The 197,915-nt window shown below is 63.8% G+C and carries 142 protein-coding genes and 1 tRNA gene; 67 read left to right on the top strand and 76 right to left on the bottom strand.

The annotated features are described in order from the left end of the window. Window positions 1-389: 389 nt before the first annotated feature. Window positions 390-6,533, bottom strand: a complete 6,144-nt coding sequence (locus KF708_13860; protein ID MBX3413772.1) for an alpha-2-macroglobulin — start codon at window positions 6,531-6,533, stop codon at window positions 390-392. A gap of 306 nt (window positions 6,534-6,839) precedes the next feature. Between KF708_13860 and KF708_13855 the strand changes: the two genes are divergently transcribed. Both KF708_13855 and KF708_13850 read left to right on the top strand, forming a co-directional pair. Continuing rightward, the gene (locus tag KF708_13855; protein ID MBX3413771.1) at window positions 6,840-8,294 is read left to right on the top strand and encodes an aldehyde dehydrogenase; all 1,455 of its coding nucleotides are present in this window, start codon (window positions 6,840-6,842) and stop codon (window positions 8,292-8,294) included. Next, entirely contained in the window at window positions 8,291-9,658 is a 1,368-nt protein-coding gene (locus KF708_13850) for a glutamine synthetase (GenBank protein ID MBX3413770.1), read from the top strand. Before KF708_13855 ends, KF708_13850 begins: the two co-directional genes overlap by 4 nt. 293 nt (window positions 9,659-9,951) lie before the next feature. Here KF708_13850 and KF708_13845 read toward each other — a convergent pair whose 3' ends face one another. After that, window positions 9,952-11,208, bottom strand: coding sequence for an FAD-binding oxidoreductase (locus KF708_13845; GenBank protein MBX3413769.1), 1,257 nt, complete (start codon window positions 11,206-11,208; stop codon window positions 9,952-9,954). 156 nt (window positions 11,209-11,364) lie between these two features. Between KF708_13845 and lpdA the strand changes: the two genes are divergently transcribed. From lpdA to KF708_13805, 8 genes are all read left to right on the top strand, one after another. Next, window positions 11,365-12,861, top strand: a complete 1,497-nt coding sequence (gene lpdA / locus KF708_13840; protein MBX3413768.1) for a dihydrolipoyl dehydrogenase — start codon at window positions 11,365-11,367, stop codon at window positions 12,859-12,861. A 280-nt stretch (window positions 12,862-13,141) separates the two neighbouring features. Then, window positions 13,142-15,850, top strand: a complete 2,709-nt coding sequence (gene aceE / locus KF708_13835; GenBank protein MBX3413767.1) for a pyruvate dehydrogenase (acetyl-transferring), homodimeric type — start codon at window positions 13,142-13,144, stop codon at window positions 15,848-15,850. 24 nt (window positions 15,851-15,874) lie between these two features. Further along, window positions 15,875-17,236: a 2-oxo acid dehydrogenase subunit E2 gene (locus KF708_13830; protein MBX3413766.1), complete on the top strand. Its 1,362-nt coding sequence runs from the start codon at window positions 15,875-15,877 to the stop codon at window positions 17,234-17,236. A 265-nt stretch (window positions 17,237-17,501) separates the two neighbouring features. After that, on the top strand, window positions 17,502-19,064 hold the full coding sequence (locus tag KF708_13825) for a long-chain-fatty-acid--CoA ligase (GenBank protein MBX3413765.1): 1,563 nt from the start codon (window positions 17,502-17,504) through the stop codon (window positions 19,062-19,064). A 17-nt stretch (window positions 19,065-19,081) separates the two neighbouring features. Continuing rightward, window positions 19,082-19,513, top strand: a complete 432-nt coding sequence (locus KF708_13820) for a hypothetical protein (protein ID MBX3413764.1) — start codon at window positions 19,082-19,084, stop codon at window positions 19,511-19,513. 469 nt (window positions 19,514-19,982) lie between these two features. Beyond that, window positions 19,983-21,494, top strand: a complete 1,512-nt coding sequence (locus KF708_13815) for an amidohydrolase (GenBank protein MBX3413763.1) — start codon at window positions 19,983-19,985, stop codon at window positions 21,492-21,494. A 274-nt stretch (window positions 21,495-21,768) separates the two neighbouring features. Continuing rightward, entirely contained in the window at window positions 21,769-22,818 is a 1,050-nt protein-coding gene (locus tag KF708_13810; protein ID MBX3413762.1) for a cytochrome c3 family protein, read from the top strand. A 139-nt stretch (window positions 22,819-22,957) separates the two neighbouring features. Next, window positions 22,958-24,094, top strand: coding sequence for a DUF1080 domain-containing protein (locus KF708_13805; GenBank protein ID MBX3413761.1), 1,137 nt, complete (start codon window positions 22,958-22,960; stop codon window positions 24,092-24,094). Here KF708_13805 and KF708_13800 read toward each other — a convergent pair. Then, window positions 24,019-26,454: a hypothetical protein gene (locus KF708_13800; GenBank protein ID MBX3413760.1), complete on the bottom strand. Its 2,436-nt coding sequence runs from the start codon at window positions 26,452-26,454 to the stop codon at window positions 24,019-24,021. The genes KF708_13805 and KF708_13800 overlap by 76 nt on opposite strands. 155 nt (window positions 26,455-26,609) lie before the next feature. Then, window positions 26,610-27,644, bottom strand: coding sequence for a Gfo/Idh/MocA family oxidoreductase (locus tag KF708_13795; GenBank protein MBX3413759.1), 1,035 nt, complete (start codon window positions 27,642-27,644; stop codon window positions 26,610-26,612). A gap of 396 nt (window positions 27,645-28,040) precedes the next feature. Here KF708_13795 and KF708_13790 point away from each other — a divergent pair, with 396 nt between their 5' ends. From KF708_13790 to KF708_13770, 5 genes are all read left to right on the top strand, one after another. Next, window positions 28,041-31,079: a fused MFS/spermidine synthase gene (locus KF708_13790; protein ID MBX3413758.1), complete on the top strand. Its 3,039-nt coding sequence runs from the start codon at window positions 28,041-28,043 to the stop codon at window positions 31,077-31,079. Between the two features lie 49 nt (window positions 31,080-31,128). After that, window positions 31,129-33,921 carry a cation-translocating P-type ATPase gene (locus KF708_13785; protein ID MBX3413757.1) on the top strand — a complete coding sequence of 931 codons (2,793 nt, stop codon included), beginning with the start codon at window positions 31,129-31,131 and terminating at the stop codon, window positions 33,919-33,921. Then, window positions 33,894-34,706, top strand: coding sequence for a hypothetical protein (locus KF708_13780; GenBank protein ID MBX3413756.1), 813 nt, complete (start codon window positions 33,894-33,896; stop codon window positions 34,704-34,706). Before KF708_13785 ends, KF708_13780 begins: the two co-directional genes overlap by 28 nt. Window positions 34,707-35,082: 376 nt before the next feature. Beyond that, a complete protein-coding gene (locus KF708_13775; protein MBX3413755.1) occupies window positions 35,083-36,669 on the top strand; it encodes a hypothetical protein in 1,587 nt (528 codons plus the stop codon). A gap of 85 nt (window positions 36,670-36,754) precedes the next feature. Further along, the gene (locus KF708_13770; protein MBX3413754.1) at window positions 36,755-37,351 is read left to right on the top strand and encodes a hypothetical protein; all 597 of its coding nucleotides are present in this window, start codon (window positions 36,755-36,757) and stop codon (window positions 37,349-37,351) included. Here KF708_13770 and KF708_13765 read toward each other — a convergent pair. Next, entirely contained in the window at window positions 37,345-38,955 is a 1,611-nt protein-coding gene (locus tag KF708_13765) for a hypothetical protein (protein MBX3413753.1), read from the bottom strand. The genes KF708_13770 and KF708_13765 overlap by 7 nt on opposite strands. Window positions 38,956-39,289: 334 nt before the next feature. Here KF708_13765 and KF708_13760 point away from each other — a divergent pair, with 334 nt between their 5' ends. After that, window positions 39,290-39,976 carry an MgtC/SapB family protein gene (locus KF708_13760; protein ID MBX3413752.1) on the top strand — a complete coding sequence of 229 codons (687 nt, stop codon included), beginning with the start codon at window positions 39,290-39,292 and terminating at the stop codon, window positions 39,974-39,976. Window positions 39,977-40,073: 97 nt separating this feature from the next. Here the strand turns inward: KF708_13760 and KF708_13755 are convergent, their stop codons facing one another. The 3 genes from KF708_13755 to KF708_13745 form a co-directional block, all read right to left on the bottom strand. Further along, a complete protein-coding gene (locus tag KF708_13755) occupies window positions 40,074-41,666 on the bottom strand; it encodes a hypothetical protein (GenBank protein MBX3413751.1) in 1,593 nt (530 codons plus the stop codon). A gap of 540 nt (window positions 41,667-42,206) precedes the next feature. Then, a complete protein-coding gene (locus tag KF708_13750) occupies window positions 42,207-42,989 on the bottom strand; it encodes a biotin--[acetyl-CoA-carboxylase] ligase (protein ID MBX3413750.1) in 783 nt (260 codons plus the stop codon). Window positions 42,990-42,998: 9 nt separating this feature from the next. Next, complete coding sequence (locus KF708_13745; protein ID MBX3413749.1) at window positions 42,999-46,442, bottom strand: pyruvate carboxylase; 3,444 nt, start codon at window positions 46,440-46,442, stop codon at window positions 42,999-43,001. A gap of 274 nt (window positions 46,443-46,716) precedes the next feature. Between KF708_13745 and KF708_13740 the strand changes: the two genes are divergently transcribed. Beyond that, entirely contained in the window at window positions 46,717-46,992 is a 276-nt protein-coding gene (locus tag KF708_13740; protein ID MBX3413748.1) for a hypothetical protein, read from the top strand. Between the two features lie 34 nt (window positions 46,993-47,026). Continuing rightward, entirely contained in the window at window positions 47,027-47,782 is a 756-nt protein-coding gene (locus KF708_13735) for a hypothetical protein (GenBank protein ID MBX3413747.1), read from the top strand. Window positions 47,783-48,084: 302 nt separating this feature from the next. Here KF708_13735 and KF708_13730 read toward each other — a convergent pair whose 3' ends face one another. After that, the gene (locus KF708_13730) at window positions 48,085-49,614 is read right to left on the bottom strand and encodes a twin-arginine translocation signal domain-containing protein (GenBank protein ID MBX3413746.1); all 1,530 of its coding nucleotides are present in this window, start codon (window positions 49,612-49,614) and stop codon (window positions 48,085-48,087) included. A 177-nt stretch (window positions 49,615-49,791) separates the two neighbouring features. On the opposite strand from KF708_13730, the gene KF708_13725 reads away from it, so the two are divergent. From KF708_13725 to KF708_13710, 4 genes are all read left to right on the top strand, one after another. After that, complete coding sequence (locus KF708_13725; protein ID MBX3413745.1) at window positions 49,792-50,658, top strand: aminotransferase class IV; 867 nt, start codon at window positions 49,792-49,794, stop codon at window positions 50,656-50,658. A gap of 433 nt (window positions 50,659-51,091) precedes the next feature. After that, a complete protein-coding gene (locus KF708_13720; protein ID MBX3413744.1) occupies window positions 51,092-51,787 on the top strand; it encodes a class I SAM-dependent methyltransferase in 696 nt (231 codons plus the stop codon). Between the two features lie 22 nt (window positions 51,788-51,809). Then, window positions 51,810-52,403, top strand: a complete 594-nt coding sequence (locus tag KF708_13715; GenBank protein MBX3413743.1) for a class I SAM-dependent methyltransferase — start codon at window positions 51,810-51,812, stop codon at window positions 52,401-52,403. A gap of 33 nt (window positions 52,404-52,436) precedes the next feature. Then, window positions 52,437-53,651, top strand: a complete 1,215-nt coding sequence (locus KF708_13710; protein ID MBX3413742.1) for an FkbM family methyltransferase — start codon at window positions 52,437-52,439, stop codon at window positions 53,649-53,651. An 89-nt stretch (window positions 53,652-53,740) separates the two neighbouring features. On the opposite strand, the gene KF708_13705 is transcribed toward KF708_13710, so the two are convergent. The 7 genes from KF708_13705 to KF708_13675 form a co-directional block, all read right to left on the bottom strand. After that, window positions 53,741-54,781 carry a hypothetical protein gene (locus KF708_13705; protein ID MBX3413741.1) on the bottom strand — a complete coding sequence of 347 codons (1,041 nt, stop codon included), beginning with the start codon at window positions 54,779-54,781 and terminating at the stop codon, window positions 53,741-53,743. Window positions 54,782-54,891: 110 nt separating this feature from the next. Then, on the bottom strand, window positions 54,892-56,379 hold the full coding sequence (locus KF708_13700) for a leucyl aminopeptidase (GenBank protein ID MBX3413740.1): 1,488 nt from the start codon (window positions 56,377-56,379) through the stop codon (window positions 54,892-54,894). A gap of 90 nt (window positions 56,380-56,469) precedes the next feature. Then, entirely contained in the window at window positions 56,470-57,795 is a 1,326-nt protein-coding gene (locus KF708_13695; protein ID MBX3413739.1) for a chloride channel protein, read from the bottom strand. Window positions 57,796-58,135: 340 nt separating this feature from the next. Next, window positions 58,136-59,281 carry a cellulase family glycosylhydrolase gene (locus KF708_13690; protein ID MBX3413738.1) on the bottom strand — a complete coding sequence of 382 codons (1,146 nt, stop codon included), beginning with the start codon at window positions 59,279-59,281 and terminating at the stop codon, window positions 58,136-58,138. 20 nt (window positions 59,282-59,301) lie between these two features. Next, the gene (locus KF708_13685; GenBank protein MBX3413737.1) at window positions 59,302-62,097 is read right to left on the bottom strand and encodes a sulfatase-like hydrolase/transferase; all 2,796 of its coding nucleotides are present in this window, start codon (window positions 62,095-62,097) and stop codon (window positions 59,302-59,304) included. 197 nt (window positions 62,098-62,294) lie between these two features. Further along, a complete protein-coding gene (locus KF708_13680) occupies window positions 62,295-63,071 on the bottom strand; it encodes a hypothetical protein (GenBank protein MBX3413736.1) in 777 nt (258 codons plus the stop codon). Window positions 63,072-63,218: 147 nt separating this feature from the next. Continuing rightward, complete coding sequence (locus KF708_13675; GenBank protein ID MBX3413735.1) at window positions 63,219-63,956, bottom strand: hypothetical protein; 738 nt, start codon at window positions 63,954-63,956, stop codon at window positions 63,219-63,221. A gap of 1,004 nt (window positions 63,957-64,960) precedes the next feature. Between KF708_13675 and KF708_13670 the strand changes: the two genes are divergently transcribed. After that, a complete protein-coding gene (locus tag KF708_13670; GenBank protein ID MBX3413734.1) occupies window positions 64,961-65,953 on the top strand; it encodes a DUF547 domain-containing protein in 993 nt (330 codons plus the stop codon). A gap of 79 nt (window positions 65,954-66,032) precedes the next feature. Here KF708_13670 and KF708_13665 read toward each other — a convergent pair whose 3' ends face one another. Next, the gene (locus tag KF708_13665; GenBank protein MBX3413733.1) at window positions 66,033-66,623 is read right to left on the bottom strand and encodes a hypothetical protein; all 591 of its coding nucleotides are present in this window, start codon (window positions 66,621-66,623) and stop codon (window positions 66,033-66,035) included. Window positions 66,624-66,871: 248 nt separating this feature from the next. On the opposite strand from KF708_13665, the gene KF708_13660 reads away from it, so the two are divergent. After that, window positions 66,872-67,972: an exo-alpha-sialidase gene (locus KF708_13660; GenBank protein ID MBX3413732.1), complete on the top strand. Its 1,101-nt coding sequence runs from the start codon at window positions 66,872-66,874 to the stop codon at window positions 67,970-67,972. 106 nt (window positions 67,973-68,078) lie between these two features. Here the strand turns inward: KF708_13660 and KF708_13655 are convergent, their stop codons facing one another. The 5 genes from KF708_13655 to KF708_13635 form a co-directional block, all read right to left on the bottom strand. After that, window positions 68,079-68,396 carry a DUF971 domain-containing protein gene (locus tag KF708_13655; protein MBX3413731.1) on the bottom strand — a complete coding sequence of 106 codons (318 nt, stop codon included), beginning with the start codon at window positions 68,394-68,396 and terminating at the stop codon, window positions 68,079-68,081. A 124-nt stretch (window positions 68,397-68,520) separates the two neighbouring features. Beyond that, entirely contained in the window at window positions 68,521-69,804 is a 1,284-nt protein-coding gene (locus tag KF708_13650; protein MBX3413730.1) for a cysteine desulfurase-like protein, read from the bottom strand. 36 nt (window positions 69,805-69,840) lie between these two features. Beyond that, the gene (locus tag KF708_13645; protein MBX3413729.1) at window positions 69,841-70,647 is read right to left on the bottom strand and encodes a putative hydro-lyase; all 807 of its coding nucleotides are present in this window, start codon (window positions 70,645-70,647) and stop codon (window positions 69,841-69,843) included. Next, window positions 70,644-71,975 carry a phenylacetate--CoA ligase family protein gene (locus KF708_13640; protein ID MBX3413728.1) on the bottom strand — a complete coding sequence of 444 codons (1,332 nt, stop codon included), beginning with the start codon at window positions 71,973-71,975 and terminating at the stop codon, window positions 70,644-70,646. Before KF708_13640 ends, KF708_13645 begins: the two co-directional genes overlap by 4 nt. Before the next feature lie 52 nt (window positions 71,976-72,027). Continuing rightward, entirely contained in the window at window positions 72,028-73,386 is a 1,359-nt protein-coding gene (locus KF708_13635; GenBank protein MBX3413727.1) for a hypothetical protein, read from the bottom strand. Window positions 73,387-73,669: 283 nt separating this feature from the next. Between KF708_13635 and KF708_13630 the strand changes: the two genes are divergently transcribed. The 15 genes from KF708_13630 to KF708_13560 all read left to right on the top strand — a co-directional run bounded on the left by KF708_13630 (window position 73,670) and on the right by KF708_13560 (window position 93,504). Further along, window positions 73,670-74,935: an MFS transporter gene (locus tag KF708_13630; GenBank protein ID MBX3413726.1), complete on the top strand. Its 1,266-nt coding sequence runs from the start codon at window positions 73,670-73,672 to the stop codon at window positions 74,933-74,935. A gap of 70 nt (window positions 74,936-75,005) precedes the next feature. Next, window positions 75,006-75,611 carry a hypothetical protein gene (locus KF708_13625; GenBank protein MBX3413725.1) on the top strand — a complete coding sequence of 202 codons (606 nt, stop codon included), beginning with the start codon at window positions 75,006-75,008 and terminating at the stop codon, window positions 75,609-75,611. Between the two features lie 228 nt (window positions 75,612-75,839). Then, on the top strand, window positions 75,840-77,399 hold the full coding sequence (locus tag KF708_13620) for a long-chain fatty acid--CoA ligase (protein ID MBX3413724.1): 1,560 nt from the start codon (window positions 75,840-75,842) through the stop codon (window positions 77,397-77,399). A 68-nt stretch (window positions 77,400-77,467) separates the two neighbouring features. Beyond that, complete coding sequence (locus KF708_13615; protein MBX3413723.1) at window positions 77,468-77,785, top strand: hypothetical protein; 318 nt, start codon at window positions 77,468-77,470, stop codon at window positions 77,783-77,785. Window positions 77,786-78,085: 300 nt separating this feature from the next. Beyond that, complete coding sequence (locus KF708_13610; GenBank protein ID MBX3413722.1) at window positions 78,086-78,340, top strand: helix-turn-helix transcriptional regulator; 255 nt, start codon at window positions 78,086-78,088, stop codon at window positions 78,338-78,340. Between the two features lie 663 nt (window positions 78,341-79,003). After that, window positions 79,004-79,522, top strand: coding sequence for an RNA polymerase sigma factor (locus KF708_13605; protein MBX3413721.1), 519 nt, complete (start codon window positions 79,004-79,006; stop codon window positions 79,520-79,522). Beyond that, a complete protein-coding gene (locus KF708_13600; GenBank protein ID MBX3413720.1) occupies window positions 79,519-80,481 on the top strand; it encodes a hypothetical protein in 963 nt (320 codons plus the stop codon). The genes KF708_13605 and KF708_13600 overlap by 4 nt, the downstream gene beginning before the upstream one ends. Window positions 80,482-80,682: 201 nt before the next feature. Then, entirely contained in the window at window positions 80,683-83,517 is a 2,835-nt protein-coding gene (gene uvrA, locus KF708_13595; protein MBX3413719.1) for an excinuclease ABC subunit UvrA, read from the top strand. A 186-nt stretch (window positions 83,518-83,703) separates the two neighbouring features. Then, window positions 83,704-85,098, top strand: a complete 1,395-nt coding sequence (locus tag KF708_13590) for a sulfatase (GenBank protein MBX3413718.1) — start codon at window positions 83,704-83,706, stop codon at window positions 85,096-85,098. Between the two features lie 607 nt (window positions 85,099-85,705). Then, the gene (locus KF708_13585; protein ID MBX3413717.1) at window positions 85,706-86,083 is read left to right on the top strand and encodes a hypothetical protein; all 378 of its coding nucleotides are present in this window, start codon (window positions 85,706-85,708) and stop codon (window positions 86,081-86,083) included. Between the two features lie 631 nt (window positions 86,084-86,714). Further along, complete coding sequence (locus KF708_13580; protein ID MBX3413716.1) at window positions 86,715-86,978, top strand: UPF0175 family protein; 264 nt, start codon at window positions 86,715-86,717, stop codon at window positions 86,976-86,978. Between the two features lie 169 nt (window positions 86,979-87,147). Then, complete coding sequence (gene xylA, locus KF708_13575) at window positions 87,148-88,458, top strand: xylose isomerase (protein ID MBX3413715.1); 1,311 nt, start codon at window positions 87,148-87,150, stop codon at window positions 88,456-88,458. Window positions 88,459-88,526: 68 nt separating this feature from the next. Then, complete coding sequence (locus KF708_13570; protein MBX3413714.1) at window positions 88,527-88,991, top strand: hypothetical protein; 465 nt, start codon at window positions 88,527-88,529, stop codon at window positions 88,989-88,991. A gap of 517 nt (window positions 88,992-89,508) precedes the next feature. Beyond that, entirely contained in the window at window positions 89,509-90,132 is a 624-nt protein-coding gene (locus KF708_13565; GenBank protein MBX3413713.1) for a hypothetical protein, read from the top strand. A gap of 330 nt (window positions 90,133-90,462) precedes the next feature. Further along, window positions 90,463-93,504 (top strand): proline dehydrogenase family protein, encoded by a 3,042-nt coding sequence (locus tag KF708_13560; protein MBX3413712.1) that lies wholly within the window; start codon window positions 90,463-90,465, stop codon window positions 93,502-93,504. Between the two features lie 82 nt (window positions 93,505-93,586). On the opposite strand, the gene KF708_13555 is transcribed toward KF708_13560, so the two are convergent. The 4 genes from KF708_13555 to KF708_13540 all read right to left on the bottom strand — a co-directional run bounded on the left by KF708_13555 (window position 93,587) and on the right by KF708_13540 (window position 98,706). Next, window positions 93,587-94,819 (bottom strand): LL-diaminopimelate aminotransferase, encoded by a 1,233-nt coding sequence (locus tag KF708_13555; protein MBX3413711.1) that lies wholly within the window; start codon window positions 94,817-94,819, stop codon window positions 93,587-93,589. A 189-nt stretch (window positions 94,820-95,008) separates the two neighbouring features. Beyond that, window positions 95,009-97,108 (bottom strand): tetratricopeptide repeat protein, encoded by a 2,100-nt coding sequence (locus KF708_13550; protein ID MBX3413710.1) that lies wholly within the window; start codon window positions 97,106-97,108, stop codon window positions 95,009-95,011. A gap of 209 nt (window positions 97,109-97,317) precedes the next feature. Then, on the bottom strand, window positions 97,318-98,127 hold the full coding sequence (locus tag KF708_13545) for an SDR family NAD(P)-dependent oxidoreductase (GenBank protein ID MBX3413709.1): 810 nt from the start codon (window positions 98,125-98,127) through the stop codon (window positions 97,318-97,320). Between the two features lie 12 nt (window positions 98,128-98,139). Then, window positions 98,140-98,706, bottom strand: coding sequence for a hypothetical protein (locus tag KF708_13540; GenBank protein ID MBX3413708.1), 567 nt, complete (start codon window positions 98,704-98,706; stop codon window positions 98,140-98,142). A gap of 187 nt (window positions 98,707-98,893) precedes the next feature. Between KF708_13540 and pyk the strand changes: the two genes are divergently transcribed. Further along, on the top strand, window positions 98,894-100,360 hold the full coding sequence (gene pyk, locus KF708_13535; protein MBX3413707.1) for a pyruvate kinase: 1,467 nt from the start codon (window positions 98,894-98,896) through the stop codon (window positions 100,358-100,360). Window positions 100,361-100,388: 28 nt separating this feature from the next. On the opposite strand, the gene KF708_13530 is transcribed toward pyk, so the two are convergent. Continuing rightward, window positions 100,389-102,500, bottom strand: coding sequence for a tetratricopeptide repeat protein (locus KF708_13530; protein ID MBX3413706.1), 2,112 nt, complete (start codon window positions 102,498-102,500; stop codon window positions 100,389-100,391). Between the two features lie 863 nt (window positions 102,501-103,363). On the opposite strand from KF708_13530, the gene KF708_13525 reads away from it, so the two are divergent. Beyond that, on the top strand, window positions 103,364-104,377 hold the full coding sequence (locus tag KF708_13525) for a PEP-CTERM sorting domain-containing protein (GenBank protein MBX3413705.1): 1,014 nt from the start codon (window positions 103,364-103,366) through the stop codon (window positions 104,375-104,377). 506 nt (window positions 104,378-104,883) lie between these two features. After that, complete coding sequence (locus KF708_13520) at window positions 104,884-105,726, top strand: PEP-CTERM sorting domain-containing protein (GenBank protein MBX3413704.1); 843 nt, start codon at window positions 104,884-104,886, stop codon at window positions 105,724-105,726. A 273-nt stretch (window positions 105,727-105,999) separates the two neighbouring features. Here the strand turns inward: KF708_13520 and KF708_13515 are convergent, their stop codons facing one another. The 3 genes from KF708_13515 to surE form a co-directional block, all read right to left on the bottom strand. Continuing rightward, entirely contained in the window at window positions 106,000-106,320 is a 321-nt protein-coding gene (locus tag KF708_13515; protein MBX3413703.1) for a hypothetical protein, read from the bottom strand. A gap of 215 nt (window positions 106,321-106,535) precedes the next feature. Continuing rightward, window positions 106,536-106,997: a hypothetical protein gene (locus KF708_13510; GenBank protein MBX3413702.1), complete on the bottom strand. Its 462-nt coding sequence runs from the start codon at window positions 106,995-106,997 to the stop codon at window positions 106,536-106,538. A 2-nt stretch (window positions 106,998-106,999) separates the two neighbouring features. Continuing rightward, entirely contained in the window at window positions 107,000-107,764 is a 765-nt protein-coding gene (gene surE / locus KF708_13505; protein MBX3413701.1) for a 5'/3'-nucleotidase SurE, read from the bottom strand. A gap of 287 nt (window positions 107,765-108,051) precedes the next feature. Here surE and guaA point away from each other — a divergent pair, with 287 nt between their 5' ends. Together guaA and ettA are read left to right on the top strand one after the other, a co-directional pair. Continuing rightward, entirely contained in the window at window positions 108,052-109,635 is a 1,584-nt protein-coding gene (guaA, locus tag KF708_13500; GenBank protein ID MBX3413700.1) for a glutamine-hydrolyzing GMP synthase, read from the top strand. Between the two features lie 76 nt (window positions 109,636-109,711). Then, window positions 109,712-111,385, top strand: coding sequence for an energy-dependent translational throttle protein EttA (gene ettA, locus KF708_13495; protein MBX3413699.1), 1,674 nt, complete (start codon window positions 109,712-109,714; stop codon window positions 111,383-111,385). Here ettA and hisN read toward each other — a convergent pair. The 4 genes from hisN to KF708_13475 all read right to left on the bottom strand — a co-directional run bounded on the left by hisN (window position 111,382) and on the right by KF708_13475 (window position 114,480). Next, window positions 111,382-112,194 carry a histidinol-phosphatase gene (gene hisN, locus KF708_13490; protein ID MBX3413698.1) on the bottom strand — a complete coding sequence of 271 codons (813 nt, stop codon included), beginning with the start codon at window positions 112,192-112,194 and terminating at the stop codon, window positions 111,382-111,384. The two genes, ettA and hisN, sit on opposite strands and share 4 nt — an antisense overlap. A 49-nt stretch (window positions 112,195-112,243) precedes the next feature. After that, window positions 112,244-112,648, bottom strand: coding sequence for an Rrf2 family transcriptional regulator (locus KF708_13485; protein MBX3413697.1), 405 nt, complete (start codon window positions 112,646-112,648; stop codon window positions 112,244-112,246). 584 nt (window positions 112,649-113,232) lie between these two features. Further along, window positions 113,233-113,802: a signal peptidase II gene (locus KF708_13480; protein MBX3413696.1), complete on the bottom strand. Its 570-nt coding sequence runs from the start codon at window positions 113,800-113,802 to the stop codon at window positions 113,233-113,235. A 306-nt stretch (window positions 113,803-114,108) separates the two neighbouring features. Continuing rightward, the gene (locus tag KF708_13475) at window positions 114,109-114,480 is read right to left on the bottom strand and encodes a TraR/DksA C4-type zinc finger protein (GenBank protein ID MBX3413695.1); all 372 of its coding nucleotides are present in this window, start codon (window positions 114,478-114,480) and stop codon (window positions 114,109-114,111) included. Between the two features lie 271 nt (window positions 114,481-114,751). Here KF708_13475 and KF708_13470 point away from each other — a divergent pair, with 271 nt between their 5' ends. Further along, window positions 114,752-115,957 carry a glycosyltransferase gene (locus KF708_13470; GenBank protein ID MBX3413694.1) on the top strand — a complete coding sequence of 402 codons (1,206 nt, stop codon included), beginning with the start codon at window positions 114,752-114,754 and terminating at the stop codon, window positions 115,955-115,957. An 803-nt stretch (window positions 115,958-116,760) separates the two neighbouring features. Here the strand turns inward: KF708_13470 and KF708_13465 are convergent. Continuing rightward, window positions 116,761-117,606 (bottom strand): leucine-rich repeat domain-containing protein, encoded by an 846-nt coding sequence (locus KF708_13465; protein ID MBX3413693.1) that lies wholly within the window; start codon window positions 117,604-117,606, stop codon window positions 116,761-116,763. A 137-nt stretch (window positions 117,607-117,743) separates the two neighbouring features. Then, window positions 117,744-118,484 (bottom strand): tetratricopeptide repeat protein, encoded by a 741-nt coding sequence (locus tag KF708_13460; protein MBX3413692.1) that lies wholly within the window; start codon window positions 118,482-118,484, stop codon window positions 117,744-117,746. 387 nt (window positions 118,485-118,871) lie between these two features. Between KF708_13460 and KF708_13455 the strand changes: the two genes are divergently transcribed. Genes KF708_13455 through KF708_13445 form a run of 3 tightly spaced genes read left to right on the top strand, consistent with a single transcriptional unit; the run spans window position 118,872 to window position 123,052 of the window. Beyond that, complete coding sequence (locus tag KF708_13455; protein ID MBX3413691.1) at window positions 118,872-120,578, top strand: hypothetical protein; 1,707 nt, start codon at window positions 118,872-118,874, stop codon at window positions 120,576-120,578. A gap of 18 nt (window positions 120,579-120,596) precedes the next feature. Further along, the gene (locus tag KF708_13450) at window positions 120,597-121,358 is read left to right on the top strand and encodes a class I SAM-dependent methyltransferase (GenBank protein MBX3413690.1); all 762 of its coding nucleotides are present in this window, start codon (window positions 120,597-120,599) and stop codon (window positions 121,356-121,358) included. 14 nt (window positions 121,359-121,372) lie between these two features. After that, window positions 121,373-123,052, top strand: coding sequence for an alkaline phosphatase family protein (locus tag KF708_13445; protein ID MBX3413689.1), 1,680 nt, complete (start codon window positions 121,373-121,375; stop codon window positions 123,050-123,052). A gap of 108 nt (window positions 123,053-123,160) precedes the next feature. Here KF708_13445 and KF708_13440 read toward each other — a convergent pair whose 3' ends face one another. After that, on the bottom strand, window positions 123,161-124,615 hold the full coding sequence (locus tag KF708_13440) for a DUF1501 domain-containing protein (protein MBX3413688.1): 1,455 nt from the start codon (window positions 124,613-124,615) through the stop codon (window positions 123,161-123,163). 118 nt (window positions 124,616-124,733) lie between these two features. Next, window positions 124,734-125,597: a fumarylacetoacetate hydrolase family protein gene (locus KF708_13435; protein ID MBX3413687.1), complete on the bottom strand. Its 864-nt coding sequence runs from the start codon at window positions 125,595-125,597 to the stop codon at window positions 124,734-124,736. Between the two features lie 415 nt (window positions 125,598-126,012). Here KF708_13435 and KF708_13430 point away from each other — a divergent pair, with 415 nt between their 5' ends. The 4 genes from KF708_13430 (at window position 126,013) to KF708_13415 (ending at window position 131,528) form a co-directional block, all read left to right on the top strand. Next, the gene (locus KF708_13430) at window positions 126,013-128,310 is read left to right on the top strand and encodes a diguanylate cyclase (GenBank protein ID MBX3413686.1); all 2,298 of its coding nucleotides are present in this window, start codon (window positions 126,013-126,015) and stop codon (window positions 128,308-128,310) included. A 56-nt stretch (window positions 128,311-128,366) separates the two neighbouring features. Beyond that, on the top strand, window positions 128,367-129,095 hold the full coding sequence (locus tag KF708_13425; GenBank protein MBX3413685.1) for a hypothetical protein: 729 nt from the start codon (window positions 128,367-128,369) through the stop codon (window positions 129,093-129,095). A 325-nt stretch (window positions 129,096-129,420) separates the two neighbouring features. Continuing rightward, on the top strand, window positions 129,421-130,035 hold the full coding sequence (locus KF708_13420) for a superoxide dismutase (GenBank protein MBX3413684.1): 615 nt from the start codon (window positions 129,421-129,423) through the stop codon (window positions 130,033-130,035). 416 nt (window positions 130,036-130,451) lie between these two features. Further along, entirely contained in the window at window positions 130,452-131,528 is a 1,077-nt protein-coding gene (locus tag KF708_13415) for a hypothetical protein (GenBank protein ID MBX3413683.1), read from the top strand. Between the two features lie 109 nt (window positions 131,529-131,637). Here KF708_13415 and KF708_13410 read toward each other — a convergent pair whose 3' ends face one another. The 3 genes from KF708_13410 to KF708_13400 form a co-directional block, all read right to left on the bottom strand. Then, window positions 131,638-132,528, bottom strand: coding sequence for a TIGR01457 family HAD-type hydrolase (locus KF708_13410; GenBank protein ID MBX3413682.1), 891 nt, complete (start codon window positions 132,526-132,528; stop codon window positions 131,638-131,640). Window positions 132,529-132,983: 455 nt separating this feature from the next. After that, complete coding sequence (locus KF708_13405; GenBank protein MBX3413681.1) at window positions 132,984-134,288, bottom strand: SpoIIE family protein phosphatase; 1,305 nt, start codon at window positions 134,286-134,288, stop codon at window positions 132,984-132,986. 51 nt (window positions 134,289-134,339) lie between these two features. Next, window positions 134,340-135,266 (bottom strand): hypothetical protein, encoded by a 927-nt coding sequence (locus KF708_13400; GenBank protein MBX3413680.1) that lies wholly within the window; start codon window positions 135,264-135,266, stop codon window positions 134,340-134,342. 466 nt (window positions 135,267-135,732) lie between these two features. Between KF708_13400 and KF708_13395 the strand changes: the two genes are divergently transcribed. Continuing rightward, window positions 135,733-136,812 carry a hypothetical protein gene (locus tag KF708_13395; protein MBX3413679.1) on the top strand — a complete coding sequence of 360 codons (1,080 nt, stop codon included), beginning with the start codon at window positions 135,733-135,735 and terminating at the stop codon, window positions 136,810-136,812. A gap of 3 nt (window positions 136,813-136,815) precedes the next feature. Here the strand turns inward: KF708_13395 and KF708_13390 are convergent, their stop codons facing one another. Further along, entirely contained in the window at window positions 136,816-137,226 is a 411-nt protein-coding gene (locus KF708_13390; protein ID MBX3413678.1) for a hypothetical protein, read from the bottom strand. 322 nt (window positions 137,227-137,548) lie between these two features. Between KF708_13390 and KF708_13385 the strand changes: the two genes are divergently transcribed. Beyond that, window positions 137,549-138,151 (top strand): peroxiredoxin, encoded by a 603-nt coding sequence (locus KF708_13385; protein ID MBX3413677.1) that lies wholly within the window; start codon window positions 137,549-137,551, stop codon window positions 138,149-138,151. A 206-nt stretch (window positions 138,152-138,357) separates the two neighbouring features. Here KF708_13385 and KF708_13380 read toward each other — a convergent pair whose 3' ends face one another. Next, the gene (locus KF708_13380; GenBank protein ID MBX3413676.1) at window positions 138,358-138,816 is read right to left on the bottom strand and encodes an acyl-CoA thioesterase; all 459 of its coding nucleotides are present in this window, start codon (window positions 138,814-138,816) and stop codon (window positions 138,358-138,360) included. A gap of 246 nt (window positions 138,817-139,062) precedes the next feature. On the opposite strand from KF708_13380, the gene KF708_13375 reads away from it, so the two are divergent. After that, window positions 139,063-139,539: a hypothetical protein gene (locus tag KF708_13375; GenBank protein MBX3413675.1), complete on the top strand. Its 477-nt coding sequence runs from the start codon at window positions 139,063-139,065 to the stop codon at window positions 139,537-139,539. Window positions 139,540-139,972: 433 nt separating this feature from the next. After that, on the top strand, window positions 139,973-140,530 hold the full coding sequence (locus tag KF708_13370; GenBank protein MBX3413674.1) for a thermonuclease family protein: 558 nt from the start codon (window positions 139,973-139,975) through the stop codon (window positions 140,528-140,530). A gap of 95 nt (window positions 140,531-140,625) precedes the next feature. Here the strand turns inward: KF708_13370 and KF708_13365 are convergent, their stop codons facing one another. Next, a complete protein-coding gene (locus tag KF708_13365; GenBank protein ID MBX3413673.1) occupies window positions 140,626-141,759 on the bottom strand; it encodes a beta-lactamase family protein in 1,134 nt (377 codons plus the stop codon). Between the two features lie 16 nt (window positions 141,760-141,775). After that, window positions 141,776-142,648, bottom strand: coding sequence for a formyltetrahydrofolate deformylase (locus tag KF708_13360; GenBank protein ID MBX3413672.1), 873 nt, complete (start codon window positions 142,646-142,648; stop codon window positions 141,776-141,778). A 275-nt stretch (window positions 142,649-142,923) separates the two neighbouring features. Here KF708_13360 and KF708_13355 point away from each other — a divergent pair, with 275 nt between their 5' ends. Beyond that, on the top strand, window positions 142,924-144,243 hold the full coding sequence (locus KF708_13355; protein MBX3413671.1) for a protein-L-isoaspartate(D-aspartate) O-methyltransferase: 1,320 nt from the start codon (window positions 142,924-142,926) through the stop codon (window positions 144,241-144,243). Window positions 144,244-144,285: 42 nt separating this feature from the next. On the opposite strand, the gene KF708_13350 is transcribed toward KF708_13355, so the two are convergent. Beyond that, window positions 144,286-145,263, bottom strand: a complete 978-nt coding sequence (locus KF708_13350; GenBank protein MBX3413670.1) for an SMP-30/gluconolactonase/LRE family protein — start codon at window positions 145,261-145,263, stop codon at window positions 144,286-144,288. A 428-nt stretch (window positions 145,264-145,691) separates the two neighbouring features. On the opposite strand from KF708_13350, the gene KF708_13345 reads away from it, so the two are divergent. The 10 genes from KF708_13345 to KF708_13300 all read left to right on the top strand — a co-directional run bounded on the left by KF708_13345 (window position 145,692) and on the right by KF708_13300 (window position 158,897). Next, window positions 145,692-146,738: a hypothetical protein gene (locus tag KF708_13345; GenBank protein ID MBX3413669.1), complete on the top strand. Its 1,047-nt coding sequence runs from the start codon at window positions 145,692-145,694 to the stop codon at window positions 146,736-146,738. After that, window positions 146,735-148,093: a hypothetical protein gene (locus tag KF708_13340; protein MBX3413668.1), complete on the top strand. Its 1,359-nt coding sequence runs from the start codon at window positions 146,735-146,737 to the stop codon at window positions 148,091-148,093. Before KF708_13345 ends, KF708_13340 begins: the two co-directional genes overlap by 4 nt. Window positions 148,094-148,348: 255 nt before the next feature. Continuing rightward, window positions 148,349-148,421: transfer RNA gene (locus KF708_13335), tRNA-Glu, on the top strand. Between the two features lie 169 nt (window positions 148,422-148,590). Further along, window positions 148,591-150,018: an adenylosuccinate lyase gene (locus KF708_13330; protein MBX3413667.1), complete on the top strand. Its 1,428-nt coding sequence runs from the start codon at window positions 148,591-148,593 to the stop codon at window positions 150,016-150,018. A 233-nt stretch (window positions 150,019-150,251) separates the two neighbouring features. After that, a complete protein-coding gene (locus KF708_13325; protein ID MBX3413666.1) occupies window positions 150,252-151,994 on the top strand; it encodes a proline--tRNA ligase in 1,743 nt (580 codons plus the stop codon). Between the two features lie 15 nt (window positions 151,995-152,009). Beyond that, entirely contained in the window at window positions 152,010-152,558 is a 549-nt protein-coding gene (locus tag KF708_13320) for a DUF4416 family protein (GenBank protein MBX3413665.1), read from the top strand. A 32-nt stretch (window positions 152,559-152,590) separates the two neighbouring features. Next, a complete protein-coding gene (locus tag KF708_13315) occupies window positions 152,591-153,691 on the top strand; it encodes an undecaprenyl/decaprenyl-phosphate alpha-N-acetylglucosaminyl 1-phosphate transferase (protein ID MBX3413664.1) in 1,101 nt (366 codons plus the stop codon). A gap of 21 nt (window positions 153,692-153,712) precedes the next feature. Continuing rightward, entirely contained in the window at window positions 153,713-155,989 is a 2,277-nt protein-coding gene (locus KF708_13310; protein MBX3413663.1) for an O-antigen ligase family protein, read from the top strand. A 58-nt stretch (window positions 155,990-156,047) separates the two neighbouring features. Further along, window positions 156,048-157,250 carry a DUF1573 domain-containing protein gene (locus KF708_13305; protein ID MBX3413662.1) on the top strand — a complete coding sequence of 401 codons (1,203 nt, stop codon included), beginning with the start codon at window positions 156,048-156,050 and terminating at the stop codon, window positions 157,248-157,250. 15 nt (window positions 157,251-157,265) lie between these two features. Continuing rightward, on the top strand, window positions 157,266-158,897 hold the full coding sequence (locus KF708_13300) for a hypothetical protein (protein MBX3413661.1): 1,632 nt from the start codon (window positions 157,266-157,268) through the stop codon (window positions 158,895-158,897). Window positions 158,898-158,902: 5 nt separating this feature from the next. Here the strand turns inward: KF708_13300 and KF708_13295 are convergent, their stop codons facing one another. The 30 genes from KF708_13295 to KF708_13150 all read right to left on the bottom strand — a co-directional run. After that, window positions 158,903-159,655, bottom strand: a complete 753-nt coding sequence (locus KF708_13295; GenBank protein ID MBX3413660.1) for a YebC/PmpR family DNA-binding transcriptional regulator — start codon at window positions 159,653-159,655, stop codon at window positions 158,903-158,905. Window positions 159,656-159,737: 82 nt separating this feature from the next. Continuing rightward, window positions 159,738-162,068: a tetratricopeptide repeat protein gene (locus tag KF708_13290; protein MBX3413659.1), complete on the bottom strand. Its 2,331-nt coding sequence runs from the start codon at window positions 162,066-162,068 to the stop codon at window positions 159,738-159,740. 244 nt (window positions 162,069-162,312) lie between these two features. Next, window positions 162,313-163,266, bottom strand: coding sequence for a hypothetical protein (locus tag KF708_13285; GenBank protein ID MBX3413658.1), 954 nt, complete (start codon window positions 163,264-163,266; stop codon window positions 162,313-162,315). A gap of 193 nt (window positions 163,267-163,459) precedes the next feature. Next, entirely contained in the window at window positions 163,460-163,924 is a 465-nt protein-coding gene (gene rbfA, locus KF708_13280; protein ID MBX3413657.1) for a 30S ribosome-binding factor RbfA, read from the bottom strand. Window positions 163,925-163,982: 58 nt separating this feature from the next. Continuing rightward, a complete protein-coding gene (gene infB, locus KF708_13275; protein ID MBX3413656.1) occupies window positions 163,983-166,643 on the bottom strand; it encodes a translation initiation factor IF-2 in 2,661 nt (886 codons plus the stop codon). 185 nt (window positions 166,644-166,828) lie between these two features. After that, window positions 166,829-168,196, bottom strand: a complete 1,368-nt coding sequence (nusA, locus tag KF708_13270; GenBank protein MBX3413655.1) for a transcription termination factor NusA — start codon at window positions 168,194-168,196, stop codon at window positions 166,829-166,831. A gap of 557 nt (window positions 168,197-168,753) precedes the next feature. After that, on the bottom strand, window positions 168,754-170,082 hold the full coding sequence (locus KF708_13265; GenBank protein ID MBX3413654.1) for a beta-ketoacyl-[acyl-carrier-protein] synthase family protein: 1,329 nt from the start codon (window positions 170,080-170,082) through the stop codon (window positions 168,754-168,756). Between the two features lie 196 nt (window positions 170,083-170,278). Further along, complete coding sequence (locus KF708_13260) at window positions 170,279-171,514, bottom strand: hypothetical protein (protein MBX3413653.1); 1,236 nt, start codon at window positions 171,512-171,514, stop codon at window positions 170,279-170,281. Window positions 171,515-171,813: 299 nt separating this feature from the next. Next, window positions 171,814-173,067, bottom strand: a complete 1,254-nt coding sequence (gene fabF / locus KF708_13255) for a beta-ketoacyl-ACP synthase II (GenBank protein MBX3413652.1) — start codon at window positions 173,065-173,067, stop codon at window positions 171,814-171,816. A 241-nt stretch (window positions 173,068-173,308) separates the two neighbouring features. Then, complete coding sequence (acpP, locus tag KF708_13250; GenBank protein ID MBX3413651.1) at window positions 173,309-173,545, bottom strand: acyl carrier protein; 237 nt, start codon at window positions 173,543-173,545, stop codon at window positions 173,309-173,311. A gap of 298 nt (window positions 173,546-173,843) precedes the next feature. Continuing rightward, complete coding sequence (gene fabG, locus KF708_13245) at window positions 173,844-174,614, bottom strand: 3-oxoacyl-[acyl-carrier-protein] reductase (GenBank protein MBX3413650.1); 771 nt, start codon at window positions 174,612-174,614, stop codon at window positions 173,844-173,846. Between the two features lie 48 nt (window positions 174,615-174,662). After that, window positions 174,663-175,571, bottom strand: coding sequence for an ACP S-malonyltransferase (gene fabD, locus KF708_13240; protein MBX3413649.1), 909 nt, complete (start codon window positions 175,569-175,571; stop codon window positions 174,663-174,665). Between the two features lie 76 nt (window positions 175,572-175,647). Next, window positions 175,648-176,637, bottom strand: coding sequence for a ketoacyl-ACP synthase III (locus KF708_13235; GenBank protein MBX3413648.1), 990 nt, complete (start codon window positions 176,635-176,637; stop codon window positions 175,648-175,650). A gap of 247 nt (window positions 176,638-176,884) precedes the next feature. Continuing rightward, window positions 176,885-177,064 carry a 50S ribosomal protein L32 gene (gene rpmF, locus KF708_13230; GenBank protein ID MBX3413647.1) on the bottom strand — a complete coding sequence of 60 codons (180 nt, stop codon included), beginning with the start codon at window positions 177,062-177,064 and terminating at the stop codon, window positions 176,885-176,887. 287 nt (window positions 177,065-177,351) lie between these two features. Continuing rightward, window positions 177,352-179,955 carry an alanine--tRNA ligase gene (gene alaS, locus KF708_13225; protein MBX3413646.1) on the bottom strand — a complete coding sequence of 868 codons (2,604 nt, stop codon included), beginning with the start codon at window positions 179,953-179,955 and terminating at the stop codon, window positions 177,352-177,354. A 263-nt stretch (window positions 179,956-180,218) separates the two neighbouring features. After that, window positions 180,219-181,670, bottom strand: a complete 1,452-nt coding sequence (locus KF708_13220) for a trypsin-like peptidase domain-containing protein (protein ID MBX3413645.1) — start codon at window positions 181,668-181,670, stop codon at window positions 180,219-180,221. 105 nt (window positions 181,671-181,775) lie between these two features. Then, window positions 181,776-182,882 carry a recombinase RecA gene (gene recA, locus KF708_13215; protein ID MBX3413644.1) on the bottom strand — a complete coding sequence of 369 codons (1,107 nt, stop codon included), beginning with the start codon at window positions 182,880-182,882 and terminating at the stop codon, window positions 181,776-181,778. Between the two features lie 235 nt (window positions 182,883-183,117). After that, window positions 183,118-183,696 carry an RNA 2',3'-cyclic phosphodiesterase gene (thpR, locus tag KF708_13210; GenBank protein MBX3413643.1) on the bottom strand — a complete coding sequence of 193 codons (579 nt, stop codon included), beginning with the start codon at window positions 183,694-183,696 and terminating at the stop codon, window positions 183,118-183,120. Beyond that, window positions 183,696-184,598, bottom strand: coding sequence for a sugar kinase (locus tag KF708_13205; protein ID MBX3413642.1), 903 nt, complete (start codon window positions 184,596-184,598; stop codon window positions 183,696-183,698). Before KF708_13205 ends, thpR begins: the two co-directional genes overlap by 1 nt. 154 nt (window positions 184,599-184,752) lie before the next feature. Further along, window positions 184,753-186,309: a glutamate--tRNA ligase gene (locus KF708_13200; protein MBX3413641.1), complete on the bottom strand. Its 1,557-nt coding sequence runs from the start codon at window positions 186,307-186,309 to the stop codon at window positions 184,753-184,755. Window positions 186,310-186,589: 280 nt separating this feature from the next. Further along, a complete protein-coding gene (locus KF708_13195) occupies window positions 186,590-187,699 on the bottom strand; it encodes a hypothetical protein (protein ID MBX3413640.1) in 1,110 nt (369 codons plus the stop codon). Window positions 187,700-187,957: 258 nt separating this feature from the next. Then, on the bottom strand, window positions 187,958-189,091 hold the full coding sequence (locus tag KF708_13190; protein MBX3413639.1) for a hypothetical protein: 1,134 nt from the start codon (window positions 189,089-189,091) through the stop codon (window positions 187,958-187,960). 448 nt (window positions 189,092-189,539) lie between these two features. Then, entirely contained in the window at window positions 189,540-190,433 is an 894-nt protein-coding gene (locus KF708_13185) for a haloalkane dehalogenase (protein ID MBX3413638.1), read from the bottom strand. Window positions 190,434-190,487: 54 nt separating this feature from the next. After that, window positions 190,488-191,678, bottom strand: a complete 1,191-nt coding sequence (locus KF708_13180; protein MBX3413637.1) for a hypothetical protein — start codon at window positions 191,676-191,678, stop codon at window positions 190,488-190,490. After that, window positions 191,675-192,676, bottom strand: coding sequence for a polysaccharide deacetylase family protein (locus tag KF708_13175; GenBank protein MBX3413636.1), 1,002 nt, complete (start codon window positions 192,674-192,676; stop codon window positions 191,675-191,677). Before KF708_13175 ends, KF708_13180 begins: the two co-directional genes overlap by 4 nt. A gap of 141 nt (window positions 192,677-192,817) precedes the next feature. Next, window positions 192,818-193,423, bottom strand: a complete 606-nt coding sequence (locus tag KF708_13170; GenBank protein MBX3413635.1) for a hypothetical protein — start codon at window positions 193,421-193,423, stop codon at window positions 192,818-192,820. Window positions 193,424-193,564: 141 nt separating this feature from the next. Beyond that, window positions 193,565-194,455 (bottom strand): NAD(P)H-hydrate dehydratase, encoded by an 891-nt coding sequence (locus KF708_13165; protein ID MBX3413634.1) that lies wholly within the window; start codon window positions 194,453-194,455, stop codon window positions 193,565-193,567. Further along, window positions 194,452-195,237 carry a nickel pincer cofactor biosynthesis protein LarB gene (gene larB / locus KF708_13160; protein ID MBX3413633.1) on the bottom strand — a complete coding sequence of 262 codons (786 nt, stop codon included), beginning with the start codon at window positions 195,235-195,237 and terminating at the stop codon, window positions 194,452-194,454. The genes KF708_13165 and larB overlap by 4 nt, the downstream gene beginning before the upstream one ends. A gap of 942 nt (window positions 195,238-196,179) precedes the next feature. Continuing rightward, entirely contained in the window at window positions 196,180-197,421 is a 1,242-nt protein-coding gene (locus KF708_13155) for a PQQ-binding-like beta-propeller repeat protein (GenBank protein MBX3413632.1), read from the bottom strand. A gap of 82 nt (window positions 197,422-197,503) precedes the next feature. Continuing rightward, window positions 197,504-197,915: hypothetical protein (locus tag KF708_13150; protein MBX3413631.1), on the bottom strand; the 412-nt coding region annotated here is incomplete at its 5' end.

Below are 197,915 nucleotides of genomic sequence, written 5' to 3'. Positions count from 1 at the left end.
TACGACACGATGGGAATCTACAAGAATTCGTCGAGGGGAGAGTTGTCGGTCGCTGCACGTCGTGCCGTTGAGTCGTCGTGGTTCCAATCGATTCTCACCACCACGGTACGATTTGTAGTTGAGGTACGCTGTACCTGACACTCTTGCGAGTTGCCACGTCGAGCGTTGTCGGGCGCGGGATACCTGACCTGCAAAATCTGTGTGGGGAGCCCGGAAAGCACAGGCCGGCGGCCAGTGGCACCCAGTTCGAGCTGCCACGTCGAGCGTTGTCAGGTACGGCGTACCTGACCTACGTGTCTGGCCATGTCGCTTGGAAAAATCGTCCGTGCTACTCCCCTACCCCACCGATTGACCGCGACGCCAAAGGTGGACGGTGTCGGGGCCATTGGCTACTTGTCCTCGATGCGTAGCTTGAGCTCGTTCGAGTTGGCTCTCAACTCGGGGGCGTACATGCCTGCCCCCTTGGCGGGCAAGGCGCTGAAGCGGCCGGGGATCTCGGCGCGCGTGCGGTACGAGACGCTGTGCTTGCCGCGCGCGAGCCAGCGCATGAAGAAGGCGACTCGCTCGTCGCGCATCTCGATGTAGGCTCCGAGGTCGTTGCCGTTATAGCCGCTGCGGGTTTCGACCGGTTCGAAGCCGGCGGCCTTCATATCCTCGAACAGCAGGTACTCGTAGTCGTTCTTACTCTCGATTTCGAGCTCGATTTCGACGAGATCGCCGCTCTTCAATAAGGCCAGATTCTCCAATTCCTCGCGGCGGTACTTCTCGACCCGTTGATCGACCGCCTGGCCGCGCGAGCCGGCCACGTCGACCGATTTCTGCTCGGGAATCAGGCGGTAAAACTTGCGCTCGACCTTGATCTCGAGCCCGGCGGCGGTGATCGGGTCTTCGAGCGTGAAGTTCGTCAGGTAGGCGTTGTAGTAGAGAGGGCCACGGCCCCGCTTGCGGAACTCGATCTTTCGCGCGCCTTCTTCGACGGCATCGCCCACGAGGACGAGCTTGTTGTCGAAGGTGAAGAGATTGGCGGCGTTGATGGTTACCTCTTGGCGTTTCTTACCATCGAGCCAGATCTCGACGGTCATGTCGGGCTGGGCCTCGCCGCTCGCCTTGAGATAGTCGGCCAGGGCCTCGATCACGAGCGACGTATCGCGCGTCGAGTTCCAATAATTGCCGTGGCGGCGGTTGTTGAGCAGGTATTTTACCAGGCCCGCGGCGACCTCGCTCTTGGGATCGGTGCGAGCCAGCAGCTTCAAATAGTAGGCGTTGGCCTCGATGTCGCTGCCGTACCAGAACCACCAGGAGTTGTTCTCGGGCAGCTTGAGGTAGGCCGTTTGATTCTCGTTGTCGACGACGAGAAACTGGCTAATGTTGCGCAACACCATGTCGAGCTTCTCGCGATCCTCGATCTTGGCCAGCGACATGCCCAACAGCGTCATGCCGTAGACGGTGAGCCTGGTGCGGTCGCGATAGAGAAACTCGCGCATGCGTGGTTCATCGACTCCCTCGTCGACCAGCACCATGTAGACGAAGGCGTCGAGATTGTCGGCCGCCGTCTTGTAGGGCAGTTTTCCCTTCGCCTTATCGGGCTGGCCGGCGTTCTCGAGCAGGCGGAGCTGTTCGGCCTGGTAGTTCTTCAGCCATTCGATGCCACGTTCCAGCACGCCGGGGACGAGCGCCAGGTCGTTCTGCCGCGCGATCTGCAGCCCGTGGACGACGTAGGCCGTTGTGTGCGGAGTCGACCGCTCGCCGAAGCCGGAGAACCAGCCCCAGCCGCCGTCTTGCAACTGCATCTCGATCAAGCGTTCGAGGCCCGCCTTCACCATGCGGCGGACTTCTTCCTCGTCGAAGACTGGGTTGTGGTCGAACCGCCGCCAACGGCTGGCGCGCTCGCGATCGTCGCCGATCTCTTGCGCGTTGAGATTCGTCTGCTTATCGCGGATCGACTTCAAATCGACCTGCATGTCGAGGAGGATCTTTTGCGTGACGACGGTCGGCAGGAAGCGGTTGAGCGTCTGCTCCGTGCAGCCGTAGGGGTAGCTCACGAGGTAGGGGAGCGCATCGACCATCGCACCAGCCAAGGTCGGGGAGTAGCGGATCTCGAGCCGGCTGTCGTTGATGCGGCGCTCGCTGGGGACGCGGATCTCGAACGAGCCGGTCTCTTCTTGCGGACGCAGCACGCCGGAGTACGACTCGGTCTTGAGCATACCGTGAACTTCGACGGGGAAGCGCTGCTCGACGGCGTCCGACTCTTCATCGGTGAGGGCCTTCATGCGAATGACCGCCTCGCCTTCCCGGGCGACGCGCACTCGCCAGTCGACGCGTTTCTCGCCTTCGGCGGGGATCTCGACGGTCTGCCGCAGCTCGCCGAGCGGAACGAGGTTTTCTCCTGCGAGCTCGAGCACGACTTCGACCTGCTTGGCCGTTTTCAGGTAGTTGTGGACGTTCGCCGACAGGGTGACTTCGTCTCTCTCGACGAAGAAGCGCGGCGATTGCATGCGGACGATGATGTTCTTCCGCGTGACGGTTTCCGCACTCCCCTGCCCCACGCGCGTGCCGGCCCCCATGGCCCAGGCGCGGATCTGCCAGGTGGTGAGATTCTCGGGCATTTTGAGCGAGACTTTTGCTATTCCCTCTTTGTTCGTTTCGAGGGCACCGACCCAGAGTGCGGTGTCGGCGAATTCCTTGCGAATGGTTGGCTGGACGACGGGCGCGGCCTCTACTCCTTGGCCGGTAACGCCCGACTTCATTCGCATCTCGGCGCGACCATAGGCTGCACCACCGGCACCACGTGCGACCGCACCATCGGCGGCCATCTCGGCCATCGGCGCGGCCGCCGGCACTGGCATGGCATCCATGACCTGTCCATTCACGGCCACGCCGGCCCCTTCCTGTGGTCCTTCGTCGGCCGCCGTCGCGCCGAAGACCCCCAAGTTCGCCATGCCCGGCTTGTCGGGGAGCGTCAAGTTCCAGCCGCCCCGTTCGAGGCTCGTCTCCGTGCGCGGGTAGTGGCTGCGTTTCCACTTCCAGAAGAACTCGCGGATCTCCGGCACGTTCGAGCCGCCGGAGATGTACTCGACCGCCTTGTCGTAGATGGTGAGCACGGTCGAGCCGACGAACGGCTTGCCTGCGAGATCGGTGAGCGCGATGGTCACCTCGGCCTGCTCGCCCGGCAGATAGGTCTTGGCCGAGGGGGTGACGGCCAGGTTCAACACACGCTTCACGGGGGGCACGGCAATTTCGCGCAGCTCGGTGTGCGCCTTCGCATCGGCGATGGTAACCGCCTCGACGAAGAAGTTCGGCATATCCTTTTGCTCGACGTCGATCTCGACGACCGTACTCTTGCCCTGCAAGCGCACGACGCGCGGCGGCAGGTAGGTGCCATTCACCGGGCGCACGAAGAGTAGCACGGTGCCACCGGCGCGATCGGTGTTCACCATCAGCTTCACCTTGTCGCCCGGGGCGTATTCGCGACGGTCGGGAATGAGCTCGAGGTGCTCGAAGCGGAACCCGGCCCCATCAAAACCTTCGCCCGTGACGGTAAAGAGATAGGCGCCTTCGATGGTGCGTTCTTTCTTGTCGGTGACCGCGAAGGCGAGTCGATACTGCCCGGCCTGCGAGGCGGTGATCTTCAGCGACGCCTCCCCGTCGGCGCTGGTGGGTAGATCCCACTCTTTGACCGGCGTCTCGACGGGCTGATTCTTGTCGTCGTAGGTGATGCGGAGGAGCCGGGCCTTGCCCGTGCCTTCGACTGGCTTTTCGTCGAGAGTCTGCGCCTTGAAGCTCGCCTCGATCGTCTCGCCCACGCGATAGTAGCCGCGATCGACCCAGGCGAAGACCTTGAAGGGCTGCCGCGCGACGAGCACATTGCCCGAGCCGACGATGGTGCGGCGCGATTCGTCGGTGACCTCGGCGGTGATTTCGTACTTATGGTCTTGATCGCCGTGCATGAGCCTGGCCAGCTCGGTGTCGATCTCGATCTCGACCTTGCCATCGGGGCCGATGGCCACGTCGTTCTCGACCACGAGCTCGGGGGGAGGCGAGGGGCGCCCCCACCAGGTGGCGATTGGCCGCGGGCAACCCCAGCGTCGCCAACCGGGATACCACGTGTAATCGTACGCCAGCCAACAGTAACCGCGGCCATAGAGCCAGTCCCAGGGGCAGACCGGATACCACTGCTCGGTGTAGCTCGTGCGCAGCACTTTGTACTTCACGCGCGCGTTCACCACCGGCGAGCCGAAATAGTATTTCGCCTGGACGGTGGCGGTGATCTTGTCGCCCAGCATGACCGGTTCGCTCGGCGCGTCGACGGTCACCTCGAACTCGGGCTTCTTATATTCCTCGACGCGGAAGCTGCTGCCGCCGAGATTCGGAATGAACAACTGGTAGACGCCCAGTCCCGCATCCTCGGGCAGCTCGTATTCGCCGTCGAAGCCACCGTACTGGTCGGCGGTGTATTCGCTTGCGACGATCCTCTCTCCCTGTGGGTTGTGCAGTTCGAACTTGAACTTCTGCCCGGCGAAGGGGGATTCGTCCGGGGCGTCGAACCTGGCCTGCGCGACCCAAAATTTGAAATGCACCTTTTGCTTCGGCCGGTAGACGGGGCGATCGGTGATGACGAAGACCTTGGTCTGGTTGTACTCGACGTCGTGCGCGTGGCCGTGCCAGACGCCCGTGAAGCCGAGATAGGCCAGCCGGCCCGGCTTCGTGCGGGCGATGATGAGCCAGTTGTAGTCTTGCGGCATGCGCTGGTAGTCGATCAGCGCGCCGCCATCCTTGCCGCTGAACTCGGCGAAGTCCTTGGTCAGGGTGCGGAACTGCCGCGGACGGCGATTGCCCTGATGCTCCTGGCGGTAGCCGAAGAACTCGACGTTCGCTTTCTCGATCGGCGCGCCCGAGACGGCGTCTCCCACGTAGAAGTAGGTTCCCTCGGTGGTGGGCTTCTTCACGATGGCCGTATCGGCGATCCAGACCACGATCTTGCTCACGTTGCCGTCGGCCATCTTGGCGGTGACGAGATAGGCGCCGGCTTTGGAGAGAGGCGTGGTCACGGTGACACGACGATCGAAATGGTCGGCGCGCGGCGATAGCTGTTGATTCCACTGCGCGACGCGCGTGCCGAGATACTTCGCCTCGTTCTGCTGCACGATGCGATAGCCGATCTGATCGAGTTGCAGCTTTTGCCAGTCGAGCTGTTGGGGATCGCTCTTGAGGTAGGCCTTCACGTCGGCGAGCAGGGGATCGACGAGAATCTCGTGCGCTTCGAACTCGACCTGCTTGCCATTGCGGAAGCGAAATTCGAGCGAGGCGCCGCGACCGGCCGGCGCGGTCATGGTGCCTTCAAAACGGCCCCAATTGCCGACGATCTGATCGAGCCGATCCTGACGCCAGTTGTTGCCCGTGCCAAAGCGTTTGATCGCCTCGCGCCAATACTCGGCGGCACGGGGATACTGCCGGCGATCTTCGAAGATCTGGGCTAGCGTATCGAGCGAGCTCGAGGCATACCCCCCCTGCTCGACCGCGGCGAGTTGTTGGAACAGGAGGATGTAATTGAATTCCTCGGGTAACTTGAAGCGCTTGACGCCCGTGGCCAGCCGCGCGATCGTCTCGTCTTCGCCCAACGTGTGCAGGGCGTAGGTGCCACTTTCGTCCTGCTTGCCGTCCGCCTCGGCGGCGCGACCGAAGAAGTAGCTGAATTGCTGCAGCGTCTGCACGCCGAATTGCTGATAGAGGAATTGCGCGAAGATCCATTTCGCCTCGTCGCGGCGCGAGGGGGCCAACTCAGCCCCTTCGGCCAAGGCCCAACGCCAGCGCTCGCCGTCGTTCTTTGCCTCGTCGAACGTGCGCGGGCGTCCGTACAGCACGGGCGAACCGTCGGGGGTGACCGGCGCGCCCGTGGCGTTGCCCCCCTGGAACCAGCCCTCTTCAAAGTCGGGGAGCGCCGACAGATCGGTGAGCACCTGCAACCGCCACGATTGCTGATACTCGCGCCCCGTGATCAGCGCCTGCGCGAGCTTGAAGTGCAGATCGCCCAGTTCGCCGTGCTGGGCGTTTGGCTTCGCCGCGGCGATGGCGGCCAGCAGCAGTTGCAACGCGCGCACGCGGTCGCGATCGAACGAGTTCACCCAGCGGCCGCCGCCCCGATGCTGCCCACGCTCGAACTTGCCGGCGATGATGAAACCGTGGTGGTCGGTGTTCTGGTAGATCTCGGCGGCTGCGGCGAGCACGCGCCAGTTTTTGGCGTGGACTTCCACCGCTTGCTCGACAAACTCGTCGAGCTCGTTGATCCGCCCCAGGTTCTGCAGGCACTGGACGGCGACCTGGAGATCTTGAGCCGCTTCGGCCGGTTCGGTCTTGGCGTCGAGCACGCGCTCGCGGAGGCCCTGATAGGCCTCGTTGAAGTTGCCGTCCTGCTGGAGCTTCATCAAATCCTCACGGCTACGAGGTCCCGCCGGTTCGGCCAGCAGTCCCGAGGTCGCCACGATCCCCAGGAACAAACTGCCCAACAGAATGGCGAGCAAGCGATGCTGTGACATGACGCGCGGGGCCTCACGGTAGAGAGTGACCTGACGGTGCCTTCGACGTGTTCCACGATCGAGCCCGGGGCGACCCCACAGGGGGGCGGCGTCGCCGCCAACCGGCGGTGCGCAAGACGGGCCGATCCTTCGACGCTTGCGGTGCGGCAAAAGTTCCGTAAAAAAATAACTTCCTGCGGCGCCTTGGCTTGCCGCGAAAGGGGTGCCTGGCCGCAACTCGGCGGGAGCCCCCCGCCGCCCCTACCGAGCGATCCCCTACATCCCCACCCGACCGCTTTCTACAGCGAGTGGACAAGAGGAGACAACATGGACCCTACCGCCACGCTGTGGATCGATGGCGAACCCCGAAATTCGGCCAGTGGCGGGACGATCGAGCTCATCGAACCGGCCACCGAATCCCCCCTGGTGGCCATTCCCGCTGCCGGCAGGGTGGAAGTCGACGCGGCCCTGACGGGCGCGGCCGCCGCCTTCCGCCGGGCACGTTGGGCCACCGCGCCGCCGCGCGAGCGTGCGGAAACGCTGACTCGGCTGGCTTCGCTCATCCGCGAACACGCCGAGGAGCTGGCACAGCTCGAGGCCCGCAACGTCGGCAAGCCGATCAGCGAGGCCCGCGGCGAGATCATCGCCGGGGCCCGCTGCTTTGAATACTACGCCGGGGGCATCACGCGGTTCGGCGGCGAGACGATTCCCGTCGGTGGCGGCGGCGGCTTCGACTTCACCCTGCGCGTGCCGGTCGGCGTGGTGGCCGCCATCGTCCCTTGGAACTTTCCCTTCTGCATGGCGTGCTGGAAGGTGGCCCCGGCCCTGGCCACCGGCAATGCGGTCGTGCTCAAGCCGGCCAGCCTCACCCCGCTGACGGCCCTGGCCTTGGGACGGCTGGCGAGCGAGGCGGGCTTGCCCCCCGGCATCCTGCAGGTGATCGCCGGACGCGGCAGCGACATCGGCGATTACTTCGTCTCGCATCCGCTGGTGCGGAAGATCGCCTTCACGGGCGAGACCACCACCGGCGCGCGGATCATGAAGCTCGCCGCGGACGATATTAAACGTGTGTCGCTCGAGCTGGGAGGCAAGAGCCCGAACATCGTCTTCGCCGATGCCGATCTCGAAGCGGCCGCCCAATCGAGCCCGATGGCGGTCTTTGGCAACACGGGGCAGGATTGTTGCGCGCGGAGCCGCGTGCTGGTCGAGGAATCGGTCTTCGACCAGTTTGTCGAGGCATTCGTCGCGCAGACGAAGCGGCACATCGTGGGGGATCCGCTCGACGAGAAGACCGAGATCGGACCGATGGTCTCCGCGTCGCAGCGCGAAACGGTCGAGCAATACATCGCCCTGGCGAAACAAGAAGGGGGGCGCATCGTCTGCGGGGGGGATCGCCCACGTGCGAAAGGCTATTACTTGTCGCCGACGGTGGTCACGGGCTTGTCGAACGGCGCGCGGACCTGCCAGGAAGAGATCTTCGGCCCCGTTGTCTGTCTCATTCCGTTCCGCCACGAGCGCGAGGCGGTGGAGTTGGCGAACGACACCCTGTTCGGGCTCTCCGGCTCGTTGTGGACGCGCGACGTCGAGCGAGCGCTGCGTCTGGCGCGTTCGATCGAGTGTGGCGTGCTGAGCGTCAATACGAACAGCAGCGTCTACCAGGAGGCGCCCTTCGGCGGCTTCAAGCGGAGCGGGTTCGGTCGCGACCTCGGCATGGAAGCGCTGCGGCTCTACACTGAAGTCAAGAACGTCTTTATCCGCGTACCAGAAAGCGATCTCGCATGACCGATTCCCGCAGCGGCGCTCATTGGATTCCGGCCTGGTTCAACGCCGACGAGATCGATACGGTCGTCGTCACGTTTCCCGACTCGTATGGCCGCCTGTTGGGCAAGCGTTTCACGCGCAGCCACTTCATGCGGGCCGTGGCCGAAGGGGGGACGCATGCCTGCAACTACTTGCTGACGGTCGACATGGAGATGAACCCGCTGCCGGGTTTCAACCTGGCGAGTTGGGAGCAGGGCTACGGCGACTTTCACGCCACGGTCGATCTGCGCACGCTGCGCCGGGTGCCTTGGGCGCCCGGCTCGGCGCTGGTGCTGTGCGATCTGGAGCGCGACGATCACACGCCGATCGCCGAAGCCCCGCGCCGCGTGCTGCAGAAGCAGATCGAGCGACTCGCGGCGGCCGGCCTGTCGGCGATGGTCGCCTCGGAACTCGAGTTCTACTTGTTTCCCGAGTCGTTCGAGACGGTCACTGCCAAGGGGTTCCGCGGTCTGGAGCGGGGCTGCGATTACCTGATCGACTATCACCTCTTGCAGCCGGCGCGCGACGAGGAGTTCATGCGCCGCGTGCGCAACGAAATGAACGACGCCGGCGTGATCGTCGAAGGGAGCAAGGGAGAATGGGGACGCGGGCAGCACGAGCTGAACCTGCTGTACTGCGAGGCCCTCGAGATGGCCGACCGCCACGTGATCTTCAAGCACGGCACGAAGGAGATCGCCTCGCAACTCGGCAAGTCGGTCACCTTCATGGCCAAGTGGGCCGGCGACGAGGCGGGCAGCAGCTTCCATCTGCACACGAGCATCTGGGACAAGGCCGGCAACCACAATCGCTTCTGGGACGAGAAAGCCAAGGCGCCGAGCGAGTTGTTCCGCCACTTCCTGGGTGGGCTGATGCGCTACGGCCGCGAGCTGGGTTACTTCTTCGCTCCGACCATTAACAGCTATAAGCGCTACCAGGTCGCTTCCTGGGCGCCGACGTCGCTCGTCTGGGCGCACGACAATCGCACCACCGGCTTCCGCGTGATCGGCAGCGGCAACGGCTTGCGAATCGAAAACCGCTCGCCCGGCGCGGATGCGAATCCTTACCTGGCCTTTGCCGCCACGATCGTCGCCGGCCTGGCCGGCGTGCGCGAGAAGATCGACTGCGGCGATCCTTTCACGGGCAACGCCTACGCCGATGCCTCGCTGCCGCGGCTTCCCAGCTCGCTCGACGAGGCGGCCGACCTGCTGGGAGAAAGCAAGCTGGCTCGTACAGAACTCGGCGATGAAGTCGTGGACTTCTACGTCCACACGGCCCGCAGCGAAGCGGCCGCCTATCGGCAGGCGGTGACCGACTGGGAACGCGTGCGTTACTTCGAGCGAATCTAGCCCTAACTCCTCCGATCTGCGTCCATCCGCGGATAAACTCAGATTCTCGATGGATCCGCAGATGAACACAGATTCAAGCAAATCGGACGTGGGTAGCACTGACGAATTTCCGGAGAAAACGGAAGCTCATCTAATACGAAAGTCGGAAGTTCGCCAGTGTCGCGGAGCGACGAGAGGTATTGTGCGAGTGTCGATCGGACCTCTTGTTGCTGCGCAACACCGACGATGCTGCGTCTCGCGCGCGTTGGTGTCTAGAATACCGATTCGCAGCATCGTCGGTGCCGCCCACTCGGCTAGTGCGAGCCCGTCCGCACGACCTGCCCGTAGTAGCCGGCATAGGTTTGGTAGCAGCGCTGCTTGATGGTGGCGCGATCGCGGAGCTCGAGAATATCGAAGAAGCGATCGGCCTCGATCTGCGCGACGTCGTAGCGCGAACGGCCGTCGAGGATCAACTCGGCCATCGTCAGGCCGATGGCTGGGCTTTGCACGATGCCGTGTCCGCAGAAGCCCGTGCAGTGGAAGAGCCCCTGGATCTCGGCGTCGGCTCCGCACATCGGCTGACCGTCGGGCGTGAAGGTCATGATGCCGGTGGTGATCGTCATCGGGGTGCGTTCGTTGATGAACGGAAAGCGCCGGCTGGCGGCGTCGACCAGCAAGGCAACGTTGTATTGATCGCGTGCGGCGCGCATCTGCGACATATCGAAGTCGGGACCCAGCGCCTCGATGTCGTATTCGACCGGCTCATCTTCGTACATGCCGACGAGCAGGCCTCCCGCCTCGGGTCGCGAATAGATGCGATTCTCGCGATCGCGGACCGCGGGGCTTGTGCGCGAGACCGGCGTCTCGTCGCGCGGCGCCGTCGTCAGGTAGTAATGGCCGATCGCCGCGGTGGGCAGCCGGCTCTCGGCGCGCTCGGCCACGAGATAGGACCACGGCCCCGTCGCGTTGAGCACGATGGGCGCGGAGTATTCCTTGCCTGCCGCGCGCACGCCGCGCACGCGTCCCCCTGCGACGTGGACCTTCTCGACCGGCGCCTGGGTGATGAACGTGGCACCGGCGCCGCGGGCCACCTTGACGTAGGCCGCCAGTAGTTCGGCCGGTTGCAGGTGGCCATCCGTAGGACAGAGGCAGGCGTCGAGCAGGTCGTCGGTCCGCATGTAGGGCAACAGGCGGGCTACCTCGCGGTTGTCGACGTGCTCGACGGCCAGTCCCACTTCCTTCGCCAGGGCGACGTGATCGCGGATCTCTCCCGCGCGATCGGGCGTATTCGCCACGCGGAGCGAGCCGGTCTCGACGAAGATTTCCACTTCGGCCCGGCGTTCGAGATCTTTGACGATCTCGACACCATCGCGCAGCATCTGCGTGGCCACTTTGGTCGAGCGGAGTTGACCGAGCAACCCAGCGGCACGGCCCGTCGAGCCGGCGCCAAGCATTTGCCGCTCGAGGACGAGGACCTTCTGGCCACGCAGTGCCAGTTGCATGGCGGTGCTCGCGCCCGCGACTCCTCCGCCGATAATGATTACGTCGGCCGTTTGTTCGACGCTCGTCATGCCACACCAACCGAATGAGAAATACTTATGCTGTCAGAAGCAATGGTGTACGCCACCCAGCTCGCACTTGTGACCGCGCGATAACCAGGGGTAAGATACTGGAGAGCCGCGCAGCGCACCACGTCGCATGCTTCTTAACCCCGACGGATCGAGCGGATGCACAGTCAACTTGTGGTATTGGGGGGCGGACCTGGTGGATATGCGGCCGCCTTCATGGCCGCCGATCTCGGCATGCAGGTAACGCTGGTCGAGGCAGACCAGCGCCTTGGCGGCACCTGTCTGCTGCGGGGCTGTATCCCCTCGAAGGCGCTGCTGCACGTGGCGCGCGTCGTCAGCGAAACGCGCGAGATAGAAGAATGGGGTGTCGGCTTCGACAAGCCCTCGATCGATCTCGATCGGCTGCGAGCGCGCAAGGATAAAGTGATCGACACGGCCTCCGGCGGGTTGAGCCAACTGGCCAAACAGCGCAAGGTGCGCATCGTGCGTGCTCGGGGGACCTTCGAGAACTCGACCACCTTGCGTCTGGCCGGGGGTGATCCCGGTGCTCGCGACGGCGATCGACTGACGTTCGACCACTGCATTCTTGCCGTTGGGTCGAGCCCCACGATCTTTCCGGCCTTCGATCTGAAGACCGATCGGGTGATGGATTCGACGGGCGCCCTCGAGCTGCGCGACATTCCCGAATCGTTGCTCGTGGTGGGGGGTGGCTACATCGGGCTCGAAATGGGCACGGTGTACGCCGAACTGGGCGCCAAGGTCACCGTCGTCGAATTGACCGACGGCCTGCTGCCGGGGGCGGATCGGGATCTCGTCCGCCCGCTGCACGCGCGACTCGAGAAGATCTTCGAAGCGATCCATCTCAAGACGAAAGTGTCCGCGCTACGCGATCGTGGCAACAAGATCGAGGCCGAGCTCGAAGGGCCCGAGGGGCCGGAGACCAAACGTTTCAGCCGCGTGCTGGTCGCCGTCGGGCGGCGCCCCAACAGTGCGGGGCTTGGTCTCGAGAACACGCGGGTCAAGCTCGACCAACGGGGTTTCGTCCTGGTGGATGAAAAGCTGCGGACGGCCGATCCGCACATCCTGGCCATCGGCGATGTCGCCGGCGAGCCGATGCTCGCGCATAAGGCGTCGCACGAAGGGAAGGTGGCAGTCGAGGCCCTGCACGGCGAACCGGCCGCCTTCGAGCCGGCGGCGATCCCGGCGGTCGTCTTCACCGATCCCGAATTGGCCTGGACCGGTCTGACCGAAGAACAGGCCAAGGCGGCCGGTCGCAGCATCGAAGTCGCGCGGTACCCCTGGGGGGCGAGCGGACGAGCCCAGGCCTTGGGTCGCACCGATGGGCTGACCAAGATCGTCTTCGACCCGGAGAGCGAGGCGATCCTCGGCGTGGGGATTGTCGGCGCCGGGGCGGGCGAGTTGATCGCCGAAGCGACGTTGGCCATTGAAATGGGGGCCACGGCGCGCGATCTCGCCGAGACGATCCACGCCCATCCCACGCTCAGCGAGACGCTGGCCTTCTCCAGTGAGGTACATTTGGGGTACGCGACGGAAATCTATCGACCGAAGCGCAGCGTCAAGAAAGAAACGCCGAGCGAGGCTGGTCAAACCGCCGAGCCGGAATCACAAGCCCCCGCGACGCCGGTAGAGGCGTAGCCACAGGACTTTACGGATCGCCGCCAAACGGGAATAATTCGACCAGACGCCACTCAGGCCATGGCGTCTGCCAGGTTCGTCAGGAACGACGGACACACTCAGGCGGACATCCCGACGCAGTTACTTTTTGACCGGCGGGGTACTCCGGCCGGTCTCGTCGTTTCTGCCGCGTCCGCGCATCGAACGACGAGTGTTGCAGCAACAATCACACTCGCGTGACGGGCTCGATCGGCTTTCCAGAAGCCGGATCGTGCTGCGCCACCCGAGAGGAGGCTATCGCATGGCCATCGACACGGTCCAACACTCGGATGACGTCGATCCCGAAGAAACCGCCGAATGGCTGGAATCGCTCCAGTACACGCTCGAGAGCAAGGGCCCGGATCGAGTGAGCTATCTGCTCGCCACGCTGGCAGACGTGGCGCATCAGGAGGGGGTCGAGCTCCCCTTTACGGCCAACACGCCCTACACCAACACGATCCCGGCCGACAAACAGCCGATCTATCCCGGCAATCGCGAGATCGAGCGCCGTATCAAGAGCATCCTGCGCTGGAATGCCATGGCGATGGTGGTTCGCGCGAATCGCGAATCCCCCGGCATCGGCGGGCACATCTCGACCTATGCCTCGGCCGCGACGCTGCTCGAAGTGGGCTTCAACCACTTCTTCCGCGGCAAGAGCGAGGATTACTCGGGGGATCAGATCTACTTTCAGGGACACGCTTCGCCGGGGATCTACGCGCGGGCTTTTCTCGAAGGTCGCCTGACCGAAGAGCAACTGGCCAACTTCCGCCGCGAGCTGGCGCCCGGGGGGGGGCTGTCCTCCTACCCACACCCCTGGTTGATGCCCGGCTTCTGGGAATTCCCCACGGTGTCGATGGGGCTGGGGCCACTGTTTGCGATCTACCAGGCGCGTTTTAACCGCTATCTGACCGATCGGGGCATCAAGGACACGTCGAACTCGCACGTGTGGGCCTTCATCGGCGACGGCGAGACCGACGAACCGGAGACGCTGGGAGCGATCACGCTCGCCTCGCGCGAGAAGCTCGACAACCTGATCTTCGTCATCAACTGCAACCTGCAGCGGCTCGACGGCCCGGTGCGTGGCAACGGCAAGATCATCCAGGAACTCGAGGCCATGTTCCGCGGGGCGGGCTGGAACGTGATCAAGGTGATCTGGGGGGACGACTGGGACCCCATCCTCGAAAAGGACAAGGACGGCGCGCTCGTGCGGCGCATGGGCGAGGTCGTCGACGGCGTCTATCAGAAGTACACGGTCAGCTCGGGCCAATACATTCGCGAGCACTTCTTCGGCGCCGATCCCGAGTTGCTCGAGATGGTCAAGCACCTCTCGGACGAGAAGATCAAGCGGATGCGCCGCGGCGGCCACGACCCCGAGAAGGTCTACGCGGCGTACAAGGCGGCCGTCGAAAGCAACGGCAAGCCCACGGTGATCTTGGCCAAGACGGTCAAGGGCTATGGCCTGGGCGAAGCGGGCGAAGGCCGCAACGTCACGCACCAGCAGAAGAAGCTGAACGAAGAAGAGCTGCGCGAATTCCGCACGCGGTTCGGGATTCCGATCTCGGACGAAGACGTGGCGAAAACCCCCTTCTATCGGCCCCCCGACAAGAGTGCCGAGATGAAGTACCTGCAAGAGCACCGCACGAAGCTGGGGGGCTATGTGCCCGGCCGGCCGATGGTGCCGCTGCCCATGCACGTGCCGGCGCTCTCCGACTACACGGAAATGACCGAGAGCAGTGGCGAGCGCGAAGTCTCGACCACGATGGCCTTCGTGCGCATGTTCGCCAAGTTGTTGCGCGATCCGCAGCTCGGCCGCTACATCGTGCCGATCGTGCCGGACGAGTCGCGCACGTTCGGCATGGAGTCGCTCTTCCGCCAGTGCGGCATCTACTCGCACGTGGGGCAACTCTACGAGCCGGTCGATTCAGAAAGCCTGCTCTACTACCGCGAGGCCAAAGACGGGCAGATCCTCGAAGAAGGGATCACCGAGGCGGGCTCGATGTCGTCGTTCGTGGCGGCGGGAACCGCCTACGCCACGCACGGCGTGAACATGATCCCGTTCTTCATCTATTACTCGATGTTCGGCTTCCAGCGCGTGGGGGACCAGATCTGGGCCGCCGGCGATGCCCGCGCCAAGGGCTTCCTCCTGGGGGCGACCGCCGGCCGTACGACGCTCGCCGGCGAAGGGCTCCAACATCAGGACGGCCACAGCCATCTCATCGCCATCGGCTACCCGAACGTGCGTGCCTACGATCCGGCCTTTGCCTATGAGACGGCCGTAATCATCCTCTCCGGCCTGCGGCAGATGTACCACGAGGGGCAGGACACGATCTTCTACGTCACGCTCTACAACGAGAACTACCAGATGCCCGCCATGCCCGAGGGGGTGGTCGAAGGAATCGAAAAGGGAATGTATAAGCTCTCGACGAAGATCGTGGGCCAAGGCCGGCCCCAGGTGCAGTTGCTCGCCAGCGGTCCGATCGTTCGCGAGGCGTTGCGGGCGCAGCAGATCCTGGCCGAGCGTTTCGACATTTCGAGCGTCGTGTGGAGCGTGACCAGTTGGAAAGAGCTGCGTCGCGAAGGTCTCGCCGTGCAGCGTTGGAACATGCTGCATCCGACGGAAGAGGCGCGCACGTCGTATATTGAAGACCTGCTCCAAAACGAGCGAGGCCCCTTCATTGCCGCCTCGGATCACGTGCAGGCGGTGGGAGATTTGATTCGTCCCTGGATTCCCGGCGATTACTACGTGCTGGGAACCGGCGGCTTCGGCCGTAGCGATTCGCGCCAGGCGCTGCGTCGCTTCTTCGAGGTCGATGCCGAGAGCATTACCGTCGCGGCGCTGTCGCGACTCGTGCAAGAGGGCAAGGTCGAACGCGAGACTGTCGCGCGGGCCTTGCGCGATCTGGGCCTCGAGTCGGAGAAGTCCGACCCGCTGGCCGTTCAATACACCTTTGAGCCGCCCCATCCGGCCTGATCGGCCGAGCGAGGTTTTTTCCGCATGGCGATCGACTTCAAGCTGCCCGAACTTGGCGAGAACATCCACTCTGGCGATGTGGTGAGCGTCTTGGTCTCCGTAGGAGACGAGATCCAAAGCGATCAACCGGTCCTCGAGATCGAAACCGACAAGGCGGTGGTCGAGGTCCCCTGCCCGCACAGCGGTCGCGTGACGGCGATCCATGTGAAGAAGGGAGACACGATTCCGATCGGCGGCAAGATCATCACGCTCGACGGTGGCGGGGGTGATGGTAGTGGTGGGGCCGCGGCGGCAAAGGCGCCCGAACCGGCCGCCAAGCCAGCCCCTGCGAAAGCGGCGCCAGCCCCGGCCGAGCCCGCACCGGCGCCCGCTGCGAAGCAGGCGTCTCCCCCCCCCACGACGGCCAAACCGGCACGCGCGCCCGCAGCGTCGGCTCGCGCAGCGGCTGCGGCAACACTCGCTCCTAGCAACGGTGGTGGCGCCGCTCCGGCGGCCCCCTCCACGCGGCGACTGGCACGCGAGTTGGGGGTCGACCTGACGGGCGTTCCGGGCACTGGTCCCGGCGGCCGGATCACGCGTGACGATGTGATGGCGGCCGTTCGCTCGCACGGCGCTGCCCCTGCGTCGGCCAGCGCGGGCGCTTCTTCAGAAGGGGCCGAACCCGAAGGTGAACGGGACTCGTACGGACCCGTGCGGCGCGAGCCGATGACCAAGATCCGTCGCACCATCGCGGCGAACATGGCCAAATCGGCCAGCACGATCCCGCACGTCACGAACTTCGACCAGGCGGACGTGACGGAGCTCGAGCGTATCCGCCAGGGGAGCAAGGACTCGTTGGCCGAGGTGAATATCAAGCTCACGCCGCTGGCCTTCGTCGCCCGGGCGGTGGCGCTGGCCCTGCGATCGCACCCGGTGATCAATGCCTCGATCGACATGGAGGCCGAGCAGCTCACATTCAAGGAATACGTGAACCTGGGCATCGCCGTCGACACCGAACGAGGGCTGGTCGTACCGGTGATTCGCGGGGCGGACAAACTCTCGATTCCTGAACTGGCCGAAGAACTGGGCATCGTCGCCGAAAAGGCTCGCACCACGACCTTCACGATTGACGATCTGCGCGGCGGCACGTTCACGATCAGCAATTTGGGGGCGGTGGGGGGCATGTACTCGACGCCGATCATCAATCACCCCGAAGTGGCCGTGCTGCTGGTCGGACGTTCGAAGCAGATGCCGGTCGTGATCGACGGCGATCTGGAAGTGCGACTGATCATGCCGCTGAGCCTGTCGTACGATCATCGCCTGGTCGATGGCGCCGCGGCGGCTCGCTTCCTGAACGACGTCATTGCGCTGCTCGAGAATCCGGGGCGTCTGCTCTTTGCCGTCTGACACGCGCGCGGCAAGTTGTCCACGGCAGATTGATCGTTCGCGCGCGAATTTGCTTGACCTGCGCCACCGGTCTGCGAAAATCTTGCCGCGCTGCAGTGGCTTGCCTGCGCCGGTTTGTTGGCCCGTTCGTGGCATTCTCCGGTCAGGCCTGGTTCGCATTTCGTCGCTGCCGCGCTGACGGGGGAATTCGGCGTCTCTGGGCGGGTATTCAATCCGCCTGTTACGCCACGTTGGCAGCCACATCGACTACGCGAGGGAGCACCGCATGTACGTCACGCAGACTCTGAAACGCGCCATGTTGCTCTTCGGCAAGGAAACCGCCGTGCGCAACGGCGATCTGACGCTCGACTACCGTCAGTTCGGCGAGCGCATTCAGCGGTTTGCCGGGGCGCTGCGCAGCCTGGGCGTTGGACACGACGACAAGGTGGCGATCCTCTCGCTCAACAGCCATCGCTATCTGGAGGCGATCTTCGCCACGATGTGGGCCGATGGGATCATCGTACCCCTCAATATTCGTCTTGCCCCTCCGGAGCTGATCCACCAGATCAACGAGGCCGAGGTTCGCGTGCTCATCGTCGACCAGACGTTCTCGATGATGCTGCCCGCCTTCGAAGGCAAGCTGCATACCGTGCGGCAGATCATCTTCTCGGGCGAGACGCCTCCCCCCGATGGCCTGCTCGACTTCGAGCAACTGGTCGCCAGGTCGCAGCCGATCGAGGACGCGCGCCGCGGAGGAGACCAGGTCGCCGGCATCTTCTACACCGGCGGCACGACGGGGCGTGCCAAGGGGGTGATGCTCTCGCACGACAACATCATGGCCAACGCCGAGAACACGCTGATGGTGAACTCGTCTCGCCATCACGACGTCTACCTGCACTCGGCGCCGATGTTCCACCTGGCCGATCTCTCGGGCACGTTTGCCGTCACGCTCGTGGGCGCGACGCACGCTTTTATTCCCTTCTTCGAGCCGCTGGCCGTACTGCAGGCCATCGAGCGTTTCCGCGCGTCGCTCGTGTTGATGATTCCCACGATGCTCAATATGGTGCTGAATCACCCGCGGTTCCATGAGTTCGACCTGACGAGCATCCGTGCGATCTCGTATGGCGCCGCGCCGATCCCGCTGGCACTGCTGCAGAAGGCGCTCAAGGAACTGCCGTGCGACTTTATTCAGGGCTACGGCATGACGGAACTATCGCCGCTTTGCGCCATGTTGCCCCCCGAGGCGCACCGGCTCGACGGTTCGCCCGAGATGGAAAAGCGTCTCCGCGCGGCGGGCATCCCCATCTTCACGGCCGAAGTGGCGATCATGGACGAGAACGATCAGGAGGTACCGCGCGGCACGGTGGGAGAGATCTGTGCCCGTGGTCCGATGGTGATGAAGGGCTACTGGAAGCAACCGGAGGAAACGGCCAAGGCGCTGCGCAACGGCTGGATGCACACGGGGGACGCCGGCTATATGGACGAAGACGGTTATATCTTCCTCGTCGATCGCACGAAGGACATGATCGTGACCGGTGGCGAGAATGTCTATTCGGTCGAGGTCGAGGCGGCGCTGTACGAGCATCCGGCGGTGCTCGAAGCGGCCGTGATCGGCATTCCGGATGAACAGTGGGGCGAAGCGGTCCACGCGATCATCTTTCTCAAGCCGGGCAAGCACGCCAGCGAGGAAGAGCTCGTCCACCATTGCCACGGGCTGATCGCCAACTACAAATGCCCGAAGAGCGTGGCCGTCGTCGACCAGGAGCTACCGAAGAGCGGCGCCGGCAAGATCCTGAAGCGCGATCTCCGCCAACCGTATTGGGAAGGGCAGGAGCGGATGATTCATTAAAAGGAGTTTGGTGAACCTTGCGCCACAGCATGGTCATTCTCGACGACGAACCGGATCGAATCGAGGCGATGTTGGATGCGCTCCGGGGCGTATTTCCCAAGCTTTCGCCGATCGTTTTTGACAACGCGCCAGAGATGGTTGACTGGCTGCACGATGGCTTGGAAACGGTGACGTTGATTTGCCTCGATCACGACCTTGGTCCAAACCGAAGAAGGGGTGAGCTCCTTTTCGATCCTGGAATTGGCCGCGATGTGGCCGACTTTTTGGCAAGACAAACGCCAACCTGTCCCGTGCTAATCCACACGACGAACCACATCGCCGCTCCGGGCATGCTTCGCGTGTTGCAGGAATCCGGCTGGCAAACCTCACAGGTAACACCCTACGGCGACCTGGAGTGGATCGGTGAGGTTTGGGTGGCCGAAGTGCGACGCATCTTGTCGATGAAATAATGCGAGCCCCCCCGGGGTGTTGCCCCGGGCTATGTTGTCTCGCCCCTGTGGGGCTTTCGTTTGCTCGTCTGAAAATGCCCCTCAAAACCAGCCAGGAGTGGGTCGCCCCCTATTTCGCTCTGGGGGGACTTTTCTTGAAGAAGAGCCGCCGTCGGGCGAGGTACTTGGTGAACAGAAGAAAGTGTTCTCCATGCCCGGCGTTTGCCCGGTTGGGGAGCAGCCGTATTCTGCCTACCGGCCACGAACCACTTGGCCCCTCGTTTCTCGCTTTGCAGGGGGATTTTCGGCCGCCTATAATCGGGATTAGTCAGGTCGTGGGGGACGGAGATTTCGCGTGGGGAAACCAAGCCGCAGGTGATTCGCGCGCCGGCAGCGTTTGCCGCGCCGTGGATCGCCCCTTGCCGCCGTACACTCGTGCGGCGGCAACCGCCAGACCCGCTGCCCCGTTCTACTCAAGGAGTGTCGCTCGATGTGGATTCCCAAATGGGTCCGTGACCGCAAGAAGGGGGTCGATTCCCCCGTCCCCACGCAGGTCGTCTCGAACGAGGAATTCATCCCTCGTCCGCAAACGAAGCAGCAGAAGCAGGTCGAGTACCTGATCAACACCCTGGGGGCCGAAAAGGCGAAGCGGCTCGGCATGGAGCGCCGCGACTTCATGGCCAGCGGCATGGGCATGGCCACCTGCTTCCTCGCCAGCAACATGGTCTTCGGCAACAACTGGAACGTGACCGAAGAAGAGACCCTGGAGCCCGGCGCCTACGAAGACAAGTTCCCCAAAAGCGAATACTTCGTCATCGACGTGCAGGCGCACTTCACGAATGGTCTCGCCATCGGGTTCCGCAACCACGAGTTCGTCCGGAACATGGGCTTCAAGCTCGACGAGAGCCCGGCGGCCTATGCCTTTCCGAACTTCGTCAAAGAGATGTACTTCGACAGCGAAACGGCCATGCTTGTCATCTCGGGCGTGCCGGGTCGCGAGCGCTCGGTCGATCGCAAGGGGAATCCCATCACCGAGGTGACCAAGCGTGGCGGCGGCGTGCTGCCGAGTTGGCTCATGTCGCGGCGCAAGAAAGACATCAACGAGATGGCCGGTTCGCAGCGTGCCCTGTGCCAGGGCAACTGCGCGCCGAACCACTACTGGGACAAGGCCACCAACTCGCAAGACAAGCAGGCGCTCTTCGAGCAGATGGAGCGCGAAGTCAAGGAATACGGCATCGATAGCTGGAAGTGGTACTGCCACACCGACCCGGGCAACTCGGGCAACGGCTTCCAGATGGACGACGAAAAGATCGCCTATCCCTTCTACGAGAAGTCGCGCGAGCTGGGCATGAAGCTCTTCAGCGTCCACAAGGGCTTCTCCTATCAGTCGAAGACGCTGGGCCACTTGGCTAATCCGAAGGACGTGGAGAAAGCGGCGCTCGACAACCCCGACTTCAAGTTCATCGTCTACCACTCGGCGATGCAGCACGTGCCGAACGAGCCCGACTTCGGCACCAGCCTGAATCTCGAGACCGGCGATTTCGCCTGGCACGACGTGCTGATGAAGATCAAGGAGCGCAATCCCCAGATGGACAACGTCTATCCGGAAATCGGCTCTTCCTACGGCACGTTGGCCATCTACAACCCGGTGATGTGCCAGCACCTGATCGGCAAGAACATCAAGAACTACGGCGCGGATCACGTGATCTGGGGGACCGACTGCCTGTGGTGGGGCTCGCCGCAGTGGGTCATCGACTCGTTCAAGCGGTTCCAGATCACCGACGAATTGTGCGAGAAGTTCGGCTACGCCAAGGTCACGAAGGAAGACAAGGCGAAGATCTTCGGCCTTAATGCGGCGAAGATCTATGGCGTGGATGTCGAGGCCAAGCGCAACGTGATTCCGAAGGACGAACTGTCGAAGCTGAAGATCGCCTACCACGACGCCGGCTGCCAGCGCGACAATGCCGCCTACGGCTGGGTTCGCGACGACGTCACGGCGTAGCCGCACGCTCGGTTTTAACCTCGGGTGGCACGGATGATTTTCCGCCGTCGACGCCCTGCTGGGTGCGGACACTAGCCGGAAAATCATCCGTGTCGCGCAGCGACAAGAGGACTGTTGTGCGTCCCCATTTGGGCGATCGCGAAGCAGACTTCTGGTTGCCGCGCAACACCGACGATTCTGCGACTTTACGCGAGCAGGTTCGAGGACGACCACTCCGCAGAATCGTCGGTGCTATCCCCTCGACCAAGCTAACTGCCCCTAAAGGCCTTCCACGATGCCGGCGACCTGGCTGCGGCGCTTCGTCTTTGCCTGCCAGCTTGCGCTCCTCGTGGCGACCGTCGTGGTGTTCTGCACGCGCTCGAGCGTGAAGCTGGCCCACGCCGATCCGCCGGCGAACGAGGCGGCGTCTCCCTCGAAGGAGCTCGATCCGGCCGCCTGGGGGAGCGACCACGTCGGCCAGGAGCTGCCCGAGTACATCGAAGGGGGGGAGTGCCTGTTCTGCCACCGCGACGACGTCGGACATAGCTGGGCCAAGAACGCGCACAACCGCACGATCCGCGATGCCGAGCCTGGCAGCCCGGAGATGGCCCCCCTCGTGGCCAACGAAGCCACGCGCGCGCTGGCCGAGGAGGTGAAGCTCGTGATGGGAGATCGCCGCGCGGCGCGCTATCTCAAGCCGGGCGAGGCCTATGGTCACGCCGACCTGCTCAGCGTGGGGGCGCATGCCGGGCGCGCGGGGGGACGTTTTCGTCTCGCGCACGGTGAAAATCCGCACTGGGATAGCGAGCAGTTCAACGTGCGCTGCGCCGGCTGTCATACGACGGCCGTCGATCCCGCGGATCAATCGTTTGCCACGGTGTCGCTCGATTGTTTCGCCTGCCACGGCGATGCCCCGGTCGAGCACGCCAACGACGCGACGTTGATGCCCCTGGCGAAGAAGCGTAAGGATTCACCGCAGGTGGTGACCTCACTCTGCGGCAGTTGTCACATTCGTTTCGGCAAGTCGCGGGCGAGCGGCCTTCCTTTCCCCACGAACTTCGTCGCGGGCGACAATCTCTTCCGCGACTTCGAGTTCGACTGGCGCCTGGCCGACGACGAGCAGATCAATCCGTCGGACCGCCACGTGCTGGCGAATGTGCGCGACGTGGCACTCTACGGCCGCGAGGACATGACCTGCCTGTCGTGCCACGACGTTCACACGGGCTCGTCGAAGCGGCACCGCGAGCTGCCCCGACAGGAGTCTTGCGCGGTCTGCCACGACCCGGCCGAGCCCCTGACCAGGCACAAGCAGTACGAAGTTCACAGCGAGCGTTGCGAGTATTGAATGGGCCGGTTTTCTTGACTCGCGTCTCGGCTCGAATCAGACTGCAACTCGATTAGGGTGCGACCGAGCGAGCCGTGTGATTCGTGTGCGGCGGCGTGCCGATCGAGTTCCGTTGTTCGAAGCGTTTGAAGGTCGAGGTATGCGTTTGAATCTCCGCTTCTTGTTGGCCGCCACCTGGTGTATCGGGGCGTGCGGTGCCCTGCCCGCCTGGGGGGCGCGGCCGTCTGAATCTCCCAAGGTGGCGCAATCCCCCGCCGAGACGGGGAAGGATTTCGACCTGCAAGGTGAATATACGGGGCTGATCTCGGGGGGCTGGCGGCGCGAACCGGTCGGGCTGCAGGTGATGTCGCTCGGCGGTGGAGAATTCGCCGCGGTCGAATACCCCGGCGGTCTTCCCGGCGCCGGCTGGGACGGACAAGAGCGGCTCTCGGCACAAGGCAAGGGCGGCACCTCGTCGGCCATTCTCGCGGGGGACCGGCGCAAGGTGGCGCTGGTCAACGGGGAGTTGTGGCTGCGGGACGGCGACGGAATCTTGCGCGGGCTGTTGAAGAAGTCCGTGCGTTCGAGCCCCACGCTGGGTCTCGCCCCGCCCCCAGGAGCCACGATGCTCTTCAACGGCGCGCCGAGCCCTTACCTCAAGAACGAGCGTATCACGCCCGACGGACTGTTGATGGAGGGGGCCATTACCGAGTTGCCCTATCAGGACTTCTTCCTGCACGTCGAGTTCCGCTTGCCTTACATGCCCGAGGCGCGCGGGCAGGGGCGCGCCAACAGCGGCATCTACATTCAGGAGCGTTACGAGGTGCAGATCCTCGATTCGTTCGGGCTGGAAGGTCTGGCGAACGAGTGTGGCGGCTTGTACAAGACGCGCGAGCCCGATCTGAACATGTGCCTGCCTCCGCTAACCTGGCAGACGTACGAGATCAGCTTCCGCGCTGCGCGGTTCGACGACGAGGGCAAGAAGACCGAGAACGCGCGGATCACGGTCGTCCATAACGGCGTGCCGGTGCAAAACAACGTCGAGATCCCGAACAAGACGGGCGCCGGCCGACCCGAGGGTCCAGAGCCGCGTCCCATCAAGTTTCAGGATCACAGCAATCCGGTTCGTTTCCGCAACGTCTGGATCGTCGATCGGAGCGCGTCGCGGAGGGGCGTGCCGGCGACCGCGGTCTCGACGCGCATGACGCCCCCGGAGGAGATCTACTTTGCGCCAGGCGCCTCTTCGGGTGCGGGAGTTTCGCAGGAATTCCTCTGCCCACCGCTGCGTTGCCGATAGAGGAGCAACAGGCTCCCGAGCATGAGCAGGGTGCCCGACAGGGCGGCCAGTTGTACTCCCCGAGCAAAGCTGTTGGGCTCGTAGCGGAAGATCAGTTGGTGCTGTCCGGCGCTCACTTCGACGCCGCGGAGTGCATAATCGGCCAAGAGAATCGGTCGTTCATCGCCATCAAGGTACGCGCGCCAGCCGGGGTACCACCAGTCGGCCAGCACGACCAGTCCCGGCGTTTGCATGTCGAGCGACAATTCGATCTCGTCCGATTGCTCGCGTACGAGGTGCGCTTCGCCCCGGGCGTCGGTTGCCGCGAGATGGGTTTTTTCGCGGACAAAAGCGATGTCGCGAGGTTTGAAATCGACACGCCGCATGAGCGTCAGCGTCTCGTTCTGATCCGCGATGCTGGCGACGCGCCGGGGCACGAAGGCGCGTGGCAAGGCGTTGGGCATCTCGACCAGCGTGAAGTCCTCGGGGTTCTGTCCGCGAACGGTCGCCGGACCCCGATACGTCTGACTGCGAAACACGAGGTAGCGCACGCCGAGCAAGTCGTGAATCGGCGATTCGAGCGGCGCCATGTGATGCAGCGTGCTCGCCGGGGGAAACTCGAGCTTCTTCCGCCAGGGCAACTCGAATTCGTCGGACAAAACCAACTCCACGAGGGAGCGTGGGTCCACCCCATCGTAGCCGCGAATCTGCCGCAGGCCGTACATCTGATTTAACATAGGCGGCAGACAGTCCTGACCGCAGATTCGTCCTGGCGGCCGTTGTGCCAGGTCGGCAAGAAAGGGAACCTCGGGGTAGTAGAGCTTCGGATCGCACTGCGCATTGAGGCCGTGCGCATTCCATGCCATCTCGCCCACAAGCAGCATCGGCAGCACATAGATCAAGGCGGCGCGCGTTTGCGGACGTACTCGCAGCAAGAACCACGCACCGGCCAACAATAGGCCGAGCGTCGCCGCCACCAGGTGCGTTTGCACGAACCAGGCAGGCGCAGGAAACAAACCGAGGACGACCGCTCCCGATTGGACGAACACGGCCTCCGGGGGCCAGATCGCACGCGCCAGGCACCAGCCCGTCAACGCCAGCGAGGCGATGGGAGGAACGATCATCCATCTCCGCCACGCGAATCGGCGGCGCGCGAGCGTATCGATCCCCATTACCCCCAGCGCGAGCAGGGCGAACGCGGTCACGAACATGAATCGGTTGAAGGTGAGCAATCGCAATAGCGGCAAGTGCGCGAGCAGCGCGAAGCCTGGGATTCCCAATGTCCAGGCGGCGCCAACGAGAGCCACGATGAACCAGAAAGCTGCCTCGCCGCGACGCCGACCAGCGGCAGCCAAGGGAGCAAGAAAAAAGGCGACCGTCATGCCCGCGTAACCGGCCGCGGCACTCTCCTGAAGAAAGCCGGGCAGCAGGTAGACTTCGTTCTGCCGACCGGTGCCGTAAAAGTAAGGAATCACCATCTGGGGCAACGAGACGATTCCCAGCGCGGGACGCTCATCGCGTTTGGCCTCGCGCTGAGCCATGCGATAGCTATGATCGATGTATTCGAGGGTGGGTAGAATCTGCGGCGCGGCGAGCAGTATGCCGAGCAACCAGCCCGCGGCAAGCGCGGCCCCCCTGCCCGCGACGGCTTGCCAGGCGTGCTGTCGGACGAAGATCGCCGCCAAACGCCAGACGGCGAAGAGGCCGCTTGCCAACAGCACGAGCGCACCGTCGGCCAGATGCCCCGAGAGGAGCACGAATGCCGTAAAAACTGCCAGCGCGAGCCCCCCGACATCACTTGGCCGGCGCACGGTCCACTGCACGGCGAGCAGCATCCAAGGCAACCACGTCACGACGCAACTGCTGCCGAACACGGCCCATTGCACCAGATAGCCCGTCAGCGGGAAGCACCACGCGCCGATCGCCGCCGGCCAGAAGCGCACGCGCAGCGACTGTCGAAAGAACAGGTACGCACCACAGCCAGCAACCAGCGCGCGAGCGAAGTGGGTCCAGGCCACGGTGACGGGACTGGGAAAGAGGTAGTCCAGTAACCGATACGGTGAAAAGACGGCCGAGATGTTATTGGCGATGAACGGCGCGCCGGCAAAGTTGTCGGGGTCCCACAATGGCAGCCTTCCGGCGCGCACCTCGCGCGCCGCGCGCACGCGGAACACCTCGTCCACCAATACGAGATCCGCGTACGACGGATCGACCGAATTCAGGTCGACATCAGCCGAAATGCCGGGCAAATAAGTCGGCAGGAGGTCGAGCGGCAGAAAGATCGTGCGTCCCAGCAGGGACGAACCATAGAGCAGGAACTGGATCGCCATGATCCCACCCAACACGCCGATCGCGCGTGCGACTCGCCGAGAGGGCTGCATAAGCAAGGTTCGCTGGTGAAACGGGCTCGAGGCGAACGAAGATCGACCGTCTCCGCCGCCGCATGACGTCCAAACCGCCAGCATATGCTGGACGGCCTCTCGATCCAACGTCGGAGCCGCTACGCCAGGCACCGCGAGCAGGCAACGCCGGCAGCTTAGTCCGGCGGAGTGAGCACAACCGGCACGCCCGTCGTAATCGATCGCCTGGCCGCCTCGCACATCGCCACGGCCCAGGTTGCGTCGCTGGCCGAAACAGGCAGGCCATAGCCGTCGCGCACGGCGCCCGCCACGGCAAAGATCATCTCGCGCAGCTCGAGCATCTCGCCGCTGGGACGATCGAGCGGGATCTCCTCGATCTTCGCGCCATCGTAGAGCCGGAGCGATTCCTTGGGCGAACGCGTACGGTCGATCGCGCCGCTCCAGGTGGCCACGAGGGCGCCGCGCGTGCCGGTGATCCGCACCGATTGCTGATGCTCGAAGCCGCTCGTCGTGTGCGAAATGACGGCCTGCGCCCCGCGCGGAAAATCGAGCTGGGCCGTGAAATTGTATTCCAGCCCAGCCTGCTCCGGTTCGCGCGAGTTGGAACGGGCAAAGATCGCCTCGGGTTCTCCCACGGGCGAGAAGTACCAGCGGACCAGATCGAAGAGATGGATCGGCCCTTCGAGCAGCCAGTTTCCTACCCATGTGGGGTCATATCGCCAGGAGTCGACTCCCTCGCGATAGGGCATTCTCCACAGTTCGAGCCACGCGGCGCGGGGCTCGCCGATCCCGCCGTTTTCGATGAGCAACTTGATGCGCCCCCACAACGGCGAAAGCCGCATCGTGTGGGCCACGGCGATTAAACGCCCCCGGCGAGTCGCCAATTGCTGTAGCTCCAGGCATTGCTCGACCGTGATCGCCAGCGGCTTTTCGACCAGCACGTGCTTGTCCGACTCGAGTACCAGTTGCGCCGCGGGATAATGCAGGGCGTTGGGCACGACGATGTCGACGACCTCGAGATCGTCGCGTCCGACGAGCTCGAGCAGATCGTCGTGGACGTCGACGTCGGGATAGTTGGCCCGGGCCTGCTCGACCGACTCGGCCGATCGGGCGGCGATGGCCTGCAGCTTTGCCCCGCGCGTCGAGGCGATGGCGGAAGCATGGTGGCTCCCCCAACCGCCATATCCGATCAAACCGAATCGAATGTCCATCGCAAGCATCCCTCTTCGGGGGGCGAATCGTGCGTTTCAGACGTCGGGCCATCGCCAACGATACCGTGGTGGGAAAGCCCGGTCCACGATTCCTTTACGGCGCGTCGACAGCGCCGCGCAGGTCAACTAAACTGAAGACTTCGCAGGCCCTGGCCGGGGGAACCCGGGGCTTCGTGCGGCGGCAGCGACGCGGCCGTGGCCACCCAAGGGAACCAGCCCGGACGGGTCTCGTCCGCGACAGCCAATCTCGAACGTCGGACACCTCTTGAAGGGCTCGGTAGCCAAAATACCTGTCGCGTTTTCTGCGCGATCTACCCGCCTGAAGCATCCATAGCCGGGAACGCAGCGCCCTCGAACGGCAGCGAGACTGCCAGGGCGATCTGGAGCGAGCAACTTATGTCGACGAGTCGTCAGCAGCTTTTCTCGACCGCGTCGGTGCTGTTTTTTCTATCGGGCAGCACGGGTCTGGCGTACGAGGTGATCTGGTTCCGCCGCTTCTCGCACGTGTGGGGCAGCTCGACGCTGGCCATGGCCTCGGTCGTGGCTTCCTTCCTGCTGGGACTGGGCCTGGGGGCCTATCTGTGGGGGCGTCGCGCGGATCGACTGAATGCTCCGCTGCGTTGGTACGGCATCTGCGAGCTCGCCATCGGCGTGCTGGCGGGGGCCATCCCCTTCGTCATGCCCTGGCTGTCCGATCTGTCGGCCTCGCTGTATCCATCGCTGAACGGTCAGCCGGTCGTCCATTTCCTGGTGCAGTTTGGCCTGACTTTTCTGACCATCGGCCCCGTTTGCGTGCTGATGGGGGGAACCTTGCCGCTGCTGGTGCGCGAATTCACCGCGCGCGATGGTAGCCTCACCGAAGCGACCGGCTGGCTATATGCGATCAATACGTTTGGCGCAGCAACCGGCTGCTACGTTACTGGGTTCCACCTGCTGCCCACGCTGGGCCTTTACTGGACGAACAACGCGGCGGCGATTTTGAACCTGGCCATTGGCGTCGTGGCCGTGATGGCCGCCAAGTCGACGGTGGCCGCCGTCCAAGGCGAAGCGCCCGTGGAACAGAGTCCGGAAGTAGCGGCGGCTGGCGCGCCAGCGGCCGTTCCTTGGCGGACGCGTGGCGTATACCTGGCGGCACTGCTCACGGGCGCCTCGGCCTTGATCCTGCAAATGGCCTGGTCGCGACAACTCTCGCTGGTCGTGGGTGGCTCGACCTATGCGTTCTCGGCCACCGTGTTCGTCGTGTTGCTCGGCATCGCCTGCGGCAGCCTGATCTATCACGTCTACCTGCGCACGCGCGAGCAACACACCCTGCGGGCCTACACATGGGTCATCCTGCTGATCGCCATCTCGACCGCGATCGGCATGCAAAATATCCCGCCGCTGTGCAGCCTGGCGGGCGACATGCGCGGCTGGCGCGACAATCAATTGTCGAACGCGCTGTTCTGCGCTGGTACGAGCGCGTTGGTGGAGTTTCTGCCGGCGCTCGGCATGGGCATTTTGTTTCCCCTGCTCGTCCAATTGACCCACCGCAGCGCGAACGAGGCGGGCAAAACGGTGGGCAATGTTTACTTTTGGAACACGGTGGGGTCGATCCTCGGCGCCACGCTCACCAGTGCGGTGCTCGTGCCCTGGCTGGGTTCCTATGGAACAGCGACCTTGGCCGTGGCGATGTACTTTCTGGCGCTGGTGGTGGTCGTGCCGGCCCCCAGCAAGAAGACGGCCATGGCGTGGCTCGGCGGTGCGGTCGCGGCAGCTCTATCGCTCGGCATCGCGAGCCTCGAACCCGATCCGCGGTCGACGAATCTGGGCATGTTTTTGTACGGTCCGGAAGCCGGCAAGGCGATGGACAACTCTGACATTTTGCTTTATCGCGAAGGCCCGGCGGCCAACGTGCTGGTGCTTGGCCAGGGAGAACACCGCACGCTGCGCGTCAACGGCAAAGTCGACGCGAGCAACTCGCTCGACATGCAGACCCAGGCCGGATCGGCCTACGTTCCGCGCATCTTTCAGCCGCACGCCAAGGAGGTGCTGGTAATCGGCTTCGGCAGCGGAACCACGCCCGGCGCGAGCCTGCTCTTTCCCGAGACGCGGGTCACGTGCGTCGAGATCGAGCCTGCGGTCTACGAGGCCTCGGAATTCTTCGGCGATGTGAATCATCGCCCGCACGAATCGGACCGCTTTGAAATGGTCATTGGGGACGGGCGCACCTACGTGCAGGGGACCGACAAGAAGTTCGATTTGATCATCTCCGAACCTTCGAATCCCTGGATGGCGGGGGTCTCGGCCTTATTTACCTCGGAGTATTTCCGCGCTGCTCGCGAACGTCTCAACAAAGGTGGGGTACTCGCGCAGTGGATGCAAACGTATCACTTCACGATCGAGGAATACGCCCTTGTGGTGCGAACGTTGCGTAGCGTATTTCCACACGTGGGGGTCGTCACATTGTCGGGGGGGGCCGACACGGTGCTGCTCGCCTCGGATCGGCCGCTGATTCCCACGGCCGAGGAAGTCGGGATCGTGCAAGCGCAGGTCGAAGAGATCCCGGCGATCAAGAACGACCTGAAAAAGTATTTTCACACGACGAACCTGAGCGAGATCCTGCTTTCCACCTACCGGCTGAGCACCGTCGAGCTGAACCTGCTGACGAAACAATCGGGGAGCGACGCCCTGAACACGGATTTGAATCTGCGGCTCGAATTCGACGCGCCTCTCCGGCTATTCAGCCCGGCGCAGTCGCAAGACGACATGGCTCAGCCGCAGATTGCCCGGGCCATGAGCCCGGGCTGGCTCGATCGGCTCTCGCGCGAGCTGGGACGCGATCCGAAGGAAACCACTTTTCTGGTGGACACGGGCAAGTACATAGAATCGATGAATCAGACCGATCAAGCGATGAAATTCTATGAATTGGCCCTACGTCGGGATCCGTCGGCCGAGACGCCCCGTCTGCAGTTGGCCGCCGCCGCCTTTAAGCGTAACGAACCGGAGAAGGCCGCGCGGATCCTCGCCGATCTGCTGCGACAGCATCCGGCGAACACCGATGCGTTGTACTTGCTCGGTCAGATCTTCGAGCGGCAACGCAAATACTCTGATGCCGTAAAGCTTTATCGGCGGGCACTCGAGATCGTCCCGGAATCGGATGCCATCGGCAACAATCTCGCGTGGCTGCTGGCCACGTGTGGCGACGAAAGTGTCCGCGACGGCGAAGAAGCGGTTCGCGTGGCGCAGCCGATTTGCGAGCGCGACGGGTACAAGAAGTTCGAGTTCGTCGATACACTAGCAGCGGCCTGTGCCGAAGCGGGCAATTTTGCCGAAGCGGTCCGCCTGGCAGAGGATGCCCAAGAATCCGCGGTCGAAGCGAACAACGCGCAGATGGCCGAGCAAATCGGTTCGCGTTTGCGGCTGTACGAAGCGGGCCAGCCTTACCACGAGGGTTAAGGGCTGACCCGCCGCAGTCGTGGCCGCGGACGGCAGTAGGAGACCCGCCGTGGCCGAGTGGTACCGTGCTGATACCGCGCAGGTGATCCGAGATCTGCGCACCGACCCGGAGCGAGGGCTCACGTCCGACGAAGCGGCGCGACGTCTGGCCGAAACGGGTCCCAATGAACTGGTCGAGTCGGGGGGGCGGGGCCCCTGGCGAATTCTGCTCGAACAGTTTCGTGGTCCGATGATTCTGTTGTTGGTGGCCGCGGCCATCGTCTCGCTGGTGCTTGGCGAGTGGATCGACTCGGTCGCCATACTGACGATCATCCTGCTCAACGCGGCCCTGGGCTTCTTCCAGGATTATCGCGCCGAGCAGGCCATGGCCGCCCTCAAGCAAATGGCGGTTCCCACGGTTAAAGTGCGCCGCGATGGCTCGACGCGCGAAGTCTCGTCGCGTGAGATCGTGCCCGGCGATCTGATCCTGCTCGAAGCAGGGAACATCGTGTCGGCCGACGCGCGCCTGATCCACTCGGCGAGCGTGCGGGCACAAGAGGCCGCCCTGACCGGTGAATCGGAACCGGTCGAGAAGGAAGTCGAGGCGATCGACCGAGATGATCTTTCTCTGGGCGACCGCGTGAACATGGTCTACATGGGCACGGCGATCACGTACGGCCACGGGCGCGCGGTCGTCACCGAGACGGGCATGCGGACCGAACTGGGACACATCGCCCGGATGCTGCAATCGGTCGAACAAGAGTCGACGCCCCTCGAGCGTCATCTCGCCCAATTGGGGCGCGGCCTGGCGGTGGCGGCAATCGGCATCGTTGTGGCGTTCTTCGTGTTGGGGTTGCTGCGCGGCGAGGAATGGAAGGTGATGTTCCTCACGGCAATGAGCCTGGCGGTGGCGGCCGTCCCCGAGGGCCTGCCCGCCGTCGCGACCGTGACGCTGGCCATTGGCGCGCGGCGCATGCTGCGGCGCAAGGCACTGATTCGCAAGCTGCCTGCCGTCGAGACGCTCGGTTCGGTCACCGTCATCTGCTCGGACAAGACCGGCACGCTCACGGAAAACCGCATGACGGTCACGGCGATCGAAGTGGCCGGGCAACCATTCAGCCTGACGCCGAATTCCACGGGCAACGAGGTGACGGCGTCCGCGTCCATCGCGGAGGAAATCGCCAGGCGGCCGCTCGCCGCCTTGCTGTTGGCCGCGGGGGCCTTGTGCAACGACGCGGAGCTCGAAATCGAATCCGAGGACCAGGGAAAACAGACGGGCAACGCTACGAAAGCGGGTCCGCGCGTTGTGGGTGAGCCGACCGAAACGGCGCTCGTGGTAGCCGCGGCAAAGGCCGGACTCCCCAAACCCCGCCTCGAACGACAAATGCCACGCGTGGCCGAAGCTCCTTTCGATTCGACGCGCAAACGCATGTCGACGGCGCACCGTCTCGAGCAGACAGACGGCGCCTCGCAAGATCTGGCCGTGGCGGCGCTGGCAGATGCGATCGTGCAACTGGGGACGAACGGAGACGCCCAATTCCTGATTTGCGCCAAAGGGGCCATCGATAGCCTGTCGAAAGTCTCGTCGCGGATTGTACTCGAATCGGGAATCGCGCCGTTCGACGAACGGGCACGCAACGTGCTGGGCAAATCGCACGACGAACTGGCCGCGCGGGGCATGCGCGTGCTGGCCATCGCCTGCCGCACGAGCATCGAAGAGCCGGACGATCATGAAGAGAATCTGGAACGCGATCTCACGCTGCTGGGGCTCGTCGCCATCATCGACCCGCCTCGTGCCGAGGCCGCCACGGCGGTCACGCGCTGCCGCGAGGCGGGCATTCGTCCCATGATGATCACGGGGGACCACCGGCTCACGGCGCTCGAGATCGCCCGCCAACTCGGCATCTCGGTCGACGATCGGGTGGCCACGGGCGAAACGCTGGCGCGGGCGACCCCCGAAGAACTCGATAAGATCGTGGCCACGACCTCGGTCTTTGCCCGCGTGTCACCGGAGCACAAGCTGCGGATCGTCGAGTCGTTGCAGCGTCAGGGTCACATCGTGGCCATGACCGGCGATGGCGTGAACGATGCGCCCGCCTTGAAGCGCGCCAATATCGGGGTGGCGATGGGCATCACCGGCACCGACGTGTCGAAAGAAGCGGCCGACATGGTACTGCTGGACGACAACTTTGCCTCGATCGTGCGGGCGGTCGAGCAAGGCCGGATCATCTACGACAACATCCGCAAGTTCATCAAGTACCTGCTGGCGAGCAACGTGGGGGAGATCGTGGTCATGGCGGCCGCCCCGGTAGTGGGAATGCCACTGCCACTGCTGCCGCTGCAAATCTTGTGGGTCAACCTGGTGACCGATGGCCTGCCCGGTCTGGCGTTGGCGGTGGAAAAGGCCGAGAGCGATACGATGCGCCGTCCGCCCCACTCGCCGACGGAGAGTTTCTTTGCCCGCGGCCTGGGGCGCGACATTCTCTGGATCGGGGTGGTGCTGGGCATCATTACGCTGGCGGCAGCATACTACTACTGGGATCCCGCCCATCCAGAGGACCATCGCTGGCAGACGATCGCCTTCACCGTGCTGACGTTTTCCCAGATGGGGAACGTCCTGGCGCTGCGCTCGGCGCACGATTCGATCTGGCGGATCGGCCCCTTTTCGAACCGTCCCTTGCTGGCGGCCGTCGCTTGCACCATCCTGTTGCACACGATGATCGTCTACGTGCCGTGGTTCCAGCAGATCTTCAAGACCACGGCGCTCGGTCTGCCGGAGTTTATCTTTTGCGGCGTCGTCAGCTCGGCGGTGTTCGTGCTCGTCGAGATCGCCAAATGGATCTCCCGGAAGTGGCAACCATGATGTGGGACAATATCGCGCAGTTTCGCCGCAAGCTGGACGCGGGGCAGTTCTGCATCGGGCCGGGGATTTCGTTCAGCGACCCCGCGGCGAGCGAGGCACTCGTCGGCATGGCCGATTTCCTCTGGCTCGATCTCGAGCACACTCCCCTCTCGCTCGAATCACTGCAGGCCCATATCCTTGCCACCCGCGGGAGCGGCGTGCCGGGGTTGGTGCGCGTGCCGACGAGCGACGTCGGCCTGATCAAGCGCGTCCTCGACACGGGGGCCGAGGGAATCATCGTGCCGCAAGTGCGCTCGGCCGCCGAGGTGCAGGCGATCGCCGACCACTGCCGCTATGCCCCGCTCGGCCAGCGCGGCTTCGGACCGAGACGCTCGATCGGCTACGGCCGGCAATCCGTTGCCGACTTCCTGGCGGCCTCGAACCAGCATCTGTTCGTCGCGGTGCAGATCGAGCACGTGGCGGCGTACGACGATCTCGACGCGATCCTTCAGGTTGAAGGAATCGACTCGATCGTTGTTGGACCGTACGACCTCTCCTCCTCGTTTGGCGTGCCGGGCGAGATCGAACACCCCCAGGTGGCCGGCGCCATCCATTCCATCGTCGAGCGGAGCCGCCGGGCGGGACGCTACGTTGGCCTGGGCATGTTCCCCGACGTCGAACAGGCCGTTGCCGCTCAGCGTCTCGGCGTGCAATGGGTGCAATGCGGCACCGACTGGGGCTACGTCGCCAGCTTTGCAGACCAGCTCTATGGCGATATTCGGCAGCGGCTGGCGCGGTCCAGCTAGCGTGCGGCCTTGCTAGCTCCTCTTTCATCCTACGGCGTTCCCTCGCCGCAGAAGCCTCTCAGACTGCCCGTATTGGCCCAGCGCCAAGGGGCGATAGGCAAGGCGAGCATCTCGGCACCCTCGGGATCGTCGCCGCAGGGATCTGCCAAGATGCCGAGCTACAGTCTCTACCCAAACCGCCTGGCTTGGGCAGGCAGATCGACCAGAATTATCATCAGGCATGGCTCAAGCCGCAAAACCGTCAAAACCGATAGGCCATTAAGGAGCCACGGTATGGCTCCGCGCCAACCCGACGAACGGGAGGCCGTATTGTTCCTCGTTGAGTTCCGACCCGCTCTCGGCGGGAGGAGCTCCGTGACATTGCTGGCCCACATCCATGCTTGCGCCGCGTCGCGCCGGGTTGATCCTCTTCTACTTGCTAGCCACCGCGACGGTGGCGTTCGCCCAAGCACCCCCGCCGAGCGAGTTGCAGGCGATTCTGCGCCGACTCGACGAGCAAGAGGCTGAATTGCGCCGTTTGCGCGAAAAAGTGGCGGCGCACGAAGATGGTCTGAGGCGACTACCGCCGACGCAAGGCCCTGCCGTTCTTCCGGCCTCGGCCACGACGCCGATCGTCTTACCTGCGCAGCCCGCGGTGAGACAACAGCCAGGGCCTCCCGAGCCCGGCTCTCCCCAAGCCGATCTGCCCGACGGCGATTTGAACTCGGGGGGCTGGACGGGGCATTTGCCCCCATCGGCGATTGCGAACCCCTCCCCCGCGGAGCAGGATCTGCCCGACGGCGACTTGAAGTCGGGGGGGTGGCTCGACATGTCGAACGACAAGTGGAACGTCAAGCTTGGCGGCCACGTGCAGACCGACTTGATCAGTTGGCCTTACAAAGATCCCGATATCACGAGTCCCCTGGCCAAGAACTATTTCGAGTTTCGCCGCCTGCGATTGGTAGCCGAAGGCACCGGCTACGGCGTCTACGATTTTCGCCTGCAACTGACTCTGGAACCAGAAACCGTCAACGATGTGACGGGCGTGACCTATCCCGCGGTGAAGGACGCCTACTTCACCATCAACGAAACTCCGCTGGGGCGCTTCCGCATCGGCAACTTCTTCGTCCCCTTCAGCCTCGAGCAGGTGACGAACGACACGAACACCGTGTTTCTGGAACGGTCGATCCCCACGCAGGGCGTCTTTGCGGCCGATCGCGAGCCAGGGATCGCCATGTACGATTGCACCGCCGACCAGAATATCACCTGGTGCTCGGGCATCTTTATCGACAACATCAGCGACGCCGTGCAGGAACGCATCGACAATAACATGGGATTTCGCCTCTCGGGGCGCGTCACCTGGCTCCCTTATTACGACGAGCCCTCGAAGGGGCGGTATATGTTCTTCACGGGGGCGGGCATCCTGTACACCGACGACCACGACGATCGGATTCGCTTTCGCGCTCGACCGCAGATTCACGAAGGCCCCTTCCTGATCGACAGCGGCGTCTTCGACGGCCAGTATTACACGACCGGCAACGTGGAGTTCGCGACCGTATGGGGGCCCTTCTGCGTGCAGAGCGAGATGTTTCTGTGCAATGTCGACCGCAACGATGCGGGCTCGGCGCACGTCTACGGTGCTTATGCCTACGCGACCTACTGCCTGACGGGCGAAAACCGCAACTTCGAACGGTTCGGTCAGCACGGCGCGCAGTTCGGCCGCTTTGTGCCCTACAACAACGTCTTTTGGATGCCGGGCGGGTGCAGTTGGGGCGCCTGGGAAGTCAAGGGGCGCTGGTCGTTGTTGAGTCTCACGGGACTCGACGACGGCCAGTACAACGACTTCACCGTCGGCTTCAACTGGTACTGGAGCGATCGCGTGCGCATGCTCTTCGACTGGATCCACCCGATCACCACGGCACAAACGGTCTATGGCGCGACTGACTCTGACATCATCGGGATGCGATTCGACTGGAACTGGTAAGGCGAGCCGCGTGCCAGCCGCGGGGCGGCCGTACGACTCGACCACCGCGGCCACAAAGCCGCGCGCTATGCGGAAGGATTTCGTCATGCGATCTGCAGCGTTCAACGTTCTCTTGCTCGTCTGCTGGCTGGCCGTGCTCTGCCCCGCGACAACGACGGCGGCGGGCGATTGCTGCGCCCATTGCGGCTGCCGCGATGGATGCCAGAAGGTGTGCCGCCTGGTCTGCGAGGAGAAAACGATCGAGATCACCTGCTGGGGCTACAAGTGCGAAGACTTCTGCGTGCCCGGCCCTAGCTGTCCCCAGTGCAAGTTCCGCGAAGAGGTGTGCGGCGAATGCGATGCCGACGCCCAGAAGGCGGGGGTCACCCCCATGCGCAAGACCTTCGCCTGGTGGAGTTGGGATCCGAACCCCTGTGGCACGATCTACACGAAGAAGAAGCTGATGAAGAAGATCGTGAAAAAGAAGGTCCCCAGCTACAAGTGGGTCGTCGAGGATCTCTGTCCGCCTTGCGAGGCGAAGGCCCCGGTGGCCCACGCGCCGGCCGGCGGCAAGCTGCCCCAGGTTCCTGTCTCCGACGCCAAAATCAAAGTTGGATCCCAGCTACTCGCCGATGATACCGCGGAGTACCCGACGAACGTCGCGGCGGAGCCCAGCATCCTGCAGGGCACGTTGCGTCAGTAGTAGATCTGGAATCTCGTCCAGAAGAGATCGCTCTCCCTCTGCACGCCGCCGGGTCGATAGGGAATCGGCTGCGCGAAGTGCGCGTGTTGCCAGTCGAAGTAGATCTTCGTGAACTTGTTCAAATACCAGTTCAGGCCTGCATCGATCGTCTGTACCCGGTTCGTCCACTCGTTTCCATCGGCCAGGCCGCCCGAAAAAATCTCGTCGCCCACGACGAACTCGTCGTAGCGAGCCTGGAGTTCGAACGCGCCGTGGCCACACCGACCGGGCCGCAGATCGAACGGCTCGATCGGATCGATGAAGCTGCGTCGGGTGATCTGCTCGCCGGTGAGAAAGTAGCTCGCCTGCACGTGGTAGCCGTGGGTCGGCACTTCGATGCTGGGCGCGCCCCCCAGGGCATAGCTGTTGTAGCCCCAGTCGTACGCGCCCATGAAGGTCAGGCTTCGGTAGAAGTACGCCGTGTGCAGTTCCGCCAGGTTGCGCGGACCGCGTTCGACGACCCCGGAATTCAACTCCAGAAACGAAGGGGCGGCCTGAACGGCTCCTTCGCTCTCCGTCGCGTTCAGCGAGGTGCGAAAATCGACCGGTCGGGGCGCCTGGTTCTGCAAACCATAGGTCATCGAGCCGCCGATATTCCAATACTGCAGAGCGGGCAGACACTCCGAGTCCGCGAAGGGGCGCCAGTTGAGATAGGCCAGTAGATCCTTCGAGGCGTTGTAATCGAAGTACTGGTTGCGCGGACCGTTGGCCAGCGCGACCGCATATTCCGCGCGGTTGCCGCCCAATTCGCCATGCAGCATCACGCCCCAGTTGCGGTTATAGCCGTAATTGATGGCGAACACCGAACGCTCGGGCGTCGGCAGGAACTGGTTGCTGAGTGTGTACCAGTCGTAGGTGAACGGGACACGAAAACGGCCCACGCGAAACTGGAATCGCTCGTCGTAATTGAAATTGAAATACGCATCCAGCAGGTCGAGATTTCCCAACCCCTTGTTGATCGACACGCTGTACTCGATCGGCGCTGTCAGGCTGCCATTGAAGTAGAGACGCATGCGCGAGATGTAGAACCCGTACTGGTTGACCGGGTCGGAGTGCGCTTGTTCGTAGGCGCGCAGATCGAGTTGCGTTTCGTTGTGGATCACCAGGTCGTATTCGCCGTCGCTGGTCGTCCACTTGAATCCCTCGCCAAAGGACGAATCGGTCGTTGTTTCGCCGGGTGGCGGCTCGGGCTCATCGCCACGAATGTCGTCGGGTTGATCCTGGAATGTGCGCAAGAGACGTTGATGCTGGGCGCGTGTCGCTTCTACTTCGTCGGATAGCTCCTCGAGGCGCTGCGAAAGAAGGTGATTCTCTGCGAGGACCGAGGAATGTTGCGTGGCCATTCTGGCATGTCCAGCTTCCAACTCTTCGAGACGCTGTTCGAGGGATTTCTCGGGTCCAGAAATGACCGCCGGCGCCGAGACCTGGGTTACCGGTGGCAAGCGTCTCTGTCCGAGCGCCGTCGACGTGCTCGCCAACAAGCAAAACGTCGCCAACAGGAAGAGGGCCGCGGTCTCTTCGCCGGCGCGGTGGCAACGAGTTGTCGCTCGACGGTCTCGCAACATGATGGGAACGGACTACCTGAAGAAACCGGCTGCAATCGTGGCGCGCCATTCTCTCGTTCGCGAGCCTGCTGCGCTCGAGGATCGACGGCACCGCGGCGGCACGCGTCACCCTTATCGGGCCAGTAAAGTCGCCGTGGACAGCCGGATGAGCAACCTTACGAAGATTTTAAGTAGTGGCCCTTTCCCAAGCATCCCAGGCCGGCGCAGAGCGCCATGCCACGCGTTCGGCAGCGAAACATGCTGTCGACCGCGTCGACAAGCCGCGCGGAGCATGATTCAATGAAGCACGCTTTTTGGTAGCAAGAGCACCGCAGGCGAACGGGAGAGCCAAGCGATGATGATCGGACATGTCGCCATGATCGGCCGCATGGCGGTGGCAACCTGCCTGGGAGGCGTGATCGGTTGGGAACGCGAGCGGCAGGGTCGCCCCGCCGGCTTACGAACGCATTTGCTGGTATCGATCGCGTCGGCCACCTTCATGCTGGTCTCCACGCAGTTTGTCTATTTCCAGCAGTACGCTCCGGGCGATCTCGTCGAGGTCGACGCCTCGCGCATCGCCGCGAGCGTCGTCAGCGGCATCGGTTTCCTGGGGGCCGGCGCCATCCTGCGGAGCGGCGTCGGCATTCAAGGCCTCACGACCGCGGCCAGTCTTTGGCTGGTTGCCGCGATCGGACTCGCGTCGGGGGGGGGTATGTACGTCGAGGCGATCATCGCCACGGCCATTTCGCTCTTCTGCCTGGTTGTGCTGCGCCGCGTCGAAGGGCGTAAAGGCCGGCTGGTGGTTCGCCGAATCTCGCTGACGGTCAGCGACAGCGAAGTCAGCACGGCCGATGTGCTGGCGCGATTGCGCGCCGTGGGGGCCGAAGTGGCGGCCGTCGATTACGACCGCCGGCTCAAGGCCAAGAAAACCAGCGTACTGGTCGATGTCCGCTTGAAAAGCGATGCGGAACTGGAGCAACTCGTGCAATTGCTCGAAGCGATTCCCGGCACCACCCGCATCAAGCTGCAGCGACCGATCTAGGCTCGTCGGGCGCATTCGTGACAGAAAACGCCATCATCAGCGTGAGAAACAGCATTCGGCCTCGAGCGATTATGTTCGCATTTCCGTGCTGGAAGCATTAAAAGTCCATGGCCAGTCGCGTGCCGAACGCCTGGATGTCGCCGTTGCTAAAGCCGCTGGCCGAGTCGCGGAACGTGTAATCGTAGTTCCATTGCAGCTTGGCATTGGGATTGAGGAACCAGTTCAATCCCCAGGTCATGCTGTGCAGCATGCCTCCCTGGATGCCCATGCTGTTGAGATCGAGAAACGAGTAGCGGGCTCCGATCTGCCACGCGCCGCGGCCACACAAGCAACGGCCGCAGCCCGGCACGAGAAAGAAGTTTTCGTGCGGTACGACGCGCTCGAACACGCCGGTATGCCGGTTATAGGACTCGTGCTCGCCGGTCAGGAACCAGAAGGCCTGCACGTAGGTGCCTTGAAAGTACGCGGTGCCTCGCTCGACGGGCGCCGCTTGCGGCCACTGTGCGTCGTGAATCCAGGTGCCGATGTATTCGGCCTGCAGGGTGAGCGAGCCCCAGACCGCCGCCACTTCACCACCGACGATCTGCTGCTCGTCGCCGTACATGATGCCCGTGTCGGCGAGGATGGCGTTCAAGGGGCCCGGCGGACCGTTTCGCACGTTGCCGCGGCTGCGGAAGCGCTGTTGCTGGTTGTCGAGATCGCGTTGGCTGGCCGCACCGCCGATATGGACCAGGTAACGGCCCTCCCCCTCGTAGACGGGCAGCATCGTGACGCGCCCTTCCGCGTTGTATTCTCCACCCCCCACTGCAAAGCCAAAGGGATTCTGCACGTTCTTGAAGACGCCGACCGCCCAGGTCATGCGTTCATCCTCGGTCCAATGAAAGGTGGAGATGCCCGGCGAAAAGCCGTTGTTGAAGGCGCCGGTAAAGGCGTCGAAGTTGAACGACCGTTCGAGAAACGGCAGAAACCGGCTGCTCGTCAGGTGCTCCATGCTGAGCGGATCCTTGTGATTGCCGATACGCACGTTGCCGATCACGGGCAGGTGCTTGATGGTCAGCCACAAATCGGTCATCGCGGGAATCGGCGCCACGGTGTTCGGCGCCGGCGGGACGAGCGGGTCCGCGTTGAACTGGTTGATAAAGTCATACTCGGCCGCGAACTCGAAGACTTCCCACATGGTGCCATCGACGCGCAAGCGACCGCGGCGGAAGTTGACCGAGTCGGGAATGTTTCCGATGCCCCCCAGTCCGCTTTCGACCAGCGTGTCCGTTTCGAAGAAAGCGGCATCGACCTGCGTACGACCGCCGACATGGACGCGAAAATCCTTGTTAGGCGTTTCGAATTCCAGGCCGTGGTTCCAGCGTCCCTTGAAGTTCAAATCGCTGCCTACGACCTTGCCCTCGCCGGGAGTCGCCTCGAGTGCCTCGGCGGCCGAAGTGGGCGCCAGCGATTCGCTGGCCGCCGCCTGAGCCACTTCGTCGCTGTGCGTCGCGAGGTACTCGCGCACGATCTCCTCGATTTCGGCGCGCGAAAGCTCCTTGCTGGCTGACGTGGCTGCCACCGAATTCGATGTCGCGGTCTGCACCGGCGCATGGGCCGACGCTTGCTGCACGCTCGACGGAGCGTAGGTCGGAATCGGCACGACAGCCGAAGGAGCGACCGTGGCAGTCGCCGCGGGCACGGGGGGCAAGGGACGCACTTCTGCCGCCGGCGCGAGTGGTCGGGCAATCGTCGTTAGAGGCGGTAACACCGCCGGAGGAGGCATCTGCTGTGCAGGGCTCGATCTGCTGTTACCCTGCTGTCGCTCCTCGGCGAAAACATCCGAGCCCAGCAGAATTGCCAGCAAGCCAATGAAATGGCGGAGTGTAGCCACTCGAAGCGGTGAAGGCATCGCGTGCATGGAGACTTGGCGCAAGGATCAACGGTATGGCGGCGGATGCCCCTCTACGGTGACCCTTTATCGGCCGCACAACCGGCAAACTTTTCGCAAAGACGCCAATCTACCATGACAGTGCCGCACGGTTGCTAGCACTGCCGGCGTGGAGCGAGCGTCGAGAGATGCCCGTGCTAACAGCCTGGGGAAGAATGCCTTCGTGGCATTCTTCCCCCCTCGCCAGGTTCGCAGCAAAGCTGCTCAAGGCTCGCAAAATCACGACTGATGTCACGATTTTGGGATCGCATCGTGCGATCCGCACAGGCCGAGGAATACTTCCCCGGCCTGCCAAGCAACTCAGGCGAATTCGAGCACGATGCCTCCTAGCACGCGTTCGAGCCCCCCCGTGCTCTCGACGAGCAGTGCTCCATCTTCTGCGACGCCGCGGCAGCGGCCGCGAATCTGTCGACCGCCGATGTCGATGGCCACGGTGCGCCCGGAAAGGAGACAGCGGCGCGACCAGCCCGCGAAAAGCACGGCGTCGTTCGCCGCCAGGTGGGCCAAGGCCTCGTGAAACCTCTGCACCAGCGTGAGGAGAAAGGCCGTCATGTCGGTCGAGGTACCGCACACGTCGGCCAGCGAGATGGCACGCGCGCGAACGTCCTCGGGAGCGCCGGCCAACGAGTTGTTCACGTTCACGCCGATGCCGACGACCACACGCTGCGGCTCTCCCTTGCTCGCGGCTGGCACCTCGACCAGCACGCCGCACACCTTGCGGCCGGCCAGATAGACGTCGTTCGGCCATTTGAGCTGGCCTTCGGCCGTGGGGACGAACTCTTCGATCGCCTCGGCAACCGCTAGCGCCGCGCAATGCGAGATGCGCGGCCAACGCTCGCTCGAAATGCCCGCGGCGTCGGGCGAGATGACGAGCGAGAAGGTCAGTGCTCCGCCATCGGCCCACCAACGGTTCGTTCCGCGGCCGCGGCCGGCGGTTTGACGTTCGGCCAGCACGAGCGCCGGCGTCTCGAGCGCCGACTCGGCCAGGAGCGCGATCGCCAGATTGTTCGTCGAATCGATCTCTTCGCGGAATTCGAGCTGCCGCAACAGGCCCGAGGCTCGAATTCTGTCGAGATCGAACATCGGCGTGCGTTACTCGAAGCGGACCAGCAGATCGCCCGTCTCGACGTGGGTGCCGGCCTGTACCAGCACTTCGGCGATCTGGCCAGCGCGTTCCGCGTAGATGGTGGTTTCCATCTTCATCGCCTCGAGCGAGAGCAGCTTCTGCCCCTGGGCCACTTCGTCTCCCGGCTGCACGGCCACGACAAAGATCAGTCCCGGCATTGGTGCTCCCACGTGCAGCGGATTTTGTGCGTCGGCCTTGGGGCGTTTTTCGATACTGGATTCGAGCGCGCGATCGGTCACCGTCACACTGCGCGGTTGGCCATTCATGTCGAAGAAGACCGTGCGGCGGCCATCCTCGTGCGGATCGCCCACGGCCGAGAACTTCGCGATCAGCGTCTTGCCTGGCTCGAGCTCGATCGCTACCTCCTCGCCCGGCACGTAACCATAGAAGAAGAGGGGCGTCGGCAGAATGCTCGTATCCGAAAATTCGGCTTCGTGCTTGGCGAAGTCGAGGTACACGCGTGGGAACATGATGTACGAAATCACGTCGTGGCGCGCCGGCGGGCGGCCGATCTTGGCCTCGAGCTCCTTGGCCGTGGCCTCGAAGTCGGCCGGCGCCAGCGTAGCGCCTGGCCGATCGGTCAGGGGCTTCTCGCCGCGGAGGATGCGCTTTTGCACGTCCGGCGGAAAACCACCCGGCGGTTGTCCCATGCGCCCGGACAAGAGATCGACGACCGACTCGGGAAACGCCAGCTCGCGGTCCGAGCTCATCAGATCCTGGCACGAGAGGTTGTTCGCCACGAGGAAGAGGGCCAGATCCCCCACGGCCTTCGACGAGGGGGTTACCTTGACGATGTCGCCCAACATCTGGTTGATGTCGGCATAGGTGCGCCACACGTCGCGCCAGCGCTCGCCCAGGCCGACGGCCGTGGCCTGCTGACGCAGATTGGTGAACTGACCGCCCGGCATTTCGTGGGCATAGACCTCGGCCGAGCTGGCCTTCATTCCCTCTTCGAACGGAGCATAGAACTCGCGGGCGGCTTCCCAGTATTGGGCAAGCTGGTAGAGCCCTTCGGTATCGAGCCCCGTGTCGCGAGGCGTGAACCGAAGCGTCTCGACCAGCGAGTTCAAGTTGGGCTGCGACGTCATGCCCGACATCGGGGCCAGCGCCGCATCGACCACGTCGACCCCCGCCTCCGAGGCCTTCAACAGCGACGCGGCCTGCACACCCGCGGTGTCGTGCGTGTGGAAGTGGATCGGTAGGCCGATCTCCTGGCGGAGCGTTTTGACCAGCAACTCGGCGGCGGCCGGCTTGCACAAACCGGCCATGTCCTTGATGGCCAGCATGTGGGCGCCGAGCCCTTCCAACTCCTTGGCCAGGTCGACGTAGTATTTCAGGTTGTACTTGGTGCGCTGGGGATCGAGGATATCGCCGGTGTAGCAGACGGTGGCCTCGGCGATCATGCCCGACTTGCGAACCGCCTCGATGGCGATCCGCATGTTCGGCACCCAGTTCAACGAGTCGAAGATGCGGAAGACATCCATCCCGGTCTGGGCCGCCTCGTCGACGAAGGCCTCGACCACATTGTCCGGATAGTTCGAATAGCCCACCGCGTTCGACGCCCGCAACAACATCTGGAACAAGATGTTTGGGATACGTGTGCGCAGGTCGGCCAGACGTTGCCAGGGGCACTCCTTGAGGAAGCGCATCGACGTATCGAACGTGGCCCCGCCCCACATCTCGAGCGAGAACAGTCCCGACGCCAAGTGGGCGTAGCCCTCGGCAATCTGCAGCAGGTCGTACGTGCGGACGCGGGTCGCCAACAGGGACTGGTGCGCGTCGCGCATGGTCGTGTCGGTGACGAGCAACGGCTTTTGATCGCGCACCCAGGCGCAGAACTTTTCCGCGCCCAGCTTCTGCAGCCGGTTGCGAGTACCTTCGGGGATCGCCTTCTGCGGCGGAAACTGCGGAATCGGCGGCCACGGCTTCTTCGGCGGCTCGCCTTTCGTCTTGATGGCGGGGTGCCTGTTGACGATCACGTCGGCCATGTAGGTGAAGAGCTTGGTCGCGCGGTCGCGGCGTTGCTCGATCTGGAACAGGGCCGGCGTCTCGTCGATGAAGCGCGTGGTACACTCTCCCGCGCGGAACGTGGGGTGGGCCAAAATATTGATGAGGAACGGAATGTTCGTCTTCACGCCGCGGATGCGGAACTCCTGCAGCGCGCGCTCCATGCGGTCGAGCGCGTCGGTATAGCGGCGTCCCCAGGCCGTCACCTTCACGAGCAGCGAATCGTAATAGGGCGTCACGACGGCGCCCGAAAAGGCCGTCCCGGCATCGAGGCGAATGCCCATGCCGCCGGCCGAACGATAGTGGCTCACGCGGCCGTAATCGGGACGGAACTGATTCTCGGGGTCCTCGGTGGTCACGCGGGCCTGCAAGGCGAAGCCTCGCAGCTCGACGCTCTCCTGCGTCGGCAACCCGATCTCCGGATCGGACAGATGCGCGCCGGCCGCCACCAGAATCTGCGACTTCACGATGTCGATGCCCGTAACCGCCTCGGTCACCGTGTGCTCGACCTGGATGCGCGGATTGACCTCGATGAAAAAGAACTTGCCCGTGTCGGCATCGACCAGGAATTCGACGGTGCCGGCGTTGTTGTAGTTCACCGCGCGGCCGATCTTGATGGCGGCGTCGCAGATCTCCATGCGCAGCTTGGGATCGAGGCCGACCGCCGGCGCCAGCTCGACGACCTTCTGATGGCGGCGTTGCAGCGAACAGTCGCGTTCGTACAGGTGCAGCAGGTTGCCGTGCTTATCGCCGAGCAACTGGACTTCGATGTGCTTGGCGCGGCCGATGAACTTTTCGAGAAAGACATCGTCGCTGCCGAAGGCGTTGAGCGCCTCGCGCTGGGCTTGTTCGAGCGAGCCCGCCAGCTTATCGGCGGAAGTCACGACGCGCATCCCGCGTCCGCCCCCCCCCTTGGCCGCCTTGAGTAGCACGGGGTAGCCCAGCTTCTCGGCCAGCCTGGCGGCCTCTTCGGGCCCCGTGAGGGGATTCTCGCTACCCGAGAGAATGGGCACCCCGGCCTGGTGGGCGATGTGCCGTGCCGTGACCTTGTCGCCCAGCTTGTCGAGGGCCTCGACCGGCGGACCGACGAAGATAATGCCGGCCGCCTCGCAGGCGCGGGCCAAATCGGGATTCTCTGACAGAAAGCCGTAGCCCGGGTGGATGGCATCAACGCCATGCTCGGTGGCGATCTCGATGATGCCGGGAATGTCGAGGTACGAGCGGATCGGTTCCCCTGGCTTGCCGATCTCGTAGGCCTCGTCGGCCTTGAATCGGTGCAGGGCGTAGCGATCCTCGTGCGAAAAGATACCGACGGTGCGGATACCGAGTTCGTGCCCTGTACGGAAGACGCGAATGGCGATTTCGCTACGGTTGGCAACGAGCAGCTTGCGAATGGTCTTCATCGCTCGGGGGTTTCTCCGGGCACGAGCGGGGCGGGAGCGACAGCGGGCGGCAACGCCATCGCGGTGCCCTGATTATCGTGAGAGAAAGCCATCGTGCAACGGGGGGAAACTGACACCTTTTTCAGCATCTTGGGCGCAGCCGGCAGAGTCGAGACGCGATTTGTTTCCCTGCCGGTCGAACAGGGTCTATGCTGAACCAGAACGGACGCATGGCACAGGAAGGCAGGCCGTGTGGCACGGCCAGTGTATTTGAGGGCAGCGAGCCTGTCGAAGCATGTCCAATCACAATGAGACCGTTACCGGCGCCGATCTGCTGGCGGGCAATACCGCACAAGTTGGCAACAATACTTCAATCGCTTGCTTGTACTACTGTCTGCCGTTGATGGCACTTTGGTTCCTAGCAGCGATGATGACGGGTGGGCGGATCTCGCGGCGCAGCTTCAGCCACGCGGTTCCTTTCTCGGAACGGTACGGCTTGATACTCGCAATTCTTTGGTCCCCGCTCGGGATGTGGCACTTGTGGGATTTCTATAGCGAGGCATTTTTCTAGGGCAGGAATTTTTAGGGCAGGGATTTTGAACACTATGCAATCGCAAGAAACACAGAATACCTCACCGGAAGTCCGCCCGGTGACGACCATCGCCCGCCGGCAAAGCGAAATTACGCCGGCCGAAGTCGAGCGCCTCTTCGAGTTGATGAGCGAGCACTTCGAGGGGATCGACCGCGCGCACTTCGAGCACGATCTGCGCGAGAAAGAGTGGGTCTTTCTCGTCGTCGAGCACGGCACGGAGCGGATCGTCGGCTTCTCGACCCTCATGTCGTTGCGAACCGAACTCGACGGCGAGCCGCTGGTGGCCTGGTTCACGGGCGATACGGTCATCGCGCCGGAGCATTGGGGAGACCGCGGCTTCATTCGCACGGTCGGCACGCACATGTTTGCCGAACGTAAGTCACTGCACGACGGACCGGTCTATTGGGTGCTGCTCACCTGCACGAACCGCAGCTACCGCCTGATGCCCGGTATGTTCGAGACCTACCACCCGCGCCGCGATCGGGCGACTTCGCCCGATCTGCTGCGCAAGCTCGAAAAGCTGGTGCGGATGAAGTTTCCCGACGAATACGACGCGGAGAAGACGGTCGTCGCGCTCAAGGACCCGACGCCGGTCGTGGGCGACCGCGCGGCCATTTCGGAACGTCACCTGGCCGACCCGGAAGTGGCCTACTTCGTGCAGGCGAATCCCGGCTATGCCCGCGGCGACTATCTCGCCTGCTTCACCCTGCTGACCTATGACAATGTCAATCGGCTGGGACGGAAGATCTGGAGCGTTGAGCCGGAGTGAGGGGGCAGTGGTCAGTGGTCAGGGGATAGTGGTTAGTGGTTAGTGAGCGGGGGGCACCGACGTTTTCGCGCGGCCCGTTGGCGGAGCAGAACACACTCCAGTCGCGAAGACGTCGGAGTTGCGCAGCAATAAGAGGGTCTGTTCGACTCCTCTCAATCTGTTGCCGAAGAACTACAACGTGCGCTCAAACCTCTTGTCGCTGCGCGACACGGACGATCCTGCGACTTGCGTGCATCAAGTCGCAAGTTCGCTCCGCAGAATCATCAGTGCTACCCCCCCGGAGGCGATTGAATCGCCGTGCCCTAAGCACCCAGCGCCGCGCGTGTCCGTTCGACCAGAGAGTTTTCGGCATCGCCTGTCCCCTTCAAGTTGAAGACGGCGGTGGCCAGGAACTGGTTGCGCCACGCGGGCGAGACATTGTAAAAATCTTCGAGCGCGGCGGAGCTGAACTTGTAGTCGTGCGAGTCGCGCCCCTTGAGGAAGATCATGCGCCGCGCGGCGGCGATCAAGTCTTCGGGAGAACGGCCGGCCTCGAGATACCCCAGCACGCGTGCCGCCGCGGAAGCCCGATTGCCGCTGACATCCTGGAAGATCGCCGCCAGAGCCTCCTCTTCTGACTTGGGGGGCGCCACCGGCTCGAGGGTCTCCAGGCGCAGGTCGGCCATCTCGCCACCGCGGCGCACCACCTCGTCTCGGAAGAGCGTGACGAACGCAGTCCCCTGCAACAACATCAGGCGGCGCGTGAGATCGTCGCCGCTCGTCAGGTACGCGAAGTAGAGCGCATTGGCGGAGGTCACGGCATGCAAGGCCACGATCCCCGGCTTGCGCATGAGCAGTTCGCCGGCGCAGCCGAAGATGGCATCCCAGGCCGCCGCGGGCGCGGCGCCGGAGTTCACCACCTCGACCACTTTGCGGCAGGCCACGTCGTACGGCGTCTCGCGCAACGCCGCCAGGACTTCCTTGGTCGCCTCGGGACGCTCCTCTCCCCGGACCCAATCGGTCCGAAGCTGCGGCGCGAGTTCTTGATTCAACCGCCAGGGCCGATCGGGCAACTCGTCTGACTTGGCCGGATTGGGGCCGTCGTATTGCGTAATGGCGTAAGCCAGCGAGCGCATGATCGGCTCGGCATGCTGCCAACCGATCGTTTGCAGCGTGCGCCAGCTATTGGCCACGAAGATCGCCTTGTGGCCGATGGAACGGAAATCTCGCGCGCCATACTGCGCGAAGAACTCAAACACCTCGTTCGCGCCCGCGGCACGCACGAAACCGGCCGTGGCCCAATCGGCTCGCTCGAAATCCCAGGCATCAAGCGCCGAGGCGAGTTCCTTGCGCGCATCCGCCGGGCCCGGCACGCGCGATTCATCGACCGGCGCCATTGTCCAGTTCCCTTCGCGCTCGTCGTCGGCCTGCGTCTTCTTGAAATAGTCGAGCGCCCAGAACATCGGCAGCCAGCGGTCGTTACCGCTCGAGGCGAGACTCGCCAGGTGGGCCGAGTTCACTACCAGCACGCCATGAAACTTAAAGCCGACCGACGGGCGTGGCTGAATGTTTCGTACACCGGCCAGTTGCAGCGCCGCAAGTAACTCGCGATAGGAAAGCCCCGCGTCGATGCGCGTGGCCACCTCTTCGAGCAAGCGCTCGCGCGGCGTCTTCTCGAGCAGCCGGACCAGCGGCTCGATGTCGGGCTGTAACCGGACCATGTTCGGCCGCGGCGTCAGCTCGTCGGCCGAGACGGGTCGCAAGCGGGACAGGAAACTGAAATCCCCCAGCCCCACCAGCGCCCCACCCGCTGCGGTCGTTCCCAGAAATCGTCGGCGTGATGACCCGCGCATGGCTCGTCCCTCCTGCATGGCTCGTGACGGCCCCCCCTGCCCTTGTGCTTCCTCTGTAATCTTCGCGCGCCCCGGGCAGCCAGGCAAGGCGAAACCGATCCCTGGGATGGCAGCGCGCGTCGCTTCGCGATATGTTGTCGCACACCGTAACCTCCGAGCAACGAGGAGTATGCCGCCATGCCGGAATGGGCCAGCGTGAATGGTCGATTCTCGTCGATCGACGAGGCGACCGTGCCGATCAACGATCGTGGACTGTTGTTCGCCGACAGCGTGTACGAGGTCTTCGTCGCCTACGGCGGACGTCTCTGGCTGGAAGAAGAGCATTACCGGCGGCTGGCGGCGAGTCTCAACGCTCTCGGCATCACGGCAGATCTGCGGCAGATCCGCGCTTGGGTCGCCGAAACGGTGCGTCAAAGCCAACTCGGTCAGGCCCTGGTATATCTCCAAGTCACACGAGGAGTCGCACCGCGCGGGCACCTGCCTCCCCAGGACCTCCGGCCAACGGTCATCGTCACCGCGCGCGAGTTGCGTACCCTCTCGGCAGAAACGCACGAGCGCGGCGTTCCGGTCATCACCACCCCCGAAACACGCTGGGCACGGCGCGACGTGAAGACCACCAACCTGCTCGCCAATACGCTTGCCAAGCGGGCCGCCGATGCCGCCGGCGCCTTCGAGGCACTATTCGTGAACCCCGATCACACGCTCAACGAGGGTTCGAGCACGAACTTCTTTCTCGTCAAGCAGGGCGAAGTCATCACTCCTCCCAAGACGCACGCCATCTTGCCGGGGGTTTCGCGCGACGCCGTGGTCGAGCTCGCACGCTCCGAGGGGCTGAAGGTCGCGGAACGTCCCGTTTCGCGAGACGAATTGCTGGCCGCGGATGAGGTGTTTCTCACCGGCACCACCACCGAGGTGCTGGGAGTCGTTTCAGTCGATGGCCAGAAGATCGCCGATGGCCGAGTCGGCCCGATCACGCAACGGCTCTGCGCGGCATTCGAGCGCCGGCGGGAAGCCTGGTTGGCCGCCTTTCAGCAGCAACAATAGCTGCTGTCGTAGCCACGCTGGCACAGCACGCGCCAAGTTCGCAGCAAAGCTGCCCACGGCTCGCAGGCCGATTGATGCTAGTACCGAAAGCAGCACGGACGATTCCGCCGACCTCAACCACGACCGAGGGTTCGCCAGACAGCCCCCTCGTGGGTAGTCGAACAAAGAGGCCGACATGGCAGCAACCCTCTTGTTGCTGCGCAACACCGACGTCTTCGCGACTTGAGCGTGTTCTGCTCCGCCAGCGGGCCGCGCGAAAACATCGGTGCCACCCGCTCGCTGGCCACTGGCCACTGACCCCTGCCCACTGTCATCACAGTTTGGCCAACGCGTAAAGTCACGCGCTCGCTGTGGTCGATAACGTCGTAGTGCCACCTTCTGCGCCGAACCTATCGACCGCTGGCGCGACGTCCGTCACTTTTCGGAAACGTGCATGGAAACCCTCTCAGCATTGCCCGCGCCACCGAGCGAATATCTCGCCGACTTCGACGCCCATCAGCGTCGCACCGTCGATGAATTTCATCGCGTGTACTACAATGCCCGCTACCGGGGGCTCACCTGGGGTAACACGCACTGGTTGGGAGTGCCCACGCTCAAATGCCCGCTCGATCTCTGGCTCTATCAGGAGATCGTGCATGAATTACGGCCGGATTACATCGTCGAAACCGGCACGGCGCACGGGGGGAGCGCCTTGTATCTGGCGTCGATCTGCGACCTGGTCCAACATGGCAACGTGCTGACGATCGATATCCGCGCGGCGGCCAACTGGCCGCGACATCCACGGATTACCTACCTGATCGGCTCGTCGACGTCGCCCGAGATGGAACGCCACGTCACCGAGCACATCGGCCAGGGCAAGCGCGTGCTGGTGATTCTCGATTCCGATCACCGCCGCGAACATGTGCTACGCGAAATGGAGATCTACTCGCGGCTCGTACACGTGGGGGGCTATCTGATCGTCGAAGACACCATTGTCACGGGCGATCCGATCGCCAAGGAGTCGCAGCCGGGCGCGCGAGAGGCTGTGTTCGAGTTCCTCGGCCGCCGCGATGACTTCGCCATCGATCGGAAGATGGAAAAACTGCTCGTGTCGTTCAATCGCCACGGCTATCTCAAGCGTCTACGCTAGATGGGAGCCGAACTTGGGTGACATGAATCAAATCACGCTCTTGCGTTCGCTGGTGCCGACGATCGATGGCCCGATCCTCGAAGTCGGCAGCAAGGACTATGGCAGCACGGCCAGCTTTCGCGATTTCTACCGGCAAAACGTCTACGTGGGGGTCGATCTCGCGCCGGGCAAGGGGGTCGATCGCGTGGCCGACCTGACCCAGGGAACGGCCGGACTGCCCGAGCATCATTTCGCGCTCGCGGTCTGCTGCTCGGTGCTCGAGCACGTCCCCAAGCCCTGGTTAATGGCCGATAATATTACGCGCTTGCTGCGGCCGGGGGGATTGCTCTACATCTCGGTCCCCTGGGTCTGGCGCTACCACGCCTATCCCGACGATTACTTCCGCTTCTCGTTCCGCGGCATCTCGACGCTGTTCGAAGAGTTCGACTGGCAGCGCGCCTATTACTCGACGACGGCCGAAGGCGAGTTCTATCAGATCGACGCCGAGCACATCGACGTCGACAACGCGCTGGCCGTCCATCTGGCCGCCGCGGGGGGACCTCAACGGAAATACCTGCCCTATCTCATGGTGAACATGCTCGGAATCAAGCGGGCCGAAGCCCGTTGCGCCGCTTGAACCGCTTAATCAGACACCAGGAAACCGACTCCGATGAAACAAGTCTCCGGCATCTTCCTGCCCGACGCTGAAGCCCACATGCCGCAATACCTCGAGGCCTCGGGCGGAACGTATCAGCCACGGCAGCTTCATCGCTCGCTCGAGTTCGTCACGAGCTGGAACCTGGCGATCGACATCGGGGCGCACGTCGGACTGTGGAGCAAGGCGCTGCTCGAGCGTTTTCAACGCGTGGTCGCCTTCGAACCGATGGGAGAGCTGCGCGCCTGCCTCGAAATGAACGTCCGCAACGAGCGGCTCGACGTGGTGCCGATCGCACTGGGGGCGAAGCCGGGGGCCGTCTCGTTCGAGTACGATGCCTCGCACACCGGCATGACTCATGTTTCGCCGACACGCCGTGGCTTGATCCCGGTCGGCCGCCTCGACGACTTCCGCCTGACGGGCGTGGGATACATCAAGATCGATACCGAGGGCTTCGAGCTGCAAGTGCTCGAGGGAGCCCGAGCCACGCTGCTCGAGAACCAGCCGATCATCATCGTCGAAGAAAAGTTCCACGGCGTGCGGCACTACGGCCAGAAGCCTTACGCGGCGATCGAGTATCTCGAATCGCTCGGCGCGCGGGTGTTGGATCGCGTGATCGACGACTTCATCGTCGGCTGGGCCGATTCACCCGGCAAGGTACGCACCGCGGCGCGGCGCCCCGCGGCGCAGGAACTGGCCGACGCCGCCTCGCGCCACCAGGCCGGCGATGCCGCCGGGGCGCGCTTGCAGTACCGCGGACTCGCGCTCGATCATCCGAGCTGGCCCGATCCCGCGCATCTGCTGTCGATTTGCGAACTGCAGTTGGGCAATCACACGGCCGCCGTCGAATGGGCCGAGCGGGCTGCCATGCTCACCCCGCAGGAACCGCGCTACTTGAATACGCTGGGGACCGCGCTGTGGGTGGCGGGGCGCACCGAAGAGGCCTGCACCCTGTTCCGCCGGCTGGTCGCCGAGCATCCGCAATTCTGCGAAGCCCACGTGAACCTGGGCGAGGCGAGCGCCGCGCGCGGCCTGCACCAAGAGGCCCTGAGTCACTACGAACAAGCGCTGCGACTCAAGCCCGATTCGATCTCGTTGCTCACCAAGGTCGGTCGCCTTCATGCGGCACACGGCGCGACGAAGCAAGCCAGCGTGCTGTTCCAACGTGCCTTGGCGCTGAATCCCCGCAGCCAAGAGCTGAGGGAAGAGCTCTCCAAGCTCGGCGGCTGAGCAATCGGGCCCGCTTGTTTGCACGGATACGCAAGGCCACCGCTCGCGGTGCCGCGCGTCCGACGCATTGGCGCGGTCGTGCCGTTCGTTTACCGCGCCGCGGCCGAAGTCGTCGGCAGGCGTTCGACGACGCCGGCCAACACGGCATCCCATAGCCGGGCCAGGGCGGCTGCCGAGCAATGCTGGTTTACATAGCGCTGGCCTGCCAGGAGACGATGCTCGGCCGCGGCGCGATGAGCGAGAGCCCAGCGCACCCCGTCGCACACATCCTCGCCAAGCCACACGTAGTCGGCAAAGCAGCGATACGACGGCAATGGATAGGCGACGACAAACCGACCTGCCCGCAACGACTCGACCAGTCGATTGGGGCTCTTCACCTGCTTGCGCGATCCTTCGAGACTCGGCAGCAGCACGAGATCGCACGCCGCCAGCCCCTGCCACGTGGCGGCGGGACTCCAACGGGTGAAGCGCGTGGTGAAGTTCGAACCCGCGCCTCCATCGAGCGAGCGCAATGCTTCTTCGATCCGCGTACCGGCCGGATCGCTGATCACTTCGAGATCCAGGGGCAACTCGCGTGCTAGCTGCTGCAGCCCCGGCACGATGGAGGCCAAGGTGTCGAAATTCGTCGGATGCCCGAACCAGAGCAGCCGCAGACGGCTGTCGTCGGGCGAGAAGCAGGCTTCGCCCGCGGGCCCCTCGCAGGGATCGCTCACGACCACGGCCTGCAAGCCTGTCTCGCGCTCGATGACGGCGGCCATCTCCGACGTGCTGGCAACAAGCCGATCGGCCGCGGCCGCCAGTCGCCGATAGGTCACCTCGAGCTGCGGCGTATGGAAATGGTCGTCGCAGAGATCGAAGACCACCCGCGTGCCGAGCGTCTGTGCCCGGGCGACAAGCTCGTACTTGCCCCGTGTGAGAACCTTGGACACGACGAGCACATCGGAGGCCAGGTACTGATCGAGCGTCTCGATCGGCATGGCGGGGTCGAATCGCAAGATACGACTCTGATGCCCGTAGGCCGCCAATTCGGTGGCGGGTGCTAGCACGCGATAGCGCACGCTAGCCGCGGGAGAGGTGAATTGCCCCCCCACCTGCTGCACATCGGCATCGACGAGCCAGGTAATTCGCATCTCCGCGCGACCTTCCGTTTCGACCGAGTGCTTGCCCCGTTGTGCCCCACGCGCGCAGCGCGAGACGCTCGGGTTATCGGAGATCGCGAGCAGAAACTTGAGCCGGTCGGCTAGCGGGGCGCCGGAGCGTTGGCGTTCGAGTCTTCGAGCCGGCGTGCCAGCTCGACCAGCGTGCGGACGAAATAGCCCGTTCCGCCGGCGTCGGCCCACTTCGAGGGCTTTTCGGCGAAGGCTGGCCCGGCAATGTCGCAATGCGTCCACGGCTTGCCGCTGACAAACTCTTCGAGGAACTTGGCCGCCGTAATCGCCCCCCCCCAGCGGCCTTCGCCGATGTTCTTGATGTCGGCCACTTCGCTGCGAATCATGTCGCCGTAGTCGGCGAACATGGGCAACTGCCAGCACGGCTCGCCACTCGCGGCCGCGGCGGCCAGAAGATCGTCGCACCACGGCTGGTCGTTGGTCATCAGGCCGGCCACGCGCGGCCCCAGGGCCACCATGCACGCGCCGGTCAGCGTCGCCAGATCGACGATTCTGGTCGCGCCGAGCTCGATGGCGATCGAGAGCACATCGGCCAGCACGAGGCGACCTTCGGCATCGGTATTGAGCACTTCGATCGTGCGACCGTTTCGCGCGGTGAGCACGTCGCCCAACTTGAACGAGTTTCCGCCGGGCATGTTCTCGACGAGGCCCAGCATGCCGATGACATTCACGCGCAGGCCCAGCCGCGCGATCGCCGTCATGGCGGCCAGCACGGTCGCGGCGCCCGCCATGTCGCACTTCATCGTCTGCATCGAATCGCTGGGCTTCAGCGAGAGGCCCCCCGAATCGAAGGTGACTCCCTTACCCACTAGCGCCACCAGCGGCGCCTCGGGGGCGCCGCGATAACGCAGCAGGACCATGCGAGGGGGGTTGGCCGAGCCGCGCGCGACCCCCAAGAGCGAGAACATCCGCTCGTCGGCAAGCAGCTTCTCGTCCCAAACCTCGCACTCGAGTCCGTGCTCGGCCGAGAGTTCCACGGCGCGCTCGGCGAACGTCGCGGGATAGAGGACATCCGGGGGCTCGTTGACCAGCCGCCGCGCAAGATTGATCGCTTCGCCGAGAATGCGACCTTCGTCGAGGGCGGCCTCGTCGGCGCCGGCCCAATGCAGCTCGCCAAACGGAAAGAGCTTCTTTTCGGCGCGATAAAGATCCTGGCCCACGCACCCGGTAATCACGCCGGCAATGCCCGCCGCCGCGAAGCGTTCACCCTCGGCGTCGACTTCGAGAAAGTACGCGATGCTGCGTCGTCGCTTGGTGGCCAAGGCCCGCGCCGCGGCCGCTGCGGCTCGAAAGGCGAGGCCTTGATTCCATTCTTCGCGCTTGCCGAGCCCCACGAGCAACACCAGCGGCGCACGCACGCCCGCGGGGCTGTGCAACGTCAACGTCTCGTAAGGCTTCGCCCCGAACTCGCCCGTGCCGATGAGCCGCTCGATCAGGCCTCCGGCGGCTCGATCGAGTGTGGCGGCACTGCCCGACAACGGCGCGCCGGCAAAGACGGGGACGACCAGGGCATCGGCTTCTGCTTCGACGACGGACGAATCGAGCGTATCGATCTTCACAGCGTGACTTTCTCGAAAGGTAAGACAGGCGGTTTGGCTGGCCCCAGTCTAGCGGTCCAGCCCAGAAGACGCACGAAGCCGAACGCGCGTTCAGCGAAGCTGGTCGTAACGGAGCCACATGCGGTGGATGAAATTCTCGGCCAGGGACTCGTAAAGCGACGTCGGGCAGACCCGGCGCGAGACCTCGTAGGCCAGGATCGAGGCCGTGGCCAGCGGCAGGGTCATCGTGCGGGCATCGGTCATTTCGAGCAGGATGACGGTGGCGGTCACCGGGCTCTGCACCACGGCCGCGAAGTACGCGGCCATAAACAGCAGGATCACGGCCTGCGGTTCGAGCGAAGTGAACCAGCCCTGCAGTGAGCTGCCAAGCCCTGCCCCGACGGTGAGACTCGGATCGAAGATCCCGCCGGGAATAGCGCTCAGAATCGCGGCGAAGCTCGCCAGCGCTCGCCACAGGGGAAAGGCGTCGGAGTATTCGGCTCCCTCCATGAGAATCTTTGAGCTCTCGATGTATCCGCCGCCGTAGCTGAGCCCCCCCGAGGCAAGCCCGATCAATCCTAGAATCGTGCCCAACACCGCGGGCACGATCACCGGATGTTCGTCCATCAAGCGCGACACGCGGGGCATGCACCATACGACCGCGGCGGCAAAGAGCCCTCCTAGCAGCCCCCCCAGCAGGCCGATGACCACCACGCCGAGCCAGGGCCTCCAGAGGTTGGGAACGAAGCCCTCGACGTGCCCATAGAACAAGTAGTCCTGCAGGAAGAGCACGCAGACCAGGCAGGCGATGATTACCGCGCGGACGATCCACCCCAGGTTTCGCTTGTCGAACGAACGACCGATCTCCTCGAAGGTGAAGATGATGCCGGCGATGGGCGCATTGAAGGCGGCGGCGATGCCGGCGGCTCCACCGCTCAGAATCAATCCGCGCTGCACCACATGCTCGGGAAAGCGCGCGTAACTGGCGGCGAAGAACAAAAAGCAGGCCGCGACATGAACCGACGGCCCCTCGCGCCCCACGGTCAGCCCCGTGAACAACGCCAGCGTGAGCAATAAGATCTTGCCCACGGCGATGCGCGGGGAAAGAGCCGCGCGGCGCTCGGACGCATCGAGCTTGAGCGCGGCGATCGATTGCGGAATACCCGTGCCTTCGGTACCGGGAAAGTACAAGTCGCGCAAGCGGCAGATGAGCACCATGCCCCCCGCCGCGAGCGCTGCCGCGAGCCAGGGCGAAAGGCGCCAGACGGCATGAAAGAACCGGCCGCCGTAATCCTCGGCATAGTTGAAATAGAGCGCCCCGAGACCGGCCGCCACCGCCCCCACAGCGAAGACCAGGTTCTGCCGCGCGACGGACGACACGTTCGACAGCCACGTGGTCGCCGGTGCAGGCGTGGCCTCGGAAACTACCTGTGTCATTTCAATCTCCTCCCTGCTCACCTCGCGGATAGGATTCGCGCGGCGCATAAGGATTGGCGCTGCGGGGAGTTTCGAGCAGCCAGGTCATGGGAATGGCGGCGGGGGACCAAAGGGCGGGCGGTTCGAGTGGCCAACGCGGGGCGTTTCCGACCTCGCTCAGGAACGATAGCCCACTGCCTGCCACGACGCAACTCCACAATACGCAACCACTTAAATCGCCAATGACTGCCGAACGTGAAACCGCTGCTTATGATGGCGGGCAGATCCTCTTGTGCGCTCTGAGAGGCTTCGACCGGAGCCTCGTACCGTACCGCCGGCCCCTATGGCATGGTTGTCTCTTTTACTTGGTTGCCGCGTCTGTCGGAGCGTGCGCCGTGAAAAACTCGAGCCAGGCGAGCATCAGCTTGTCGGCCAGCTCGCGCGAGTCGCGGCATTCGGCCGGAGTCCTTCCCCAGTAGAAGCCCAGCCAGCCGGCTGCGTGCGGGCGCGATTGGTCGATGAATCGGCCAAAATCGTCCAGGCCGGCATGGAGCGGGAAGGTCTCTTCGACGAGCAACGGCTTGCCCACGCCGAATCCCCGCAAGGTCTCGATGGCCTCGTCGACCTTGCCGCGTTCCGGATAGAGATGCACGCTGACGAAGTCGATCTCTGGCGCGATCTCGCGCGGCGTGAAGCCTGAGGTGAGGCCCGGCCGGTCGAGGCTCCACGGCACGAGCCCCACCGTGATGAGATGCTCGCCGTCGACTTCGCGTATCGCCGACACCAGGTGACGGGTCCACGCGCGAGCCACTTCGACGCGTGGGCGATCTCTCGTTTCGCGCGTGATGAACTGCACGAAGTGCTTGCCCGCGAAGGCCGGCCCCAGCCAGTCCTGGCGACGCCCCCCCTGCCCTGGCACGACGGGCTCGTTCATCAGGTCGTAGCAGAAGATGGCCGGACTAGCGGCGCAGGTCCGCGCGACGGCACGCCAGAAGACGGCCTGTGCTTGCCAACGCTCGGCTTCAGACAAGTCGTCGTACCAGGCGGGCACGTCCGCGCGGTGGTAACAGCCCAGCCCCGTGATGTCGAGATACATCCGTTGCTGCTCGGCCAACCGCACCAACCGCGCGAGCTGGCGCAAGGCCGCATCACTGGGGCGATCGGGACCGTCGAGAAACCTGGCCAGTTGCAGATGCACGCGCACGACGTTCGCCCCGAGCGCGCGCATCTCGGCGAAGTCCGCCTCGATTTTGGGCCATTCTTCGACCCAGTAGTCCTCGATCAGGCGCCCCTGTTCGTCGTGATCGTAGTTGAATCCCCAGGGAACGAAGGGCTGTCCGCTCTCGGCCACGACGAATCGGCGGCCGTCGTCGCTCACCTCGATGCGACCTAGCGGGCCTTCTTCGCCCTGGGTAGCGCCCGCGGTCGTGTCGACGACAACCGCGACGACGATGATGACCCATGCGGCCAGTGGCTTGAAAGCTCGCAGGCAGCGTTCGCTCCACATCGCACTCCCCCCTTCGCGATTCAAGGTGTCGCCGACACGGCCACTTCCGATCGCAGGCCGAAGGGCGGATCGCGTGTGTCCGAAACCATCGCGATGGGGGCGAGGCGCGGACGCCCGGGCGCGCGTTGCGACGTCTGCGCAGGGGGCGTGAACGTGGGATCGCGGGGATGCTCGACCTGCAACGGCGCCGGATCGTCGAGCTCGCGCTGCCAGGCGGCCAGCCTGGCCATCATGCGCGCGACACGATCCTGGTATCGAGGATCTGCCGCCAGGTCGTTTCGTTCGTCTGGATCGTGCTCCAGATCGAACAACTGCGTACGATCCACTTGCGGATACCGGATCAGCTTCCAGCGATCGTCGCACATGGCGCGTTGCACATCGCGGTAGGCTGTGAAGAGCGAATCTCGCACCCGATGCTGTGGATCGCGCAATACCGGCACGAGACTCTTCCCTTCGACCCCCGCGGGAATCGGCACACCCGTCAGCTCGCAAATCGTCGGAAAAAGATCGTGCAGGTAGACGAGCGCATCGTTCGAGCTGCCCGCCGAAACGCCAGGACCCGAGATGACGAGCGGAACGCGCATGCTGTGCTCGTACAGGTTCTGCTTGCCCATGAGTCCGTGGCTGCCGATGGCCAGTCCATGGTCGGACGAAAAGAGGACATAGGTGTCGTCTTTGGCCCCCACCTCTTCGAGGGTGGCGAGGATGCGTGCGATCTCGGCATCGAGATAAGTGATCACGCTGTAATAATCGGCCAGGTGCTCGGCGATCACCTCGCGCGTGCGGGGCCAGGGTGCGAGTTGCTCGTCGCGAATGGTCATCTCGCCGTTGTCGAACGGATGCTGTGGCAGGTAGTTGGCGGGCAATTCGACATCGCGGGGACTGTATTGGTCCATGTACGGCTGGGGCGCGACGCGAGGATCGTGCGGTGAGGCCAAGGCGACATAGAGAAAAAACGGCTGCTCGCCGCGATCTTCTCGCAAGAACCGTATGGCCGTGTCGGCGTGCGTGGTGGTACAGGTGGCAGATCGCTCGACGTTGTGGTTGCGGCCAAAGGCCGCATCGGCATAGGCCGGATGGTTGCCCACCTTGCCCGTCCGCAACGTATCGAAGCCGGCCGCAGTCAGGGTGCGGGGGAGCAAGGGGGCCGCGGCAACCGACGCAGGCGACTTGGCATCCGGCAGGTGAAACAGCGTCCGCGACGTCATCAACATCGATCGGCTGGGCAGGCAAACGGCGGGCATGGTCGAGCCCATGCAGTAGGCGCGGCGAAAGACCTGCCCCTGTTCGACGAGGCGATCGAGCGTCGGCGTGCGGATGTGGCGATTCCCTACTGCGTGGATCGTGTCGGCCCGCTGATCGTCGGTCAGGATGAAGAGGATGTTGGGTCGCCGATGCCGTTTGGCCGAGACGCGCGCCGGTTGAAAGGCAGGCTCGTTCGAACTTGCTCCCGCGGGCGCTGATTTCGTCGTCGTGGTATCGGCGGACGACGAGTTGTCTGCCGCAGATTTCTCCGTCGTGGAAGGATTGGTCTGGTTCGGCGCCGACTCGACTTCGCGGACCGAATTCGTCACAGGCACCGTCTGGGCCGAATCCCGCTGGGGCTCCGATGCCTTTTCCGCCTTCCGCACAGCGGCTTTCTCATCCAGCTCGGCGAGCTTCAAACGGACGCTGACGATATACGGCTCTTCGCCTGCGGTCCAATGTCCATAGGTCGTCGTGACCAAAGTGCCGTCGGGCAACAACTCGACGCCGGGGTAGGCGCAGTCGCGTCCACGATGGTTTTTCATCAAACGCACGCGGTACTGACCTTCACGGCCGGCGATGATGTCGTCGTAGGTACCGACCCAGGCGACCCAATCGCCTGCCGTCGGGCTCTCGAGCGTCGTATCGCGAAAGGAAATGAAGAGCCGGCCGTCAGGCGCGTACTGTCCCGTATGGCGATCGCCCGTCAGGGCGCCGGGCAACTCGCGCGGCTCCGTCCAGGTTTTGCCCTCGTCGTTTGAGAAGATGACGTGGGAATTACGCTGACGCCGATTTTCGCGTAGTAGTACCGCCAGTTGCTTGCCATCGGGCGAACGAAATGCCCCCGGCTCGCAAAGATGGACCTCATCGCTGGCAAAGATCGCCTGGGGCTCTGCCCAGGTCAGCCCACCATCGGTCGAAAGGGATTGGTAGAGCGTCATCGTAGGAGTTTTTTTGCCCCCTGCTCGGAAGAAACGCCCATCGTCGTGAAAAAGGGCCAAATAGTGGCCCGGCGCCGACTTGAGCTCGATGACGCAGCCCATGGTCACGATGCCCCCCCAGTCTCCGACGGGCTCGAGCTCGCTCCAGGTCAGTCCGTCATCGTCACTACGGGCCATGCGAACCGGATACAGCCCCGAGAACATGATGACGCGCCGCTGCCCCGCCGCGTCTACGACCCTATGGAGCGTGGGCACTTCCTGGCTGGTCGTCCAAGATGCGGGAGTCGGCAGCCTTTCCGACCAGGTGAGCCCACCGTCGGCGCTCCGTTTGTAGACGATGGCGCCGCGACCATGCCCCTTGGGATAGACGCAGAGGATCGTCTTGCCATCTTCCAGCAACAGAGTGGTTGGATGTCCCAGGTACTGCCGAGACTCTCGATCGACGATCACCTGCCGATGCGTATCGCCCGAAAGGTCGATGGTGGGAATCTCGTAACCGCGAGGGGCCGCAGATTGACCGGCATTCGAGTTCAGGTTCTGCTCGCCAGCGAGGGCACGGCCAAGATCGACTCCGGCCAAGGCGAAGAGCAGCACCGGAAGAAAAGGAACCAGAAAAGAACACACTCGCACGGCAAAAACCTCACTCCGTTTGAGCCTGATGACCGATCGCCGAGAACCGATTGCTCGGCAACTCATCATCACACGCAACGCGCAGGTAGACCGGCATACGAACGCAAGGGCCGATCTGCGGCAACAAAAAAAGGAGCCCAGGCCTGGACCTGGACTCCTTTTTTGATTTTGAAACTGCAGATCGTCCGAGTAGCGAACTACTTGGCGCGGTTACGACGACGGAGATAACCGAAGCCGCAGAGGGCAGCACCCAGGACCGCCGTGACGATGCTGGCGGGCTCGGGGACAACCGACGTCTTGAGGTAGTTCACCTCGATGTCAGCACCACGGTTGACGCTCTGGATTCGCATCACCACGGCACCCACGTTGTTGAACGAAGCGGGACCAGCAGGACCGACTTCACCCGGGGCGTCACCAAAGTGGCCATAGGGAATAACGACGGCCGTGTCGGTGAAGATGACAGAGCCGGGGGTGATGGTCTCGCGCGACCACTTCAAGCCCTGCGAGTTCGACGCGTCGTAGACGGTCAACTCGATCGTATAGGGCGAATCCTGGTAGCTGAGGCCAAGCTCGAAGCCGTACTCAGTACCGCCACCCGTCAGGTCGTAACCACCCAAGCCGGTCGGATTGAAACCTGCGCCACCGTTGGTGCCGTCGTAGGTCAGGACGAGGTTGCTAACGACGCTCGAGTCCTGGCTGTAGTAGAGCTTGCCGGTGCCGATACCATCGTACACGATGGCCTGCGCGCCCTGTGCGCCCAAGCCGCTCAGCACGGACAGCACCGCATCGCGCTCACCACCCAGAATACCGGCGTCCGCAAGCGAGCCACTAGCCGACTTGGGAGAGGCCCCAGGGCCCGTAACCACCGATTGATTTGCATTGAATTCGTCGATGATGATCGTTCCGGCTTGAACGAAAGAACCCATCATCAACACGGCTGTGGCCGAAAGGCCAAGGATCCACAGTCTCTTCATTAGCGTTCTCCTGGCGACCGTCATTGTCCAGGCTTGACGGTCGTTAGCTGCAACTCACTAGCCACACCTATAAATTGGGCTTAGGAATTTAGTACGCTTGATCGAACAAACTCTACGCAACACTATTCAAAAGGGTCACCAACGCCCTTAGGCGCGGGCCAAACCCTTGCGACGATAAACGAACACACCAGCCGTCAGCATGCAGACCGCCCAGCCAAGGACACTAACCGGTTCAGGAACCGTTTGACCATTGGCGAGGAAGTCGAAGATCAGGTCCGTGCCTGGAAGCTGGCCATCGATGAACAACTGCAGAGCACCGAGGTTCGTGAAGTCAGCACCCGAACCACCAGCCGTCGTGAAGCTCGCCAAGTTGACGAAGAAGTCGGTATCCGAGAAGATACCGCCCGGCAACGACAGGGTGTACTCCGAGAAGTTCGCACCGTCGGTATAGGCCGTCAACTTGATATCGACGGGCAGGTCATTCACCGACACGCGGATGCCGATCTGATCGAGCAGACCGCCATTCGTAATATCCACACCACCCAACCCGGTCGGGTTGAAGCCGACGCCACCACCATCGTAGGTGATCGTCGTCGAACCGATGATCGTCGAATCCTGGCTGTGGCTGAAGAAGCTCGCATTACCAAGGTTCGACTCGGCCTGCAAACGCTGGAAGGGCAGACCGGCGGTCGTCGCGGCAGTCACTTCGCGAGTACCACCAAGAATGCCCGAACCGGAAGCAGACGAAGAAGACGAAGAAGCTGGGCCGAAAGCCTGATCAAACTGATTCACATCGAACGAGTCGATCGACACCAGGCCAGCGCCTTGCGCGGTGCCTGCAACTAGCACCACAGCAAAAATACCGAGTAGCCCGCGCAGTTTCATATTTGAACTCCTCCAGTAAAGCTCAACTTGCTCCGCCATTCTAACCATCACAATTAGCAGCACAAGAAAAATCCTTCCGTTTTCCGGAAAAATTCCTGTACTGCCGGATGGCAGGGCGACGCTGGTCTCATTTTCGGCGCTTTTCCGGGGTCATCTCCGGACCGCACTCACCTCTTTACTGGCGAAACCAGACTCTCCGAACCACGTCCCAGAGGTCGTTCTCTGGAATACCCATAGTTCGTCCGGCCCTCCAGCTCTTGCCAGACCCCCCGCACATTCGACATAGCGCGTCTGTAGAACGTGGGCACGGAATACTTGTTCCGAGCCAAGGCAGAGAATCTCAGATCCACTAATAAAAGTCAAGCAAAAAACTTTTGAGACCTCGCTTTTATCAGAATTCTTCGTAACCGCTCCAGGCAATCCCCTACGAAGAACCCTCGCGATCGGCGTCAGCGATACCGCAAAGGCCCCTTTAACCTTTTCTAGGAAACAAGTTGCGGTGCCCTGACAATATTCCCACGGCTTTGTCACTAGACCGTTTGCGGCGAGCTGGCCCCAAATCCCTGGGGCTCTCTTCCGAAGGAGGAACCAACTTTTCTCGAAAAAATCTGGGCGGTGCTCCGACCAGGAGCTCGACGGAATCGCCTTCTAGGCGATTCCACTAGTCTTTTGAACGCGAAACATTTGATAGTTAATGACCAGGCGGGCAAATGATGCCTCGTCGTAGCCCCACATCGCGCTAGCGTTCGCTCCTTTTTCGATGCTGACGGGTCAGGGCTCCTCTTTCTGATCTTGGCAAACCCAAGCTTCCACGATTTTTTGCCCAGGTAGGCAGTTGCCGTTCGGAGCCTCATCGTTGAGAGTGAATGAGGTGGCCAACCGAGGGCCATCGCCTCATCCACATGCCTCCGGCGGCTCGCATCCTCAGTAACTCAATGCGTATCAAGCAAGTTCTTTTCGCGCTGCTGATTCTCGGCGTTCTCACCTGGGTGGGCCTAAAGTATGTGCGAAGTCTCTCTCGCGAGATCTCCGTCGTCGGCAAGAACATCCCCGCCGCGGAACGAGTACCTGTCACGCAGCTCGACCATAGCGAGTGGGACGCGCTCGTGAAGAAGTACGTCGACGGGCGTGGCTTCGTCGATTACTCGGGCTGGAAAGCATCGGCGGCCGATCGACAGGCCCTGCTCGACTACCTGGGCGAACTTTCGCGTGCCGATGTTCCGCTGCCCGATCCACCAATCCCCCTCAACCAACTCCCGCCCAAGCGAGATGAAAAGCTGCACGCGGCAATCCTCGCTTACTGGATCAACGCCTACAATGCACTCACGATCGAGGGCATTCTGCGGGAGTATCCCACGGACAGCATTCGCAATTTCACGGCGGAATACTGGGGTTACAACATCTGGCAGGACCTGCTGCTGCCCGTCGGAGAGACGCGGGTTTCGCTCGATGAAATCGAGCATGCGCGGTTGCGGCCGCTGGGTGACTTCCGCATTCACTTTGCCATCGTATGTGCTTCGCGAGGTTGTCCGCCGCTGCGAAACGAGGCCTATACGCCGGAACGCATCGAAGACCAATTATCCGCGCAAGCTCGACGTTTCCTGAACGACGTTCGCAACTTTCGTTACGTGGTTGAGAGCGAGAACAAGAAATACATCCATTGGTCTCCCTTGCTCGCTTGGTATAGCGATGACTTCGGTCCCGATCGCGCCACGCAAATGCATCGCCTCTCGAAATGGATCGACGACGAAGAGACACGCCGCATCACGGTGAACCCCGATACCTTCGTCCAACGCAACGAATACGACTGGGGCCTCAACGATCAGGCCACCGCCGAGCCGGCAGCCGATAGCGACGTGATAACGGCGGCAGATCCGCCTCCGGAGAGCAGCGATCCGGCACCAACTTCTTCCGACGTCGATGCGGCGCCAGCAGCCGATGCTACTTCACCGCAGGCAGATCCGCCCGCAGTCCAGGATGAAACACCGAAAGAGTAAGGAATTGCCCTCTCCTGCTCTTTCCCTCTCCCGCTTGATCGCACGGAATCGAGCGATCTGCTCTCCCTACGCCAAGCAACTACCAGCCCAGGGCTCGACGTCGCTGTGGCGCCGTCAGTTTTTCTGGCGCCCGGAACTTCTCGTACACCGAAGGAGGCGACTGCGACGTGCCCGGGTCGAAGATGATCGACTCGAACATGATCTTCGGCTTCAAGATCGGCGGGGGCCGCAGCACCGAGGGGTCGTCGATGATGAAGGGGAGCTTGTCTTCGCGAAGGGGCTCGGGATCGATATTCGGCTGCCAGATCTCGCGAACCTGCATGATGCCCGGGTCGACGAAATCCTGCCGCGGCACGCCAATCTCGAGCTTTCCCGGATCGATCGACGAACTCCACGACAGTTGTCCCATGCTCATGCGGCCCTGCGTGACGATCGAACGATCGGCGTGGGGCATTACGAGGCGTGTCGGGTCGTACCACTCCTGTTTGAACGAGCGGATGTAGGGCATCGCCGTATCGGGTCGGTTTGTCGGATACTTGCCGAACTCGAGCGAGCCGGGATCGACCCCCGCCGTGGAAATATTACCCTGGCCCTGCGCCACTCCAGCAAAGTGGCACAGCAGCAAGACCACCGCGACGATCGATCGAGCGTGGGCCAACAAGGATTGCATGATCGAACGCCAGGGCGGGGAGACGGGGGCAGGCAGCAAGGCACTCTTCGAAAGCCTACACCACGAACGGGCCTGACTCGGTCCCCGTCACTGCTACCGTCGGTATAAACGATCGCTCCCGGTGCCTTCCCGACTGGTTTATCCCCCCACACCCGGCGGCTAACATGGTCGGCACCAAGAGGAGGGCGACGTGCGGGCCCCCTGCCCCACCGTTGGTCAGCCACCCAATCTCGCAAGGATACTCGCCGATGACTCTCGTTTTCCGGCACGGCGTCTCGACACGAGGCAGTCTCATCGCGGCGTTTGTGCTGCTCGCGTTCGCTACGGTTGCCCCGGCGCAAGATGAAAACCCGATTCGGCTCGAACGAGTGTTCGGCTCCGAGGCGCCAGGTCCTTATAAGCACCCGGCTTCGATCGAGCAGCTCGCGGGGGGCGATTTGTATCTGGTCTATTACGGTGGCAGCGGCGAGTACGCCGACGACACGGCCGTCTACGGCTCGCGCCGCAAAGAGGGCGAAGGCAAATGGTCGGCCCCGGCGCCCATCGCCGACACCCCTTTTCGTTCCGAAGGGAACGGTGTGATCTGGCAGGCGCCCGACGGGCTGGTATGGCTCTTCTACAACGTCCGCTATGGCGAGACTTGGAGCACGTCGCGCATCCAGGCCAAGATCTCGCGCGATGGCGCCGAGACCTGGTCCGATCCGATCATCGTCGCCTGGGAAGAAGGGATGATGGTCCGCAGCCGCCCGGTGGCGCTGGCCGACGGCGACTTTTTGCTGCCCGTCTATCACGAGACGGGGCACGACACTGAAAAGGTCGGCGACGATACGACCTCGCTCTTCTTGCGTTACGATCACAAGTCAGGGCGTTTCACCGAGACGAATCGCATTCACGCGCGGCGTGGCTGTTTGCAACCGGCGGCGGCGCAGGTCGAGGGAGATTATTTCGTCTGCTACAACCGCCGCGGCGGCGACTATGAACCGACGACGGACGGCTATCTCGTTCGCTCCGAATCGCGCGACGGCGGCCGCACCTGGAGCGAAGGGGTCGATACCAAGTTTCCCAACCCGAACTCAGCGGTCGATTTTCTGCGTCTGCTGAATGGCCATCTGCTGCTGATCTACAACGACAACATGAACGATCGGACGCCGCTGACGGCGGCCATCTCGACCGATGGAGACCAGACGTACCCGCACCGCCGCAACCTGGTGGTCGGTCCTGGTCCGTATGCCTATCCGTTCACGATCCAGGCCAAGGACGGCACGATCCATTGCGTCTACACGACGGAAGATCGCACGCTGATCATGCTGGCCTCGTTCAAGGAAGAAGCCGTGCTGGGAGAGAAGTAGGTCGATCGATTTGGGGGGCCTCGTCTTCAACCACAAGACGCTCTACTCCGAATCATCCATTCGCCGCGCAGCGATCTTGGTTCCAGCAACGAAAACAGTGATTCCGTTAATCGGCTGCCACCGCTTCGCCCAGCTCACGCAGGCGTTCGAGCGTGAAGATGCCCGTGTCGTGGCCGTCGCTGAAGTGAATGGCGTAGGCGTAGTTTCCCACGGGGGGCATGGCCGTGATGGACAGGGGCGCGGTCTCGGCCGCCGTGATGACCTGCAACAGGGGCGCCGGCGCGCCGCGTTTCTCGCGACACGTCGCGCAGGGGCATTCGTCGCGCAACTCGCGCACGCGGTAGCGGCGACGCTCGCCGTCGCTCCATTCGATCATCAGTTGACCATCGGCCAAAAGGCCAAGCTTCGTCGGTTGCAGGGACATGGGCAGGGAAGAAGTTTGAGGTGACAGGCTTGAGGCCAAAGTTTGCTTGAACGGCTGCCTGCTCAACTTCTACTCACTCCGCGTCTCAACGACCTCCGCGTCCGCGTGAGCACGGAGAAGCCCGTTATGGCAACTGGCGTAATGCTGCGAGCAGGCGTTCGACCTCTTCTGATGTGTTGTAGTGCAACAGGCCGATACGGACCATCCCCTCGGGCTCGCGTCCCAGGGCCTCGCTCAGCGACAGGGCGTAATAGTTGCCGTGCCAGACGAAGATCCCCTGCTCGGCCAGCCGTTCGGCGAGTGCCTGCGGCGACAACCGGTCGTGTGTTATCGCCACCGTAGGCACGCGATCGCTCATCCGCTCAGGATCGGTGATGCCCCAGATCCGCACCGCACGAAGCTCGCGCAAGCCGGCCAGTAGTCGCGTCACGAGCTCGCGCTCGTAGCGGTCGATTCGAGAGAAAGCGTTCTGCAAGGCGGTGCGACGCGACATCGCTGCGCCGCCGTTCTCCCTCGTGCCGCCCAACTCCGCCAGATAATCGACCGCCGCCAGCACGCCGGCAATGCTCTCGTGGCTTTGCGTGCCGGTCATCCAGCGATCGGGAATCGTATTCGGCACCGGACGCAATTTGTAGACGGGAAGCTCCGACAGAAGCTCGCGTCGCCCCCACAACACCCCCACGTGCGGGCCAAAAAACTTGTACGCCGAGCAGGCCAGAAAATCGCACCCCCAGGCGTCGACGTCGAGCAGCGCATGCGGCGCGTAGTGGACCGCGTCGAGAAACGTCAGCGCGCCGGCCTCGCGAGCCCAGCGGCAGATGTCCTTCACCGGATTGATCGTGCCGACGGAGTTCGACGCGCATCCCACGGCGACGAGCTTCGTCCGCGACGACAGCTTGGCGCGGAGATCCTCGAGATCGAGCGTGCAGTCTTCCTGGCGAATGTCGACGTGGTGAACGGTCGCTCCGGCGTCACGCGCGGCCAGCACCCAGGGGGTTACATTGGCATCGTGATCGAGCCGCGTGACGATCACCTCGTCCCCCGGCTGCCAGGTTTTGCCCAGCGCGCGACTCAGCCCGAACGTCAGGGTCGTCATGTTGCCGCCGAACGCGACGGTGTCGGGATCGGCGGCGCCCAACAGATCGGCCACGGCGCGGCGTGCCTCGTCGAGCATGGCGTCGCTTTCGCGGCTCGTGGCAAAGACGCCGCCATGATTGGCGTTCATCGTGCGGTAGTAATGGCTCACCGCCTCGATCACGCGCAGCGGAACCTGGCTGCCCGCAGGACCATCGAGATAGACCACCGGGCGTCCGGCCCTCTCGCGCGACAGGGCCGGAAACTGCGCGCGGCACGCGGCCACATCCAGGGGAGCTACTCGAGCGGTAGGCGAACTTGCAACGGCAGACATCGGCGGAACGATCCTCTGACGAAGGTGTGTGAGAATTCACGGTGAGCGGTAGGACGCATCGGTACGATCGAGGACGAACATACAGCCCGGGCTGTGCGTGATGCAAATCTCGGGACGCGCCGCCGTCAAGGCTAACTGGGGCGTCACGCCGCAAGCCCAGAACAGCGGCTCTTCTCCCACTTCCAGCGGCACCGCCTCGCCGAAATCGGGCCGGGCGAGATCGGCGATCCCCAAGGCGGCCGGATCTCCCACATGCAGCGGTGGCCCGTGCATCGTGGGATAACGCCCCGTGATGCGCGTGACTTCGTCGATCTGCTCGGGCCGGTAAGGACGCATGCTCACGACCAAGGGACCGGCGAACTTGCCCGCCGACTCGCACGATCGATTCGTGCGATACATGGGCACGTTGCGTCCCAATTGCAGATGCCGCACCCGCAAGCCGGCGGCCTCCAGGTCGTGCTCGAAGCTGAACGAACAGCCGATGAGAAAGCCGACGAAATCGTCGCGCCACAACGACCGGACGTCGGTCGGCTCCTCGGCCTCGAGCACCCCCTGCCGAAACACGCGATACCTGGGCACATCCGTGCGTAAATCGGCGCCGGGCGCCACATCGTGAGGACAGGGATCGCCGGGGCTGGTTCGTGCCAGCACCGGACAGGGACGCGGATTGCGCCGGCAGAACTCGGCGAAATCGGCCGCATCACGCTCCGGCAGAATCACAAGATTCGTCTGCGCGTAGCCGACGGCCATACCGGGGGTGGGAGCCGTTACGTCGCCGGCGCGAATCGCGGCACGCAGCTCGGCGGCCGTCATCTTCGCATACGATTTCCGCGATACGCTCATCGCTCGTCGACGAATCGTCGCCCCTTGCCTTCAAAACGTGGAAGGCTCCCCGCCGGCGCGAGCGCGACTTCGATCTTCAGCCCTAAACGGAGTTGCAGTTCTTGTGCCACGCGTTCTGGCCGTGAAAGATGATCTTCGATCTCCAAACACAGTTGGTCCATCGACTGTCGCCTGGTAGCCGTGAGCCGATACTCGACGACCTCGGGAAAACCGCGCACGATCTCTTCGATGGCAGTCGGAAACACGTTCACGCCCCGTACCACCACCATATCGTCGGCGCGCCCCAAGACGCCGCCGGGCAAGAAGACAAACCGATTCTCGCCGCGTGCCTGCCACGAAGGTCGCACAAGATCCCCCGTGCGATAGCGCAACACCGGACTACCGCGGCGTCCGAGGGTCGTCAGAATCAACTCGGCCAGATCTCCTTCACCAGCGGGTTCGCCGGTAGCCACCGCATGGAACTCGGCGATGAATTCGCTCTCGAGGACGTGCAGACCCGTGCCGTCTCGATCGGGATAGCCCCAGGCGCCCACCTCGGTCGCCCCGGCATGATCGATGACGCGTGCATTCCAGGCCGATTCAAGACGCGCCCGCACTGTGGGAATGGAACCACCGGGCTCGCCGGCCAGTACCAGCGTGCGAACGTGCAGCTTCGACGTCACGATCTGATGTGCCAACCCGACCTCGGCCAGGTGCAGGGCATAGCTCGGTGTGCAAAACAGGGCGGTTGCGCCGCTCGTGCGAATGGCCTCGAGCCGTGCGAGCGTGCTCATCCCTCCGCCAGGAATGACCAGGCACCCGCGTTGGAGCGCGGCGTCATGCGCGCTCCAAAAGCCGATGTACGGCCCGAACGAGAAGGCCATGAAGAGCCGATCGCTGGGGCCCAACCCTGCCGCGTCGAGCGCGTACTGCCAGCAGTCGAGCCACCATTGCCAGTCTTCGGCCGTGTCGAGGACCTGTAGCGGCAAGCCATGCGTACCCGAGGTCTGATGGAAGCGCACGTAGCGCTCGAGTGGGTAGGTACGATTGGCCGTCCCGAGTTCCTCGTGCGGCAGTGGAGCGAGCAGCTCTTCCTTGTACGTGAAGGGGAGCCGAGCGAGTTCCTCGAACGACGTCAGCTCGAATCGGCCCGCCTGATGAAGCGGAGTGCGTGCATCGATAAGATCTGCCAACTTGCCGGCGTAAAAGCGATTGGCCGGCAGGATCTCGCCCAGCAAGCGGTTCAGGCGCGCCAACTGGTGCGCTTGCAACTGACTTCGATCGAGCGACTCGAGCCGTCGTCGTTCGATAGGGTTTGGTGCCGTGCTGGCAAGCGGAATCGTAGACATCGCCTGCATCATACGGAGGGACGCCGCGATCGACTAGCTTGAGCGTCGAGGCTCACGGCGCCTTGGCCTGCGCATTCTTGCGGCGCGTTTGCATCCAGTTGCGATACTCGGGGGAGGCGACAAAGCGTTTGTAGCCCGACACCTTGGTCAGATCGGCGAGTTGCTGTCCCAACCCTTCCAGGGCTTCCAACTGCTTGACGACCTCGGCGAAGTCATTCTGATAGAGGGCGCAATTGATCCGCGAGAGGCGTGCCGGCACCAGCCCCGGCTCGGCCAGGATCGCGTTATCGATCCATTTCTGCGCCAGGCCCAACTGTGCGATCTGCAGATAGAGGTTCCCGCGCAGCAGCAGGAGAAAAGGGTCGCCTCCGATCGATTTTTCGAGTCGCTCGATAGCCGCCAGCGCCTCGTCGCGCTTGCCCAGCTTGTTGTAATCTCCCATCAACTGCAGATCGAACGTGGGGTCGCCGGGAAAGAGACTTCGCGCCTCGTCGATCGTCTTCTGCCAGCCGTGCAGTCCCAACTTCGGGGCCGAGCGCAGCTTCAGCAAAAAGATCGGCTTCTCGCGTTGCAGCGTACTCGGCAAGAGGACGTACGCCGCCAACAGATCGTCGTGGTCCCCCGAATTAATCCCCTGGACCATGCGTTCGCACGTTTCCAGATGTCGCACGAATTCGCGATCCTTGGCGCTCGTGCGTGAAAGGGCGTCTGGATTCGTTCGCGCCAGGGAGGAAAGGACGTAACGATGAAACGTCTCCGAAATGTATTCTCCCGAGGAGAACAGATATAAATCACCGGCCAGCACAGCGCCATCGACACGCCGGATCAGGGGGACGAACTGATAGGTCACGCCGCCACTGCCTGGAAAAAGCAGGCGGCAGACCAACTCGGGCCGCCCGGCGCGATAGCGTACGCGCAGCGGTTTGTAGGTCGAACCCGCCCCGAACTCGCCGATAATCGGATGAGCATCGCCGGCCACGAGCCCGTCGATGCCGCGAAATTTCGCCAGGAGCTCGGGACCGTCGAACTTCGTGGAATCGATTCCCGTCGAACCGCGCACGAGAATGGCGTCCCAATCGAACAGCCCATTGATGCGATTCGCCTCGCCCGAGGCCACGGCCACTTTGAACGAGTCGAAGAAGGCCTGGGCTTCTTGCTGCGTGGGCTTGGGTAGCGCCGAGGTCGTTTCGGCAGACGCCTCGTCGGATGGTCCCTCCCCGGCCGGTGCAGGATTCGGCGGTGAATCTTCCGCCGCTGTATCGACCGGCGGTTTCAGGCCGGCGGGTGAAACCGCCGTGGCAGACTCCTGCGCGTGGCAGGGCACGCCGCCAGCGACCCAACCAAGCACCCCCGTGACGACCCATATCTTCAGCGGCCGCAGCAGAACAGCGGCAAGCCAGCGCGAGAACATCCGAGAACCTCGAGCAGCAAGAGACGAGCAAGGACGTGAAGTTCCCCCCTTCGGCTCAGCATAACTGTGCTCGTCGGGACAAGCAATTTTTGGACGTCGGCGTTTTTCCGACGCGGCAATGTGCAAGACGTGTCGCTCTCTAAGGGATGGAACGAACAAGTGACGCCGCAGTCCACCAGCCTTCGAACACGGTAAACTTCCCTGGTTCGAGCAGCGGTGAGCCGCTATTCTGGGCAATCGTTTCTGCCGCCGCACCACACGCGTCTCGCCGCTAGCCCCTCGTATGTCCGAAGCCAATCGCAAGACCGCGCTGGGGATCGTCTTCCTGACGGTCTTCATCGATCTGCTGGGATTCGGTCTCGTGCTGCCCTTGCTGCCGATCTACGGCAAGGTCTTGATGGCTGATTTCACGCCGGCCGCGCGCGGCGCTTCGATCGGCGCCCTCATGGCGAGCTTTTCCGCCATGCAGTTTCTCTTCGCACCGCTGTGGGGCAGACTCTCCGACCGCATCGGACGACGCCCCGTGCTGATGGTTGGCCTGGCCGGCTCGACCCTGGCCTATTTCCTCTTTGCCGTGGCGGCGTGGGAAGAGAGCCTCCTGCTCCTCTTCATCTCGCGCGTGGGGGCGGGCATCGCCGGGGCCACGATCCCTACGGCCCAGGCCTATATCGCCGACGTGACCGATTTCGAGAACCGCGCGCGGGGCATGGCTCTGATCGGCGCGGCGTTCGGCCTGGGCTTCACCTTTGGCCCCCTGGTCGGCGCCTTGGGCTTTCTGGCCGTCGACGAGCACGTCGCCGCGACCAGCCTCAACCCTTGGCCCGGCTACCTGGCCAGCCTGCTGTCGGGCTCGGCTTTGCTCGTCGCGTTCTTCAAGTTGCCCGAGTCGTTGCGTCCCGACTCGACCTCGGCCGCGCGCCGCGCGTTCGACTTTGCCGCCATGCGCGATGCCCTGACGGTTCCCTCGGTGGGGCTGCTCGTGGGGACATTCTTCGTGTTCGTGTTCGGCTTTGCCTGCTTCGAATCGACCCTCTCGGTGCTGCTCGATCGCGAGCGGAGCGGGGGGGGCTTCGACTTCGGCCCACGTGGCATCCTGCTCATGTTTGCCTACATTGGCGTGACGCTCACCTTTGCCCAGGGCTTTCTCGTTCGCCGATTGTCGAAGCGCTGGCCCGAGACGTCGCTGGCGGTTTTAGGGGGAGGCGTGTCGCTGGTGGGCTTCGTGCTGCTGGCCCTGGCCAGCCAGATGCACAGCTTTCCGCTGCTGATGGTGGCCCTCTTCGTCGAGGTGACGGGCTTTGCCTTTGTCACCCCCTCGGTGCAGTCGTTGATCTCGCGGCGGAGCGATCCCGCCAAGCAGGGTGGCATCCTGGGCGTGGCCCAGAGCGCCGGCTCGCTGGCACGGATCCTGGGACCGCTCGTGGGCAATACCTTGTTCGAAGTGGCCAGCACTCTCCCCTTCTGGTCGGCCGCCGCTCTGATGGCGCCGGCGATCGCGATGCTCGCCGCCGCCCGAACAGGGAAAGACTTTTCCTCCGCCAGCGAATAGACTGCGGACTTCGTGGCAGTCCTGTCTCGACCGCCACGCCGACGAGTTCTCGCTGCTGGAGGTAGCCCGCATGTCCAACGTCGCCCATTTCGACCCCAATCCCACTCCTCCCCCCTCGAAGAACTGGTTCGGGCGGAACTGGCTCTGGTTCGTGCCGGTCGTGCTGCTCTCGACCGGATGCTTCTGCTGCCTGGGGTGCGGCGGGCTGTTCTTTGGCGTGCTGCAGTCGCTCAAATCGAGCGAGCCCTATCAGATGACCCTGGCCCACGTGCAATCCGATCCCGAGGTGATCGAACTCCTGGGCGAGCCCATTACCGACGATGGATATTTCGTGGGGGGGAACATCTCGGTCGAAAATGGCGACGGCAACGCGACCCTGTATTTCAAGGTGAAGGGGCCCAACGGCACGGCGGGCGTCAGCAGCAACGCCGTTCGCGAGACGGGTCAATGGCGGCTGACCTATGTCGAAGTCGCTCCCGACGATGGCTCCGATCCCATCGTCTGGCCTCCGGAGGCCCGGCAGCAGATCCCCGAGATCGACCTGCGATTCGACGGCGCGGTGATGCCCGCCGACGAAAGCCCGGTAGACGAGACCGCTGATCCGGCGACGGAAGAGCCAACCGAAGATGCCTCGCAGGATAGTCGCTTGGACAGCGATTCGGCAGAGAACCCGTAGCGTCCTAACGGCGGCCGAGGGGCCGAGTTTCTCTGAGAAGTTCCCCACTTCATTTTGACAACCCCGCGCCGGGCGGCTACAAGGGCGGGTGGTCTCCCGTGGGAAACGCCACGCACCTTTCAGTGGCGGTGAGACCATCGCACCTTTTGTGGCCTCGATGAGCGGACTCGGCCAGCGCGCCCTGCCCGTCGTGGTATTGTCGTCGATTCAGGCTGGGAGTACGCCGCAATGAAGCTGTACGAGAATCTGCTGAATGCCGCCCGCGAGGAACCGGATGCCATCGCCCTGGAATTCATGGGCATGCAATTTCCTTATTTCCTGGTAGCGCACGACGCCCGTCGTGTGGCGGCCGGGCTCGTGGCGCTAGGGCTCAAGCCGGGCGATTCCGTCGGCTGCATGCTCCCGAACATTCCGCAGTTCGTCGCCGTCTACTACGGCACGCTGATGGCTGGCTGTGTCTTCGTGCCGATGAACGTCATGCTGCTCGGCCCCGAGGTCGAGTACGTCGTGCGCGACAGCAACATCAAGGCGCTGGTCACGTACGAGATGTTCGCCGAGCCGGCCGCCGCCGGCATCTCGAAGCTCGACAACCCGCCCCACCTCTTCATCGTCGGCACGAACACGCAGGGTCACAAGTCGTACGCCGAGCTGATGGGGGACGGCGAATCGTTCATCCCCGTCGACGTCGACACCAACCTGCCGGTGATGCGGCTCTATACCTCGGGCACGACGGGCAAGCCCAAGGGGGCCGAGATCACCAACGCCAACGTGATCGCCAACCTCGAAATGTTCGAATCGATCCTTCCCCACGACAAGGGAGACAAGGCGCTCTGCGTGCTGCCGTTGTTCCACTGCTTCGCGCTGAACGGCGTGCTCAACGCCTCGGTGCGCCATCGCACCGCCGTGGTGTTGCATCCGCGGTTCGAGTTGGAAACCGCCTTCAAGAGCCTGGCCGAAGATAACATCGCCTCGTTCGCGGGCGTGCCGACGATGTTCTTCTACCTGCTCAAACATCCAGAAATGGGCAAAGCAAAATTCCCCAAGCTGCGCTACTGCATCTCGGGGGGCGCCGCGATGCCCGTCGAGGTGATGAACCAGTTCGAGGCCACGACCGGCGTGCCAATCTACGAGGGCTTCGGCCTTACCGAGACCACGGTCAGCGTCTGCATCAACCGGCCCGACCATCGCAAGATCGGCTCGATCGGTCAGCCGTTCGAGGGGGTCGAGATGAAGATCTTCGACGAGGCCGATCAGGAACTGGCCAACGGCGAGGTGGGGGAGGTGGTGATCCGCGGCCCCAACGTGATGCGCGGCTATCTGAACAAGCCCGAGGAAACGGCCGAGGCCCTGCGCAACGGCTGGTTCCACACGGGCGACCTCGGCTACCGCGACGACGAGGGCTTCTTCTTCATCGTCGATCGCAAGAAGGACATGATCATCAAGGGTGGCTTCAACATCTACCCGCGCGAGATCGAGGAGGTGATCTACCAGCTTCCGCAAGTGGCGGAAGCGGCGGTGATCGGGGCCTTCGACGAGATCAAGGGAGAGCACATCGTGGCCCTGGTCTGCTGCAAGCCGAACCAGGAGCTGACGCGCGAGGCGCTTTGCGCGCATCTTGAATCGCAGTTGGCCAAGTACAAGCTGCCACAGGAGTACATCTTCCGGGCGGAGCTGCCCAAGGGCCCGACCGGTAAGATCCTGAAACGCGAGTTGCGGAACGAATGGGCCCAGTGGAACCGCGACCGAGTGCATGGCCACGGGCAGGCACACGAAACGGCGACGGCGTGAGCGTCGCTGTAGCCCGGTGAACGATGGCCAACGCTCGCAAAAGAGTCGCCCGCACACGTAAGCGATACGTGTGGGTCGTGATCCATTGCGAGTACTTTCCGACGACGGCACCGCCGTGCGAACGTCCGTGGATCGATGAGATGGTGTTCCACGTCGCAGGGTCTTTGCGCGTCGCGGAAGAATATGTCCGCATTCATCAAGGAATGCCCTACTCGTGGTGGAAGGTGGAACGCCGCGCCGTCGATGAGGCCGACTCTAACGCCGATGATCGGCCGGTAACCACGTTCTACAACCATCGTGGGACGAAACGCGCCAACCCTCCGCACGCCTGGGCGCGTAAGGCGTTTGACAAGTGGCAAGCGGAAGAGGCATTGGCCTCAGATTGATCGCTCCGGCACTTCCGTCAACGGGCGCATCGCTGGCCTTCGCACGATTCCAAGTTGACAAAGCCCGAATGTTGTAATATAAATCAACAAACAGCCACTGACGATGCGGCCAATCACGGCGTACGACGTGCCGCAACCGCGATGAAGGGGTGAGAAGCGACCATGGCAAAAAGTCGTAGCGTGCGCAGGCATGTCCGAACGGAAGAGCAGAAAACGCGTGACGAGCAGTTACGCTCGAAGTATCAAACCACGCGACCTTCTCTCGCCGATTTGCAGCGGTCGCAAGAGTATTCTACCGCCGTGACCCAACTCGAATGTCTCGAGTTGATGGATTTTGTGGCGCGTCTCAAGGCCAGGCGCGAGGCATTGAATCTCAGCCTCGCCGATGTGGCCACGAAGTCGGGCATCGACCGCGCCGCCATCTCGCGGCTCGAGAACGGGCAAGTGGAGAATCCGACCTTCGGCACCTTGAAGCGAATTGCCCAGGCACTGAATCAGCACCTGCGACTCGTGCTGGAAGACGAGCCGGCCGAGACACGATCCGCGCCGCGTTGACGTTGGGTTCCGGATTGTACTGGCGGTCGCGTGTCATTGTGGTGAGATCGTTTTTTTGCCAAACGGCAACAGGAGAGCAAGAATCGACCCCGCCACTGCGCAGACTGCGACATAGATCGCCCACGTTTCGGTTTGTCCGGGGTCCGCTCCATTCCAATAGCCACGCGGCTGGCCAAGGTAATCTCCCGTGCAGCCGCCCACTATCGTGCAGAACAAGATGAATGCAAATCTCTGCATGTACGCGATTTTACCGCGCGGGCGGCGGCGGTTCCAAGAAATCTCGACTCGATAGTGAGCCAGCACCCCCACAGCGAGAATTCGTCCCCCCTCTCCCCGTCTGCTGGCCTGATGGGTTTGGCATCTCGCAAAGTTCCATACCAGGCGTGTAGGCGGTTGATGATTTCCAGCGGCAAGAGTTCAGCGCCGGATGGCCAGCCCGAATTCATCCGCCTGCGCGGCGTACGGGTACTCTTCAACTACCCACGGCCGATCTTCGCGTCTATCTCGAGACGAGCACTTTGGTTGCGCGTTGCGCTAGCGCCATCCATGCTTGACCCTGCTTCCGTGGCCGTCGAAGACGCCGGCCCTCTCGCAGAAAATGCTGCTCGGCTGTAACGCAAGACGATGCCTCATCGACAATTCTCTTAGAGTCACGAGGCAGCGATGGATGATTGGGCGGCAATCCTGAAGGAACACGGTCCACGTGTCTGGCGGACCGTGTATCGGATATTGAGCCACTTTCCCGACGCTGAGGACTGTTATCAGGACACGTTCGCCGCGGCTTGGCAGTTCTCACAGAACCGAGCCGTCGTCGAATGGGCGCCATTCCTTACCTGTCTCGCCACTCGCAAGGCTATCGACCGATTGAGATCCCGCGTTCGGGAAGACTCGAAAACAGAGCGGCTGAATGGCTGTCCAGAATCCGTTGCAGCCCCACACAACCCCTTGCAGACCATCCAAATGGCAGAGCTCCTCGATCGCGTTCGGAGAATCCTCCCAGAACTTCCCGACAAGCAAGCAGAGGTATTCTGGCTCGCGTGCGTCGAAGAATTATCCAACGCACAGATCGCAGAGCGTCTGCAGATTCCGGGAGCGACCGTTCGCGTATTGCTCCACCGCGCCCGAACCCGCCAGCAGCTTCTCCTTGGCAACTCCGGATCGCCGGTTGGAGCCGAATCATGAGCGATAACCATTCGTCAAATCACGACGCAGTGCAACAGGCCATCGACGGCTTCCGACACATGTCCGTGCCCGATCGGCCCGCAGATTCGGCAGTTGTGGCACGGCTGGAAGCGAATCAATTAACGACAGCCCGACTTTCCACTCCGCTATCGACCAAGAGGAGATTTGTCATGCGCGCGCTCGTTCCCTCCAGCGTGGCCGCCACCCTGATCATTGGCCTTCTGGCGACTTTCCTTTGGACGAATCCGTCGTCTTCTGCCATCGCGCAAGTCCTCGAGGCTGCCGAGATGCACAAGCTCGTCAAATATAAGGTAACGCAAACGACAGACGACAAGCGCTACGGGACTAATTCGGCAACGAGTGTCATGTATGCCGATCTCGCCGCACCACGATATCGAGAGGAACGCCAAGCGCTGACCTGGAATGACACCGTCGAAACGGACTTTGTCTACATTCAGAACGGGCCCAAAAATCGGGCGCTTGCCGTGCTAACGGAGGCCGTCGTACCAGATGCGGAACGAGACGGGGGAAAATCTACTATCGCGAAGGCCTATAAAGAAAAGCATGGCGACGGACGCAGAGAGGCATCACTGAGCCCGGTTGCCGAGGCATCGCAGCAAGCTCAGCCGCTGCTCGAGAGCCTCCGGGAACTCGAACGACACAAGGACATCGTGACTTCGAGAGAGAAGCTGAACGGCCTCGACACGGTCCAATATTACCTGGAGCAAGACAAGAAGACGACCAAGCTCTGGATCGACACCAAGACCAACCTGCCCGTGCAGCTCGAGTACGAGATGCTGGAACCAACCTCAGACATCGCGGTCAACCGGTGGGTACTTTCCGATTTTGAGTGGGACCCGCAGGTGCAAGGCTTCTCCACACTGGATGCAATCTTCGATACGACCCCGCCCGAAGGCTACACGCTTACCGACCGAACGATCGAAAGCCCCCCTCGATAACGGTCGCGATCGTGGCCGACGCCTTGGACTTGCCCTATAGCTCGATGGAAGAATCTCGAGGCGACGAGTGCTGGATGCAAAACACATCGAGAGACATAGCGAAAAGCGGCACGAGCCTCGATTTGCCCCCCTTCTCCCCGTCTGCTAGCCTGATGGGTTTGGACATCTGTCGAAATTCCATACTGGGCGCGTAGGCGGTTGATGATTTCCAGCGGCAAGAGTTCAGCGCCGGACGGGCAGCCCGAGTTCATCCGCCTGCGCGGCGTGCGGGTCCATAACCTCAAGAATCTCGACGTCGATATCCCGCGCGATCGGCTGGTTGTCCTCACGGGGCTCAGCGGCTCGGGCAAGAGTTCGCTGGCTTTCGATACTCTCTATGCCGAGGGACAGCGACAGTACGTCGAGAGCCTCTCGGCCTACGCGCGGCAATTTCTGCACCAGCTCGAGCGACCCGACGTCGATCTGATCGATGGCCTGCAACCTACGATCGCCGTCGAGCAGCGCGCCGGCAGCCAGAATCCGCGCAGCACGGTGGCCACCGTTACGGAGATCTACGACTACCTGCGTCTGCTCATGGCCCGCTGCGGCCTTCCGCACTGCTACATCTGCGGCGAGCCGATCCGGCAGCAGACTCCCGAGGCGATTCTCGACCGCCTGATGTCGTTGCCCGAGAAGAACAAGGCGATGATCCTCGCCCCGGTCGTGCGCGGCCGCAAAGGCCAGCATCGCGAGGTCTTCGAGTCGCTCGAGAAGGCGGGTTTCGTCCGCGTGCGCGTCGACGGCATCGTGTACGAGCTCAGCGCCGTGCCCGAACTGACGCGGCAAAAGAACCACGACATCGAGGCCGTGGTCGATCGCGTGATCATCCGCGAAGGAATTCGTCCGCGGCTGGCCGAGTCGATCAACCTGGCCATTCGCCACGGCGACGGTCTGGTGATCGTCTCCTACCACGAAGCGGCCGACGACGGCCCCGGCACCTGGTGCGACGTGCTGTTCAGCATTCACCTGGCCTGCCCGCGCTGCCAGATCAGTTACGAAGAAATCGAGCCGCGCTCGTTCAGCTTCAACAGCCCGCACGGGGCCTGCCCGACGTGCGAGGGACTGGGCGCGCGGGTCGAGTTCGATCCTGATCTGGTACTTCCCGACCGCTCGCTTTCGCTGGCCGAGGGGGCCATCGCGCCGTGGAAGAATGGTGGCGCCGCGGCGCACAAGCGGCACGACGAACTACTGAAAGGTTTTGCTAAGGCGAACCGCGTCGACCTGGCGACGCCGCTGGCCGACTGGAAGCCGGCGCAGCTCGAAAAGCTGCTCCGGGGCGATGCGCGTGATTTCGCCGGCCTGCTGGTCCTGTTGGAACAAGAGTACGTCACCGCGATGGGAGACACGAATCGCGAGCGTCTCGAGCGTTTCCGCGGCAGCGTGCGCTGCCCCGACTGCGACGGAGCGCGGCTGCGTCCCGAGGCGCGACACGTGCTCGTCGACGGCACGGCCATTCAACAATTCACGGCCCTCTCCGTGGACGACGCCCGGCCACGGTTCGCGTCGATCGAATTCGACGAGGCCGATGCGCCGATCGGTGAACCGCTCATCGCCGAGATCTCCAAACGGCTCGACTTCCTCGCCAAGGTGGGGCTCGGCTATCTCACGCTCGATCGCGCGGCCGATACCCTCAGCGGCGGCGAGGCGCAGCGCATCCGGCTCGCCACGGGACTCGGCTCGGGCCTGGTCGGCGTCTGCTACGTGCTCGACGAGCCCTCGATCGGACTACACCCGCGCGACAACGATCGTCTGATCGATGCTCTCTGCGATCTTCGCCAGCAGGGCAACAGCGTGGTCGTCGTCGAGCACGACGAGGCGATGATCCGCGTGGCCGAGCATCTGATCGACCTGGGCCCCGGCGCCGGCCGCGAGGGGGGCCATCTTGTCGCGCAAGGCACGCTGGCCGAGGTGGAACAAAACCCGGCGTCTCTCACGGGGCGTTACCTCTCGGGCCAGGCACGGATCGAAGTCCCGAGCGAGCGCCGCGCGACGACCGTCAAGCACTCCATCACGCTCGAAGGGGCCACGCTCAACAACTTGAAGGATGTTTCGGCACGATTTCCGCTGGGGGCGCTGGTCTGCATCACGGGAGTCAGCGGCTCGGGCAAGAGCAGCCTGATGAACGAGACCCTCGCCCGGGCGCTGGCACGCAAGCTGGGGAACAACGCCGCGAAGCCTGGCCCTTACAGCAGCCTCCGCGGCGCGAGTCAGATCGACAAGTTGGTCGAGATTGATCAATCTCCCATCGGCCGCACACCGCGCAGCAACCCGGCCACATTCACGGGCCTGTTCGACGAGATTCGCAAGGTCTTCGTCGCCACGCGCGAGGCGAAGCTGCGTGGTTACAAGGTGGGACGGTTCAGCTTTAACGTGAAGGGGGGACGCTGCGAGCATTGCCAGGGGCAGGGGGTCGAGAAGATCGAGATGAACTTCCTGCCCGACCTGCACGTCCCCTGCCCCGTTTGCGAAGGAGCACGCTTCAATCGCCAGACGCTCGAGGTGCGCTACCGCGGATTGAACATCGCCGAGGTACTCGACCTGGGCGTCGAAGAGGCGTGCGGCTTCTTCGAAAACTATCCGGCCATCGTGCGTATGCTCGACTGCCTGCGCGACGTGGGTTTGGGCTATGTGAGCCTGGGGCAATCCTCGACCACCCTCTCGGGCGGCGAGGCGCAGCGCATCAAGCTCGCCGCGGAGCTCGGCCGCCCCAGCACGGGGCACACGCTCTACCTGCTCGACGAACCGACCACCGGCCTGCACTTCGAAGACGTGCGGCGCCTGCTGGGCGTGCTCAACCGGCTGGTCGACGTCGGCAACACGGTGATCGTGATCGAACACCACCTCGACGTGATCAAGTCCTCCGACTGGCTCATCGACCTGGGGCCGGAAGGAGGCGCCGCCGGCGGGCAGATCATCGCCACGGGGACGCCGGAAGAAGTGGCGGCCGTGGCGGAGAGCCATACAGGAACGTGCTTGCGGGGGATATTGACTACCTAGCAAGGACGTCGCCCCAAAGTTACTCAGTCGGCGAGGACTCCTCGACAAGTGGATTCCGTTGATCGGCTAGTGCAATCGCGGCGATTTCCCGGCATGATGTCAGCGCCCGCCTCTTTTCTCAGCGTTCTTGGCGGATTCAAATCGGCGACGACTTACCTGTTCTGCATTGCGTCCGGAATTAAGCATATGTTGGCAAAACACATGGGGCGACTAGCTCGCGCATTAGCTTCACTGATCGTGTTGGGAAGCATCATCAGTGTGCCCTGCTTTGCCGATGACAAGACGCTCCCCAACATCGTCGTCATCTTTACCGATGACATGGGCTATGGCGATCTCGGCTGCTATGGCCATCCCACAATTCGCACGCCGCAGCTCGACCAGATGGCGGCCGAGGGGCTTCGCTTTACGCAGTTTTATTCTTGCGCACCCGTTTGCACGCCCAGTCGTGCCGGACTGCTCACCGGGCGGCTGCCGATTCGCAGCGGCCTGTGCAGTTCGAAGCGGCGCGTGCTGTTTCCCGATTCGACCGGCGGTCTCCCAGACGAGGAGATCACCCTGGCCGAGGCCCTTTCCGCGCACGGCTACCAGACGATTTGCATCGGCAAGTGGCACCTCGGGCATCAACCGTCATACCTGCCGACAAAGCACGGCTTCGACCACTACTTCGGCATCCCCTACAGCAACGACATGAGCGCGGCGACGAACGCCGCCGGCAAGCTGCGCAACTGGCCGCCGCTGCCGCTGATTCGCGACCTCGAAACAATCGAGACCGAGCCGGACCAGGGGAAGCTCACCGAGCGCTACACCGAAGAGGCGATTCGTTTCATCAACGAAGCGACCACGCCGGAAAATCGCGAGCGACCGTTCTTCCTGTACCTGCCCCATACGATGCCACACGTGCCGGTCTTCGCCAGCGAGCGCTTCGCCGGCCAAAGCCCGCGCGGGTTGTATGGCGATGTGATCGAGACGATCGACTGGAGCACGGGCGAGATCCTCCGCACGCTGCGCGAGAAGGGGCTGGCCGACAACACGCTCGTCTTCTTCACGAGCGACAACGGGCCGTGGCTGAGCCAGAAGATGCGAGGCGGCTCGGCAGGACTATTGCGAGGCGGCAAGGGAAGCACCTGGGAAGGAGGCCAGCGAGTGCCGGGCATCGCCTGGTGGCCCGGCCGTGTGAAGCCGGCCACGACGCAGGCCATCGCCTCGAACCTCGATTTGTTTCCCACCTGTCTTGCCCTGGCCGGCGTGCCGGCGCCCAGCGACCGCCCGCTCGACGGACTCGACATCACGCCGGTCCTCGATGGCGACCCGTCCGGCCCGCGCACCGTGTTTCTGTATTATCGCGACGACGAGCCCTTCGCCCTGCGGAAGGGACCGTGGAAGATCCACGTGAAGTCGCAGGCGGGCTACGGACAAGTGAAGCCCGACCTGCACGATCCGCCTCTGCTCTTCCACCTGGACCACGATCCGAGCGAGACGGTCGACGTGGCGAAGGAGCATCCCGAGGTGGTCAAAGATCTGCTCGACGAGTTGGCGCGGCACAAGGCCGCGATCGAGCCGGGCAAGCCGCAGTTGGAGTAAGATGCGAGTTAACTCGAATCGGTGAGTTTTCTTGACTTTCACGCGACCTCCATTACGGTGTTCGCATGTCAAAGTGGTTTCACACCTTTGCCGCACAATCTCCGCACGGGGCCGCTGGCGATTCTTGGCCAGTGGGAATCCACGAGGCAAAGTTTCGCGGAATCCAGCGTGCAGGCCACACCGTTAAGCTGGCCCGGCTGGCACTCGTCGAGGAAGTGCTACTGGATCCCGAGAGCATCATCCGCGGATGGGATCGACCTGATACCGATGACTGCATGGTATATGTGGGCCGACCTGCGCGAGACTTTCGTGGCGTAGGGATCGAAACCCCCGCACCCAGTGGAATGATGTTCCTTGTGTTCGTCCGGCCGGATGGCACCATTGACGACTGGTGCTGGCGGCCTATTCAGCGTGACGATGAGGCTGATTCGCCCGAAGGCCTTGGCGGCGCAACGATTTGGCCCCCAGTCGATCGCGCGTAGTGCCCGGAGAGGGCAGGCGATGAAATTAAGCTTGCTTGCGTGCGGTCGTACGCAAGAATTAAGATATAAAGCGGCTGTGCTGGGATTCCTCTTTCCAATCGCCCTTTGACGCCACCGAGATCTGCATGTCCATCTCCAAGCAACTGACCGATTTACTCGATCGTGAGCTTGCAGCATCCGAGTTCCAGCCGTATCTGGATCTCAGTGAGGACGGCGATGCGCTGAATTTTTACTTTCGTCCCGACGCGGATTACTCCAAGCGGCTGACGGACCATGTAACGTTGTTTCTGTCGCTCGACAAGCACGAGATCGTGGGCTGTCGGATCAAGGGTATCCGCGGCATCCTCGAGGATCTGCCAAACTACGTGCAAGTAAGCCACGAAGGCATCAAGTTATCGGTCATCTTCTGGTCGTTTCGCGGTGGAGTCGAAGACGAAGAAGTTCGTCGGGCCTTCAATGTGCTCGGTCGCGCTGCGTCGGCCTTGACCATCGAACTCGCTTGATTGCGCAGTAGAGCCGCTCCATTCGAAGTTTGCTCACTACTCGTGGTCAACTCTTCTCGCAGCCAGTTGCCCGTCGGCCCTCGATCTGGCACCCTTGGTGTCTCTGCACGCGCCCTGCCGGGTCAATTCCATCCGACGAATTGGCGCGGCACAAGGCCGCGATCGAGCCGGGCAAGCCACAGTTGGAGTGAACGGATCCAGTTCGGTCCGCCGCGTGTCTTCGTTCTGGGCCACATGCTTTCGAGGTTCATCCCATGACGAACGAGAATCCCTACAAAGCTCCGAAAGAGACGGGTCAAAAAGGGGGGTCGACGCGTTGGACAGCAGGTACCGTTGTCTGGTTCGCAATCACAGGATTCTTCATCCTCTGGCTTGCGTACTTTCTCGGCTTATTCTTTTGGTCGCTTTTCGCTGAGGATCCCGGCGAGGCGCAGCCGGCAATGTTCGTACCGCCCTGCATTATTATCGGGGTTTTCACTGCTCTGTCCCTATGGAGCGCTGTTCGACGTTGGAAGGCTGGCCGGGGTTCCGCAACACCATAATCGATCACTACCCCGGCTGTTTCAGACCGCGTACCGCATTAGAATTGGAAAATCGGACACCACGGCTTCGTCAAGCTCGGAGACAGCCCATGGCGGTCACCATCGAATTGCCCAAGGAACTGGAAGACTCGCTCCGCGCGCAATTCGACAACCTGGACGCCGCCGCCAAGGAAGCCGCGCTCGTGGAGTTCTATCGTCAAGAAAAGCTGGCTCACCACGAATTGTCACACGCGCTTGGCTTGAGCCGATACGAGACCGACGGCATCCTGAAGCGGCATGGCATTGCTTACGACATTTCGCTCGAAGAGCTGGATGAGCAGCTCCGAGTCTTGCGAAGCGGCCGCACACCATGATCGTTGTCTCGGACACGAGTCCCATCAACTACCTCGTTTTGGTGAATGCGATCGAGGTATTGCCCCGAATTACCTCGCCGCGACGATGAGCGGTGACGAATAAGATAAACCGCTTGGAACGAAGTCGATCCATAAGCACAACCCACCGCCGCACCACAAGGACCCGCGCATGTCCGCTTTTCCCGAAGTCGAGAAGATTCGCTACGAAGGCCCCCAGACCAAGAACCCGCTGGCGTTCCGCCACTATGACGAGAACGCCGTGATCGAAGGTCGCACGATGAAGGAGCACTTCCGCTTCGGTGTCGCCTACTGGCACACCTTCCGCGGCGCCGGCGCCGATCCGTTCGGGCCGGGCACCGCGCTGCGCCCCTGGGAGGCCGCCACCGATTCGGTCGACAACGCCATCCAGCGCGTGCGTGTGGCCTTCGAATTCATCGAGAAGCTGGGCGCCCCGTTCTACTGCTTCCACGATCGCGACGTGGCGCCCGAGGGAGCCACGCTGGCCGAATCGAACAAGAATCTCGATGCCATCGTCCGCGTGCTGAAAGAAGAGCAGCAGCGCACCGGCATCAAGCTGCTGTGGGGCACGGCCAACCTGTTCAGCAATCCCCGCTACGTGCATGGCGCCGCCACCAGCCCCAACGCCGACGCCTTTGCCTATGCGGCCGCGCAGGTGAAGAAGGCGATTGAAGTCACGCACGAGCTGGGGGGCGAGAACTATGTCTTCTGGGGTGGCCGCGAGGGGTATCAAACCCTCTGGAACACCGACATGAAGCGCGAGCTCGACCACCTCGCCACCTTCATGCGGATGGCGGTCGAGCACAAGCAGTCGATCGGCTTCCAAGGTCAGTTCCTCTTCGAGCCGAAGCCCAAGGAGCCGACGAAGCACCAGTACGATTTCGATGCGGCGGCCTGCATCAACTTCCTCCGTGCGTACGGACTCGAGGACCACGTCAAGCTGAATCTCGAGACGAACCACGCCACGCTGGCCGGCCACACGATGCAGCACGAGCTCGAATACGCCGGCTCGCAGGGCTTCCTCGGCTCGATCGACGCGAACACGGGTGACCTGCTCCTCGGTTGGGACACCGACCAGTTCCCGACCGACATCTATCTCACCACGCAGTGCATGTTGTCGATCCTGAAGTATGGCGGGCTCGCGCCAGGCGGCGTGAACTTCGACGCCAAGGTGCGCCGCGAGAGCTTCGAGCCGGTCGATTTGTTCCACGCCCACATCGGTGGCATGGATGCCTTCGCCCGGGGGTTGAAGATCGCCGCCGCGATTCGGGCCGACGGCGAGCTCGACCGCCTGCTCGAGGAGCGTTACAGCTCTTGGGACAGCGGCGTCGGCGCCGAGATCGAGTCGGGCAAGCAGAGCTTCGCCAAGCTCGAGAAGTACATGCTCGAAAAGGGCGAAATCACGCCCAACCGCAGCGGCCGGCAAGAGATGCTCGAGAATCTGATCAATAGCTATCTGTAAGCGACTGCCAAGTGCGCCGTCGCTCGCTCGTACCTCGTCGTTCACCCACTCTGCCAGCAGGAGCAGACATGACGGCGGTCGACTTGAACGCAGGCACTCGCTATGCGCCGGCCGACCGCCGTCGCGCGCAATGGTTGTATGCGGATCTCTGTCTGCGCGACAAGGCGGCGCTCATCGCGACCGATCACGGACGCCGGGCCGGGTGGTTCGTCTACGCACACGATCGGTATGTCTGCTCGTTGGATTTCTATTCGCGCCCCGACCCTGTATGGGATACCTATGAGGTGGTCGACGCGGACGCGGCGCACGACGTCGCGAACGATGCCTTCTGGCAAGACGAAAGTCACCTTCGCTTTGCGAATCGAGCGAACCCGCAATTCGAGCTCCTCCACGCCCAGTGTCGCTGGGATGCCGAGCACCGGCGCGTGCTGGCCAGCGGGCTGTTCCTTCCGTTTCACGTCTCGCACGGCGACCGACTGGCGCTCGCCGTGCGCCGCCTCTACCGCGAAGTGCGGCCCACGGATGAAGAGTAGCGGAGTCGCAAGTCCAAAATGACCCGGCGTTGTCAAACTCCAATTTCAGCGTCTTGTTTGGCGAGTTGCCGTCGGTTTGTTGCGCCCTGACAGGGCTTTGATGGAAGGATTCCGTGGCGATCCGATTCCCCGGGCGTTGCCCGGGGCTAGCTTAGGCCGCCCCTTCGGGGCACTTCGCGGTGACGACTCTCCTGTCCTCGCCCGCTAACCGGCGCCGCTCCGGAAAATTATCTGTTACCCGCTACCCTCAAGCGTCGATCCCGCCGCGCCTCGCGTGAGTCATCACCATGTTCGGCGTTCTTCTCGAAAGTGCGATTGATTCTTCGTTCGCCTCGCTGACGCTTCGGGTTACGATGACGCGAAAACGCACTTCAAGAACAGGCGCTTCGGTTGTGCTGCCGCGCCAAAGAGCGCATCAAATTTCCTGCTGAACTCCACACTTCTTCCCTACTCCGCGTCTCTGCGTGATTCCCAGCGAGGGGAGCAGCGCGTGCATATTTGGCGTAAGATCGAACGCATGTCGACCGAGAACCCCTACCAATCACCACGCGAATCCCTCGTCGCTGAGATCTCCGATGATCGAGCGAGCGAACTAGTCGCGCTCCGTCAGAGTTGTCTTCATCGCGAAATTACGATTCGAGCATGGGGGTATGCCAAGCTCGCGATTGGCGCCCTGTTGATCGCCTGGCTATTTACCTACGAGCTACCGAGCCTGCGAAATGCAACAACCCAATCATGGACTGCATTCTTCAATGGTTTGCTTGGAATCGTTGTGGGGCAATTCGTCACAGGAATTGGCTTCGTCCGCATACAGACATGGAGCCGATGGTGGCAACTTGGCTTGAACGCGTACTTTGTTGTTGTCGCAAGCGTGTCAATGGTACCGGGAAATGACGGGCATATTTTTGCTTCCATGCTGCTTTTGGCCCTGAATGCATCTCTGCTCTATTTGATGGCCAGCACCACCACGCGACTGGTCATGTCACCGGATTACCGACAGGCGTGTTCTGTCACTACAGTAAACAGGCTCTCGCGAGTCCCGCAATACAAGCTGATGGGGTTCACAATCGTGGAACTTCTTCAGATGGGCACACTGTTTTCAATGGGACTGAAAACGACGGGATGGATCGGTATCAGTTAACCAGCGGGTTATGCCCATCAGAGAATCGCTTTCAGATTCCCTCGATCAAATTGCGGCATGGTTACCTAGGCTAGTGCATTGTCAAAGCCAGAAGCTCGGGAACCTACATTCCAACCCGAAGCGTCAGCGAGGGAGCACTATGCTCGACGTTTTTTGCAGGAATTCCCTCGCTAACGCTTCGGGTTGGGATTCAATTGCACCCGAAAATCAAGGTTTGACACAGCACTAGTCTGCGGCAAATGCGTCTCAACTTGACCCCCTGCCCCACACGCCTACCATTCCAATGGGCATCTGCCTTCGCTTCTTTCCCGCGTGTGTGGAATGCTTCGCGTGCAGGCATCGAACGAACTGAACGCTCGCGATCTTTCGGCCATCGAGCGGACCACGCAAGAGGTCGGCCGCTACCTGTTCGCGCATCTCACGCGCGAGCGTCCCACCGTCTTCGAGCGCCGCTGGTGGGATGACCGGCTCATGAATTGGGCCATGGAGGACGAGTCGGTCAAGGTGCAGATGTTTCGTTTCGTCGACGTGCTGCCGATGCTCGCCACGAGCTCGGACGTCGTGACCCATCTGCACGAATATTTCGACGAGGCCCAAGCGCATCTGCCGGCCGCCGTGCGAATCGCGCTCGATGCCGTCGCGCCCGATTCGCTCGTCGGCCGCGCCGTGGCGCTGGCCGCGCGGCGCAACGCGATGGGGCAGGCCCGCCGCTTCATCGCCGGCACCACGGCGGATGAAGTCCTGGCCGCTGCCATGCGTCAGCGCAAGCTGCGCCGCGCGTTCACGATCGACGTGCTGGGCGAAGCCGTCACCAGCGAGAGCGAGGCCGACCGCTACCTGGCGGCTTACCTCGACCTGATTCGCCACGCGGCGCCGATCGCCAACGCCTGGCCCGAGGCACCGCAGATCGATCGCGACCTGCACGGCCCCCTGCCCCGCGTGAACGTCTCGGTCAAACTCTCGGCCCTCGATCCGCGCTTCGACGCCATCGACCCGCGCGGCACGACGGAGCGTGTGGCGCAGCGCTTTCGCCAATTGCTGCGCACGGCGCGCGAACATCGCGTCTTCGTCAACGTCGACATGGAGTCGTACGCGCTCAAGGATCTCACGTTCGACATCTTCTGCGAGATCCTCGGCGAGGAAGAATTTCGCCACACGACCGATGTGGGCATCGTGATTCAAGGCTACCTGCGTGATTCGGAAGCCGACCTGCGCCGGCTCATCGCCTGGTCGCGCGAGCGCGGCAAGCCCGTCTGGGTGCGGCTCGTCAAAGGTGCCTACTGGGATTACGAAACGACCCACGCGCGGCAGGTCGGCTGGCCCGTGCCCGTCTTCGAGCAGAAGCAGGAGACCGATGCCAACTTCGAGCAGTTGACGCGGCTTTTGCTCGCCAACCACGAACACCTGCGTCCCGCGGTCGCCAGCCACAACATTCGCTCCCTGGCGCACGCCATTGCCGTGGCACGACATCTGGGCCTGCCGCTCAGCGGATTCGAGTTGCAGATGCTCTACGGCATGGGGGACGCGGAAAAACAAGTGCTGACCGACCTGGGACACCGCGTGCGGATCTACATGCCCTATGGTGAGTTGATCCCCGGCATGGCCTACCTCGTGCGGCGGCTGCTCGAAAACACCTCGAACGACTCCTTCCTGCGGGCCAGCTTCACCGAACACGTCTCGCCGGAGAAACTTTTGATGTGCCCCGCTGAAATTCCACGTGGGAAAGTCGCTGCGCCGCAGGCTGCCGGCATGCGTCCTCTTGAAGTGACCGAAGAGGACCGCTGGCCGCCGTTCTCGAACGAGCCGCCGACCGATTTCGCGCGTGAGGAAAATCGCCGCGCCATGCATGACGCGCTCGCCCGGGTCGCGCTCACGCTGCCGGCCTACTGTCCCCTGGTGATCGGCGATCGTCGTGTGGAAACCGGCCAGACGTTCACGACCAGCAATCCCTCGCACACGTCGCAGGTCGTCGGCAAGATCGCCGCGGGGAGACGCGAGCACGTCGATCAGGCCGTCGCCGCGGCCGAACAGGCCCTGCCCACGTGGGCCGCCCGCGGTGCCCACGCGCGTGGCGAATTGCTACGCGCGGTGGCAGCCAACATGCGCGCGTGCCGCTTCGATCTGATGGCGCTCATCATCTACGAGTCGGGCAAGACCTGGCGCGAGGCCGATGCCGACGTCGCCGAGGCGATCGACTTCTGCGAATACTATGCGCGGGGCGCCGTCCAGCTCGAGCGCGGTGGTGAAGTCCGCGTGCCGGGCGAAGAGAATCGCTTCCTTTACATGCCGCGCGGCGTCACCGCCGTCGTCGCCCCTTGGAACTTCCCCCTCGCCATTCTTACCGGCATGACGGCCGCCGCGCTCGCCACGGGCAATACCGTGGTCATGAAGCCGGCGGAACAAACCTCGCTGATCGGGGCGCGGCTGATGGACCTGTTCCAAGACGCCGGTTTTCCCGCTGGCGTCGTCAACTACCTGCCCGGTCGCGGCGACGTCGTCGGCGCCGCGCTCGTCGAGCATCCTCGTACGGCGCTCATCGTTTTCACGGGGTCGCGCGAAGTGGGGCTGGCGATCAATCGCCGTGCGGCGGAGGTCTCGGGCACGGCGGATACCCCCTTCGTCAAACGCGTTATCGCCGAGATGGGGGGCAAGAACGCGATCGTCGTCGACAGCGATGCCGATCTCGACGAGGCCGTACTGGGGGTCCTTGCCAGCGCCTTCGGGCATCAGGGGCAGAAATGTTCCGCCTGCTCGCGCGCGATCGTGCTGGCGCCGGTCTACGATGCCTTTCTGGCACGGTTGGTCGATGCGGCGCGCGGCCTCAAGATCGGGCCGGCCGAAGATCCTGGCACGAATGTGGGGCCAGTGATCGATGAAGATGCGCTCCGCAAGATCCGTTCGTATCTCGAGCTCGGGCGACAAGAAGCCCGCGAGGCCTTGGCGGTCGATCCCGCGACGCTGAGCGACGAGGGGTTCTATGTCGGTCCCCATATCTTCGCCGACGTTGCTCCGGATGCGCGGCTGGCCCAGGAGGAGATCTTCGGCCCGGTGCTGGCAGTGATCAAAGCGCAGGATTTCGACGAGGCGATCCGACTGGTCAACGGTACGGCGTACGCGCTGACCGCGGGGGTCTATTCGCGCAGCCCGGGGAATCTCGCTCGGGCGGCGCGCGAGATCCTGGCGGGCAACCTCTACCTCAACCGGGGCATCACCGGCGCGCTCGTCGGCCGGCAGCCCTTCGGCGGCTTCAAGCTCTCGGGCATCGGCAGCAAGGCGGGGGGCCCTGATTACCTGCTGCAATTCGTCCTGCCGCGCACCGTCACCGAGAACACGATGCGCCGCGGCTTCGCACCTTCGAGCGAAGGGGAATAATGTTGGTCAGGTACCCCGTACCTGACACTCGTTCCAGTTGGCCACGTCGAACGTTGTCAGGTACAGGGTACCTGACCTACTATCAGAACACCGGCTTGATCTGCTTGAGGCGTTTTTCCGTCTCGGCCATCAGGGCATCTTCGGCCGCTTCGTCGGGGGCTTCGTACGTTACGGAGAAGCGCAGATACGCGCCGGCGTCGTCCCAGGGGACGGTGCAGATCGAGTGCTCGGTGATGAGGAACTGGCTCGCCGCCTCGGCATTGTCGAACTTCAGTCCTCCCTCGAGTCCCTGGGGGCTCGGCGTGTAGAGGAAGTACGATCCGCCCGGCATCTTGCAATCGAAACCGCAGCGGTGGAGCGTTTCGACCAACTTCTTCAATCGTCGCTCGTACTTGGTGCGCGTTTGGCGCGGAATCGACGTATCGTCGAGCGCCGCGGCGGCCGACTTCTGAATGGCGATGAACTGGCCCGAGTCGCTGTTGTCCTTGATATCGGCGAAGGCGCGAACGATCCGTTCGTGGCCGCAGACCCAACCGATGCGCCAGCCGATCATGTGGAAGCCCTTCGACAGCGAATGGACTTCGACGCCGACTTCCTTCGCCCCCGGCACGGCCAGAAAGCTCAGGGGCGAACCTTCGTAGGTCAGCATCATATGCGCCGCATCCTGCACGACGACGACCTTGTTCGCCTGCGCGAAGTCGATCACCCGCTGGTAGAAATCCCGATTCGCCAGCGCCCCGGTGGGGCTGTTGGGATAGTTGAGCACCAGGATCTTCGCGCGGCGGCGGATCTCCGCGGGAATCGAATCCAGGTCGGGCAGGAAATTGTTCTGCGCGAGCAACGGCAGGCGATGCACCTCGCCACCGTAGTAGCGCGTGTGCGTGCCGGCGACGGGATAGCCCGGCACCGTCATCAGCGTCACGTCACCCGGGTTAATGAAGGCCGCGGGGAGCATGGCCAGCGCCGGCTTTGAACCGATGGCGTGATTCACCTCGGTCGCCGCGTCGAGATCGACGCCCAGCTCGCGCTGCATGAAGCGCGCCACGGCCTCTTTGAATTCGGCGATCCCGTTGTCCGCGTAGCCGCGATTCTCCGAGCGATGGATCTCCTGGGCCATTCGCGCGCGGACCTGCTCGGGGGCCGGCTCGTCATTCTCGCCGATGCCGAAGTCGATCAGCTTGCGCTCGGGATGCTCGGCCAGCGCCTTGCGCTTGGCACGCTTGATCTTCTCGAACTTGTAGATCTCGGTGCCCTTGCCGTAGTTGGCACCGCCAATACGCTCGGCGAAAAGCTCTTGAAAATAAGGATCGCTCATAGTTCCGTCTGTCTGGCCGCGAAGAGGGTTCCGTTACCCAGGAAGAGCCGGTTGAATGGCCGTCGGTTCACCCGCCCTGCCAGGGGCAAAGCCATGCGACAAGCCGCGGGTCAGCCTAACGAAATGGGCACAGCGCAACAAGCGGCGCCAAAAAGCGGATCGGTCCACCAGGGGCCCGAGACGCCGCCGCTACGGCAGAATTGGCTCGCGGACATTCACCGGCTCGCGCAGCGGCAATTTCAAACGGTACAACTCGCGGTGCTCCTTGAGCGACGCCACGAGTTGTTCCTGCTTGTCCGCATCCGCCTCGGGCTGGGCCTCGGCCAACTGCAAGGCCAGGCCGATGGCTTCTTCCGCTTCCGCAAAACGCCCACGTTCGGCATAGGCGGCCGCCAATGTGTCGATCATCTCGGGGAACTTGTACTGCGTGAAGCCGTTGGCACGCTCGGCCAGGTCCACCGCCGCCACTCCCTGCCGCACTTCATCGTCCTCGCAGGTCGCATAGATGCGTGCCAGGCTGTTCAACAACGAGGGCGCGTTCGGCCGCAGATCTTTCGCCCGGCGATACCATTCGGCGGCCGTGCGACCGTCGTTTCGCGTCACGGCCACCCCCGCCAGCACGACGATCGCGGTAACGGAGTCGGGTTTGATCGCCAACGCCTCGCGGGCGTATTTCTCCGCATCATCGGCATGCTGCTGCCTGAGTGCGGCCGTGGCCAATCCCACCAGCGTTGCATGCTTGTCGAAGTTCAACCGCAAGGCCGAATCGAACGACTTCTCCGCTTCGTTGTAGTCGTACTGCGACTCGTTCCCGCGCGCCAACAGCACCTGGCCACGGTTGTAGTAAGCCTGTGCGAAATAGGGGGCCGCTTCGGTGGCATCGTCGAACTGCTCGAGTGCATCGTCGTAGCGTTTGGCGAGGAAGTAGCTGTTCCCCAGCAAGGCCTGCGCCACGAAGTTTCGATCCGAACATTGCACGGCGTGCTCGAAGAGCGCGATCGAGTTCTGCCAATGACCTATTTGCAGATAGGTCGAGATCGCCAGCGCCAAGACGACCACCCCCGCCCCCACCGTGGCCAGACGCCGCACGGAGTCCGAGCGCGCGGCCAGGGATTCGAGCCCCCAAGCCACGATCAGGTAGATCCCGACCAGAGGTACATACGCGAATCGATCGGGATAGGCCTGCAGGCCGACTTCGACCAGTCCCAGCACCGGCACCAGCGTGCCCAGGTACCACAGCCATCCCACCGTCACGAAGGGCGCACGGCGACGCAGCCAGAAGCAGCAGGCCGTGACCGCAACCAATCCCAGCGTGCCCAGGGCGATCATGCCCCAGCCGATGCGGAGTTGGTCGGGATGCGGGTGAGGCAAATACAAACCAACCGGCCAGACCGCTTCGAGCAGGTAGACGTAATAGGTCTGCACGGCGTTCGAGAAACGCGTCCCCCAGCTCGTCGTACCGCCGGAACCCTGGCTCCATTGAGCCCAGAGCGTGACGAGGCAAGAGAGCCACACCAGGGCGAACAAGGGCAGCTTCTCCCGCACCAGGGCGCCGGCGGCCTTGCGCCATGCGGGAGATGTCCAGCCTTCATCCGGCAGTCGCCGAAGGGGCCAATAATCCAAGAGCAACAGCACGAAGGGGAGCGTCACCAGCATGGGCTTGGCCATCAGGCCGGCTGCCAAGGCCAGCACGATCAAGGCATACTTCCAGACCTGGGGCCGCTCCACGTACGCGGCATAGGCCCACAGCGTCAACATCCAGAAGAACGTGCTCAACACGTCCTTCCGTGCCGCGATCCAGACCACCGGTTCGACGGCAAGGGGATGACAGGCGAACAGGGCCGCTGCCACGGCGCTCGGCCAGACCGAGCGCGTCATCCGCGCCAAGACATAGAACAACAGACCCGCATTCGCCGCGTGCAGCAGCAGGCTGGCCGTATGGTGCCCGGTGGGGCGCACGTCGAACAACTGCACGTCGAGCATGTGCGACAATAGCGTGACCGGATGCCAGTTGCCCGCCACGACCGCCGTCGGTACGGCCTGGAGCGACTCACGCGAGAGCCCGCCCCGCACGATCGGGTTTTCGACGACGTAGCGATAGTCTTCCAACTGAACAAACTCCGATCCGTTCAGCAGGACCGGTAGATAAAGCAGAAAGGTAACGGCACCGATCGTCCAGGCGACTGAGAGACGTACCCGTTTCGCTTGCTGAACCGCGGGATCGACCGCGACTGCTCGAGGAGCGTCGGGATGGCGTGGGGCGGGCTGTCGGCGTGTAGCGCTCGGCATGGATCAATCTTGCGCGCTGAGGGGGCCCACGTACGCGGGAGAAGCCGCTGGCAGACCGCCAGACCGAAGGCCCCCGGAAAAGATGAGAAATGCTTCCTTACACGTTACCAAACACCAAGTTAGTTGCCTTTTCGGCCTCCGACTAGTCCCTCGCGGTCGGCCGCCGGCAAATCGAATACCAGAATCACCCCAAGGGGCAATCGCCCCCCTCAGCCCGTCATCCGAGCAACCAGGTAATCGCCCAATCGCGGCGAAAGTTGCGACAGGGCAAAGAGCAAGCGGGCCTTGGCCGGCACCACCAGTTCGAGCCGCCGCCGCTCGCAGCCTCGCACGATGGCCTCGGCCAGCCAGGCGGGCGGAATGGCCTTCGCTTTCACCCCCCCACCCGGCAGCGCCGCGCTAGGGGGCAAGCCGGCCAATTCATCTGCCGGTCGCTCACGGGGGGGCTCGCGCGCCACCGGGCCCGGGCAGACCAACATGACGTGCAGCCCCTGCGGACCCAGCTCGAGTCGCAATTGCTGCGTGTAGGCCGCCAGGGCGAACTTCGACACCGGATAAGCCCCCAGCAGCCGCGCGGCCGACTTGGCCGCTAGCGATCCGATATTCACGACGTGCCCTTGCCGGGCGAGCAATTCCCCGGCCGCCGCCTGCGTACAGTGTACGACTCCCAGGAAATTCAATTCCAGCAACTCGCGAAACTGTTCGGGAGTCGTCTTCAGCAGTTCGCCCCGCGCCGAACGGCCGGCGTTGTTCACCAAGACGTCCAGTCGCCCAAACTGATCGAGCGCGTACTGCACGAGCGTGGCACATTGCGCGGCGCTGGTCACGTCGGTGGGCAGGCAGCCGACCACGGCTCCGCGTTCGCGCAACTTCTGCGCGGCCACTTCCAGCGACTCGGCCCCGCGCGCGGCCAACACGATCCGCGCTCGCCGCGCCGCAAAGGCCTCGGCGATCGAGAATCCCAAACCGCTCGAAGCGCCTGTCACCAGGACCACCTTGTCAGCCCAATCGCCACTCACGCGAAGCCTTCCCTACCTGGATTGCGAATTACGAGGAACAAACGACGTCGCCTCCCAACGCAGCTCGGACGCATGGCCCAGCACGATGCGATGGTACACGCGCGGATAGCCGTACTGAGGATCGAACTCGGCCCGCAACACGATCGAATTCGGGTCGGAGACGCCGAATGCCCGCTGCGGATCGCGCGCCGAGTGGAGTTCCATATCGAGGGCGTCGAACTGATTCTCGACCGTCCAGTATTCCCACGTTCGGCGTTGATCGGGGGTGCGACCGTTCCGGGTCATGGCGGTCACTTCACCGTTGCGGACCTCGATATGGATCAAACCGGTCTGCCCCCCCGTGAGCTTGAGATTGAGATCGTAACTGCGTGGCCCAGCCGCGCGCCAACGTTCGACCGCTGCGCTCAACCGCTCTGGAGTGAGCCGAGGCATTGGATCGCGAAAGAGCCAGACTCCCACCACGACCGCCAGCAGCAAACCACCCACCGCCCCCAGTAACAAACCGACGAGCCATTGCCCGACGCCCATCCGCGGTCGAGCGCGCGGCGTCTCTTCGGGATGGACGGACTGGCTCTCCACGTCGCTCGTCGACTGCTTTCTGCTCGAGTTTGCCGCCACCACTCGCCCCCCTGCTTGCGAGCGGGTATCGTAAGGGTGCGCTCGCCAACACACGCCGGTCGAACGAGTTTGTCCGCGCCACCGTACGCTGGGCATTCTCCCCGTCCTTCGTCCCGCCCGTCAACTCACCTACGGACGCGAGCCCCCTATGGAAACCGCCCCGCAAGAAGCCCCCCTCACGCCGACCAAACCGGTCGAAATCGGCCGAGCAAGAACGAAGATCGTCGCCACCGTCGGCCCCGCCTGTCGCAGCCCTGCGCAACTGGCCGAGCTCGTCGAAGCCGGCGCCGATATCTTCCGGCTCAACATGGCGCATGCCACGCACGAGCAACACACCGCGGCCATCGCCGCGATCCGCGATCTGGAAACCACGCTCGATCGTCCGCTCGGCGTGTTGATCGATCTGGCGGGCCCCAAGATTCGGCTCGGCGAACTCCCCGGCGATGAGGTGGAATGCCACGAAGGGGCGATCTTTCGCTTCGTCCGCGGCGACACGATCACGCAGCCCGGCGACTTCGTCACGACCTACGAACGGCTGGTCGACGAGCTGTCGCCCGGCGATCGCGTGATGCTGGCCGACGGCACCGTGGGCCTGGTCGTCGAGCGACGCGAGCCCGACGCCGCCATCTGCCGTGTGACCCAGACGGGTACGGTGCGCAGCCGCCAAGGGGTGAATCTGCCGGGGGTGAAGCTGTCGGTGCCCGCCCTGACCGAAGAAGACGAGGCCGATGCCGCCTGGGCGGCCGAAGCCGGAGTCGATTTCGTCGGACTGAGCTTCGTTCGCACAGCAAAGGATATTGAGGGGCTTCGCGAGTTGCTCAGCTCGCACGGTTCATCGGCCCTGATCATCGCCAAGATCGAGAAACCCGAGGCGCTCGAGTGTCTGGACGAAGTCGTCGAAGCCGCCGACGGGGTGATGATCGCGCGGGGTGACTTGGGGGTCGAAATTGACGTCGCCGCGGTCCCCGCCGCCCAGAAGCGCATCATCGCCGTGTGCCACCGCCACCAGAAGCCGGTCATCACGGCGACGCAGATGCTCGACAGCATGCAGCATTCGCGCCGTCCCACGCGGGCCGAGGCCTCGGACGTGGCGAACGCCATCCTCGATGGCACCGATGCCTGCATGCTCTCGGGCGAGACCGCCGTGGGGCTGTATCCGCGCGCCGCCGTCGAGATGATGACCCGTATTGCCCTGGCCACCGAACCGTTGCTGCGGCCGCTGCCGCCGGGTGAACGTGCCGCGCGCGGCGTGCGACCCGTCACGGAAGCGGTGGTGGATGGCGCCACGTTGATCGCCGGAAGGCTCGACGCACGGCTGCTGGTCGTGGCCAGTCATAGCGGGGCCACGGCCCTGGCGGTCTCGAAACGCCGCAGCCTGGTGCGGGTGATCGGCGTGAGCGATCTCGACAGCACCCTGCGCCGGATGACGTTGCTCTGGGGGGTAGTGCCCGTGGCCGGGGCGCCCCATCAGCCCGGCGCGGCCTTGATCCGTTATGTCGAACGCTGGGCGCGGAGGCGAAACTGGCTTGCCGAGCGCGATTACCTGGTACTGATCGCCGGACGGGGGCTGCGTGCCCCCGGTCACAATTTGATGCTGGTCCACCAGGCCGAGTAGGTAGCGTCGCGCGGGCTCGTGGGGAGAGTTACTTGACGCCCAGGCCCGGTTGGCCGTCGTTCGATTCGCTGGTCGCTTCGACGTCGCCGGGAATCTTGCGGTAGGGCTCTTTCTTGCGATAGCACTCGATTTGCCGCTCGATCTTCCGCACGAGCGGAAGAGCGTCGACGCGCCCCTCGGCCGCCATGGCTTCGGAAATGGCAAGCGCCGCCTTGGCGATCGACTCCGCGCGTTGGAATTCACCACATTCGGCGTAAGCCGCTGCCTGCGCGGAGAGGACGACGGGATTCGGCGACTGGCCGAGGCTTACAAACCACTGCACCAGATCATCTGCCAGATACTTGGCGAGTTTGCCGTTACGCGCCTGATCGTCGGGGCTGGCGGCATAGATGAAAATCAAGCGCGATCGCAGCAGAAAGTCGTGCGGATAGACCACAATCGCCTGCTCGTACCACTTGGCCGCCTCGGCGTCATTGCCCCGCTTCTCTTCACAAATGGCGAGCAATTTCGACGAGGACTTGATCGGGCGAATCTTCACCGCCTCTTTCGCCAATTCAATCGCGACTTCATATTCCCCGCGATCCATATAGGTGACGCCCAGGTTGAACAAGCACGTATGCTCGGCGTGCCCCAAGGCCTTGGCCAGCAGAAACTCATTTCCGGCCTCCTCGGGGCGTCCCAACAACGATAAGGCGTGCCCCCGATTGAAGTGGGCACCGGCATTGCGGGGAGCAATTTCGATAGCAATTTCGAATTGCTCGAGCGCCTCCTCGTAGCGTTTCTGTTCGGCGAACCCCGTGCCAAGCCCCACGTGCGCCACGTGATTGCGCTGCGTATGCCATTGCGAGTGCGTGAACAGCGTGATCGTATCTTGCCAGAGGCCAACCTGGCGAAAAGAAAGCACCGCCAGCACGGCTAAAATAACCAGGCTGGTCGCCACGATGCGCCGTCGTGTCAACTCGCCCCAGGCCGCCAGTTCGGGCAGGTAATAGGCCACCATCATAAACAGGCCGATCAGTGGAATATAGGAATAGCGATCGGCCATCGACTGATAGCCCACTTGTACGAAACCGACCACGGGCACCAATGTGCCGAGATACCAGAGCCAACCCACGATGAGATAAGGGCGTTTGCGCGAAGCCAATAGAATCAGCCCCGTAACGACGACAAGACCGATGGCGCTCAACGAGGCTAGCGTCCAGTTCATCTTGCGTGCCGAGAGCACGTAAGGCACCGCCAGCGGGTAAGGCTTAAGGGTCTTCGCCACGTACTGGTTGTAGGACATCAGGACATTGATGACGCGCACGTCCGCGGACACCAGGTCCATCGACACGACTGCCTTTTGTGCGTTCTGCGCCCAGAGCGTGACGACACAGAAGATGGCAACGACGACGAGCATCGGGATCTTCTCGGCAAACAATTGCCAGGCTCGACGGCGAACCTCGCCCCATGTCCCCTGCTGGAACGAGATGCGCCCCAAGGGCCAGAAATCGAGTAGCATCAGCGCGAACGGCAAGGTGACCACCATGGGCTTCGATAAAAGCCCCAGCGATAACCAGACCATCACCACCAGGTAGCGGCGCCAAGATGGCGCGGCGACGTACGATACGTACGCCCACATCGTCAACAGCCAGAAAAACGTGCTCAAAACATCCTTCCGCTCGGAAAGCCAGGCGACACTCTCCACGTGCAACGGATGCCAGGCAAAGAGCGCAGCGACGAGCGCGCTGGGCCAGTCGGCCTTCGTCATGCGGCGCAAGATGAGAAACAACAGGACCGTGTTGGCACAATGAATCAAGAGCGTGACGAAATGGTGTCCCCACACGTTATCGACGCCAAAGATCTGCACGTCGACCATGTGAGAGATGATCGTGAGAGGATGCCAGTTCGCGGCCACCACATCGGTGAACGCGTGCCCCAGGCCCACGATCGTCAGTCCGCTCGCGACATTGTCGTTCTCGAAAACGTACGCGTGATCGTCGAACATCACGAAGCCGTGCCGATTGACGACCATGCGGCCGAAAACCACCAACGTCACCAGCACCAACCCCACCGCCACGAGCCTGGTGGGAAAGGGATGCGCCGCGGGCACTTCCTGTAGGACAGGAGCAGGCAGTGTTTCAGCGACGGGTATGCTCATGGACAAAGATCGACGATGAATTTGGGTGACCGAGTGAATGTACGCCCCAGGAACTGGACCATCTTCCGGCCAGGCGTTGTCGCTCTGCGGGCATGCTGGCACCCCTAGCCAGCCCGAGCTTGCACGGTCTAGACAAGGGCCGCAAGCAAGAAGCCAAGAGAAGAAAAGGGCAGCGCCGTCGCAGCAGTCGGCCAGCGTGCTTCCAGAATTCAAGTCTAGCCAGGCGTGGCGGCCAATCAACGGTTGGAATCTGCGGACAGGCGCTGGCTAGCTCCTGGAATCGCCCTTGAGGTAAGGAGCTTCTTTTCGGGGGCTTCTCATTTAGGGAGCCTATGGGAGTACAAAAACCGGATTCGCTGGCGATTTTTTTATTGACTCAGGGAAAGTCCTGGCTAAAGTGAATCCGAGTCACATTCGCCATAGGCTGCAAAGTCCGGGTGACCGGCATTGCAAGTCGGAAAAGGAGTCCTTAGATATCGTCAGGCACCTGCAGTTGGGCTGTCGAGGACGAATAATTTCCGATTTTCGGAAAGTAGGGATTTTTTGTTTGACACGATTGGCAGGGGTCGCTATTTTAGCTTCGAGACTGCCGTAGCGGCTGGGGAGGGCCCCTATAGGCTGCAATCTTTTCGCGACATGTGCTCGGGGCGCAACAGCGAGAAGCGAGGAAAGGGGGAAGTTGCACCACCTTTGACGAGTGTATGGATGGAGTGTGGTCTTTTGTGAGTAAGAGCACACTGAGGCCTTTGGTAAGGCCGCTTTTGAAGTAGTTCTCGCCTGCGGGCGAGGTTTTACGTCGTTCAAAGTCCTACAGGTCCCTTCGCAATTTGCTAATGAAGAGCAAGTTTGACGTTTTGGAGTCTATGTCCATGTATCACAGAATTCTTACCGTTCTCGGTATCGCCGCGCTATTTTTGAGCGTTGGCACGATGGCTCACGGTGCTCCGGTACCCGTGGAGCTCGACTTCTCTAGTAGCTTCAGCCCGAATCAGATTGACTTTTCTGCCACGGCTGATGGTACTGTCACCACGATGATGTTCGGCAAGGTGTCGAAGTTCTTCACCGGCGACCCGAACCCCCAGACCGACCCCATCAAGCTGTGGGGAGACACGGTGACCGCCAGCTTCTCTGGCAATCCGATTCGCAACCCCGTGAACGAGACCGGTGGTGCTGAAACGGCCGTGATTAACTTCGACGGCTCGAACCTTTGGACCCCGATCGATATCAGTGATGTCAACCTGACGCTGCTCGATGGTGGTGTCATCTTGAATGGCGACGATGAGGTGATTGGCTACACGGGTAACACGATCGAGTTCTGGATTGACACGATCACCCTTGATGCCCAAACGACGCCACCTGACTTCTTCTTCCCCGACAATAACATCAAGATCGACGTAGGTGGCCGCTTTGTTCGCGTCGATTTCTTCCAAGGCGCGAATGGCCAGACGATCAATCCCGATGGTAGCTATGCGATCGAAGGTACCCTGCGTGGTTTGGTGAACCTCGACATCGGCATCGACGCCTTCGGTGGTACGCTGGCCGTTTCGACAGGTATTGGTACCCAGGAATTCGAGACGCCGTTCACCTTGACCGGTACGTTGGCTGCCTTCAATACGGACTCGACGGACGCCGACCTATACTTCAACGGTATCGTTAGTGGTGCGTTCGTCCTCAGTGGTATTTCGACCACGCTGACGTTCGACTCGTTCGGTGCCCAGGCGAGTATTTCGCTCGACGCGTTGGGTGCGATCGATCTGAGCATGGAATACAACATGTTCGACACGGCTCACGTCCCCGAGCCGGGTACCTTTGTGCTCCTTGGACTTGGTGCGATCGGCCTCGTGCCCTTCGTCCGTCGCCGGTTTCGCAAGAACTAGGCATGTCTGAAAGTACATAGACTTCAAACGGAATGCGAAAGGCCGCCTCCTTCACGGGAGGCGGCCTTTTTTTGTTTCTTTCTGTGGACCATAAGGCAAAAAGGTGCTGCCTCGAGGAATGACAAGCTTTGCATTCAGACCGATCCTTGATTGGTCGGTCCTTCAAAAAAACTCAGATTTTTTTATTGACGCGGTTACATGCGCAATCTATTTTGAGCTTTAGTGATGCCCTGCACACAGAATTCAGGGCCCCATCTGGAGCCAATTTTTGTAGCTAATGAGAACAGGTTTGACGGTTTCGAGTCGCTGGTTTTGCACCACTCAACCTTCGCCAAACTTGGTCTATGTGCTACAAAAATATCTATACGCTCTTCGCGTTTGCGCTCGCCCTCGGTAACGCTGCCTCGGTCCAATCTGCCCAGGTTCCCGTTAACCTCGACTTCGTGGGTTCAACGGCCAGCACCGTCAAATACACTGCTACCGCTCAAGGTACGGTAACGACGGAAATGTTCGGCAAGATCTCGAAGTTCTTTACGGGTAACCCCAATCCGCAGACCGATCCCATCAAATTGTGGGGCGATACGGTCACGGCAAATTTCACGGGTAATCCGATCCGCAATTCGGTGAATCAGACGGGCGGTGCTGAGACTGCCACGGTCCGTTTTGATTCGAACAACCTCTGGACGCCGGTCGACATCAGCAACGTCAATCTCACGCTCCTGAATGGCGGAGTGACGGTCGATGGAAGCGGCAATGTCACGGGTTATACGGGTAACACGATCGAATTCTATATCGACACGATCGTGCTCGACGCCCTCACCACGCCCACAGGCTTTTTTGATCCGGACAGTGATATCAAGATCGATGTAGGTGGCCGCTTTGTCCGCGTCGATTTCTTCCAGGACGAAAATAACGTGACCTTTGGCCCTGGGGGCACCTATGCCATCCCTGGTGTGCTCCGCGGTCTGGTCAATCTCGACATCGGGATCGACGCGTTCGGTGGCACGCTCGCCGTTACCACCGGCTTGGGCACGCAGGATTTCGAGATTCCGTTCACCCTGACCGGTACGATGACCGCCTCGCCCACCTCGCCAAAGGACGCGAACCTGTCGTTCGATGGTATCGTGAATGGTGGCTTCGTGCTGAGCGGCATCTCGACCACGCTGACGTTCGACTCGTTCGGTGCGATGGCGAGCCTGTCGCTAGACGCCGACGGAGCGATCAATCTGAGCATGCAGTATCACATGTCGGACACGGCCCACGTGCCCGAGCCAGGCACGTTCGTGCTGCTGGGTCTCGGCGCCCTGGGCCTGGTGCCCGTCATTCGCAGACGCATCCGCCAGAGCTAGAGCCGGCGAAGCGGCACATAGACCATCTAGCTCAGCGAAAAAAGGCCGTCTCCCAGACGTGGGAGGCGGCCTTTTCGCATTTCTATCAGGGTGAAAGTCTGTGCGATCGGTGACGTCGCCTACCGATCCATCCGATCCCGTTTGTTGTGCCGACCGGATGTGAGTGAAAGTCTGTGCGATCGGTGACGTCGCCTACCGATCGCACGCCGCGAGGCGTCAGGCTTCGCAAACGAGTGCCAGAACCGATCTAGCAGGCGGCTTGATGCGGCCAGACTAGAACTGCGAGCCCTGCTGGCCCCACGATTCCCACAGGTTCAACTGATCGAAGGTCATACCGCCGATCTGGATGCGGCTGCGCACCTGGCGAAAGCCGCCACTGTAGTAGCCCCCCTGCGGCCGGCTGAACAACGGCCCGCCGGCGGTCGCGCGTCCCCCGACGTGGACCGGGTGGACTGGATCGTGGCTGTAGTACGATTGATCGAAGACCCACGACGGCCGACTGGTGCCCGGCGGGCATCCGGGGGGCGCGGCCCTGGCAACAGGTGTCGTTGCCAACAGCAGCAGGAACGTAACGGCGAACGACTTGATCTTCATGCGGCACCCTGGGGAGCTGGGGGGGCCTCGAACGAGGCGGCGACGAGGGGACGGTCGCGATTTCACGCACCTGCGCGAATCACGAGTTCCATGGTAATTGGGCGCCGCGTGGTGCAAACGCTTTCTGTACCGGCGGGGTACATTTTCAGCCCGCACGCAACCGCTCGTGCCGGTTATAGCAGGCCAATCCCCGCGATTTCCGCCTCCTCGGTCTCCTATTGCGGATGTTCGACCATGAGTTGCTCGGTCCGTGGGTCATAGATGTATTGATGACCTTCGGGCAACTCCGGCAGCTTGATCATTCCTTCCTTGATGATCTTTTGCATGAACTCTTCGTGCGACTGCGGAGCCTGGCCATTCGTCGCTTTGTAGAGCTGCATGGTCGATGGAATCTGAATGTTGAAGGCCACCTGCTCCTGAGCACGGAAATAGGCCTTCACCGGAGTGGAAATCAGTCCTTCTTCCAGCTCATTTCCCTTCGCGCCGACACCGACTTCCGCTTTCTCTTGCACCATTTCGACGGGCTCAGCGGGGGCTGCGGGCAGGACGGCCGCCGGTTCGGCCGCGGGGGCGACCTGCGGATCTGGCGGTGGGGTGTCGGCGGACTTCGGCGCCGGTTCGCAACCCACGAACGCCCCCAACACCACGCCCCACACAAGTCGAGTCGCGCACTTCATGGCTACTTCTCCAGTTGAAAACGCCAGTCGGACATCTGCCCGAGCACCGAGCGCTTCGTCAAGTCGAAGTCGAGCGGCGTAAGGGTCATGTACCCCTTGGTCACGGCCGAAAGATCGGTCTCGCCTTCGCTCGGCGGCGGGGGGGGTTCGGAGGTTGCCCAGTAGTAATTCCGCCCGCGAGGATCGACACGCTTCTCGTAGTCCTCACCATATCGCGCCACGGCCATCGGCACGATGCGCAGCTCGGGCTTTTCGTGCAGCGCCTGCTGTGGAATGTTGAGATTGTAGAGTTGCGGCGTGGTCCCCTTTTGGTGCAGGACTTGCTCGATCACCTGCCGTGCCAGTCGAGCGGCCCTGGCGTAGTCGCTATGCGCATCGAATTCGAGCGATACGGCGACGCTCGTAATCTCGAAGAAGGCCCCCTCGATCGCGGCCGCCACCGTGCCGGAATAGAGCACATTGATGCCGGCGTTCAGCCCCGAGTTGATGCCGCTCACCACCAGATCGGGCCGGCGGGGGCAGAACTCGAAGACGCCGAGCTTCACGCAATCGGCGGGACTCCCCTCGACGGCCCAACCGCGCCGTCGATCGCCGTCGAAGATCTCCTGGGCAATCAGCGGGCTAAGGAACGTGATCGAATGACTGACGCCACTCTGCTCCTTGGCCGGCGCCACCACGGCCACGTCTCCCAAGGCTTGAAGCTCGCGTTCCATGGCGGCCAGTCCAGGAGCATAGATGCCGTCGTCGTTCGTAAGCAGGATCTGCACCGTCCGTTGCGCCGTCTGGCGGCGTCACTCCTTTCGCTGAGTCACCGTGGATTGCGGTTCACTATAGTGGCGGTACCAGACAGCGGCAACGTAGCGCCGCCGCCCCGCAGCGCGCAAGTGCCTGCGAAGAAGCAGTTAACGAGTGCGCGCCCGGCCCCTGTTCGACCCGGCTCGGGGGCTCTATAATCGGCGGTTTGGCAGCCCGTCTCTTTGGACGGGCCTTTTTTATTACCGCCCCACCGCAGGACAGGCGAGCCTGGCGCGGGGACGACGCCCGGAGGGGCGCCATGAGCCAAGCCACGGCCGGAACACATTCAGCGCGCAAAGCCATCGCCCAGGAACGAGTCCTGGTGCTCGACTTTGGTTCGCAGTACGCCCAACTCATCGCACGTCGCGTACGCGAGCAGCACGTCTACTGCGAGATCGTGCGCCATACGATCACCGCGGAGCGCATTGGCGAGCTCGCGCCGATCGGGATCATCCTTTCCGGCGGCCCCTCGAGCGTCTACGCCGCCGGCGCCCCGAAGTGCGACCCGGCGATCTTTCGGCTCGGCATTCCCGTGCTGGGTATCTGCTACGGCATGCAACTGGCCTGCGAGGCGTTAGGCGGACAGGTCACCAGTGCCAAGGCCCGCGAATACGGCCGCGCGCGCTGCCGCGTGATCGACTCGCAGGGGCTGCTGGCCGGGTTACCCACCCAGACCGACGTCTGGATGAGCCACGGCGATCAGGTGACACAGGTTTCCGACGAGTTTGTCTCGCTGGCGGCGACCGACACCTGCCCGATCGCCGCCGTGAGGCACACGCGCTTGCCGATCTTCGGCCTGCAGTTCCATCCCGAGGTGACGCACACCCCTTGCGGCTCGCAACTGCTCGGCAATTTTCTCACCGAAGTCTGCCACGCCACGGGAACCTGGCGCTTGGGGGATTTCGCCGAGGAGACGATTCGCAGCGTCCGCGAGCGTGTGGGCAAGGGGCGCGTCGTGTGCGGGCTGTCGGGGGGGGTCGATTCCTCCGTCGTCGCCGCCCTGCTCTACAAGGCGATCGGTCCGCAGCTCTCCTGCATCCTGGTCGATAACGGCCTGCTGCGCAAGTCGGAAGAAGCATCGGTCGTCCACGAATTTTCGAATCATTTCCGCACCGACCTGCACGTCGTCAAAGCCGAAGACAAATTCCTTAAAGCGTTGGCCGGCATCACCGATCCCCAAGAGAAGCGCCGCCGCATCGGGCACGCGTTTATCGAGTGCTTCAAGGCCGAGGCCGCCAAGATCGAGGATGCCCGCTTCCTGGCGCAAGGCACGCTCTATCCCGATGTGATCGAGAGCGGCGCCGCGCCCGATGGCCCCGCCGATACGATCAAGCTCCATCACAACGTGGGTGGCCTGCCGGCGGAGTTGGGCTTCGAGCTGATCGAACCGCTGCGCGATCTGTTCAAAGACGAAGTTCGGCGCCTGGGGCTCGAGTTGGGCCTGCCCGAGGAGCTCGTCTGGCGACACCCGTTCCCCGGTCCCGGTCTCGCCGTGCGCTGCCTGGGCGAGGTGACCCGCGAGCGGCTCGACCGCCTGCGCGAGGCCGACGTGATCGTGCTCGAAGAGATCAAGGCCGCGGGGCTGTATCGGCAGACGGCGCAGGTGTTCGCCGTGCTGTTGGGAGTCCGTAGCGTGGGCGTGATGGGAGACGCCCGCACGTACGAAGACGCCGTTGCGATTCGCTCGGTCGATACGGACGACTTCATGACGGCCGACTGGAGCCGTCTTCCCTACGACGTTCTGGCTCGCATCTCGACGCGTATTATTAACGAGGTGGCCGGCATCAATCGCGTCGTCTACGACGTGAGCTCGAAACCCCCCGCCACGATCGAGTGGGAATAACTCCCGCCACGTACCCTTCCCCGGAAAGATTCCTCGCGCTCGCCAGCGCGCCCCCTGTCGAACCAGTAGAAGAGCAATGAGCAGGCAATACATCTACCAAATGACCGGGCTCACGAAGAAGCACGGTCAACGCACGGTCCTCGAGAACATCTGGCTCTCGTTCTATCCCGGCGCCAAGATCGGCGTGCTCGGTCGCAACGGCGCGGGCAAGAGCACGCTGCTGCGGATCATGGCCGGCGTGGATCGCGAGTTCGATGGCGAAGCGCGCATCACCGACGGTTTCTCCGTCGGCTTCGTGCCGCAGGAGCCGACGCTCGATCAGACCAAGGACGTCGCCGGCAATGTCGAGCTCGCCGTGGCCAAGACGCGGGCCCTGCTCACGCGCTTCGACGAGATCAACGCCCGCCTCGGCGAGCCGCTCGAGCCCGAGGAAATGGAAAAGCTGCTCGACGAGCAGGCCCGGGTGCAGGATCAAATCGATCTGCGAAACGCCTGGGAACTCGATCGCCAGATCGAGATCGCCATGGACGCGATGAACCTGCCCCCCGGCGATGCCGACGTGACGACCCTCTCGGGGGGCGAGCGTCGCCGCGTCGCGCTCTGCAAGACACTGCTCGAACAGCCCGACCTGCTGCTGCTCGACGAGCCGACAAACCATCTCGATGCCGAGAGCGTGGCCTGGCTCGAGCGGCATCTGGCCGATTATCCCGGCACCGTCGTGGCGGTAACGCACGATCGGTACTTCCTCGACAACGTGGCGAAGTGGATTCTCGAGCTCGACCGGGGCCGTGGCATCCCCTGGGAAGGCAACTACACCTCCTGGCTCGAGCAAAAGAAGGAACGGCTCGCCAAGGAAGAGAAGGTCGCCTCGGCTCGCCAGAAGACCCTCGAGCGCGAGCTGGAGTGGGTCCGCATGGCCCCGCGTGCGCGGCAGGCCAAGAACAAGGCGCGCCTCAAGGCCTACGAGCAGATGTCGAAGGAGCGGTTTCAGGAGCGCGAAGACGAATTCGAAATCCAGATCCCGCCCGGCAAGCACCTCGGCGACTTGGTGGTCGATTTCCAGAACGTCGCGAAGGGGTTCGAAGATCGCGTTTTGTTTGAAGACCTCTCGTTCCGCTTGCCGCCAGGGGGCATCGTGGGAATCATCGGCCCGAACGGCGCCGGCAAGACGACGCTGTTTCGCATGATCGTCGGCGAGCAGAAGCCCGATCAGGGAGACATCCGCGTCGGTCCCACGGTCGAGTTGGGCTACGTCGATCAGAATCGCGACGCCCTCTCCCCCGAGAAGACGGTCTACGAGGAGATCTCCGGCGGTCACGACACGATCGAAATGGGGGGGCGCAAGATCAACGCCCGGGCGTACGTGGCGCGCTTCAACTTCACGGGCAGCGATCAGCAAAAGCTCGTGGGCAATCTTTCGGGAGGCGAACGCAACCGCGTTCACCTGGCCAAGCTGCTGCGTCGCGGCTCGAACGTCTTGCTGCTCGACGAACCGTCGAACGACCTCGACGTCGATACCCTACGAGCGTTGGAAGAAGCGATCGTCAACTTCGCCGGTTGCGTGGTGGTCATCAGCCACGATCGCTGGTTCCTCGATCGCCTGGCGACGCACATCCTGGCCTTCGAAGGGGACGGGCACGTTCACTGGTGCGAAGGCAACTTCCAGGTCTACGAGGAACAGCGCCGCCAGCGATTGGGACTCGAGGCCGACGAGCCGCGCCGCTTCCGCTACAAGAAGTTGACGCACTAGAGGATCGACTTGCAGCCGCGGGTGTGTTCCAGGACCTGCTCGAGCACGAGGCCGTTCGTGGCGACCCCTTCGCCCGCTTGGATCGTGTGGTTGCCCGCCCAATCGGTGAAGGTGCCTCCGGCCTCTTCCACGATCGGCTGCACGGCGGCGGCATCCCACACGTTCATGATCGGATCGATCATCGCCTCGGCACGGCCGGTGGCGACGAGCACGTAGCCGTAACAGTCGCCCCAAGTCCGCGTGAGGTACGCCGCTCGTTGGAGTCCTTCGTAGGCGGCGCCGCGGCCAAGCTTCTCGAAGCCCTGCACCGTGGTGGTGCAGAACAATCCCTCGGCGAGGTTGGCACATTTCGACACCTGCGCACGCTCGGGCTTTCCGCCGCGGACGACCGACCAGGTTCCCCCGCCCAGCGAGGCGTAGACCATCTCGTCGAGTCCCGGCAGATAGACGATGCCCACGACGCAGCGTCCCTCGCGCTCGACACCCACCATGGTGCCGTAGAAGGGAACCCCGTGGACAAAAGACTTGGTGCCATCGATGGGATCGAGAATCCAACGGTATCCTGACGTCCCCTCGATCGTGCCGAATTCTTCCCCGAGGATGCCGTCCGAGGGGAACGTCGCGGCAATGCGGGCACGAAGATGCTGTTCGGCCTCGCGGTCGGCCACGGTGACCGGTGAAGCGTCCTGCTTCCACTCCACTTGCAGGTGCGATTGCCGGAAGTGAGCCAGGGTCAACTGACCGGCTTCACGACCGGCGGCCAGGGCAAGTTCCAATCGTACGACGAGATCGCGTTGGTCGTCACTCATGGCCGCCAGCCTAACGGCCGCGCGCCCTGTTGCCAAGCCGCCCGAGCGTTCAGGAGTTCCGCGGCTGTACGAGCTGCGACAGCTTGATCGAGGCGAGCTGGTTGCGCGTACTCGCCGTCACCTCTTGCAAGGCGAGTTGCAGCTTCGTCACCGACTCGATGGGGAACGCGGCGTCCTCGGGCATGTCGGTGGCCAGGGGTCCGTCCACCGCCTCGATCACATCGAGCAACGAGATCTCCTCAGGCCTGCGCCGCAAGCGGTAGCCCCCTTCGACCCCTCGCGTCGATTGCAACACGCCATGATTGACGAGATTGCGCAGGATCTGCAGCAAGAAACGTTCGGGCATCTGCCCCTGCTCGGCGATTTGGCTGCAGGGGATCGGCTCGTTCGACTCGGTCTTGGCCAACTGTAGTGCGGCCTGCAGTGCGTAGGTAACCGTGCGAGACAGTTTCATGGCGACCGCCCTCCCGATCGAACACGCCGGACTGCTGTCGAGCCGACCTGTGGGGAGTGGTCTACGGACCAAGCGGCGCAGAGGCGCGCAAGAACACTCATCGTCGAGCGCTCGCCGCCGTGCGACCGCAATTCCCTGCAGGTCGTCACTCGTCGTGTGCGATTCGCTTCCGCTTACCGCGTGCTCCCTGACGCACGCCCGATCACGCGTTCACTACACCAGCGCCGCGCGTTGCCGTACCGCGGAACAGGCACCGCACCGTACTCAAACTATCGAGACTCAAACTATCGAGACTCTTCTCGCCCTACTCGATAGAAAACCAAGCAGTTTTGCGAACGGTAACAAAGGGGGACAGTAAATTTCAATGAAAATAAGGTCTCCGTGCAATGTTCTGCGCAGACGTGCAAGAAAGGCTGTCGTTCGCGGCCAGAACGGCCTCGAATTGTCACGATGCATTTACACCGTGCGCGTAAAAAATATGCGCAAACACCTATGCGGTGGCACACTCGAGCAAGTCAGGCGGACGTGCGCACGATCTGCGGCCTGCATCAACATGCAGCACCAGCATGCAACATCACGGCGAGCTATTTGGCCGGGGCCGCGTGCGGTTCTTTCTGCGCGGGCGATTGGCGATACGTGTGCCACACGAGCAGCGCGACACCGCACACCAGCAGGCTGTCGGCAATGTTGAAGACGGGAAAGTCGATCAGACCTTCCACCTTGAAGTGAATCCAATCGCGCACGGCATGCACGGGTTCGCCGACGCGCTCGGGCGGAAAGTTCCACGAAAGGCCCGGCAGCCCGACGCGATCGTAAAGGTTGCCGAGTATTCCACCCAGAATCATTCCCAGGCAAACCGTCAGCCAGGTGTCCTGGGCGGCGCCAGCGAAGAAGACCCAATAGCAGATCGCCAGGGCGGCGATGATCGACAGGCCGGCGAAGATCGGCACCTTCCCCTGCCCCATCCCGAATAGCGCCCCTTCGTTCAGGTTCGTGTCGAGGGAGAGGACGTCGGGCACGATCCAGATCGGGTTCGACATGAACGGCATCCCCTGCCGTGAGAAGATCCAGCTTTTCGTGCCGAGATCGAGCGCCAGTCCCAAAAGGGCGAGCAGGACGAAAATCGCATAACGACGGCGCGGGGCGTCCTTCATCCCGAGAACCTTCCACGTGGACAGCGAGAGGGGCCAGCACGGCGCGGAACACCGGGAAATCGCTCCCATTCCCGAGAGCCATCTCCCGGCGATGTAGGCGCACCGCTAGCGCTCAATATAGCCAGAAGGCCGTAATTCGGGCAGGCGAAGATGGGGGGCTCGCTGCGGGGCGAACGAGTGCCACGTCCAACCCCAGCAGAAGGGCTGCTACAACACAACCGCTGAACACGTCAGTGGTTCGGCGGCAATCGATCGTCTAGCTGCGACCCTTTTTTGCCACCCGAACTCGAGGCGTGGACAGACGTACTAGCCTTTTTCCATCTGCTGAGCGCACTTGATGCAGAAGGGCGTGTACGGGATGGCGTTCAGACGGAGCTTGGGAACCGTCGCCCCGCACTCCTCGCACGTGCCGTAAGTCCCATCCTCGACACGCTCCAGAGCGGCCTCGATGGCCGCCAGGGTGTCCTCTTCCGTTTCCATCAGGCTGAGCGTGAATTCCTGCTCGTAGTTGTCGGTACCGATATCCGCCATGTGAATCGGCATGCTCGACGTCTCGCCCGTGGCTTCCATACGGTTCTTCTTCAAGGCGGCATCAGCCATCTGGGAAACATCCCCCCGGAGACGGGCTCGCAGGGTCACCAAACGCTCTTTGTACTCCTTCAGATCCGCCTTCTTCATGGAAGATTCTCCTAGGGGGACTCCCTGCTACCAGGGTATAGACTTTCCATTCTAGGCACCCTGAAAAGGGGTGTCAAACCACTGAATCTTCACAAAACATGGCCTTTTTCCGCCGTTTTGCCGGCTGTTTTTCGACCCGGCAGCCCCATGAACCCTGGTGCATCGCACAGCCGGGAAAGCGGCTCGGGCCGAAAACCGCTATCATCCCGCTCGTCGGATGTCGGCAGAGATCGGGTGGCAGTCGTTTCACAGTTCGGTTCGGGCAATTCGCATGCACATCCTGTTCGTTCACCAGAACTTCCCCGCTCAGTTCGGCCACATCGGCCGGGCACTCGTTCGCGATCATGGCTACGAGTGTACGTTCGTCACGAACAAGCCCGCGACGGTCGTCGACGGCATCCGGGTGCTGCGCTACGATCCCCACGGGGGAGCCACCGAGCGGAATCACTACTGCACCCGCACGTTCGAGAACGCGGTGGCCCACGCGCACGGCGTCTTCGAGGCCTGCCGCCAGCAGCCGGGGCTGAAGCCCGACCTGATCGTGGGACATTCCGGCTTCGGCTCGACCCTCTTCCTGCGCGAGCTGTTCGATTGCCCGGTAGTGAACTACTTCGAATACTTCTACCGACCGCACCACAGCGATCTCGATTTCCGGCCCGAGTTTCCCCCGCAGCAGATCGACCGGCTGCGGTCGTATTGCCGCAATGCGATGTTACTGCTCGATCTCGAGAACTGCACGCTGGGCTACTCGCCGACGAACTGGCAGCGCAGTCTTCTGCCGGCCGCGTATCGCGACAAGGTCGAGGTGATCTTCGACGGCGTCGATCGCTCGGTATGGCATCGCTACGACGACGTACCGCGGCAGCTCGGGGGACGCACGGTCGGCCCCGAAACGCGCATCGTCAGCTACGTTTCGCGCGGGTTCGAAGCCATGCGCGGGTTCGACATCTTCATGCGCGTCGCCAAACGCATTTACACCGAGTATCCCGATGTGCTGTTCATCGTCGTGGGCGAGGATCGCGTCGCCTACGGCGGCGACACGAAGCACATTCAAGCCCGCACGTTCCGCGAGCATGTCTTGTCGCAAGACAACTACGACCTGTCGAAATTCATCTTTCCGGGTCGATTGGCGCCGCACAATCTGGCGCAGCTTCTGTCGGTGGCCGACCTTCACCTGTATTTCACGGTGCCGTTCGTATTGTCCTGGTCGATGTTCGATGCCCTGTCTTGCGGAGCGACCGTGGTCGCGTCGGGCACACCACCGGTGCGCGAGCTGGTCACGCACGAACAGACCGGGCTGCTGGCCGATTTCTACGACGTCGACGGCCATACGGCGCACGCGCTGCGCGTGCTGCGCGATCCCCAGGGGCATCGCCACCTGGGCGAGGCCGGCATGAAACTGATCGAAGAGAAATACGATCTCGAGAAGATGCTGCCCCGCATGCTCAATCTCTATACCCGGGCAGTCGCCCGTTAGAGTTGCGCGTTTCGAAGCTTCTTGGTCGTTATCCTCGGAAAACCAGCCCATCGTAACCCGAAGCGTCAGCGAGGGAATTCCTGGAAAGAACCATCGAGCACAGTGCCCCCTCGCTGACGCTTCGGGTTACGATTCTACGAAAAGCGCCACTTCAAAACCGTCGCCACAGGGTAGTCAGCCGGCAGACAACCGTTGGCTAGCAGCCCGTTGAGTTTGTAATGGACTGCTAGGGAACCAGCTCGACCAGCAGATGGAGCAGCGACAGACCGGCCGTATACGAAATCAAGACGGTCCCCAAAACGGCGGTGATCTGGTAGCGGGTGGTCATGGTGAGGACTCTGGTGTAGGCAAGGCTCGGTCGCGGGGGCTGCCAGGCTCGCTGCCCGGCCTGTTCGAAAAATCTAGTGGCCGAGTCCGAAGCGGCGTTGAAAACGCTCCGCACGGTGTCGGGCGTACCAATCTCGGCGAGCACGGTCGCCACTGTGTCGGCGTCGTCGGGTTCCGTCTGGCATGGCTCGACTCCCTGGGTCTTGCGCCAACTCTCAGGTCCCTTGTCCGCTCGTCCTCTGACCTTTCCAGCGGAAATCGGGCCGGTTTGTAACGCGCCTCGCATGAGCTTTTCTCCCTTTCACCACCTTGGATGCGGCGGCCGGCCCAGAAGTTCCACGGTCGGGCGACGTCGGGACGGGCAGTCCGTACGCCACCCTGGGCGGGCGAGGGACGCGGAGCCCACCCCAGCAGATAGAAATGCCACGAGGGGAAGGACTTCGCACACAGCAGTGCGATGCGGTCGCGAGAGAACGTCAGTCGTCGAGCAACTGCATGTTGGGCAGGGTCTCACGCAGCCGATCGATTCCCTCGTCGGTGACGCGGCTTCCCGAGAGTTCTAGCCGTCGCAGCGACGGAAGCTGGTGCAGATGCTCCAGGCCCTGATCGGTAATCTCCGTGTGCGAGAGATTGAGCACTTGCAGATTTCGCAGTCCCGCGAGCGTCTGAAGGTCATCGTCCTTGACGCTACTGCCGTTGAGATCGAGCCAGTAGAGATGCTTCAACTGCCCCATCGGCTCGAACGCGCCTGGATCGAATGTACAGCCCGTCAGAAACAAATGCGTCAGTCGAGAGGGAGTCGCCAGCCGCTCCACGTCGTCCCGGTCGAGAATGAACCCGTCGATCGATAACGACCAGAGCGAGTGCAACACCCCCAGGCTCGACTTCTCCTCGGGCGTGAAGCGCGAGATCTTGTCGTGGTGACCGATATCGAGCCGGAAGACGCGGCCGAAGATGCCATCGGCGGCCACTCCCGGCACTGATTTGAGCCACTGCGGAATGTCGACCGAAGCCAATACCCGGTCGGGCGTTTCCCCTGCTTTTTTCTCGGCCGGCTTCGACGAGAGGGGAGGATAGTAGGCGTCGTGCGAGCTACTCGCGTAGCCGGTAGCGCCCAGCACCGTGATCGCGCGCATCTCGGCCTCGCGCTGTCGCCGTGAAGCGGCAAAGACCAGGCCAAACGTCAGGCCAAACAGCGTCAGCAACACCAGCAGCGTCCGCAGCCGGAATTGCAGCCAGCGCCGGCTCGGACGTAAAGCACTAACGGTCGCCGGAGCACTCGTAGCAGTGGACGACGGCGGAGTCTCGTTCTCGGTTCCCATGACTCCAGCATAGCGTGCGGGAATCGGGGGCAGAACGCATCGCACGAGGGATCGGGCCGAGCGGAGCGAGTCGGACCAACCAAGAGCCACCCGGCGGAATCTCCGTCGACGGGCTGTCACCGTCCGCCGAGACGAGCTTAGTAGCGGCGCAGCGAGCTATTCGTCGGCGTGGTGGGCGTGACCATGGGCTGAGGGCCCAGGGCCGACTGCAGCGCCGCCACGCGTGCGGCGACCTCGGGCTGCATGTGGTCGTGCCAGAGCGAGCGCTGATACACCGACAGGGCCTGCGTGTAGTCGCCCGACTGCTCGTGCAGCTTGCCGAGCGCCGCCAGGGCCCGAGCGTTGTAGGGGTTGTTCGTCAGCGCCTCGACCAGTTGATGCTCGGCGGCGGTTTTGTCGCCAAACTCTTCGTAGAGACGCGCCAGCTCGATCTTCGGATCGGGGTTCGTCGGCGAACGTCCCGCCCAGCCGTTCAGCAGCCGGAAGGCCTCTTCCGAGCGGTTCTCCTCGACCAGCAGAATCGCCAGACCGCGGTAGCACGCGGCATGGTCGGGGGAGTGATCGAGGCACTGGTTGTAATAATTTTCGGCCTGATCGAGCTCGGTGCGATTGCTCGACAGCTTGCCCATGCGGTGGTAGGTAGCCGCCAGGTTGTAGTACGCGTCGGCATTATTTGGATCGCTGTAGACCGCTTGTTGGAAGCGCTGCAGCGATTGTTGGTAATAGCCCTGCTGGTGCAGACGCACGCCTTCGGCATTCTGCCCCTGTGCGTGGAGCGAACCGCAGCCCGACGACGAGGCCAGGCAAACGAGCGCCGCGAGGAACAGGGCCTCGGCCGCGTGCGAGTGCGAAATAGTACGAGCAATGTGTTGGATCATCGAATTCACGGCCGTCTCGCCTCGAAGGTGGCGGGGGCGATTCTCGACTTGTTGGCGGCCACGGCTACTCTGACCGTGACGCATATCTTCCTGCGAACGATGCCCTGAGTTGCGCACGCCTCCGCGCAAGAGAGCCTGACGGGAGGCGGGACGATAATCGTTCCCTGCGCTTGCAGCAAGATCGAATAAGACCGATCCCGCTTGCGTGTAGCGTCCCAGTCGCGACGAGAACAAGCCCACCAGCCCCACCAGGCTTCGCCAGAGCGCCAAGTCGACGTTGACCGATTGGCGGCAGACTACTACTCTGCTTGCGCTCCAAAACTGTCACTCCAGGCGGCGGGCCCCTTTTGCCGGCGCTGGGCGTGCAGGCTGTGACGAGAATGCCGCATGGATGCTGGCGCCATCTACCACCGAAACGAACTGCCGCTGGCGAGCCGAGCCGCGCGCTGCGCCAAGCCGGCCTGGCTGTCGCACCTGCTGACGATCGTGTCGTTGTCGTTGCTGGCCGTGCTCGTGCAGGGCACGGTCATCTATCGCTCGGTCGTGCCGGCGCTCGACGCGGTGCGTTACGTGGCCGAGGCTAAACAGCTTGCCATCTCAGGCTCGATGCGCGCACTACTACACTCGGCCGACGACGCGCCACTTTTTCCAGCGGCAGTGGCCGGCACGTATGGCCTGCTAGAACCGTGGCTGGGCCTCCGGCGCGACGGTTGGGCCTTTGCGGCGCAGTTGGCCTCGGCGACGGCACTCGTGCTTGCCGTTCCGTTCGTGTATCTGTTGGCCCTGCCGCAGGTCGGCCGGCGTGCGGCATGTCTGGCCGGGGGCTTCTTCTGCGTTCTTCCGGAGTTCGCCCGACTCGGCGGCGATGCCATCGGCGACAGCCTGGGACTGCTCCTCTTCGCGATCACCTGCTCGTTGTTCCTGTATGGTGGGAGCTCGGTCGGTGGCACTGCCGGCTTGTCCGGCAGTGACGTAGTGACGAACCAGCTTAGCTCCCGTAGTCGCCATAACGGCACGCGTCGATTCTTCCAACATCTGTTCCCGGCACTCGGCGGCATAGCAGCCGCTGCTGCCCTGCTCGTCGGCCTAGAAACGCTGGTCCTGCTCGTGGCGATCGCCGCCATGACGATTCGACCCGCCTGGCGTACCACCGCACTCTTCACGATTGCTGGCTGCGCCCTCGCGCTTGGCGCCTGGTACGCCGTCGGGCTCGTGGTTCCAGAATTCCCTACACCAGAATCCCCTACAGTCGAGACGCCGGCAGCGGCGCACGTATATACTCCGCTTCCGGTCAAAGAATCGACCACGTCGATTCGTTTTCACGGCTATTCGGCGGCGCTTTTCGCGGCGGGCCGAGCGCTCCCCCGCACGCTGCACTATGTGCTGCTTCCGCTGGCGGTCTGGGGACTGCTTGCTGCTTGGCGCGAGCGTCTTGCGTCGCGCGCGGCAATCGCGTTCGTGCTGCTGTTCGTCGCGATGTACCTGAGCGCGGCGGTGTACTACGCCGCACGAGCCGGCTATCTCGAGCCACGTCACTTGCTCCCGGTCGCGCTCGTGCTGCTCCCCTGGAGCGCCGCGGGCACGGTCGCCTGCGCGGAAGCGGTGGCAAGCGTTTTCGCGCCGCCACGGCTACGAAACATGCTTTGCCGTGGCATGGCCGCGCTGATCCTGGTCGCCTGCCTGCTGCAAACGGCCAAGCCGCTGCACGGCCGGCGCACGCCGCATCGCGACGCAGCGTATTGGCTGGTCGCGCACGCGCAGGCCGACGAGTGCGTGCTCGATAGCCGCGGTTGGACTGGGCTTCTGTCGGGACTCACCAGCTACTCGTTCCGCGACTCGGGTGCGGCGTTGACCGAACCGCGTCTGCGATACCTGGTCGTCGAACGTCACGAACTGTGTTACGCCAGCGAGCGAAGCCGCCTGCTCGCTCAATGGGTGGCTACGTCCGATAGTCCGCCCGTCGAGTTCACTTCTCCTAGCGGCGATCCCGGACAAGATGTCCTCATCGTGCGACGGAAGAGCGAGGAACGGGCCGAGCGAGTGGCCTGGAACGAGTCCTTCGAACGTGACGAACGGCGCCGTCTGGATCCTTAATCCATAAGCGATACGACCATGCGCGAAAACGTGCGAGCTTTTGTTGAGTTGGCGGCAGAATCGTTCGGCCTCGAAGGGCCGGTTTATGAATTCGGCTCCTACCAGGTCGAAACGCAGGGAGCGATCTCCGATCTGCGCACCTGCTTTCGAGGCAGACGCTATATCGGCTGCGACATGCGCCCCGGGCCGGGGGTCGATCGCCTCGAAGACCTGGCTCAGCTCTCCTTGCCCGACGAGTGCGCGCAAACGATCGTCTGTGTCGACACGCTCGAGCACGTCTTCGAGGCGCGCCGCGCGGTCGAGGAGATGATTCGCGTGCTCGCTCCCGGGGGAGTGCTGCTCGTCGCGGCGCCGCTCGACTTCTACCTGCACAACTATCCGGAAGATTACTGGCGTCTGTCGCCGACGTGCGTCGACCGTCTACTCACGCCGCTGGCCGCGACGATCGTCGGTTCGCAGGGGGTGGAATCGTATCCGCACACGGTGTTTGGCATCGGCTGCAAGGCGCCCGTACCGCATCGTTTCGTGGCCGGCGTGAACGACTTCGTCACGCGCTTTCAAGCACGAATCGCAGAGACGGCGTCTCAAACGTCCTGGCCGCGCCATTTGAAACGACTCGCCACGCATTGGCTGCGCAGCAAAGGCGAGCGGCGACGCGAACGTTGCTTCCACGAAACACGGTTCACGCTGCAAATGCCCACGCACGCGGCGGGTGACGTGGCCCACTGGGTCTTGCCCAGCGCGTCGCAAAAAACCGGCACACGACTCGACCTGATTTGAGAAAGGCCAACATCATGCGGCGCGACGACGTCCAAGACCCAGGGGCAGATTTTTCGGCCGGACGAGTCTTGGTGATCGGCCTCGACGGCGCCACGTTCGACGTGCTCGGTCCGTTGACCGCCGATGGGACCATGCCCCATCTGGCGGCTTTGATGCGCGAATCGGCCCTCGTGCGGCTCAACTCGGTCGAGCCGACGATCACGCCCACCGCCTGGACCACCTTTCAAACCGGTTGCGATCCGGTCGAGCATGCGATTCTCGACTATCGCTATCTCGATCATCGTGCCGGGCAGGTGCGCTTGAACAGCGCTCGGCGCCTGCCGATGTCGACGATCTTCGATCGTGTCTCGCACGCGGGGGGCGAAATCGTTTCGATCAATCTGCCGATGACCCATCCCGTGGGCTCCCACGTACGCGGATTGATGATCGGCGGGCTCGACAGCCCTTCGCCCGACGCGGTGCTGGCCCCCTACCCCGAGTTCGCCGATCGACTGCGTGCCCGGGGCGTTCGCCTCGAGTTGAAGACGATCTGGAAGCGTCGTCCCACAACGTTCGAAGAGCTGCGTTCCGGCGTGCGCGAGACGCAAAACGATTTTCGCGCCCGCGTCGCTGCCGCCGAATTGGCCGACGAGCAGTACGACTGGCGTTTGATGGTGGTGCAGTTTCAATCGCTCGATTGCCTCCAGCACCGACTGTGGCATCTGCTGGGAATCGAGGGCGCCGCGGGGGGGCCGAGCGATTGGATCGAGGAAACGCGCCGCGCGCTGCGCACGCTCGACGACTGCCTGGGCGCACTCGTCGGGCTGGCCGAACGGCGCGGCGCCGCGGTGATGGTGGCCAGCGATCATGGCTTTGGCCCGTTCCGCGAGAAGATCTCGCTGCCCGAGCTCCTTCGTCGCCGAGGACTTTGGGCGCCGGCGCGTGCCAGCAACCGCGTCCACTATCGACTTTCGCGCGTCACCTGGAAGCTGCGGCGCTGGATGCGTCGTCGCGCATCCGGAGGGGGCAGCGTCGCTTCGATGGCTCGCCCCGCCGCGGCCCTCTTGCCGGTCGACTGGCAGCGTACCGCGGCCGTCACGCTGCATGGAAATCTCGCCGGGCTGGTCTACCTGGCAACACCCGACCGATTCGGCGCGGGGGGCATTACCAACGGGCGGCTGTACGACGAAGCGGCGCAGGCGACCGTGGCGGCGTTTCGCGAGGCCGCGCACCCCGAGACGGGCGAGCCACTCTTCACCGATGCCTTCGTCACTGCTGAGCGCTGGCAGTGCGATCCCTTGGAGCGCTGCCTGCCCGACGTCGTCGCGATCCCGGCCGAGGGGTTTCATACCCGACCGAAGCTCGATCGCTGGGGGCGCTTGATGCGCAGCGATCCCACGCTCGCCGCCACCCACCGCCGCGAGGGCGTGCTGATGCTTCGCGCGCGGGGGGTCGAGTTGGGCAAACCGCTCGCCGCCGAGCTGCGCGACGCGGCGCCGACGATTCTCGACCTGCTCGGGATTGCCCCTGGAACACAGATGACGGGACAAAGCCTGCGCGGGCAACTCACGAACTCGACGAGTCGAGCAGCGGTCGAAAACGTGGCCGGCATCGCCCCGCTCGAATGTCCGCGCGATGATTCGGCCGACGAGCTCTCGGCCGAAGAACAGGCGCAAGTCGAAGATCGCCTGCGCGAGCTGGGTTATATCGAGTAACGCCTTGCCGACCCTCATTAAAGTCGCGCATGGAGCGGGTAGCAAGGAAGCACAGGCTGGCAGCCTGTGCCACTTTCTCTCGCAAGGGCTTTGAGCCCAGCGACTGGATTAAGTCAGCCCGGCGATCGGTTCGCCGTGGTAGACATGGTGGGGGCGGTCGACGGCGTCGTGCCAGGCGGCTTCGGCCGGAATGCCCAGGGCGCGATAGATCGTGGCGGCCATGTTCTCGGGACGCTGCGGATCGGCCGCTGGAAAGGCCGCGTGCTTGTCGGACGAGCCGACGACCGTTCCCCCGCGCACGCCACCTCCGGCAAAGAACACCGTCTGCACGGCGCCCCAGTGATCGCGGCCGGCATGCTTGGCGCCAGGTAGCGTGGAAAGCTTCGGCGTGCGTCCGAATTCGCCCGCCATCACCACCAGCGTCTGATCGAGCGAGCCGTCGGCGGCAAGATCGTCGAGCAGCGCCGACACGGCACGATCGGTCGGTGGCAACAGAAAATCTTTCAAGCAGGGAAAGAGTGACTGGTGCGTGTCCCACGTCTCGTTGTTGCCGAGATTCACCTGCACCAGGTTCACCCCTGCCGCCACGAGACGCCGCGCCATCAGCAACGACCAGCCGAACGAGTTCCGCCCATAACGGTCGAGCGTCGCTTCGTCGGCATTGGTCACGTCGAAGGCGCGACGCGTGCCGGGATCGGCCAACAGCGATACCGCCTGTTCGCGATAACGATCGAACTGCGCGAGATCGGCTATCGCTTCGAGACGCCGGCATTGCGATTCGATCTCGCCGAGCAGACCGAGGCGCCCGTCGAGTCGATCGCGTCCCAGACCGTGGGGCAGCGAGAGATTCGGCGCCTGATAGAGCAGATGCTTGGGATTCTCGGCGCCGCGCTCGAAATGAAAACCATATTCCGGGTACGCGCCGTAGGAGACGCCGTTGAAGGGAGAGGCCTCGACGAACCAAGGATCGCGCTGCGCGCCCATCAGGCCGGCAAACTGGCCGGGAATGACTCGACCCGTGCGATGAATCAAGCGCTCGGGCAGCACCACGGCCGGGGGCAGATTGTTGCGCGGCACGGTTACGTCCCCCACCACGGACGCGATCGACGGCCAATCGCTCGGCTTGGGCGTGACGTCGGAGAAGGCGGGAGGCATCGGCGTCCGCCCACTCAACATCACCATGTGCCCCTGCGAGTGCTCGTTGTAGGGATGCGTCAATGAGCGAACGAGCGCCCAGTGCTGGCTGCGCTCGGCGAGCAGGGGGAGATGCTCGCAGATTTGAATGCCGGGCGTGCGCGTCGCGATGGGACGGAACTCGCCACGAATCGTATCGGGCGCGTCAGGCTTGAGATCGAAACTTTCCTGCTGCGCGAGCCCGCCCGAAAGAAAGATGTAGATCACCGATCGCGCGGCGGGCGTCTTGCTTCCGGCGCTCGCTCCCAGGGTACGCAAGGCCGTCAGATGATTCATGCCCAGGCCCAACAGCCCAATCGCGCCCGCTTGAATCGCCACGCGACGGGTGTAGCGTGGATGCTCAGCGATGCGCGGGGCAGGACGTTGCACGGGCCAATCCTCGGCAACATGGCGGGCAGGAACGAGCAGGCCGAATTACGGCGACCATCAGACTAGTGCGCAACCAGGCTGCATGCAATCAAACTGCGCCAGCCGCGGTCGAGCTTGTCTACTCCGACTCGGCAAGGAATGAATTGCGGAGCAGGCCGAGCTTTTCGATCTCGACTTCCACCACGTCCCCCGGCTTGAGGAAGACGGGGGGCTTGCGGGCCATGCCCACGCCGGGGGGCGTGCCGGTGAAGATTACATCCCCCGGCATCAGCGTGGCGACGCGCGAGATATAGGCCACCAGTTCCGGCACGCTGAAGATCAATTGCCTGGTGCTCGAGTCCTGCATCGTCTGGCCATTTAAGCGCAGTGCGATGTGCAGGTCGCCGGGGTCGCCCGCTTCGTCCTTGGTGACGAGCGTGGGTCCGAAGGGGGCGAAGCCGTCGAAGGTCTTGCCCAGCAGCCACTGGCCGCCTGGCTTGCGGAGTTGCCAATCGCGGGCCGAGACATCGTGGCCACAGCAGTAGCCGGCGATTGCATCGAACGCTTTCTCGGCCTTGATGTGCTTGCCCCCCGTGCCCATCACGACGACGAGCTCGGCTTCGTAGTCGACTTGTTCGCTGGCATCCGGCAGGCGGACGGCGTCCTCGTGTGCGGCGACGCTTGTCGGAAACTTGTTGAACAACACCGGCTCGGGAGGGGGTTCGACACCGCTTTCGCGCGCGTGATCGATGTAGTTGAGACCGACGCAGATCACCTTTTGCGGCCCCGGCACCGGCGCGAGCAGACGCACCTGCCGCGCGGCCAGGGGCTCGCCTCGCGCGATGGCGATCGCCGCGCGCTGCAGACCGGCCTCTCCCTCGGCCAGCAGGGCCTTCATGCAGGTGGGCAGCGAGGCGTCGGCCTGCTGGAGATCGATGAGGTCGTCTCCGCGCAGGCCAGCGATACGTGGACCCGTGGCGCTCTGATAGGTGACCAGCTTCACGTGCGCATACTCCGTCGGCGTCGGAAGGCAAAACGGCCGGTCACAATAGCCGATGCCCCATCGACCAGCAAGCAACCGGCAGAGCCGTCTTCGGCCGTGAGCAGCTTTGCTGCGAACTTGGCGCCGGTACCCTCGTTATTACCGTCCCGATTGGTATCACTCGAAACAGCAGCGGGGCAGAAATGCCACCTGGGTCGGCGAACCGATGATGGACTCCTGTAACGCACGTGCCGAGCACGCCCTGTGCTTTGACCTTAATCCAGGGGCGACCTAGGGTTTGGAAACCAGCCCTCGATTCGTGCGCGCCGGCCGACGGCCTCGTTGTGCCCGTTTTGTCGGCGCGTTTTTCGCGGCTGGACCTCCGCTGATGTGACACCTCGCGAATCCCCCGATCGGTTGAAGTCTGGACGGAAGCATGACCAGCGAAGCTCCGCGCGGCAATCGCCCGAAGCAGCCCGTCGGCCCTAGCGGCACTGGCCTCGAAGAGAGCGCGCCCGCGAGTGCCGCGTCTCCGACCTCACAGGCCGCCTCGGAAGTGCGTGCCGAGCGGCGCATGTCGCAACTGACCGCACTGCTCGAGTCCGTCGAAGGGGCCCCGGCGCCGCGGCCACGGCGTGCCTCCCTGCTCCAGGACCGAGACAATCAACTTCCGCTGGCTCGACTGGGAGTCGCGGCCGGATTGTTCGCCGCGTTGCGCGCCAAGCACGCCGACACGGCCGCCCATTCGTTGCGCGTGACGCTTGGCTGTTCGGCCTGGTCGCTGGTGCTGGGGCTCCCCCCCGATCAACGCGATGCACTCGAGGTCGCCAGCCTGCTGCACGACATCGGCAAGATCGGCGTCCCCGATGCGGTCCTGCTCAAGCCGGCGTCGCTGACCCCCGAAGAACTGCTGATTATGCAGCAACATCGGGTGACGGGGCTCGAGATACTCCGCTCCTGCTGCCACAACCCGCTGGTGCTCGACATCGTGGCCTACGCCACGACCTGGTATCAGGGAGAGCGCGGTAGCGGCATCGTCGGCGAGGAGATCCCCCTGCCGGCCCGCATGCTGGCCATCGTCGACGCGTTCGACGCGATGACGAGCAACCAGCTCTACCGCCGACCCCTCTCGTGCGAACGTGCCATTGGTGAGTTGTTCCGTTTCGCCGGCACGCAGTTCGACCCCAACCTCGTGGAAAAATTCGCTCATTTCCACGACCGCGATCAGAGCAGATTGCAAGACCAAGTAGCCCAAGGCTGGCTGCGTGCGCTGCAGCCCGAGCAAGTCAACTCGAACTGGTCGCTCAACGAGGGGCCGATCGTGCCCGAGGCGGGGCGCGGGCGCCGCGTCTATCACACGACGCTGCTCGAACACATGCAGGACGGCGTGGCGTTCGTCGATAGCTCGATGCGCGTCGTGTACTGGAACCGCGCTGCCGAGCGTCTCACCGGCATCACCGCCGCCAGCATCTTGCAACGGACGTGGACGCCGCGGGCACTCGAGCTGAGCGAGCCCGACGGCACACCGCTAACGGCCGATCATTGCCCGATCGAGCAGGCGATGCAGTCGGGGGGGCATTTTCTCCGCCGGCTCTCGATCCGGGGGCGTAACGGCCGTCCGTTGCCGATCGAGTTGCAAGTGGTCCCGGTCGAAGACCTTGACAGCACGCTGCACGGCGCGACGCTGTTGATGCACGACGTGTCGCCGCAAACGTCGCTCGAGGCCCGCTGCCAGAATCTGCACGAGCTCGCGACGCGCGACCCGCTCACGCAGGTGGCCAACCGCGCCGAGTTCGACCGCGTGCTCGAGCTGTTCGTGATTGTGCATCTCGAGCAATCGCTGCCTTGCAGCCTGATTATCTGCGACATCGATCGCTTCAAGAAGATCAACGACACGTTCGGCCACCCCGCCGGCGACGAGGTGATCAAGAACATGGCCCGGCTGCTCAAGCGTATGAGCCGGCCCGGCGACCTGGTGGCCCGCTACGGTGGCGAGGAGTTCCTGTTGCTGTGCGCCGGCTGCGACAATGCCACGGCGGCACGGCGTGCCGAAGAGCTGCGTCACTCGCTGGCCGAGATGCCCCAGCCGGCGCTCGGCGACAAGCGCGCCACGGCCAGCTTCGGTGTAACCGAGCTGCAGCCGGGCGACACGCCCGAGACGATGCTCCGCCGCGCCGACCGCGCCCTGCTGTATGCCAAGGAGAAGGGGCGCAACACGGTGGTTCAACTCGGGAGCGGCATCGCCGGTCCCGAGGGGCTCGATCACGTCATGCAGGGGCTGCGTCAGGCCGTGGCCGGCGGCGAAGCGCACCCCATGCCTCACGGCAAGAGCAATGCTTTGTTCGAACGCAGCATGCGCACCTCGGTGCCACTCGAGATGAGCATCGAGAAGCTGCGTGGCTTCGTCGCCGATCACCACGCCGAAGTCATCTCGGTCGAAGGGAACCACGTGAAGATCTATGCCGGCGGCGAGATGCTGTCGGTGTTCCGCCGCGGGTCCGATCGGCCGATCCGTTTGGTGATCGATCTCGTGGCCGAGGAAGAAAAATCCGAGTCGCGCGAAGGGGACGCGCGAGGACGATCGAACCGCACGATCCTGCACGTCTCGATCAATCCGTTGAAAGGACGCGATCGACGCGTGGCGAATGCCACGGAGCAGGCCCGCAAGCTGGGGGCTTCACTACAGGCCTACCTGATGGCCGAACCGCTCGCAACTCCGACCGACCCAACCTAAGCATCGACTGCCCTCCGCGTCCCACCACGGGCCAGTCACACCAGTCAGGCGAAATCATGGCATGTATCGGCGCGACGCTCTCGGGCCTGGAACGGACTCTGCTCCATCGACTGGCCGAGGCCCAGACGGCCGCCGCCGACAACGCACTACATCGGGTCGCTTCGCGCAGCATCAACACCCCGGTGGACAATCCCCGCCGTTTCGTCGCGCTCTCGGACGTGCCGTCGCCACTGGCCATCGTCGGCCATCGGCTGGCGAACGTTACGGCCGCGAACTCGCTCGTGAGCCAGGCCGAGCTCACGCTCGACCAGATTCATACGCAGGTGGAGAGCATTCGCCGGTTGGCGCTCGACGATGAGGACGGAGATCTCACCGCGCAAGAGCGCGGCGCGCAGCAAGCCCGGATCGACGCCGCGATCAAGGAAATCAATCGACTCGCTGGACTGCGCGTGAACGGTCGACGGGTACTCGACGGCGACGGCTCGGCCGAGCTGACGACGAGCGGTCACCACGCAGACCGGATCGTCAACTCGAGTACCACGGCGACGCTCGCCATTCCCAGCATGCATGCCAGCCGTCTGGGAGGACCGAGCGGCATGCTCACGGATCTCGCCCTGGGGGGAGCCCACGCCGGGCTGGGCGCGAACGCCTCGCGCGCGATTCGCATCGTGGACGAGGCCCTGGCGCGGATCGATCTCGTCACCGACACGGTGCGCGGCTTTGCCCGCGCCGCTATCGATTCGTCCGCCGCGCTGCTCGAAGGACTCGACAACGCAGTGGCTTAAGTGGTCGGCGGCAAACAAGGTTGGCCGCCGCCGAACCACCCACAGCAGACTTCGCACGCTGGCCAATTGCCCCTCTGCTGGCGATGGTGTATGCTCGGCGGTCCCGCGATTATTCATGCCTGCACGGCGAATGATCTCGCGCGGCGTTCGGCCCGCGACTGCCGGGCTCCCGATGGTTGCCCTCGGGTCATCGGCCGTGCAGACATCGTTCGAAGGTTTTTTGCCCCGCGAAGCCTCCTCGCTCGCGTCCTCCGCGAGATGTCGAGAGGCTAACGTTCGCGACCGGCCGAAGCGCCAGGTCGCCTGACGAAAGGGAGAGCCCATCATGGCCTACACATTGCCCGCACTGCCCTATCCGTTCGATGCCTTGGAGCCGACGATCGACGCCCGCACGATGGAGATCCATCACGACAAGCATCACGCGGCGTACGTGAACAACTTGAATGCCGCCATCGAAGGCACCGACCTCGGCAATCAATCGATCGAAAAGCTGGTCGCCAACATCGAGATGGTGCCCGAGAACATTCGTACGGCCGTCCGCAACAACGGTGGCGGGCACGCCAACCACTCCCTCTTCTGGACGATCATGGGCAAGGGCAAGGGGGGCGAGCCCACGGGCGACCTGGCCCAGGCGATTGACAAGGAGTTGAAGGGCTTCGCCGGCTTCAAAGAGGCCTTCAGCAAGGCGGCGGCGACCCGCTTCGGCAGCGGCTGGGCCTGGCTCAGCGTTTCGCCTGACGGCACGCTGATCATCGAAAGCACGGCAAACCAGGACTCGCCCCTGATGACCGGCCACACGCCGATCCTGGGTCTCGACGTCTGGGAACACGCCTATTACCTGCATTACCAGAATCGCCGCCCCGACTACATCGGGGCGTTCTACAATGTGATCGACTGGTCGGCCGTGGCCGACCGTTACGCCGCCGCGAAGAAGAAGTAGTCGCGCACCGGCGTCCGTCGATCGAAAGCGTCCTTTCAAGTGCCGCTGGCAGTGTCACTGCTAGCGGCACTTTTTTTGGGCGCGATGAACTGGCGTTGACCAGCGCGCGGGCAACTCTATAATCCCGCCCCGTCCTCTCCGGGGCCGGTCTGCCCCTGCTGGGTGCAAACTTTTCTGGTTTTACTGATTCTCGGGGCGACGACCCGCCGAATAACCACTACCAACGGTAGGGTCTGCCGCGATTCCAACTGCAGGCGATGGTCCGTCGTCGCACTTTGACCGCCGTTCGATTGCTTCACCTCTGATTACAAATTCGATCCTCAGGGACGAGGATGCCGGCTTCAAGACGGGCAGGGACGCCCGTTCGGCCGGCGTTTGCCCCGCGGATCGCTCGAATTTCGCCGGGAGCGCTTGCCATGCGAGCTACTGTGGCACGGATCGCGATCATCGTCGCCTGTCTCTCGATTCTCACCGGCTGCCGTAGCGGCAGCGGTGGTCTCGCCTGGAACAAGTGGAAGTTCGGCAAGAGTAAAGACACCGAACTCGCGCAGGCGCCCCCTTCGCAATACCCGGCCCTGCCGTCGGAATCGGCCACGCCGAATCCGCCCAACGTGCAATTGGCCTCGACCCAATATGGCGTGACCCCGCCGGGGACGACCTCGTATCCCGACCCGACGCAAATGGGCGCCTACGGCGTGGCCGGCAACGGCATGTACAACCCGGCCGGTGCGATGCCCCCGACGATGCCCATGCCGCAGGCTGGCGCCTACAACCCGAACTACGCTCAGACCGGCACGGCCGCTCCCTACGGTGGCATGCCTGCGACGAACGGTTATCCGACGCAGGACCCCTACGCCGCGTACGGTGCCCAGCAGACGGGCTACACGGCGGGTCCCACGGGCTACACCGCTCCTCCTGCTGACTACAGCGCGGCGCCCTACGCGTCGACGACGCCGGCCGCACCCTATACGCCGGCCGCACCCTATACGTCGGCCGCGCCGGGCACAGCTTACGACCCCAACACCGCGGTGGCCGACAATCGCGGCATGTACGCTCCGACGAGCATGCCCGCCGCCAGTCCCCCGCCGGCAGCGACCGGCGATCGTTACAGCAGCTACAACTACGGCTCGACCGGCACCGACCCGGCCGCCACGGCACTGACGGCCGCGGCCTATCCGGCGACGACTCCGGCCTATCAGCCTGGCACGACCGACTACACCCCGGGCGTGACTGGCTACCAACCCGGTGCCACCGGCTATCAGCCGGCAGGCGTGCCCGCCTACCAGTCGCCGACCGGCGGCTACCCGGCCCCGGCTGCGACCACGACGACGCCGCCGGCGACGACACCGTATCGCCCGGGCAGCACCAGCGACTATCCGCGGGCCCAGTCAGGCATGACGGGGGGATCGGCGGTGGCGCCGGCAAGCTACGACAACTCGGGACTTGCTTCGCCGGCCGCTCCGGCGGTGTATGTGCCGCCAGCCGCTCAATAGTGCCTGCCGCAGGTTCGATAACCTCGCCTCCAACAACACGGCCCAGACATTGTTGTCTGGGCCGTGTTGTTTTTGTTGCCAGGGATGTGCGTCCAGCAGACCGAAGGCGTTAGACGGCGCTGCGGACGGCCGCTCGCATCACCTCGCGACGACGCATCGCGCCGGTGCGTTCCTCGCGTTCGATCGAGGCCAGCCGATCGTCCGGCGTTCGCGTCGTCGTCGTATCGTCGGAGAAAAAACTCGGGTCGGCCAACTCCACGATCGACTCGACAATGACGTCCGGGCGGTAGGCGTAATTCGCCAGGTCCTCCATGCTCGTGCTGCCCGACAGCGTGAGCACGGTGCGATAGCCGAGTTGCACGCCGCCGAGAATATCGGTCTCCATCGTATCGCCGACGACGGTCGTCTCGGCCGAGGCCAGGCCCAACACCTTCCGCGCCTCGCGGAGCATGAGCGGACTCGGCTTGCCGACGCTGAAGGCCTTGGTGCCGGTCGCGGTTTCGAGCATGGCCACGATGGCGCCGCAACCGGGCCGCAGCCCGGTGCTTGTCGGGCAGTTGGGATCCATGTTCGTGGCGATGAGCCGCGCGCCGCGCAACACCATGCCCACGGCGGCCTCGATCATGTCGAACGTGAAGCTGCGACCTTCGCCCACGACGACATAGTCGGGATCGTGATCGACGATCGAGTAGCCATTCGCGTGCAGCGCGTTGAGCAGGCCACCTTCGCCGATCACGTAGGCGGTGCCGTTCGGCTTTTGCCGGGCAAGAAAGCGGGCCGTGGCCATCGCACAGGTGAAGACGTGCGACTCGTCGGCTTCGATCCCCATGCGCCGCAGCTTGGTCGCCACATCGCGCCGCGTGCGGGCACTGTTGTTGGTGAGAAAGAGGAAGGGAATCTGGTTGGCATGAAGCTGGCGGATGAAGCGGTCGGCACCGGGGATCAGATCATGTCCCCGGTAAATGACACCATCCATGTCGATCAAGAATCCATGTCGCATGTTCGTTTCGTTCCTGTAAAAAGAAAAGCGTTGCCCACGAGCTACGCGGATGTGGCCTCACGTTGTCCAACATCTATTCCTCCCCAACCGTGCTCGTGCGGAACGCCAAAAGATCGCGGTGATCGCCTCGGCTCCGACGAAAGCAATTGGCGTGCCGCAGAACGTCGACCTGCCACCAAACGCCGTATTTTGCGGGCTTTTTTCGCCCCTCTTGGACTTGACGCCGCCCGATTGTCAAGCGAAATCGCTCGTGGACGGACGCGATGACCAAGATTGCACGCATCCTAGGCAGTCGCCGAGAGGAATGGATGCACGAAGTATGAATATCGCGCGAAGCCAGCAGGGATACTGGTCAAAGAAGCTGGGCAGCACGCCTGCCGGAAGGCATTTGCTAGCAGCGCTAATCTTCTACCTGCGAAAGAGAAAATCGAGCGGTCCCCGGCCACGTCGCGCGCTCACGCGTTGCGGCGCGTGGCGAGGATGGTCAGATCGTCGGGCGGGCTCTCGCCCACGTAGTGCAGCTCGACCTGCCGGCCTACTTCGCGCACGAGCTCCAACATCGGAAGCTGCGCCCCCGCGCGAATAATCTCTTCCAGGCGACCTTGCCCGAAGGGCTCGGAGTCGTCGTTCATTGCCTCGACGATGCCATCGGTGCAGAGAAACAAGATGTCGCCGACTTCCATGCGTACCCAGGGAGCGCGCTCGTACGAGGGCTCGTCGAGCACGCCCAGCGGCAGCCCGGTCGCAGGCAATGCTAGCAGGTGTTGCGCCGACGAAACGAAGTGCAGCACCGGCGCATGGCCGGCATTGGCATACTCGATGCGATGGGTCGCCGTGTCGAGTTCGGCCAACATGAGCGTGATGAAACGGCCGTCCTGCAGATCTTGGCAGAGCGCGCGGCTGAGCAACTCGAGCAGCTCTTTCGAATCGGCATGTTCGAGTATCAAGGCGCGCAGCGCCGCGCGCACCGACGCCATCAGCAGGCTCGGCCCCAGGCCATGCCCGCTCACGTCCGCGATCACCAGCGCCACGCGGCCATCGCGCAGGCGCAGCACATCGCAGTAATCGCCTCCGACGGCCTGATTCGGATACCACCAGGTGGCCGTCTCGTAGCCCGGCATCTCGGGCAACTCGCGTGGCATGAAGCCGCGCTGAATATCGCGCGCCACGCTGAGCGAAGCGTCGATCTCGCTGCGTGTGCGCAGCTCATCCAACAGGCGTGCGCGATCGAGCGCCGCCGAGGCATGCTGACAGAAAGCGCGCAACAGATCTTCATCGAATGCTGCGAAGGACGAGCCGCGTTTATTGATCAACTGCAAGACGCCCAACAAGCGTCCGTCATGAGGCGAGACGAGCGGCCCCGCCAGAATGTTCCGCGTCTGGAAACCTGTCGCACGATCGACGGCCGAGTTCCAGCGCGGGTCTCCCGCCGGATCGCTGATGTTGGCCACGTAGCGCAAACGCGCCACGTCCCCCGTAATGCCTTGCGAGATCGGATGACGAATCTCGTCGATCTCGAGTTCCGTCACGGCGCGCGTATAGAGATCTTCGCTCGCCGGATCGTACTGGTAGACGCTGGCTCGTTCGCAATCGAGGGCCTGACACGCCTCGGCCGCAATCGTTTCCAGAATTTTCGACAGGTCTACCTCGGCGGCCAGCGCGCGCGTCACGTCGAGCAACGTCTCGAGGCCGCGCAACCGGACGCACAACTCCTCGCCGGAGAGCGAGTCGAGATCACAAGGGGGCAAGCCGGGCTCCATCAGTCTAGCTCCTCCTCACCGTGCGCGACCGCGGACGAGCTGGAATCGCGCTCAGTGTACTCCTCCGGTCCCTGGTGCGGTACCCGCCACAGGCTCGTCACCGCGCTCGGCCAGCCACTCATTCGACACGAACCGCAAGACGAGCGAATGCCAGACCTGGCGCATCGACGCCGCCTGCTCGTCGGTGAACTCGTCTGCGGCCGGCCGATCTTGGTCTCGAGCCGAATTTTCCAACCCCCGCCAGCGAAGTCGCCGCGGCCAGCCATACATGGTCGCCGCGGCGTTGAAGCGTTCGGCGATGCGCAGCCCCCACAGCGTGCCGAACGCGTCTCGGAAGTCGCACCATTGACGATCGAACGGCGGCTGCGGTTCGGGCCGCCGCGGGATTCCGCACGTCACGAGCAACGTCGCTACCACGATCAGCACGAGCGCCGTGGCCACTCCCCCGCCGCCCCCAGCCGATACCGACAGCGGCAACTGCGAGGCGAACAGGCAGCCTTGCGCCGCGGCCAGCAGCAACCAAGAGGGCCAGAAGCGGGTCGGCAGTCCATTCGCCGCGCTAATCACGATGAGCAGCAGGAGAAACCAACGCCAGGTCGTGTCGAGATCGAGCGTGCGTCCCGGCGCGTAGACCAACGACTGCAAGGCCGGCAAGGCCGCGACCATCCACAACGAGGCCACGATGAACTGCCAGGCACGATCCTGGGGACGCTTGGCGCCCAACAGCGCCATCGCGGGACAAAACGTCGTGGCCGCCGCCAGAAATCGCACGTGGACGGCCCAACGTGGCTCGGCCTCGCCGGAAACGGCTGCCAGCCCCAACTCCGTGACCGCCAATACCGCCAGCGACACCATCGCCCAGCACCAGGGGGCCACGAGCGTGGTCCCGCGGAGCGACGGGCGCCGCCCTACGAGCAGGGCCAGCGAGAGTGCCGCGCTCAGCAGGGTTACGCAGGCGCTACTCCAGGGGTTCCACATCGCCGGCACAATCGTTCCGATCGCTACGCACGTCACAGGCGGACCACGAAAGGCGTGCGGCGTTGTCGAAAGGCAACGCACGCCGCGGGCTCGATCATAACAGCAAGTCGTTGTCGCCGCAGGAGATGACCAGAACTGCCTGGCCCGGTGCTTTGCGCGCGAAACCTTATCGGGTTGGAAAAATGAAACAGTTGCGTTTGCTTTACGGCCAGTCGTAACCCATGTTTCCCTGGAGCCGCACGGCAGCATCCCGCCGCGGTAATCAACCCGCGGTTACGTGGTGATGTTCCACGCCCCCTTGGTATTCAGGGCTTACTGCTGCCGGGTGCTCCGCCGACGCCGTTTCGCTGCGACCTCGAGCCTGGGGCGTTTACCAACGTCCCCCGATACGCCCCTCGTGTCGGCGGCCAAGCGCGACGCGAAAAGCAACCAACGCGAGCCTGCTCTCGTTCCAGAAAGTGCCACGATGATGAAGTCTCGTCCGATCGCGATTGCGTGTCTCGCCGCTAGCGTGCTGGGCCTGGCCGCGCCAGCCTTCGCACAAGGTTGGGGAGGCACGGTTCCGCCGTGGGGCGCCCCGACGGCCGCCAGCCGCAGCACGGTCCCCTCGAACGCGGCCGGCGCTTTTAACTCGTACTATCCCGCTTACGGCAGCTATCCCGATCCGATCGAAAATCGCTACTCCGTCGTACCACGTGGTATCTCCGCCGCCGACAGCCGATACGGCCACACGGCCGGTCGCGTCGTGACGGGCTATCCCGGCGAGACGGTCTACTACCACAACGGAGCGATGCTACAGCCACAAGGTCTCCCGGCAACCGAACAAGTGCTGCCGCCCACGAGGGTGGCTCCCCAGCCGTATTCGGCACCGCCGGCCATGATGCCGGCGCCCGGCATGCCGAATCCCTGCTATCCAGCCGCGGCCTGCGGACAGGCCGATCCCTGCTGCCCTCCCTGTCCCGCCTCGTGGCAGCATCGCTGCGGACAGCGAATGGGGGACATGTTGTCGCGGATGAAAGAGTGCTGCGACAAGTTTTGCGAGTCCCTCGCGAACTGCTGTCCCAAGCCGAAGCCGCAGCCCTGCTGCTGGACGGGCTATCAAGCCTGGTGGCACGCTCCGCAGCCGAACAACTGTCTGATGAACGAATGCTTGACCGAGAATGGCGCCGCCATGTCGGGCCAGCCTCTCGGGATGGAAATGACGCCCCCCGGGGCAGAAGTCCTCGAAGGAACGTGGTCCGATGGCTACGAGTCGGCCGAATCGACGGGCGAGATCGTCGAAGAAGGACCGTCGTTCATCGAGTATGGACGACCGACCTACGACGACGTGCCCTTGACGATTCCCTCCGCTCCCGCGCCGACAACTCCCGCTCCCACGAAGCCGGCGCCGTCTTCGATTTCGACGCCCGCCAAACCGGCCGGACACGTCGAGAACGAGCTCTCGACTCCGCGCGGGAACTGGGATGACGACGCCACCCAGGTCGAAGCACCCGAGTTGCCCCTTCCCGAGGTGGTCTTGCCCCCGCAGGACGACACCACGACCTGATCGCTACCGCTTCACACAGACGACGCGAATAGTTCGCCGCGCGGCACTTTGCTTGGGGAGAAGCAAAGTGCGGCGGCGGGCCTCGAACAACGGGCGGCTGCCGACGGGGAGCCGCCCGTTGTTGTTTTTCTCGCCCCGCGCCGGCAATATGTTCCGATCGCGAAAGCCTTGCAGGACGCCGGGCACAGGGGCCTGCCCGACACGCACGGCACACGAGGATTCCCAGGCACGCTGCGAAAAATCGACTAGAGTCGTGCGCGCGGACTGTCCGATACCTTCAGTACCAAACTTACCGGGAGGGCGGGACACGGCAGTGTCCCGTTTCAGGATAGAGATCATGGCAAGTCGACGGATCGACTTGCCATGATCTTTTTTGTTGCGCTGGCGGCGAACTTCCCGGCCGGTGGCCGCCATGCTTCGCGATTGCTCCTGGAACAATCTCGCCTCGCGCGATCTCCAGGTTGGCTGAATCTGGCCACCCCCCGCGGGGCGCAGGCACTTGGCAGCGGAAGCGGTTTTCGGTATTGATTAGTGGATTGCCACGCTGGGTCGGGCAGTTCGCAACGACAGGCCCGCCAACCTTGCCGACCCCCTACCCGTCGGCGGGGCCTTCCGCCCAGCGCAGCTCAATGCCGCTCGGACCGCGCTCGGCCGAGCCTGATTTCCTGAAACCACCGCCGCCGTCGCGTGACGTCGGACGTACGCTGTTTGTCTTATTCCGCCAGAGGTTTACCCCATGAGCGTTTTGGTGCAGCAACAGGCCCCGGACTTCGCGGCCGAGGCCGTCCTGCCGGATGGCTCGTTCGGCAAGATTCAACTCTCGAGCTTCCGCGGCAAGAAGTACGTCGTGCTGTTCTTCTATCCGCTCGATTTCACGTTCGTCTGTCCCACCGAGATCATCTCGTTCTCCGACAACATCAAGCGTTTCGAGCAGCTCGACGCGCAGGTGCTGGGCGTGTCGATCGACAGCAAGTTCTCGCACCTGGCCTGGCGCAACAAGCCGCGCAACGAAGGCGGGATCGGCGAGATCAAGTACCCGCTCGTGGCCGATCTCGACAAGCAGATCGCCCAGTCGTACGACGTGCTGCTGCCGGCCGGCATCGCGCTGCGTGGCCTGTTCTTGATCGACAAGGAGGGGGTCGTCCGTCACCAGGTGGTGAACGATCTGCCGCTGGGTCGCAATGTGGACGAGGCGCTGCGCATGATCGAGGCGCTGCAGTTCTTCGAAAAGAACGGCGAGGTCTGCCCGGCCAACTGGAAGGAAGGCCAGCGCACGATCAAGCCCGACGTGAAGGCCAGCCGCGAGTTCTTCTCGGCCGAGTACGCCCAGTCGCCGTGAGTTGACATCGCCGCAGACGGCGAAAGTCCATGATGAGAGGCATGCCGGTCTGCTCCAGTCAGGCCGGCATGCTTTTTTCTTGCGCGGCATGGGCACCAAGATCGGGCCGCTCGGCGGCGCGCCCCACTTCGCCCGGGTAGCGTCGCGGCCAGCTTGCGCGTCGTGGCCGGGCACGCGCCGCTCGCGCAAGAAATGACCTGACGCGATCAGGCCGGCCGACTCCAACTCGACAGCGAGCGGGCCGGATCGAGTTGCTGGGCCACGACGGTGAACGCCCGAGCGACTTCGTCCGGAATGCGTTTTGGCATGCCGGTCTTGAAGTCGATGAAGGCCCACTCCGTGGCGGCCGAGGCCAAGGCGGTCTGATCGCGGCGGCGGATGATTTCGTAGCAGCGCAGACAACTCACGCGTTTCAAGCCCGCCACCCAGGTACGCACGATCACGTGATCCCCCTGCTGGGCCGGTAGCTGGTAGCGAATCTGATGCGATCGCACGACCCAGCCTGCGCCGAGCCGCTCGTGCATCTCGCCCGACCAGCCCTGCGCGGCGGAATGGGCCACGGCAGCGGCCTGCATCCAGGCCACATAGGAGATATTGCTCGCATGGCCCAGCCCATCGATGTCCGCGGGAGCCACGATCAGTGCATGTTCATAAACGGCGGGCATGGAGCTTTACCTTGAATCCGTTCGACCGTCGCCCCGCGCAAGTCTCGTAGCATCATCCTGGCGGATCGCCGCCTGTCAACGGGACCGAGCGGTCCCGTTGCCCGCAAGTTTCCGCCTGCGGCAACGCCGGCAAAACTCTTGTTGTCCCGCGGGAATTTCCTTGTAAGGCGCGATTTTGAGCCGCTACGATACACACCTCGCCTATTCGGGCACGTGTAGTCTTTTCCCTGTGATAAGGAGGCAGACATGACTTACACATCTTCACCATCGGTAGCGCGGCGTGTGTTCTGGTCGGCATTGTGCTTGGGACTGGTTGTGATCGGCGGCGATTTGCTTTCGGCGCAAGAAAAAGCAGGCGTGGCGAAACCCAAGTTGCCGCGTGGTCGTCTGCCGGCGTACTACTCGCAAGTCGTCTCGCCCGACCAGAAAGAAAAAATCTACGAGGTACAAAAGTCGTACGCGCCGCGCATCAAGGAATTGCGCGCGCAACTCGCCACGCTCCAGACCGAGCGTGACGCCAAGTGCCGCGCCCTGCTGACTTCGGAGCAGCGGAAAAAGGTCGACGAGCTGGTTGCGGAAGCGAAGGCCGCGCGCGAAACCGCCGAGGCGACCGCCCCCACGACGCCTGCCGCAGCCGCTCCACCGACCGCATCGACTCCACCTGCCGCCGCCAAGGCGTCCGCGTCAGGACGCAAGCCTGTGGCAAAACCGAGCGGCAACTGAGCCGGCTACTCGAACTGCTTGGCAAAGGGCAATTGCCCGCCTTGTCGGCGCGCCGACACGTTCTAATCGCCATGCGAGCGTTGAATTCGCCCCGTGATCGCCGATGTGCCGATCACGGGGCTTTTTCCTGGCGGACAGTGGTCCTGGCAGGCTCTTGCCTACCCGTCGCGCGGCGCGACTGTGGCCCGGGGCGCAAATGGCCGACTGATATCGAAGTGGTTGGCGTCGTTACCATGCCTTTGGGGAGAGCAGACCGACGTTCGAGGTACCACGAATTGGGCAATCCATTCATTTCTGCGAAATGTCGAAACAATCCTTGGGGTTTGGGGTTAAAGCCGGCATGGTGGTTTGTCACTTCTCCAGGGGGAAAAATGGCCACCTGTTCTCCCCCGTCTCACTGCGATCGTGTTTTTTGCCCCGCTTCCAGGAATCGATGAATCGTTCGACCCTCGCCGGCCTTGGCATCTGTCTCGCCCTGGTGACGTCCTTTTTTATCGGCCGGGCCTCGGTCCGGTTTCCGGAACGCCGCCTCATGAGCGAGCGGGCCGCCCATCGCGAAACGATCGTCGCCTATTGGCCCGTCGAGACGCTCGATGAGCGGGGGACCCTGCGCGTCATGTACGCCCCGGAACGCATGCAGCCCGAGTGGGTCCGCCTGCGAGGAATCTACCTGCCACAGCCCGGCGAGCCGATGCATGACGAGGCGATCACGAGTCTGGCCAGCATGATCGAAGGCGTCGCCATTGCGCTCGACTTCGACGGTCAGGAAGTACAACGCGATGAGGCGGGACGTCTCTTCGCCTATGCGTGGGCGAATACGGGGGGCACCGATTTCTGCCTCAACGTCGAGCTCGTCCGCCTCGGCATGGCGCGTCATGTTCCCAGCGAAAGCGGCGCGCTCACCGACGAATTACAACAGGCCGAGCGCAAGGCCCGCGAGGCCCGTCGCGGTATCTGGGGCCAAAACGAGGCCGTTCGTCACGGCGGCTAGTCGCGCGGCTTCTCGATCAGGTCGTCGGATCACGCCGTCGAAGAGATCTCTTGCTGCGGCATGAGACGAGTTGGGCTTATCTGCCAGGCGTGCCGCTATCCGCGAATCGCACTGAGCAGCGCGTTCGTCAGGTTGGTCAATCGGCGCCGCCCCTTCTCCAAGGGCTGCGTCGTGAGCGCGACGCCTCCCACGTCACGTTGTGGATCGAGCCATACGATCGTCCCGGTCGCGCCCCAATGACCGTAGGCTGCCGGCGAAAGCAAATCGCCGAACGTCGTGGCGTGCGTCGGCCAGTTCAATTGCCACCCCAAGCCCCACGGATGGCAGCGGCGTTCGCCCCCCGGCACCTTCGGCATCATGGCCAGCCAGTTGCGCGTCATCGCTTCGAGCGTGGTGGGCCCGAAGATGCCCGCTTCGCCGCGGTGAATCTTCAACAGGTGCTGGACGAACCTGGCGAGGTCGCCGGCGGTGGAAAGCAGCCCACCCCACGGCGCGCCGAGTCGGCGCCAATAGTCGCTGTTCCAGACGCCGCCATACTCGCGCTCGGCCTCCGTAGTGCGCAGCGTCGCAAGGCGGCTCTTCTTCGACGGCTGGCCAGCGGCGTCCGGCTGTTCCCACTCGGCCGGCATGCCGAGCGTCGTATCGTGCATCGCGAGTGGCTCGAATACGCGCTCGCGTAGAAAATCTCCCAGCCGCGCCCCGGTGACGCGCTCCACGACTTCGGCCAGCATCAGCACGCCCATGCTCTGGTACTGCACCTTGCGGCCCGCCGCGAAGTCGGGCTCGAGCGCGCAGACACGTTCCGTGAATTCGGCCAGGGGCGCCTGGCGCGCGCGCAAGGCGGCATTTTCAGGCAGCATGTCGGGCAAGCCCGAGGTGTGCGTCAGCGCGTGCAGCAGCGTGATGGCGCGTTTGCCATGCCGCGCGAACCCGGGGACATAGCGCGCGATTGGATCGGCCAGCTTGACGAGCCCCGCTTCGACCAACAGCATCACGGCGGTGGCGGTGATCGGCTTCGTCGGCGAAGCAATCAGAAAGATCGCGTCGCTCGCCAGCGCCGGCGCGGCGGGTTCGGGAGACATTCGTCCGAAGGCTCGCGTCGCGAACCGTTCGTGCGACGAGGCCACGGCATACGCCACGGCGGGGACTTCATCGCGATCCAACCAGCCACGCACCAGCGCATCGGCAGGACCGAAACGCGCTTCGTCGAAGTGGCTGCTAGGCGTCATCTGTTTTGGCTGGCGCTCAACTGAGGGTACGATCCGGCTGACGCGCCACGACGCGATGAAAGTGCAACTCGACCTCGCGATTCACCACGCGGCGCACCCCTTCGACCAGACAGCGTGGTTCGTTGTCTTCCTGCCCCAGGCGCATCACCTCGGGCAGCTTCATGCCGGGCGGAATCGTGAAGGTTCCCTGGTAGATGATCTGATTGCCCGCATCGAGCTCGGGCACGATGAAGTGGCACGTCGCGCCATAGGTCAGCATCCGCGCCGCGTAGGCGTCGTGGTAGGGGCGCGGGCCCGGGAAGCTCGGCAACAGCCCGTGGTGCAAATTGATAATGCGACCACCGGCATACTTCCAGCAACTGCTGGCGGGCAGGATGCGCATGTACCGCGCCAGGATGATGTAATCCACCTGGTACTCGTCGCAGAGGCGCATCATCTGCTCGTCGTCCGCCCGGCCTTCGTTGTCGCCGATCATGTGCCAATCGACGCCGAATTGCTCGGCCAGCGCGCGGCAGCTCGGACGGTTGCCGATCATCACGGCTGCTTCGGCGCGAATCTGGCCATCGCGGATCGCACGCAGCAATGCCAGCGGCGGTTCGTGGCGATAGGTGGTGCAAATGGCCAACCGCGGCCGAGCGGCCCGCTCTTCGGCCGACCAGACGCGAATCGAGAGATCCTTGAGACGCCCGATCTCGGTCAGCGCGGCCCGGAGCGGCACCAGTTGTTCCGCCGGCAGATCGATCCGCAGGAGCATGGCGAACAGCCGCTCCTCGTCGTGATCGTACATCTGGATCTCGGCCACGTTCGCCCCCTGGCCGGTCACGTGGTGGATGATCGGATCGGCCAGCCCGCGATTGTCGGGCCCTACGGCAGTGACAACGATACGCATGAAGAACCTGCAACAAGGCGGCGAAAGGGCGCCCGACACGGCCCGCCGATCGGCATCCGCGGATTCGCGCGTCCAGCTTGAATACTATACGATTTTTCCGTGCATCCGTAGGGCCGGCAGCCGCGATAAGTACCAGCAGCATCGTGGGTTCTGGCAGGGCCAGGAGCAAAGATACTCGCATCGGTCCAGGGGGCCGACTCCGCTACAATGCCCCAGGTGGCCGTACGCCTGAGGGTGCGGCACGGCGGTTCTTCTGGCGGGAGAGGGAAGCAAACATGATCGACGCGCCGGTCGCCTGCGTAGGAAAGTTCATCCGATCGCTGCCATCGCTACAAATCTACCCCCGACGGTCGAAGATGTTCGTTCCACGCCTTCCAGTCTGGCTCGGGCTCGTCCTGCTGCTGGCCACCGTTGCCGCCGAGCGTGGGCCGGTCGTCGCCCAGGTGCTCGACGCCGTGACGGCCCGCCGCAAGATGGTCGACGAGGAGATCGTCGCCGCGGGCATCAAGAATCCGCGCGTCATCCAATCGATGCGCGACACGGTGCGGCACGAGTTCGTGCCCGCTATCGAACGCCGCCACGCCTACTACGACATGGCCCTGCCGATCGGCGAACGGCAGACGATCTCGCCCCCGTTCGTCGTGGCCTACATGACCGAGCAGCTCGATCCGCAGCCGACCGACAAGGTACTCGAGATCGGCACGGGGAGCGGCTATCAGGCCGCCGTGCTCAGCCCGCTCGTGGCCGAGGTCTACTCGATCGAGATCGTCGAACCGCTCGGCAAGCGCGCCGCGCGCACGTTGGCGCGGCTCGGCTACAAAAATGTCCAAGTGAAGGTGGGCGACGGTTACAAGGGATGGCCCGAGCACGCCCCCTTCGACAAGATCATCGTCACCTGCTCTCCCGAGAACGTGCCGCAGGCGCTCGTCGATCAGTTGCGCGAAGGGGGGCGCATGATCGTGCCGCTGGGCGAACGCTATCAGCAAACGCTGTATCTCTTCCGCAAGGAGCAAGGCAAGCTGGTGGCCGAAGCGCTACTGCCGACGCTGTTCGTGCCGATGACCGGCGCCGCCGAGGAACAGCGCCGCGTGCAGCCCGATCCGCTCAATCCGCAACTCTTCAATGGCAGCTTCGAAGAGCTCGTCGGCCAGACGAGCGAGCCACGTGGCTGGCACTACCAGCGGCAATTGTCACTGGTGACCAACGGCGTGCCCGACGGCAAGCAGGCGATCTCTTTCCAGAATGCAGAACGGGGCCGGGGCGCGCAGGCCCTGCAGGGCTTTCCCATCGATGGCCGACAAGTGCCGGAGCTCGAAGTCTCGCTCTGGGTGCGGGGCCAGAATCTAGTCCGCGGTCAGACCGACGAGCAGATCCCGGTGATGGCGATCACCTTCTACGATGAATTGCGCGCCACGGTGGGGCGCGTCTTCGTCGGTCCCTGGGAGGGGACGTTCGACTGGCGCGAGGTGACGGCCCGCGAACGAGTTCCTCCGAAGACCCGCGAGGCAATCGTGCATATCGGTCTGTTCGGTGCGACGGGCGAACTCTCGTTCGACAACATCCGCATCCGCGGCATCAAGCCGGGCCAGCCCTAAAAACCAAGCCCCCACTGACCCCTGCTCACTAACCACTGCCCACTACCACCCCGCTCCCTTGGTCTTCGTCTTCACGCGGGCGATGTACATATCGGCGCAGATGTAGAGGGTCGAGCCATCGTCGCCCCAGGCGCAGTTGGCGGTCGCTTCGCCCGTGGCGAGGGTGCCCAAATGCGTGCCATCGGGAGCGAACACGAGCACGCCCCCCGGTCCCGTCGCGAACAGGTTCCCTTTCGCGTCCACCTTCAAGCCGTCGGGGAGCCCCTTCCGCTTGCCGACTTCGCTCGTCACGTCGGCAAACACGCGCCCGCCGGCCAGCGTGCCGTCGGGCTGCACGTCGAAAGCGGTCCACGTCGCGCGTGCCGGATCGCTGCAGGCCACGTAGAGCGTCTTTTCGTCGGGCGAAAAGGCGATGCCATTCGGCTTGGTGATGTCGCGCGCAAGCAGCGTCAGCTCGCCATCGGGCTTCAGCCGATAGACGCCGCAGAAGTCGAGTTCCTTCGCCGGGTCCTTATCGACGCCCAACAGACCGTAGGGGGGATCGGTGAAGTAGAGATCTCCGTTCGACTTGAAGACGCCATCATTCGGGCTGTTGAGCCGTTTGCCATGATAGCGGTCGGCCAGCGTATGGAACGAGCCGTCGGCCTCGAGGCGGGCGATGCGTCGATCGCCGTGCTGGCAAAGAACGAGCCGGCCTTCCTGATCGAACAACAAACCGTTCGAGCCTGGTTCGCCGCCGCGCGGTACTGATCCGGTATAGCCGCTCGGCTTGAGGAACTCCTTCAGGCCATCTTTCTCGGACCACTTGTTCACCACGTTCGGCGGAATGTCGGAGAAGAGCAGGTAGTTTTCCTTACGATTCCAGACGGGCCCTTCCGACCAATCGAAGCCCGAGGCGACCGTCTCCACGACCGCATCCTGGGAAATCAATTCGTCGAAGCGTGGATCGAGTCGCTCGATCTTGCCCAAGGGAGGATACGACTTCTCTTTTTCCTCGGCACCGACGTCAGACACGACCATGCAGACGACTCCCACAAGCAAGAACGACACGAGTGCTCGATGACGCATCTCGACGACTCCGCGAGGCTTGGTGCGATATTCCCGGCTTCCGCTGCCGTATGGTAACCCGGCCAGAGGCCGACTCCAACCAATCGGCCGCGATCGAACGACGACCCTCGGCAGGATTGGCTCGCGGCGCCAACCTCTCCTCCTGCCCCTTCGCGAATCACCGCGTTGAATACTTGCCCCCCTCGCGCGTGCCACCCCGGTGAAGCGTGTCTCTCAACTCGCACCGTCGAATTGGATAGGCACGCTAACATCGCACAGGAGACAGGCCGGCCAAGTGGGTGGCTCTCGCCCACAGTGCTAGACTGACGGATGGCGGGCGACACCCGGCCGCTCTCCCAAGCCTGCCGCCATCTTGTCCGACCTACGTGAGCGCCGGTCCGGTGATCCGCTTTCGACAACACACCCCGCCGCCCAACTTTCTCAGCCGCCGCGAACAGCGCCGGCTGCTGGTGTTGGTCTTGTTGTTGGGCGTGGTCGTATTGCTGATTCGCGAGGCCCGCGATCCGCGCCGCTGGGAATGGATGTGGCGTCTGGGCTCGGCAAGTCCAAGTCTCGGGAGCCACGCGGATTCTCTTGAACCCCGCACGTCGACGAGCGGCACGGACTCGCCAACCATCGACACACGCTTGCCCCCTGCCGCACCACCGGCAGACGGCGCAATCGTGCTCGCCCCGGACGAGGTTTCTGGCCAGGACGCGCACGACTTCTTTCCCGGCGTTCGCGCCGAACTGCTGACACGGGTCCGCGACGACACACCGTTTCGCGGCGCCGAGCATGAGGCCTGGTTCCACCTCTTCCAGATCCTGCGCAGTGCGAAGGCAGACCAATTGCTGTCGGCTTCGGTCGGCACGGTCGATTTCGCGCAGCTTTTCCAACAATCGGCCGACTACCGCGGCGAGATCGTGACGGTGCGCGGCACCGTGCGCCAGGCGCTATGGGTCGAAGCCCCAAAAAACGCCGCAGGGCTGCCAGGTTACTATCAACTCGCGCTACAGCCGCTGGGCTATCAGGCGTCTCCGATCATCGTTTATGCACTCGCCCTGCCGGCAGATTTCCCACTCGGCGAGACGATCGCCGCCGACATTACGGCGACCGGTTTCTATTTCAAGCGCTGGGCCTATCCGGCGACCGATACCCTTCGGCTGGCGCCAGTCGTGCTGGTCGCGGCGGTCGACTGGCAGCGTCCGGTGGCCATGACGCCCGTCGTTCGCGCGGGCCGCCGCAGCGTCTGGTTTGGCGCGGGGCTCATCGTTCTCCTGCTCGGCGCGGGCGTTTATCTTGTCCGACGTCGGGCCCCTGCTCGGCCATCGCGGTTGTCGCGCATCCAGGCCCCCGACTGGAGTCAGCTCGCCGGTCTCGACGCTGCGCCCCCTCGGTTTCCCTGGGCGAACGAAGCCAGCCCGCCGCGGGGGGAGGATGCGCCATGAGGGGGACGATGCCGCTGGGCCGGCTCTTGCTGTTCGCGTTGCTCGCCTTGCTCGTCTGGCCCCGAATTTTGGCCGCGGGGGACGAAGCGTCGGCCCCGGCACGGCCCAGCGGCACGCGCGACATGCTGGCGCTGTTCGGCGTGGACGAGACAGCCCGCGTCGCTTGGATCGATGGCAAGCCCTGCGGCGATCACGATCCACAACTGCTGCTGAGCGTCCTCTACGGCGTACGCCGCTTCGAACTGGTCGACATCGAACGCTGGACGCATCGCGACGTCACCTGGCAACAATTGCTCGCCCAGCCCGATCGCTACCGGGGCGAGTTCGTCAGCCTGTCGGGCCGGCTTCTTTCGGTCGAGCCGATCGCCGTGCCCGCCGGGTTGGCTGCCCGGTTCGAACTGCGCAGCTACTATCGCGCTAGCATCGAGTGGGGCGAACCCGCCCGGCGCGCGACGGTTTTTTCGCTCGAAGTTCCCCGCGCCTGGCTCGAGGAAGATCCTACGACGCTCGCCGGCGATGCCGTTCGGCTCGATGGCTTGTTTCTTTGCCACCAAGGTTCTGACCCCGGCGCCCCCGATCCGGTATTCGTCACACAACGCATCGGCTGGCAGCGTGATTCGATGCTGGGGCGGCTGGGCATGGACGTGGGCCTCTTCGATACCATCGAAAATCGCCAGCCCCTCACCCGCTCCGATCGGGAGGTGTTCTACCAACTCCTCGCCGCCTGCGGCCGAGCCGACGAGCGCGAACTTTCCGCAGCCACGGCGGGTCCTGCTACGAGCGTGGCGCCGTTGTTCAACGACGCCGACCGGCAACACGGCCGGCTCGTGGCCCTGGAGGGAACGGCCCGCCGCGTGGTGCCGATTCGTATCGAAGAGCCCGACCTGCGCGAGCGGTTCGGCCTCGACCACTACTACGAGATGGAGGTCTTCACCGACGATTCACAAGGCAACCCACTTGTTTTCTGCCTGCTGGAATTGCCCGAGCGATTTCCCCAGGGAGACCGCCTGGCCGAACGGGTTCGCGTGCCGGCGTTCTTCTTCAAGACCTGGGCCTACCGTCCGGCGGGCGGAGAGGAAAAGAGAATGCAATTGGCGCCACTGTTGGTCGGGCGATCGGCCCATTGGCTCCGGCCTGCCGATCGCTCGCGCAGTACCTCGCTGGGGCTGATCGTCGGCGGTTTGTTCGTGGCCGGGTTGGCGGGCGTGTGGCTGGCGATTTGGTGGGCTGGCCAGACCGATCGCCGTGCCACAGCCAAGCTCCGTTCGCGACGACTCGCCGAGTCACTCTCCGCCGACCTGGAAAAGGCCGACCAAAGTGGTTCCGACAACCGATCCGAGCCCACAGCCGGTTGACACGCTGCCCACCCTCGGATACGAAACTAGGGTATTGGCGTCACACGGCGTATTGCCGGCGGCCCACGAGCCCTCGCGAGGGGTGGCTCGTCCTTCGCTGGCAACCGAAAACGTGTGGCGCCACCTTTGTTTCGGTCGATAGAGAGATAGGTCAGGTACCCCATACCTGACAATCGATCGAGTTGGCCACTCGAACAAGCGTCAGGTACGGGGTACCTGACCTACGTTCGTTTTGGCCGAAAGAAGTAAGTCCAGGCCCCCATCGTCTAGAGGCCCAGGACGTCGGGTTCTCAGCCCGAAAACCGGGGTTCGACTCCCCGTGGGGGTACTTTGTTGCTCGCTGGCCATACGCCTTGGCACTGCCGGCGCGCCGTTTTCAAAGTCCGGCTGAAGCCGGACTTTTTTTGTTGATGGCGCGGGCTGAGTTCGCCCAACTGACGCCCTTCCCGGCAAGCCGCTAGAATAGCCGTTTTGCCCTCTCGAAAGCTCACGGCGCCATGTCCGACACTACCTACGACAATCCCCTCGCCTCGCGGTACGCCTCGCGCGAGATGGCCTCGCTGTGGAGTCCGCAGCGGAAGTTTTCTACCTGGCGGCGTCTGTGGATCGCCCTGGCCGAGACGGAGGCCGAGCTTGGCCTGCCGGTCACCGCCGAGCAGATCGCCCAGTTGCGGGCACACGTCGACACGATCGACTTCGCCGCCGCCGACGCGCACGAGCGACGCCTGCGGCACGACGTCATGGCCCACGTTCATGCCTATGGCGATCAATGCCCGCTGGCGCGCGGCATTATTCACCTGGGGGCCACGAGCTGCTTCGTCACCGACAATACCGATCTGATCCTGATGCGCGAGGCGCTGGGGCTGGTCGAGACGCGACTCGTCCGCGTGATCGATCGCTTGGCCACCTTCGCCGCCACGTATCGCGACCTGCCCTGCCTGGGCTTCACCCATCTGCAGCCCGCCCAGCCGACGACGGTGGGCAAGCGGGCCACGCTGTGGATCTATGACCTCGTGCTCGATCTGGCCGAGGTCGAGCATCGCCGGCGCACGCTCCGCTTCCGCGGCGCGAAGGGAACCACCGGCACGCAGGCCAGCTTCCTCGCTCTGTTCGGCGGCGATCACACGAAGGTCCGCGAGCTCGAACGGCGCGTCAACGAGAAGCTGGGCTTCGCCGAGAGCTACGCCGTCACCGGGCAGACCTACTCGCGCAAGGTCGATGCCCAGATCGTGGCCACTCTCTCGGGCATTGCCCAGAGCGGCCACAAGGCGGGCACCGACCTGCGGTTGCTGCAAAGCCGCAAGGAGGTTGAAGAGCCTTTCGAGACTGAGCAGATCGGCTCGTCGGCGATGGCCTACAAACGCAACCCGATGCGCGCCGAGCGCATGTGCGCACTCGCGCGGTATGCGATGGGGCTCGAAGCCCCGATGTCGTCGACCGCGGCGACCCAGTGGCTCGAACGGACGCTCGACGACAGCGCCCTGCGCCGACTCGTGTTGCCACAGGCGTTCCTCTCGATCGACGCCCTGCTCGTCCTCTACCAGAACGTCGCCTCGGGCCTGGTGGTCTATCCCCAGGTGATCGCCAGGCACCTGGCGGAAGAGCTCCCCTTCATGGCCACCGAGAACATCATGATGGCGGCCGTCGAACGAGGTGGCGATCGCCAGGACCTGCACGAGCGCATTCGCCAGCACAGCCAAGCCGCCGCGGCGGTGGTGAAGCAAGAAGGCAAGCCGAACGATCTCCTCGCGCGCCTGGCGTCGGACAAGGCCTTCGCCGGCATCGACCTGGCTGGGCTCTCCGACGCCCGGGCCTTCGTCGGCAGGGCGCCCGAGCAGGTGGATGAATTCCTGGCCGACGTGGTCGCCCCAATCCGCCAGCAGTACGCCGGCTCGCTCGCCGGCGAGGCCGAGGTGCGGGTTTAGGCACGCGGGCAAACACCAACGACGCGCGAGGGTGGAGTTTCTCAACCCGAAGTGTGAGCGAGGGAGCGCCTCGATCGACGCTTTTTCCAGGAATCTCCTCGCTGACGCTTCGGGTTGTGATTCGTGAATGCGGGGGCGGCCCGTTGCCGCCATATCGCCTTCGCGCTTGCCGCGGCCACCTATAGAATGCCGCCTCACGCAGTCGAACGCATTTTTCCCGAAGGAACGACACGGTGCGCTGGAGCCAAACGCTACTCCCCACGATGAAAGAGACGCCCGAGGGGGCCGAGATCCCCAGTCACGTCCTGATGCTGCGGGCCGGGCTCATCAACCAGGTCATGGCAGGGGCCTACACCTATCTGCCGCTCGGGCTGCGGGCCCTGCGCAAGGCCGAACGCATCGTGCGCGACGAGATGGATCGCGCCGGAGCGGTCGAGCTGCTGATGCCCGCGCTGACGCCGATCAGCCTGTGGGCCCGCACGGGTCGTGTCGACGCCTTCGGCAATGTCCTCATCCAGTTCAAGGTGAAGCGGCAGAATCGCGAGGTCCATCTCGCGCTCGGTCCCACGCACGAAGAGGTGGTAACCGATCTCGTGGCGCACCAGGTCTCGAGCTATCGCCAACTGCCGATCACGCTCTACCAGATTCAGACGAAGTTTCGCAACGAGGAGCGTCCCCGCTTCGGCGTGCTGCGGACGAGCGAGTTCCTGATGAAGGACGCCTACAGCTTCGACACCTCGGTCGAGGCGCTCAACGCCAGCTACGACAAGATGTACGAGGCGTATTGCCGCATCTTCACGCGGTGCGGGCTGAAGTATCTGCCCGTCGAGGCCGAAAGTGGCCCCATCGGCGGCGACGCTAGCCACGAGTTCATGGTCGTGGCCGACAACGGCGAAGACTCGGTCGTCCATTGTGCGGCGTGCAGCTACGCGGCCAACCTCGAACGAGCCGAGATCGGCGCGGCGAAGGAAGCGCCCAAATCGACGGCGGCGCCAGCGGTACTCGCCAAGGTCGACACCCCCAAGGTCGGCAGCATCGAGCAGGTCAGCAAGTTGTTGAAATGCACGCCTCGGCAGATGCTCAAGACGCTGATCTACGTGGCCGATGGCGATCCCGTGGCGGTCCTCGTGCGTGGCGATCACGAAGCCAACGAAGGCAAGGTGCGCCGCGCCCTGGGGGCCTCGAAGTTGGAGCTGGCCGATCCGGAGACGATCGAGAAGGTGACCAAGGCGCCGGTCGGGTTCGCCGGCCCGGTGGGGCTCTCGATCCCGATCTGGGCCGATCGCGACGTCGCCACGGTGGCCAACGCCATCATCGGCGCCAACGAAGCGGACAAGCACTACACCGGTGCGAACCTGGGACGCGATTTCCAGGTGCCGGCCGATCATTTCGCCGATCTACGGAATGCGGGCGGCGGCGATGCTTGTCCCCGCTGCGGCCAGGAGCTGGCCTTGCGGCATGCCATCGAAGTCGGGCACGTCTTCAAGCTCGGCACCAAGTACAGCGACGCGCTCGCCGCACGCTTCCTCGACGACCAGGAACAGCAGCACTCGATCATCATGGGCTGCTACGGCATCGGCGTGAATCGCATCATCGCCGCGGCCGTCGAGACGAGCCACGACGAGGCCGGCATCGTCTGGCCCCTCCCCATCGCTCCCTACGAAGTGCTGCTCGCGCCGCTGAACGTCACCGACGACGAAGTGCGCGGCGCCGCCGAAAAACTGTACGACGAACTGACGGCCGCCGGCATCGACGTGCTGCTCGACGATCGCGACCAGCGCCCTGGCGTCAAGTTCAAGGACGCCGACCTGGTGGGCATCCCGCTGCGGATCGTGATCGGCGGCCGGGGCCTGAAAGAAGGGCAGCTCGAGGTGAAGTGGCGTTGGGAGAAAGACCCCACGAACGTGCCCGTCGCCGGCGCCGTGCAAAAGATCGTCGAGCTTCTCGCGGCCGAGCGCGCCAAGTACGCTCCCTAGGACGGGCCGATCCCCATGGGTGATGCCGCCCTCCACCCGCCGGTCCTGCCGCTGCTGGTGCTCTTCAGCGCGGATCCGGCCGCACTTGCCTGGGCACGCGACGAGGTAGTCGCGGCATGGGGGCCGGTGGCGCTGGCCAGCCCCCGCTTCGAGTTCGCCGAAACCGACTATTACGCGGCGAGCATGGGGCACCAGCTCCAACTCGAGATCCTCGCCTTCGAACGGCTGATGCCCCCCGACGAGTTGCCGGCCAGAAAACGGCAAACCAATGCCTGGGAAGCCGCGTATGCCCAGAAGGGAAGCTCCCCCTCCGCGCGGCCGGTGAATCTCGACCCGGGCTACCTTACGCCGGCCAAGTTCGTCCTCGCCTCGACCAAGGATCATTCGCACCGGCTTTATCTGGGCCAGGGCATCTTCGGCGAGGTAACGTTGTACTACTCGCGCGGGGCGTGGCAGTCGCGTCCCTGGACCTATCCCAACTATCAACGCGCCGATTACCAAGAGTTTCTCACCGCCTGTCGCAGTTGGCTGCGACAACACGAGTCGAAAGGGCCGAGCAAGTGATCTGGCTGCTCATCGGCGCGATCGTGCCGAGCCTGCTCGTGGCCTGGGCCGTGGGGTATCTCGTGCTGCGCAAGGCGCCCGAGTGGGGGCTGGTCGACCTGCCCGGCGAGCGCAAGGTGCATACCCGCGTGACGCCTCTCGGTGGCGGACTCGCCATCTGGGCCGGCACGGTGCTTCCGCTGGCGGCCGGACAAATGGTGCTCTGGCTCGTCACGACGGCACGAGAGCCTGGCTCGTCCCTGGGCTGGGCTGTCTTTCCCCTGCCCGAGTTCGTCGAATTACACCTGGCCGGACTACGGCAGGAAGCGCCCCGTCTATGGCTGCTGTTGGGGGCTGGCACGGTCTTGATGCTATTGGGGCTGGCCGACGATCGACGAGGGCTCGACTGGCGGCTGCGTCTCTCGGTCGAGTTCGCCGTCGCCGCCGTGATGGTGGCCTGCGGCTGGAAGCTCACCTTCTTCGTCGAGCAGCCGATCATCACCTCGGTGATCTCGGTCTTCTGGATCGTGGCGCTCATCAACTCGTTCAACATGCTCGACAACATGGACGCCCTCTCGGGCGGGGTCGCGGCGATCGTCTCGGGACTGCTGGCCGTCGTGATGTTGTTCGGCCCCGCGCATGCGACGGGGCAGCCGCAACTCTTCGTCGGGGGTCTGCTGCTGGTGCTGTTCGGCTCGCTGCTCGGCTTCTTGTGGCACAATCGGCCGCCGGCCAGACTCTTCATGGGGGATGCGGGCGCGTACTTCATCGGCTTCATGGTGGCGATGGCCACGATGATGGCCACCTTCGTCGGCACGGACACGCCTCGGCACGCGATCCTCGCCCCCCTCTGCGTGCTGGCCGTCCCGCTCTACGACCTGGTGACCGTCGTCACGATTCGCCTGCGCAATGGACTCAGTCCCTTTGCCGCCGACAAACGCCACTTTTCGCACCGCTTGGTCGAGCTGGGCATGTCGAAGACGCAGGCCGTGCTGACGATCTACCTCACCACGGCGGCCACCGGATTGGGCGCTCTGCTGCTCTATCAGGTGAACACGCTGGGAGCCGTGGTCGTGTTGCTGATGGTCGCTTGCTCGTTGATGGTGGTCGCCATCCTCGAGACGACCGGTCGCCGCAGCCAGCGTCGCAAGTGATGTCGAGATAGGGAAAGCTCCATGGCGAAATCGGTGTCGCGCTCGCGCGAGAAACGCCCCTCGACCGAACCGCGATCCGCGGCGCCGGTCGAGGCGTTCGATCGCGCGCGGCCGTGGCTGCTGGCCGGCGCCGCGCTGCTCTGCGTGGCGCGGCCGCTGATCCCCAGCATCCATGTCGAGCTGCAGGGGAACGACGCTCCCTTCGTGATGCTGTGGCTCATTCTGTTCTCGCTGTCGCTCGCCCTGCTCTGGCGCCAAGGCGAAGCGTGGCTGCGAGCCGAATTTATCGATCTGGCGTTGCTCGTCACCGTCGCGCTCTATGCCGCCAGCGGACTGGTCGCGTGCTGGAACGGCGCCGCGCCGCGGCCGGCAATCAACATGACGTGGACGTGGATCGGCTACGGCGCCGCCTTCTTCGTCGTCCGGCAATTGCTGCGCACGCCGGCCGAAGCCCGCGCCCTGGCGGCCGTGATGATCGCCCTGGCGGCCACGTCCTGTGGCTACGCGCTGCACGAGTATTTCATCTCGCAGCCGGCGACCGTGGCCGAGTACGAGCGCGATCCCGAGGCGGCCTTGCGCGACGCCGGCATGTGGTTTCCTCCTGGCTCGCGCGAGCGGTATCTCTTCGAACAGCGACTGCACAGCATCGAGCCGACGGCTACCTTCGCCCTGACGAACTCGCTGGCCGGGTTTCTGACGCCTTGGTTGCTCGTCTTGGCCGGCGCGATCGTGACGTTGCCCGCACGTCTGGGCTCTCGTAAGCGTATCCTTTCGACGTTTGCCGCCACCGGAGCCGCGCTGCTGCTCGTGCTGCTGTTGACGAAGAGTCGCAGCGCCGTGGTGGGGCTGAGCGCCGGCGCTGCCCTGCTAGCGCTCAGCCCCTCGATCCGCCGCCATCTGTTCACGCGACGCGCGGCAGCCATCGTGGGATTGTTGCTCGTCGTGATCGTCGTCGCCGTGGCGACCGGCGGCGTCGATATCGAGGTATTGGCCGAAGCGCCCAAGTCGCTCGCCTACCGCTTCGAATACTGGCGCGCGAGCTGGTCGTTGATCGCCGCGCAGCCGGTTTGGGGCGTGGGGCCCGGCGAGTTCAAAGATGCTTATTCAACCGTCAAGCTGCCGACGGCGAGCGAGGAGATTTCCGATCCGCACAATTTCGTACTCGAGATCTGGTCGACGGCCGGAACGCTCGTCGCCGCGGCATTCGTGGGCTTCCTGTTGTCCGTGTTCTGGCGGACCTGGCCGTCGCTACGAGGCTCCGAAGATCCTGCTCCCGCGACGGCGCCATCGGCCGCCGCCCGCGCGGCAGACCGCAGCGCGCGGATGATTGCCTGGGGTGGCCTGGCTGGTTTTCTGCTCGCGTTCCTCGTTCCCTTCTTCGCTGGTCCGGTGATTGATGTGCCCCTGTCGCTCGTCGCCACGGTCGGCGGGCTGGCCATCAGTGGCACGATGCTCTGGCTCTTGTGGCCTTGGGTCGCCGATGGCGTATTACCTCCGCTGGTGCCACTGGCGGCCCTGGTCGGGATGACGGTGAATCTGCTTGCCGCTGGCGGGATCGGCCACCCGGGCGTGGCCGGCAGCCTGTGGTTGTTGGCCGCTTTGGCGACCACGCTCCGCGACCTCGACGAGCCGGCGACGACGACATCCATGCCACGGCTCCAACGATTGGGCCCGACGCCGCTGGCCCTCGCGACCTGCCTAGCCTTGTTCCTCTCGGTGGCGGCGGCCGCGACCCTCTATCATCCCCTGGTGATGAGCCAGCTTGCAATCGCGGCCGCCCAGGCAGAACCGAACCGGGCTGAAGAGTTCCTCGACGAAGCGATCGCGGCCGATCCGTTCGGTTACGATGCCCCGCGTCGCATGGCGCAGTTGCGTTTCGAACAGTGGCGCCGGCAGCCGAGCGAGTTGTCGAGAAAAAGCTTCGCCGCCGCGGCCGATCTCTGGCTCGAGCGGCGCCCCGGCTCGAGCGAGGCCTGGAGCCAGGTCGGCGCCTGGCAGATGACGATCTTTGAACAGACGGCGGATCCCCAGGCCGCTCGGGCGGCCCTCGAGGCCTGCCGCCGCGCGGTCGAGCTCTACCCCCATCAGGGCGTGCGTCGTGCCCGCCTGGCACTGGCGGCATCGGCGGCGGGCGATCGAACGACGGCGCAGGCGGAAGCCAGCGAGGCGTTTCGCCTCGACGCCATCATGCCGCACGCCGAACAGAAGCTCGACGAGACGCTTCGCGCTCGCCTGAAAGAGCTGGTCCCAAATGCTTCGGACGACGGGCAACGCTCATCGTCCGCGGATAAAATGTGATTAGGGGAACCAAGGCCACGCGGCACTTATCGCCGCGATCGTTGAACAACGAGAAACCATGAAACGCCGCTCCTTTCGCTTCCCACTCTCGCTGCTGCTCTTGCTTTCGGCGCTGCTCTGCGGCGTCTTGTTGGGCACGGTGCTCGCCACGGTAAATTTCCACGCGTTCACCTCGGACGAAGAATTGTTCGGCGTGAAGTCGACGAGCGAGGATCCCCGCTTCCCCGCCATGCCCCCCGCCCATGGCCCGCAGCCGCGCGTGGTGGTCGAGAATGGCACGTCGTTCGACTTCGGCCAGGTCGAGACGGGCGTGCTGCAGCGGCACGGCTTTATCTTCAAGAACATCGGCCAATACCCGCTCCGCCTGCGGCAAGGCACGACCACCTGCAAGTGTACGATCAGCAACATCGACACCGAGGAGATCGCCCCCGGCAAGACGGCCGTGGTGACCCTGGAATGGGAAGTCAAAGGCACGCAGGATGAGTACCGCCAGATCGCGTCGATCTACACGAACGATCCCTTGCAGCGGATGGTCAAGCTCGAAGTGACTGGCCGGCGCCAGGTCTCGCTCTATGCGACCCCCCACGCACTAACGTTCAGCAAGGCCCAGGACGAAACGCTGACCCTGGAAACGACGGTGCATGCCACACAGGCGGGGGCGAAAATCGTCTCGCTCGACTTCACCGACCCCAAGGCCCACGAGCAATTCGAGCTGGCGTACGAGCCCGTAACGCCGAACACCGCGGCCGATTCGGCCCCCACGTCCGACTTCCTCGTTCGCGCGACGACGAAACCGGGGTTGCCGCTCGGAGCCATTCAACAGACAATTCGCGTCACGACCGACCTCCGAGGGGTGGCTCCCTTGGATATCAAGCTCTCGGGCACGGTAAATAGCGATATTTCCGTGGTCGGAGCCGGCTGGAACAATGCCCGCGACGTACTGGAATTGGGTACCGTCCAACGGGGCGTCGAGACCAGTCGCAAGCTGCTGTTGCTCGTCAAAGGCCCCCACCGCGACGAGGTGGAGTTCACCGTCGAGGGGACCGATCCACCACCCCTGGTGGCCACGCTCGGGGGAGGCGAATCGAAAGGGGAGGGCCGAGTCCGGCAGTTTCCGCTGACCATTACAGTGCCCGCCGATTGCCCGACGGTAAATCGACAGGGAACGGCCCAAGGTCCTTTCGCCACGGTCCGATTGAAAACGACACATCCCTCGCAACCCGAGTTGGTGATTCACGTCAGGTTCGTCGTCGAAGGCTGAAGACGCGGCAGAATCATGGAGAGGCCCAAGCGCGTGTGCGAGTATTCTCCGAGTCGGTTTCTGCTGGCAGCGCGTGGCGGTGTACTCGTGCTAGCGACCCTGTGCTTGCTGAACGCTGCTGGCTGCACGCAGTCGACTAGCGAGCCGGCTAAAACTCCCGCGGTGCGCGGCAACACCAACACGACCGCATCCGGAGCCGACACCCCGGGGCACGGGGCCGACTACGGCCACGCCCAGAAAATCGATCCGGTCGAGGCCAATGGCCCGATCTTTCAAGATTGGCCCAAGCCCCGGCTGGCGATCGTCGTCACGGGTCAGCAGCAGGGTTATCTCGAACCGTGCGGTTGCGCCGGGCTCGAAAATCAATTGGGCGGGCTGAGCCGTCGGCATGGCATGCTCCAGCAGCTTGCCGCTGACGGTTGGCCGGTGCTGGCCGTCGACGTGGGGGGCCAGGTCCGCCGCTTCGGCCGTCAGCAAGAGTTGAAGTTCCAGGCCACGGTCGAGGCCCTCAAGACGCTGAACTACGCTGGCGTAGCCCTGGGCGACGCCGATCTGCGGCTGCCCGCCGAGGAGCTCGTCGCCGTGGTCGCCGACGCGGAAGAGACCCCCAGCCCCTTTGTGGCGGCCAACGTGGCCCTCTTCGGCTTCGACGCCCAACTCACCAAGCGGTACCGCATCGTGGAAGAGGCGGGCCTCAAGGTGGGGATCACCGCAGTGCTGGGGGATGCTGAGCGGTCGGGACTCGACGCCGCACAGGTCGAAAACAAGCCGGCGGCCGAGGCCCTGCGCGAGATTATGCCCGAGCTGGTCGAGCAAACCGATTTCCGTATCCTGCTCGTCCACGCGACGCGCGACGAATCGCTCGCGCTGGCCAAGGAATTTGGCGAGTTCGATCTCGTGGTGACCTCGGGTGGAGCGGACGTTCCGCCCGACAGCCCCACGCTCGTCGACGACGACACGTGGCTCGTCGAAGTGGGACACAAGGGGATGTATGCCGCCGTGATCGGCCTGTTCGATGAAAGCGAGCCGCCCCGATACCAACGCGTGCCGCTCGACTCGCGATTCAAGCCCTCGGACGAAATGCACCAGTTGCTGGTGAACTACCAGGATCAACTCCGCGAGTTGGGTTGGGCCGGTCTGGGCCTGACGCCGACCGCCCATCTCCGCAGCCGTTCCGACGATCCGCTGGCCGGCCAGTTCGCCTCGGCCGAGTCGTGCGCCGAATGCCACACGAAGGCGCACGCCGTCTGGAGCAAGTCGGCGCATGCCCACGCCACGGACACCCTGGCCAAGCTGAATCCGCCCCGCCAGTTCGACCCCGAGTGCATCAGTTGCCACTCGACCGGCTGGAGCCCGCAAGACTACTTCCCCTATACCAGCGGTTTCGACAGCCTCGAGACGACTCCCCTGCTGGCGGGCAACAGTTGCGAGAATTGTCACGGCCCCGGCGCCGCGCACGTTGCCGCCGAAAAGGCCAAAGGCGCCCAGCGCAATCTGGCGCGTCGCGACAGCCTGCGCACCGAGATGCGGCTTACCAAGGCGACCGCCGCCGAGCACGTCTGCGGCACGTGTCACGACGTCGACAATAGTCCCAATTTCAAGTTCGAAGCCTACTGGCCCAAGGTCGAGCACAAGGGCAAGGACTGAGCGTCCTATTCGGCGGCCAGTTGTGTCATGGCCTCGTCCGCAATGCTGAAGTTCGACGAAACGTGCTGCACGTCGTCGTGATCGTCGAGCTTCTCCATCAGCTTGAGCACCTTGCGGGCAGTCTCCACGTCGAGATCGACGGTCGAGTTCGGAATGTTGCTGATCTCGGCCACGTCGCACTCGATCTGTTCGGCGGCCAGGCGCTCGGCCACCACTTGAAACGACGCCGGATCGCAGGTGATTTCGAACTTGTCTCCCACGTGGCGCACGTCGTCGGCCCCGGCCTCCAGGGCCAGCTCGACGATGGTTTCCTCGTCGCGTCCCAGCGCGGAAAAGAGGAACATCCCCTTACGCGAAAACATCCAGGCCACGCAGCCCGTGGCGCCGAGCTTGCCGTCGCTCAACTCGAAGCACTTGCGGATTTCACCGGCCGTGCGGTTGCGATTGTCGGTGAGGATCTCGCACAGCACGGCGACGCCCCCCGGACCGTAGCCTTCGTAGAGCACCTCTTCGAGGTTGCCCCCGTCGAGCTCGCCCGTGCCTTTCTTGACGGCGCGGGTGATGTTGTCCTTGGGCATGCTGACCGCTTTGGCGGCGTCGATCGCATAGCGCAGCTTGAGATTGGAGTCGGGATCGCCGCCCCCGATCTTGGCCGCGACGATGATCGCCTTGGAGAGCTTGCTCCACAGCTTGCCGCGCTTGTTGTCGATCAGGGCCTTCTTGTACTTGATGCCCGCCCAGTGTGAATGACCTGCCATACGTCCGAATCTCTCCTTCGCGAGCGGCGGGCCATGTCAGGCCCTCTGTACTCGCCACCATCAGAATCTGCTGCGCGCGGCGTCAGGGATTCGCCGGCTTGGTTTCCTTGTCGAGCCGCTCGAGCTTGTCGCGCGTCGCGCGCTCCTTGGCAGCGTCGGCGTCGTGCTTGAATCGCTCGATGGCACGCGTCCAGGAGTCGCGCGCCTTGTCCGTCTGCTGGAGCTTGGAATAGACGTCTCCGAGATGGTCGAGGATCACGCCGTCTGGCTCTTCCTCGGCCGCCGCCTGCTCGAGTTCGACCCTGGCCTCCTCGTAGCGGCCCAACTGATAGAAGGCCCACCCCAGGCTATCGCGATAGGCCTTATTGTCGGGATCGCCCACCAGGGCCTGCTGGATCATGGCCAGCGCCCGATCGAGTCGTTTGCCCTGTTCGGCCCACAGGTAGCCCAGGTCGTTGAGGGCCGAAATGTCGTCGGGATATTCGTCGAGGATCTGCTCGAGCCACTCCTCGGCCTGCGGCATGTCGTGCTCGTTTACCGCCAGGTTCGAGAGCATGAGCCGCGCCTCGCGGAGGGTCTCGCGGGCCGCCTCACCCTTCTCCTCGGCGTCGAAGCGTTCGACGAGCGCCCGATACTCGGCGGCCGCTTCGCCATAGCGTTTGGCGTGGTAGAGCACCCAGGGCTCACGCGAAAGGATGCGAAAGTAGGCCGCGTCCGAGATCTGGCGTTCCTCTTCATCCTCTTTGCGTTGCTGCTCGACCAACTCGGCAGCACGCCGGGCGGCGGCGAGCGCCTCCTCGGTCTGCCCCGACATCTCGAGCGTGCCCGCCAGGTGGAACTCGAACTCGGCGGCATCGTCGCCGACGACCTTCTCATCGAGCGCGCGGCGGAAGATCTTGGCCGCTTCGGCATACTGCTCGGCAACCAGCAATCCCACCCCCCAGGATCTGAGCAATTCACCCTTTTGCTTTGGCCGTGCCAGCAACGATTTTTCGAAGAACTCGGACGCCAGGTTGAAGTGCTTCGCTTTCAGGGCCACGAGCGCCACGGCCTGCGTGGTCTCGAACGAGAGCCCCCGCCCCGGCTCTCCCTGTTCGCGAGCCGTGTTGGCCATCCGCTCGACGGCGGGCAGGTCGGCCACCAGGGCGTCACCTTCTTCGCCGAACACCTCCATCGTCGGCAGGATGGCGAGCCCGCGCGTGGCGATCTCCAACAGGGCCTTGTCGTTCGCTTGCCGGCGATAGATATCGAGCAGCGCGCGATAGGCCTCGAGCGGCGGACGGCGCTTGTTCGGCTTCGCGTCGGAGATCAAGGCCTCGTAATGCTTCGCCGCCTTGTCGTACGACTCGTCCTGCCGGTGCTGGCGCGCCAGCTCGGCCTTGAGCGCGGCATCGCCCGTCCGTTCGTCCGCGAGCTTTTCGAGCCGGGCGAGGAGGGCCTCGCGCTGGCCGAGCTTCGTTTGAACGTCGGCCAGCAGGCGATACGCCTCGGCGTTGTCGGTCGAGGACTTCTCCTGCAGATAAAGCTCGATCTGCTCGGCGGCCCCCTGGTCGTCCTCCTTCAATTTGAGGGCGCGGGCCTGATTGAAGGCGTGACGCTTCGACTTGCCGCCGAGCTTTTCGGCCTCGGCAAAGACCCGCTGCGCGGCGTTTGGCGACTCGCCCGCGAGAAACGCCTCGCCGAAGAATTCGAGCGCCAGGGCCTCCTTCGTGCGTTGCTCGACCGCGGCCGAGTCCCCCAGCAATTCGTACGTTCGGGCCGCCTCGTGGACAATCTGCCCGCGTACCTTGTCCTCGAGCTTGTGTTGCTGGGGATCGAGCAGCGCGTCGGTCACCTGTTGGAACGTCGGCACCGCCTCTTTGAAGTCTCCTTCGAGAAAATACAACCGGCCGATCGACCAGAGCAGCGCGTGATCGGTCGGTTCGCCGGCAGCCGTTTTCGCGGCCGCCAGCTTCTCGTAGAGCTGGCGCGCCCCGGCCAGGTCGTTCGATTGCGTGAGCAGCATCGCCACGCGATCGACGAGCACCGTATCGCTCGGATCGAGCGAAGCGGCCTTCACGGCGTAACGCATGCCCTCTTCCTGCCGCCCGAGCTCTAGCGCCACGCCCACGATCTCGCGGGCCACGCTCGCGGCACTCGGATCGAGCCGAAACGCGCGTTCGTACAAGCGCAGGGCGGCAGGCAGCTCGTCTTGTTGCTGCTTCATGCGCGCCGCGCCGTAGAGCGAGAGCGCGGTCAATCGGTCCTGCTCCGCCTCGGAGCGACCTTGCTTGACCACCAGCGGCTCAACCGGATCCTCGAGCACCGTGCCTTGCCGGGAGGCGGCGTCGGTGCCTGCGGCGGGCGTCAGGGCAGGAGTCGACTCGGGTCGCGCCATGCTCAGTGCGACGGCGGCCACCACGACAGTCAGCAACCAACAAGCTCGACGCACGGTTCACCTCCGAACTGTCCGCGCACCCGCGCTCAGGTCACACAAAGCGACGCAGCGCCGCCAGACAGCAAGCATGCCACAAAGGCTTGTGTGGCAAACACATCAACCGCGCACGGTCGAGCCACTTCCTCGATTCTACCTGCGGCCTCGAAATGCTTCCACTTCAGCCACGCGCTGGCCCGAGCAAGACGGACCTGGTGACTTCATGGCGGTGGCTTCGAGAATGCTAACGCGGCTTCTTGCGGGCGAGCCCTGCCGAGGAGGGACGCTTCTTGCTCGCGGCGGACGACTCGCGCTTGACCGGCTTCGGCGGCGACTTCTTGGCCATCTCGGCCCCCTTCTTCGGCGCCTCGGGCCCCTTCTTGGCTTGCTGCCTGGCGGCCGCGGCGGCGGCCTTGGCCTTGGCCTGGGCTTTCGCCGCGGCTTCTGCCTTGGCCTGCTCCCGGGCTTTGCGTTCCGCCTCTTCGCGGGCGGCCTGAGCTTCGAGTTGACGCTTCGTCAGCTTGCGCGGCAGGCGATCCTTCGCGTCGGGGTTGATCTGCAGAAGCAGCTTGTGCAGGTTCGGCGAGTAGGGGTTTTCGATGAGCTCGGCGCTGAGCTGGTGCAGCAGCGAGCCGAACTCCACTCCCTTGTTCTTGGGAATCGCCCGCTCGGCGCCGGGGACGGTACCCGTCTTCTTTTCGCTCTCGTCGATGATGCCGACGATGTAGAGCGCCTCGAGCGCGCCGCTATCGACCGGCACGGCGTGCCCCCCCAGCGCAGACTGGGTCAAGTAGCCGATGGCGAACTCGGTCACGCCGTCGAGCTTGCGGAGCTTCTGCTGCGCCTGGCCGAGATTCATCTTCTTCATCGCCTCGAGATCGAACGAGTAGGTCGACTCGAAGACCCCCTGCAGCGCGCGGCGCAGCCGGGCCCCGGCCTCTTCCGGCCTGGGCAGCATGTGCATCACCTCGGCCAGCTCCTGCACCGAACTGACGCGGACCTCGTTCCAATCGAAGAAGGCCTCTTGCACCTTGGCAAAGGCTTCTTCCGCCTTGTCGTAGTGCGCGTCTTCGAGACAGCAGGCGAACAGCAACTGCTCGAGCACGGAGCGACCGGCGAGCGGCACTTCGACCTTGTATTGCTTCTTGAGAATCTTGTGGGCCTTGGTCAACAAGGCGGCGCGATTGGGAGTAGCCATGCAGGTGGGCAGTCAGAGTATGCGGTGGTTCGATCTCGACGCGAACGGAGAAGGCAGGCATCAACCCCCGTGGGGGAATGACGATCCGTCCCGTCGAAAACTGGTTGTAAAAGCCTAGTTTATCGCTGGAGAGCCGGCGCCGGCGGCGACCATGCTCCCCGACCGTTAGAATCGCGCCAAGCGGACCCGCCGCCTAGCGCTCTTCCTCGTCGATCTCCTCCTTCGCTTCGTCCCCCAGGTCTGCGACGTCCGAGTCTTCGTCGGCGAGTTCCTCGTCCGCGTAGTCCTCCGCGTCGAGATCCTCGTCGGCGGTGTCGTCGGGCAACACCTCTTTCAGCAGGCGGGCGATGTTCGCCGAGTTCTTCACCCCCTGATCCAGGTGAAACGTGAGTCGGGGCGTGTAGCGGGTCTCGATCCGTTCGTTGATCTTGGCCTGCAAGAAACCGGCCGAGTTCTGCAGTCCTCGCAGGGCCAGCCGTTGCTTGGTTTCGTCCCCCATCACCGACACGTGTACCTTGGCGCTACGCATGTCGGGAGCCACTTCGACCCCCGTCACGGTCACGTTGCGCACGCGAGGGTCTTTCACCTCGGTGAGGATCGACATGCTGATGACGGCGCGGAAGGCCTCGGCGGCCTTTTGCAAACGACGGGAACTCATGGCACGTCACCTACCTCGTTCGGGCACGGCATGCGTGGGGCTCGTGACTTCACGGGCCTTATAGCGTCCGTGCCACCTCCTCGACCTTGTAGGCTTCGAATACGTCTCCCACTTTCACGTCGTTGTAGTTCGTCAGGCGAATACCGCACTCGAAGCCTTCGCGGACCTCGCGGGCATCGTCCTTCTCGCGGCGGAGCGAATCGAGGGCGTAGTCTCCCACGATGCGGTTCTCGCGAATCAGCCGTATGCGGTTGTTCCGTTCGATCGTGCCCGACAGCACACGGCAACCGGCGATCACGCCCACGCGACTGATCGCGAACGTCTGCAGCACGACAGCCCGCCCGGTGTCGACGTCGCGCCGCTCGGGCTTGAGCATGCCCTCCAACGCCGCCTTCAGATCGTCCGTCACCTGGTAGATGATGTCGTAGCGACGAATCTGCACTCCCTTGCGCTCGGCCAGGGTGCGGGCGCCTTCGTCCGGCACGACGTTGAACCCGATGATGATCGCGTCCGAGGCGTCGGCCAGATGGACGTCGGCCTCGCTGACGCCGCCGACCGTGGCCTGCAGGATCTTGATCTGCACCTCGGGGTGTTCGAGCTTGGTGAGCTCCTTGCGAATCGCCTCGATCGAACCGCGGACATCGGCCCGCAGGATGAGATTGAGCGTCTGCACGTCGCTGCCACCCAGGCGATCGAAGAGGGTTTCGAGCGTGACGTGCTGCGGCGTGCCCGACAGGGCCGACTGGCGGGCCTGCTCGGAACGGCGCGTGGCGATCTCGCGTGCGGCCGCCACGTCGTCGAGCACGTAGAAGTGCTCGCCGGCGGCGGGAGCCTCGTCGAGACCGGTCACGTTCACCGGCATGCTGGGGCCCGCCTCGGTATGCATCACGCCCGGCTGGAGCGTGTCGTACATCGCCTTGACGCGACCTTGCGCGGTGCCGCACACCAGGACGTCCCCCACCTTCAAGGTCCCCTTCTGCACGAGCATCTTGGCCACCACGCCGCGACCTTCGTGCAGCTCGGCCTCGAGGCACGTGCCGTAGGCGGCACGCTGGGGGTTCGCCTTGTACTCGTGCAATTCGGCAATCGTGAGCAGCGTCTCGAGCAGGTCGTCGACGCCGTCGCCGGTGAGGGCGCTGCACTTCACGACTTCGATGTCGCCACCCCATTCCGTCGGCAGCAATTCGTTCACCGAAAGCTGCTGCATGATGCGATCCAGGTTCACGCCCGGCAGATCGATCTTGTTCAGCGCGACCACGATCGGCACGCCTGCCGCGCGGGCGTGGCTGATGGCCTCTTCGGTCTGCGGCATGACCCCGTCGTCGGCAGCCACGACCAACACGGCGATGTCGGTCACGTTGGCGCCGCGGGCGCGCATCTCGGTGAAGGCCTCGTGCCCCGGCGTATCGACGAATGTGATCGGGCCCCCTTCACGATCGATGCGGTAAGCGCGGATGTGCTGCGTGATACCGCCACTTTCTCCCTTGGCCACATCGATGCCGATGATGCGATCCAAGAGCGAGGTCTTGCCGTGGTCGACGTGACCCAGGAACGTGACGACCGGCGCCCGCGGCTCGAGCAGCTCGGGAGCATCCTCGCCTTCGGCAATGCCGACCAGCAGCTCGTCTTCGAGTGTCGCGGCCTGGCGGAACTCGACGGCCACGCCCAGCTCGGCGGCCAGCAGCTCGGCCGTATCGAGATCGAGCTGCGCGTTGATGTTGGTCATGAAGCCGAGTGTCAGCAGTTTGCCGAGCACGAGCCGCGCTGGCACGCCCAACTCTTCCGAGAAGCTGCGCACGCTGCAGGGCATTTCGAGCACAGCCATGCTCTTGCGCGGAGCGGCGGTGTTCGTGCCGGTGCGACGAATGCGCCGCCGCGCCGTCCGCGACGAACGATCGTCTTCTTCCTCACCCGGCTTGCGCGCCGTGGTACCGACCCGTTTGCGCTTTAACTGGCGCTGCTCGCGTCCGCCCAGCGCGGTGAAAGCGCCGCCTTCGCCTTCCTCCGCCGGAGCGGCCTCGCGGCCGCGGCGTCCGCCACGCGCGGCGCCGGGCGCCGTCGGCGCCGCGGGAGTTTGCGGGCGGGCCGGCGCGCCGCCACGTCCCGGTGCGGGACGTTCGGCCGGGGCATCCGCGGGGACATCGGTCTTGCGGCGTTGCTCGTGCTTGCGGAGATGCTCCGACAGCGGCTTGCCCCCCGACTTGCCGGCGCGAATGGCGTCGGCCGGCAGCTTGATATCGGGCTTTTGCGGAGCCGGCTCGGCCGGTCCACTCGTGGCCGTAGGCTGCGGCGCCGTCGGCATGGGCGCGAGCTTAATGGCAGGCGCCGACCGCGGCTCTGCCGGCGGCTTCTTCTTCGCTTCGCCGGTAGGTTTCTCCGGCTTGGTGCCCAACACCGGAGGCCGCGTGCCCGCCGTCCCCATGGGGGCGATGTAATCTTCGCGGCGCACCACCGTAGAACGAGTCGGCGCGGCGATCGTCGAGGTGGGGGCCGACCCCCCGGGGGCAGGGGCGGGCGCGGTCGGAGCGGCGGGGCGCGCGGGAGCCCGAGCAGGCCCAGAAGCCCCCGCGAGATAAGCCTTCAGCTTCACGACCTCATCGTCGGTCAGGCTGGCCAGCGCCGACCCCTTGCCGGTCACACCTGCTTTGGCGCAGATATCGACGAGGTCCTTGCTGTCGACGTTCAGTTCTTTCGCTAATGAATAAATCCGTAGCGCCAAGTTTGGCTTCTCCCGTGGACGACCGTCGGAATCGCGACCGTGCGGTCAGTCCCGCCTTCAGTTCGCAACTATTCCATGTTGCAGGTCCCCCAAAACAACGACATTTCTCACCGTACCTTGCTCGTCTCCGACGGCCTGGAGCGTGCGCCAATCCAACGCACGAGCAGGGGTTGGCACCCCACGCGTCAGGCGTCTGACGACTCACCTTCGCTTCCGCCCGACTCTTCGGCGGGCGACGGCTCGTCGGCCGCTTCTTCGGCAGCCTCGGCCGGCTCGCCAGCTTCGGCCACCGCGACTTCGCCGGCGGCAGCACGTTCGGCCGCCTCGGCAGCTTCCGCCGCGGCCGTGGCGGCGTCAATACGATCTTGCTCGCGCTGGCGTCGACGGGCCTCGGCGGCCGCCTGTTCGGCCTCCTCGGCTCGCTCTTCCGCCTGCGTCACGATTTCATCGACCTGCTCGGCGGTCAGCTCGCCCATCGCCATCAAGGCATCGGGCTCGATCACCGAGAGGTCATCGTAGGTGAGGAAGCCCTCTCCCACGAGCCGCTCGGCGAGCGAATCGTCGACCCCCGCCAGTTCGCTGAATCCGGTAACCGCGCGCTCGATCTGCTCGTCGAGTTCCTCGCGGGTCATGATCTCGATATCCCAACCGCACAGCTTGCTCGCCAGTCGCACGTTCTGCCCGCGGCGACCGATGGCCAGCGAAAGCTGATCCTCGCGCACCAACACGATGGCACGACCCAGCATCTGGCAGAGGATCACTTCGTCCACTTCGGCCGGCTGCAAGGCGTTGGGAATCAACACCTGCATGTCGTCGCTCCAGCGGACGATATCGATTCGCTCGCCCGACAGCTCGTCGACAATATTCTTGATGCGGTTGCCGCGGACGCCGACGCACGCGCCGACGCAGTCGACCCGCTGGTCGGTGCTGCTGACGGCAACTTTGGTGCGGTAACCGGCCTCACGGGCCATGGCGCGAATCTCGATCACGCCGTCGGCGATCTCGGGAATCTCCTGCTCGAACAGGCGACGCACGAGATCGGTGCGAATGCGGCTCAAGATGACCCGCACGCGGCTCCCCTGCTTCTTCACCTCGAAGACGGTCGCGCGGACGCGCTCGTTCGGATGATGGGTCTCGCCCGGGATCTGCTCGCCGCGCGGCAGGATCGCCTCGACGTTGTTCAACTGCACCGTGGCGACGCCGCCGTCGTAGCGTTGCACGACGCCGGTCACCAACTCTCCGCGGCGTTCCTCGTACTCGTTGAAGAGGGCATCGCGTTCCGCCTCGCGGATCTTCTGGATCATCACCTGCTTGGCGGTTTGCGCGCCAATGCGGCCGACCGTCTCTTCCGGATCGAGCGGGATGCCATTGTGGGTACCCGAGATCGAACCATCCTGACGATCGATGTTGACGACGATCTCCGCCTCTTCGCCGTACTGCTTCTTGGCGGCGGAGACCAGGGCGGCCTCGATTCCCTCGAAGACAATCTCCTTGTCGATATTTTTATCGCGGTGGATCGTGTCGACGAGTCTGAGGAGTTCGCTTGCGTTCATCGCCAGTGTTTCGCTTTCCCCTTCCAGGGGTATTCGTATTTCATTTGTACCGCGGCGGGGTCCCATAACGACAAGAACCAGCCGTCTCCCTCACCTGCACGCGCCGGCGGCGGGCAAGCATGACGGCTAGTTCTTACGCAACCGCGTCAGGGCAGCCATCCCGCGAACCACCCACCAAGGGCGGCTCAGCAGCGACGCCGCATGTGCCACGTCACCCACACGACCACGCACCGACCTCGACCCGCGACGCAATGTTCCTCAACGCCGCCGGGGGGCCTGCGCGAATCGCGTCCCCTCCTGCGAAACGATTCACCGGCCAGCCATCGCGAGACACGCACGTCCGCGGGTAGCAGCTCGCTCGAAAATCGTTCCACGTTCACTACTTAGCTGATTCTGCAATCCTGTAAACATATCGGGGCCAAGAGGGGGTGTCAAGTTGCCAACCTCGTCCCCTTTCGCTGTCACCAAGGCGGCGCAACCAGCACAAGTCGAACCGGTTGCACGGCTTCGAGCCCCTCGTCGCGCGCCAAAAATGGCTCTCCGTGCGCGTCGACCGGTTATGAGACGAAGCGCCGGAAGAGAACCGCGCCGGCCTGTCCCTGGGGGGTGACGCTGACTTTCAGAAAGCTGTCTCCCGGCGAGATGCCCGACTCGCGGACGATCGAGAGCGCGCATTCGGGATCCGGGGTCTCATAGTTCAACGTGGAAAAGAGCCGACCACGTTCGAGCGACATGAGACTGGCGATCACTTCGACAATGCCGCTGCCAGCCCCCAAGTTGCCGAAGTAACTCTTGGCCGCGGTTACCGGAATCCGCTCCGCCTCGCTGCCGAATACCTCGTGGATCGCAGCGGCCTCGTCGGCGTCGCAACTGGGCGTTCCCAAGCCGTGGGCGTTGACGTGCCCCACGTCGCTCGCCTGCATGTCGGCATCGCGCAAGGCGCCACGAATCGTATTGGCAAGTGCCGTCGCGCGGCGTCCCACTCCACGACGATCGACCACGGTCGATGACGACGTACCGACGATTTCGGCCAGGATTTTCGCGCCGCGGGACTGCGCGACTTCGAGTTCTTCGAGCACGATGGCGCCCGCCCCTTCACCCAACACCTGCCCGCCACGCGCCAGATCGAACGGACGACAGGCCTTGCCCGGATCGCCGTTGCCCCGCGCGAGCTCCTCGATCTGCGTGGCGTGGACCGCCTTCATCGGATGGACACGGGTACCCGTCGCGCCAGCGACCATCATGTCGGCGCTGCCGCGAGCAATGGTGCGAAACGCCTCGCCCAGGGCGAGCACGCCCGCCGCCTCGCGATGCGTGAGCGAGTTGTTCGGCCCGCGCAGATCGTTGTAGATGGCGATATGGCAGGCGGGCATATTCGGCAGGTACTTGAGCAGCCACAGAGGCGTGAGTTGCCGCATGCCCTCGCCCCCCCAGCGTGGGTAGTCGAAGCGTGGACCATCCACGGTGCAGAGTCGAATGCCATCGTTGAACTCGGCCGGGTCCGACAGCATGTAGTCGGCGCCGTAGACGATGCCGGCACGCTCGGGGTCGAAGCCCCCCCCCAACAGATTCGCCGCTGCCAGGGCGCGCATCGCGGCCGCGACCCCCATCTGGCACTCGCGGCACATCACCTTGAGTCCCTTGCGGATCGCCTTCTTCTGCTCCTCCTCGACCGGGCCGAAGTTCTGAATATCGCCGGTGAAGTCCGTCGCTTCGCCCGCCACGTCCGTGGGGAGCGAGGAGGGGTCGAAAGCCGTCAGCGCGCGAACGCCACTGCGGCGCGATTCAAACGCCTCCCAGAGCGATTCGGGCGTATCGCCCACGGGGCTGATGAGCCCCATCCCGGTGACGACTACCCGACGGAGTTTAGTAGCGGCAGAGGCCATGGCGCGCGGCGTGGGGCAGGAAAAAAGGGGCGCGGGAGGCAGGTACGAGCGAAGGGCGTATTTTAGACGCCCCGGCCCAAAGCGTCGAGGCGGACCACGCCCTCGGCGGGGAAGCCATAGGACAAGCTTGCTAACGTCCGCGGGTGAGCCGTGTCGTACCGTACCCGTGACGTCTGGCCGGGCCCTACTCCCAGCATTAGTATCGATTTCGATACGTGCCTGGATCGCGTTGGCCCGTGCGGGTAACGGTCGAGGCCTGCACGGTCGTAGCGCCGCGACTCTCGACGAAGATCAACAGGTCGGCCCGCGGCGGTCCCACCTGCAAGGGAAAGACCCCGGCGTTCGGATCGGCCGGCACCGGCGTGGCGATCATGCCCATGCCCACCAACAACACCTGGTCCGTGGGCCAGCGGAATCGCTCGTGCAGGCGTGATTGCGTCATCTGCGGAATCTCGAGCCGGGCACGCTGCTTCGCACCATTGGCCACCGGCACGTCCACCGTGACGGGAATCACCTTCTCGACCTGATCGACGTTGCACTTGAGCACCGCGTCGATCATCCGGCCATCGAGCGACAGGAGCGGACTCAACTCGAGCGAGTACCCTTCGTCGATCTGTCCCGATTGAGATTCGAAGCCGGGCCAGGCCTCGGGCCGCAGGACGACGTCCTTCATGTACGGCCGCGGGCGCGTCGCCGCCACGACGGTCGCCTGCCCGTTGTTTACCATCAAATGGGGCGAGCTATGCTCGCGGAAATCGGTACGCTTGCGCAGCTCGGCCAACAGCAGCCCGGCGTCTTCCTTGGCCAGCAGCCAGGCCTGCGCGCCGGGCGTCTGCACCGGCACGGGATGCAAAATCGGCTGCGCTTTGGCGCGCCAGTTCGGGCTGCTCACCGTCACCACGCGCACGCCGAAGGCCTGCGTCTCGGCCTCCGTGTTGACGAAGCGATCGACCAACTCGGCCACCACGGCATGCATCTCGGGCGTGTGGTAGACGCGCAACGTGCGACCATCGACCGTGGCGCTCAAGATGCCCAACGGCTCTGAGTGCCAGGCCTCGTAACCGGTCTCGCGCAGGATCCAATCGATGACCGCTTGCTCGGGACGCTGCGTGGCGGTGACGCGCAGCGTGTAGGGGCTGATGTCGTACTCGCGCCAAACCTGTCCGTGGTCGTTGGGGAGGGTGCCCGAGCCTTTGGTCACCCGCGCGATATTACCTCGCGGGCTCCCTTCGATGGGACGGAGCGGTTCGAGGGCCTCGCCGCGATGGTCCGACTTGCGCGCGGTCGAGGCCGGCGCGCGATTGCCACCGGCCGTGCGCCACGAATCGCTCGATCCATCGTCGGCACGTGGGGCCGCGGAAGGAGTTTGAGCCAAAGCACTCGTCGCCAGCGCGAGTGATACAACGGCGATCCAGGAGAGTTTCGACAGCAAGGCTTCGACCTCCATGCCGGATAGGTGGCAACACCGTTGCCAGGCACTTGGAAAAACTGCCCGAACGGACAGCGCGGGCGGGGAGTATAGGAACGCTCCGCGACTGGAACAAGAGCGATGCGCTGCCAGTTTTGCTAGCAGGATCTGCGAGTCGCGACGTGCCTGGAGCGAATCAATTCCAGGGCACCGAGTTACACAGGCCGCTGGCCTGTGCAGGCAAACAAAGCGAGCACCTGAATCCACACAGGCCGGCGGCCTGTGCCACTTTGATTCCAGGCACGCAAATGTGGCGGTGCGATCTAGTGGGCGTGCCCGTTGTCGTAACGCCGCACGGCTACCGTGGCATTGTGCCCACCGAAGCCGAAGCTGTTCGAGATCGCCACGCGCACGTCGCGCTGGCGCGGCTCGTTGGGCGTGTAGTCGAGATCGCACTCTGGATCGGGCGTGGTGTAGTTGATCGTGGGAGGGATGACCCCGTCGCGAATGGCCAGGACGGCAAAGAGCAACTCCACGCCGCCACTGGCCCCCAGCAGATGTCCTAACTGGCTCTTGGTGCTCGAGATGCTGAGCGAATGTGCGTGCGGACCGAAGACCGACTTCACGGCGCGCGTTTCGGCGGCATCGCCGAGCGGCGTGCCGGTGCCATGTGCATTGATATAGTCCACTTCTTCCGGCTCGAGGCCGGCGTCTTGCAGCGCGCGGCTCATGGCTCGCGCGGCGCCGCTCCCCTGAGCATCGGGCTGCGTGATGTGGCCGCCGTCGGCGCTGAGTCCGTAGCCGATGAGCTCTGCGTAGATCTTCGCACCGCGGGCCTTGGCGTGCTCCAACTCCTCGAGCACGAGCAGGCCGGCCCCTTCGCTGAGCACGAAGCCGTCGCGATCGGCGTCGAACGGCCGACTCGCCTGCGTGGGGGCGTCGTTGCGCATCGACAGGGCGCGCATCGAGCCGAAGCCGCTGATCGCCATGGGCGTCAGGGCCGACTCGCTACCTCCAGTCACCATCACGTCGGCGTCACCGTACTGAATGTGCTTGAAGGCATCGCCGATGGCGTTCGTCGCACTGGCGCAGGCAGTGGCCACGGCGGCATTCGGTCCGCGAAGACCGAAATGGATGGAAACCTGCCCACAGGCGGCATTCACCATGAGCTTGGGGATCGTGAAGGCCGAGACCTTCTCGGGTCCCTTTTCGAGCAGGCGCGTGTGCTGCGTCTCGATCTCGTGCAGGCCGCCGACGCCCGACCCCAGGATGACGCCGCAGCGGAAGGCATCGCACTTCGTAAAGTCGATGCCCGCGTCGTTCACGGCATCGACCCCGGCGACGACGGCGAACTGCGTGAAGCGGTCCAGCCGTTTCGCCTCTTTGGGGGGGAGGTAGTTATCGGTGGAAAAGCCCTGTACTTCTCCGCCGAATTTCACCTTGAACTCGGACGTGTCGAACAACTTGAGCTCATGAATGCCGCTCTCGCCGCGGCAGATGCGCTGCCACAGATCTTCGACCTTCGAGCTGAGGGAGGTAACCGCACCCAGACCGGTAACCACGACGCGCCGCTTCATCGGAGAGCCTCGACCGAATCGATGAGATAAGCGTGGGCCGCAGCGCAAGCAGCCACGACGCGGGGAATGAATCGGAGGGGAGATTCGTCCCTGACCCCCGTTCCACTTCGCCCGACGCAGGACTGACGATTCGCGCCTGGCGCGGCAAAGTCCGTTTCGCCGCAAGCGCCGGGGCCGCTTGCCCCTGGCGCTTTTGAATCCATCGTACGTGCCGCGGTCGGAACTGACCCGACCGCCGGACCTACGACTGCAATTTCTCGATATATTCGATCGCCTGGCCGACCGTTTGGATCTTCTCCGCGGCGTCGTCCGGAATGTTGATGTCGAACTCTTCCTCGAGTTCCATCACCAACTCGACCGTGTCGAGCGAATCGGCGCCGAGATCGTTGACGAACGAGGTCTCGGGAGTGATCTGATCCTTGCTGACGCCAAGCTGCTCGGCGACGATGTCGATAACGCGTTCTTTAACTGAGCCCACCGATGGTCTCCTCCACAGATAACGGCTTACCGGAAAACGAAACGAGACTGCTACCCAGCCCGTCGCTTCACCGAAAGCTTTCGCTGACCGCAGTTTACGATCGCTGCGCCGCCGCGATTCCCCGTTGGTTTGGTGAAGATATAGCGACTTTTCAAGCAACTGTCTATATCTACCAGCCCGCCGTAACGATTTTGCCCAGGGGGATTTGAGGTAGATCCCAAGCGTTCATTCGGCCTTGGCGACCGTGGCAACTCTGGCGGTCCCCCTAACCTGTTCAAAGCGCCAAACGGAGACGCGTTCAGGCCGTCAGGCCGCCATCGACGACGAGCACCTGGCCGGTCACATAGCCGGCCGCGGGGCTCGCCAGGTAGAGCACCGCCGCGGCAATATCCTCGGGGGAGCCGAGCCGCTTGAGCGGCACGTGCTTCTTCACTTCCTCTTGAGTCTGCTCCCCGAGCGCCGCGGTCATCTCGGTCTCGATGAAGCCCGGCGCCACGGCGTTCACCGTCACGCCGCGCGAGGCGAGCTCCATGGCCACGCTGCGCGTCAGCCCGATGATGGCCGCCTTCGAGGCCGAATAGTTCGCCTGTCCGGCGTTCCCCTTCAGGCCCGAGACGCTCGAGATGTTGATGATGCGGCCGTAACGCTTTTGCATCATGGGGCGCGCGGCGGCGCGCGTGAAGAGAAACGTGCCGCGGAGATTCGTGCGGATCACGTCGTCCCAATGTTCGTCGCTCATGCGGGGGATGAGCGTATCGCGCGTGATGCCCGCGTTGTTCACCAGGATGTCGAGCCGGCCCCACTCGTCGGCCACGCGGGTGACGAGTGCCCGCACGCTGGCGTCGTCGGTGGCATCGCACTCGCAAGCCTCGGCCGTGCCCCCGGCGGCTTGAATCGCCGCGACGGTCTCTTCGAGCCTGGCGACATTGCGCGCGGCACAGGCGACACGCGCGCCCGAGCGCCCCAGCGCGACGGCGATGGCACGGCCGATCCCTTGCGACGCCCCAGTGACGATGGCCGTCTGTCCCGACAGATCGGCTCGCAACGTCGCGGCTTCGTCAGCACCCATGTCCGATTCCCTCCCTGGTAGTGAGTTTCTGCCGGCCGCAGGCGGGCCTTACGGGGTGACGCTGTGGCAGACGACCTGGCGGTCGATGCGTTTCAACAGGCCCCGCAGCACGCGCCCTGGCCCGACTTCGTAAAACTGGTCGCAACCCTGTTCGAGCAGGTAGCGCATCGATTCTTCCCACCGCACGGGCGAGACCACCTGGCGAATCAACAGGCGGCGGATTTCTTCCGGGTCGTCGTGCGGGCGAGCATCGACATTCGAGACGACGGGGATCGAAGGCTTGCGCAAATCGACGGCCGAAAGGGCCGCCGTGAGTCGCTCGACGGCGGGCGCCATGATCTGGGTATGAAACGCCCCGGCCACGGCCAAGGGGACCGCCTTCATCGCCCCCGCGGCCTCGGCCTTCTCGGCCGCTTGTTCGCAAGCGGCATTGGTGCCCGAGATCGCGATGTTGCCCGGGCAAAGCAGATTGGCGATTTCGAGCACGCCCTCGCCCCGCGCCTGATCGCAGACGGCCTCGACCTGGACGCGTTCGAGCCCGAGGATGCTGACCATGCCGCTCGGCGTGGCGTCGGCGGCGTCTTGCATGGCGGCGCCACGTTCTTGCACCAGGCGTAATCCGGCTTCGAAGCTCATCGCGCCGGCGAAGACCATGGCCGTGTACTCGCCGAGGCTCAAGCCCGCGGCCATCTCGCAGGCCAGCACGACATCGGGCGATTCTTGCCGTAGGACCTCGATGGCGGCCAGGCTCGACACGAACAGTGCCGGCTGGCTGCGGACGGTGGAGTCGAGTTCTTCGGCCGGGCCTTCGAAGCAGAGTTTTGCCAGGTCGTAGCCCAGCACCTCGTTGGCGCGGTGGAAGACGTCTCGAGCCGCGGGATTGGCATCGTAGGCCTGGCGTCCCATGCCGACCGATTGCGCGCCCTGGCCGGGAAAGAGAAATGCGATCTTGTTCACGACAGTGCGCCTCTCGTGCGAGAAAAGTTCGCGGCAATGCGCTGGCGGGCGGGCCTTCCCCGTGGGCCGCTTTGTATCACATTCTGACGACCGCGGAAGCCCAGGAAAGCCCCGCCCCGAAGCCCACCATGATGCACAAATCGCCTGGCAACAGGCACCCGGCGCGCCGCGCCTCGTCGAGCGCGATCGGAATGCTCGCCGACGACGTATTGCCGTAGCGGTCGATGTTGATGAAGCACTTTTCGCGGGGGATGTCGATCCGCTTCATGGCGGCGTCGATGATCCGTTCATTGACCTGATGCGGAATCACCAGCTTGATGTCGTCGTGCGTGAGCTGGCACGATTCCAAGGCATCGCGAATCAGCTCGATGAAGGCCCCCGTCGCAAAGCGAAACACCTGTCGCCCGGCCACGTGCAGATACTGCTTGCGCGCGGCGAGCAACTCGACGCTGGGGGGATTCTTCGAACCGCCGGCCGGCATCTGCAGCAGCTCGAAATGTTCACCATCGGAGCGCAAGCGGCTGTGGATCAAGCCGGCTCCGTTCGTCGCGGCGCCCAGGACGACCGCCCCTGCCCCGTCGCCAAAGAGGATGCAGGTGCCGCGGTCCTGGTAGTCGGTGATGCGGCTGAGGGTCTCCGAGCCGATCACGAGGACGCGGCGATGCATGCCCGACGAGACGAGCCCCGCGCCGATCGACAGGGCATAGATGAAGCCGCTGCAGGCGGCGTTCAGATCGACGGCCCCCGCCTGCGAGGCCCCGATCGCATGCTGCACGAGCGAGGCCGAGGAGGGAGTCGGGTAATCCGACGTGACGGTGGCCAGCAGAATCAGGTCGATCTCGTCGGGCGAAACGCCGGCATCCTCGCAGGCCCGGCGCGCGGCGATGGCCGCCATCGTGCTGGTGGTTTCCTCCGGCGCGGCGATGCGGCGTTCGCGGATGCCGGTCCGCTCGACGATCCATTCGTTGCTGGTGTCGACCATCCGCTCGAGATCGGCGTTCGACAACACCCGCTCTGGAACGTAGTGGCCGGTCCCCAGGATGGCCGCACGAGACGGAAGCGTCATGGCGTGTGCAATGCCTCGGCCGACTTTCCTTGCTGGGCGCCGGGGCGACCGAAAAGCCTCGCCGCGAGAATCAAGCCATGCGAGTCGGTCAACAACGGGGATGCACCTCCCTGCCACCCCGCCTGATCCGCGAGCCCACCGGCCGCGCTCAATCGTTCAACACTCGCCTCGGAAGGCACGCCCCTCCGCGTCACGCATGGCCGATTTGCGGCCAGCCAGTTCAGCGCGCGCTACCGAAGGACGCAGACTACTCTTCCATCTGGACGATTTCACGTCCCATGTAGTGACCGCAGTTCGGGCAGATCACGTGCGACGGCGTCGCGGTGCTGCACTGCGGGCAGTATTGCAACTTCTTCGGCTTGATCGCGTTGTGAGCACGGCGGCTGCCGGAGCGGGCGTTCGACTGTTTTCGTTTGGGGACGGCCATGGCGTAACTTGCTTATTTCTCGTGTCGAAACACCAGCGGAAACCTGTTTCGCAGACGGCCGGAAGTGGCCGACGCCTACCCGCTGGCGGGTATTTGGCGTTCATTTAAGCCCCTCATGCTATGGGCGGGGGGCTGGGGTGTCAAGAACGGCCCCACCACGAAAAAACGCTACCGTTCAAGCACCAAACGCCAAGCCGCCACACGATTTGGGGCACGCGGCCGATCGTTCGCAGGCTAGCCACCAGCCCTTGCCCCATGCGCGCGAGCAGGAAAACGCTCCGGCTTCTTTAAAACCGTTTCTTGGCGCTGGCGAGGGCTTCGGCCAGGGCCTCGGGGAGCTTGTCGGGGTGCTTGCCGCCGGCCTGCGCCATGTCGGCCTTGCCGCCTCCGCTGCCGCCGATGATTTGCGCGGCATCGCGCACCCATTCGACGGCACTGGCCCCCTTTTGCTCCAGCTCGCGACTGATGCCGGCCACCAGCAGCACCTTGCCCTCTTCGCGCGTCCCGAGCATGACCGCGATCGGCGACGCTTTGCGTCGCAGTTGATCGATCTGTTCGCGCAACACGTTCGCATTGGCTCCGGGTACCTCGGCGGTGACGATGCGCACCCCGGCCTGATCGATGGCCTCTTGCAGCAGGCTATCGATCGAGATGCCTCCCTTCGGACCAGCGCTGGCCTGCTTGCGCAGGGTACGCAACTCCTTGGCCATCGCTTCGACGCGTTGCGGCAGCTCGGTGACGGGCACCTTGAGGGCGCCGGCGGCCTCGTGCAACAGCGCCTCGTGCTGACGGATATGCGACAGAGCCCCGGCGCCGGTCAGCGCCGTGATGCGCCGCGTGCCGGCCGCCACGCTCTCTTCGCCGACGATTTTGAACAAGCCCACCTGGGCGGTGTTGTCGAGATGCGTCCCACCGCACAGTTCCTTGCTGAAGTCCCCCATCGACACCATGCGCACGATGTCGGGATACTTCTCGCCGAAGAGCATCATCGCGCCTTGCTGGCGTGCCTCGGCCATCGGCATGTTGGCCCACGTGATGGACGCGGCCGACACGATCCGTTCGTTCACGTCGTCTTCGATGCTGGCCAGTTCCTCGGCGCTGACCGATTTCGGATGCGTGAAGTCGAACCGCAGCCAATCGCGATCGACTTTCGAGCCCTGCTGCTGGGCATGCCCCCCCAGATGCTTCTGCAAGGCATAGTGCAGGATGTGCGTGGCCGAGTGGGCGCGGCGGATGCCCGAGCGCCGGTCGGTGTCGACCCGGGCCTCGACCGTGTCGCCCAGTCGTAGCGTGCCGGAACGCAAATGCCCCAGGTGCAGGACGAAGCCACCTTCGCGCTGTGTGTCGATGACTTCAAAGGCGAAGCCGTCGCCCGCGAGCGTGCCGACGTCACCCACCTGGCCGCCACTTTCACCATAGAAAGGCGTGCGGTCGAGCACGACGACGAGCGGACGCTCGTGCCCTATCTCTTCGATGCTGTCGCAGAGCTCATCCTGGGCGATGAGCCCGATGATCTTGCCCGTGGCCTCGCTCGTCTCGTAACCGAGGAACTCGGTGCCGGCCGAAGTGCGCTTAAGCGCGTCGAGTGGGCTCGACTTGAACAATTCGATCTTCTGCCCGCCGCCGGACTCGAGTCCGTGCTGCTCCATCTCGCGGCGGAACCCCTCCCAATCGAAGGTGAGATTGTGCTCGGCGGCGAGGGTCTCGAACAGCTCGGGCGGAAAACCGTACGTGGTGTACATGTCGGCCGCTTCGTTCCCGGCGACGAGGGTGCGGTTCTCGCGCTTCATCTCGCCGAAGATCGCCTTGATGCGACTCAGGCCGCCATCGATCGTGGCCAGGAAGTTCTCTTCTTCCTTGGCAATCACCTGGACGACGCGTGTGGTCGTCTCGCTCAGCTCGGGATAAGGGCGGCGCATCAGCTCGGCCACCGTCGGCACGAGCTTGCCGAGGAACGGTTCGTGAACGCCCATCTGGTGCCCGTCGAGCACCGCCCGCCGCAGCAAGCGTTTGACGACGTACTTCTCTTTGTTCGGCCCGGGATAGACGTTCTCGTGGACCGCGAACGTGCAGGCCCGCACGTGATCGGCGATGCGGCGCAGCCGGCGGCCAGTCTCGCTGGCGGGTTCGTACTTCACGCCGCAGGCCTCGGCGGCCGCCAGCACGAGCGGCTGGAGAATGTCGATGTGGAAGTTCGTCTCGACCCCCTGCAGCACCGAGGCACAACGCTCGAGCCCCATGCCGGTGTCGATGTTCTTGCTGGGGAGGGGCCGCAGATTGTCGGGCGGATTACCCACGCGATTGAACTGCGTGAAGACCAGATTCCAGATCTCCACCGAGCCTTTCTCGGTGTGGTAGAAGATCTCGCTGCAGGGGCCGCAGACGCCGTCGGGGCCGTGCGTCGGGGCGCCAGCCGGCCAGAAATTGTCGTGCTCTCCCATCCGCTCGATGCGGTCCGGGGGGAGCTTGATATCGCGCGCCCAGATCTCGGCGGCTTCGTCGTCGTCGAGATAGACCGACACGGTGAGCTTGTCGGCCGGAATGCCCAGCCAGCGTTTATCGGTGAGATACTCCCAGGCCCAGTTGATCGCTTCGCGCTTGAAATAGTCGCCGAAGCTGAAGTTGCCGAGCATCTCGAAGAACGTGTGGTGGTAGGCGGTGCGCCCCACGTTGTCGATGTCGCCCGTGCGGAGGCATTTCTGGCAGGTGGTGGCCCGGGTGAACTCGAGCTTGCACTTGCCCAGGAAGTGATCCTTGAACTGATTCATGCCGGCGGGCGTGAACAGCACCGAGGGATCCCAGCGTGGCACCAGCACGTCGCTGGGACGGCGGACGCAGCCTTTGGATTCGAAGAAAGAGAGGTAGCTTTCGCGCAGTTCGTCGGTTTTCATTGCCGCGTCGGAACGCCGTTCCACGATTTCCAGGTGGGTAAACTGGAATCATATCGGAGTCCCCCCGGGCCGACCAGCCGAGCCTGCCGAGGCTGAGGGGCGGACTTCGCCAGAATCGAGCCCGAGCAGGGTTGCGAGCGGACCACTGAAAATGGCCCGGACATTGACTGCACCGGGTCGAAGAACTGGGGCCAAAGCCATGCCCCACCGGCCTAGCAGGAAGCGCAGCGTGCGGAACACGCCCGCCTGGACTTGGACCGTGTCTACGGCGCCGCCACCTTGAAGGTCGACTGATCGCTGGGCGAATTCCAGACGCGTAGCGTCACCATCTCACCCTCGCGCCCGTCGACCGCGGCGTGGAACTCGCGCGGGCTGGCGACCGACGTGCTTTCGACGTGCGTCAGCAGCATGTCGGAGCGAAGGCCGGCCTCCCAGGCGGGGCTACCGGTCTCCACCTCGGTGACGACGATGCCCGACTCGGGCAGAAACGCGCGCGGATTGCGTAGATCCATCACAGCCGTGACGTAATCGACCCGGGCGCCTCGCCAGATCGGCGCCGGCTGCGTGATGACCTTCTTGCCGGCGACGCGAAACTTGGCCAGCTCGGCCAGGATCTCCTTGCGGCCGCCGGACCTTTCCACCGTGAGACGTACGGTCGACGCGGCGGGCAAGCGCCCCACGTAAAGCATCAACTGGTCCACCCCGTCGATCGGCTCACCATTGACCGCCACGACCACGTCATCGGTCCGTAGGCCCGCCCGATAGGCGGGCGTGCCGGCCACCACGCTGTTCAAGAGCGTGCCGCGCAGGCGCAACTCGGGGGATAGATTCGCCGGCTGCACGCCGAGGAATCCATATTCCGCCTCGCGACCCTCTTTCAGCTTATCGACGACCCAGCGGAACGTCTCGTCGACGGGAATCGCGTACCCGGCGGCCTGCTCGAAGCCCGAGATGGCGGCCTCGGACGTGATGAGGCCGATCATTTCGCCCTGCAAGTTCAGCAACGGTCCGCCGCTGGTGCCCAGGTTCAATTTGGCGTCGGTTTGGATCAACGTGCCGAACTGGTGAATCGTCTGCTTCACCGCGGCGGGATCCTCGTTGTAGAGGGGGGGCGAGGCCTTGCGGGCCAGGTTGGCCACGATACCCCAGCTCGCGCTCGCCTTGCCATCGCGCGCGATGGCGTAGGGATTCCCGAGCGCAATGACGAATTGCCCCTTTCGCAACTTCGAGGCGTCGCCCAGCGGAATCGGGGTGAAGGTCTCGTTGCTGTCGACGTCGGCCAACTCGAGCACGGCCAGATCGCTACGTGGGTCGGCCCCCTTGATCGTCGCGTCGTACGTGCGGCCATCGACCGTGGTGATGCGATAGTCGGAATCCTCGCCCAGCACGTGATAGTTCGTCAGCACGAGCCCGCGCGCATCGACGATCACGCCGGTGCCGAACTCGTTGGGAATCACATCGTTGCTGGGAGGCCGCGGCTCGAGCGACAGCTCGAGCGCCTCGTCGCGACGATAGCGGGCGATGCTCACCACCGCAGGCTCGGCCCGCTCGATGGCGTCGGCAATCGCTTGCTCGAGCGCCGCCGCCACCGCGGCGCCACTGGGCTCTTGGGCGTGGGCCACGAGCGAGCCGATCGGGCCGGTAGCAAACAAAACGGCGAGCACGCAGACCCATCGGCCCGCGCGCCCGCCGAGATTCGACAAACACTCCGGCATGGAGATTTCCCCAAATTCAAGCGGGGAAATTCCTCCGATCGGGGCGATCGGCGCGGGCCCCTGGAGCCACGCTGCCGATTCTGCCGGTCGGTTGATCCCCGGGCTTTATTCTACGTCGGTGTCGTCCGACTCGTCCGCACTGCCACCTTCGCCGGCAAGTCCGTTCTTTTCATAGCCGCCGTCAGCCAGGATCTTCGTCTGCAACTCGGCCATGAAATCGGGATTCTGCAACAGGTAGTCGCGCGTGCGTTCGCGTCCCTGGCCCAATTGTACCTCGCCGTAGCGGAACCAGGCGCCCGAGCGGATCACCATTTTACGGGCCAGGGCCAGGTCGAGCACGTCGCCGGCCATGCTGATCCCGTCCTTGTGCATCATATCGAATTCGGCGACACGGAACGGCGGGGCAACCTTGTTCTTGACCACCTTGGCCCGCACGCGCTGGCCGACCACCGTCTCGCCATCTTTGAGCTGGCCGATGCGGCGGACGTCGATGCGGCATGAGGCATAGAACTTCAGCGCCCGGCCTCCGGGCGTGGTTTCGGGGCTGCCGAACATGACGCCGATCTTTTCGCGAATCTGGTTGATGAAGATGACGCAGGTCTTGCTTTTGTTGATGACGCCGGTCAGCTTGCGCAACGACTGGCTCATGAGCCGGGCCTGCAGGCCGACGTGCGAATCGCCGATCTCGCCTTCGAGCTCCTTCTGCGGCACCAGGGCGGCCACCGAGTCGATCACGATCACGTCGACCGCGTTCGACTTGATGAGCATCTCGGTGATGTGCATCGCCTCTTCGCCGTGGCTCGGCTGGCTGACGAGCAGCGTTTCGAGCTCCACGCCGAGCTTCTTGGCCCAACTGGGGTCGAGAGCATGCTCCGCGTCGATGAAGGCGGCAATGCCCCCCTCGCGTTGGGCAGCCGCCACCACGTGCAAGGCCAGGGTCGTCTTGCCGCTCGACTCCGGGCCGAAAATCTCGATCACACGCCCCTTGGGAACGCCGTGTCCCCCCAGGGCCATGTCGAGCGACAGACTCCCGGTCGAGATGCCCGCCACCGAAGGGGACTGATCGTTCCCGAGCGGCATGATCGAGCCTTCGCCGAACTGCTTCTCGATCTGGGCCAGCGTGTTCTTGAGCTGAGGATTGTCGTTCAACGCCGCCTGAATGGGGCTCTTTTCAGCAGCCACGCGCGACGACTTGGTTTCCTTCTTCGGCATGCGACCGTTCTTCGTGGTAGCGACCATGGGGCACAATCCTTTAAGTTGAGGATTCCGATGTGCGAATTGCAAGCGGATCGGGGCCGGCACAGACGATCGCGGTCGGCCATATACTGTACGCCTGAATACTGTATCGGCGTTCAGTAATGATTTCAAGAGCGAAATCAGCGGAATATCGCGGCAAGAAAACTGCCCTTCTCAGCCTAGTGCTGCCGGGCCTGTCGCCCCCCTAGCCCTAGCGGTCGCTGCGCAATTCGCACCGGCCCAGCACCTCGTACAACGGACCATCCGCGTCGAGCTTGCTGGCAAACACCACCGCATCCTCGGCGATGGTCGAGCCGCAGTCGTACTCGGCGAACTCGGCCATCCGGGCCGCCAAATCGTCGATTCCCTCGCTGCCGCGCACGCGTCCGATCGTCAGATGGGGCCGAAAGCGCCGCCGCTCGGCGCGAAAGCCCAGCTTCTCGAGCACCCCCTCGATCGCGTCGTGCAGGGCGATCAACTCCTCGCTCCCTTCGCGCACGCCGATCCAGACGGTGCGCGGACGCTCCGCATCGGGAAACGCCCCCACACCGAACGAGCGAAACTCGAACTCCGGAAGACCGCGCGTCGCCTGGGAGATCTCGCGGCAAACCTGTGGAATGCGCTCCGTCTCGACGTTGTCGAGAAACTTGAGCGTCAGGTGCAGGTTCTCGGGATCGACCCACCGCACGCGCGCGGGGGTCGGACGCAGCTTCTTGATGAGCGTGGTGGCCCGGGCGCGCACATCGAGCGAAATCTCGGTCGCGACGAACGTACGAATGAAGTGCTGCATCAGAAGCTGAGCATGTGCCGGTAGTCGGCCATGCGACGTTCGAGATCCTCGCGCTCGATGCGGCGCATGCGGTCGAGGCTGAAGTCCTCGACGTTGAAGCTGGCCACGATCGTGCCGTAGGCGAGCGCTTCCTTGAGGGTCTTGGGCTCGAAGTCGCCGCGCTCGGCGAGGTAGCCCATCATGCCCCCCGCGAAACTATCGCCCGCTCCCGTCGGGTCGATGACGTCGGGCGTGGGATAACCGGGCATGACGTAGGTCTCGTGCTCGCTGAAGAACATGGCGCCATGCTCCCCCTTTTTGATCACGACGAACTTGGGACCCAGCTCGCGAATCTTGTGGCCGGCACGGACGAGGTTTTCATCCTCGGTCAACAGCTTGGCCTCGGAGTCGTTCATCACCAGGCCATCGATGCGCTTCAGCAACTGCATCAGCTCGTCGTGCTGCGTCTTGATCCACAGATCCATGGTATCGGCCACGCGCAAGCGGGCGCCGGGTAACTGGTCGAGCACCTTCATCTGCAGCGTGGGCGAACCATTGGCCAGAAAGAGGAACTCGCAACGCTTGTACGCGTCGGGGAGCACGGGATCGAACTCGCCGAAGACGTTCAGATGGACCTCGAGCGTCTCGCGGTCGTTCATGTTCGGCAGGTACTTGCCGCGCCAACGGAACGTCTGGGCCCCGCGAACCACCTGCAGGCCCGAGGTGTCGATGCCACGATCCGCCAGCAGCTTCGTGTGCTCGGCGGGCCAGTCTTCGCCGACGACCCCCACGAGCCGCACCGGCGAGAAATAGCTGGCGGCGTACGAGAAGAAGACGGCCGAGCCCCCCAGCACATCCTCGCGCACCGCGGTGGGAGTTTCCACGCTATCGAGCGCGATCGAACCGACGACCAAAAGCGACATGCTGCTTTCTCCTACGTGCAACTCAAATCCCAACCCGAAGCGTCAGCGAGGGGACTCCCTATGCAGGCGTCGATCGAAGCGCCCCTCGCTCACGCTTCGGGTTGGGATGGGTGACTTTCATATCCATGAATTCATCAACCGACCAACGGCACCTTCAACTCGCCCGCGCCACGGCGGCATCGATCCGCGCCAGCGTCGTCTCGCGACCCAAAATCGCCAGGCAATCGTACAAGCCGGGCCCCACGGCCTTGCCGGTGGTCGCCACGCGCACCGCATGAATGATGGCGCCCAGCTCGATTCCCTCGGCGGCCAGAAACTCGTGCATGGCCTGCTCGAGCGTCGCTACATCGAACGGCTCGACCGTCGCGAGGCGTGTGCGAAGCTTCCGCAGCAAGTCGCACGCTCCGGGGGCCCGGACTCGCTTCTCGAACGCCTTTTCATCGTAGGAGATTTTTTCCTGAAAGAAGAAATCGGCGTAGGCGATGATGTCGCCGAAGACCTTGATGCGGTCCCCCGTCGCCTCGACGATGCGGGCCAACTTCGCGCGATCCTCTTCTGAAACAGGCTCGGCGAGCAGCTTGGCGCGCACGAGAAAGGGGAGCGTCCCGGCCACCTTTTCGCCGGTCGACAACTGGCGCATGTAGTGGTCTTGGAAGGCCCAGAGCTTCTTCGGATCGAAGCTGGCGGCGGCCTTGGTCACGCGCTCGAGGGTAAAATTCTCGACCAGCTCGGTGCGCGAGAGAAACTCGGTCTTGTCGTCGAGCGACCAGCCCAGCAGCGCCAGGTAATTGACGATCGCCTCGGGCAGGTAGCCCACCTGTTCGTAGAAATCGACAATCACCGGGTTGAACGTATCGGCCGCCGTGGTGAGCCCCTGCGCGGCTGCGATCGCCTGGCCGTGCTCGTTGATCTGGGCGAAGTCGCGGTTCTTCAGATACTTGTCGAGCTTGCGCTTGCTGAGCTTGTTCTTGCTGCCCGGTTCGGCCACGTAGGGCAGGTGCGCATACTCGGGCAAGGGGTAGCCCAGCGACTGCGCGATGAAGATCTGCCGTGGCGTGTTCGAGAGATGCTCTTCGGCGCGGATCACGTGCGTGATGCGAAAATCGTAATCGTCGACCACGCTCGCCAGGTGATAGAGGCACGAGCCATCGGCACGCTGGATGACGTGATCCTGCTCGCGGGCCCATTCGAACTCGACCGCCCCGCGAATGGCGTCGTTGATGACGAGCGTCCCCTCGCGCGGCATCTTGAGCCGCACGACCCCCGAGCGTCCCTCGGCGGCAAAACGCTCGGCCTGCTCGGGCGTCTCGGCCATCCAGCGCCGGCTGTAGAGGTAGGGACGCTTCTCGCGTTGAGCCTCTTCACGCTCGGCCTGGATCTCTTCGGGCGTGGCGAAATCGCGATAGGCAAAACCGCCGGCCAGCAGGCGGGCCGCTTCTTCCTGATAACGGGCCAGCCGCTGCGACTGGTAATACGGCGCGTAGGGACCACCGACATCGGGGCCTTCGTCCCAATCGATCCCCAGCCAACGAAAACCGTGCAGAATCGGGGCCAGCGCCGATTCGACGTTGCGCTCCTGATCGGTGTCGTCGATGCGCAGCAGGAACTTCCCACCGTGACGCCGGGCGAACAGCCAGCAAAACAGGGCCGTGCGGACCCCGCCAATGTGCAGATAGCCCGTGGGACTGGGAGCGAAACGAGTGCGAACCATGCAACACGCCGCCGCCGGCCGGGACCGACCAGCGACCCTCAAAAAAAGGCCGAGGGGGAGCAACCAAAGAGCGACCAGATTAGACGTTCGAGGCCGAGGGCGTCAATCGGCCGTGTCGTGAGGAACCGGAGGCCGCCCGTCGACTTTTGAGCGGTTTAAGCGATTTGACGGAGCGTCGTTGTTTTTGAGTTGCGCAACATATTTCCTCAGTCGGCTTACCAATTCACTTCCAAAGGATCGGGATTGTCCAGGTGGTCTCTTGCTCATCGCCATCTGCCCTTTATGCGCCTGCGCTCGCAATTGCCTCCGGTTCCCTCGTCGCCCCACATTTCTCGCACGTCGGCAGCAGCGAGTGTCGGATGCCGTGGCAGTTGCCGCACTCCTCGAAGAGTCGCGTCGAGCAGGCCGGGCAGGTGTAGGGCGTCTCGGGCTCCGCCGCGCCACTGGCCGCCTCCAGACGCTTCTTGATGCTGCGACGCGTCCAGAACAAATACTTGAGCGGGCCGCGGCGGATCGGGTACTCGCACACCGGGCAGAAGAACGCCTCGTACGATTCACGGAATTGCTTCAACAGCCAATCGCGGCGCGGGTAGGCCTTGGCCCGCACGAGCGTGATCAGCACCTTGGTCACAATGGCCAGGAAGGTGAGGATCAAGACGTACTTGAAAAAGCGTGCGGGGAAATACTGGTTCATATCCCAGAAGACGCGCACCGCCACCGCAATGCCCAAGGCATAGACCAGCGGCACGTAGATGCTCTCGCGCAGCTTGAGAAAGAGGACCACGGCCACGATCAACAGCGGCAACAACACCGCCAGCTTCGTGAGGCCGATCTTCAGACGGTGGGCGGCGAATTGCTCGTTGAAGGCTTCGTAAACCGGGCGGCGTGCGTCGTCGAGCGCCGCGTTGTTCGCGCGTTGCGCGTCTTCCAGATCGCGCAAGGCTTCGCTCTGCCGCGCGATGTCCGAGTTCAGCTCCTGGTACTGCTGCTGATTCGCCAGGAAGCGAGTCTGGCTCTCGGCCAGGGCCTGCTGTTCCTCGGGCGATGGCTTGACATCCTTTTCCAGCCGCAGCTTCTGGAACTCGAGCAACTGGTTCATCGTGGTCTGCGAATTCGTCGTGCTGTCGCGGAGCGTGGCCTGACGTTCGCGCTGCGCCTCGATTTCGCGGCGAGTCTTTTCGATCTGCTGCGTCAATTCTTCGGCCTGCTTTTGCAGCGCCGGATCGATCATCTGCCGCTCGAGCGCATCCCAATCGGGCCCCGGCCATGTGCCGATGTCTTGCATGACAAACGACAGCAGCCAGTAGGTGAGGCAGCCGAACAGAACGGTAAAGACAGCGATCAAGAACCGGGCGAACCAGGGGCCCTTGCGCGGCTGCGGCGACGACATGCGAAGCTCCTTCAAGTCAGGCGGCACAGGCCGAAGCTAGCCTTGTCACGACAGCTAGCCTTGTCACGACGAACCGGGACACTCCACCCACCTGGTGCGGACGTCCCCTGTCAGAAAGGCGAACTTGCCGCGCGAATATAACGCGGCCGCCCAGAAAAATAGAAAGCCGACTCCAAACTCGCTGGGCAGTCGGCGCGCAAAGCCATCGCTGGCGTCGGTGCCAACGGTTCGTCCGTAGCAGTACGGCTGTCGATCGAACTATCGCGTCCGCAGCTCTCGCTCGTCCTGCTCGTGGCGCTGCTGGCGACGAGCCGCCTTACGTTCTGCCTTCGACAGGCGGCTATGGGGCTGCGAGCTCGAGCCCTGCGCATCGGTTCGAAGCTGCGTGCGGCTGCCCGACAGCAGCGACCCACGCGACACCGTGGCCGGCGTCTCGGTGCGGCTGTTGCCCGTGGCCGCGGGCTTGTCGGTTCCTTCTTCCTCGCGTTTGCGACGGACGCGGCGTGGTTCGGCCTCCTTCTCGGCCGACTCCCCCTTGGCCTTGCGCTTGCGTTGCGGCAGCAGGCCTTGCGATTCGAGAATCACATAGCGGGCGTGCAACGTCATCGAGAGGAGCAAGAACAGGTTGCCGGCCATCTCGAGCCCCTCTTCGACCATGACGCCAACGGCGCCAGTCTCGGGCAAGATGCCCTGCATCTGGACGACAACCGACGCGGCATAGCAAAGGCCCGCGATGATGAACATGGTGGTCGACGACCAGCAGACGCGCATATCGAGCACAAGCCGCATGCCGACGACGCCCAGGACGAGCGTGTAGGCCGCCACCCACCAGAGCGAGCCATCGCCCACCAGACGGGTGCCGGTCAGCATGGTCATCAGCTCTTTGAAGCCCTCGTGCAGGCTGGCGGATTCGTCGATCGCCATGATGAACCAGCAGAGCGAGGCCCACAGCCAGATGCGATAGCGGCCGGCGTAATCGTCCTGCTTGTGACGGCGCACGCTGTAGACGATGAGGGTCACGAGGCCGGCCAGGGCGAGCGTGGCCGAGGAAAAGACGGCGCCCAGGCTCCCTTCGCTATCGAGATCGAAGGCGGCCACGCGGCCGTCCGTCGTGTGCGCGGCCAACTCGGGCATCCAGGCGTACAGGGCCTCGAGCCCGGCCAGGATGGCGACCCCCAGCAGGAACCACAACAGCAAGAAGCCGATGCGCGTTGGAATGAGATCGGTGATGCGCGGCTGTCCATCCATGAACTTCGCGTCTCCGTAGTTGGCTTTGCGGCGCGCTTTGCGCAGCACGGCTCCGCCGGCTGTGGCCGTCTCGGACTCGCGCTCTTTTGCCGGGCCGATGACCTCTTCGGTGAGGACTCGCCGGCGCCGGTCATCGCGTTGCACGGGGAAGGAAACTCCATTTTCTCGTGACGAATGATAGCGACGGGCTGACGACGCTCGAACGGCAAAATCTCGCAGTCGATCAGCGGTCGCTCAGGCGGGCACGTTCCCTGTGCCTCGCGCCTTTGCCCGACCTATCCCTGTCGAACAAAGGGTTGTATTTGGCGCGGCGGTTCCCCGAACGTCCGGAAGTCCGTCGGCGGGGGGCCGTGGCGCCACAAGGCGGGTAGTTGGCCAGCGACGAACGACTCTCTGCCGGCGCCAGCACTGCTGGCTGGCACGCAGTCGTAGGAGCGGCCAGGTGTGTCAAACGCTCTAGAGGGGAGAATTCGGCATTTCGCCGCGCCGAATCTAGCTCCAAGATTCACGCCGGACTAAGCTCACACCGCCCGACCCGAAAAAAACCGCACTCGACGCAGCCCGCCCGCCTTAACGGGGTTAACGGGACGCATCAGAGAGGCGTGCGATCGATGAACTTCAGGATCTCTTCGGCGATCTCCTCGCCGCGATCCTCTTGCAAAAAATGACCGCCACCGGCGATCACCACCGCTGGCTGGTCCTGGGCCGTGGGAATCACGCGACGGAACCAGCGATCTCCCCCCGCGGTGATCGGATCGCCGTCGGAGAACATCACCAGAGCGGGCTTCTGCCAGCGTGACAGCACTTCGCGCGTCTGGCGCATGCCGGGCGAGCCCGGATCGTCGGGGCTGATCGGCACGAGCAAGGGAAAGGCCGCCGCGCCGACCTTGTAGCTGGCATCGGGAAAAGGGGCTTCATAGGCGGCGATCACGCGCGGGTCGACCTTCGTCCCATCGACGAGCGTGCGCTGCATGATAAAGCCCACCGGCAGGTCGGGGGTCCGCTCGACGAAGCCTCGCCAGGCGAGAAACGTCTCGGAAGGTTTTTCATCGCCCGTGGGCAGGCCGGTGTTCATGATGACCAGGCGTGCGAAGCGTTCGGACATCTCGGCCGCCACGCGCAGCCCGATCAACCCGCCCCAATCCTGACAGACGAGCGTGATCTCACGCAGGTCGAGCAGCGTCAGAAATCCCCCCAGCAGGTCGACGTGCATTTGAAAGGTGTATTCCTCGGGCAAGGTGTACTTGTCCGAGCGGCCGAAGCCGATGAAATCGGGGGCCACGACGCGATGCCGCGCGGCCAGCGGGCCGATCATCTTGCGGTACAGGTACGACCAAGTTGGCTCGCCGTGCAGGCAGAGAATCGTCTGCCCCCGGCCCTCGTCGACGTAGTGCATGCGCATGTGCCGCAGTTCGATGTAGTGCGGCGCGTAGTCGAAGCCGGGCAAATCGGCGAATCGTTCGTCGGGCGTACGGATCATCGGCATGGGGCTCTCTCCTCGCAAATGCCATCGGGCGAGGGCAAACGCCGTGCGATGGTTTTACTTTTCGCGGCGCGGAAATGCGAGTTGCAGAAACTGCAAGGCGAGAAAGACGCCCAACACCAGCGCCAGCACAATCGGCCACTTGTCGGCCACGGGCAATTTGAAGGCGGCCGCGATCGTCGCCAGGATGACCACGATGAACGCCACAATCAGCAACAAGCAACCCACGGCCGCCATCTTGCCCTTGAACGTCGCCTCTTCGGAATACTCTTCTTGATAGAGCTCGATCGTACGGCCGCGAGCGAGGCTGCGATCGATCGTCTCGGTCAGCTCGACGGCACGCGCCGCTTCCGCCCAGGCCGGTGCGACTTCTTCCCCAGCCAGGTTCGCCACGTAGGCCCGTTCGATCTGGCGGAGCGTCTCTTCCGCGGCATGGTACGTGTCGAATCGTTCGGTCTGCGGGCCTCCCTCGGCAGGATATATCTCGAGCAGCCAGGGCTCGTCTTGCTCGGCGATCTGCAGACTCGCGCGGCCCTGCGAGCCGATCACGGTTAGCTTCGCGCCGGCGGTGGACTCGAGGGGACGAACCGACCAGCGGACGAGAATGTTCTCGGTGCCGGAGAGTTGCACGCCAAGATTGGCCAACTTGCCGCCGGCCCCCTCGGGGGACAAGGCCGCCAGGCGCGTGAGATCCCCCGCCAGGAATCGCGCCAGGTCGACGTCGCGCGCGAACTCGACGCGTACGTTGGCATCGCGTCGATCTGCCGCGTGCCGCTCGATGACGATCTGCTCCCATTCGCCGAGGGTCGTGGCGCCCGTGGCGCGCACGAGCGCCGCCAGGCGCGTCACCGCCGGATGCCAGCGCCAGTCGAGCAAGGGAAAGAGGAGCGAGTGGGTGTCGTGCCGAATCATCTCCAGCTCGTAGCAGGCGATCATCGACTGCTGCGCCGGGTGGCTGAGCGCGAGAGGAATCGAGTTTTGCACCAGCTTGCGCAACTGATCGGCGCGGCGATCCTCTTCTTCGGCCCGCGCGGGATCGGGACGCGCCACCAGCACCACGTCGGCCACTTCGCCCGAGAGGAGCGATTCCCAATCGTCGGTCAACTTCGCGGCGGGCGCAAGCTCGTGCAGCGTACGCGCCGCGTTCCCCGTCTCGGCCATCCACACGAGCGAGTGAACTTCGTGCCGGGCAATGGCCTGGGCCAGAGCAAGCGTGGGGGCATCAGCGCCGAGCAGAGCAAACTTCATGCGGTCTTTCGAGCACGGGCAGCCAGGGCACGCAGGTCGACCAGGGCCGCCTCGTCGGCATGGCGCTCGACCGTGCGGACGATGAGGTCGAGCGCCTGGAATTCTGGATCGACTACTCCCAGGCAAGAGGGATGAGCCAAAAAGTCAAACGTGGCACGCTCGCGGATCGTCCACTCGAGAGCACGCTCGAGCGCGGCGAGAAAATCGTCGAGGGGCCAGCGGCCATTGCGAAAGGCGCCGATGTCGCTGATCGGACTCATCGGCACCTCGATGAGCCCGGTGGGATAAACGAACGGTTGAGCGGCGGCCTGGGCGGCGACGATGCCCTCGAGCACCGATGCGTCGGGAGACGCGCCGTCCTTCGTGTTCGGATGTGCGGGATACTTGCTGCTGACCCAGTCGAAGCCCTGTTCGAGCAGCAGATGCTGGAGATCCTCGCGTCCGGCGAGCCCTGCGGCAAACCCGCCCGGCGTGCGAAAGCCAACTGCCTTGATGCCAGCCCGCTCTTGTAACGCGACGTTCGTCAGGCGGATATTTTCGGCGATCACCTCGGCCGGCGTGCGTCCGGCGATCAGCCAAGGGGCGCGTTGGAAGCGGAATTGCAGATCTTCGCTGCGCGTGGCCAAGACGTTGACGTGGTCGTAGGTGTGGTTGCCGATGGGGTGTCCGGCGGCGGCGATCTCGCGCAACCAGTCGACGTTCTCCTGCTCGCAGACGCGGCCGACGGCAAAAAAGTGAATCACGCCCCCCGCGGCGCGCACGCGCTTCGCGGCTGCGACCGCATAGCGCTTGGTCGGCTCGTCGAGCAGACCTTTCGCGTAGTCCCAATGGGTGTCTTCCCAACGGGGAAAGTTGCGGCTCATCTCGAGATCGAGCGTGATCGCCACGAGCGCCTTGCCGGCATGCGCGGGACTTTCCGCAGGCTCATCAGCCCAGGCGCCCGGCAACTCGCTCCCCGTGGCCGCCAAAGCCACGCCCCCGGCAACACAGGTTTGCAAGAAGGCGCGGCGTGAGGGGCGCCGTGCAGACGGCGCCGAACCACAGAAAGAACGGCAGTGGGGTGACAGATCGCGACGCGACATGGCCACAGTCTAACTTCCCCGCACTGGGTTGGCTCCCCCTGCCCCGATCGGCACGCCCTACGACATGGTGTGCGGCGGCTGATAGGGATTGCCGGTCTCGGCCACGGCTGGCAACTCGTAGTCGGTCGGCTCGCCGGGGGGCGAGACCGTGTCCTCCGGATCGATCGCATGCCAGCGGCCCACCACTTGCTCGAACATCCGCGGATCCTGCGGCGGGAAGTACCGATATCGCTTCCCCCATTCGATCGAGAGGTGCCCGATCGACGAGGTCGAGCGTGTGGCCTCGCGGGCAGGGAACGGCGGCAAGAGCCAGCCCCACAATACGACTTCGACGCGTCGCGCGGGCCGGATGCGGCGAATCTGCTCCCAGCGCAGCAGCTTGGGGCGGCCCAAGACACGGTCGAAACGAATCCCCACCGACGAAACGGTCAGGCTGCGCACGGTAAAGAGAGGAGAGATGAAGAGCGTGAAGAGGGCGGCTCCGAGAGCCGCGGCGACGAGCGCCAAGGTCCAACTCCCACCGAGGACCATGACGATGGCCGCCGGGATGCCGTAGAGCACGCCGAGCGTGGGAATCGCCACCAGGACGCCCACCAACACATCGGCCAGATCGCGTGGCCCCGAGTGGGGTTTGAAGACGACTTCGGGGGCTTCTTCACTCATCCGTCATGCCGGTTCACTGCCACCTTTGCCCCCGACTGTCTACGCGCGCGAGTTCTCGTCATTCTAGGTAGCGTGCCGGTCGCTGGCGAGGCGGTTGCGCCGGCCGAGCCATCGTCTCGCGTCCCAACGTTCGCCGGGGCGTCACCCTGTGTGCCGCAGGAAGGCGCGAGACAAGTGACGTACCAGATCGCTGGCGATGAGTGAAACTTCACCCAGTTCCTTCGCCGCCAGGTCGCCCGCGAGCCCATGCAGGTAGACTCCCAGCCGGGCCGCGTCGTAAGGCGAGAGTTCCTGACAGAGGAGCGCCGTGATGAGCCCGGTCAACACATCACCGGTGCCGCCGGTGGCCATGCCGGGGTTGCCTGTGCTGTTGGTCCAACCCCGCACGCCATCGGTGACGAACGTGCGATGTCCCTTCAAGACGACGATGCAGGCGTTGTCTCGGGCCAGCGCGGCGGCCAGCTCTTCGCGGCGCCCCTGCACGGTGGGGGTATCGAGCGCCACGAGCCGTGAGAATTCGCCCGGGTGGGGCGTGACGATCCGCGGCCCCGCATGCTGAGCGAGAACCTGCGGCTGTTCGGCCAGTGCGTTCAAGGCATCGGCATCGAAGACCGCCGGCTGCGTCAACTCGCCATAGAGTGCCACGACCAGCGCGGAGAGCTCGGCCGAGCGGCCCAAGCCGGGGCCGACGGCGAGCGCAGTCGCACTTTCTGAAAGTTCGATGAGGCGGCGATGGACGGCCTCGCCGCCGGCAATGCGCCCCGCCGCGTCGGACTCGAGCGCCGCGGTCATGTACGACGGTTCGTGCGCGGCTATCGACGTCAAAGCCACGTCGGGCACCGCCAACCGCACAAGCCCCGCTCCGCCACGCAGGGCCGACATGCCGGCCAGCGAGATCGCCCCGCTCATCTCGCGCGAGCCACCGACGAGCAGCGCCGTGCCGAAGGTCCCCTTGTGACTCTCGGGCCCGCGCGGCAGCAGGAGTGGCGCCGGAGTCTCGTCGCGCTGAAAGCTTGGATGCGAGTCGCTCATGTTTCCGTGCGCCTGCGGGCGGCGTTCGTGGCGATCAGCCCGGCGACGTAGCCTCCTTTGAAGCCAGCATCGATGTTGACCACGGTGACGTTGGCCGCGCAGCTATTGAGCATGCTCAACAAGGCCGACAGTCCGGCGAAGTTGGCGCCGTAACCCACGCTCGTCGGCACGCCGATGACGGGACACGCCACATAGCCACCAACCACGCTGGGAAGCGCGCCTTCCATGCCGGCCACGACGACGATCGCATCCGCTTCGCGCAGCTCGGCAAGTTTGGCCGGCAGGCGATGCGGTCCCGCGACGCCGACATCCTGCACGAAAGCCACGTCGCAGCCCATCCACAGCAACGTCTCGCGCGCCTCCTCGGCCACGGGCAGATCGCTGGTGCCGGCGGTGACGACCGCCACGCGACCAACGGCATCCGCTACGTGGCGTGTCTTGCCGCGCACGGGAATGCGAAACGTGCGTCCCACGGGATTGTAGATGCCCGAGGGAAAGTTCACCGTGAGTTGTTCGAACTGATCGAGCGAGATCCGCGTGGCAAAGACATCGGTCCCCTGAGAGAGTAGCGCCTTGAAGATGCGCTCGAGCGCCTCGACCGATTTGCCCTGCCCGTAGACGACCTCGGGAAAGCCGCAACGTCGCTCGCGATCCAAATCGACCTGGGCGACGCCGACGTCGGCCGTGACGGCCAAGGGGCGCAGTGCTGCGACGAGCGCTTCGACCGTCAGGTCGCCGGCGACGACTTGCCGCACCAAGAACTCGAGTTCCGCGTGATTCATGTCATTCATCGTAATTTGCGGCTGCTGGTTAGAGATACGGGGCGTCGCCCTGCTGACCGTGTGAAACTGCCGCGCCGTGCTGTCTGGTGCCGCTGCCTCGCTGACGCTTCGCGCTGGTGATTTTTTGAATGAAATTGCGTTGGTTCGCGCACCCTCGCGCACCACTCGGACCACTCGGTCGCCCCAGGAGCAGCGGATTCGTTGCAAGCGGTGCGGTGGTGGGCACTTGCGTATCGAGGACCAGGCTGGGTGATCGTGCTTCTCAAGCGGGTATTGGTGGCCTCGTTCGGAGGCGCTGGTTCGCGCACCACTCGCAGCGTCTGCACAGGCTAGACAGCCTGTGCCACTTTGCATATGGCATGCTCGAGCACTTCGACGTGGCCGAGTCGAACAAGTGTCAGGTACGGGGGTACCTGACACTCGATCGGACGAGCGGAGCTCGGCTCTGGGTGCCACTGGCTTTGCCAGTGTCTGGTGAATTGAAGTGAGGAGGTTCTTCGATCGTGCGAGTCGAGCCTGGCGCGCGGCTGCCGTTGTAGATTTTGAATACGGCTGCTCGACTTGGCAGAGCACTGGCAGAGCCAGTGGCACCCGGTGTTGGCTGAGTTCCATCGAAGGGATTGAGCTTGCCCCTTCGCTCTTGTCAGGTAGGGGGCTACCTGACCTACGAGTCGGTCTTGCGGGCCGGCGATACATGTAGTAGTCGATCTATCGATGAATGTCAGCTTGAGGGATGGTCTTCTGGGTCGCATTTTTCGGAGAGCCACCTACTCCGTGCCTGACATTGAGCGATAGACCGACTACTACTGTACACGGGTGCGAGGCTTGTTGCGCCGTTGATTTTCGGCCACCGCGCTGGCTGCCTGACGCGCCGGACCAGCATGCCCACCCGACTTCGTCGCGAGGGCATGGCACCGTGGATTCGACATCCGTAGTGGAAAATCACTGCGGCCGCGGGCCGATGCAATAGAGATGCTTTTCGCCGCGGATGAAGAGGTTGCCCTGGCTGATGGCGGGCGAGGAATAGCACGACTCGCCCAGCGAGTTCTCGGCCACGACCTCCAGTTCGGCGCCGGGGCGAATGACTTTCGTGATCCCTTCGTCGTCCGTGAAGTAAACCAGTCCGCCCGCCGTCACGGGCGAGCCACTGTAATGCGAACCGAGCCGTTTCATCCACACGCGATCTCCGCTGGTGGCCTGAAAGCAGCTCGCCACGCCACCATCGGCGGTGAGCAGAAAGTGGCTGCCGGCAAAGATGGGAGAAGGCACGTACGAGGCCCCCTTCGTCTCGCGCCAGGCAATGTGCGAATCGGTCACGTTCCCTTCGCCATCGGGACGGATGGCCAGAATATGATAGTCGGGAAAGCCGCACGTCATGAAGATCAACCCTTCGCCGTAGACGCAGGTGGCGACGAACTGCTCGGTCGGGCCATCGATGATCCAGTGCTGGCGACCATCGCGCGGGTCGTAGCTGGCGACGCACTTGTTGCCCGAGAGAATCATCTGCGTGCGGCCGTCGATCTCGCGCACCAAGGGGGTCGAGTAGCTGCGTGTATGGTTCGCACGATCGATCTTCCAGCGGGTTTCGCCCGTCGCGCGGTCGAGCGCGACGACATAGGACTCGCCATCGTGATCGCCATTAACGATGACCAGGTCCTCGAACAAGACGGGGCAACTGCAGAAGCCGTGCTTGCTGGCAAAGGGCCCCGGCCGCACGAGCCATTGCTGCCGGCCGTCGAAGTCGTAGGCCGCGACAAGCATGGAATCGCGGTCGAGGAAGGCGACATAAAGCAGCTCGCCGTCGGTGGCCGGCGTGCTCGAGGCGTAGCTGTTCAAGCCGTGCTTGTCTTCCAGCGGCGCCGTGACCACGACCTGCTGCCACAGCAACTCACCGGTACGACGATCGAAGCCCCCCAGCACGCGCTGCTCTCGCTCTTCGACCGCCCAAACGAGAAACAAACGATCTTGCCAGATGACAGGCGAAGCGTGCCCCGTGCCAGGGAGGGGCACCTTCCAGGCGATGTTCTCGGTGGCGTTCCAATGGGTGGGTACATTCGTTTCAAGGCTGGAGCCGTCGCCGCGGGGTCCGCGCCACCCCGGCCAGTCCTCGGCACAGGATGGAGACACGTCAATGGCCGCCGTGAGAATGATCGCCAAGAGCACGATTTTTTGGTGGCGGTACATCTTCAAAAGTAGTGGCTAATGGTTGTTTCCAAGCGTTTATTATCAACGGGTTCGCATGAGCACGGAATGGATCGTGGGCCTATTATAGCGTCGACCTCGCACCGCCGCCGCTACGATGGCGAACCGAGCAACTTGTGCGAACGCTTTCCGCCTCGGTGTCGATCGCTCCTGCGTTTGCAAACCTCCAGCCGGCACAGCGAAAGATCAAAAGCGTGCATTGCACGAACAGGAACTGCCAGCCGATCAGCAACATTTGCAACGAGCTAAGATCATCGTTGCTCCAATCCCATGAGTGACTGCCCACTATGAATGCGATCAAAGTCATCAACGCCAGTGGACAGGAAACCCACACACGATTCACTCCGAGCGCACTCCATAAGGCAGTAAGCACGGATAGTGCAGCGAAAACTGACCAGCCCACGATGATGGCAACCGTAGAATCGCTATCGTCGAAGCGCGCTGGTCGACTCGCGACGAGAATGCAAACCGCAGTG

Source organism: Pirellulales bacterium, assembly GCA_019636335.1.
GTDB lineage: Bacteria > Planctomycetota > Planctomycetia > Pirellulales > JAEUIK01 > JAHBXR01.
Note: the sequence above shows the minus strand (reverse complement) of the source record. Positions and strands in the feature narration are given on the sequence as shown.

Bases quoted from the DNA above. Each gene is read 5' to 3' on its own strand.
- KF708_13385 (MBX3413677.1), top strand. From the start codon at position 137,549: ATGAGCGTTTTGGTGCAGCAACAGGCCCCGGACTTCGCGGCCGAGGCC.
- KF708_13475 (MBX3413695.1), bottom strand. From the start codon at position 114,480: ATGAAGAAGGCGGATCTGAAGGAGTACAAAGAGCGTTTGGTGACCCTG.
- KF708_13655 (MBX3413731.1), bottom strand. From the start codon at position 68,396: ATGTCCCTGCAACCGACGAAGCTTGGCCTTTTGGCCGATGGTCAACTG.
- KF708_13600 (MBX3413720.1), top strand. From the start codon at position 79,519: ATGAGCGATAACCATTCGTCAAATCACGACGCAGTGCAACAGGCCATC.
- KF708_13625 (MBX3413725.1), top strand. From the start codon at position 75,006: ATGTCCAACGTCGCCCATTTCGACCCCAATCCCACTCCTCCCCCCTCG.
- KF708_13630 (MBX3413726.1), top strand. From the start codon at position 73,670: ATGTCCGAAGCCAATCGCAAGACCGCGCTGGGGATCGTCTTCCTGACG.
- KF708_13695 (MBX3413739.1), bottom strand. From the start codon at position 57,795: ATGACACAGGTAGTTTCCGAGGCCACGCCTGCACCGGCGACCACGTGG.
- KF708_13530 (MBX3413706.1), bottom strand. From the start codon at position 102,500: ATGAGCATACCCGTCGCTGAAACACTGCCTGCTCCTGTCCTACAGGAA.
- KF708_13300 (MBX3413661.1), top strand. From the start codon at position 157,266: ATGGAGAGGCCCAAGCGCGTGTGCGAGTATTCTCCGAGTCGGTTTCTG.
- rbfA (MBX3413657.1), bottom strand. From the start codon at position 163,924: ATGAGTTCCCGTCGTTTGCAAAAGGCCGCCGAGGCCTTCCGCGCCGTC.
- KF708_13205 (MBX3413642.1), bottom strand. From the start codon at position 184,598: ATGTCGCTTTTGGTCGTCGGTTCGATCGCGCTCGATAGCGTGGAAACT.
- KF708_13585 (MBX3413717.1), top strand. From the start codon at position 85,706: ATGTCCATCTCCAAGCAACTGACCGATTTACTCGATCGTGAGCTTGCA.
- KF708_13305 (MBX3413662.1), top strand. From the start codon at position 156,048: ATGAAACGCCGCTCCTTTCGCTTCCCACTCTCGCTGCTGCTCTTGCTT.
- KF708_13705 (MBX3413741.1), bottom strand. From the start codon at position 54,781: ATGCGAATTACCTGGCTCGTCGATGCCGATGTGCAGCAGGTGGGGGGG.
- fabF (MBX3413652.1), bottom strand. From the start codon at position 173,067: ATGAAGCGGCGCGTCGTGGTTACCGGTCTGGGTGCGGTTACCTCCCTC.
- KF708_13805 (MBX3413761.1), top strand. From the start codon at position 22,958: ATGCGTTTGAATCTCCGCTTCTTGTTGGCCGCCACCTGGTGTATCGGG.
- xylA (MBX3413715.1), top strand. From the start codon at position 87,148: ATGTCCGCTTTTCCCGAAGTCGAGAAGATTCGCTACGAAGGCCCCCAG.
- KF708_13415 (MBX3413683.1), top strand. From the start codon at position 130,452: ATGCGAGCTACTGTGGCACGGATCGCGATCATCGTCGCCTGTCTCTCG.
- KF708_13810 (MBX3413762.1), top strand. From the start codon at position 21,769: ATGCCGGCGACCTGGCTGCGGCGCTTCGTCTTTGCCTGCCAGCTTGCG.
- KF708_13580 (MBX3413716.1), top strand. From the start codon at position 86,715: ATGGCGGTCACCATCGAATTGCCCAAGGAACTGGAAGACTCGCTCCGC.
- hisN (MBX3413698.1), bottom strand. From the start codon at position 112,194: ATGAGTGACGACCAACGCGATCTCGTCGTACGATTGGAACTTGCCCTG.
- KF708_13730 (MBX3413746.1), bottom strand. From the start codon at position 49,614: ATGCGCGGGTCATCACGCCGACGATTTCTGGGAACGACCGCAGCGGGT.
- KF708_13680 (MBX3413736.1), bottom strand. From the start codon at position 63,071: ATGAAGAGACTGTGGATCCTTGGCCTTTCGGCCACAGCCGTGTTGATG.
- KF708_13675 (MBX3413735.1), bottom strand. From the start codon at position 63,956: ATGAAACTGCGCGGGCTACTCGGTATTTTTGCTGTGGTGCTAGTTGCA.
- KF708_13855 (MBX3413771.1), top strand. From the start codon at position 6,840: ATGGACCCTACCGCCACGCTGTGGATCGATGGCGAACCCCGAAATTCG.
- KF708_13570 (MBX3413714.1), top strand. From the start codon at position 88,527: ATGACGGCGGTCGACTTGAACGCAGGCACTCGCTATGCGCCGGCCGAC.
- KF708_13185 (MBX3413638.1), bottom strand. From the start codon at position 190,433: ATGCCGATGATCCGTACGCCCGACGAACGATTCGCCGATTTGCCCGGC.
- KF708_13460 (MBX3413692.1), bottom strand. From the start codon at position 118,484: ATGATCCAACACATTGCTCGTACTATTTCGCACTCGCACGCGGCCGAG.
- KF708_13830 (MBX3413766.1), top strand. From the start codon at position 15,875: ATGGCGATCGACTTCAAGCTGCCCGAACTTGGCGAGAACATCCACTCT.
- KF708_13375 (MBX3413675.1), top strand. From the start codon at position 139,063: ATGACTTACACATCTTCACCATCGGTAGCGCGGCGTGTGTTCTGGTCG.
- guaA (MBX3413700.1), top strand. From the start codon at position 108,052: ATGAGCCAAGCCACGGCCGGAACACATTCAGCGCGCAAAGCCATCGCC.
- KF708_13295 (MBX3413660.1), bottom strand. From the start codon at position 159,655: ATGGCAGGTCATTCACACTGGGCGGGCATCAAGTACAAGAAGGCCCTG.
- KF708_13720 (MBX3413744.1), top strand. From the start codon at position 51,092: ATGGAAACCCTCTCAGCATTGCCCGCGCCACCGAGCGAATATCTCGCC.
- KF708_13480 (MBX3413696.1), bottom strand. From the start codon at position 113,802: ATGAAGGACGCCCCGCGCCGTCGTTATGCGATTTTCGTCCTGCTCGCC.
- KF708_13400 (MBX3413680.1), bottom strand. From the start codon at position 135,266: ATGTGGAACCCCTGGAGTAGCGCCTGCGTAACCCTGCTGAGCGCGGCA.
- KF708_13845 (MBX3413769.1), bottom strand. From the start codon at position 11,208: ATGACGAGCGTCGAACAAACGGCCGACGTAATCATTATCGGCGGAGGA.
- KF708_13645 (MBX3413729.1), bottom strand. From the start codon at position 70,647: ATGAGCGTATCGCGGAAATCGTATGCGAAGATGACGGCCGCCGAGCTG.
- KF708_13405 (MBX3413681.1), bottom strand. From the start codon at position 134,288: ATGGAGCCCGGCTTGCCCCCTTGTGATCTCGACTCGCTCTCCGGCGAG.
- KF708_13395 (MBX3413679.1), top strand. From the start codon at position 135,733: ATGATGAAGTCTCGTCCGATCGCGATTGCGTGTCTCGCCGCTAGCGTG.
- KF708_13745 (MBX3413749.1), bottom strand. From the start codon at position 46,442: ATGAAGACCATTCGCAAGCTGCTCGTTGCCAACCGTAGCGAAATCGCC.
- KF708_13825 (MBX3413765.1), top strand. From the start codon at position 17,502: ATGTACGTCACGCAGACTCTGAAACGCGCCATGTTGCTCTTCGGCAAG.
- KF708_13285 (MBX3413658.1), bottom strand. From the start codon at position 163,266: ATGGCTACTCCCAATCGCGCCGCCTTGTTGACCAAGGCCCACAAGATT.
- KF708_13735 (MBX3413747.1), top strand. From the start codon at position 47,027: ATGCAATCGCAAGAAACACAGAATACCTCACCGGAAGTCCGCCCGGTG.
- KF708_13420 (MBX3413684.1), top strand. From the start codon at position 129,421: ATGGCCTACACATTGCCCGCACTGCCCTATCCGTTCGATGCCTTGGAG.
- KF708_13445 (MBX3413689.1), top strand. From the start codon at position 121,373: ATGCGGCGCGACGACGTCCAAGACCCAGGGGCAGATTTTTCGGCCGGA.
- KF708_13650 (MBX3413730.1), bottom strand. From the start codon at position 69,804: ATGTCTGCCGTTGCAAGTTCGCCTACCGCTCGAGTAGCTCCCCTGGAT.
- uvrA (MBX3413719.1), top strand. From the start codon at position 80,683: ATGATTTCCAGCGGCAAGAGTTCAGCGCCGGACGGGCAGCCCGAGTTC.
- KF708_13715 (MBX3413743.1), top strand. From the start codon at position 51,810: ATGAATCAAATCACGCTCTTGCGTTCGCTGGTGCCGACGATCGATGGC.
- recA (MBX3413644.1), bottom strand. From the start codon at position 182,882: ATGCCGAAGAAGGAAACCAAGTCGTCGCGCGTGGCTGCTGAAAAGAGC.
- larB (MBX3413633.1), bottom strand. From the start codon at position 195,237: ATGAATCACGCGGAACTCGAGTTCTTGGTGCGGCAAGTCGTCGCCGGC.
- lpdA (MBX3413768.1), top strand. From the start codon at position 11,365: ATGCACAGTCAACTTGTGGTATTGGGGGGCGGACCTGGTGGATATGCG.
- KF708_13200 (MBX3413641.1), bottom strand. From the start codon at position 186,309: ATGGTTCGCACTCGTTTCGCTCCCAGTCCCACGGGCTATCTGCACATT.
- KF708_13525 (MBX3413705.1), top strand. From the start codon at position 103,364: ATGTCCATGTATCACAGAATTCTTACCGTTCTCGGTATCGCCGCGCTA.
- KF708_13180 (MBX3413637.1), bottom strand. From the start codon at position 191,678: ATGAAGTTTGCTCTGCTCGGCGCTGATGCCCCCACGCTTGCTCTGGCC.
- rpmF (MBX3413647.1), bottom strand. From the start codon at position 177,064: ATGGCCGTCCCCAAACGAAAACAGTCGAACGCCCGCTCCGGCAGCCGC.
- KF708_13330 (MBX3413667.1), top strand. From the start codon at position 148,591: ATGTCCGACACTACCTACGACAATCCCCTCGCCTCGCGGTACGCCTCG.
- KF708_13220 (MBX3413645.1), bottom strand. From the start codon at position 181,670: ATGCCGGAGTGTTTGTCGAATCTCGGCGGGCGCGCGGGCCGATGGGTC.
- KF708_13775 (MBX3413755.1), top strand. From the start codon at position 35,083: ATGCTTGCGCCGCGTCGCGCCGGGTTGATCCTCTTCTACTTGCTAGCC.
- thpR (MBX3413643.1), bottom strand. From the start codon at position 183,696: ATGCAGCACTTCATTCGTACGTTCGTCGCGACCGAGATTTCGCTCGAT.
- KF708_13565 (MBX3413713.1), top strand. From the start codon at position 89,509: ATGTCGACCGAGAACCCCTACCAATCACCACGCGAATCCCTCGTCGCT.
- KF708_13790 (MBX3413758.1), top strand. From the start codon at position 28,041: ATGTCGACGAGTCGTCAGCAGCTTTTCTCGACCGCGTCGGTGCTGTTT.
- KF708_13555 (MBX3413711.1), bottom strand. From the start codon at position 94,819: ATGAGCGATCCTTATTTTCAAGAGCTTTTCGCCGAGCGTATTGGCGGT.
- KF708_13725 (MBX3413745.1), top strand. From the start codon at position 49,792: ATGCCGGAATGGGCCAGCGTGAATGGTCGATTCTCGTCGATCGACGAG.
- KF708_13390 (MBX3413678.1), bottom strand. From the start codon at position 137,226: ATGGCGGCCACCGGCCGGGAAGTTCGCCGCCAGCGCAACAAAAAAGAT.
- KF708_13320 (MBX3413665.1), top strand. From the start codon at position 152,010: ATGGGTGATGCCGCCCTCCACCCGCCGGTCCTGCCGCTGCTGGTGCTC.
- KF708_13780 (MBX3413756.1), top strand. From the start codon at position 33,894: ATGGATCTCCCGGAAGTGGCAACCATGATGTGGGACAATATCGCGCAG.
- KF708_13795 (MBX3413759.1), bottom strand. From the start codon at position 27,644: ATGGACATTCGATTCGGTTTGATCGGATATGGCGGTTGGGGGAGCCAC.
- KF708_13425 (MBX3413685.1), top strand. From the start codon at position 128,367: ATGGCATGTATCGGCGCGACGCTCTCGGGCCTGGAACGGACTCTGCTC.
- KF708_13760 (MBX3413752.1), top strand. From the start codon at position 39,290: ATGATGATCGGACATGTCGCCATGATCGGCCGCATGGCGGTGGCAACC.
- KF708_13815 (MBX3413763.1), top strand. From the start codon at position 19,983: ATGTGGATTCCCAAATGGGTCCGTGACCGCAAGAAGGGGGTCGATTCC.
- ettA (MBX3413699.1), top strand. From the start codon at position 109,712: ATGAGCAGGCAATACATCTACCAAATGACCGGGCTCACGAAGAAGCAC.
- aceE (MBX3413767.1), top strand. From the start codon at position 13,142: ATGGCCATCGACACGGTCCAACACTCGGATGACGTCGATCCCGAAGAA.
- fabG (MBX3413650.1), bottom strand. From the start codon at position 174,614: ATGGGTGCTGACGAAGCCGCGACGTTGCGAGCCGATCTGTCGGGACAG.
- KF708_13850 (MBX3413770.1), top strand. From the start codon at position 8,291: ATGACCGATTCCCGCAGCGGCGCTCATTGGATTCCGGCCTGGTTCAAC.
- KF708_13860 (MBX3413772.1), bottom strand. From the start codon at position 6,533: ATGTCACAGCATCGCTTGCTCGCCATTCTGTTGGGCAGTTTGTTCCTG.
- KF708_13350 (MBX3413670.1), bottom strand. From the start codon at position 145,263: ATGGTCGTGTCTGACGTCGGTGCCGAGGAAAAAGAGAAGTCGTATCCT.
- KF708_13485 (MBX3413697.1), bottom strand. From the start codon at position 112,648: ATGAAACTGTCTCGCACGGTTACCTACGCACTGCAGGCCGCACTACAG.
- KF708_13710 (MBX3413742.1), top strand. From the start codon at position 52,437: ATGAAACAAGTCTCCGGCATCTTCCTGCCCGACGCTGAAGCCCACATG.
- KF708_13520 (MBX3413704.1), top strand. From the start codon at position 104,884: ATGTTCGGCAAGATCTCGAAGTTCTTTACGGGTAACCCCAATCCGCAG.
- KF708_13450 (MBX3413690.1), top strand. From the start codon at position 120,597: ATGCGCGAAAACGTGCGAGCTTTTGTTGAGTTGGCGGCAGAATCGTTC.
- KF708_13355 (MBX3413671.1), top strand. From the start codon at position 142,924: ATGATCGACGCGCCGGTCGCCTGCGTAGGAAAGTTCATCCGATCGCTG.
- KF708_13765 (MBX3413753.1), bottom strand. From the start codon at position 38,955: ATGTTGCGAGACCGTCGAGCGACAACTCGTTGCCACCGCGCCGGCGAA.
- KF708_13155 (MBX3413632.1), bottom strand. From the start codon at position 197,421: ATGTACCGCCACCAAAAAATCGTGCTCTTGGCGATCATTCTCACGGCG.
- KF708_13660 (MBX3413732.1), top strand. From the start codon at position 66,872: ATGACTCTCGTTTTCCGGCACGGCGTCTCGACACGAGGCAGTCTCATC.
- KF708_13590 (MBX3413718.1), top strand. From the start codon at position 83,704: ATGTTGGCAAAACACATGGGGCGACTAGCTCGCGCATTAGCTTCACTG.
- KF708_13690 (MBX3413738.1), bottom strand. From the start codon at position 59,281: ATGTGGAGCGAACGCTGCCTGCGAGCTTTCAAGCCACTGGCCGCATGG.
- KF708_13515 (MBX3413703.1), bottom strand. From the start codon at position 106,320: ATGAAGATCAAGTCGTTCGCCGTTACGTTCCTGCTGCTGTTGGCAACG.
- KF708_13455 (MBX3413691.1), top strand. From the start codon at position 118,872: ATGGATGCTGGCGCCATCTACCACCGAAACGAACTGCCGCTGGCGAGC.
- KF708_13640 (MBX3413728.1), bottom strand. From the start codon at position 71,975: ATGTCTACGATTCCGCTTGCCAGCACGGCACCAAACCCTATCGAACGA.
- KF708_13410 (MBX3413682.1), bottom strand. From the start codon at position 132,528: ATGCGACATGGATTCTTGATCGACATGGATGGTGTCATTTACCGGGGA.
- KF708_13800 (MBX3413760.1), bottom strand. From the start codon at position 26,454: ATGCAGCCCTCTCGGCGAGTCGCACGCGCGATCGGCGTGTTGGGTGGG.
- KF708_13380 (MBX3413676.1), bottom strand. From the start codon at position 138,816: ATGCCCGCCGTTTATGAACATGCACTGATCGTGGCTCCCGCGGACATC.
- KF708_13750 (MBX3413750.1), bottom strand. From the start codon at position 42,989: ATGTTCGATCTCGACAGAATTCGAGCCTCGGGCCTGTTGCGGCAGCTC.
- KF708_13365 (MBX3413673.1), bottom strand. From the start codon at position 141,759: ATGACGCCTAGCAGCCACTTCGACGAAGCGCGTTTCGGTCCTGCCGAT.
- KF708_13195 (MBX3413640.1), bottom strand. From the start codon at position 187,699: ATGTCGTCGCCGCAGCCGCGCAAGGGCCCCTGGTTCGCCCGGTTCTTG.
- KF708_13170 (MBX3413635.1), bottom strand. From the start codon at position 193,423: ATGAGTGAAGAAGCCCCCGAAGTCGTCTTCAAACCCCACTCGGGGCCA.
- KF708_13235 (MBX3413648.1), bottom strand. From the start codon at position 176,637: ATGACGCTTCCGTCTCGTGCGGCCATCCTGGGGACCGGCCACTACGTT.
- KF708_13510 (MBX3413702.1), bottom strand. From the start codon at position 106,997: ATGAAGTGCGCGACTCGACTTGTGTGGGGCGTGGTGTTGGGGGCGTTC.
- KF708_13740 (MBX3413748.1), top strand. From the start codon at position 46,717: ATGTCCAATCACAATGAGACCGTTACCGGCGCCGATCTGCTGGCGGGC.
- KF708_13360 (MBX3413672.1), bottom strand. From the start codon at position 142,648: ATGCGTATCGTTGTCACTGCCGTAGGGCCCGACAATCGCGGGCTGGCC.
- KF708_13265 (MBX3413654.1), bottom strand. From the start codon at position 170,082: ATGGCCTCTGCCGCTACTAAACTCCGTCGGGTAGTCGTCACCGGGATG.
- KF708_13470 (MBX3413694.1), top strand. From the start codon at position 114,752: ATGCACATCCTGTTCGTTCACCAGAACTTCCCCGCTCAGTTCGGCCAC.
- KF708_13620 (MBX3413724.1), top strand. From the start codon at position 75,840: ATGAAGCTGTACGAGAATCTGCTGAATGCCGCCCGCGAGGAACCGGAT.
- KF708_13665 (MBX3413733.1), bottom strand. From the start codon at position 66,623: ATGCAATCCTTGTTGGCCCACGCTCGATCGATCGTCGCGGTGGTCTTG.
- KF708_13370 (MBX3413674.1), top strand. From the start codon at position 139,973: ATGAATCGTTCGACCCTCGCCGGCCTTGGCATCTGTCTCGCCCTGGTG.
- KF708_13770 (MBX3413754.1), top strand. From the start codon at position 36,755: ATGCGATCTGCAGCGTTCAACGTTCTCTTGCTCGTCTGCTGGCTGGCC.
- KF708_13465 (MBX3413693.1), bottom strand. From the start codon at position 117,606: ATGGGAACCGAGAACGAGACTCCGCCGTCGTCCACTGCTACGAGTGCT.
- KF708_13430 (MBX3413686.1), top strand. From the start codon at position 126,013: ATGACCAGCGAAGCTCCGCGCGGCAATCGCCCGAAGCAGCCCGTCGGC.
- pyk (MBX3413707.1), top strand. From the start codon at position 98,894: ATGGAAACCGCCCCGCAAGAAGCCCCCCTCACGCCGACCAAACCGGTC.
- KF708_13605 (MBX3413721.1), top strand. From the start codon at position 79,004: ATGGATGATTGGGCGGCAATCCTGAAGGAACACGGTCCACGTGTCTGG.
- nusA (MBX3413655.1), bottom strand. From the start codon at position 168,196: ATGAACGCAAGCGAACTCCTCAGACTCGTCGACACGATCCACCGCGAT.
- alaS (MBX3413646.1), bottom strand. From the start codon at position 179,955: ATGAAAACCGACGAACTGCGCGAAAGCTACCTCTCTTTCTTCGAATCC.
- KF708_13550 (MBX3413710.1), bottom strand. From the start codon at position 97,108: ATGCCGAGCGCTACACGCCGACAGCCCGCCCCACGCCATCCCGACGCT.
- KF708_13165 (MBX3413634.1), bottom strand. From the start codon at position 194,455: ATGAGCGACTCGCATCCAAGCTTTCAGCGCGACGAGACTCCGGCGCCA.
- KF708_13635 (MBX3413727.1), bottom strand. From the start codon at position 73,386: ATGTTCTCGCGCTGGCTTGCCGCTGTTCTGCTGCGGCCGCTGAAGATA.
- KF708_13310 (MBX3413663.1), top strand. From the start codon at position 153,713: ATGGCGAAATCGGTGTCGCGCTCGCGCGAGAAACGCCCCTCGACCGAA.
- KF708_13340 (MBX3413668.1), top strand. From the start codon at position 146,735: ATGAGGGGGACGATGCCGCTGGGCCGGCTCTTGCTGTTCGCGTTGCTC.